Below are 230,686 nucleotides of genomic sequence, written 5' to 3' on the forward strand. Positions count from 1 at the left end.
GATTTTCACCCTTGCGACTTACTAATGCTTCAAGACGTTACTCCTGCGCATAAGGGACTTGCACCCTCTAGATTATTTATTTACCTTTCGGTAATTAAAAGATGCCCATGCTGGGCACACACAATGTATAAACAGCATTAAAACAACCATTTATACCAGACGTCAGTCTGTCTAAAAACTGAATGAAAAAATTAATATTAGTACTAAGCTGTTTCTTGATACTTATCGGGTGTCAGAATAGAGCATTCGAAAAGCCTAACTTAGAAGGAGACCTATATTATACATGGTTGAAACTTGGGAGCTTTTACCAGCAACCAGATAGCTTATACAATGGCTATATTGCATTAAGAGATAGTCTCGGAATTGAAGAACTGAGAAAACAAGACTCCACAAGAACTGCGCATATAGAACTATTAGAAAAACATGATTTGGTAAATAGTCCATTCATATACCTTAAGACAGATTCTGATTCCAAATTCATAGTTTATATGACTACTGAAGATTATCAGCCAATCACTAAATACACATACCAGGATTTGATTGACAATAATCAGAAAATCAAATTGAAATTAATAACCGAACGACTAACTGATAAATTACAGATTTGCAAAAAAGTTGTTTCTATTGAGAAAGTTGACGGTGAGACTTTACAAACACAGAAAAAGTTTAAAATAGAAGAATACAGATAACACGGTATATAGCAAATATGGCGTTCGGTGATTAATCCTAAGTTTAGTGTATTTTTATAATGTCCGTAAAATCTTTTTGGTTTGGCTTTAAATAAAATAAAAAGTTTTGGCTAAGTGTTTAATCGGAAATTAATTAAGAAATAAAAAAACAAACATAAGGTTAGAAACTAATTTAGTATAAAGTCTAATCTTTAACTTGTGTAAACAATATTCCTTAACGAACAATATAAAAACCAGAATGATAAATAATAAAATTAAAGGATTAGGAGAAATAGTACTACGAGTTAAAGATATGGAATTGATGAAAAAATTCTATAATCAAACTATTGGACTTGAATTAGTAAATGAATCTGAAAATTATACTTTTTTCAAAATCGCAGTTGGATATGGAGGTCATAATCAGACTCTTGCATTATTCGCTAAATCAAACCTAAATGCCTTTAATGAAAAGTTTAAAGGTATTAAAACAGCAAGTAGTACTTTACATCATTTTGCGCTTGAAATTGATAAAAAAGACTATGAGAACTTATTAAATTTCTTTAAAAAGAATAATATCGAATATGTAACGGAAGTTTTTGAGTGGATTAAATGGAAATCAATCTTTATCAAAGACCCTGAATCAAATATTGTTGAATTTGTTTGTTATGATTCTGAAATTTAAACCAATCTAACTGAAAATGAAAACAGGAAATAAAGAATTTCTTGAAACCAACTATCTAAAGGAGGCAGAGCCATAATTGTGTACTCACAAAAGTTAATTTAACATAAAAAAATTAAATAACAGCAAGGTTCACAATTCGTCAACAGCGCATGTGAAAATTAGCAAATGACTTATAAATACTGGTGTTTAAGCTATAAGTTCTGATCCCAGATCGGTCACTAAAAAAACCTCTTATCTCGATTTGATACGTGAACTTGCTTAAATATTATTAACTTGTTACATTCTTGAGGATTACGTTGGAGTGAATTAATTAGTCCTAAAGTAAAATTTAAAAACATAAAAGGTTTACTAATTTAGCCTCTCATACTAATGGAAATATAGTTACCATGGTAACTATATCTAACTTGTTAGCTGTAATCTGACCAAACAATCGAAAATGGGAATATTTGATTTTTTTAAAAGAGATATAAAAGAAACTGAAAATAACAATGAGGAAATCCCAAGTTTGGAAAAACCAGATTTTTCAGAAATTGACTTGGGAAAACTTGAAGATTATTATGATTGGACTTTAAATTTCGGAAATAGAAAAATTAATCTAGACTTAAATTTTGAGACGGAATCAACAAATCAATCGGAATTAAATCAAATATTAGAATTCGTGAACAGAATATCTGAATTTGATAATCAAAATCGTAATTATATAAAAGAGGACTCAGAACAAGACGTAAGTATGACATCAGACTATTTGAATTTCTATCTTGATGAACTTGATGAAAGTGAATTATCTGGAATAATTGACTTGAAAAATAGAAAAAAATCAAGGAATAGTCTTTTAATGGAAAAACTGAACTTAATAAGGGTTGGAATTTATCCTCAAGCTTCTTATTTTGCAACATTTGATTACTCGATTGATATTGATGGAGAACCTTGTAATCAGCTTTTGGTTTTGAATATTAATCAAGATGGAACTTTGGATTATATAACGTGGGAAAGTTGAAAAGACTACTGCTAACACGGTTTATAAAACATAGCTAGGCAAGTGTGAAATCGAAAGGTTATCGTTTATTTGCAAAGACCTCCAAATTTTTAATTTGGCTTTAAAAATGAAAAAATAAAATAAAAAGTTTTGCTAAGTGTTTAATCGAAAATTAATCGCTTTTTAATTCCCGTACTAACCATAGCTGAAGCCATTAGCAATAATTCCCCGAAAAAAATGAGAATTAAATTAATCCTACTCATACTAATAATAACAAGCTGTTCTCCAAGGTACAAGACTTTAATTCAAAATACAAAAGAAGAACCTTTAAGTGAAAAAGAAGAAATTCTCGTAATTAATAATGAATCTAGCCTAGACCTAGAAAAGGCATCATTCATTGCAGAAATCAAAGGACCTAATAAGAAGTTTTATGAATCACCTAAATCAATAACAAAAGGATGTGGTTATACAGAAATTATTAATGACTTTAAATTAGAATCGAGAAAATTTGGTGCCAACATTATTAGTATTTACAATTTAAAAAAGCCAAACTCTCTAAATAATTGTTATAAACTTAAAGCCAAACTATATAAAAGTTTTGACTCCAATTTGTTAGAATCTATTAATCAGTATAACAATTCTAGAATGGTCTCAAAACTTGATAAGGATTCGGATTATGCCATAGTTTATTTATATCGACCAAGTGCTATCACAGCAATGGTCGTGAAATTTGATATTTATTTAGATAATAATACTTTGATAACCAATTTAAAGAATGGAGACAAAACATCATATAAGATAAAGGACTTTGGGGTTCACACATTTACAGCCATTAATCAAAAAGGACAAAAAAAAGAATTCTCTCTTGACATTAAAAAAGGACAAGAATATTATTTAAGATGTGGAATAGATGTTGCTTACCCATATGCAGTTGCTCAATTTTCACATATAGATAACATAACTGGAGATAAAGAATTCAATAAAATTAAATAAAAACTATTGCAACAAAATGTAAAAATAATTGCTTAATCATATAACTATCCTTATACAAACCGCTATGAGCAAACGGAAAGACGAACTGTAACAAGAATCTTATTTTTTAATCCATAAAAGAAACCAAAAGAACAAATGAAAAAATTAGCTTTAGTACTAACAATAGGAATTACCTTTTTATCGTGTAATCAAAGTAAAAAAAACACCGACAACCCAATAAGTGAAAACCAAATTGTGAAGGATTCTTTAACAGCGGAATTGGATTCTATTCAAAAAAATGGACAAATAAATGGATTTGCGGTTGCAATGGTCAACCAAGATGGAGTGCTCTATGAAAAAGGATTTGGATTAGCTAACCTTGAAACAAAAGAGAAGTACACTAAAAACACCATACAGCATATTGCTTCTGTTTCTAAAACCCTAATTGGTATTGCTTTAATGAAAGCTAAAGAAATGGGGAAACTAAGTTTAGACGACCCGATTCAAGACTATTTACCATTTAAGGTAATAAACCCCAATTATCCGAATGAAATAATAACTATAAGACAATTAGCTACTCATACTTCTGGTATTAATGATACTAACGAGCAGTATATGGAAAGAGCTTGGATTCTTACAAAAGACCAGGACTTAACAAAAGTAAGTTCAAATTATCCCGCTCAAAAATTGAATCCGTCTGAACTAAATATACCAATGGAAGAATATTTAAACGGATATTTAGAAGTAAATGGAGCTTATTATCAAGATGATAATTATATAAATTTCAAACCAGGAGAACGATATAACTATTCAAACATAGGTGCTACTTTATGTGCATTAGTTATTGAAAAAGCAAATGGACAATCATTTGACTCGTTTACTAAAGAACATATATTAAAACCATTAGGTATGAATTCGACAGGTTGGTCACTAGCAGATGTTGATATAAAAAAGCATTCAAGATTATATAGAAATGACAATACCCTTTTACCTTTTTATACAGCTATAACTTATCCTGATGGAATGCTTATTTCATCAAGTAGCGATATGGCAAAATATTTATCTGAGTTGATTATGGGATATTGTGGTAAAGGTACATTACTTTCAAACGAAAGCTATAAAGAGCTCTTTACAGAACAATTAGAAGAACAAAACTTTGAATCACGAAATGCAGGGAACCCCTATAACGGAGACTATAGTCCTGCTATATTCATTGGACATAGCGCATTAGGTTACATAGGACATTCAGGCGGAGATGCAGGAGTTGGAACTTGGATGTATTTTGATAAAGAGAAAAAAACTGGTAGATACATTGTAATTAATACAGACATGGGGAATGATGAACGTGCGAAAGAATTAGAATACTATGCTGTTTGGGATAAAATGAATGAATATTTTGATAAATTGAACATAGAAAAGCCAGCACATAATCGTGTAAACGAGTGACGACTTAAATGTAGCTACTGCGCCTCTCACACCACCGTGCGTAGAGTCTCGTATACAGCGGTTCACCAAATTGAAGTTTGCTTATTATTAATATAATCTGTCAAAGATTTATATCCTTTTCGCTTTAGTCTAGAAATAGTGATGGTAGTTCTTAGAATTGGACTTTGGGAGGCTGGCCAGCCTCCCACTCGGGTTCTACTCCAAACGTATGCTTGTCTGTTTTCTATTCCTAATCTGATTAGTTTTTTCGTTTCCTTTCTAACTTTTTCCAATCATACCAAATGCAATATCTCAACGTATTTCTTAGCCACTCATCTAGTTTTTTAACTTTGGAATAGAGTGTTGATTAACAACCAATTGACCACCCACCCTCGACAGACTTGATTAAGCCATTCTAAGCGTTCAAACAATGACATTGGTTTGGTTTTCTTGGTGATACTTTTGAGCTTACGTTTAAACTTCCCCCAACTTTTCTTAGCTACTACTAATTGGTAGTGTCCTTTTACTCCCTTTTTATAGATGGGTACAAATCCATGTCCCAATAATTCGAAATTTACGGGACGATATATACTGCTTTTGGCTTTGCCAGTAGGTAGCTTTAGTTTTTCTTTTAGAAAATTATAAACCATATTCCCTATCCGCTTTGCATCGCTTTTCGTTTCATCTCTTTATCCAGTACATCTAACATAATATTTCCGGCAAAACTTAATAACAATATTTTAAGTAAATAATGATGTAATCAAAAACATTAAATTTATTGAGAAATTTCATATAATATTAATTAAATTGTAGAAAAATTACCACCAAAAAATATTTTAAATTGAAAAGGTATTATTCTTTTGTTTTTTTACTATGTTTTAGTCAGCTTTTATTTTCCCAAAAGAAATATAACGTATTTTCAGTTGAAGCAGCGTATGGCTTCAACATTCCTACAAAACCGAAAGACGATATAAAAGTTTCAGATTATATAATTCCCAGACATTTTGATATTGGTGTAAGATATATGTTTGATGAATTTTTCGGTTTAAAAATCGATTATGCCAATGATAGGTTTCAAAACAAAAGGAATAAAAATATTGGCAATGGGTATCACAGACTAAGCCTGGAAGCTGTATTTAACATAACTAATAAACTTAATATAATTAATAGCCAAAGCTTTAATATATTACTCCATGCAGGTATGGGCATAACTTATGCGTACCCTGAATCTATTAAACGTTTTAAAAATGGTGGAGAGTTTACATTCGGGTTAACACCTTATAACACAAAAAACTTTGAAAGGATTGGAAATTTAATATTTGGTCTAAAACCACAATATAGATATTCAAATGATTTAGTAATATATACTGATTTTTCTTACGTAATAAATACTGAACAGCAATATTCTTATAACGGTGAATTATTATTTTTAAACAGAGAAAAAGTACGTGGAGGTTTTATTAATATCTTATTTGGAATTCAATTTTATTTAGGAAAAAGGAGAAGACATGCAGATTGGTATAATTCAAGAAGAAAATTTTAAGCGGAAAAACTGACTATAATGAATACAACAAAAATAGCGTTAATCACAGGAATAACTGGTCAAGATGGAACACCTCGAAAGCTTCTTGATGTTTCTAAACTTAACAAATTAGGATGGAAAGCTGAAATTGAATTAAAACAAGGAATAATAAATACTTATAATTGGTACTGTAATAATATTGAGACTATTAGAAAAACTTCAATAAAATAACAACCACATATTCAAAACAATAATCATGCTATTCTAAGCATATATTAATATCTAATTTTGAAATAACGACCATTGGAAAACATTTCTAAATATTTAAAGAAAAATTTTTTAATATCTACGAGTAAAACACTTACCGTCTCATTAGTTACGTTATTATTATTACCATTGATAATAAAAAGAGTTGGCTTAGAGCTTTATGGCATTGTTAGCCTTACACTATTATTTAGTGGTGTTTCTTCTCTTATTGATCTGGGATTATCTAAAGCCGTTATTTTATTAAGTGGTGAAAATAAAATTTCAGAAAACAAAGTAGTTTCTTCGGCATTATATATTAATCTTTTTATAATAAGTATTTTACTAATAATATTTATTGTGCTACAAATGCTTTCCATAGATATACTGGGGAGTGATTTAAATCTTGATGAGCAGAATAAGTTCATACTCCTTAATATCGGTTTTTCCCTATTAGTATTAATGCTACTAAATAATCTGTGTAGAACCATATTAGAAGCTAAGTATATGATTCATATTGTTAATTTAACCTTAACAATTTACACACCACTTCTATATCTAACTATTTTTATAATCAGTTTTTTTACTAACCAAATTGTGGTATACATATTAATCCCATTTGTACTAACACTTCTAATGTTTCTTTTTAATCTAAGTTATATTAAAATTAAAACGACAATTAAAATTGTAAGAGTTAATAAAGAGACTATTAAGTATGTTTTAAAAAGATCATTTGCTTTTTTAAATATCGGACTCATTAACAGTATGATTATGCCATTAATGAGATACATATTTATTCTTCTGGTAGCCGATGTTGGTCTGTATGCCCTATTCGATTTATCGTTCAAAATAGCCATGTTAGCAAATAGTTTTATTTTGTCTCTGGCAACTCCAATGTTTGCTGTTTTTTCAAAAGAAATAAAAGCTAATTCAGAAAAAATGACTAAAGTTTCCTATAAGATTTTTTATGTGTCTATAGCACTATTTTTAGTTATAATTATTGGATACTATTTCTTTGGTAATTATTTTTTACATTTTTTAAATCTGGAAAGAAATGATACTAACCTATTATACACTATTACTTTCGGACTCATCCTTTCATTAGGCACCGTAGCTATTGTTGAAATATTTTACAGATATTTTTTAGGAAACAATCAATTAACTAAGGCTTTTTTATTGAAGCTAATCGTTCCTGTATTCGGTATCATTATATTTTTTGTGTTAAAGGATCTTGAGTTAATTTATAGATTTATATACGCCTACAGTATAGGATTATTTATTAGTGCTATAGCCATATTTTTTGCTTTCGTCTTTAATAATAAATGGAAAAAAACTGTAGAAATATGATCATAGCTTTATTATTTTTTTATGCTATAGCATTAATTCTAGCAGTTAAACACCCTAATTATTTCTTAGTATATTATTTATTAGCTACTACCAAATTTTTAGGTTTTATAGATCCTTCATCATTTATTATTGGTGGCGTGGAAATTGGTTATTTCGGGCTTAATATAATAGCGATTATAAGTGTGTTTTTTCAGAAAGGGTGGTATATAATGCCTAAAAAAACACAGTGGTTTATCTATTTTATACTATTAATGTTAGCATACGGTATTATTAAACCTTTCTTAGACAATAATTCTTCTTTGTATTTGTCATTCATGGCTAGTAAAGAAACATGGTTTTATTTTCTTTTTCTTTATATGATAGTATATCGCGATAGAATAGATAATAAACAACTTTTAGGTTTCATTAAGTTTATAGGCATATATTTAAGTTTAATTTATATCATCGGAAAAATATCTTTGCAATTTGTTCCGCCAGTCTACTATAACGAAAGTTACGTTCGTACTTTTTTTCCAACTTACATTAGTCTAACCATATTTATTTATGCCATTAAAATAAAATTTGAGACTATTAGAAGTATGAAAGACCGTGTTACAATCCTACTACTTTTTTTAGGCGTTTTTTTTGCAGCGCATCTTAGCTTAACTATTATGACATTTATTGGTTTTATTCTATATAAATACGTGTACGACAAAAGGCTCGAATTAAATAAATATATAGTTAGCCGATTTATTTTCATAACATTTATAATCACTTCAATAGCGTTAATATCGATAAGTGGTTTATATGAAAAAATAGTGGTTAATGTTGAAGCTATTATAACAGGAGAGGATACCTCGTTAAATGCGAGAGATATCTATAATGAATTTAGATGGGAAGCCATAAACAAGCAAAAAAATCTAGGGTACGGTTTTATCCATCAATCATCGAGTTTTATGAAAGAAATAAAAATCTCAGGATCTAATAGGTTTATGGAACGGTTTACCGTAATAGATTCTGGGTATGTAGATCTACTTATAAAATTTGGGTACATTGGCACTATACTATTAATTTTAGTATTGATTATATATTATTCGCGAGGTTTTTTAAAATCATATAAAAACCCGTTATCTCTAGCTATGTCTATTTATTTAATGCAATATGTATTTATTAATTATACATGGTCGGTTTTCACTTTTGCACACGGTATCGTACCAGGAGTAATAGCTTTTCATTTTTTATTATCTAGCAATGAAGACAGCATAGAAAAGCAAGTAATAACCAATAATATTATTATTTAATGGCTATAAAAATTCTTTACATATTACCATCATTCAATAAATTTGGAGGCACTCCCAAAAAAACATTAGATCTAATAAAACACGCTCCTAATGAATGTTATTTGTATGTATGGACAAATGCTTATGCTAAAGAATTTAAGGATGATTTTATTCAGTCTGGAGCAAAAATTTTTGTAGGCGATCACAAAAGAAATATTTTAAAACACATTAGTAATTTATTAAAGATCATTGATACTTATAATATAGAAATTATTCAATCACAATTCTTTTTTGGTGAGTTATTAGCAGGAATTTTAAAAATATTAAGACCCAAAGTAAAATTGATTGTTGCTTTTGTTGGGTCATTATCACCTTCAGGGTACAGAAAAAAACTTTTAAATATATTATATAATAAAGTTGATACTTTTATATACATATCGGAATATGTAAAAACTGAAAAAATAAAAATATACCCTAAACTAAAACATTCTAAAGGGCTTGTAATTTACAATGGCACAAATAAACCCAATAGTATAAAACATAATATTCTAAATAAAGAACAAGGCACTATAAATATACTTTGCGTTTCGGGTTTATCTAAAATTAAAAATGTACAAGTATTAATAGATTGTATGGTAATTCTCTTAGAAAAAAATTACGATCAGATTCAATTTTTGATCGCTGGAGATGGTCCTGAAAAAGAAAACTTTGAAAAACAGCTATTAGAAAAACATTTGAGTAAAAACTTTAAACTTCTAGGCTATCAAAAAAATATTGGGGATTTATATAATAGAACAAACATTTTTGCGCACCCATGTTATGTTGAAGGTTTTGGAATTGCTGTAGCAGAAGCTATGGTAGAAGAAAAGCCCATTATAGTTTCTAATGCTGGTGCACTCCCTGAGCTTATTAAAAACAATGAAACAGGTCTTTTGGTAAATGCATTTGATGCACAACAATGGGCAGATGCTATAATAAAGCTTATAGAAAATCCTGATTTAGCAAACAAACTTGCTAAAAATGCCAAACTTTATGCAGAAACTCAATTTTCGGTAAAACGATTTGTTGAAGATTATAATAAACTCTATAAAAATCTGATGAACTAAATATGAAAGTTGTTGTTTTACATCCGCCATTATACCCAATTAACCATAAATTCTTTAATGAGTTGGGTAAGCATTTAGAATTAGTAGTTTATAGTTTTGGAAATCAACCAGGATTACATAGTCAATGGAAAGTCGAAAATTTCATTGATGATAATATGACTTACAACTTGAAAATAATAAAAGGTAAAACAAACTTAAAGCGTTTTGCTGTTTCTTATCGCACGCAATTAAACCCAAGTTTTTTGTTTCAAATAAAAAAAGAAAATCCAGATATAGTAGTTAGTGTTGCGTTTTGGTTTCCTAGTTTGTATATCGCTTTCTTTAAATCTTTTTTTAAATGCAAACTTCTAATACTTACAGATGCAATAAAACAAACCGAAACGAATAATTCTGTAATTCGAAATACTTTGAGAAATTTTATAGCAAGAAAAACCACTGCTTTTATTGCTTCTTCAGACTTAACGGTTACATACTTGAAAGAACGTTTTCCTAATGTTGATATTAAAAAATCAGTACAAACAATTGATGTTATTGAATGGAAAAATAGTATTGAAAAATTAGAAAGTAAATCTAAACTTAAAGAAGCATTAGGATTTTCAAAAGACAAAACTGTCTTGTTAAGTGTTAGTAATTACATCCCTTTAAAAAACTTAGAAAAACTTATAGATGAAGTTATATTGATGCCTAATTGTGAACTGTATCTAATCGGTAAAGGCGATTTAAAAGATTCTTATGAAGCAAAGATCAAAGATCATAAAGTATCAGATAGAATAAGACTTGTTGGTCGCAAAGAAGGAGTAGAATTAAAAAAATATTATAAAGCATCAGACATTTTTGTATTTCCATCAAATAGAGACACATTTGGTTATGTCGTTATAGAAGCATTAGCTTCTGGACTCCCAGTTATATGCTCTGAAAATGCAGGAGCATCATCAATTATTGAAAACACTAAGAATGGTTATGTATTACACCCACAAGAAGATTTTACTAACTGTATAAATGACACGATAAATAACCTGGAAAAAATGTCATTATATGCTCTAAATTCGGTATCAAAATACACCATTGAGAATAAGGCTAAAGACTTTTTTAAAACATTAACAAACATCAATTAAAATGAGAAAAATCTACTTGTTTTTTTATTATGCTATAGCGCAACATTTACCTATGCAACCTTTCCCTGGATATAAATTATTTTACGGGGTTAGACGTTTTTTAGTTAAACGAATAGTAAAAAAATGTGGAGATAACATATTCGTAAAAGATCATTGTTACTTTGGAAATGGGGAACGGTTAACTATTGGAAATAGAACACAATTAGGTCAAAACGCAAAATTAGGAGGAGAAATTATTTTAGGAGACGATATACTAATGGGACCCGATATTGTAATAATGGCTACAGCCCATGCCTATGATAGAATAGATATCCCTATAAACCAACAAGGAGCAGCTAAAGAGGAGCCAGTAAAAATTGGTAATGATGTTTGGATTGGAACTCGAGCCATTATTATGCCAGGAGTAGAAATAGGGAATCATTGTATTATCGCATCAGGCGCTATAGTAACCAAATCGTTTCCAGACTATTGTATAATTGGTGGAGTCCCTGCAAAAGTTATAAAAATGAGAAGCTAAAAATGATTCATAAACTCTTTAAATATTTACATAAGGAATCTATAGATTATACTATCATTAATGGTTATAAATCATTATTTGAAAAAACGAATACTTCCGAAGATGTCGATATACTATTTAAAAAAGAAGATTTCCTTAAAATAGAACACATTTTGAAGGGGTTTTGTAAATTAAATGACTTCAAGATCGTTCAAATTTATCATCAAGAAGTTTATGCAAAAAACATTTTTATTTTCGATCCTAACACAACCAAAATATTAAACTTAGATACCTACGGTAAACTTCAAAGAAAGCACACCGCTTTTTTTACGGAAACTGAAATTTTCAAAAACTTTTCTACCTATAAAGGCATAAATATACTAGCTACACATCAAGAATTTCTTCACTATTTATTGAAGAAAATTGATAAAAATGAGATTACAGATACCGTTTTTAATTATTTACAAATGCTTTTCTTTAAAGAAGAAGCACTTTGTAAAAAAATGCTTAAACAATGTTTTAAAAATCATTCAGATAGTGTTATTAAAGCGTTACAAAGCAAAAACAAAAGTAAACTTTTAGAAAGCATAGAGACTCTAAGAAAAGATATCGTTAGTAATCCTAAAATACCTCTAAACGATAGATTTAAAGACAAACTAAGAATTCTTAAACGCATTATAAAGCCAACAGGAATCACCATTTCTTTTTTAGGGCCAGATGGCTCAGGAAAATCAACAATAATAGATGGATTAACACATAAAACCTTGCCTTTTAGAAAAACAACTTACTTTCATTTAAAGCCAATTATAACTAATAATAAAAGTATAGCAACCGTTAACCCTCATGAGTGCGCACCATATTCTAAATTAAAATCGTATGTTAAGCTCTTATTTTTTGTATATCAATATAATTTAGGCTGGTTAAAAAACATATACCTTTTAAAAATCAAATCAACATTAGTTATCTTCGATAGGTATTATGACGATTTAATTGTAGATAAAAAACGATACCGATATGGAGGTTCTAAAAGAGTGGCAAAATTAATACGCTTTTTTATACGTAAACCAGAACTTTATTTTATTCTTACCACAAACGCTGATGTTATTTATAATAGAAAACAAGAAGTTGAATTTAGTGAGTTGCAAGCACAGATTAAAAATTATAAAGCACTAACAAATGGGAAACAGTATTATCATATTGACGTAAATAGATCGCCAGACAGTATTGTAAAAGACGTTTATTCTATCCTAATGAAAAAAATGAATGAGAGATATTAGCTTTTTTTCAGAAGATACATACTTGTATCTACCAAATACAAAACATCCAAAAGTAATTTTAGCTGTTAGCGATGCTAAAACCTCTCAAAATGCATATAAACTATATAACCCCTTCTCTTTTAAAGCTAAAGTTTTAAAAAAAATTAGTCAGTTTTTATTTGTCAACTTTAACAAATTGACACTTAGTTTAGTTAAAACAAAATCGCATCAAAAATCAGATTTTATTAAACATTTAGAAAATAAATTAAATACCAAATTTAGCATTTCTGTTTATCATGCAACCGATAAAGATAAAGTAGTTTTACAATTACAATCAAATAAAAGAGTATATGGATATTTAAAATTTCCATTAAATAAAGTGGGTATAGACAATATAAATAATGAAAAAAAAGCCATTACATTACTTTCTAAAAAAAACATTATAAAATCATTTATTTTAGAAGATACCTACAATAGTATCCCCTATTTTATTTTATCGGAATTAAAAGGAGACATTGAAAATTTAGCAGATAAAGCTATTGAAACATTGATTTTTAAGTTAAAAAAGGAAAATACCTTTCAGTTAATTGATCATCAAAGAATAAAAGACTTGTATGCAGATATTGAAACTTTACAATTAAAATCATATAAATCAAAAATAGATCGTATAGTAAAACGTTCAACCATTCATTACCATGAAGCTTTTGAGCATGGCGATTTTACGCCTTGGAATATTGTTAAAACGAATGAAGGTATAATACCTTTTGATTTTGAATTTTTTGTTGAAAACGGTATCGAATATTTCGATTTAATAAAATATCACTTTCAAGTAGGAAGACTTCTTAAAAAGAAAAACCCAAAAGAACTTGCTCTCTATATATTCAATAAAATAAATAATATTGAAGTAAAAGATATAGTATCTCTATTCCTAATAAAAGAAATTATTAGATTAAAAAAAATAGGTCAAACCTATCAATTTCATGATAACATGTTAAACCATATTTGTGAATAAACGCCTAAAAATACTTGTTTCGTGCTATGCGTGTAGCCCCTATAGAGGTTCTGAACCTGGTATGGGTTGGAGTTTTATAAAAGAACTAAGCCATCATCACGAAGTTCATGTTATTACTGAAAAAGAAAAATGGCAAAAGGACATTCAAGACTATATAAAAGAAAAAAAAATAACCAATAGTCATTTTTATTTCATTCGAAAAAAAAGAAACAGAACATTAAGAAAAATATGGCCTCCCTCCTATTATTGGTTTTATAAAGCATGGCAAAAAAAAGCATATCGTTTAGCAAAACAATTAGATGCAAAGGAAAATTTTGATATTATACATCAATTAAACATGGTTGGTTACAGAGAACCTGGTTATCTCTGGAAAATAGAAAAACCATTTGTTTGGGGACCTATTGGTGGCACTCAAAATGTACCGTGGCATTTATTTTCTGTATTAAATAGGCATGGTAAACTATTTTATGGAGGACGAAATATTATCAACACAATTCAGAAGTCTTTTTTAAAACGACCACGATTAGCAGCAAAAAAGAAAGTATCAGCACTAATAGCTGCGACACCAGATATTCAAAAAGACATTCTGAAATTATGGAAAAAGTCATCAGAAATTATAACAGAAGTTGGAACTAATGGGTCTTTAGATATTAAGATAAATGATAGGCAAGAAAAGGAAGCATTACAAATAGTTTGGTCGGGACAGCATACCTCTGGAAAAGCATTGAATATTTTACTAAGAAGTTTGGTGTTATTAGATACTAAAATTAATTGGCAATTGCACGTTTTAGGTATTGGAAAGGAAACCGACAATTGGAAATCTCTAGCCAAAAAATTAAATATTTCTAGACATTGTAAATGGCATGGATGGGTTCAAAAAAATGATGGTTTAAATATTATGCAAAAAGGTCATTTATTATGCATTACCAGCTTAAAAGACCTAACTTCTACCATTACTCTTGAAGCTATTTCGTTAGGTTTGCCAATAGTTTGTTTAGACCATTGCGGTTTTTCGTTTGTAGTGAATAAAAGTTGCGGCATAAAAATTGAATTGGGCAACATCAATAATATTTATAATGATTTCAAAGAAGCTATCGAATTACTTTATAAAGATGAAAATTTAAGAAAACAATTAGCTATTGGCGCTTTAAATAGATCTAAAGATTTTTCTTGGAAACAAAAAATCAAAAAACTAAATACCATTTACTCAAACTTACTTGAATGAAGATACTTATCATTCATAATAAATATGGAAAATACAGTGGCGAAGAGGCTGTTGTTGATGCCCAGATAGATCTTTTAAAATCTAATAACCATCAAGTTATTACTTATTTTAGAAGTAGTGAAGAATTAGAAAATCAAGCCAATGGTAAAATCAAAGCTTTTTTTTCGGCATTTCATAATTCTAAAGTAATACACGATATCAAAAAATTAATATATAAGGAGGCACCAGACCTTGTTCATATTCATAATCTTTATCCAATCATATCGCCTGCAATCTTACCAGAGATTAAAAAGATTGGAATTCCTATAGTTATGACTGTACATAATTACAGATTACTTTGCCCTAACGGTTTATTTTATACTAATGGAACTATTTGTGAAAAATGTACAGGTTTGGGTAAAGAATTAAATTGTATTACTAATAACTGCGAAGGGTCTATTTTTAAAAGTACAGGTTATGCTTTTAGAAATATGTGGGCAAGAAGAAAAAAATATTATATAGATAATGTTGATGCCTATTTATGTTTAACAAGCTTTCAAAAAAACAAACTTATAGCAAATCAATTTGAAGCAAATAAGTGTTTTGTAATCCCCAACATATACAGCAAAACACTTATCGATATAGATTATAATATTAATGAGCGCAACTATATTGCTTTTGCTGGGCGTATAAGTCCAGAAAAAGGAATCCCCATTTTATTGGCAGCAGCAAAAAAATTGCCACACATTAATTTTCAAATGGCTGGTTTAATGCGAAAAGGATATCAAAAAGAATTAGAAATTCCCTTTAATGTTAAATTAAGAGGAATGTTAAACGCTGATGAAATGAAAGTGTTTTATTCTAAGGCTAGATTATATTTACATACAAGCGTATGTTATGAAGGGTTTCCTATGGTATTTCCAGAAGCTATGGCTTATAAACTCCCCATAATAGCTCCAAGAATGGCTGGCTATCCTGAAATTGCAGAAGATGGTTATAATGGTATCTTATTTGAACCAAAGAATGTAGAAGATCTTGCCAAAGTACTTTCTAACATTTGGGACGATAATAACAAGTTAAAACGACTAGGTTCAAATGGCTATAGTATGGTAAAAGAAAAATATAGTGTTAATGCTTATTATGAATCTTTATTATTTGTATATAATTTAATTCTTAAATTATAAAAAATCACTTATCAAAGTGATTTTAACTTTACGATATTACAGTAGCTTTATTAAAATTAAATTTTAAAACAGTGTCTTTCTGGAATTAATTTATGCAAGAAATCACATCTAAAACACTATTCAGATATTAAATATCATAAACTTTATGTTCTAATAAAACAGTATTATTAATTAAAAATAGTACGCTAAAAGCTACTTAAGTAGTAGGTATTTATTTTCTTATAAGTAGTCTTAACTTTATTTAAAAAGTGAGTTTTTTTTCTAAATTATATGCATTTTGTCGGATTTTATTGTATTTTAGCGGAATAATCCCAAATTACAACCATTATGTACCAACCTTTTAATTCTCTTATATGGATAAATAATAATGTTTTTTTTTCCATTATTATTCTTTTTGTTACAGCAATAATTCTGTATAAAATGACTCCTATTGTTGTTAAACTATTTAACTTAAAATCATCAATAAATAATTCTAAAAATACGCCTTTTAAAAGTATCGTCGAATTAGATTTAGAATCTGTAGATTTAAAAACTATGGGGTTAAGAAACATTCTTAAAAACTACATCTTTTCATCAGACCTTAAAGATATAGACCTTAATAAAAGACAAATCATAAATACTATAAACCCACATTCCTATTGTGTTTCAAAAAAAGATTTATCATTTAAAAAAGCACTTATAAATAGTGATGTTTTATTACCAGATGGGTTTGGAATTGTTTTAGCAACAAAAGTATTATTTGGAAAACATATAAAAAAAATTGCAGGAGCAGATATACATGCTCACCTATTAAAGTATGCTAATTTAAATAAAAAGAAAGTGTTTTATCTAGGAGCATCTCAAAACACTTTAAAATTAATAACAAAAAGATTAAAGAAAGAGTATCCTAATATTCAAGTGGCTAGCTACTCACCTCCATATAAATTGGAATTTAACAGTAAAGATTCAAAACAAATGATTGATAAGGTCAATACATTTAACCCAGACATATTATTTGTAGGGATGACAGCACCAAAACAAGAAAAGTGGGTACAAATAAACAAACATAGCCTTTGCCCTAAAACCATTGTTTCTATAGGTGCCGTTTTTGATTTCTATGCAGGAACTGTAAAACGATCTAATTCATTTTGGATTAATCTAGGTTTAGAGTGGCTTCCTAGATTAATTAAAGAACCCAAACGATTATGGCGAAGAAATTTTATTTCAACCCCTCTATTTCTTATAAGCTTAGGAAAAGCAAAACTTAATTTAAGTTAAAGACATTTTTTTAACCCAAACCTACAATTATGAATATTTCATTTAATGATTTAGTAGCTTCAGATTATTATGCTATATGGATTTTGTTGGCTTTTTACTTATCTGCAATAGTATCTTATTCTTCTTATCCCATTATAATTAAAATTTCAAGATTAAAGGAATTAATGCAAGAACCAGGAAAAAGAAGTTCTCATATAGTAAAAACACCAAATTTAGGAGGCATTGGTATTTTTTTAGGAATTGTTAGTGTACTAACTTTTATAGGAAGCATACTATCATATAATAACTTATTATGTTTTATTGGATCTTTGATCGTTTTATTTTTCACTGGTATAAAAGATGATCTAGTTGAGTTGTCCCCTATTAAAAAATTAATTGGCCAACTGTTAGCTTCGTTATCTGTAATCATTATTACGGATGTAAGAATTCATAGTTTCTTTGGAATATTTGGTATTGAATTATTATCATATACTTTTTCTGTGATCTTTACCTTATTTGTATTTATCTTACTCATTAACGCCTTCAATTTAATAGACGGAGTAGATGGTTTAGCTGGTAGTATTGGAATAACGTGTAGTTTATTGTTTGGTATTTACTTTTATTCAAATGGAAACGATTCCATGCTTTTTATATCTGTAAGCTTAATAGGAGCTTTGTCAACGTTTTTGGTTTTTAACTTCTCTAAAACCAAAAAAATATTTATGGGAGATACTGGTTCTATGATTGTTGGTTTTATTCTAGCCTACCAAGCCATTAGCTTTTTACATATTAACCATAATGTAGAAGTATTTTCGGCAATTTCAAATCCACCAGCATTAGTTATAGCCATATTTAGTTTTCCATTAATGGACACGCTTAGAGTTTTTATTATTAGAATCATAAAAAAAAGAAGCCCATTTTCTGCAGATAGAAATCACATTCATCATAATTTACTTTCTTTAGGACTTAAACACTGGGAAATCTCATTAATTGCTTCTCTTTTTGTATTAGTAATGGCAATAATGACTTACACGTTTAGTAATGTTTCTTTACACTTTTCTATTTTGTCTTTAATAATATGTAGTTCCATTTTTTCAATTACACCATATTTACTTTTAGGAGTACGTCAAAATTTCAATAATAATACTTTAAGTAGTAACGGTATTAAGATATTTCGTTTTTCAAATAAAAAACCTAAATATTATTTAGAATTAAGAAAAATATATAATTCAGTATTAAATATTTTTATTTCAATAATTATTTATCTTAATATGTAATAAAATACATATATTTATAAATATTTTTATCCAATCAAACCAGAATGCTAAAACTAAAAATAGTAGAAACTTATTTTATTTTTTTTATTTCTATTTTTTGCCTGTTTTTATCCTCCTGTGCTTCAAAAAAAAACGTTCTATACATACAAGACATTGATAAACAGGACGGAAGAGAATTAAGTTATAACACCAATAAAATACAAGTAAACGATATATTAGCAATAAAAGTAAGCTCACTTTACCCTGAAACAGCTATTCCTTATAATTTTGACAATAGTTTATCTACAAATTCAAGTTTTATAGAAACATTAAAATTACAAGGTAGTTTAGTGTCTTCAGAAGGATACATAATTTTGCCTATTATTGGCTCCATAAAAGCTACAGGTAAATCTACAACAGAACTAGAACTTCATATAAAATCAATTTTAGAATCGGGCAATTATTTACAAAATGCCATAGTAAGTGTTCGTATTTTAAATTCTAAAATCACTATTTTAGGAGAAGTCATTACACCTGGGACTTATACCATTACAGAACAAAACATTACCATACTTCAAGCTTTAGGTTATGCTGGTGATTTAAAAATTAATGCCGATCGGAAAGATATTTTAATAATAAGAGATGTAGACGGTAAGCAGCTTATTAAACATATAGATTTAACTAAAACAGACTGGTTTGATAGTCCTTTTTATTTTATCAAACAAAATGATGTTATCGTTGTAAACCCGAATAATACTAAAATTAAAAGTTCAGGATATATTGGTAATGTAGGCACTGTATTAACTATTGCATCCATTTTATTGAGTACAGTAGTTATTTTAACTAGATAATATTTAAGGATATGACAAAAAAACCTTACTATTTATCAGATGACAAAGATTCTTTAAATATAAAAGAAGAGTTTATTAAATACCTACGTAATTGGCCTTGGTTTATAGTCACGATTCTTCTGTTCCTTACTTTTGCGTTTTTCTATTTAAAATATGCAACAGTAAATTACCAAACTATTGGAAAAATAAAAATTCTTGATGATTCATCCAAAGCAATTGAGTTACCTGGGGATATTTCATCTCTGTTTGAAAGCTCTAAAGTAAACTTAGAAAATGAAATTGAAGTTATTAAATCACAACGTCTACTAGAAAATGTCGTTAAAAATTTAAGCTTAAATATTTCATATTTTGAAGAAGGTAGTATAAAAAGTAAAGAACTTTGGAATCCCCCATTTAAAGTTCATGCTATAGATTCCATCATCAAACTACCAGAAAGCGACATTTATTTTGTAGAAATAGCTTCTGATGCCTATCATATTTCAAATTCTAAAAATAAGAAATGGCAAATTAAAACCCATAACATAGATAGTAAATTCGAAGACCTGCCTTTCTTAATAAAGACTGTATCTTCTAATATGATTGAACGTCATTTAGGAAAAAAATATAAAGTCAAGTTCTCATCAGTTAGAAAAACAACCATAAAATTATCCAACAGTCTTAAAGTTTCACAAATAGGAAAATCCAGTGATATACTTTCTTTATCCTTAATAGGAGAATCTCATTTAAAATCTGAAGCTATTATAAATGAACTCATTAACCAATTTAACTTAGATGGTATTTTAGATAGGCAGCTCGTATCTCAAAGAACCATGGATTTTGTAGATGATAGATTTATTTTTCTCACTGAAGAATTAGACTCAATTGAAAGTAACAAAAAAGGGTTTAAACAAAATAATAGTTTAAGCGATATAGGATTAGACACAGAGTACACTATTGTTAGAAAAGCGAATACCTCAGATGAAGTATTACGATTAGAAACACAATTAGAAATAGCTAAACTACTTAGAGAAACATTAAATAATCAAAATGAATTTAGTTTATTACCTGCAAATATCGGACTAGAAAATGCAGGAATTAATACTTTAATATATGATTTTAATGTAGATGTAACATACCGCAATAGAATAGCAAATGGAGCTGGTACCAATAACCCTATAATTTTAAATTTAGAATCAAAACTAGTTAGACTTAAGACGAATATTTTAAAATCTGTTATAGCTTACGAAAAACAATCTAATGCAGCTCTTAAAAGAGCTAATAAAATAAGTAAAAAAGCTAGTGGTTTATTTTCTCAGATTCCAGAAAAAGAAAAAATATTACGATCTATTGAACGACAACAGAGTATTAAAGAAACATTATATGTTCTATTACTGGAAAAGAGAGAAGAAGCCGCAATAAATTTAGCGATTACCTCACCGTCAATAAAAGTGGTAGATTATGCATTAACAAATTCAAAACCTACATCTCCAAATCGTAGTAATACATATTTTGTAGCTTTAAGTATGGGGTTAATTTTACCTTTTGCTTTTTTTTACATATTATTTTTTATTGATTCAAAAATTCATAGAAAAGAAGATATAGCATCTAAAAACCAGACAATTCCAATTGTTGGAGAAATCCCTCATACAAAAGACGACAAACTTATTAAAGGGGCTTCAGACAAATCTATCTTGTCAGAATCATTTAGGGTTTTAAGAACCAATATAAATCATTTTTTAAAAAATAACTCAAAAGACAATAATGGAAAAGTTATATTCATAACTTCAACAATAAAAGGAGAAGGTAAAACATTTACTGCTATTAATCTGGCGTTGTCTTATTTAAGTTTAAATAAAAAAGTACTACTTGTGGGTGCTGATTTTAGAAACCCCCAAATTCATTCTTATTTCAAAAAAACAAGGAATAGTGATGGATTATCTAATTATTTAGATAATGAAAGTATTAATTATAATGATCTCATTTTAGATTATAGTGTAGGCAATTCAAAATTAAAAATACTACACTCTGGAAGCATTCCACCAAGCCCTGCTGAATTAATATCTAATGGCCGTTTTGGAGATTTACTACAACAACTAAAGAAAGAATACGACTATGTTGTTGTAGATACAGCCCCAACAATTCTAGTTACAGATACTATGTTAATTGCGCCATATGCAGATTCAACGATATATGTTGTTAGATCGAAGTATACAGATAAAAAATTATTACCCTTTGCTTGCCAACTTATTGAATCTAATAAGCTAATTAACGTTGCTTTTTTATTAAACGGATTGGTACCAAGCAGACTATATGGGTACAATTATAACTATGGTTATAATTATGGTTATGGTAATGAAAACACGAAAAAGCCTTGGTACTTAAAAATGTTAAGGAGATAATATGTTGTTTTAATACAGCTATATTATTATTTATACTAGCCCGTCTATAGGTACCAACTAAACTAAACTAAACTAAACTAATTCTCTATGGACTAGTTGCTTCTATAGCTCGTTTTAGCTGACTAAAAATATGCCTATCTGATCTATAATTTTTCATCCTTAAAAAACATTTATTGATAAAAAAACCTATATTTTGTCAGATTTTATAGCATTTTTATTATTTTTAACAATATTTTTACTACAAATAGTAGAAAAATAAATCACATTAATAAGAAGCTCAAACTTATAAAATATTATTTAATAGAGCTATTCAACTAAGGTTATTCTAAAAATAAAAAATACAACTAGATTATATGTTTTTACTCTCTAAAAAAACATTTTAACATTCCTTTTCTTCTTTCATTTTTAAAAAAAATATTACATTTAATCGTATTTTATTGCATTTAATCGACTATTTGAAGTATATTCGCCTTTTAAAAGAGAGAAAAACAAACACGTAAAAAAGAAAAAACCTATAATTTTTTTATTTAATAAACCTAACCAACCTTAATAACATGTATAATATCGATCCTTCAAATAAGACGAATAATTATAGAATATTTGTTTTTACAATACTTATATGTTTAATTGGAGTTACCTCATCGTATGCACAATCATGTACAATTAATGCAGGATTAGATCGGACGATTTGCGTTAATGAAGCTTTTCAATTAGATGGAACATCTCCAGACACGTATGCTTCAGGACCAACTTGGTCACAAGTTTCTGGTCCGTCAGTAATTATAAGTGACCCAGCAATAGACGATCCTATAATCACAGGGGCTATAGCAGGAAATACTTATGTATTTGAACTTTCTGCCATTTGCGGAAATGGAAATACACCATCACAAACGGTTTCTATAACTGTAGACCCCATAACAATTGCAGATGCAGGAAATGATCTGGCATCTTGCCCAGATAATAGTGGAGCATTAGAAATTACAGGGAATGTACCGGTTAATATAGGAGAAACAGGCGTATGGAGCATAGTTGGTGGTAATGCAGCAAATGTCACAATTAATCAACCCAATTCCGCAACATCTTCAATAACGTTACCAGATACAGCTGCAGGCAGCACCACACTTCGTTGGACAATTTCTGGAGGAGGATGTGAATCTTTTGATGATGTAGTCGTCACAAATTATGGAGGAGAAATAATCGTTGATGCTGGTGACCCTCAATCATTATCAGACTGCTATACCATTTCTCAAAACACAACAATGTCTGCAAGCTATGGAGGCATTGGAGGTAATGGACAGATTGGTACTTGGACTTTTGTGAGTGGCCCATCTACACCTACTATTTCAAATGTTAATGTTAATAATACTTCTGTTTCAGATTTAATAGAAGGGATATATACTTTTAGATGGGATGTTGTGGGACCTTGTGCCTCTGGAAGCGATACAGTAACTATAACTGTACCCGAAGCAACCCAAGATGTATCAAATGCTTCAATCTCTGACAACAACCAAAGATTTTGCGATACTTCTATAACAGAAACAACATTAGTAGGCTCTTTACCAGATTATACTAATGAGACAGTAAATTGGGTACAAGAAACTGGACCAGCTGCTAATATTATAAGTCCAACCAATAGTACAACACAAGTTACAGGTTTAGTATTTCCAAATTCTTATAGGTTTAGATATACCATAACAAACATAAATACAGGTTGTTCAACTAATGCTACTATAAATTTAAGCTATAACACAGATGTGATAAGTATATTGGCAAATGGAGGTAATGATTTTACTGGTGCATGTGGAGATACATCAGTACAAATCCCATATACTTCAACTAGTGGAAATAGAACCGATTACAGTATACTAAGTGGCCCAAGTGATTCTAGTACTAGTTTCCCAACAGGATATACGAGTTTAGGAAATGCAAATAACGGTACAGCTACACTTAATTTTGATGTTGCAGGAATGTATACTGTTAACTTTAGAAGACGTAGAACAGGAAACTTACAAGTTGGTAATTGTGATGCTGCTAATAGTACTATAAATATTTTTATATCAACAGATGTAGCTGGAGCCAACGCAGGTTCCCCACAAGAGTTTGTGTGTGGGCAAGTTAATGGTAACTTAGCAGGGAGCTTAGTCGATCCTGGAGAAACAGCCATATGGTCTTTAGTTAGCGGACCAGATGGTATGACGGATGCAATAGTAAGTGATAGGTACGTACAAACACCAGCTTTAATCGGCTTAATACCTGGGGTTTACGAATTCACTTATACGGTGTTTGCTGGTTCAGGTTGTACGCCACCTGCAGTATCTACAACAACAGTTACGGTTACACCAATCAATAATCTTCCTATAGAAGCTGGACTTAATCAATCTGTTTGTTATAATTCACCAGTGCAGTTAAATGCAGCCCCATTATTAGATAGTCAAGTAGGAACTTGGTCTTCATCATCTCCTGGAATTTCATTTTCAGATGTTAATGATCCAAATGCTATAGCAACAGGTTTTACAATTCCCGATGCAACAATAGGGAATGGAAACGCATATACAATAACATGGACTGTAGATGAAGCAGTAGGTTTTCCTGATTGTGGAGCTGCAGAAACAGATACCATTATAATCGAGACATTAATTGATGAATCCCCAACAATTGCTGATGCAGGAACAGATATATGTTTCACTTCAGGGGCAACTACAATTACAAATTTAGGAGCCAATGCTCCCGAAGCAGATGAAACTGGTACTTGGACTCAAATATCGGGGCCTTCCGTCGTAACATTTACCAATCCAAATAGTGCAACATCCGAAGTTACAGGTTTAATAGACGGACAATATATTTTTAACTGGGAAATTGTTTATACACCACCAACAACGAATACCTGTCCATCAACATCGGATGATGTGGAGGTAGTGATTGCAGATACTGCAACTCCAATAAGTGCTGGTCCAAATCAAACATTGTGTTTAACACAGCCTAATTTATCTTTTACAATGAATGCAACCGATCCAGCTTCTATTGGAGGGGTTGGAACTTGGAATTTAGTTTCGGGTTTAAGCGGTTACACTGTAGACGACATAAACAGCCCTACCGCAGAATTTACAAATCTTTTAGATGGTACATACGTTTTTGAATGGATTATTTCATTTGGAAGTTGCGTGAATTCAAATGCATCAAGTCAAGTAACTATAGACGTTGGTATACCTCCAACAACAGCAAATATTCCAGGAGTAGATCAAGTAATTTGTGCTGTTACAAATACCACTGTAACTGCAGATCCTTTACTAAGACCTGGAATTGAAACTGGTGTATGGTCGATTGTCTCAGGACCTAATACCCCTACAATCGTTAACCCAGACAACGAAACAACAAATATTACAGGTTTAGTAACGGGCAGTTATGTATTTAGATGGACAACATCTAGTGCATCGCCAATTTGTACAAGCTCATTTGATGAAATAACCGTAGATGTATTTGCGCCAGCAACTGCAGGATTAGACCAAAACTTATGTGAGGTAGATAGCGTATTTCTTGAAGCCACAACTGGTACTACGGGAACATGGACTATTGTTTCTGTAGATGGAGATACAACACCTGTGATAATAGCGCCATATACCCCTACACAATCACCAAGCAATAGCAATACGGGTAATGCTCCTGTTGATCCAGGATCTACATATGTTTTTAGATATACAACAGATTATACAGGGTCTGGTAGCGGTTGTAACAATTCAAGTGATGTAACCATTACCGTAAGTAACGGACCTAGTGTTGACCCCGATGCTGGCAATGATCAAATTGTTTGTTTAGGGGATGGAAGTTCTACAACACTTACAACTGGTTATGAGGTGGCAACCGTACCAACAATTCCAGGAGATGTTACTGCTACATGGCGATTAGTTTCTCAACCAGGAGGCGCTCCAGTTTCAATTGTTTCACCTACTAATAGTCCTTCAACTGTTGTTAATGGTTTAACTGTTGATGGGTTATATGTATTTATGTTGGAATTTGATTCTAATTTTTGTGTCGATAAATTTGACATAGTACGCGTTGATGTATATAATGTTCCTGGACCTGTTGAAGCTGGCCCGTCTCAACCTAACGCATGTCAAACCGATTTTCTTACAGCAGCTGATGTTCCTGATTTTGGCATAGGTACATGGAGTATTACAACATCTCCAGGAGGCTCTTTAACAACAGTAGACAGTCCTAATAATCCAATAACAAGCTTATCAAATATAGAAGTTGGAACTTATGTTTTAACATGGACAGTAACTAACGGTCCTTTGCTTTCAGGACCTTGCGCTCCGCAATCAGATACGGTAACCGTAACCTTTACAGACGACCCACCATCTCCAGCATTGGCAGGACCAGATCAAGAATTATGTGATGGCATCCAAACAAATCTGCAGGCTACAAATTTGGCAATAGGTACAGGAACATGGTCTCAGTCTGCAGCTCAAGCCTTAGCAGGAATATCAATAGCAGACCCAAATAATCCAAATAGTTTAGTAACAGGTCTTTCTTCTGGGACATACCAATTTACTTGGACAGCAGTAAGTGGTGGATGTACAGATTCAGATTCAGTAGAAGTCATTATTTATGCAGATCCTATAAGTGCCGAAGCTGGACCAAATCAAAGTTTACCAGAATTTTCATCCGTAACCTTAGGAGCAGATCCTGTATCGGCTGGAACAGGAACCTGGACTCAAGTCTCTGGACCTACAACTGTTACTTTTATTGGGGAAAATGACCCAAATACGCCAATTGTAGGAACCAGTGTTGGAACTTATATTTTTAGATGGAGCGTTGATAATGGAACTTGCAGTACTGCTGCAGATACAGTAACTGTAATTATAACGCCAATTTCAGATTTAGAGTTAACTAAAACAGTCTCATCGTCAGCAGTAAATGTTGGTGATGTAGTAACCTTTACAGTTGCCATTTTTAATAATGATACCAATGTTAATAATGCCGATGCGACAGGAGTCGGTGTTCGAGATATTTTACCATTAGGATATTCATTAGTTCCAGGAACTGTTTCTAACAGTGGAACTTTCGATTTAGGAACACAAACGATTACTTGGTCTAATTTATCTATTCTTAGTGGAGATACATTAAATTTAACGTTTGACGCTACAATTAATGAAACAGGATCTTATTTAAATACCGCTCAAATTATAGCGAGTGATATTTTCGATCCAGATAGCACACCAGATAATGATGATTTATTAGAGGATGACCAAGATACAGAAGAAGTAACCATTCAATCTTCAGATTTATCTTTACAAAAAAGAGCTTTTCCATCAACTGCAAATGTTGGAGACATCGTAAGATTTAGAGTAAGAGTTACTAATGCTGGTGCAGATACAGCAACAAATGTTACTGTTTTAGACCAGTTACCAAGTGGATTCACCTACCAAAGTGATAGCTCTGGAGGTAGTTACAATGCAAGTACTGGTGTCTGGAATGTAGGTTCTATAAATACAGGAGTAACAGTTACTCTTAATATATACACTACAGTTAATCCTCCAACGGGAGCATCAAATGAATACTTAAATACAGCCCAAGTAACTTCAAGTGATCAAGCCGATCCTGATAGTACACCTAATAATGATGATGGTGATCAAAGTGAAGATGACGAGGACGATGTTTTAGTAACATTACAAGTAGCCGATTTACAAATAACAAAATCTGTTTTACCAGTTTCTGGAGCAGTAGGAGACACAGTGACATTCTCTGTATTATTAGAAAATTTTGGTCCTGGTGATGCAACAGGTGTAAATATTGAAGATTTATTACCTTCTGGTTTTGATTTAGTACCTGGAACAGTATCTGACTCTGGAGTGTATTTTATTGGTAGCAAATCTATTGTATGGAGCGATTTATCTTTAGATAATGGATTATCCCAAACAGTAACATACGATGCTATTGTTAATAGTTCAGGAGATTACACAAATACCGTACAAATAACAGCAAGTGATCTTATTGATCCAGATAGTACACCAAATAATGACGATGGTGATCAAAGTGAAGATGAAGAAAGTGCTACTACATTTGTTGTTGAACAATCCGACTTAGAATTAACCAAAACCCTAGCTACAGGAAGTAGTGCCACACCAAATGTAGGAGATTCAGTAACCTTTGAAATTACAATAGATAATAACGGTCCTAGTGATGCAACAGGTATTAATGTAACAGATGTTGTACCATCAGGTTACAGTGCAATCACCAGCATAGACAACTCAGGCATAGCCACAGGCAATCAAATTGATTGGACAGGGTTGAGTATTCTAGATGGTGCTAGTTTAACCTTAAGTTATACCGTTACTGTAGATGCTCCAACAGGCGCGACAGATGAATATAGAAATATATCAGAAATAACAGGATCAGATCAGTTTGATCCAGACAGTACCCCAGATAATGATGATGGTAATCAAAGTGAAGATGATGAAGATCACTTTGTGGTTGTACCACAAACCTCCGATTTATCGATAACTAAAGTTGTAAGTAACACAACACCCAATGTAAATGATGTTGTCACTTTTACAATCACGGTAAGTAATGCTGGCAGTGCCCCAGCAACCAACGTATCGGTACAAGATGCAGTACCAGAAGGTTATAGCACTATTGCAAGCATTAGTAATTCAGGAGTAGCAACAGGCAATCAAATCGATTGGACAGGCTTATCAGTCCCAATAGGAACAGATACCCTTACGTTAACCTTTACAGCAGTAGTAGATGCGCCAACAGGAACAGCTAACGAATATGTAAATAAGGTACAAATTATAGCTAGCGATCAGTTTGATCCAGACAGTGATCCAACCACAGATGAGACAGCAGATGATAATAGCGATGGCATAGCAGATGATGATGAAACTACAGCCGAAGTTATTATTCAACAAGCAGATTTAAGTATTGTAAAAACGATAGACGATAGTGTTCCTAATATAGGAGATACAGTCACCTTTACATTAACAATAACCAATGCAGGACCAGATATAGCCACAAACGTTGCCATAGAAGATATCCTGCCATCAGGATACACGTTAACAACAGTAAACAATGGAGGAAGTGCAGTAATAAACACAGCAACATGGACAGGGCTAACTGTAGCTGCTAATAACGGTACTGCAATCGTCACCTATGAAGCTACCGTAAATGCTCCAACAGGAACCGCTGGTGAGTACACCAATAGTGCACAAATTACAGCAAGCGATCAGTACGATCCAGATAGTGATCCAGCTACTGATGAAACAGTAGATGAAGATGGTGATTTAGATGGCGATGACGATGATGAAGATGAATTAACAATCATTCCTGCGCAAGCAGATTTAAGTATAATCAAAGGCTTAGCTTCAGGAAGTGCCACACCAAATATAGGGGATGTATTGACTTTCGAATTAGAAATTGCCAATGCAGGACCACAAAATGCAACAGGTGTATCAGTAGAAGATGTACTGCCAATAGGCTATACTTTAGGTCCCGTAAACAATGCAGGAACAGCAACAGGAAACACAGCCACCTGGTCTGGATTATTTGTACCAGCAAACGGAAGTATTACTGTAACCTACCAAGCAGCAGTAAATGCACCAACTGGAGCAACAGGCGAGTATACGAATATAACTCAAATTACAGGGTCAGATCAATACGATCCAGATAGTAATCCTTTAACAGACAATACGGTAGATGATTACACAGATACCATAGCCGATGATGATGAAGATACCTTTACTGTCGTTCCACAAACCTCAGATTTATCCATAGATAAAACAGTAGTCGATGATAATGGAGGCGCTCTAAATATAGGGGATGTATTAACCTTTAGTGTGGCTATATCAAACGCAGGAACAACAACAGCAACTAATGTAAGTTTAGAGGATGTATTACCTATAGGGTATAGCTTGGTTTCAGGAAGTATTGATACTGGTGGTATTTTCAATAGTGGAAATACAACCATTATCTGGGATGGTTTAACAGTGCCTTTAGCAGGTATCACAGTAACCTATCAAGTAACAGTAAATGCACCAACTGGAGCAACAGACGAGTATAGAAATATAGCAGAAATCACAGCTTCAGATCAATTTGATCCAGACAGTAATCCAGACAATGATGATGGTGATCAAAGTGAAGATGATGAAGACGATGAAATCGTTATACCAACACAAGCAGATTTATCATTAGTCAAAAACATAAATATTGCCAGTAGCGCCACTCCTAATATAGGTGATACTGTTATCTTTGAAGTTATTATTACGAATAACGGTCCTAACGATGCTACAGGTATTACCGTTGCCGATATGGTTCCTGATGGTTATAATATAACTGGAGGAACGATTAGTAATAGTGGTATTCTAACTGGTAACCAAATTGATTGGACTGGCTTGAGTATTACTAATGGAAACAGTTTAACCTTAAGTTATAATGTTACTGTTAATGCCCCTACTGGTATAGCTAACGAATATAATAATGTCGCAGAGGTAACTGGCAGTGATCAGTTTGATCCAGATAGTACCCCAGATAATGATGATGGTGATCAAAATGAAGATGATGAAGATAACTTTGTTATCACCCCGCAAACTGCAGATCTATCTATAAATAAAATGGTTAGTGATCCAACTCCTAATGTAGGAGATCTGGTAACTTTTACCATTACAATTAGTAACAACGGTTCGGCTGCTGCTACTGGGGTATCTGTTCAAGATATCGTTCCTGGAGGGTATTCTGGCATTACTAATATTAGTGGCACAGGAAGCGTTACTGGTAATCAAATAGATTGGACTGGATTGGCGGTACCCATAGGTACTAATACGACCACCTTAACTTTTGATGCCATTGTCGATGCGCCTACTGGTGCAACAGATGAGTATATTAATAGTGTCGAGATTATTGCCAGTGATCAGTTTGATCCAGATAGTGATCCTTCTAGTGATGCTACTATAGATGATCATAATGATGGCATACCAGATGATGATGAAGCTACTGCAACTGTCATTATACAACAAGCAGATTTAAGTATAGTAAAAAGTATTAATAACACGAACCCTAATGTTGGTGATACGGTAACTTTTAGCTTATTAATTACGAATGCAGGTCCCAATATAGCAACAAACGTTGCGGTTGAAGATATACTTCCTATAGGGTATACTTTAGGTACTGTAAACAATGGTGGAACAGCTACATTAAATACGGCTGGTTGGACTGGTTTAACCGTCGCTGCTAATAATGGGACACTAAGTTTAACATATCAAGCGACTGTTAATCCACCTACAGGTGCAGCTGGTGAATATACCAATACCACACAAATAACGGCTAGTGATCAATATGATCCAGACAGTGACCCTACTACAGATAGTACTGTTGATGAAGATGGCGATTTAGATGGCGATGATGATGATGAAGATACCATTACCATCTCCCCTGCTCTGGCAGACCTATCATTAACAAAAATTGTGGTTGACAATGACCTTACGCCTTTAGTAGGTTCAGAAATAACATTCGAAATAAGAGTATTTAATGATGGCCCACAAGATGCTACAGGCGTTACTGTAACAGATTTATTGCCACCTGGATATGACTTTGTTTTATATAGTTCAACATCTGGCATCTATAATGAAACATCTGGATTATGGACAGTCGGAAATATTGCCAGTGGTACATCAGAAACCTTACTAATAGATGTATTAGTCAATGAAATAGGTGACTATTTGAATACTGCTGAAGTTACTGCATCGGATGTATTTGACATAGATTCGAATCCTAATAATGACGATGGTGATCAAAGTGAGGATGATGAAGACAATGCTGTTGTAACACCAATCCCCCCTATGGCCGACTTATCACTTACAAAAATTGTAGTAGATAATGATATTACACCATTAATAGGATCTGAAATTACGTTTCAGATCACAGTAACCAATGATGGTCCACAAGACGCTACAGGCGTTACAGTAACAGATTTATTACCATCAGGATACGACTTCGTATTATTTAGCTCAACAACAGGAGCGTATAATGAAGCAACTGGATTATGGACTCTAGGTAACATTACAAGTGGCACATCAGAAACCTTACTAATTGATGTATTAGTAAATGAAACAGGCGATTATTTAAATAGTGCTGAAGTCACAGCATCCGATGTGCTAGATAGTGATTCCGCACCAAATAACGATGATGGAGATCAAAGTGAAGATGATGAAGATAATGCTAATGTAACACCTGTACAGGCAATTTCAGATTTATCATTAACCAAAGATGTGGTAGATGGAGATACAATGCCTGTTGTAGGATCGGAAATTACTTTTATAATAACAGTTACTAATGATGGTCCACAAGATGCTACTGGAGTAGAAGTTACAGATTTACTTCCTTCAGGGTTTGACTTTGTATTATTTAGTTCTACATCTGGAACATATAATGAAACAACAGGAATTTGGAACGTTGGAAACATTGGTGATGGCGTATCAGAAACCTTATTAATTGATGCATTAGTAAATGGAACAGGTAATTATTTGAATACCGCTCAAATTACAGGATCTGATGTATTAGATATAGATTCTACACCTAATAATGATGATGGCGATCAAAGTGAGGACGACGAAGATAATGTACTAGTTACACCAATTGATGCTTTAGCAGATTTATCAATACAAAAAACAGTCGTTGATAACGATATCATGCCAAATGTAGGTGATGAGATTACATTCCAAATTATAGTTAGTAATGTGGGTCCAGATGCTGCAACTGGAGTTGAAGTAGTAGATTTATTACCTCAAGGTTTCGATTTCATTCTTTACAGTTCAACTTCAGGAACTTATAATGAAACTAATGGTTTATGGACATTAGGAACAGTACCAAGTGGCGGTTCTCAAACATTGTTTATAGATGTATTAGTAAATGACCCTTCTGGAACTTCAGGAGAGTTCTACAATGTTGCACAAATTACAGCAAGTGATGTAGTTGACCCTAATAGTACTCCTAATAATGATGATGGTGACCAAAGTGAAGATGATGAAGATGGCATACTAGTTATGGTTGAGACTGCCAATTTAAGTTTAAACAAATCTGTTAATAATATTAATGCTAATGTTGGAGAGATCGTAACATTTACGCTTCAAATAGATAATGCTGGCAACGATGCCGCTACTGGCGTTGCCATACAAGATATACTACCAATAGGTTATAGTAATATTAGCAACATTACTGGCAATGGTGTATTATCTGCCAATGTTATTAACTGGACTAATTTAAATATTCCATTAACTGGATTGACATTAACATATGATGCAACGGTAAATATACCAACATTACAAGATGATGAGTATTTAAATATTGCTCAAATAATTGCTAGTGATCAGTTTGACCCTAATAGTACTGGAAATAATGATGATGGTGACCAAAGTGAAGATGATGAAGATAGTGCTGTAATAAATACCCCAACAGCAGATATCGAGGTAACCAAAACTGTAGATAATACAAATCCACGTATAAATGAAACCATAACATTCACAATTTCGGTTTCAAACCTTGGAAATATTGACGCTACATCTGTTAGGATACTAGATGCCTTACCTATGGGATATGAGTTTACTTCATACACCGCATCATCTGGTGTTTATAGTAATAGTTCTGGTTTATGGGAGATACCAATAGTCATTGGAAGTCAAACAGAAACATTGGAAATCACAGTTGTTGTATTAGATGTTAATGATTACTTAAACACCGCATCATTAGAATTTTTAGATCAGATAGATTCTGATGATACGAACGATTCCGATAACATAACCATAGATCCTCAATGTTTGAAAATTTATAACGAATTCTCTCCAAATGGAAATGGGAAGAATGAAGTTTTCTATATCGATTGTATAAACAACTACCCAGAAAATAATTTAAAAGTTTACAATAGATGGGGCAACCTGGTGTACAGCAAAGAAGGTTATGATAATACCTTTGATGGTCTTTCTAACGGACGGTCGGTTTTAAATAAAGACCAAAAACTTCCCGTTGGAACGTATTATTACATCCTAGATTTAGGAGATGGATCTAAAGGAAAAGCAGGTTGGTTATATATAGTTAGATAAGATGGAAAAGAATCATAAAAACAGGTGTTACCGTAACCATAAAAACTTAAGCATGAATTTAAAAAACAAAATATCAATTAGCTTACTCGTGTTTTTTATAACACTATTAGGTTATGCGCAACAAGATCCGCAGTTTACAGATTATATGTTTAATACATTAACTGTAAATTCTGCTTATGCAGGATCAAGAGGTCATTTATCCGTTACAGGATTGCACAGAACGCAATGGGTTGGTTTAGATGGTGCTCCAGAAACCCAATCCTTTAGCATAGAATCACCAGTTGGTAAAAATGTTGGTTTAGGATTCTCTATTGTAAATGATAGATTAGGTCCCTCTGATGAATTTTATTTAGACGGCAATTTCTCATACACCATTAACCTAAATAATGAAAGTAGATTGTCTTTTGGAGTAAAAGGAGGCGGTAGAATGTTAAATATTGATTGGTCGAGAGGCTCTTATCGAGAAGACGAAGGTATTTTCGAAAATATAAATAACAAATTTTTACCAACCATTGGAGCTGGGATTTATTTGCATGGAAAAACAAGCTATATAGGACTTTCAGTTCCAAATTTCTTAACGAGCGAGCATTATGATAGCGTTCAAAATGCTGTAGCTTCAGAGCGGTTACACTTCTTTTTAATAGCAGGTAAAGTATTTGATTTAAGCCCAACTATAAAGTTTAAACCTGCCTTTTTAGGAAAGTTCGTTACAGGCGCGCCAATTATTGTTGATTTATCTGCTAATTTAATGTTTCACGATACATTAAGATTAGGTGTTGCATACCGTTGGGACGACTCCGTTAGCGGGTTAATTGGATTACAAGTTAGCCCTAAATTAATGATAGGCTATGCCTACGATTTTACAACAACTGAATTACAAAACTTTAATTCAGGAACACATGAAATCATGTTACGATTCGAATTAAGATCGAAAGAAAAACAACTAAAATCACCTCGTTTCTTTTAAAACCTAAGCTAAATGAAAAAAATAATTACAATACTAATTTTAGGAGCAGTGAGTTTATCATTTGCACAAAGCGCAACAAAGAAAGCAGATCGTTTATTTGAAAAGATGTGGTATAAAGATGCCGCCGTTTTATACGAATTAGAAGCTAAGAAGTTTGACAATAAAAATAATAAATTCTTAAAAAAAGAAGGTAAAGCTGAATACCTTAACCTTTTAAAAAGAGCTGGAGACGCCTATTTTTTCAATACAGATATGCAAAATGCGTATCGATGGTATGATAAATTGATCTCTAATTTTTATTCTGAAGTCGATTCCGAGTACATTTTTAGATATGCACACACACTTGAAGGTATCGGAAAATATAGAGACGCAAAACGGTGGATGAAAGAGTTTGCTAAAAGGACTGAAAAAAAAGATGACAGGTCTGAAAATCTAAATCAAAGAAAAATAACGATAGAAGATGTTTTAGATATTGAAGAAGGTTTTACACTAAAAAATGTTTCGGTAAACACCAAATATTCAGATTTTGGTCCGATGTATTATAAAGATCAATTAGTGTATTCATCTGCAGTAGATTCTTCAAACTTCCATACTAGAATTTATCATTGGAATGAACAACCCTTTTTAAATATGTATCTGGGTGAACTTGATGAAATTGAATCTGACCTTAAACTAATAAGTGATTTTTCAAAAAAATTGAACACCCGATATCATGAAGCCACTTTAGCTTTTTCACCAGATGAAACCAAAGTATATTTTACAAGAAATAATTATGATGGAGATTTACATAGAGATCATAAAGGAACCAATCACTTAAAGCTTTACAGCGCAGAACTTTTAAGAGATGAAGATAGTTTGTTAACATGGCAGCATATTAAAGAATTACCTTTTAATAGTGAAGATTATTCTGTTGGACATCCAGCAGTTAGTGAAGATGGTAAGCATTTATATTTCGTTTCAGACATGCCTGGCTCTATTGGAGCTACAGATATTTTTGTAGTAGATATATTAGATTCCGATAACCATAGAATTCAGGATAGCACACAACAATATAATGGCTATTCAAAACCACGAAACTTAGGAGAAAAAATAAATACCGCAGGAAGAGAAATGTTTCCTTATATAACAAACAATGCTTTGTACTTTGCTTCCGATGGACATTTAGGATTGGGAGGATTAGATGTTTATGAAAGTAGAAAAATTGACTCTAATTTTAGTAAACCAATAAATCTTGGAGCACCTTTAAATAGCGAATTAGATGATTTTGGTTTTATTATAAACGAGGAAAAAAATAAAGGTTTTGTCTGTTCTAATAGACTTTCGGGAAAAGGTGATGACGATATTTATTCATTTGTTCGTTTACCAACATCCGAAATAGCATGTAATCAATCAATAAGAGGCCATATATCTAACACTATAACGGGAGAACGTCTCGCTAATGTTAAAATGAGTTTGTATGATGAAGCTGGTACGCCATTAGAAACAACCACTACCAACTTAAATGGCGCGTATAAATTTAACAACGTTTTAAATTGTGCCACTAAGTTTAATATAACGGCATTAAAATCAGGATATGCCCCTAAAGAAAAGCCTGTACTAACTTTAGATGAAGAAGGAGAAACAATAGTTGCTTTAGGTTTAGAAACACTTAGTAACTTAATAGTAGAAGAAGCTGGTATTTTAAAGATAAAAATCGGCATTATTTATTTTGATTTAGATAAATCATTTGTAAGAAATGATGCTTCAATAGAACTTAATAAGGTCGTGTTACTTATGATGCAATACCCTAATATGGTTATAAAAATAGAATCACATACAGATTCAAGAAATACAGAAGATTATAATTTAAAATTATCAGATAGAAGAGCAAAATCTACCAGAGATTATATTATTAGTCAAGGTATTAATTCAAATAGAATTAAAAGCGCTATTGGATATGGAGAATCTCAATTAATAAATCAGTGTAAAAGTGATGTGGAATGTTCTGAATCTGAACATCAACTGAATAGGAGATCAGAGTTTATAATAATAAAAATGTAGGTTTTTATAAAAAAATACTAGATTAGGTAAAATCAACAAAACGAAAAGTAGTAGATTAAAAAAAAGTAAAAAACGCCGTTCAAAACGAGGCTTTGATTTTCAGATTAGCCCCAAAGGGTCATAAGGTTCATTCATGATATTCTTGGTATTTCATATATCGTTTAATCATGTCCTCATCTAATCTCCCTGTACTCACAAAATAGCCTCTTGAATAAAAATGATTGCCCAAATATGGCTTTTGTTTTACTTTAGGTTTGGGTAAGTTTTGAAAAGTTTGATGGCAACTTTCCTTTTCAAAATCCCCATATATTCTGATATGGAAACTTTTGGAGGTATTGAACAGACCAAATAAATGTAGTCTTTTTGAACATTCAGCTCTAAGTTCACAATTCATCAACAACGCATGTAAAAACTAGCAAATGACTTATAAATACTGATGTTTAATCTATAGATTCTGATCCCAGCCTGGTCACTAAAAAAACCTCTAAATCAAATGATTTAGAGGTTTTTTTATTTAGAACTTCTTATCTCGATTTGGTACGTGAACTTGCTTAAATATTATTAACTTGTTATATTCTTGTGGATTACGTTGGAGTGAATTAATTAGTCCTAAAGTAAAGTTTAAAAACATAAAAGATTTACTAATTTAGCCTCTCATATAATGGAAATATAGTTACCACGGTAACTATATCCAATTGTTGGCAGTAATTATGAAACAACTGTATATATTAACAATTTTTGTTTTCTTTTTGAACTGTAAGAATGACATTTATTCTGACAAAGAAAAAATTGTAACAAAAAAAGACGGAAATACTAATGTATTTTATAAAAACTCGTTTGAAAATGGATTTATTAAAGACTCAATTGCTGCTTTTGACTTTGACAAAGGCATTGAGCAAAGTTCTCGTCTGAACTTTAAAAGTTCTAGAATATTTTATGAATCTGCAAATAAACGGGAGCCTAATAATACGATTATAATTAATGCTTTAGGGAGTGTAAGTGCTGACCTTAAAGACTTTAATAAATCCTATGAATACTTTGAAAAATCTTTGCAGATTGATAGCCTTGATGCAATAACCTATTTGAATTACGGCTATTCACGAACAAAAAACAATGAATTTAATAAAGCTATCAAGTTATACAAAAAAGGAATTAGTCTAGAAAGGAACGGAGAAAAAAGAGGTTATTTTCATTATAATATGTCATCTGCTTATTATCAATTGTATGATGATGAAAACGCCAAACTTCACATCAATAAAGCAATTGAGTTGGTTAGCAACGAGGTGTTTAAAAAAGAGATTCTAAAATTTCGAGAAATAATAAATGAAAAATAACTACTGCCAACAACGGTGGCTGTTGCACAACTACTTTTTTTAACTGAATTAGGTTATTTCTGGGAACTTAAAAAGCAATAAATACTAATAATCAACAACTTAACAATTATTTAAAAATTAAAAACACATGATTTCCTAAAAATTTTGAGTTGTGAAACAGTCACAACGTATATAATTTATTGCTAGTTCTAGCATAATGTCATTAAGTTAAGGTTTTTTCAAATACTATCTTTCTGGTTTTTAGTTATTTTGGGCTTGGTTCGAGATCTGTATTTGCCCATATCTCGTTTAAAAGAACGATAGGGTCTTATAGGTACCATATTTTCCATAAACAATTGTTTGAGTTCATTGAGAGGTTGTTCTATTTGGTTTTCTGTAAAAAATAATTCTATCACTCTATTTTTTAAAAAGCCATAAGAGAGGTTAGTATTAATTTTATAGTCTAATTTTCTTTGTTTGTTCTTTTCAGCTATTTCATCTTCGAGTTCACTGACAATTAAGGTCTGTATGTTGCTGATGAATAGAGCTGCGTAAAAATCCTGCAGGATACTTTGTCTGGAGTACCCAGAGAAATGTTCGACCTTCAACTTGTTCTTCAGCTCGTCATAAAACGTTTCCACACGCCATCGTTTATAATAAAGAGATTTGAACATTTTGTTGGGGTAATTTTTGATATCCAATAAAGAGGTCATTAATATTTCAACTTGTCCCTTTGGTAGTTCTACCCTTATGAGTCTTACTTTTATAGGTGCTGTTTTATGTGAGGCTTTATCTGATAGTTTTATGTATCTACCAGAGGTAATGGTAACTATTTGAGATTTCTTTTTGCTTTTTTCAAAATCGAGGATAAGTTTGCTAAAGCTGATCTTTACGCGGATTACATAATCCAAATTATTGGTAATGTGGTACTTTATAAAGTCATACGAGGGATAGCCTCTGTCATAAAGTATTAGATCACCTTGTTTGCAAAAACCAGATGCGAGAGCGCCATAGCACGTTCTCCTTGGCTTATTGGTGACAGTTCCCCATCGATGATGTAATTGTTTTCCAGGTCATATAGAACGGAGCACCTTGCCTGTACGATACTTGTGGTGGTATGGTTTTTCGTTTCTCCAAAATATGACTTTTGGTCTTTTGTCAGTGGTAGGGTAATTCGGGAACCATCTACCGCCAATAGTCTAAAACCTTTCCAGGTTTTAATACCTGACTCATTATTTGTATAAAACTCCTTAATCAAGGTCTGTGAGAGATGCTTGAAGACTTTAGGGCTTATTTTTTTACGTGCCTGTACAAAAGCACTTTTGGTAAACTTTCGGGTTGTATCTATTTTTAAAAAACTTAGAAAGTTCTCTAACTCCAAGGACAGACTTTTACGAAGCATATTCAACATAAACAGTAAGATAGTAGAAAATTGTTGTTTTCGTTTACGGGTAAAGTACTTTTCTGAAATTCTAAATTCGTTTTTTAATGCGTCGCTGAACAATTCCGCTTTCAATCTCTCGAAAATTAAAATTGCTGTTTTTTTTCATCTTTATATCTAGTTGATAATCAAATAAATATACGAATAAAATTACTTAAAAACAACATTAATATATTGGAAGTCAAACAATTAAACCCTTAACTTAATGACATTAAGTTCTAGCATACTTACAAAAATTCTCTCGGATTTTCTATTCGGTTTGTATTTGCTAAATTAGTTGCTTAAACACGCAACGAAATAATACACAAACACGTTGTAGCCAATTAAAAACAAACAAAATGAAAGATATCTCAGGAATTGATGAAAATGGAAATCCAAAGAATGGTTCATTTAAGTTGTACTTTAAGAACGGAAATGTCTCTTGTCAAGGTGAATTTGACAACGGAAAAAAATCAGGAGTGTGGAAGTACTTTCTAAATAATGGACAATTGCAATCATCTGGCAGCTACAAAAATGGGAAGATTGTTGGTCGTTGGGAATGGTTCTTCAAAAATGGCAAACCAAGAGGCACAGGCAGTTTCGATGATGTAGAGAATAAGCACGGAGAATGGAAGCGATACCATAAAAACGGTCAATTATGGGACGAGGGTATCTTCGAGCACGGTAAGAAAAAAGGAACTTGGAAGGTCTATGATGAGAGTGGTGAACTTCTAAAGAAGCAAACTTTCAAATAGAAAAAAAATTGAGCAAATTCGCATATAAAATAGAAAATTAACTAATTAGGATTAAATCAATAATAGAAAAAACTGACTACATCAATGTATAACCGAAAATAAACGCTAATTTAACCCGTAACTGACGGTTGGTTATACGTGACCGTCATGCCCTATTAATCTAACAAAATGAATAAAGCTACATTTGGAAAAGCAAAGTTATCTGAAGCTTTACAAATATCTATTTTAATGAAAACAGTCAATGTACAAGCCTATGCTATTGATGGAATAAGACCTGAAATGGCTACTTACATTGACAAAAGATTCTCTCCTGAATACATTGAAAGTGTAATAAAAAGTAATACTAAAAGAATTATAGTTTCCTATCTTAATAATAACCCTATTGGAGTTGCTGAAATTATCCTTGATACGACTTGTCCAATTAAAAAAATTAAAACTCCTGAATTAAGCAAACTATACATTTTAGAAAGGTTTTATGGAAAAGGAGTTGGGTATAAATTACTTAAAGAGGTGGAAAAGGAATTATATCTTGAAGTTTTTACTGAAAACCCAAAAGCAGTTTCTTTTTACGAAAGACAATCATATCAAAAAATAGGAAAAGTAGATTTTCCAATGCAAGATAATAATTATAGAAACTGGGTTATGACAAAAAAGTTAAACTAATAAGTAATGATTGAAATAAAAAGAACAAATAACAAAAGTGATTATAGAATCATAGAAAAATGAACATTGAGGAAATAAAAACAAACTATCAGAACTTTGATGATTCAGTAATAATCAAAATCGCAAAAAACGAAAGTGAATCTTTGGTTTCTGAAGTTAAACAAATACTAAAAGATGAAATTCTAAAACGAAATTTATCGTCTGACTTAATTGATATAATTGAACAAAAGCAGGAATACAATACTAGAGGTAAATTTGAGAAGATAATAGTTGATAATAAAATTTATTTTGCGAACAATTTTTTTAGATTTATTTCAATTCTTTCAATCTCAATTATTTGCTTTTTATTTATTGTAAAACCTCTGATTGGTGGTGGTGGCGGAATTAAAATGGTTTTTGGGGTCATTATTTTATTTTTTATAATCCGAATATTCATTCCAAATAAAATCGGAAAAATAATTCTGGTAAAAAGTAATAGCATTATATTTTCTCTATCACCATCTCCAAATTTTGGTTTTTTTAGAATAATAGTATTAATCAGAGTTATTTTCAGTCAATTGAGTAAGGTTGAGATTAATTACACTCAGATTATAAAAATTTATCGAAAAACTGAACTTTTAAATAATGGATATTGTGTAGAATATAAAAACCAAGAAACAAATCAGATTTCGGAAAAAAGAATATATTTAGATGTAATTGACAAAAAAGACTTAGCGGAATTAATTGATTTTCTAAAATATAAGAATATTAACGTGGAATTATAACTTTGCTTAACAATGTGACCAACAATGCCTATAATTAATACGGTTTTTGGGGCTTAAGTCAAAAAATTTGATGTACTTATGAAGTCCGAAAAATCTGTTATATTTTGCTTTGACAAGAAAAAAACAAAAATTTAAACTTCAATTTAATTATATTTGTACTCACAAAAGTTAATTTAACATATTTAAAATAACAAAAGTTTCACAATTCGTCAACAACGCATGTGAAAATTAGCAAAAGACTTATAAATACTGGTGTTTGAGCTATAGGCTCTGATCCCAGACAATCACTAGAAAAAAGTTAAGTATTATTGCTTAACTTTTTCTATTTTTACACAGTTCATTTAATGCGCACGTGGCGGAATTGGTAGACGCGCTGGCTTGAGGGGCCAGTATCCGTTTAGGATGTGGAAGTTCGAATCTTCTCGTGCGCACAGGTTTAATCCATGAATCCCTTATAAAAGAAATAAGGTATTCATGGATTTTGTTTTTTTATATTCCCTAAAATTATATTTGATCCTAATTTTTAACTGTTTTGTAGCTTTAATCGATGACAAAATAGTCGGATATGCCACATCCTTTTTACCTATTATTCTTGGATTGGAAAAACCAATGTTTAGAGTTTAAAAAGAAGTCCGTTAAACCTTTTTAATTTGACTTTAAAATAAAAAGTTTTGGATAAATACGAACTAAAAAAAAGCTATATTTACAACAACACCTATGAACGCATTAGAATCTTAATTTAAACACGCCCAAAATGGTACTCTCAAATCAAAACATTGACTATTTTTCATATCAAAAAATAAAAACAATCTGAAATTTTTAACCATTTAATTAACACATTAAATAGTCAAGCTATTTCAGAACAAGATATTCGTTTAATTTTTTGTGAAATTTCATTATACTAGACAAAAACTAACAATTAAAAACAAAATGAAAAAACAATTATTTCTCCTTTTAACAATAATTTCTAGTCTTAATCTCTATTCTCAAATATCTTTTGAAAAAGGATATTTTATAAACAACTTAGACCAAAAAGTTGACTGCTTAATAAAGAATCTTGGTTGGAATCATAATCCAACTAAATTTAAATACAAACTATCAGAAAACAGTGAAATTAAACAAGAAACAATAAAATCAGTTAAAGAATTTGGGATTTATAATATTTCAAAATACATCAGAAGTATTGTTAAAATTGATAGGTCTAGCGAATCTCACAATGATTTAAGTTATGATAGAAAACCAATATTAGAAGAAGAAGAGCTTTTTTTAAAAGTATTAATCGAAGGTAAGTATAATCTATATGAATATTCTGGTAAAAACTTAGAAAGATACTTTTACAATCAAAAAAATTTAACTATTGACCAATTAATCTTTAAAAGTTACAGGTCTTATAATGATGAAATCATTCATAAGAACGAACAATTTAAACAGCAATTATTAAATGATTTAAAATGTCCTCATTTCAAAATAAATAGAATACAAAATTTAAGATACAACAGAAAAGATTTATTAAGGTTTTTTATTGATTATATTAATTGTTATAACGATAATCCAATTAATTACGTACAAAAAGAAAAACAAGATTTATTTAATTTAACACTAAGACCGCGATTAAATAATGCGTCATTAACAATGCAACACGCTACTGCTGAATCAAGAAATATTGATTTTGGAAATAAAACAAGTATTGGTTTTGGATTAGAAGCAGAGTTTATTTTACCATTTAACAAAAATAAATGGAGTATTTTGGTAGAACCAACTTATCGATACTATAAATCTAAAAATTCTGTTGACGCAGACTATGTAGCAGGGGGAAGACTAACAACAGAAGTAACTTATAATTCTATTGAAATACCTATAGGCTTGAGACATTATTTTTTCATCAATAATAATTCCAAAATTTTTATAAATACTTCTTTTATACCTGATTTAAGCTTAAATCCATCATTAGAAGCTACTAGAGAGAATGGTACTGTTTTCGAATCATTTAAAATAAAACCAAAGCCTAATTTTGCTTTTGGCTTAGGATATAAATATAATAACAAATACAGTTTGGAGGTTAGGTATCAAACAAGTAGAAAAATTTTAGGTCACTATTTCGATCCATTATGGAGGGTTGAGTATAATAATCCATTATTAATAATATTTGGTTATTCACTATTCTAATAATAACTTATAAATTAACGCGATAATTTGCTGCTAAATTCCAGCCTATTTACCAAAATATAATGGTTTTTATTCTGTTTGCTTTGATTTTAACCCCTAATACTAATTAAATAAGTTTTAATTTAGAATGTCACGTTTTTACCATTCAATTTGTCATTCCAATAGAACTTAAAAATTTACAATTGGAAAATTATCAAAATATATTATTTCCTTATGCCTATAATATTCTAGGATCGGTTGAAGACGCGAAAGATGCAATACAAGATGTTTTAACGAAACATCTTTCCATTGAGAAGTCACACATAGAAAATGATATTGGATATTTAATAAAATCGGTGATAAACCAATCCATAAACATTAAAAAGAGAAACAATAAAATTACAGGCAATAAAATATGGCTCCCCGAACCTATATCTACAGAAAAGACAGATGGCAACATTGATAAAGAGGAAATTATATCATACTCTATCCTTGTGCTTCTTGAAAAGTTGACAGCTCAGGAACGGGCCGTTTTTATTCTAAAAGAAGCATTTGATTATCCACATAAAGACATTGCTAATACCATGAGTCTTACCATTGAAAACTCTCGTAAATTATTAAGTAGAGCAAAAACGAAGTTAACAAACTATAGAGAAAAAGGGTATAAAGATTATGCAGCCAACAAATCTGCTTTTATTGGGAATTACATCCAAACCATTAAAAATGGAGATGTAAAAGGTTTAGAACAAATACTCTCGGATGATATTTCTTTAAGTGCAGACGGTGGAGAAAATATTAAAGTGGTAAGAGAGTTTACTGTTGGAAAATCGGCCTCTTTAAAATTATTATTTTATGTATTTAAGACTTATCTAGAATTGTTATCAATCAAAATCACGCAAATTAACCATCAACCTGCTTTATTATTTTACAATGAAGACACTTTAATTAACTGTCAAGTATTTGAATTAGAGGATAACAAAATAAAGCATATATTTTCTATCATCGATCCTCTTAAGTTAAAATCACTTTTTTAATAAGCAACTATTTAAGTTTTGTTTTTGGAATTAGTTTGGGAGGATTACACCCCAGTCAAGATAAAATAAAGGATAAAATTTAAACAGTTTCTAAATCTGTCACGTTTCTCTTATCTGTTTTGTCATTCTATTGAAATTAAAAAAATCAATAAATGAAAACATTATTAAGAATAGATTGCAGTTCCAGAACTCAAGGTTCGCATTCTAGAGCATTGGCCGACTATTTTGAGAAAAACTGGAAAGCTTTAAATCCAGAAGGAACTATTATTTACAGAGATTTAGCAAAAGACCACATCCCACACATTCAAAACAATACGATTGAAGGGTTCTTTACACCACCAGAGCACATGTCTTTTGAAAACAAAAAGGCAACTACTTTATCAGATGAATTGATCATGGAACTAATAACTGCACATGAGATTCTAATTAGTAGTCCTTTGTATAATCTAAACGTTCCGTCTAATCTCAAAGCATATTTAGACCAAGTAGTAAGAATTGGACACACATTTAATATAAACAAAAAAGGTTATTACGGTTTATTAGAGGATAAATTAGCCTATCTAATTACCGTAAAAGGAGGGACATACAAAGATACTTTCATGGAACAGTATGATTTCCAAGAACCTTATTTAAAGGCCATTCTTGGGCATATGGGTATTAAAGTTCAAGAATCATTCTCTTTAGAAGGGGCAAGCGACGTACAAAGTTTAGAACAAAAAAAGATTGTTCTGGAGAATACAATCAATCAATCATTCAAAAAACAAGCATAATATGATGACTCCAAAAGAAAATTACTTTGAAGACACATTAGAAAACAACGCGTCCATAATTAAACCTAACGAAGGCGAAAAACTCGAATTAAACACCATTTCAATAACATTTAAACTTACTAGTGAGATGTCTAACGATCAATTAGGAGTTTATGAGATCATCCTCCCTCCTATGGCTATAGGTGCAAAATTACACTACCACAGGTTTATGGATGAAACTTTTATAGTGAATAAAGGTCTTTTAACGATGCAAGTCGGCAATAAAGAATATCAGGCAAAACCAGGAACTGTTGCTTATGCACCTAGGTTTACTCCTCATGGGTTTAGAAATGATACGAATGAAACTGTAAAACTCACATTGATTTTCAACCCATCTCAAAAACGTGAAGGCTTTTTTAAAGGCTTATATAACACATTAAGTGAAGTACCTATTGATCCTAATAAGTATCTCAAATTATATAATAAATATGATAGTTTCCCTGTAGATACTTCTAATATGATCCCCATAAGAGAGTAAAAATCATAAATAACAAAGAAGGTTTACATCACTTCAATACTAGCGATCTGAATTTTAATTCATGTCGCTATTTTTTTTTCATTTTGTGAACTATTACCACTTATCGACTCATTAATCATCTATTTAATGCCTGCTTGGAAACACCCTCAATTCGTTTAAAATTTAAATAGTTCTTATACTTTTTGTTCTTTATCGATTAATTTATATACTTTTGTTTAACATAAATTAAGTATTGATGAACAATATTCGAATTAACTTTAGTATTAAAGATTTAGAAAATCTTACTGGCATCAAAGCACATACTATACGTATTTGGGAAAAACGTTATAATTTATTAAACCCAAACAGAACAGATACTAATATTAGAAATTATAGTTTAACCAGTTTTCAAAAACTTTTAAACATATCATACTTAAATAATAACGGATTAAAAATCTCAAAAATTGCTAATCTTAAAGAAGAAGAAATCCTCATTAAAGTTAGAGAAATTGCTTCGAGAGGAAAAGTTGAAGATCACGCCATTAATGCGTTAAAAATGGCTATGATTAATTTTGACCAAGTATTATTTTACAATACTTATAATCATTTACTAGAAAATAAATCTTTCAGCGACATTTTCTATACCGTTTTTTTACCACTGTTAAATGAAATAGGTTTATTGTGGCAAACTAACACCATTACACCTGCACATGAACATTTCTTATCTATTCATGTTAAACAAAAAATACTCATAAATATTGAAAGGCTACAGATTTTAGAACCTAAACCCGCTTCCAAAACTTATGTTTTATTTTTACCTGATAATGAAATCCATGATATTGGACTTTTATTTATTAATTACCAATTAAGGAGTAAGGGGTATCATACTATTTTTCTTGGGGAAAGCGTACCTATGGGAAGTCTTACAGATTTATTAGAGTTCTTTGAAGACATTACTTTTGTATCATATTTTACAGTTTACCCCTCAGAACAAGATATCCCAGACTATATTAATCAGTTTAATGAGTTATTACTTAAGAAAGAAAATACAAAGCTCTTGTTATTGGGAAAAAAGCTAACAGATTTAAACATTCAAGACTTACCCGAAAAAATAAGTATCTTTAATTCTATTGAAAACTTAGTTAAAGAATTATAAATATTTTTATTTTGTTTAACTTTTAACTATATTTGTTAAACAATATGAAGTTATCTGTAAATATAATTGGTTCAGGATTCTCATCTTTGGCAGCTTCGTGCTACTTAGCTCAAGCTGGATACGATGTTACTGTTTTTGAAAAGAACAAAACCATTGGTGGTAGAGCCAGGCAATTAATTAAAGAAGGTTTTACTTTTGATATAGGACCAACATGGTATTGGATGCCAGATGTATTTGAGCGTTTTTTTTCAGATTTTAATAAGCATCCTCAAGACTATTATACCTTAGAAAAGTTAAATCCAGCTTATAGTGTCTATTTTGGAAAGGATGACTTTATAACCATAGAAGATACCATAGAAAAAATAGTTGCAACTTTTGAAAAAGAAGAATCAGGAAGCTCGAAAAAACTTAATAAATTTATAAAACAAGCAAAAAGCAATTATGATATTGCTATTAAAGATTTGGTCTATAATCCTGGGGTTTCACCTTTAGAATTAGTAACCCTTGCAACTATTAAAAAGTTTGATCAATTTTTTAGCAATATAAAAAGAGATGTTAGAAAAGAATTTAAGAGTGAGAAGCTTATTAAAATTCTTGAATTCCCTGTCTTATTTCTAGGCGCAAAACCAAGCGACACCCCTTCTTTTTATAGTTTTATGAATTATGCCGATTTTGGTTTAGGCACATTCCATCCAAAAAAAGGGATGTACCAAGTAATTCTAGCTATGGAAAATCTAGCAAAAGAATTAGGGGTTACCATTAAAACGAATGCTCCAATAGAAAAAATTGTTGTGAAAAATGGTGAAGCCAAAGGAGTTGTTTCTAATGGAGTAACATATACATCTAATATTGTTTTAAGTGGTGCAGATTACCATCATACCGAATCTCTTTTAGACAAACCACACAGGCAATACTCTGAAAATTATTGGAATAAAAAAACATTTGCACCTTCCTCTCTCCTATTTTATATTGGATTTGATAAAAAAATAGAAAATGTAAATCACCACACCTTATTTTTTGATGTAGATTTCGATAATCACGCCAAAGCGATTTATAATACCCCACAATGGCCAGAAAACCCATTATTCTATGCTAGTTTCCCAAGTAAAACGGATGATAGCTCTGCCCCAAAAGGAAAAGAAGCAGGGATATTTTTAATTCCCTTAGCTCCCGATTTAAATGACACTCAAGAACTTAGAGACACATATTTTAATAAAATTATACATCGTTTTGAAAAATTAACCTCTCAAAATGTAAAAAAACACATTATCTTTAAAGAAAGTTTTTGCATCAACGATTTTATTAATGACTACAATTCGTATAAAGGAAATGCATACGGAATGGCAAACACATTAACGCAAACAGCTTTTTTAAGACCAAAATTAAAAAGTAAAAAAGTAAAAAACTTGTTTTTTACTGGTCAATTAACCGTACCTGGCCCAGGAGTCCCCCCATCTTTAATATCAGGAAAATTAGTAGCAGACTTAATAACTAAACACCATTACTAATTATGAAATTATTATTTGATACAGTCTCCTATAATTGTAGCAAATTAGTCACAAAGACTTATAGTACATCCTTTTCTTTAGCAACAAAAATGCTATCTAAATCTATTAGAATGGACATTTACAACATCTATGGATTTGTTCGTTTTGCTGATGAGATTGTCGATTCTTTTCATGATTATAATAAAGAAAGTCTCTTTAATAAATTTTCAGACGATTTAGAACTTGCATTAAAAGATAAAATTAGTTTAAACCCAATACTCAACTCATTTCAATATACATTTCATAAATATAATTTAGACAAAAGCTTAGTAGATGCTTTTATGAAAAGCATGCGTTTAGATTTACATAAAACGGAGTACCTTAGCCAAGAAGAGTACGAAGCCTATATTTATGGGTCTGCAGATGTTGTAGGACTTATGTGTTTAAAAGTTTTTGTAAAAGGTAATCCTCAGAAATACAATGAGCTTAAAGATACAGCCATGTCGTTAGGTTCTGCTTTTCAAAAAGTGAATTTTTTAAGAGATTTAAAAGCCGATTTTGATGGTTTAAACAGAACCTATTTTCCGAAAACTGATTTAAATAATCTGGATGAAGCATCAAAACAAAATATTATAGATGATATTGAAATTGATTTTGCAAAAGGTTTAAGAGGGATAAAAAAGTTACCCATTGAAGCAAAATTCGGCGTTTTCATGGCTTACAGATACTATCGTCAACTACTTAAAAAACTAAAAAAAACACCAGCTCTTCAAATAAAAAACACACGAATACGTGTTTCTAACCCTAAAAAAATAGAACTTTTAATGCGCAGTTATATAAAATATCAATTAAATTTAATGTAATTTTAAAACATGCATACAGTATTTTGGATATTGATTTTTTTGGGCACTTATTCCTTTATGGAGTTTATGGCATGGTTTACACATAAATATGTGATGCATGGTTTTTTATGGTCTTTGCATAAAGACCATCACAAAAAAGATCATGATAGCTGGTTTGAACGTAACGATGCATTTTTCATTTTTTACGCAGTGGTTAGCATTGTTTTTTTCTTACTATGGAAACACACTAGCTTTTGGGCTGGTTTACCTATTGGATTAGGCATTTTCGCATATGGAGCCTCTTATTTTATGGTTCATGATATATTTATTCACCAACGTTTTAAATTATTTAGAAATGCCAATAATTGGTATGCCAAAGGTTTAAGACGGGCTCATAAAATGCACCATAAACACTTGGGTAAAAAAGATGGTGAATGTTTTGGGATGTTATTTGTACCCTTCAAATACTTCAAAAAATAACTGATGACTTATTTGTATCTGTTATTAAACTTGGGATCTTTATCTGTTCCATTTTTATTTAGTTTTCATCCTAAGCTAAAATTTTATAAGCGCTGGAAATCTCTATTTTTAGGAATCTTAATAAGCATGTCCATATTTATTCCTTGGGATATTATTTTTACTATAAATGGTATCTGGGGATTTAATGAAGATTATTTTTTAGGCTTCGAACTATTTTCTTTGCCTATAGAAGAGTGGCTTTTTTTTATATGCATTCCTTATGCCTGTACTTTTACACACTATGCATTATTGTATTATTTTCCAAATTTGAAATTGTCGCAAGGACTAACCAAAACAATTAGTTACTTACTCATATTGTTACTATTTATATTTACAATCTACAATCGTACTAAATGGTACACCTCTATAAATTTTGCGTTAGCTACTATATTAATTAGTATGGTGATTAAAAAGAATAGTCATTTATTAAGTCATTTCTATGTCACATTTTTAGTAATGCTTATTCCATTTTTTATAGTAAATGGGATATTAACAGGTAGTTTTATTACAAATGAAGTTGTTTGGTATAATAATTTAGAAAACTTGAATATTAGAATATTTACAATTCCAATTGAAGATATAGTGTATGCATTTACTCTTATTCTTTTGAATTTATTTGTAATGAATTATTTAGAGCTTAAAAAGAATCTTTCAACAAATCGTCTATAGTTTTTCTAACAGTATCGCTATTCCAATTGGCCGCTCCGTTTTTATCAATTACAATATGACCTTGTTTATCAATTAAAAAAGTTCGGGGAATACTTGTAACATCAAAAGGTTCTGGATATTTTGTAGCGGGGTTATACACCTTAAAAGTATACTTGTTTTTTTCTAGAAACTGATTGATTACTGCATGCTTTTCATTAGAAACAAAAACAAATGCAACCCTGTCTTTATAATCATTATAAAGTAATTGCATACTTGGCATTTCTGCAATACATGGCGGGCACCATGTGGCCCAAAAATTTACTAAAACAACTTGTCCTTTTGTGGCTTCAAAATTAGAAATAACGTTTTCATTATCTTTAAGTTTCCAATCATAATTTACTAAACTGGACTGTTTCGCATCCTTAATTATAGATGGACCAAAAAGAGCCAATCCCTTATGCAAAAAGACTTGTATGGGTTGACGCGTTTGGGGAATAATTAAAACGGCAATTAAAATTAAAAATATAATATTCTTTAAACTAAACGTTTTTCTTCTAAACATAGATATAAATGATAAGGCACAATTTCTAAGTCGAAACCGTGCCTTAAATCTAACAAAAATTTAAACGCTATGAGCTATCTAATGGCAAATCCACTAGGAAAAGAAGCAGAACTGTATTCAAGATCATGTGTTGCAGGAGCAACATCTTGACCAATTACACCTACTAAAGGCTTCAAAGTAAAAGGAGCAAGTGAATTATCTGGGTCTGGTTCTACAGAAATAACAGCCGTAAGCCCTCTTACATCTAATGGAAATGTAAACCCTGCTGGTTCATTATTAAAGAAATCTTCACCTGGTACTGGTGGGCCAGCATTATTTTCTGTTCCACTAAAGTCATTAGAGTCATCTACAGTCGTAAAACTAGTAAAAGTACCTGTTGTTAAAGGACCAACACTATTTACAACCCATCCTTCATATTTCCACCCTGCTGGTAATACAGGTAATCCTAAACCTGCAGTTGGAGCCCCCGTCATTTGTGGTGTTCCAAACCAAATACCATTCTCATCATTACCATTATTAGCACTACCAGCTACTTCGTCTGTTGGAGTTCTTAAAAAAGCGAGTCCCCATGAGTCTGTAAAATCACCTACTATAGCTGTACTAACAGAAGCTCGATCTCCTGAAAAATCACCTACTAAAATTTTTGTATCTGCAGGTGTTGCAGCTGCTGTTCCAGTTTCTCCTGCAGGCTCTATTGATAATACAAATGTTGTTGCATTTTCTAATTGAGTCGCATCTACTGTAAAAGATTGTGGAAATGTAACAGAAGTAAATGTTCCTGTTGAAACAGGATCTCCATCTACAATTATCCAGCCTTCATAAACAAAATCGTCACCTAAGGCTTCCAAACCATCTAATTCTAAACTTAAATTAGCTGTAGATGGTGCATTATCGTCATCATTACTACAAGAACTAGCTAATAATCCTATTGTTAATACTGCTATAAACATTTTTTTAATCATCATATTTTATTTTAAAGTTTTAATACTTCAAAGGTATAGTACGCTGATTTTATAAAATGTTAGCCATCTAACATTAAGCAATATTTTTATGAATTCTTATTTCTTTTCTGGTAAATTGAATTACGTTTTCTTCCTTTAATTCGTTTAAAAGTATGTTTAACGTAGGTCTTGAAGTACCAATTAAAGAAGCAATATCTTTTTGTGTATAAGGGTGATGTATCACTTTATCTCCCGTTTTTTCACAATCGTATCCGTAGTCTGCGCATAACTCATCTAAAAATTCGACAAGACGTGTTTTGGCATCTTTAAATAATAACAACTGTAATCGTCTTTCTAATTTTTTCAATTTGAAACCAATTACTTTATAAATTTTAAAACTGAAGGTTTGATTATTTCGCATTAAATCATGCATAGTTTCTACTCCTATGGGACAGATACTTGTTTTATTATCGACTGATTGGGCAAACTCTTCTCGTTTAGATTCTCCAAGAATAGCTGTTTCTCCAAATAACTCGCCTCGTGTTAAAATAGCTTTGACAACCTCGTTTCCTTCTTCACTGTAATAACCAATTTTGACTTTGCCTTTTTCTATAAGATATACTTTGTTTGCAGAATCTTCTTCAAAATAAATATAATCTTTCTTTTTGTAGGCATCAAAATCATGACTGGTTTTATAAGCTTTAAATTTGTGGGGACAAAGCACCTTGAAAAGATTGACATCATCAAAAAACCAAAGTGATTTCATAATTTATTGTTTTTGTTAGTTCAATTTACAGTCGAAAAACGCTAACAAAGCTTACAAAAAAGACATAAAAAAACCTCCCAATCAGGAGGTCTTGTATCAATTTATTATTTAAAGTAATCTATAAATAATTTGAATTATATGCTATTCTTCTTCGTCTGATGTTGTATTGCTTTCTTCTACGTCTGAATCTGAAAAATTCAGCATATCATGTTTTTGCAATAAATTATACCATTGGATCACTTTTTTAATATCACTTGCATAAACCCTATCTTCGTCATAATCTGGTAGCACATTAAAGAAATATTCTTCCAAAATATCTCTACTATCTTTAGGCTTTACAGATGATTGTTCTCCGTTTTCTTTTTTCTTAATATTTTCAAAAACTTGCTTTAATGGCACTTCTTCTGTTAAAGTATAAATCGCTATTTCGCTTAAAATACTAACGTTATTTTGTGCACTTACAGATATACGCTTGTTGTCCATTAATGATTCGGCAACAAAACCAGCTCGTGTTTGTGTTATTAACTTATACAATCCTGGCTTTCCACCTATTGATAATACTTTATCTAAACTCATAATTAATTCTTAAATGGGGCACAAATATCAATTGTTTATTGTTTGCTTGCAAATATTATCGTTTCTTTTTTTGATCAGGAAAACGCATTCTATAATCAACTTGAATCTTCCCTTTAGAAATATTGGTTAATCTGCCTTTTATTAAACGTTTTTTTAAGCTTGAAAGCTTATCTGTAAATAAAACACCTTCTATATGATCGTATTCATGTTGAATAACTCTGGCTATTAGTCCTTCAAAGGTTTCAGTATGCGATTTAAAATTTTCATCAACATACTCAATAGTTATTTTTGGTTGCCTAAAAACATCTTCTCTAACATCTGGAATACTTAAGCACCCTTCATTAAAAGCCCATGCATCACCTTCTTCTTTGGTTATTTTGGCATTAATAAAAACACGTTTAAAACCTTTTAATGTATTTTGTTCTTCATCAGTCAAATCTTCATCTTCAGAAAAAGGTGTCGTATCAACCAAAAATAATCTAATAGGTAATCCTATTTGGGGAGCAGCTAAACCAACTCCACAGGCATTATACATGGTTTCAAACATATTATCCAAAAGATCATTAAAATTTGGATACTCTTTTGTAATCTCTTTTCCTTTTTTCTTTAAGACGGGATCACCGTAGGCTACTATTGGTAAAATCATTATTTATTTGCTATTAGTACAACAAAAATAGTAATACTATAATTTATTAATGGTATTTATATAAAATTTCTTGTTTCATCATTTACATTACTTAGTATCTGGTCGTAGATAGACTGTTTTTATAATTTGGATTTTTTTTATGTCATTTTTAGTTATTTTTCATGAATTGGCATCTTAGTACCAATCGATTAAAAACAAATAAAAAGGGTGTAAAAAGAAACAAATTTAATAGTGCTGTGTTTCCGACCAGACACTACTTAGAATACAAATAACTCTGTAAAATAAGAGTGGCACTAATTTCGTCTATAAGCGCTTTATTTTTTCGCTGGTTCTTTTTTAATCCACTATCAATCATGGTTTGAAATGCCATTTTAGAAGTGAATCGCTCATCGACTCTTACAATCGGGATATTTGGAAATTCTTTTTTTAATTTATCTATAAACGGAAGAATATGAATTTCACTTTCCGAAACGGTATTATTCATTTGCTTTGGCTCTCCAACTAAAAATAATTCTACCTGTTCTTTAGTCGTGTAATCTTTTAAAAATTTTAAAAGTTCTTTGGTATTAACTGTAGTGAGTCCAGATGCTATAATTTGCAATTCATCTGTTACAGCGATACCTGTTCTTTTAGTACCATAATCTATTGCTAAAATGCGAGCCATATATTTATTTTGCACAAAAATAGTTTAATAAAAACAAAAAAGACTATCTTTTCAGATAGCCTTCTTTTAGGTATTTAACTTCACTAATATTTAAATCTTATAATTAAACTTTAATAATTTTATTCATTTTAGGAAATAACAATTTAATATTTTCAACATTTCTTATTCTATTAAAATATAATCTAATATCGCTAGTACTGCGTGCAATGGATTCTTTTAACTCGGTAGCATCAATTAACAATACGTCATTTTCTTTTACTGTTTCTACTAAATTGTTAGTTGTTGCCGTAACAGTTTCATTATTTACAGAAACTAAAATAACTTTATTAGGTGCTTTCTTAGTAATCTCTGTAGTGCTTTGTGCATTTCCAAAAGAAAAAGAAAGTAATAAAATTAATAGTATGTAAATATTTGCTTTCATGAGTTGTTACTGTTTGATGTTTCAAATATATATCTAGAACAGACCTCAAACACAATAAATTAGTTATAAGCCAACGTATTTTCGATTAGTAGTGGAGCTACAGATTTTTATCGACAAACAGATAAAAAGTGTATTTAACAAGACAAAATACAGTAAAAATGTATTTCATCGATATATCTTTTCCTTCAAAGAGAAAACAAGTACTTACTTTTATTAAATCTTGTGCAAATCGTCAAAAATTTAGCACCTCTATATTTGATATAATAACATTTTCGTTCTATTTTTAAAATGATACCTATTATATTTGCCAAAAAATTAGATAGCAATGACAGAATTACAACAAATCATAGAAAATGCTTGGGAGAACAGAGATCTTTTAAAAGAAGAAACAACAACTTCGGCTATAAGAAGCGTTATAGACTTATTAGATAAAGGAACATTGAGAGTAGCAGAGCCGATTACAGATGGTTGGCAAGTTAACGAATGGGTAAAAAAAGCAGTGGTATTATATTTTCCAATTCAGAAAATGGAAACTATTGAAGTTGGTCCGTTAGAATTTCATGATAAAATTCCTTTAAAACGTGATTACGCAGAAAAAGGAATTCGAGTGGTTCCTCATGCAGTTGCAAGGCATGGTGCTTATCTTTCTAGAGGCACTATTTTAATGCCAAGTTATGTAAACATTGGCGCATATGTAGATGAAGGCACTATGGTTGATACTTGGGCTACAGTTGGTAGCTGTGCTCAAATAGGTAAAAATGTACACTTATCTGGTGGTGTTGGTATTGGCGGTGTTTTAGAACCTTTGCAAGCGGCTCCAGTAATTATAGAAGATAATGCTTTTATAGGATCGAGATGTATTGTTGTTGAAGGTGTGCGTGTTGAAACAGAGGCTGTTTTAGGTGCAGGTGTTACTTTAACAATGAGCACAAAAATTATTGATGTAACTGGTGATGAACCTGTTGAATATAAAGGTAGGGTTCCTGCCCGTTCTGTAGTTATACCTGGTAGTTATGCTAAGGAATTCCCTTCTGGAAGTTATAATGTTCCTTGTGCTTTAATTATTGGAAAACGTAAAGAGAGTACTAACAAAAAAACGTCGCTAAACGATGCTTTAAGAGAGCATGATGTAGCTGTTTAAGTTGAAAATACTTGTTATACAACAACAAATGATTGGCGATGTGCTTACAAGCAGTATTCTGTTTGAAGCACTTCGTTTAAAATACCCAAAAGCTCAATTAGACTATTTAATAAACGAGCATACTTTTCCCGTAGTAAAAAACAATCCGTTTATTGATAATTTCATTTTTTTCACTAAAGAAATTGATTCCAGTAAAAAAACACTTTATAAGTTTGCTAAAACTATTAAACGCAAAAAGCATGATATCATAATAGATGTCTATTCAAAATTCTCTAGCAGTTTTATCACTTTATTATCGGGAGCAAAAACAAAAATTTCCAAAAGGAAATGGTATACTTCTTTTATTTACTCTCACACTTTTAAGGAAGCCAAAATTCCTAAAACAAATGCAGGTTTAGCTATTGAAAACAGGCTTCAATTCCTTGAACCGCTTGGAATTAATGCTAGTGAAATTTACAAACCAAAAATATTTTTAACTGATTCTGAAATAACTAAAGGCAAAAAATTGCTTGAGGATAAAGGAATTGATCTTTCTAAGCCTTTATTTATGATCGCTGTTTTAGGAAGTCATGCTAACAAAACCTATCCGTTAGAGAACATGGCCAAAGTTATAGACAATGTAGTAAATGAAACAAATGGTCAGGTTTTGTTTAATTACATTCCCAATCAGGAAACTGATGCTAAAAATATTTTTGATCTTTGTAATTCGACTTCTAAAGAGCACATATTTTTTGATGTTTTTGGAAATAGCCTTAGAGAGTTCTTAACGCTTACATACCATTGCAATGCACTTATTGGAAATGAAGGCGGGGCTACCAATATGGCAAAAGCTTTAGACAAACCAACATTTACTATTTTCTCCACCTGGATTAATAAAGATTCCTGGAATATGTTCGATAATGAAACAACCAACATCTCGGTACACTTAAAAGATTATAAACCTAATTTATATTCAGAAGTTACTCATTTAAAAGAACTTAAACAAGATGCTAAAAAGTTGTATTCTGAATTTACTCAGGATCTTTTCGAAGATCAACTAAAAAAGTTCTTAAAGCAATTTTAATTACGATTGTATAATACCAAAGTCTGTCCACACCTTTTTTTCACTGGCTGTAACGGCCCTAATTCCTTTATTTTTAGCAATAGACTCAGGTGTTTTATATCCTCTTGGATGGTCTAAGTGCAAACACACAGCACTATACCTTATTTGCTTTGATCTAATTCCTGAATTAAACAAACGCTCTCCTAATTCTCTGTCTTGACCACCATATTGCATACGCTCATCAAACCCATTTATTGCTTCTATATCTTCTTTCCAACCAGATGCATTATGCCCGTTCCAGCTTGCATTTGTTGGTGTTATAGCATTTAATACTTTAGACTTAAAGCCACTTGCCGTAAGTTTATTATTCTTAAATGAAGATTTTAACCCTTTACCCTTTAACCATTTAACATCAAAACAACTTTGATCAAGAATATTTTCTTTAGTAATTTCGTTTGAAATATTCATGGGTAGCATAAAATATCCTCCAGAAAGAAAATATCCCTTTTCTTTCCTATCTGCATGAATTTCCACAAAATCCTTTCGTGCAATACAATCACCATCGCTCATAAGAATGTAATCACTATTACAAGCTTTAATGCCTTTATTTAATATTTGAGATTTTTGAAATCCTTTATCCTCGTGCCATACATGAATAATTGGAAATGTAACGAGGGCTTTCATAGTATCAATCAGGTCAAATGTTGGTTGTTTAGAGCCATCATCTGCTATTATCACTTCGAAGTTTCTAAAAGTTTGAGCCTCGTAACTCCAAAGAACTTTTTCTAACCATAAAGGTTGATTATAAGTCGAAATAATTATAGAAACTTCAATGTTTTTCATGAGGCAAAAATAACTATTTTTACCGAAATTATTTTAACATACAAATGATTAAATTATCTGGAGTAATTATTACTTATAATGAAGAGGAACATTTAGAAAAATGTCTAAAATCTTTAGTTGGTGTTGTAGATGAAATTGTCGTTGTTGATTCTTTTTCAACAGACAAAACTCAAAAAATATGTGAAGCATATAACGTCGTTTTTATCCAAAATAAATTTGAAGGTTATATTGAGCAAAAAAACTACGCCCTTTCTCGTGCTAAACATGATTATATTTTATCTCTAGATGGTGATGAGGCACTTTCAGATACGCTTAAACAATCTATTTTAAAGACAAAAGAGAATTGGGCATTTGATGGCTATTATTGCAATCGATTAAATAATTACTGTGGCCAATGGATTAAGCATTCAGATTGGTATCCAGACAGGAAGTTAAGATTGTTTAAAAAAGGAAATGGTGAATGGAAAGGTATAAATCCACACGATAGATACACATTAAAAAAAGGACTAAAAGCTGGAAAGCTTAAAGGTGATTTATTGCATTGGATTTATAGAGATTATAGTGAACATATTTTGAAAGTTGAAAACTTTTCTAGCATTGCTGCTCAAGCTTATTTCGACTTGGGGAAAAAATCTTCTCTTTGGAAAATACTATTTAACCCAACCTGGGCTTTTTTTAAAGCTTATTTTTTAAGATTAGGCTTTTTAGATGGCTTAAATGGTTTGGTTATTTGCGTACAAACCTTTAACGTTACTTTTTTGAAGTATATTAAACTTTATAGGCTTCAAAAAAAGAAGTAATCACTTTTTTTTCCAAAACTTTAGTTTCTTTTTAAGGCGCCTTTTACGATGGTATCTATTTTGAAAATCCTCAGTAAACTTCCACATTAAATTAAAAATAGCATCATAGTTTTCTCCTGAACATTTTGCATATTCATCACTCATAACTTCTACCATAGATTTATGAATCGTCAATTTGGAAAAATTCTTAATCCTAGTTTCAAAATCTAAGTTTTTAAACTCCATGCGGTTTAAATCAACTAAAAAGAAATCATAACCAGTGTCTGTTTTCTTTATCAAAGTATTTCCTGGTGAATGATCTAGAAAATGAATGCCTTTTTCATGTAAATAAAAAGTGAATCGAGTAAAAGCTCTAAGTATGTTTTCGTAATCTGGATAATTAAAGTCTGTCGTTAACTCTCTATAAGTTAAATCGCAATCTAATTGTTCGCTTATATAATAGCTTTTCTTAAATAAAAAAGGGGTTTTATACTCATAAAAAGCAATAGGTTCTGGTGTACCAACCTGTAATGCTTTAAGTTTCTTAGCATATTCATAAGAACGCTGTGCTTTACTTTTTCTTAAAAAACGATAAGCTACTTGGTTTACAATATTAGGAATTCTAAAGGACTTAACATTAACAGTCTTATTTTCTAATTGAAATAACTTTAAAGAATTTCTCTCTTGATTACCAAAATCCTTTCCTTTAGTATCAAAGTTCTCAATCATATCATCAAGCACTAATTTATTGCTTTGAAATGGCTCATTGATCTCTAAATGCTTCATAGGGCAATATTACAATTACTTTTTATCTTTTTAAATAATTGCATCGATATATTATTGCAATTTATTATTTTGCCAAAAAGAATATATGAAGACCATTTTTTTAGAATCTCACAACATCAAAAACCAGTATTTCGGTTTTGGTCAGTTCAATTATCATTTAATAAAAGGACTTTTTAATGCCAATGTAACAGATTTTAAAATGACACTCCACGCAAAGGACACACAACCATTAAAATCTGAATACAACTCATATTTTAACTACAAAAAATACCTTTCCTTAAGAAGACATGCTCCGTTTCAAATTAGAAAAAAATACGATTTATGGCATTGTCTTAATCAAAATATTAAAATTGAACCTTATCATAACATCCCATATCTTTTAACGGTTCACGATGTTAATTTTATTGAAGAAAACTCTAGTGACATGTCTCATGATCGTAATGTGCTGTTTCAAAAAAAACTAAACAGAAGCCATGCCATTACATATATATCAAATTACGCAAAAACGTCTACGCACAAGCACTTTAAAATCCCAGATGTTCCCGAATATGTAATTTATAACGGGAACCCTATTTTAGATATTAAGATTCCACAAAACTATAAACCAAAACAAATAGTGAAACAGCCTTTTTTGTTTAGTATTGGTGAGTTTACCGAGCGCAAAAATTTTCATGCCCTAGTTAAAATGCTAGAATTTATGCCTGAATACGATCTAGTACTTTCAGGAAATAATAATACCGCTTATGCAAATGACACACTACAAAAAACAATAAAACAATTAGGCTTACAAGATCGCATATTAATTACTGGTAAAATATCCGAATTAGATAAACAATACTATTTACAAAATTGTGAGGCTTTTGTTTTCCCGTCATTACGAGAAGGCTTTGGTATTCCACCAATCGAAGCTATGCGTTTTGGTAAACCTACATTTTTATCTAATAATACCTCGCTTCCCGAAATTGGAGGAAAACATGCTTTTTATTGGGATCATTATGATCCTAAATACATGGCAGAAGTTTTAGAAAATGGCTTAAATACTTTCAATAAAAATAAAGACACCTTATCACAAAACTATATAAATCATGCTAAAAGTTTTAACTGGGATACTGCAGCATTAGAATATATAAAAGTTTATAGAGACCTACTAGTTGGCAAATAATATATCATCTGATTTTCCTGCATCTTTTAATGTATTTATATAAGACAAAAACATGTCACTATCATTCATAATATTAAAACATTTGGATCTATCATTCATAAATCTCGCAGTATTATAATGAGGGAGTATTAAACTAAAAAAGTCCTCATTACTAGTGCATGATACATTTTCTAAATGATGAGGTACATATTCAATATATAAGAACCTGCTTGCTTTTAGTACACTTGTCATACCCTGTAAAGCATAATATTCTGCCCCTTCAATATCCATGATTATACCCTGAGCCTCATTTAAATTATTAGTTTTTGAATGTTCATCAATAGCGACCATATCAACCTCAATAGTATCAGGATCATCATAAACATACATCTGTTTATCAATTTTAGGCTTTATTTTACTACCGCCTGAATTAATGATACTTGTATAAAATTTCATTTTTTTAGAAGCATCCCCTGCTGCATTATTAAATAATAAAACATTACTTATTTTATTAATTAATAAATTGGTTTCTAAAAAAAAAAACGTTTTTGGATTCGCTTCATACCCTACAACTTTTTCACAATATTTAGAAAGCGGTATAAGTAAAGTACCCCAATGTACTCCAACTATATAAATGGTATCCGTTGGCTTTATATAATCTTTTATGGTATTAATCTCAGACATATTATACTCCCCTTTGGAGCCAAGTTTTTTACCTACCATAAGGTCTTCTATAGGTGCAGCAATATTTCCATTCTTCGTTTCATATAACACTCCAATAGCATATTCACCTAGAATTTTTTTCCTTAAAAAAGATTTTAACTTTAAAAACATGTACTTTAGTTTCTTCCCCATTTATATTTTTTGATTAGTTTTGGCTAAAATATAAAAATTAATTTATAAACAACTGATAACTAACATTTTACGTAAAAAACTTACAATATGGTATTTAAAATACTCACAATCGTTCTACTTTTGCCTCCAGCAATACACTTTACATTAAAATTTATAAAACATAAATCGCTATACCCTTTTATGCCCTTTAAATATAATTTTAGAAGGCGAAGAATAACATTTGCTAAAACATTAAAATTACTTGACGAAAGGCATGTTAAAATGATTATTGAAACTGGTACTTCGAGAGAAGGATTAAAAAATACTAAAGGAGATGGGGCAGCAACGTTTGTTTTTGGCAAATGGGCGCAACAAAATAATGCCAAAATGCATTCTGTTGATATAAATGAAGACTCTGTAAAAGGGGCTCAAAATGAAATCAATAAACAAAACTTAAACGATACAATAACGGTACATTTAAGTGATTCTTTAGAATTTCTTAAAACGTTTGAAAACACTGTGGACTTCTTATACTTAGATAGTTATGACTATTCGAAAACAGATGTCGATATTCAAATTAAAAGCCAAGAACATCATCTTAAAGAATTTAAACTTATTGAAAATAAATTACATGATAATTCCATAGTATTAATAGATGATTGTGGATTACCAGGTGGTGGAAAAGGGAAAACAGTCGTAGAATACATGCTAAAAAAAGACTGGAAAGTTTTGATTGATGCGTATCAAATTCTACTAGTAAAAAAATGAAACGTTTATAAGTGCAAACTGAAATAAAGAATACCTTAGAAATACTAAAAAGAGGAGGGCTTATACTCTACCCTACAGATACCGTTTGGGGCATTGGTTGTGATGCAACAAACCCAGAAGCTGTAAAAAAAATTTATAAACTAAAACAACGTGAAGACAGTAAAGCGTTAATATGTTTAGTGGCAGACGATAGAATGCTAAAAAAGTATATAAAAAGAATCCCTGAAGGGGCTTTAAATATCATTGATATTTCTGAAAAGCCTACAACAATTATTTATGATGATGCTCAAAATTTAGCCACAAACTTAATTGCTGATGATGGCACCATAGCTATTAGAATACCAGATGATGAATTCTGTTATCAACTCTCAAGAAAACTTAACACAGCTATAGTTTCAACATCAGCGAATATAAGCGGACAACCAACCCCAAAATCATTCAAAGAAATTACTCCAGAGGTTTTAAAAGGTGTAGACTATGTTGTAAATTTGCATCGCGAAAAAACCTGTAATAAACCATCTTCAATTATTAAATTGAGCAACAGTGGTATTGTTAAGATTATAAGAGTGTAAAATTAGCCACGAATTCACGAATATTGATGTCTAACATTATTTATAAAGACGAGAGCATCAATATGGTTGGAGTACTATTCGAAGTTTATAACAATTTAGGCAGTGGTTTTTTAGAAATTTATTAGACCACAAAAGAATCGTATTATAAAATATTCGTGAATTCGTGGCAACAAAAAAAATGAACTACAAAAAAGCATTACAACATCCCGTTTTCAAAATTATATCTCAATCTGCTAAAGAATTACATTTAGACAGTTACGTTATTGGTGGTTTTGTACGTGATTTTATATTAAAACGAGGCAGTGCAAAAGATATAGACATTGTAGCTGTTGGTGATGGTATTAAACTAGCCAGACAAGTTGCAAAAAACCTTCCAAACAAACCCAAGGTACAGGTTTTTAAGACCTATGGTACAGCCATGCTTAAATACGATGATATTGAAATTGAATTTGTTGGAGCTCGTAAAGAATCTTATAATGAAAACAGTAGAAACCCCATTGTAGAAAATGGCTCTTTAGAAGACGACCAAAACCGTCGTGATTTTACGATAAATGCCTTGGCCTTAAATTTAAATACATCAAATTTTGGTGAGTTACTAGATCCTTTTGATGGTATTAAAGATTTAGAAAAACAAATTATTCGCACGCCTTTAGCACCAGATATTACATACAGTGATGACCCGCTACGCATGATGCGTGCCATACGTTTTGCTTCTCAATTAAATTTTACGATAGAAAATGAATCATTACATGCTATTAGTAAAAATAGCCATCGCATTAAAATCATAACAAAAGAACGTATTGTAACAGAATTAAATAAAATTCTTGAAAGCAAAAAACCCTCTATTGGATTTCTTTTACTGGAAAAAACGGGGTTATTAAATTATATAATGCCAGAGCTTACAGCATTAAAAGGTATAGATGAAGTTGAAGGACAACGCCATAAAGATAATTTTTATCATACTTTAGAGGTTGTTGATAACATCGCAAAAAACACCGATAACCTATGGCTACGCTGGGCTGCTTTATTACATGATATTGGTAAAGCTCCAACAAAAAAGTTTAGCAAAAAAGTGGGTTGGACATTTCATAGCCATGAATTTGAAGGGTCTAAAATGGTATATCACTTATTTAAAAGACTGAAAATGCCTTTAAATGAGAAAATGAAATTTGTACAGAAAATGGTATTTATGAGTTCGCGCCCTATTGTGTTAGCACAAGATATTGTAACAGATGCTGCTGTACGTCGTTTGGTTTTTGATGCTGGCGATTATGTTGACGATTTAATGACGCTTTGTGAAGCAGATATTACTACCAAAAACCCAAAAAAGTTCAATAAATATCATAACAACTTTAAAATAGTTCGAGAAAAAATTATTGAAGTCGAAGCACGCGACCATGTTAGAAATTTTCAACCACCAATTTCTGGAGAAGATATTATGACCACGTTTAATATAAAACCATCACGTGAAATTGGTTTAATAAAAGATAGTATAAAAGAAGCCATTTTAGAAGGTGAGATTCCTAACGAATACGAAGCAGCATACCAACTAATGATAAAAGAAGGCAAGCGACTAGGACTAAAAAACGACGCTTTGGAATGATTAAATTAATTAGGACAAATTCTAACAATAACGACTTTATCAATTTAGTTAAATTATTAAACGACTATTTGAAAATAACAGATGGAGATGATCATGAATTTTATAATCAATATAACAATATCGATGTCTTAAAAAACATAGTAGTCGCCTATATCGATAACACTCCTGTTGGCTGTGGTGCTTTTAAAAAATACGCCGAAAATACAGTTGAGATTAAGCGCATGTTTACACTTCCTGAAACCAGAGGAAAAGGAATTGCTTCTAAAATTCTAAAAGAGTTGGAAGACTGGTCTAAAGAATTAAACTTTGAAGCATGTATATTAGAAACAGGAAAGAGACAAATTGAAGCTGTTCAATTTTATAAAAAAAATGACTATTTAATAACACCAAATTACGGACAGTATAAAAATGCAACTAATAGTATTTGTTTTAAAAAAATTATAAACCAAACACAATAGTCGTTTCGACCCCTTCATATTTGCGTAATACAAGCTAAAACCGAAAGCAAATCACGTTAAAAAAGAGGTCTCGATTCCGACCCATCAGACAAAAAGATGAATAAGAACAACAAAAAGGTTATATATTGGTTATTTACAGGATGCTTTCTTATTTTTATTATGGTAGTTGTTGGAGGCATTACAAGATTAACGCATTCGGGACTGTCTATATCTAACTACAAGCTCATTTCTGGAACAATTCCGCCAATGAATGATGTAGAATGGCAAGAAGCCTTTAATCTCTATAAACAATACCCAGAATATCAAAAACTAAACAACCAATTCACGCTTCAGGATTTTAAAGATATTTACTTCTGGGAATGGCTCCATCGCGTTATAGGACGATTTATAGGACTCGTATTTTTTATTCCTTTTTTATACTTTTTAATAAAAAAACAACTCTCAAAAACAACCATACAAAAATCTATCATTTTACTCTGTCTTGGCGCATTTCAAGGCTTTTTAGGGTGGTACATGGTTAAAAGTGGCTTAGTAGACAATCCAGATGTAAGCCATTATCGCTTAGCCGCACATTTAACAACCGCTTTTATAACATTCGCATATACCTTTTGGGTCGCCTTAGATTTAATATTTCCACATAAAAAAGAAATAAACAAAGCATTTAGAAATTTAATACGATTAGGACTCGCCTTTTTATTACTTCAAATTATTTATGGGGCTTTTGTAGCTGGACTAGATGCTGGTTTTATACATAACCATTGGCCCATGATGAGCGAAGGTAAGTTTATGCACCAAACCGTTTATATTGAACAAAACCCATGGTACAAAAACTTTATTGAAGGTAAAAGTGGCGTGCAATTTGTTCATAGAATTTTAGCATATATCGTTGTTGGATTCATTCTATTGATTTGGCAAAAGTCAAAAAAAATAAACCTAACAACCTATCAATCAAAAGGGATAAACATATTACTAATAATATTAGGCATTCAGTTTCTATTAGGCGTATTCACCATATTATTACAAGTCCCCGTTTGGTTAGGTGTAGCACACCAAATAGGCGCTTTCTTTTTATTAAGTGCTATGACATTTACTATGCATCGTTTTTCCAAATAGTTCAAAAAAGTATACCTTTGTAATATAATTTTTTAATTATGATTTACAGATTTAGAGTTATTTTAGACAATGATACCGAAGATGATATTTTTCGCGATTTAGAAATTCGTGAAACAGATACTCTTGAAGATTTGCATAATATTATCACACAATCCTTTGGGTTTGATGGTACAGAAATGGCTTCTTTTTATTTAAGTAACGACCAATGGGATCAAGGTGAAGAAATTTCGTTATTTGATTTAAGTGAAAATAATGCGTCCCGTTTAATGAACGAAACCGAAATTAGTAGTGTAGTGCACGAAGTACAAACAAAACTAATTTACGTATACGACTTTTTAAGTATGTGGACATTTTACGTTGAATTAGCCGAAATTGTTGAAGAAGCTGAAGGCGCAAATTATCCTAATTTAATGTTTGTTAAAGGGCAAGTACCAGACGAAGCTCCCGATAAGCTATTTGAAGCAGATAAAGATGACGATTTTGATGAATTCGAAGAGGAGAGTATCGATGTTAACGATTATGAGGATTTAGATTTTGATGAAAACTGGAATTAAGAGTCTGTTTAAAAATTTATGATTATTTTTCCTGTCTGCCAACAACAGGAATGCAATGCTGTATAAGGCAAAATGTTTTAAACATAGCTTAGTAACGGTTCAAAATTTCAACAAAATAATACGCAAAAAGAGGTCTAAAAAAATAATTGATGAAACCTTAAACAAACTCTAAGTCTTATATTATCTTAAACTATCCAGTTTTACATTTTCATAATTACGCGTTAAGAACTCTAACGAGTACTTAAGTATTTCCCCCATATTTTTACTACGTTTAAAATTCACATCGTGAGTATAATTAAAAATTGTGGTCTTTAATAAGTTTATATTTTCTTCTTTAGAAATAACATCATGCTCCATACAATCTAACAATTTAGCAATTCTTACTGTAAAACTTTTTAATCGTTTTACCAAAATAGAACGCTCCTCTGTTTTGTATTGGTCTATAGATAATTTCTGTATACTCTTAGAAACCAATTCCACCATTTTTAAATTTTCTTTAAAAAACTGAGGCCTATAAATATTAAACTTCCCTTCATAACTCTGTTGGTCAAAATCTATAGCTCTAATCCGATATACCACATGATCAAAATCATGAGTAGGAACAATAACATAATTATACGATCGCATATCTCCTAAAAGTCTAATCATACAACGTTCATTAAACTTCACAAATTCCTTTGCTATTTGCGCTTTTTCAGATTTACTGCAATTAGGTAACATATCCTTAATAAACACATCTCCAGGGATACCAGCAATATGCTCCTCAATTAACGTGTTCTTATAAACCAAAAAGTTAAGATTATGAGGTGACAACATATGCTCCAATTCTAAGCCATAAACACGAGACGCATCTGTGGTCTTCACATAGAAATGAGTAAAGTTATCATTTAAAACATTTCTAATCTTTATCCTAAAAGGTTTGGAATTCCCAAAAGTACAGAAATCAATAGCATCAACATTTAAAAAAGGAAGTATGTTATCATTTCCATCAGAATGTAAAATAGTATAAACCTTCTTTAATGATGAGTCTATTTCCTCCCTTTCATATTCATTATAATAAACCCGAATCCAAAGCGTGTCATTATCCTCTTTATCATATACAACAACAGAGCCTTGAAAACGTAATAAATCATCGTAAAAAATTGGGATTTTTGTATTCCTATCATACCTAGCTAAATAATCATGTAATTTAGTAGTTACAGGATACGATGGTTTTTTTTTAGATATCTTTAAATCTTGCATAATAGTATAATTATTCAAATTTAAAACTTTTATTTAACACCCTTGTAACAAAAGAATCATACTATCGTCTTACTTTAATAAATAACCCATGCTATTTTATACCAGCATTAAAAATCTAATAACTTGGAGTCTATACTAACAATTAACAACCTCACTAAAAAATTTGGCTATTTAACAGCAGTAAAAGATTTATCATTCACCATAAAAAAAGGTAACGTTTATGGTATTTTAGGACCAAATGGAAGTGGAAAATCGACCACCTTAGGTATTGTTTTAAATGTTGTAAATCAAACACAAGGTAATTTTCATTGGTTTGATGGAAATATAACGACTCATAATGCTCTTAAAAAAGTAGGAGCTATTATTGAGCGTCCAAATTTTTATCCATATATGACGGCAACTCAAAACTTAAGATTAGTATGCAAAATTAAAGGAGTTGATTATAGTAAAGTTGAAGAGAAATTAGAAGTTGTTGGGCTTTTAGAACGAAAAGACAGTAAATTTAGAACCTACTCCCTGGGAATGAAACAGCGTTTAGCGATAGCATCTGCCCTATTAAACGATCCCGAAATCTTAATTTTAGATGAACCTACTAACGGATTAGATCCCCAAGGAATACATCAAATTAGAGAAATTATAAAACAAATTGCGGCAAAAGGCACAACCATTCTTTTAGCCTCCCACCTATTAGACGAAGTTGAAAAAGTCTGCTCCCATGTTGTTGTGCTTCGTAAAGGCGTAAAATTGTATTCTGGTCGAGTTGATGAAATGATTTCTAGCCATGGTTTTTTTGAATTAAAAGCGAACAAACAAAATGAATTAATAACGCTATTAGAAAATCATGCATCCTTTAAAAACATTAAAGTTGAAGAGGGTTTAGTTACTGCCTTTTTAAATACCCCAATGCAATCTGAAGATTTTAACAAATACCTATTCGAAAAAGGCATTATACTCACACATCTGGTACAACGTAAAGAAAGTTTAGAAGAACAATTCTTGCAATTAACAGATAACAACTAATACATCCAAAATACACCACATGTTACGACTTTTAAATTTAGAATTACAAAAACTACTTCTTAATAGAACTAGTAAAATACTCATATTTGTTTCGTTTATTTTACCATTTTTTATTATCCTATTATCATCATTAAAAATTAATGTATTTGGTTTTTTCACTTTAGAACTAGGTGAATTAGGTATTTTTAATTTTCCGATAATCTGGCATTTAACTACTTTTTTTGCATCTCAATTTAAATTCTTTTTTGCGATTGTAGTAGTAAGTATGATTGGTAATGAGTACAGTAATAAAACGATAAAACAAAACCTTATTGATGGATTAAGTAAAAAAGAATTCATCCTTTCAAAATTCTATACTCTTGTTTTCTTTTCTCTGGTTTCAACACTACTAATAAGCCTTATTTCTATTTCTATCGGACTCTATTATTCAAGTTATACCGAGGCTTCTATAATTTTTAGAGAAACCGAATTCTTATTAGCCTATTTTGTAAAACTTATTGGTTTCTTTAGTTTATGTTTATTTTTCGGGATGCTTGTAAAACGCTCTGCATTTGCTTTAGCTTTTCTATTTATACTTTTTATAGTAGAATGGATCCTATTTGGACTAATGGCTTGGAAATTAGATACTGGTTTAGCTGAAAAAATACAAAATTTCTTCCCTTTAAAATCTATGTATAAATTAATTGATCAACCTTTCCAAAGAATAGCTATGACTAAATTCCCCGACAAGATCGACTTATCATACGACTATACAGTACACTGGTATCAAATTGCCATTGTTTTGGGTTGGACAGCGTTATTTGTTTTTTTATCGTATAGATTATTAAAAAAGCGAGATTTGTAATATATTTGAGAGACACGTACATGCTCCAAAAATATGAGAAAAATCATCATATTATCTCTATGCTTTATTACAAGCTATTATGCTTTTTCTCAAAATGAAGCTTCAAACTGGTATTTTGGTGAGAATGCAGGCATTCGTTTTAACCCGAATGGTAGTATTACAGAACTAACAAACGGGCAATTAAGCACAGATGAAGGATGTACTACTATTTCAGACACAGATGGTAATTTATTATTTTACACAGATGGCATAACAGTATGGGATAGATTACACAGACCCATGCCAAATGCAAACGGGCTTACTGGAAATGGTTTATTTGGAGACCCCTCAAGTACACAATCGGCGATAGTAATTCCTAAGCCAAAAGACCCTAATATATATTATATCTTTACTGTTGACACATCGCTTAATGATGATCCAGACTTCGGGTTTCACTATTCTGAGGTTGACATGAGATTAAATGGCACCTATGGGGATGTCACATCAAAAAATATTAATCTACTCCCAAATAGTACCGAAAAAATTAGCGCTGTAGCAAAAGATTGTAAAACAGAGGCGCTTTGGGTAATCACCTTCTCTTCTCCTAATGGAGCTACGACTGATACAATTTTTAATACATTTCATGCTTACGAAATAACAGATACAGGTATCAATCTAACCCCAAAATCGACCACTTTTACAGATCTCTTTGTGGCTGACCAAAGAGGGTATTTAAAACTTTCTCCTGATGGCACAAAACTAGTGTGCGCAAATTCAACAGATGGCTTATTTCTTTATGATTTTGATGTCAATTCTGGAACAGTTAGTAATCAAAGACCCATAAATATTAATTTTTCTCCCATTGGGAAACCCCAATCTCCTTATGGTGTTGAGTTTTCTCAAAACAATGATATTCTATATGTCTCTACCTATTATAATCCTGGAACAAATGAAGAATTTGTGGATCCTTCAGCACAATACGGTTCTCTTTTACAGTATGATTTAACTGCCACAAATATAAGTGCTACAGAAATTGTTATTGATGACAGACAAATGTATAGAGGCAGCTTACAGTTAGGACCCGATGGTAGAATTTATAGAGCAATGAGTATTACATATCCAATAGGTGCTCCATATTTATCTATTATTAATAATCCCAATGTTTTAGGAGCTTCATGTGATTACGAACATAATGCTATTCCTTTAAGTCGTAACTCAAGACAAGGCTTACCCCCTTTTATAACCTCCTTCTTTTCTGAAAAAATAGATATTATAAGAAACAGTTCTACATCTACCACAAGATTAGAACTATGCGACGGAGATACATACACCTTAGAAGCCGATAATATCCCTGGAGCCACTTACACATGGACTTTAGATGGAAATCCTTCACCAGAATCCAGTTTTAAACATGATGTCACAGCCCCTGGTGGATTATATAAAGTATTCATAGATTTGAATACAGGCATATGTGATGACACTTTTGAAGGCATTGCTAATGTTACTTTCTCTCCAAACCCAATAGCCTATGATGCTACTCTTACACAATGTGATGAAGACGGTATTTTAGGTGGTTTCACAAGATTTGATCTAACCCAAGCCAATGACGATTTAACGGGAGGAGTTCCAGAGACAGCAACCAGATTTTTTACCGATAGCAGTAGAAATAATGAAATTCCAAATAGTAGCGATTATATATATAATGCAGATACTCCAAGCCCTGTATATGTTGAAGTTTATAATATAAATACAGATTGTTACGACACCTCTATATTAACCTTAGATTTAAGCATTCAAAATATGCAACCCTATACTTATGATGCTTGTGATGAATTAGGGTCTGAAGACGGTATTAATACGTTCAATCTAGATGATATTACCAGTAATATTCAAAACATTAATAGCTTTAATTACCCCGTAACATATTACGAAACCCGCACGAACGCACTTCTGGAAGTAAACGATTTAGATACATCGCATACAAATGAAAACAGCCCATATAATCAAACAATCTATGCTCGGGTTGAAAACAACAATGCCTGTTTTGGTATTATTGAAATAAGATTAATTGTTAAAGAATTACCAGATATAAATACCGAAGATGTAACCTATTATTATTGCTTAAACACATCCCCTCAAACCATCCCAATTAATGCAGCACTTTTAAACGATTCTCCTAATAATTACACCTATAATTGGTCTACAGGTCAAAGCTCTTATGAAATCCAAATAAATGAACCAGGCACCTATACCGTAACAGTCACTAATACGAATCAATGTACTAAAGAAAAAACGATTGTTGTAGAACCGTCTAACATAGCAACCATTCAAGAAATTAATGTGGTTGATGGTACTCAAAACAATACAATAACAGTTATCACCTCTGGAGAAGGTATCTATGAATATAGATTGCTTGACGAAAACAATGTAATTGTATTTCCGTACCAAGAAAGTCATCTGTTTGAAAATGTCTCCCCTGGTATTTATACAGTAACAGTAAAAGATGTAAAAAATGATTGCGGACCACCGAGTAAGGATCAAGTTTCAGTTATCGGTTTCCCTAAATTCTTTACTCCAAACAATGATGGCGCACATGACACCTGGCAAATATATGGTGTCTCAAGTATGTTTCAACCAGATACCAAGATCCTCATCTTTAACAGGTACGGTAAATTAATAAAACAGCTCAACCCTATAGGTCCTGGTTGGGATGGTACAATTAATGGGAACAAGCTCCCCACCGATGACTACTGGTTTTCCATAACACTACAAGACGGCAGAATCTTTAAAAACCATTTTACTTTAAAATAAACCACTTCTGGGCTGGAAGTCTATAGATCTCGTTTAAACAGACTAAAAACCTGATTCGTGACAATGTTATTGATAGGAGTGTTTTGTCATGTCGACATAGCAAAGCATGAGTGACGAGACATCTCATAAAAATGAAATGCCTCCTCAAAAGCTACGCTTCATACCTTCAAACAAAATATATTTTATTTTCGATAACGTTTGGAATTGAAATAACCCCTTCATTTATACTCACAAAATACTCATTATCAATATTTAAAATATCAAACCAATGTTAAATTAAGGAGTATTTGTCATTTCAACGAAGGATAAATATCACAACACCATACAGATCCAAAAGAGCCCTGTAATTGGAAAATCCGACTCAAAAGTTGAAGAATTTTTAGACTAAAAAGACCGTAAAACTAATTAAAATGCGTTTCATTGTGTTTTTTTGTGTTTCGTTTTTAAAACTGCTACTTTCCGACCCTAATTAGAAGTGCTTTACATAAGTATTTGCCTAAAAAAATCAAAAAAAAGAAAACCTATAAGCTATGAGATTTATTTACTATATCTTACCTATACTCATTTGCTGCAATAATTTGGCTTTTTCTCAGCAAATATCAGTAGATAGTAGTGTTGGTTTACAACAGCTTATAGAAGATAATTTTGAACAAACCTGTGTGGAAATTTCAAATATTTCTTCCTCAGTAAATGGTTCTGGATCTGGAATTAATAGTTATGGTGCTTTTAATAGAGCTAGTTCTAATTTTCCGTTTCAAAGCGGTATTGTACTTAGTACAGGTAATGCAAATTCAGCAGGAAATGCTACCATAAGTACGCCCTTAAGTGATACCTCAACAACCTGGAATACAGATAATGATATTGAAACAGCTTTAGGTATAACCAATACGACTAATGCAACCTCCATAGAGTTTGACCTTATATCTGCTTACAATCAACTTCAATTTAATTATATTTTTGCTTCAGAAGAATATGATGATGATTTTGCCTGTAATTCTGGAGATAGCTTTGTCATGCTAATTAAAGAAGCTGGTACTGCTGCCCCATATCAAAACATAGCATTAATTCCTGGCACTTCTACACCTATAAGAGTTTTAAATATTAGAGAAGAAATAAACCCCATCTCCTGCCCTGCTCAAAACAATCAATACTTTGATGGATTTACCTTGGGAGATACTAATTTTTATGGCAGAACAACAGTACTTAACGCCTCTACTAGTATTTTACCAGAAACCACATATCACATTAAATTAATTATTGCAGACCAACCTGATGGCACATTCGATTCTGCGGTATTCATTCAAAGTAATACCTTTAATGCGGCTGTAGATTTAGGTCCAGACATCAATTCTTGTTCTAATGTAGCTCCTTTAAGCGCAGGTACACACCCTTCTTCGGCTAATTATCAATGGTATTTTAATAACAATCTCATATCAGGAGCGATAAATTCATCCTATGACGCTACTCAAGATGGCACCTACAGAGTTGTTGTCACCTTACCCTTAAATAGCCAACCGTGCTCTGTAGAAGATGAGATTCAAGTAGCACTAAATACAGAAGCGACTATACCCGCAAATTCAGTATCACCTCTTACTTTATGCGACGATCCTTCCAATGGCATTGGCGAAGAGACATTTACACTAAATCAAAAAGAAGCAGACATACAACTTATAAGTCCTTTTTCTAATACAGTTATTACATATCATGAAACAGATGCAGATGCCAGAAACGTTGGCACCCCAGGAATAATCACTGCAAACAACCTAACAACACCTACCATTTTTGTTAGACTATATGATATAGATAATGGGTGTTACGCCTATACAAGTTTTAATTTAACAGTAACTGCATTACCTTCTTTTACATTACCTGGTACTATACCTATTTGTGATGAAGATGGTTCCATAGACGGTATTACCCTTATAGATTTATCTCAAAATGATGATGATATAAGGGTTGATCAAACTCATTTGGTCACCTATCATTTAACTTCTAACGGTGCTATAACAGGAGATAATTCTATACCAGATAAAACAGTTTATATTAACACAAATACACCTACTGAGACCATTTACGCTAGAGTTTTAGATATAAATACAACCTGTGTTTCGGCTCCCATACCACTTACTCTAGATATATCTCGAGCACCAACAGTAGCCACAGAAAATACGGTATACCTTGATGCCTGCGATAGAGATCTGGATGGTTTTGCTAATTTTGATTTAGAAGAAGCAATCCCAGATATCGTGGGAACACTTACCAATTACACGCCTTACTTTTACGAAAATGAAAGTGATGCCAGAGCTGGTAACAACAATTTCATAGCAGACCCTTCAAATTATATAAATACAGATAGAAATGGAGACGATCTGGGAGTTCAGCCCATATATATAAGAATTGAAGATAATACAACAGGTTGTGCTTCAGTGGTTACATTTGAGATACACACCAACTTACTACAAACAGGTACAGATCTAGGTGAATTCGCTCTTTGTGATGATGATATAGATACAACAAACTCCCTAAACTTTAGTCTCTCTGCTGTAGAAGGACAAATCAGACTCCCTCTTGAACATCTACCAAACCCTATAACAGTTACTTTTTATGAAACTGAAGAAGATAGAAATAATGATAATTTCTTACCCAAAAGTTCTCCATACCCTGTAACTGACTCAACAACCTTATTTGTAAAAATAGAAAATGGTATATGTACAGAAAATGGCGAAATAACTTTAAGAATAGACCCCCCTATAATATTTCCAGCCATAGAAGATCCTGTGGCTATTTGTGATACAGATACTGATGGAATTGTTGATATAGATTTACATAATTTAGATAATTTAGTAACTGGAGGGAATCCTGCTTTTGTTGTTTCTTACTTTCTTACTGCTGCTGCTGCCGATACTGGTACTGTTGGAGAAATACAAACATATCCTAACGCATCAGGCACTGTAGAGGTACATGCACGTATAACAAACGTAACGCCTGGGATAACATGTCATGCTGTTAGCACCTTCGAGATGACTGTGTTTCCTATTCCTATAATTAGTACTCCTACTCCAGACCCTATTTGTGATACTGTTGATGGTGACCCTAATGGTTTTTCTGTATTCGATTTAAATACTGTTATTAATGATTTGGTATCCAACCCTACAGGATTGAATATACAATTCTATAAAACCAGCGATGCTGCAGATATTGGTGATGCTACAAGCACTAACCCAGATTGGATCCCTTCCAATCAATGGAGTACTTTTAATACAGACACACAAGAAATATTTGCACGTGTAGAAGAATCTGGTTCTAGCCAAGACTGTAACCCGTATGCCGTAACATCTTTTTTTATATATGTAAATACTGAGCCTACTATAGATCCAAATCTTAAATTAAGAGTTTGTAAAAACAACAACGCAACAGACCCTGATGTTATATTAGAAGATTATGACAGCCTGGTATTAAATGGTCAAACAGGTAAAGAAGTCTTTTATTATTCTGATAATACCTTTACTACTTTGATTCCAAAAACCACCCCAATACCAAGTTTTAATGGTGATATATATATTCGTGTTGAAAATATAACAGACCCTAACGGTTGTTTTGCAACAGCCACAGTACCATTAGTAATATCCGATAATCCAATGTACGCACCTATAACACCACTTCCTATTTGTGAAGCGAATGTTAATGGTAACTACATCTTTAACTTAGAAGATAAAGCTGCTGAAATTAAAGCCTCTTCCACAGATATTCTAAATATTACGTTTCACAAACTAGAGAGTAATGCAGAAAATAACATACAAGATATTACAGATAATATAAACTATATTGGTACAGCCAACGAAACTTTATACATAAGGATTGAAAGAGACGATACTAAATGTGCGGTGGTTGAACCTTTAATTTTATTCGTTTTTACAATACCAGAAACAACCGACGCTTCTCCATATATCCTATGTGATTATGACAGTGTTCCCGATGGCGTAGAAACGGCATTTGATTTAACTATAGCAGAAGGTGAAGGTAGCTATTTCGAAATTACAGATAGATTTAACACCTCTTTTGTCACTCACTACTTTAGAAGTACCGATGACATTAATTATGATGATGGTTTAGACAACTCTAAAGCCATACCAAATAGTGAGCTTTCTGCATATATATCAGGCTCTACAACCATTCAGGTTAAAATAACCAATACCAATACTGGTTGCTTTAAAACGATACCTTTTGAATTACAAGTAATAGCACCACCTGTATTTAATAACAATGTAGAAATACCAGAATGTTATAATAATTCTAATAGTTATGATTTAACACAAGTCAATACCTCATTAGTAAATGATACCAGTTTGGTTACTATAAGTTACCATTTAACCGAAAACGATGCCAGTACTAATTCAGGCATTTATAACGCGAACATTTTTAATTACACCACTACTGGAGACAACATTATAGGTGTTAGAATTGAAGACAACACAACACAATGCGTATCAACAACTAGCTTTACTCTTAAAATTTTGCCAAACCCTATTGCGAATACAACGCCTGGTTTAGTGAGTTGTGATGATGATTTTGATGGTTTTTTTGAATTTGATTTACCAACATTAACAGCAAATACTATTTTAGGAACTCAAAACGCTTCAGACTATACGATTACCTATTACAATGATTCAGCGAATGCCGAAGCTGGTATAGATGCTATAGATAATGAAAACTATCCTGCATCTAATGGTGATATAATTTATGCCCGTATCGAAAATAATACTACAGGCTGTTTTGATACCACACAATTTACAACCCGTATAAATCCTTTACCAATTATCCCCATAGATGATATCGTTCCGCTATGTATAGATAATCTACCTTTAATAATTAGTGCAGAAACTGGTAATCCTGACGATACGTACTTATGGTCTACTGGTGCCACTACATCAGAAATACTTTTAGATGATATTAGCGATGTTGGAGATTATACAGTAACAGTTACCCGACCATATTTTACTGGTGATTGCTCATACCAGCTTCCTTTTACAGTTATAGAATCTGAAGCAGCCACAATAAATTTTACAACTACGATTGATTTTACAGATCCAAATAGCATTACAGTAGATATTGATACCAGTAATCTTGGTAATTATGTATTTATATTAGATGATGGAGAACCACAAACATCCAATATCTTCGAGAACGTAACATTTGGGTTACATACAGTCACAGTTAGAGATTTAAATGGTTGTATGGATATAACTAGAGAAGTTTTTGTTTTTGATATTCCCAAATTTGTTACACCCAATAATGATGGTGCTTACGACACCTGGCATATTGTAGGTGCGAATCAACTTCCTGGTACTATCGTATATATTTATAACAGGCATGGCAAACTTATTAAAACTTTGCCATACACATCAATTGGTTGGGATGGCACATATAATGGAGAAAATATGCCTTCTGATGATTATTGGTTTTCAGCCGACGTTATCCAAAATGGCAATGCATTTAATCTTCAAGGACACTTTACTCTAAAGCGTTAATTTTATTATTGATAATAAACGGAAATAATAATATCTTTATATAAAACAAGGATTAATGATTTTGAATCTAAGTTCAGTTAATAATGTAATGTTAGGATGAATTAATTTAAATGTATGAAAATATGCTGTTTGTCATTCCTCAAAGGCAGAAATCCTCTCGATATCTAAAACACATACAACTCCTATTTCTAAAATAAGAGCTAAGAACTAAACAAATGATATGTTTTCTTTGAGCGATAATTGACACAATACTCGAAACATATTACTACAAATCAACAAAATACATGTATCTTTAGTCCTTTTATCTAAAAGTTTTAAACCTTTACTACTTTAGTAGGTCTAAAATAAACGAAATAATTTATTTTTAGTTTCTAGTAATCTTTAATTTTAATTTACTTTGATTTGATTTTAGACATCTAACCAATTAATAGCAAAACTTTAAACCCATAATGCAGACCTGTTCTTATATAAAGATATTATTATTTTTATCTTTATTTTCAATGTCTATTCAAGGCTTTTCTCAATTAAGTAACAAGCATTATATCCCACCATTAACTAACGCCAATTTTAATTCTGCTTTCCCAGAAGACCAATATATTTATTTATCCACTCCAAGCACCTCAGATATTGCATATACAATAACACCCATAGGCCAAGCTTCAAGTATCACTGGTATTTTATCAAGCACAAACCCAGCAATAATACCATTAGGTTCGGGAAATGGTCAACTATTCATGCTCTCTAGCCAAACCAGTACGGTAACTAATAATAAAGGTTATATTATCGAAGCAACAGGATCTGTTTATGCATCTATTAGAGTTAATGCAGGAGCACAAGCAGGAGCATTAGTAAGTAAAGGTTTATCGGCTTTAGGTACAACATTTAGAATTGGAAGTTTTACCAACGAAAATCCTCAAGATAATTTTTTGAGTTTTGTGTCAGTAATGGCTACTGAGAATAATACTCAAATAAGATTTGATGACCTTCCTTCTGGATTAATTATTGAAAATTATTCTGGACCAACCCCAGTTATTACAACTTTAAATGAAGGCGAAAGTTATACCATAGCCATAAGTAGTGATGCTACTTCTATAAATAGAGATGGTTTAATTGGTTGCTTAGTAAGCTCAGACAAGCCTATAGTTGTTAATTGTGGTTCTGCAAATGGTAGTTTTCATAATGGTAATGGTAGAGATTATGGTATAGACCAAATCGTTGATGTAACAAAAGTAGGCACCGAATATATTTTTGTTAAAGGAGACGGAAGTAATAATTGGGAAAACATTTTAATAGTGGCTCATACAAATAATACAACTATTAGTATTAATGGAAATGCATCTATAGCTACTATAAATGCTGGTGATTACTATGTTATTGAAGGTGGTCAATACAGTACATCTGGTAATATGTATGTTCAAACATCCCAACCCGTTTTTGCATACCAAGGTATAGGAGCAGATCCTAACAGTGAAGCCAATCAAGGCATGTTCTTTGTACCTCCCTTAAGCTGTGAAGCTAGAGGCGATCTAGATAATATTGCAAATATTAATAATATAGGCAGTACAAATTATACTGGAGGCATTACCTTAATAACTAAAATTGGTGCTACAGTTACTGTCACATCTTCAACTTCTGGTAATGTTGCTATAGGTTCACCTAGTGCTGTTACAGGAAAATCTGATTATATAACTTATAAAGTGACTGGACTTTCTGGTAATATTTCAGTTCAAAGTACAGACGAATTATATTGCGCTTATTACAATCAAAATGATACCGCTACTTCTGGGAGTTTTTATTCAGGGTTTCCTTCTGCTCCAGAAATAAATTTTGATCTAACATTTACACCACTTGGAATTTGCATTCCTAATGCCACTCTTGAGATTTCAAATATGAGTAATTTCTCAAGTATAGAATGGTATCACGATGATGGAACAGGGTTTGTAGGAACAGGCAATAATACATCGCAATTTGTTCCTAGCGTTTCTGGAACTTATAAAGCCATTGGAATCTTAATCTGTTCAGGAGATCCTTTAGAATCTCTTGAAGTTCCTGTAAGTATTTGTCCTGATGACGTTGATGTAGATGGTATTATCGATAATATTGATATTGATAACGATAATGATGGGATTTTAAATTGTGTGGAATCTTATGGAGACTATGATATCAATCTATCAAATACAGCATCTGGAAGTATATCTATTGGAGGAGGATACACCTACAATGGTACTACAACTCCCATTGGAAATGTAGCGGCAACACCTTTTATTGGTGATAGTGATGGCACCTTTTTAAGCAATACGCCAAATAAAAATGGAACAGTAGAAACCAGTGTCACTTACGACTTAAATTTTAATACCCCATTAAATTTAATGGTTGAATATGCAACGGCATCTAGCCTTGGAACCAGTTTACTAACCAACGACCAAGAGTTTATAATTAAAGTTCCCAATACCAGAACCATTACCCTTTTAGATCCAAATGACCAGTTGTTAGTTGATACTAATTTTGATGGTATATACGAAACTGGAGTCACTCAATTTTCTGCTTTCGAAATTAGATTTAAATTAAATACTTTTTCACTCGCTATTGGTTCTGGAACATTTAGTTTTTTAGCAAATAGTGTTGATAATTTTACTTATGTTCATAAAAATAATTCAGATACAAACAGCAATCAGGCGTCATTTAAAATTTCAGCAACATGTATTGGAAAAGATACAGATTTTGATGGCATTGAAGATGCTTTAGATTTAGATAGTGATAACGACGGTCTACCAGATTTTGTTGAAAATGATGGCTTCTTAATCCCCCTATCGGGTATAGATGTTGATTTAAACGGACTAGATGATGTTTATGATATAAATGCTACCCTTCTCGATTCTGATAACGATGCTGTATTTGATTTTTACGATTTAGACAGCGATAATGATGGTATCTACGATTTAATAGAATCGGGACAATTTGGTACCCTGTCTGACACCAATTTAGATGGTATTGAAGATGGTCCTAATTATGGTGTAAATGGTTGGGCAGATGCCGCAGAAACGACGCCCGACAGCAATATAATTGGTTATGCACCAAATGACTTAGATAATGATTCCATATTTTCTTATATTGATTTAGATAGTGATGGTGATACCTGTAGCGATGTTATTGAAGCGGGTTTTTCTGATGCAGATAACAATGCCATATTAGGAGATAATGCTATCACAACTAACGCCACTGGGTTAGTTACAAATGCCAACGATGGTTACACCCTTCCAGATAGCAACTATTTAAATTTTGCACCTATAATTATTACAACCCAACCTCAAGATACTGCCGTTTGCCATTTTTCTAGTACCACACTATCCATAATAACATCAACTATCGGTACCATTCAATGGGAAGTTAGTACCGACGGCATTAATTGGAATGCAATTACGAATAATACCATATACAGTGGATCTCAAACAGTTAATTTAAACATCACAGGTACGCCACTATCATACGATTCAAACCAATATAGAGCCTTTTTAAACGTAGCTGGCAATAGTTGTGGTTTGTATTCAGATGAAATTGAACTAACCGTTAACCCTTTACCTAATGTAAATTCACCAGTAACATTGGTACAGTGCGATGATGAAGATCCTACAACACTTGGCTACAGTCCTTTTAACCTAAAAGAAGTTGAGAATGAAATTTCTGCCAACGCCGCTAATGAAACATTTACGTATTTTTTAACACAAATAGCGGCTATTTTTGGAGATCTTACAAGTACAGATTATATTAATAATCCAACAACATTTGTTAATAGAACTTCTGGTTCAGATATTGTCTGGGCACGTATAGAATCACCTTTTGGATGTATACAAATCTCCGAAATCCAATTAAACGTATCAACAACAGTGATTCCGACATCATTTTTACGCACTTTTAATCAATGTGATGACTTTCTGGATCGTGATGGTTTCGATAATGCCAATAATGATAACAGAGACGGTATTGCATCATTTGATTTTAGCAGTGTATCAAATGAGATTAAAACTATTGTTACCACTGGAGATCCACACTTCTATAGAAATGAAACGGATGCATTGGCAGAAATTAATGAAATCACTGATATTTCAAATTACAGAAATATAGGATACCCAGGATCTCAATTTATATATGTAAGAGTCGATAGTGATATTACAAATGACTGTTTAGCTTTAGGTGCTCATGTTTTTTTAAATGTAGAAGCATTGCCAATTGCTAATCCCGTAACTCCTTTTATAACATGTGATAATGATACAGATTCCAGCAATGGTTTTTCTTTTAATACATCAAATCTAGAAACGGACTTATTAAACGGACAAAGTTTAGCAGACGTTTCAGTTTCTTACTTTGATGCTTTAGGAACTCAATTAACCGATTTTGACGGAAATTTAATTTCAAGTCCCTTTCCAAATACATTTCTATCAAGCTCTCAAACTATTACGGCTCGGGTTACCAACAACAATACAGCTGCACCTGATGGCCCTTGTGATGATGAAACAACTATTGAGTTTAGAGTAGATGTACAACCAATTGCAAATCAAATTTCAACACAAACAGTGTGTGACGGTGATTCAGGTGACTTGGATAATGATGGTTACTTCCCTTTTGATACGTCTACCTTTACAAATACCATTTTAGGGTCGCAATTAGGCACAATGGATATCTATTATGATTATATTGATGAAGATGGTATTCCAGTAATTGATGCGACATCCTTACCTAATCCTTTAATTTCAAGAAATCAGTCTATAATTGTAGAAGTTATAAACCCTAAGAACATATCTTGTACAGCAACTACAAATATTGAACTTATAGTAAATCCATTACCAGAATTTACAGTAGAAACACCACGAATTGTTTGCACATCAGACCCCTCATTTAACATAACGTTATCTCCAAAAGAAGCGAGTATCACAGAAACATTTACATATACATGGTATTGGGATAGTTTAGATGGATCCATAACAAATCAATTTATATCTAACGATCGGGATATCATAGTATCAAATCCAGGAACTTATCACATTACCTTAACTAAAACAGATGGGACAAATTGTCCAAGAACCAGAGACATATTTGTTGATGCATCAGAACAAGCTACAATAACTCTAGACGATATAGATATCTCGGCTCCATCTTATAATCATACAGTAAGTATTAAAGACCCATCACTATTAGGCTTTGGGGAATACGACTATGCTTTACAAGAAGAAGACTCTCCTTTTATAGTATTTCAAGACGAACCTGTTTTCAATAATTTAACCCCTGGTTTTTATACATTACATATAAGAGATGTCGTTTGCGCTACCACAATGCTTAATATTCCCGTAATAGGTCATACACAATTTTTTACACCTAATGGTGATACAATAAATGATTATTGGAATATCAAGGGCATTAGTGCTACTAATCAATCTGGTAGTGTGGTTTTAATTTTCGATCGCTATGGTAGACTTTTAAAACAAATAAATCCTTTAGGTCCTGGTTGGGATGGTACTCTTAATGGGACACTATTACCAACAGATGATTATTGGTTTAGAGTTTATTTAGAAGACGGCAGAGAATTTTCAGGACATTTTACTTTAAAACGATAACACGTATATTTTGCGTAATTTTGTAAAATGCAGTTTAAAATTGAATCTGAATTTAGCCCAACAGGAGATCAGCCACAAGCTATAAAACAGCTTGTTAAAGGTATTGATTCCAATGAAAAATATCAAACATTACTTGGTGTAACAGGTTCTGGAAAAACCTTCACCGTTGCTAATGTTATTGAAGAAGTTCAACGTCCTACCCTAGTTTTAGCACATAATAAAACACTAGCAGCTCAATTATACTCAGAATTCAAGCAATTTTTCCCCAATAATGCCGTCGAGTATTTTGTTTCTTATTATGATTACTACCAACCAGAAGCTTACATTCCTGTTTCTGGAGTATACATAGAAAAAGATTTATCTATTAATGAAGAAATTGAGAAGATGCGTTTAAGTGCTACATCTTCCTTACTTTCTGGTCGTCGTGATGTTCTGGTGATTGCATCGGTTTCATGCATTTATGGTATAGGAAACCCCATTGAATTTCAAAAAAATGTAGTTAGTTTAAAACGAGATCAAGTTATTTCAAGAACAAAATTATTGCATCAATTAGTGCAAAGCCTATATTCCAGAACCGAAGCCGATTTTAAACATGGAAACTTCAGAATAAAAGGTGACACAGTTGATATTTTCCCCAGTTATGCCGATGATGCTTTTAGGATTCACTTTTTTGGTGATGAAATTGAAGATATAGAATCGTTTAATATTCAAACCAATGAGGTTATTGAGAAGTACGATCAACTGACTATCTATCCTGCAAATATGTTTGTTACGTCACCCGATGTATTACAAGGTGCTATTAAGGGAATTCAAGATGATTTGGTAAAACAACATGACTACTTTAAAGAAATTGGCAAACACTTAGAGGCAAAACGACTTAAAGAACGTACCGAATTTGATTTAGAAATGATTCGCGAGTTAGGCTATTGCTCTGGTATAGAAAATTATTCACGCTATTTGGATGGTAGGCAACCAGGAACGCGCCCTTTCTGTTTATTAGATTATTTTCCAGATGATTATTTAATGGTTGTAGACGAAAGCCATGTAACTATTTCTCAAGTCCATGCCATGTATGGAGGCGATAGAAGTAGAAAAGAAAACTTGGTGGAATACGGTTTTAGACTCCCAGCAGCTATGGACAATCGCCCATTAAAATTTGAAGAATTTGAAGCCATTCAAAATCAAGTTATTTATGTAAGTGCAACACCAGCTGATTATGAATTGCGAAAAACAGATGGTGTTTATATTGAGCAAGTAATTCGTCCAACAGGATTATTAGACCCCACTATTGAAGTACGTCCCAGTTTAAATCAAATCGATGATTTAATAGAAGAAATACAACAAAGAATAGAAAAAGACGAACGTACTTTGGTTACAACACTAACCAAACGTATGGCAGAAGAACTAACTAAATATTTAGATAGAATACAAATACGTTGTCGGTATATTCATAGTGATGTAGATACTTTAGAACGCGTTGAAATTATGCAAGATTTACGTAAAGGATTATTTGATGTTTTAGTAGGTGTAAACCTTTTAAGAGAAGGTTTGGATTTACCAGAAGTATCTCTTGTTGCCATTTTAGATGCAGATAAAGAAGGTTTTTTACGCTCAACACGTTCATTAACACAAACAGTTGGTCGGGCTGCAAGAAATTTGAATGGTAAAGCCATCATGTATGCAGACAGAATTACTAATAGTATGCAAAAGACCATTGATGAAACTAATTACAGACGTGAAAAACAAATAGCTTACAATACAAAAAACAATGTAACACCTAAAGCGCTCAATAAAAGTTTAGATAATGTTTTGTCTAAAAATTCAGTAAGCACATATAGCTATGAGTTAGAAGCTTTAAAAGCAGCAGAACCAGAAAGTGAGTATTTAACGAAACCAGAATTAGAAAAGAAAATTCGCGAAAAACGCAAATTAATGGAAGAAGCTGCTAAATCCTTAGATTTTATTATAGCAGCAAAATTACGCGACGACATTAAAAGTTATCAAAATAAACTAGAAAAGCTAAAAGTTTGACCTTTTAGCTTTTCCATACGCCTCAACGAGGCCTCAAATAAAACACATTTAATATTAATAAAAACTTAGCAGGATTATTATTAATTATATTGTGTTTTAAATATATCAATCAACACATCTGGTGGTACTATTTTGTTTGGAAAACTTTCCATTAAATATAACACCTTAGTAATAGACTCATGGCTTAGTCCCATACGTAAACCAAAATTATATAATTTTATAACACCTGCAGAATTGTTTTCGTTTTCTTGATCAATATTCATTAATAAAACCAACCTGTGAAACTGTACAATACGCTCACTATGAGATTTCAAATGTGTATAAGAAACAGGATGATCTATTAAATATTCAAAATCTTCACGTGCTATATCTAGCTGTTTTGCGACACCTAATAAAAAATTATATTCTATATTCTTTATGTCTTTATCATATTTAGCAAATGCAATCATTTCGGATAAAAGACTCAATTTTTCTACTCTATTAATCATTGTTTATGGGGATTAATTAATTATACTATAAAGGTACACACAACAGTAATTTAATAATCGTCTATATAATGTAACTTATCGAAAAACTGATGGTATTTGGTCGTAACTTTTACTTATTTCGTCAATACTTACCGTTTATTCATCTAATAAAATGGTATTTTGTCATTTTATAAAATTAATTTAAACAGAAAGACAAATCACACAACTAACTGATTAACAGGTTTTTAATTGTACTTATTTTATATTTCATACTTACTAATAAAAATCAATATTTAAGGTATCTTTGCAAAAGCTATGAAAACGCTAGAAAGGCCTATCCTTTTAAATTAATTGATTCATTTTAAATATTAAAAAAGTAGAAATTAACCTTATGACAAATAATGATATTTTAAAAAAATTACGTGTTGCTTTAAAACTTCGTGACGATGATATTGTAAAAATTTTAAGTCTGGTTGATTTTAGAATCTCTAAAAGTGAGCTAGGTGCATTATTTAGAAAAGAGGATCATCCAAAATACATGGAATGTGGTGATCAAATTTTACGTAATTTTTTAAATGGGCTTGTGATTCATTTAAGAGGTCCGATGCCAAAAAAAGGAGAAAACAAAACACAAAAAAAGAGTAACAATTAATAGTTCTCTTTTTATACGCACTTGCAAAATCTGAATTTTCATTAATAGCCTCATTTTTATCATGTTGAACTCAGGTTAATAAAAAGAGGTGCTCAAAATGAACACCTCTTTCCTAATAAAAAAATTATTGTCGGGACTTCTTATATAAAAAAATAAAGCTAGCATCATCTTTATAAAAGTTACTCGACATGTTAGGATAAAGAAGTACAAAATACTTCTTCTTCGGTTAGACAACTATTATAAGGAAGTTTAATACAACCTATAAATAGCAGAGTTAAACCATATCACAGAAACCTTTTCTTCTATGCTATAATCAGTAGAGTTAAAAGCAAGTGAAACTGTGATAGCTAACATTAATTCAAAAGCTGGTAAAGCATTTTTAAAAAATTTGTTATCATAACATAAATATTTAAATTAGGACCTACTCTTATACAGGTTTTCGGTCTTACCCCTGACTATAGTATTGTTTACTGAGATTTCAGTGTTTGTTTTTTAGATCTTGGGTTTTAGATACTTAGGTAGTAGGTTCAAACTTCTTAAAAAGCCCCCAATTAGTAAGTAACAATATGATTTCATAAACCCCATAAAAGGTATTAAACCTCAGGGAAGCCCTGACCCCAATCATAGGGATCGACTCAAGGGTCGAGGTTTTAATCCTAGATTGCGCTAAATACTGAAACAAGTTCAGCACAGGAAGCAGGATTAGCCTGCCTGCTGGCATAACAAGTTTAACTTACAATTTTGAACGTGTCTTATAGACTTTTCAAAATTGAGTTTTCCTGCCACACAATAAGCGTGGACTAATAAATTTATCATTAAGCACTAGAAATGCTTTTAGTTTCTTTTCCTCTACATAAACCACATGAAAATTAAAAGTCATAGTTATTTTTATCCATGTCATATATATATATTTAAGATTCAACTCATGGATTTTCTTAGGAGCATCATGAAGAACTCCACACTTAAAACTCATATCTCGTTATGCCCCTTTATTAACAAAAACCAACAAGAGACGTACAAAACCTATACTACCAATCGTACAGGTCTAAAAGTGAGAGATAAAGTTTTTTGCGTCATAGGTAAGTATAATTAGGGGAATTCAATAAACTAACGCTCTGGAATAATAAATGATGAGAATACGATCAAGGTTTCATAATGATACCTCCCTAGCTAACAAAAGCTCCACTAAAGGGCACTAACATAGGATATCGTTCTATCAGAATATTAAATTCGTCAAAAGCAAAAAATGGTTCATTTCAATATATTAAATTAAACGTTTTAAGTTATTTAAAATGAATTTATTAACAACACAAAAGTAGATAATAAAAATTGCCTTAAAAGGAAAAACACTTGCCCTAGAGGGATTTTTTTTAATGAGGAAAAATATTTGACTTAGAGCTATCGTGTGGACACAAATATTGATAATAAACGGAAAAAATAGTAATAATAGAATTAGTTTAAAAAAAAGGTTAATGATTTTCAACCTAAGTTAAATTAATAATGGTTAGGCTGAATTAATTTAAATGTATGAAAATATACTGTTTGTCATTTCTACGAAGGCTATAATCAAATACTAAAAAACAACACAAAAACGAAACTCTAAAAACCAAAAAATCTCTAAGAGTTGAAAACTCTTAGAGATTTAAGTGTGTCTTTTTATAAACCTGTAAAGGTCTACTTAAGAATATAAAAAAGTACTAAGCCAAAACTTGTTGTACTTTATCAGCTGCTTCTTGAAATTCTGTAGCACTCATAACATCTAAACCAGAATTGTCTATTAATTCTTTAGCGATGTCTGCATTAGTTCCTTGTAAACGTACTATAATAGGTACATTTATATTTCCCATATTTTTATACGCATCAATAACACCTTGTGCTACACGATCGCAACGTACAATACCTCCAAAGATATTTATTAAAATAGCTTTTACTGCTGGGTCTTTTAATATAATTTTAAATGCCGCTTCTACACGAGCTGCATCAGCAGTACCACCAACATCTAAAAAGTTAGCTGGCTCTCCTCCTGCTTGTTTTATTAAATCCATAGTAGCCATTGCCAATCCAGCACCATTTACCATACATCCAACATTTCCTTCCAGATCTACATAATTTAAACCAAGTTCTCCAGCTTCAACTTCTATAGCACTTTCTTCTCGTACATCCCGTAAATCAATGTAGTTTTTATGTCTGTAAAGTGCATTATCATCAATAGTCACTTTAGCATCAACTGCCATTATTTTATTATCACTTGTTTTTAAAACAGGATTAATTTCAAATAAAGATGAATCAGATTTCACATAGGCTGTATATAAAGCAGTAACAAATTTTGTCATCTCTTTAAATGCCAAACCTGATAATCCAAGATTAAAAGCAACACGTCTAGCTTGAAATGGTAGTAAGCCAACAGCTGGATCAACCTCTTCTGTAAATATTAATTCTGGTGTTTCTTCTGCAACAGTTTCAATATCCATACCACCTTCGGTAGAATACATAATCATATTACGTCCAGTACCTCTATTTAATAATACAGATATGTAAAATTCATCCGTTTCACTTTCTCCTGGATAATAAACATCTTCAGCAACTAAAACCTGATGTACTTTTTTACCTTCAGCAGATGTTTGAGGAGTAATCAAATTCATTCCAATAATCTTTCCTGCAATATCTTCTACCTCTTGTAAGTTTTTAGCTATTTTTACTCCACCGCCTTTACCACGTCCTCCAGCATGAACTTGCGCCTTGATAACGTGCCAACTTGTTCCGGTTTCGTTTGTTAATTGTTTTGCAGCTGCAACAGCTTCATTAGCATTTTGAGCCACAATACCACGTTGTATGCGTACTCCAAAACTACTTAATATTTCTTTACCTTGATATTCGTGTAAGTTCATAATTCGCTTAATCTTTTAAGAAAAGCAAATGTAAATAATAGCGATTACTTACCCTAATATTTAATAATGAAAACTTACCAACATCAAAGTATAATAAATTTAACTGTTAAATACTTAACATAATGTTTAATTTGTATAATTTTTTATATTATTTATTGTTTTTTATTCGAATAAAATATCTTTGACAAAAAATTAGAAAATTATGTTAGAAAATCAATTGCTGAAAATAGCACAAGATTTTGGGAGTCCAGTTTATGTATATGATGCTAAAAAAATTGAAAATCAATATAAAAGGCTTACAGGTGCCTTTAAAAATGTAAAAAAACTTAAGATTAATTATGCTGTTAAAGCATTATCTAATATATCTATATTAAAACTTTTAAACACACTTGGGTCTGGAATAGATACTGTATCTATTCAAGAAGTTCAACTTGGCTTAGCTGCTGGTTTTTTACCTGAACAAATTATTTTTACCCCCAATGGTGTGTCTTTATCAGAAATTGAAGAGGCAGCTAAATTAGGTGTTAAAATTAATATTGATAACCTTTCCATATTAGAACAATTTGGAACAAAGCATCCAAAAACACCAGTATGTATTCGTATTAACCCTCACGTTATGGCTGGTGGTAATAGTAATATTTCGGTTGGACACATCGATTCTAAATTTGGAATTTCTATTCATCAAATACCACACATATTACGTATTGTAGAAAATACTAAAATGACTATCAATGGTATTCATATGCATACGGGTAGTGATATTTTGGATATTGAAGTCTTTTTATATGCTAGTGAAATATTATTTGAAACAGCAAAACAATTCAAAAATTTAGATTTTATTGATTTTGGATCTGGTTTTAAAGTACCTTACAAACAAGGGGATATTGAGACTAATATTGAAGAATTAGGAAAAAAACTATCGGCAAGATTCAATGAGTTTTGTAAAAACTACGGAAAGGACTTAACCTTAGCTTTTGAACCTGGTAAATTTTTAGTGAGTGAGTCTGGAAGCTTTTTAACAAAAGTAAATGCTGTAAAACAAACAACATCAACAGTATTCGCACAAGTAGATTCTGGATTTAATCACCTTATTAGACCTATGTTTTATGGATCTCATCATGATATTGTAAATATTTCAAACCTTAATGGACGTGAGCGTTTTTACACTGTTGTTGGTTATATTTGTGAAACAGATACCTTTGGAAATAACAGACGCATCAACGAAATCAATGAAGGTGATGTTTTATGTTTTAAAAATGCTGGTGCTTATTGTTTCTCTATGGCAAGTAATTACAATTCTCGATTCCGTCCTGCAGAAGTGTTATGGTATAAAGACAAAGCGCATTTAATAAGAAAAAGAGAAACTTTTGATGATATTATTAAAAATCAAGTTGAAATTGATTTTACTTCAAAAAAAGAAAAGATTTTAGTTAAATAATCTTTCTTTATTACTTTGAAGTAGTTTAAACTTTTTTATAAAAAAATGTCCAATATAAATAATTGGACATTTTTCATTTTAGAATTTCGAATAAATAACTATTATAACTCTGAAATTCTACAAATACTCAAATCTCTCTTTAAATACTATTACCAAATAGTAATCACTTTAGTAATACCATAAGCAGATTAACCTTCAATAAATTCTTAATACCCAAAAAAACCTCAATTAACGATTCTTCTTCTCTTATAAGATCAGAATCCTGTTGCAGAATAATAAAATGCTATTAATACACTAAATTAATATCACTTTATTCATTTGGTTAGAATTTAAGCTTAATATTACAAGAACAATAAAATTGTAATATTATACTACAAATATAGTAAAAAATTACTTAACATCGCTAATAAATGATTTTAATCGATTTTTTAGACACTTAAACTAACAATAATGACATATTAAACTCAACAATATTCAATATAAGTTACTAACTATTTTGTTTTATTTAAGTGATTTGTCTATTTTTAAAAATCCCTAAATTTTGTTAGCAAGTCATAAAAACACTTCAACAGATTTATTTTATGGAAATAAAAACCAGTCGGATTGAATCCATAGACATTTTAAGGGGTGTCGTTATGGTGATTATGGTACTAGACCATGTTAGAGACTTCTTTCATTTTGGTGCTTTTAGTAGCAACCCTACAAACCTCGATACTACAACACCTTTTTTATTTTTCACTAGATTTATAACACATTACTGTGCTCCTGTTTTTGTGTTTTTAGCAGGTACTTCTGCTTTTTTATATGGTACAACAAAAAGTAGACCTGAGTTATTTAAATTCTTATTAACCAGAGGATTATGGTTAATACTTCTAGAAATAGTATTGAATAATTTTTTGTGGTGGTTTGACATAACTTACAGTTTTATAGTACTTCAAGTAATTTGGGCTATTGGTTTAAGTATGATCTTTCTATCCTTTTTAATTTATCTCCCTAAAAGAATCGTATTAATTATCGGTATTATATTAGTTGCTGGTCACAACGCTTTAGATGGAATAACGGTACAAGGAACAAGTTTTAAATCCATAATATGGTATATTCTGCACCAACAACAGTTTATACCTGTTAATTCTACTCGTAGTATAGTATTTGCCTATCCAATTATTCCATGGATTGGAGTAATGGCTTTAGGCTTTTGTTTTGGTTCTTTTTATAAAAAAGATTTTAATGTTGCCGTTCGTAAAAAATGGTTAGCTATAATAGGTATTGGCGCTATAGCACTCTTCTTTATTTTAAGAGGGCTCAATGTTTATGGAGATTTAGTCCCATGGTCTACTCAAGATACTACAACAAAAACCATATTGTCTTTTTTTAAAGTAAGTAAATATCCGCCATCATTAGTTTATATACTAATAACTATCGGTCCATCACTATTATTTTTATATGGTATTGAAACTGTTAAAAATAAAATCTCTGACTTCTTTTTAGTATTTGGTCGCGTACCCTTATTTTACTATTTCTTACATGTATTCGTTGTGCATACCTTAGCTATTATTGGTCTTTTAATCTTTGGAAGAAATTGGAAAGACATGATTCTATCTTCAAATGCTTTCAGCAACTCAAATTTTGCTAATTACGGGTACTCACTATTTATTGTGTATTTAGTATGGATTGGAGTTGTAATACTTTTATATTTTCCTTCAAAAAAATATATGATTTACAAAGCTAGTAATAAAGATAAATGGTGGTTAAGCTACTTATAGTATGAATAAAAAAGATGAAGGTTTTAAAAGAAGTGTTGGTGTTTTAGGATTATCTGCCAATATTGTCAATATCATTATAGGTGCAGGTATTTTTGCTTTACCAGCTGTTATAGCTTCTAAAATGGGCGCTTCTAGTGTTATAGCTTATGTTTTTTGTGGTATTTTAATAGCGCTTGTTATGCTATGCTTTGCTGAAGCTGGTAGTAAAGTAACTAACACAGGTGGTCCGTATACTTATATTGAAACGGCTTTTGGTAATTACGCTGGTTTTTTAGGAGGTATTTTTGCAATAACAGGAACCTTGTTTGCAGATGCAGCAGTATCAAATGCTTTGGTGAATATATTAGCAACAGCTTATCCTGTTTTTGAAAACAATTGGGTTCGGTTACTATTCCTATTTACAATCTTCTTTGGTTTAGCTTACATTAACATTATTGGATTAAAACAAGGCATCGGCCTAGTAAAATTTAATACCATTGCCAAATTAATTCCTTTACTGTTACTCGTTCTTATTGGATGGAAAGGTGTTTCATTTAGCAATTTACATATTGATACCATGCCTAGTATTAGAACACTAGGAGAAACATCTCTCATTCTATTCTTTGCTTTTCAAGGGGCTGAAACTGGTCTTGTTGTTGGTGGTGAAGTTATAAATCCAAAACGCACCGTTCCCAAAGCTGTTTTTATTAGTATCTTAACGGTAGTATGTATCTATGTTTTAATTCAAACCGTGTCACAAGGAATTTTAGGTAGTGAGCTACCTGGCTTTAAAGCAGCACCACTTGCCGAAGCAGCTAAAGTTGCTTTTGGACCTATTGGGTTTACAATATTGTTTATTGGAGCCGTTATTTCAATGTTTGGTTTCTTAAGTGGTTCTATACTTAACAATCCGAGAATACTATATGCCCTTTCCAGAGATAAGGTTATTCCATTAAAAGCATTATCTAAAATTCATAAATCATCTAAAACACCTTATATAGCTATCATCGTATACGCCGTTATTGGTTTTACTGTCTCTGCTTCTGGTAGTTTCGAAAAGTTAGCAATTATTGCCAGTAGTGCTATGCTAATTATTTATTTAGGGGTAGCACTATCTGTTATGAAATTACGTAAATCACAAAAATATAAAGAAGGAGAATTCAAAATTTTTGGAGGACTTATGGTTCCTATACTTTCAATCATTATTATTTTATACTTTTTGTCTAATTTATCTATGAACGAAATTATTGCAACAGGTTTGTTTATAGCTGTTTTAAACATTATTTATACTATATTTAGAAAACTTAATAAAGCTTCTCTTTAGCCATACGGTCTTTAATTTAATATCAAAAAAGGGAGAAGTTTCACAGCTTACTCCTTTTTCATTGACATATATAATAACGTTGTTTTAAATGACTCTTTTTGTGGTCATGGAGGCTTTCAATATGTTCGGAATAATCTTATATTTGATGAAATCTTAAATGAAATGAACGTGCGCATTCCTAAAAATGAAAATACACACGTAGAAGGTTCTCGTGATATTGCACGAATTATGCGTAAAATACTTCTAAGACAAAATAAACTACACAGGAAAAAGGAATACTTTTGGACTATCGGGCTTAGTACTAAAAACGATATAGAATATATTGAACTTCTTACCACAGGCCTCTTAAATCAAAATAGTTTAGACCCTGTAGAAGTATTTAATTTTGCAGTGGCTAAAAAATGTAAAAGGATAATTCTTTGTCATAACCACCCTTCAGGAGATACAACACCTAGCCAAGAAGATAAAAATATTACCAAAAAAATAAAAAAAGGAGCAGAAGTTCTAAATATAGAGTTGTTAGACCACCTTGTTATATGTGATAGTAAAGAGTTTTACAGTTTTAAAGCTTTTGAGTTGATTTAATTAACTTTTATTAATGAAATTCTCAAAGGATGACTTGTTTAAAGAAAATTCAGAAAGAAAGTTAAACAGAAACATAACAAATAAGACAGAAGCCAACACTCCTATAAAAACTAAACCACTCCTATGGACTTCCAGTCCATAGGTTCGTTTTGGCAGACTGAAAGTCTGCTTCGTGAAATTATGGTAAAACTGAATTCGTGTGAATTCGTGAAATTCGTGTCAAAAGTTTTTAGAAGCTGAAAGCGACACGCACTAAAGTACATAGTTTTAACTTCATTTGAGACCAATAAACTACCATTATAATCTTAGAGTCTTATCCAAAAACAATTACTCTCTTACCGTCCCTGTAAAGACACTTACCTTAGAATTAAAAGAATTTCCAGAAGCGCGACGAAGCATAACTAATTGACCACAATGCCATAAAGCATCTGCTATGGGGCCATTAAGAATATTCCAAAATGGAAATTTATCATTATCAAATTGAGATACATCATCCATCGTTCTTAAAATATCGGAAACCTTTTTGATATTTAATAAAGTTAGCTTTCTTTTATCTTCAAAAGAGCTTTCGGTGTCTTTAGTTCTCTTCCCTTGTTCTGATACAGAATTAAGAATAAAATTTGACAACCCTAATATGTGGTCGACAGTTTCTGCACTGGTACGACCAGATTCGCTAGGTTTATAAGCAAGGTCTTCACTACGCAGACCTTCTGTTGCCCAATAATAACGAAACCCTAATCCATCTACCATTCTAGCAGCTACTGTTCCTGCTGTATAGCTTTCTGGGTGATCTGGTATTTCATAATATGGTAATTTTTCTTCTTCAGATTGTGCCATGATACATGTTGATACTAATAAGGTAAAAATTAAGGTAAGTTTATTCATTTTATTTTGGTTCTAAAGACATTACATAATCATAACTTTCGTTTAAATAATGAGAGACATTATCTAAATCTTCTAACATACTTTCGGGAATCAACACATAACCTTTCATTACAGCTCCGTAAGATTTATATATGGATGAATTGAATTCCTTAATATATTTTTCTTGTACTTCTTTTGAGAATCGAATTCCTATTTCACAATCTTTATTATAGAGAGAAAACATATAGCCATTAGCAGACGTATATGGCATGGTTTTTCCTTTTCGCTCAAATCTCTGACATTTGTCTACTAGCTGGTCGTAAATTTTTAGTTTCTCATCCCACATAATAACTACAAAAAATTATTTTTTTATTTGTTTCTCGTTTGTAATTGGGTTAATACCATATTTATCAAACAAGTAAACTAATGCTGTCATAGTAGCAGCTCCTAATTCTAATTCTCGTTTATTAACAGCATCAAATGTATCGCTACTAGCATGATGATGATCAAAATAGCGTTGCGAATCTGGTCTTAGACCTGCCAATACATTTGTCTCTGTTTTAAGAGGGCCAACATCTGCGCCGCTTCCTCCTTTTTCAAAATAATGAATTAAATAAGGTTTAAAAAGCGGTTGCCAACTTAATACCTGATTAAAACTTGCATCGTTACAATCAAAAGAAAACCCACGTGGTGTGAACCCGCCAGAATCACTTTCTAAAGCAAATACATGATTTTCTCCTTTTTGTTTTGCTACTTCTGCATATTTTTTCCCGCCTCGTAATCCATTCTCTTCATTCATAAATAATACAACTCTAATACTCCTTTTAGGTGTTATTCCAGATTCTTTTAGTAAGCGTAATACATCCATAGATTGTACGACCCCTGCCCCATCGTCATGAGAGCCATCTCCTAAATCCCAAGAATCTAAATGCCCGCCAACAATCATATATTCATTTGGAAATTCACTTCCTGTTATTTGACCAATAACGTTATACGACAAAACATCTTTTAATTGTTTACAGTTTTGTTTAAAATATAATTTTGTTGATTTATCAAGCTTTAACATCGTGCTTAACAACTCAGCATCGTTAGTGCTTATGGCAGCAGAGGGGATACGATTAGCTACTGGTAAATCATCATACGTCATACTTCCTGTATGTGGCAAATCGTCTAATCTCAAATTCATAGATCTAACTATAACGCCAATAGCTCCGTACTTTGAAGCCTCAACTGCTCCTTTATATCGCTGATTAACACATCCGCCATAAGCTTCAAATGTACTAATTAAATCAGCCTGCATAGGTCTGTTATAGAACACTATTTTACCAGCTATATTTTCTTTACCAAGAGCCTTTAATTCTTCAAAATTTTTAACCTCTACTACATTTGCTTTTAAACCAAGTGCTGGAGTAGAAACGGAACCTCCGAGTGCACAAATATTAACTGTTGTTTTTTTTCCTTTCCCAGATTCAATAAAGGCGCTTTCTTTATAACCACGCACCCATTTTGGAACCATTACTGGCTGCAACCAAACTTTGTCTAAACCTAGTTTATCTAGTTCTTCCTTGGTATATGCTACTGCTCTTTCTGCATTTAAAGACCCAGATAGACGTCCACCAATTTGAGTAGATAAGTAGTTTAACCAATCGTAACTCTTACCATTCGTTAAAGACTGTTTGTAGATCTCTTTAATAGCTTCTTCATCTGTTTGAGCATTGACATTAAAAAAGGTCAATAGCAAAAACAAAAGCATTGTAGATTTTAAAATTCTCATGAGATTATTTTTGAAGCTAAAGATAATATTTCTATAAAATTTAAAGCATCCCATAAATATAAAGTTAAGTTAAAACTAAATTGTTTCGTTTAACGATAGCATAGCCTAGTGTTTTATAATCAATTTAAGCTAGCTTTAAAAGTATTAAAACAAACACATTTCTTAAATGACATAGCAAAACATACGTTCTTAAACAACGTCAGCCCGATATATTAAATACTGATAATAAGCAATTTACGCATACAAAGAAATTGTGTCATTCTGGACGCTATCGAAAACAAAATACATTTTGCTTGAAGGTATGAAGCGTAGCTTTTGAGGAGACATCTCGTAAAAATGAGATGTCTTATCACTCGTATATACCTATTCGTTATTAAGTTCTTTAATATATAATTCTAAGTTTGCTTTTACCTTGTCATCTAGTTCAGGCTCTTGTATATCTGTATATTGACTTAAAGTATCATACATTGTTTTAGCAACAATATAACGTGCTGTTGGTTTATCATCAGCTGGAATAATGTACCATGGCGCATGAGGCTTAGAGGTCCTATTTATAGCATCTTCATAACATGTTTGGTAGGCGTCCCAAAGTTTGCGCTCTTTTAAATCTCCAGGAGAAAATTTCCAGTTTTTTTCCTGTTTTTTTAAGCGACGAAGTAATCTGTTTTTTTGTTCTTCTTTTGAAAGGTTTAAGAAAAATTTAAAAATGAGAGTGCCACTTTCGGCTATATATTTTTCGAAATTATTAATTTGCTCAAAACGCTTATCCCAAAATGCATCATCAATATCTTCTACAGAATTTATTGTTGGAATATTTTCTCCTAAAATATAACTTGGATGTACTCTTGTTACCAATACATTTTCATAATGTGTTCTATTAAAAACACCAAATTTACCACGAGTTGGAAGTACTATATAATGTCTCCAAATATAATCATGCTTTAACTCCAATTCTGTGGGTACTTTAAAACTATGCACTTCAACGCCTCTAGCATTAAAATCTTTAAAAACTTCTCGTATCAAGCTATCTTTCCCTGAAGTATCCATACCCTGTAAACAAACTAAAACAGCGTATTTACCATGTGCGTAAAGTGTGTCTTGTAATTTCCCTAACTTTTTTCTAATACTTTTAAGTTCTTTTTCAGCATCATCAATTATAACTTTAGTTTCAGAATTTTTTAATGATATACTTGTAGTTACCTTGTAATTGTCCATTTAAAAAAATTTAATATGGATTAAATATATAAAAATGCAATCGATTATATAATATTAACTATTAATAGTTTCTATTGAAACTCGTTAAATGAGTAGCTTTTATATTGTTTCTTTGATTATATGTATAACAAAAATTATTATAATAATGAAAAGGAGTGTAATAATACAAGGAAGTTCGAGAAGTCAAGGAGATACTGGTAAAATAGTTAATTATATATCTACAAATAACGATTTTGATATTATTGATTTGCACACAAAAAACATTGGTCATTATGATTACGATTATAAAAACCAAGATGATGACTTTATAGACTTAATTACCCATATTGTTGACACATACGATTCTATAATTTTTGCTACACCAGTTTACTGGTATAGTATGAGTGGTATTCTAAAAGTATTTTTTGATAGAATTTCTGATTTAATACGAATACATAAAGATACTGGAAGGAAATTACGTGGTAAAAATATGGCCATGATAAGCTGTAGTAATCATGATGATTTAATTGAAGGTTTTACCATGCCTTTTGTAGAATCTGCAAATTATCTGGGTATGCATTATTTAGGAGACATTCATACTTATGTTGAAAATAACACCATCAATAATGAGGTGAAACTTAGAATTGATAAGTTTATAAAGGCTATAAATAATGTTATATAAAAACTTCTCTATATATTTTAATTTGAAATCATATTCTTACACAATCGTCTTAAAAATAACAATTTATCGTATTAAATGCACTTTATTTCGCCAAAATGCATTGTAATTTGTGATGTTTTTAATACATTGCCAACCCAAATTTTATGTTATGAAACCAAACACCATGAAAAATTATTACTTTATACTATTTTTAATCGCATCGCTTGCTGTTAATGGACAAAGCGATTGTGACTATGCTAATTCTTATCTTGTTAGCGCCTATTCCCATGTAAAAGAATCCTATAATTCTAATAACATAAATCATTTACAATATTATGCCAACAGGTCTCTAGAATCTTTTAAACTTGCTAAAAAGGAATTTACTGATTGTAATTGTGATGCTGCGTTAGAGCTTACAGATAAATGTATCGACTTATTAGCAAAAGCTGATGTTGCTAAATCTTTTGAAGATGGTCGTTTTTATGTAAAACGTGCCAGAGATTATAGTAAAAATAGTGTTATAGAAATTGACAAATGTTCTGTTGCTACTCCTTCTAATGAAAATGAAGATATTGCTCAAGCTCAAGGAGGCGATGATGATCTTACTAACTTACAAAACGAGCAATTAAAATTAAAGCAGCAACAAGAAGCTTTAAAGCTTAAAGAACAGGAAATCAAAATGAAATTAGCTGAGCAAAAAGAAAAAGAAATACTAATAAAAAAGAAAAAATTAATCGTTACTTATGAAAGTGCTATTTCGTCAAATATTAACACTTACAATCAAACTTTAAACGTTTGCGGATGCATCAACTATAAACCTTTTAGAGACAATAAATCACTGGAAGATATGACAGAAAAAAACATAGAGGATGTAAAATCACATTACAAGACTCGTATTAAATCTATGGCTTCTGAATATGCATCATTAATAAATAATTGTGATAAGTAAATCTTAATAATAACCAATCAAAAAAGTAAGCTGTCTAAAAAGTGTCATTTCAGAGATTCTTCTCGGTATTCAGAATGACACTTTTTAGACAGCTTTTTTTTATAAATTCTATAGAGAAGTGATTTAAACTTTCTCAATTGGCTTCATTTATTTAGAAGCAAACAGTTTAACATCTTCCACACCAACTTCTTTATTACCAAGAATAATTAAGCGTTCCACAACATTACGCAACTCCCTGATGTTTCCTGTCCAATCATAATCTTGAAGTAATTTGATAGCTTCGTTTGAAAATGATTTTTTTGCAGTCCCTTGCTCACTAGCAATCTTACTTGTAAAATGGTTTATTAATAAAGGAATATCATTTCTTCTATCATTTAAGGCTGGTACTTTAATTAATATAACGGCTAACCTGTGATATAGATCCTCACGAAACCTTCCTTCGGCAATTTCCTTTTTTAAATCTTTATTTGTAGCAGCAACTACACGAACATTTACTTTAATGTCTTTATCACTACCCACACGCTGAATACGGCTTTCTTGTAAAGCTCTAAGCACCTTTGCCTGGGCTGGTAAGCTCATATCACCAATTTCATCTAAAAAAATAGTACCGCCACTAGCTGCTTCAAATTTACCTGCTCTTTCTTTAACAGCGCTTGTAAAAGCACCTTTAACATGACCGAACAGCTCACTTTCTATAAGTTCGCTAGGTATTGCGGCACAATTAACCTCAATCATAGGGCCTTTAGCTCTTTCGCTTTTTTGGTGCAACCAGTGCGCTACTAACTCTTTTCCTGTTCCGTTTGGCCCTGTAATAAGCACACGAGCATCTGTTTGCGCTACCTTTTCAATAATATCTTTTATATGAGAAATAGCATCACTTTCACCAATCATTTCAAAGTTCTTGCCTACTTTCTTTTTAAGCAATTTATTTTCAACAACTAACTCCTTTTTGTCTAAAGCATTACGAACCGTATTTAATAATCTGTTTAAATCTGGTGGCTTAGAAATATAATCAAAAGCTCCTAAACGCATCGTGTTTACTGCTGTATCTAAATCACCATGCCCCGAAATCATTACAATAGGTGTTTCTTGTTTTATCTTTTTCACTGCTTCTAAAACTTCTACCCCATCCATTTTGGGCATTTTTATATCACAAAGTATAAGATCGTAATCATCATTTTTAATTTTTTCAATACCTACCAAACCATCTTCAGCTTCTTCTACTTGGTAAGTATCATTTTCTTCCGAAAGAATTTTGACTAGCACACGTCTAATGGCAGCTTCATCTTCTATTACTAATATTTTTGGCATCTTTTTCTTTAGATTAATGAATACAGATGCTAATAAAAGACATCCATACTCAAATTATAATTTTATTAAATCTTTTTCTATATCTCTTTATTTTGAGAAATAACGTGTATATCTCTTTGAGGGAATGGAATACTAATATTATTCTCTCTAAATATTTTATCAATCGCAAACCTTAGGTCACTTTTTGGTATAACCCCTTGAAAACTATCATTTATGGTAACTACTAATTTAAAATTAAGAGAGCTATCTGCAAAATCTGTAAAAAGAACTAATGGCTCAGGATGCTTTAAAACATCTTTATTTTCTGAGGCTACTTGTAAAAGTAAGCTCTTTACAAGTTCCACATCACTACCGTAAGCAACACCAACCGAGACACTCTCCCTGGTTTTTGTTCCATTTTGTGTCCAATTATACAAACTATTAGTTAAATATAAATGATTGGGGATAACTAACACCTTATTATCAATAGTCACCGCCCTTGTTGTACGAAGTTTAATTTCTTCTACACGACCAACTTTATCTTCTATTTCAATGATATCTCCAACATGAACAGATTGATCTACTAAAATAAAAATACCAGAGATAATATCTTGAAATAATGTTTGTAATGCAAGACCAACACCAATTAACAAACCTGCTGATGCTGCTAAAATGGCATTTACATTAACACCAGCTGTACTAAAAGCTATTAACAATACAATGAGATAAATTAGCCAACGTGAAAAAGAAAATACGGTAGTGAACTTAGCCTTATCATCGGCTGGTAATTTACCTGTTATCAATCGCTTGACAAAAGAAAGCACAATATTTGTTAGTATAAAAAAAACACTAACTAAAAGCACAAAACCCACTGTTATTTTAATAGATCCTGCTTCATTTGTATAAAGGTCAATTCTTACAAAATTAACAATTGTTTCCCAAATGGAGTTATCTGTAATGGCCTCTTCTATTTTTTCTAAATGTTGATTCATATCAATATTTAATCCATTTAATTAATTCTTTATAACTCGGTTTTTTACCATACATCAAAATCCCTACGCGATAAATTTTTGCTGCAAACCAAACTGTAAACATAAATGTACCAATTAATATCAATAATGATACCAATTGTTGCCATAAAGGTACTCCAAAAGGAATACGCATAAGCATAACCACTGGAGACGTTAATGGTATAAACGAAAATACGGTAGACACGGTTCCATGTGGATCTTCAATTACAGTAAAAATACCAATATAAACTGCCAATATTAGAGGCATCATAATTGGCACTAAAAACTGTTGTGTATCTGTCTCATTATCTACTGCCGCACCAATGGCTGCGTAAAGGGAACTGTATAACAAGTAACCGCAAATAAAGAACAAAATAAATGCAAAAATAAGATTCATTAACGGTAAATTTTGCAACGCCGTTTTAAAGGATTCAAAATAAAAATTAAAATCAGAACCATTGGAAGTTAGTTCCATTAATTCTTGTTGAGGCACCGATGTTTCAAATAAATTAATACCTATCACTAATGAAACAATAGTCATTAAAAGGCCTCCAAAAATCATCCAAATAATAAACTGAGTAATACCCGCTAAGGAGGTTCCTATAATTTTTCCAAGCATTAATTGTACTGGTTTTACTGATGAAATAATAATCTCAATAATTCTACTTGTTTTTTCCTCAATGACACTACGCATAATCATATTACCATAAATGATAATGAACATAAATAGCAAATACCCCGCAGCAATTCCAAATCCAAGCTTTGCAAAACTATCTAGTTTGGATGATTTTTCGCCTTCGAAACTTTCTTGAGCAATATCAATTCTTACTTTCGAGGCATTTATTAAATCAATATCTATATCTTGCTGCTTTAATTTAATGTTTGTAAGTTCCTTTTCTAATTTACTTTCTAAATTAGAAATTAATGTAAGCGACGGTGATTCTTCTGAATAAAATTTAATATGTTCTTCTGAAACCGCTTCTATCGTATCTAACTTATTTATGTGCAACAATCCATAAGAAGCTGCTTCTCTTGATAATGCTTTCGCTTCATCCAAAGACATGTTTTCTAGTATATGATAAGTCGTTTTTTCTGAGTTTTCAAAAATACCTTGCACTAATCCCGACTCGTCCAAAATAGAAATAGTACGTACTTTATCATTATTTAACTGTGACAAATAAGCAACAATTGCAATAAGCGCTATCATTATAATAGGACTTAAAATAGTCATTATTATAAATGATTTGTTCTTAACTTTTGTTAAATATTCGCGTTTTATTATGAGAGGTAAATGGTTCATAAAAATTAATTATTCTTTACAGTTTGAATAAAAATATCGTTCACACTTGGTATTAATTCAACAAAATGAGACACGGCTCCTTTTGAGGTTAAATAATTTAACAAATCATTTGGGTTATCTGTTTCAGAAAGCTTTATGTTTAATTTTAATTCATCTTCTAAAGTTTTAAAATTTGCTGCCGAAATGTCAAATTTAGCTGCTAAATCTTGCTCTAAAACCGCCTTGTTATTTGCTCGAATACCAACCTCATAAGTATTTATTTTATATTGGCGTTTTACATCAATTAATTTACCATCAAGAATTTTATTCGATTTATGTAGTAATGCAATATCATCACAAAGTTCTTCAACAGATTCCATTCTATGTGTTGAAAAAATAACAGTAGCTCCTTCTTCCCGCAAACGTAAAATTTCGTCTTTAATTAAATTGGCATTTATGGGGTCGAAACCAGAAAAAGGTTCGTCAAAAATTAAAAGTTTAGGTCGGTGCAATACGGTTACCACAAACTGTATTTTTTGAGCCATCCCTTTAGATAGTTCCTGAATTTTTTTATTCCACCAGCCTCCTATTTCTAAGCGTTCAAACCAGTATTTCAGTCGTGCTTTAGCCTCTGTTTTACTCAAGCCTTTTAGCTGAGCTAAATATAATGCCTGCTCCCCTACTTTCATAGACTTATAAAGACCGCGTTCTTCTGGCAAATAACCAATATTTTTAATATGCGTAGGACTCAATATTTCGCCATCTAAATGGACCTTTCCTCCATCTGGCATTGTTATTTGGTTGATAACTCTTATAAGTGTTGTTTTACCAGCACCATTAGGACCTAACAAACCAAATATACTCCCTTTAGGCACTGTAATCGATACTTTATTAAGCGCTTTAAAATCTCCGAAATTTTTAGAAACTTCATTAACTTCTAATAGGTTATTCATTCTTGTTTTTTAATTGACTTGATATTGAAATGATTTATGTTTTTTCAATTGGTTATAACATGTTCTTTTTCACCCAATCTTCGCGTTTTTTTTTAGTGCTCCATAGAGTTTTTATGAATCGTAAAAAATGCTTTAATTGACCATAAAATAGCTATTTTTCACTGCAATCAAAAAGCTTAAATCACTTCATTTGTAAATATATTAAATGTGGTTATTAACACGGCGTTTATAATGAACTAAAATGAATCTAATACTCGTATCCTTATATGTATTAAATAGTTACTAAAATACATTCTGCTTGAAAAAACAAAACCCACCCTTAATAAATTAAGGATGGGAAAAAAATTGCTATGAAAAAGAAAAATTATCACTAAAAAAGATTAGTGATACTTCAAATATAGTTATTTTTTACATATTAATAACAAAACCATAGGATAACTTTATCCTATGATTGAAAAAACACATAGTTAAAAAACTAATTATTTTATCAAAAATATTTTCTTATTAAGAGAACATATCCTTTACTTTTTCAAAAAATGATTTATCAGAGCTTTCTGGTTTTGGAGAAAAATGTTCATCATTTTTCATAGATTCAAAAAATTCTCTTTGTTCTTTATTTAAAGTTTTTGGTGTCCATACATTTACGTGTACTAATAAGTCACCTTTACCATAGCCATTTATACTAGGTATTCCTTTCCCTCGTAAGCGTAAAATTTTGCCAGACTGTACACCTGCTTCAACTTTTATACGCACTTTACCAGTTACCGTATCAATTTCTTTAGAGGTGCCTAAAACAGCGTCTGGATAGCTTACATATAAATCGTAATGTAAATTATCACCTTCACGTTGCAATCTATCATGTGTTTCTTCTTCAATAACAACTATAAGGTCCCCCGAAATACCATTTCCTGGCGCTTCATTACCCTTACCAGACACTTTAAGTTGCATGTCGTCTACAACACCTGCTGGTATTTTTATAGAAACAGTCTCTTCTGCAACTTTTAAACCTTGTGAGTCTGCATCATTTGGTTTTTTATCTATAGTCTGTCCTGCGCCACCACAAACATTACATGGTGCCGATGTTTGCATTCTACCTAAAATCGTATTGGCTATACGTGTTACTTGTCCACTACCATTACATGTAGAACATGTTTTATAGGTTGTTCCTGGTGCCTGGACTTTACGTTTTACTTTTATTTTTTTCTCTACGCCGTTGGCAATTTCTTCTAAAGTCAATTTTACACGAATACGAAGATTGCTACCTTTTACACGACGTTGTCCACCACCGCCAAAACCTGAGAATCCGCCACCGCCAAAGCCACCACCGAAAATATCACCAAACTGGCTAAAAATATCATCCATATTCATCCCGCCACCGCCAAAGCCGCCGCCGCCATTTTCAAAGGCTTGATGACCAAATTGATCGTAACGTGCTTTTTTATCGGCATCACTCAATACCTCATAAGCCTCAGCTGCTTCTTTAAATTTAGCTTCTGCTCCTTTATCATCTGGATTCTTGTCTGGGTGAAATTCAATTGCTTTTTTTCGGTAAGCTTTCTTTATTTCAGCAGCAGTAGCTCCTTTATTAATTCCTAATATTTCGTAAAAATCTCTTTTAGCCATATCTATTTTTTATTGCCCAATAACAACTTTTGGAAAACGAATTACTTTCTCGCCAAGTTTATACCCTTTTTCAATAACATCAATAACCTTTCCTTTTAAATCATCGCTAGGAGCTGGTATTTGTGTAATAGCTTCATGATCATCTGCATTAAAAACATCTCCTTTTTCAACCTTAGCAACTTCTAATCCTTTTTGCTCTAATGTTTTTATTAATTTTTGATAAATTAATAAAACCCCTTTGCGTAACTCTTCTGCTTCTTTGTCTTCTTCTATGTGAGCTAATGCACGCTCAAAATCGTCAAGAACTGGTAACAGTGTTTTCATAACATCTTCACTAGCTGTCGAAAATAACTCAATTCGCTCTTTAGAAGTACGTCGTTTATAATTTTCAAATTCAGCAAATAAACGTAGAAACTTATCTTTTTCTTGTTTTAATTCCGTTTCAAGCTTCTCTTCTACAGTTTGTTCTTCAATAACTTGTTCTTCAACTTCAACGGTTTCATTTTCTACACCGTCTATTTGATCATTTTCTATATCGTTTGTTTTTTCTTTCTTGCTCATTACTGCATTTAAATTTTATACAAATACTAAAATTAGTTGGCAAAAGTACTGCCAATATTATAAAAATGTCATAATGTCATTAAATAATTTTATATTTTTTTAGGTAAAACATATTTCTTCAGCATTTCATAATAATCTGGTTCATTATTATAATTACTTGCTATTATTTATCTAATTCTACATAAATAGTCAATAAATGATGAAGTATATTATTAAGGAACTATATAAATGGAGAGTTATAAGTTGTTGTTTTTATTGTATAGCTTAATTTATCTTAAAGTTTTCTACGCTCCAAGTAAATTTTCTAAAGCAGGGCGTAAATAGTAATATTTAAAAATAAAGCCTTTGCCTTCTATCTTCTTCGAGCTGACTCGTTGACTTTCAAACAACAACACATGCATCTCACCCAATATTAACTTTATAAAAGATTTAGGAATATTTGGCAGAAACAATGGTTTGCGCATCACACTAGCCATCGTTTTTGTTAACTCATTATTTGTAACAGTATTTGGAGCGACACCATTGTAAATACCTGTTAAGTTATTTTCTAAAACATATAAAAACATAGTTGCCAAATCTTGAATATGAATCCAAGATTGCCATTGTTCACCAGTGCCTAAAGCTGCCCCCAAACCAAACTTAATGGGTTTAATCATTTCTTGTAATGCGCCTCCTTTTTCGGCTAAAACCAAACCTATTCTTATCTTGGAAACAGCTATATTTAATTTAGAAAACGCATCTACTTCTTGTTCCCATACTTGTACAACTTCGCTTAAAAAAGAATGACTAAAATCTTTAGAGGTTTCATCATAATAATTAGTTAAGGAATTTGAATAAATTCCAATAGCACTTGCAGAAACAATTTGTTTTATAGAGTGACTTTCTCCTTTTAAAGCATTAATTAGTAGCTGAGTCGTTACTTTTCTACTAGATAAAATTTCTTTTTTATAAAGCGGTGTCCAACGCTTAGATACTGTCGCTCCAGCTAAATGTATGATCGCATTCACATTCTCAAAACAATTAGAATCTATATCATGGGTTTTCGGATTCCAATAAAACCCTTTATAATTTTCTGTTTGAGATATTTTAGATTTATTAGTCGTTAGGTAGTTAACTGCAATATTTCTTTCTTCACAAAGTTTCACAATCTCCTGCCCTATTAAACCTGTCGCACCTGTTATTAAAACTCTCATTTTCTTTTTTTATAAAGTTACAAAAAGGTCTATCGGTTTACTAAGGTTTTATATAAGGTTTAACAGTCTCTACAAAGCTGTTTTACCACATAAAGGAGTAAACCTTCTAACTTTTTGGCAGCATGTAGCCTCTTTTGGAAATCCCTATACCCGAAGCCTCTTCGTAGCTCTGAGCATTTCTCTTTTACCAGGTGGACCAGGAAGTCGTTCAACTTTAAATCCCACAGTTTCCATAGCACGACGTACACTTCCTTTTGCAGAATACGTTACTAATACACCTCCTTCTTTTATGGCACTATACATTTTCAAAAATATAGATTCTGTCCATAATTCGGGCTGCACTCTAGCCCCAAAAGCATCAAAATATATGATATTGTACTTGTCTTTTTCTTCAATTTCCGAAAAGAATCGGTTTTGTTTCTCTATTGAAAAGTTTTTAGAAAGTATATGAGGTTCCTCCCAAGAAACGTCATGAAGCTTTTTAAAAAGTGAGGCTTCTTTTTCAGCTTTTAATTCTACGGGATAATTTAACTGGTTAATTTCATCCATTAAAACAGGATACCCTTCAACTCCAAAATAATCAATATTAATATTTAATTTTTCTGCTTCTAACAAAGTAATAAAAGCATTCAATCCTGTACCAAAACCTATTTCTAAAATAGCTATACTTTTATGAAATCCTGAAATAAGTTCGGGACAACAAAAGTGATGCAAACCATGTTTTATAAATACATGATAAGCTTCCTGTATGGCACCATGTTTTGAGTGGTATTGCTCATCCCAATCGGGTAAATGAATGGTTGATGAACCATCGGCGGTTATTACAACTTCTCGTTTCAAATTATTCTTTTAGTAAAACACCGTCTGCTACAAACGAATATGTTTTTTTAGGTTCTGTAATAGCTGCAATTTCTTCAACAGGCTTTCCTGCATCTTTGGCATAATGTATCAACTCATCAATTGGAATTTCTTTTATAAAAGCTTTTCCGTTTACAACAACCTCTTTACCTGTTATATCTTTAGGCATAAAAAAACCGTAATCTTTAAACGTTACCATAACGTCATTTCCATCTTCCAAATTTAAAGTCATCCAACATCCTTTTACCTGACAAACACTATTCACTTTAGCTATTATTTTAGAATTAATAGAATCACCAAGATTCATAGTTTTATAATGTGACGCCATAGAAGTAGCAGCAATAGCACCATCTGCAATAATTCCTTTTCCAAAAGATTTGTATGCAATGTCTTCATTTTCAGGTATTATTTTTGATTGCTCATCATTTTTATTTTTGCAAGAATTTAACACTAAAACACAGATAATTGCCAATGTAATCGATTTCATACTATGAATATTTCAATTTTAAACGATTTATGTAAATATACCGTTTTTTAAAAACGTTTTTACTTAAATTTGTATCAATAAATAACTAGACTTATGAATGCTATAATCAACAATATCGAGATTATAAAAGCCAAAACTACTAAAATTAATGATGTAGATTTTGACAATTTAAAATTTGGGCATGTATTTTCTGATCACATGCTAGAATGTAATTTTAAAGATGGTAAATGGCAAGCACCTAAGGTCGTTCCTTACCAAGCGATTGCTTTAGATCCATCTGCTAAGATTTTTCATTACGGTCAATCTGTTTTTGAAGGTATGAAAGCCTACAAAGATGCGAACGAAGATGTCTGGTTATTTCGTCCTCTAGATAATTTTAAGCGTTTAAATATTTCATCAAAACGCTTAGCTATTCCAGAGTTACCAGAAAACTATTTTATGGATGGTCTTAAAACATTATTACAAGTTGATAATGGTTGGATTCCTAAAAAAGATGGAAGTTCTTTATATATAAGGCCTTTTGTTTTTGCCTCTGGAGGTGGTTTTCATGCTTCTCCTGCCGATGCATACAAGTTCATTATCGCAACAGCTCCTTCTGGCGCTTATTTTTCTGGAAAAGTGAAGGTTTTAATTGAAGAAAAATACTCGCGTTCTGCTAATGGCGGTGTTGGTTTTGCCAAAGCTGGTGGAAATTATGCTGGTCAATTTTATCCAACACAATTGGCCATAGACAAAGGCTACCATCAGGTTATTTGGACAGATGATAATACGCACGAGTATATTGAAGAAGCTGGTGCCATGAATATTTTTGTTCGTATTAACGATACGCTTATTACTGGACCAACTAGTGATAGAATTTTAGATGGTATTACTCGTAAAAGTATTATTGAATTAGCTGAAGCTGAAGGTATTTCTGTAGAAGTTAGAAAAATATCGGTACAAGAAGTTGTTGCTGCTGCAAAAGATGGCTCTTTAAAGGAAATGTTTGGAGCTGGTACGGCTGCTGTTATTTCGCCAATTGCCGGTTTCGGATATAAAGACGCCGATTATGATTTACCAGAGTTAGACGATACATACGCAAGTACATTAAAAAAACGTATTACAGATATACAAACCAATAAGGCAGAAGATCCTTTTGGTTGGAGGTATAAAGTTGAATAACTTTTATAACAATTCATTAAAAAAAGGTGTCTAAAAAGTCTATAAATTGTCATTTTTGAGAATTATTGAACTACAAAATATTTTTTGTAGCGAAAGTATAAGCTTACCGAAAAAGCTAAATATTCAAATATTTAATTTCAACGAGATGCTTTATTTCATTCTGGATGACTCTTTTTAGACACCTTTCTTTTATTTATCTAATATAGATTCAATATTAGGTTTAAAGTAGTTAGATCCTTTAAGCACTTTGCCGTCTTCTCTATAAATAGGTTGTCCATCCTCTCCTAGCTTACTCATATTACTCCGTTGTATTTCATCGAATACCTCTTCAATTTTGTACTGCATACCATGTTCTATAATAGTACCACATAAAATATAAAGCATATCTCCTAGAGCATCTGCAACTTCAACTAGGTCATTATTATTCGCAGCCTCAAGATACTCTTCATTTTCTTCTTTCATCAAATTAAAACGCAATGTATTCTTATCCGATCCTAAATCTGCTTTTGGCGATTCTCTATGCCCTATTTTAAATGCTGCATGAAATGCTTTTACTGCCTCTATTTTATTTTTCATAAATAAATAATATTTGGTCCTTCCCATGGAGGTAGGAATCTCAGTTTTCTTAAATTTGCATAAAAATAACCATATGTTTAGTAAAGGTCAAATCATTTTCGGGGTTTTATTTTTTATTATCTTCGCTATAATAATAGGTTTTACCTATCGAAAAGATTTAAAGCTTCATAAACGTTTTTATTCAGGTAGTATATGGGTATTACTTGCTTTCATTTCATTTATTTTATTTATAGTAGCTATAAAATACTTCTTTAAATAAACACTTAATCCGATTTTAGGATCACTTAATCGATTATTTTTTCCTATTTTCATGTAATTTGCTTCAGTTTTTTGCACAATTAAATTAATATCTCTAGTTATGCACAACTCAAATTTATTTTTAACCAATTTATAATCAAACACATGAAAATTTTAAAAACCACATTATTATTAGTTATTATTTCTTGCTTGACTTATTCATGCAGCAAAGACTCTACTGCTAATGAAGAAGAAATTTTAGCCGATCAACAAAATGAACTAGAAGAAGCAAACATTCCTTTAGAAGATTTAAATTCTGGAATCTCTATTGATGGTGCTACAAAAAACGCAGGTACACCACCACAACCTACTGGTGATGTAAATATTGAAATAAGCTCTGATAAAGCTGAAGCTTTTCAAAAAGCTGGTTTTAACCTAAAGTTTTCTACAACAGAAACTGATATTGCGGGCGCTTACTTATTATTTAAAGATTCAGATAATAATACTGCTTCTGATTATTTTGATATTCCAGTTTCTGAGTTAACCACATATAATAAATCTGGTGATACTAAGGGTAATAATTCTTCAAAAAAGAATCTATTATTTAAGTCTAATAACAGCCTTGTAGATGGTGATTATGAAATCGATGTAAATTTTGGGGACTCTTTCCCTCCGGGAAAATTTTGTGCCGATTTATGTATTTATGATCAAGAAAATAACATTAGTCAAATTGTTACCGTTTGTGTAGAGGTAGAAGCATGGGGTGGTAATGCATCTATTGTTGGAGAATGGCTTCTAGAAGAAGAGAGTTTTGATAATGGTGAATATACGATTGTATGCGAAAATGAAGAATCTATCGAAGCTGATTATAGTCAAGTTATTAAAGATGAAATCATATTTAATGTTGATAATAACGGTGATTTTTATGTAACTTATTATGAGGAATATAAAGATTTAGATTACGAAGCTTCAAGGACTAATTGTAGTGCTATTTACTCTGATGATATTGAAAAGTACAATGACAAAGAAACTGGTAAATGGGCTTATAATGAAACTAATAGCACTTTAACATTAGTTTCATTTAAATATGAAGACTTTATCGAACCTCAATATAGTGAAGATTATCCTAATGGAGAGTTATTATTTGAAGGAGACAAAGTAGAAATTATTGATGGAAAACTAGTAATTACTTCTACTTATACAGAAGGTGATGAAACTTACACTGATATATTTACGTTCGTAAGAAAATAAATAGTTAGAATTAGCTATTTTATAATAAGTTGTTTTTATACCAATTTATTATTTATAAAAAAGAGAAGTTAATAGCTTCTCTTTTTTTATTTATCCATTAATATTTCAACTGGATTTTCTATAGTCTCTTTTACAGCTATTAAGAACCTAACACTTTTTTTTCTATCAATTTATTCTATGATCACAAATTAATGTATAAATTATACTCTTACCTTTTTTATATTAGGATTACATAAATATATTATTGCCAATTTTAATTTACAAAATGAGGCTGTTAATTCCCTTTCTAATATCTTTACAAAAAAAACTTAAACGATGATAAAAGCGGTTATTTTTGATATGGATGGTGTTATTATTGATAGTGAACCTATGCATAATAAAGCGTATCATGATATGTTTGATGAAGTAGGAATTGATGTTTCTGATGAATTCTATGAATCGTTTACTGGACAGTCTACTATTAATATTTGTAAGCGTTTATGTGATCATTTTAATCTAACTGAAACTCCAGAATCCTTAGTGGCACTAAAAAGGAAACATTACAAACGTTTTTTTGAAAGCAACTCAGATCTAACTTTAATTGACGGTGTTTTAGATTTAATAAAAGACTATCATAGTAACGGACTTACCTTAGTTTTAGCATCGTCTGCTGCTATGTCAAGTATAAATCAAATTTTTGAACGCTTTGATTTAGACCAATATTTTATTGATAAACTAAGTGGAGGCGATTTAAAAGCTTCTAAACCTCATCCCGAAATTTTTATTAAAGCTGCCAAAGCTTCTGGTTTTAATAATAATGAATGTATTGTTATTGAAGACTCTACCAACGGTATTAAAGCAGCAAAAGCTGCTCATATTTTTTGTGTAGGTTTTGATAGTTTTCATTCGAAAAATCAAGATTATAGTAAGGCAGATCTAGTGATTAATGATTTTAAAGACATTGAATTCAGCAAAATAAATGCTTTAATTCATTCAAACTAATCATCATTATTTTGCGACTTCGCTTTTTGAATGATAGCCTTTAAACGCTCCTTTCTTAATGCTTCCTCAGCTTTCTTTTTATTTTTCTTCTGAGTCATTAACCTTGCATGCTTCGCCTTGTTTTTCGTATTTTTACCGCGACCTGTTTTTGCCATAGTTTTTTAGAGGGGTTCTCTATTTCCTTTACTTTAAATATTTAAAAACTTTTAGCTTATTTAAAATTTTTACTATAACCTCATTCATAATTGCTGTTAATAGCAACTACTTCTTATAATATTTAGCATATCCTCTATAAGCAAAGCCTGCTAAAACAAAGATTATAACACAAGCAATTGCAATAAATTTCACGCTCACAATTTGGTCACCACTAGCATAACTATGTAAACCAGCCAAGTAGAAATTAACTCCAAAATACGTCATCAAAATACTAGCGAATGCCACGATGGACATTAAGCTAAAAAACCAACGTCCGCGAAGTCCAGGAATTAAACGCATGTGTATAACAAAGGCATAAATCATAATACTAATTAGTGCCCATGTTTCTTTTGGATCCCAACCCCAGTAACGTCCCCAACTCTCATTGGCCCACATACCGCCTAAAAAGTTACCGATGGTAAGCATAACCAAACCAACAGTTAAAGCCATTTCATTTATAATGGTAAGCTCTTTAATATTGAGCAACATTTTTTCTTTGTTCTCTTTAGTTGTGAAAATCATCAATAATAGTGATACCACACCTAATATCATTCCTAAAGTAAATGGTCCGTAACTCGCTACAATAACCGCTACATGTATCATAAGCCAATAGCTATTTAATACGGGCTGTAAATTTGCAATAGCTGGATCCATCCAATTCCAATGGGCTATCATTAAAATCATGGAAGTTACAAATGCTGAGGCAGCAATTGTTAAATCGGAAGATTTCCTATTAAACACCCCTATTATTGGAACTATTATTCTACTCAAAGTAGAAGTTGCACCTTCAGGTGATATTTTTTCCTGTTTTTTACTTAATCCAGTTATAAATCCAAACAACATCGTTGACCAAGCTACATAAATCATAGATTCATAGGCATCACTCCATGGGGCATGCCCCGATATATACCATCTCACTATCAATCCTCCTGTATGTAAAATAAACAAGCCAAGAATAATCCATTTAAAAACAGTTACGGTAACATTTAGTGTGTCGTTTTTATCTTTAAAAATTTGAATAATTAGTAATATAAAAAATAAACTTCCTGCGTATAGATACCAACTAAATAGCTTCTTAAAAATATCATATCTATTATATAAAACCTCTGTATGCACTTTATCATCGCTAAGCATAACCTCAGCACCATATTGATGTTGTGTCTTTTTGAACGCTTTTAATAGCTTGGATGCTTCTGAGAAATCGTTTGTTTGTTTTGCCTGGTTTAATGTATATAAATACACGCCAAATCCATTTTTTATAAAATTCCCGTATAGCGAATCTTTTATTTTAAAATTACCATGTCTGTAATCATAAGTAGAAATCCATTTGTTATTTTCATCATCAGGAATCGGAAATATTTTTAAAGACATCCCTTCTACGGTATTATATAATAACGAAACGCGTTGATTGGCTTCTATAAATTCCTTTTGAAATCCATTAGGGACTTGCGCTTTATACGCTTCATCTAAATAAGGCTCCAGTTTATAATCACCATACTCTGTAAAAAAGTCTGCCAAAGTCGCATATTTAGCATCTTTAGAAACGCCTATCATTTTTCGAATTGAATCTGCTTTCTTATATTTCAAATAAATGATAGGTACATTGTACCAAAGTGTCGGGCTTTCCTGAATGGATAAGAACACTTGATTTGCATCAAAATCTTCGTATGTATCATTTTTACTTAACTTACGAAGCATCTCGGATGCATAGGTATTAACAGGCATCATACGTCCACTAAGGTCTTGAATCACCAAATGTCCAAATTCATCCGCATGTGCTTTGGGTACTATATTTGCTGTTAGTATAGAATCGATTTGAGATTTGGTTGGTTTGGAATGACCGTGACCATCATTTGCAGAATGTTCTTGTGAAAACATATTCAAACCGAAACATAATAACAATACGGTAAGTAATTTGGCTTTTTTAGATTTCACTTTATTTAGTTGATTTTTTAAATCTCCAAATCTTGAATGTTTGCTAAATAAAATAGCCATCATCCCAAAATAGAGCATGAAATAACCAATATAGGTTATTAAAGAGCCCCAATAATCATGGTTTACAGAAAGAATGGTTCCTTTCTCATCGGGATCAAATCCAGATTGGAAGAAACGATATCCACCATGATCTAAGATGTTATTCATGAAAATTTTATAATCGAAATCTCCTTCTTTTTCATCTAAAACTGTTACTTGACTAGAATACGCAGAATATCCTTTTTCTGTCCCTGGATAGCGTTCTGCCTCAAAATCATTTAATTTTATATTAAAAGGCAACTCTAATACTTTAGATCCATATTTTAATGCGAATTCTAAGCCACCTATTTCAACTTCTTTGTAATTACCATTAATACCTTTACCTCCCAGTAATCCAACACGTTTTGTTTCTCCATTAGCAGTGACTTTAAATACCGCTCCATCTGCATCATTCTTTAAAAATTGTGCTTTCTTAACAACATCAAAAACGCCTTTAACAACTGGTTTTGGAAATACCATTTGCATGTTACCTATAATATAACGTGAACGTAATATCAATGGCTGTAAACTATCTTTTACTAATTTACCTTGTGCTCTGGTAGCCATAGTCATGTACTCTCCTTCAAAAGGAGATTGAATGGTAAGCCCGTCTTTATTGTAAGTAATATTGATGGCTCCAGTTGTAGGTTTATTTAATGCGAATAAAATATTATGTATGCTCTGTACTTCTCCTAGCTTTAAAAAATGATTGTGTGGTCCGCTTCCACCTGCTTCAACTATTTTTAAATATGACTCTCCATTTTCATTTGGTACAATATCTTCCTCTGCTCCAAGTATAAACTTTTCTAATTCAATGGTAACGGGTTGTTTATTATAATCGGTTTCAATTTTAAAATCGTTTTCCAACCGTCCAGAAAAATCAACCTTACTTTCTAAATAACGTTGTTGTAACTGTCCGTTAATTTTATAATCACCAACAATTTGTCCTATTACATAAGTATCACTAGATAAGAATGTGTTTTCTGTAGCGCCTTCTCGAATAGCCATCATACCTTCAAAACCCGCATATCTTGTAATGAAAGCTCCTAAAAAAATGAAAATAAAAGCTAAATGCAACGTTAAAGTCGCCCATTTTTCTTTTTTATACAATCGGAATCTAAAAATATTACCTGTAAAATTTATTACAAAAAATACCATAATGGCTTCAAACCACCAGGTATTGTAAATTAAATTTCTAGTATATGGCGTTGGTGACATTTCTTGTCCTACATCTAAAAATGTTCCTGTTGCCATAGCCGCTGCAAAGGCAATAAATAAAAAAGCAGTAAGACGTGTAGAGAATAGGATATTGGCGAGTTTATTTTGCATAATTCGACCCCGTTTTTAAGGTTGTGCAAATTTACGGATTTATACTAATTAAACCTTATATGTATTGCCACGAATTTCACTAATATTATGTTAATTAAATGGAAGCATATAATGGGTTCTGTTTTTTAGGTAATATTATAATGAATTCTGTAACAACTGTATAGTATATGATTATCGAAGCTGTTCTACTCAAACATCTTATTTATAATTGTAAAGACGCGAAGACGCAAAGTTAAATGGCTTCTCTTATTACCATTAACTAAATAGTTTCCATAACAACCAACTTATGTTTACTGAATATTGTATATTGGTACGCGCAAAGACGCTAAGGCGCAAAGCTAAATTAATTACTAAATTAAATTACCTCAATATTTATCAAAATAACTAACTGGAGACTGTCTACTATTTACTGAGCACTGTTTACTGAATACTGTTTACTGAATACCGTTTACTAAATTCATCTTGCTTCAAATATTTTTAAATATAAAAACGTACTCATTTTTCTAGCTCTTCTTTTTGCATTATCAGCGTAGTTACCTTCAAAAAGCTCGTCGACAGTTTCAAACCATAAATTCATCCATAGTCCAAAATGTAATTCTGAAATGCTATGGTTACTTTCTTTATCAACTTTAATATGAGCTTCTAACGGATTCCCTAAATACTTTTGTTCTAGTTTACGTGTCATAAAAAGGCTCGATTCCCAAAACGTTGTTAAGCGTTCTAAATGTGTATCCCAATCTTTAATAACATTATTAAAAAAGGGCGCTAATACAGTATCCTTTCTTACTTTATTATAAAATGATGATACTAATAAAAACACATCGTCTCTGGTTTTAATATCTTGTTTAGCCATAGGATACAAATTTAAACTTTTTATTCTCTCATTAAGCCGCAAGGTCGCAAAGAATTGAAGATAAAAAAATCAATGACAAGGAATAGTCAATAGGTTATAAATAATTTAATTTTTACTAAAATATGTGATTAAAAATACTACTAAAAACCTTTAAATTAAAAAATCGTAATTCATAATTAATAATTCGTAATTCGTTAGTATTTTAGCGATATGATTTCAGTAGTAATTCTCGGTTCAGGCAATGTTGCAACTCATTTATTTAAGGCTTTTAATAAAGCTGAAAATGTTGTTATAAATCAATGGTATAGTAGAAATATAAGCACCATAACTTCTTACAACAAAGAGGTTGAAATTATTGATGATTTGTCATTAATTAAAGATGCCGATGTTTATATTTTAGCAATAAGCGATGATGCTATTTCTGAGCTTTCGACCCAACTTCCATTTGAAGATAAATTAGTACTGCATACTTCTGGAAGTGTTAGTGTTTACGACATAGATAAAAAACATAAGCGTGGGGTGTTCTATCCGCTTCAAACGTTTAGTAAAGAGGCTGAAATAGATTTTGCTAATGTGCCAATTTGCATTGAAACTATCGATAAAAAATGTGCTCCTATTATAAAGGATTTAGCTTTATCCATTGGTAGTCCTACAAAAAGAGTCAATAGCGACCAGCGTAAAGTATTGCATTTAGCTGCTGTTTTTGTGAATAATTTCACTAATCAACTTTATAGAATTGGACACGAGATAACAGAAAGCCAAGGTGCTGAATTCGACCTTTTAAAACCTCTTATTCTGGAAACGGCTAAAAAAGTACAAGATTTATCTCCTTATAAAGCACAAACAGGGCCTGCAAAACGTCATGATAAGAAAACAATACGCAAGCATTTAAAGCTTTTAGAAGATCAACACCACAAAGATATTTACCAACTACTAACCACCTCTATAAAACATACGCATGGAAGAAAAAAGCTATAAAGAATACTTAGAACACATCACAACTTTTATATTTGATGTAGATGGTGTTTTAACGGATGGTACTGTAACAGTAACGTCTTCTGGTGATATGCTACGAAATATGAACATTAAAGATGGGTATGCCTTAAAAACGGCCGTTGATATGGGGTATCATGTTTGCATTATTTCTGGAGGGTCTAACGAAGGGGTTCGCATCCGTTTACAAGGGTTGGGTATTTCTAATATCTATTTAGGTGCGCATAATAAAATTGAACAGTTAGATGAATACCTTAACACAAACGGTATTAAATCTGAAAACGTGCTTTATATGGGGGATGATATTCCTGATTTCCCTGTTATGAAACGTCTTGGCTTACCTTGCTGTCCTCAAGATGCTGTTCCTGAAATAAAGAATATATCTAAATATATTTCTCATAAAAAAGGTGGTAAGGGTGCCGCTCGTGATGTTATTGAACAGGTACTGAAAGTACAGGAGAAATGGCATGGTAATTTTGTGGCTAAGTATGATTAAATTCTGTTTGCAGTATTTAGAAATTAGTAACTCGTTTATTTGTAATTTTAATCTATAATATGTGGTTATTGGTTACCAAAGGCTTGGAGACGCTAAGTTGTTAGGAATAAAAATACATTATATTGTTGTATTGATTTAGGCAAGGAATGATATTGGGTTAAGTAAATAATATCATATTTGTGGTAATCTTTTTTATTTTAGTTAAATATTGAATTTTTGAAGCTATATGGTTGTTGGCTCGCAAAGGTGCGGAGACGCTAAGTTGTTAGGAATGAAAACGCATTATATTGTTGTATTGATTTAGAAAAGGAATGGTATTGGGTTAAGTAAATGATATCATATTTGTGGTAATCTTTTTTATTTTAGTTAAATATTGAATTTTTGAAGCTATATGGTTGTTGGCTCGCAAAGGTGCGGAGACGCTAAGTTGTTAGGAATAAAAACGCATTATATTGTTGTATTGATTTAGGAAAGGAATGGTATTGGGTTAAGTAAATAATATCATATTTGTGGTAATCTTTTTTATTTTAGTTAAATATTGAATTTTTGAAGCTATGTGGTTATTGGCTCGCTAAGACGCGGAGACGCTAAGTTGTTAGGAATAAAAACGCATTATGTTGTATTGATTTAGACAAGGAATGGTATTGGGTTAAGTAAATGATATCATATTTGTGGTAATAGTTTTTAATTTCGGCTAAATATTGAATTTTTGAACTATATATAATTGTTTGCTCGCTAAGACGCGGAGACGCTAAGTTTTTAGGAATAAAAGTGTATTATATTGGGACATATTGTTGTATTTATTTAGACAAGGAATGGTATTGGGTTAAGTAAATAATATCATATTCGTGTATTCGTGGCAAATCTTTTAATTATTCATTTTAATTTTAAATAAACATTGGACTTCTTAAACCTCATCCGCTGGAAAAATTTACTTATGATTGCTCTTGTGCAATTACTTATTAAGTATGCTTTTTTAGAGCCTTTTGGGGCTCAAATAAGTTTAACGTCTTTAGGTATTACGCTTTTAATACTCGCTACTGTTTCTATTGCTGCTGCTGGAAATATTATTAATGACATATATGATGTTGAAACCGATTTTGTGAACAAACCAAATAGGGTCATTATAGGTAAATCCATTTCAGAAAAAATGGCTTATAATTTATTTATTGCTTTTAATATTATTGGTGTTGGTCTTGGCTTCTATTTATCTCATAGGGTTGGAAAAAGCCCTTTCTTTTCCCTTTTTGTTATTATTTCTGCATTACTTTATGTCTATGCAACGTATTTAAAACGAACGCTTTTAATAGGAAATATCATTATTTCTGTATTAGTAGCCCTTAGTATTATTATTGTTGGTGTATTTGAATTACTTCCTTCTACTACACCTCAAAATCAGCCATTTCAATTAGCTTTTTTTAAGATTATTTTCAATTATGCCATATTTGCTTTTATCATCAATTTATTACGAGAAATAGCCAAAGACATTGAAGATATTGATGGTGATCATAAAGCAGGTATGAATACCTTACCTATTGTAATTGGCAGAGAGCGTGCTAGTAAAGTATTATTCGTTTTATCTCTGGTACCGCTTTTTGTTATTACTTTATATACAATTGAATCTCTGTATAAAAATCAAATAGCTGTTATTTACTTTTTACTATTGGTAATTGGTCCTTTATTCTATATAAGCATTAAAGCTTTTAGTGCTAAAACAAAAAAAGATTATCACCATATTAGTAACATCCTCAAATTAGTAATGCTTTTCGGAATGCTTTCCTTACTTTTATACAAGTATATTATTCTAAATTATGCTTAACAAAAGACTAAAAAACCACCATATCATTTTAGCTTCTGGTTCTCCCAGAAGACAAGAGTTTTTCAAAAATTTAGGTTTAGATTTCGAAATCATTTTAAAACCCGTAAAAGAAGAATATCCGCCACGTTTAATCCATTTTGAAATTAGTAACTATCTGGCTCAATTAAAAGCACTTCCTTTTAAAAAGGAATTAAAGGACAATGAGATTCTTATTACCAGTGATACTATTGTTTGGCACAATAATGAGGCTTTAGGAAAACCTAGAGACAAAGATGAAGCTTTCGCTATTTTAAAATCTTTAAGTAATACGACTCACGAAGTCATTACATCGGTTTGCTTTACTACTAAAACTTTTGAAAAAACATTACACGCTATTACCAAGGTAACTTTCAAAGCTCTTAGCGATGATGAAATCGAATACTACATAAACACCTGCAAACCTTATGATAAAGCAGGTGCTTATGGTATTCAAGAATGGATAGGTCAAATAGCCGTGACCAAGTTAGAAGGTTCTTATTTTAATGTTATGGGTCTACCCACTCATCTTGTTTACAAAACGTTAAATGATATTGTTGACGCATCTTAAGTTTGTAACTTTATATCTTAATTAGTTAAGATGAAAAAAATTATTAAAGCTGAAATCATTTTTTGGAGCACCATAGGTCTATTAACATTAGTTACATCTTGCAAAAAAGAGACTAAGACTCCAGAATTAGCGCATAATACGGGAACTCATTCTATAATAAGTCAACCTTTTGAAGTAAAAGAGCCTTCACAAGAGTTTAAAAATTACTGGTATGCAGGTGAAGCAGAAATAACGTCGTATAAATTAGAGCAAGCACGCTATGGTGAAATAAGAAACGGAAAGGCTGTTTTAATATATGTAACAGAAGATTTCTTACCAAAGGTTCAAGTAAAGGCAGATAAACAAAACGCAAATAATATTCCTGTTTTAAAACTAAATGCCACCAAAAAATTCAATACAGGTATCTATCCATATTCTATAATGCAAAGTACCTTCTATCCTGTTTCTAATGATAAGCATGCTATAAAAATATCCAGTTCTATGCAAGAATGGTGCGGACATGTATACGCTCAACTTAATAATAAAAAGCAATTTGAAATCATGTCACATTCCTATTTCGAAGGAGAAGCAGATAAACATTTTAATATAGATAAAGCTATCTTAGAAAATGAATTATGGACACAATTACGTATCGATCCTAAATCACTTCCTACTGGAGATCTGGAAATAATACCTTCTTTTGAATATACTCGATTAAAACATGTGCCTTTAAAAGCTTATAAAGCACTAGCTAGCATAAAAGAAAACATTTATTCAATTTCTTATCCAGAACTTAACAGAACCTTATCAATCACTTTCAATCCAGATTTCCCTCATGATATTTTAAGTTGGGAAGAAAGTTTTAAAAGTGGTTTTGGAGCAAATGCTAAGGTTTTAAAAACTAAAGCAACCAAGTTAAAAACAATCAAATCTGCTTACTGGAGTAAAAAGAATAATAAGGATGACATTTTAAGAGATACTCTCCAATTAAATTAAAAAAATACGTTTAGTAACGTATCTTTGTCATATATTCTAACTGACAAATCATGTTTTTTGAAACTTACCAAAACGAATTAAAAATAACGGGGATTATTCTTATTTCATTACTAATCATAAGATTCATTACCAATTTCACTATAACAAAAGTTGCCAGAAGAAATGGTATAAACGAAGCCAGAATTCGTCTTATGCGTAGGTACATAACTGTGACCTTATTTTTAATTGTTATACTTATTGAAGCCTTTGTTTTTGGTGCACAATTTAAGGATCTTGCCGTCATTTTTTCTTCAATTTTTGCAATATTGGGTATTGCTTTATTTGCTATTTGGTCAATTCTCAGCAATGTTACATCTGGTATTATCATGTTTTTTAATTTCCCTTATAAAGTAGGCGATAAAATAGAAATTCATGATAAAGATTTCCCTATTAAAGCCATCATTGAAGACATTAGAGCGTTTCAATTACACTTAAGAATTGATAATGGTGATTTAGTAACCTACCCTAATAATTTAATGCTTCAAAAAGCGGTAACTCTAGTTGAAAAAGATGCTATAGATGAAGGTATTGATGCTATTTAAATATTTAATAGATTTTATTCCAAATGGCAAAAAATAGAAGTAATAATTACAAGAAAAAAGTGGTTACAATTTAATTAACACCTTCATAAATTACTGATTTTAAACTTATAAACGACTTCTAATCACCACCACTCTACAACCAACAACATTGTAACGTTAAAGAAACATTAAAAGGAACTCAATGCGCTTGTAACTTTGTTATATTTGACCTTTAGCTAACAACTCTATCATGCAAAAACTTATACTTTATCTACTTATAACAGTATTCTCTTTTTCAATTTCAACAGCACAAAAACCTAAAACAGCTGCATCCACAAAAATATACGAATCCATTCAAAAACTTAATTTTTTAGGCTCTGTTTTATATATTGCTGCACATCCCGATGATGAAAACACCCGTTTAATATCTTATATGTCTAATCATGTGAAAGCAAGAACTGCTTATTTATCACTTACACGAGGTGACGGCGGACAAAACCTTATAGGTACCGAAATTAGAGAGTTATTAGGTGTTATAAGAACTCAAGAATTATTAGCTGCTAGACGCATTGATGGTGGTGAGCAGCTTTTTACCAGAGCTAACGATTTTGGCTACTCAAAACACCCAGACGAAACACTTGATATTTGGGATAAAGAAACTGTTTTAAGCGATGTGGTTTTGGCTATTAGAAAATTCAAACCAGACATCATAATTAATCGCTTCGATCACAGAACACCAGGTTCCACACATGGACATCATACAAGTTCTGCTATGTTAAGTTTTGAAGCTTTTGATATTGCTAACGACGAAACAAAGTTCCCTTCACAATTAAAAAACACGAGTCTTTGGCAGCCAAAACGTTTATTTTTTAATACAGGCTGGTGGTTTTATGGCAGTAGAGAAAACTTTGAAAAAGCAGATAAAAGCAACATGATAAATTTCGATATTGGTGTATACTACCCTTTAAAAGGATTGTCCAATAACGAAGTAGCATCTCTGGCTAGTAGTCAGCATTTATGTCAAGGTTTTGGCCGTTTATCACAACGTGGTTCTCAAAATGAATATATAGAATTCTTAAAAGGTGATGCATTAGTTAATAATGATAATGTGTTTTCTGGTATTGACACCTCTTGGAATCGTATTGAAGGAGGAAAAGCTATCGGAGACATTTTGTCTGCTGTTGAAAACAATTTTAACTTTAAAAATCCTTCAGAGCATATTTCGCAACTTGTTGAAGCTTATCAGTTACTTCAAAACATTCATGATGAACAATGGAAAACACAAAAAACAAAGGAATTAAAAGCTATTATTGAAATGTGTGCTGGTTTATATCTGGAAGCCTCTGCTCAAACTAATTGGGCAACACAAAACGAATCCATCAATTTAGATATTGAAGTACTAAATAGAAGTAATACATCCATTTCTTTAGTAAGCCTCAGTAATATTGGAGATTTAAACATTTCAAAAAACATACTTTTAGAAAACAATGTAAAATTCACATTTAAAGAAGTTCTTAAAATCAATAATACATCACCAACAACTCCGTATTGGCTTACCGAAAAAGGATCTTTAGGTATGTATAAAGCTGATGAAAAACATATTGGCTTACCAGAAACCCCTAGAGTATTTAGTGTTGATTTCAATTTGCTTATCAATAATGTTCCCATAACGTTTACTAAGCATATTATTCAACGGTTTTCTAAACCAGATAAAGGCGAATTATATCGTCCGTTTGAAGTCATTCCAGAAGCTTCGGCAAAAATAGCAGAAAAGGTATTCATTTTCGAAAATGATAAACAACGAGATATTACTGTCATAGTAAAAGCTGGGCGTGATAATTTAGAAGGTCATGTAGAATTATGTCATCCAAAAGATTGGAGCATATATCCAGAAAAACAAAAAGTAAACATTACACATAAGGGAGAAGAACAATCTGTTGTTTTTACTGTAATCCCTCCCAAAAAACAAAGTGAAGGCTCTATAAGCCCTATAGTTCATATTAATGACAAAGATTACACAAAGGAACTAATAGAAATTGATTATGAGCATATTCCTTTTCAAACCGTTTTACTTCCCAGCGAAAGCAAGGTTGTACGTTTAGACATTAAAAAGAAAGGCGAAAACATTGCTTATATCGCTGGTGCAGGGGATGTTGTTCCTGAAAGTTTAAAACAAATTGGTTATAATGTATTAACTATTAACCCTGAAAATATTACTCCCGAAACACTTAATCGTTTTGATGCCGTAGTTGTTGGTATAAGAGCTTATAATACCGTAGAAGCGCTACAGTTTAAACAACAAATATTATTTGATTTTGTAGCAGAAGGTGGCAACATGATTGTACAATACAATACAAATCGTAGAATCAAAGTAGATGAATTGGCTCCTTATCATTTAAAATTATCCAGAGATCGTGTTACTGATGAAAATGCTGAAGTTCGTTTTTTAAACCCTAAACATGAGCTACTAAATTACCCGAATAAAATTACGCAACAAGACTTTAAAGGTTGGACACAAGAACGAGGTTTGTATTTTCCTAATGAATGGTCAAAAGAATTCACTCCTATTCTATCCATGAATGATAAAAATGAGACTCCAAAAGGCGGTAGTTTGTTAGTTGCCAAACACGGAAAAGGTTATTATATCTATACAGGATTAAGCTTTTTTAGAGAGTTCCCTGGAGGAGTTTCTGGCGCTTACCGCTTATTTGCTAATATGCTTTCTATTGGAAAAGAAGATTTAAAACAAAAAACGAAACTAAACAATTAATCATGACGGAAGAAAAACAACCAAAACAACCTTGGCTTAAGCTTTATTCTATTGTATTAATTGCTAATGCCATATACTTTATAATCTTTTACTTAATCACACAATCCCTTTAATTATGCAAACTTTAAATTGGATTGATTGGGTAGTCCTTGGAATAACACTAACCACTATTGTTGCCTATGGTACTTGGCAAACAAAAGGTAGTAAAAATGTTCAAGACTATTTAAAAGGTGGAAATTCATCAAAATGGTGGACTATCGGTCTATCGGTTATGGCAACTCAAGCCAGTGCTATAACATTTTTATCTACGCCAGGGCAAGCGTTTAACGATGGCATGGGCTTTGTACAATTTTATTTTGGCATCCCCATTGCTATGGTTGTTATATGCATGGTTTTTATTCCACTTTATCATCGTTTAAAAGTATACACAGCTTACGAGTTTTTAGAAAATAGATTTGATTTAAAAACCAGAACATTGGCTGCCATATTATTTTTAATTCAGCGAGGATTAGCAGCAGGTATTACCATTTTTGCTCCTGCAATAATATTATCGGTTGTTTTAGGTTGGGATTTATTAACACTTAATATTATTATTGGTGTTTTAGTTATTATCTATACGGTTTCTGGAGGGACACGTGCCGTTAACGTAACCCAAAAACACCAAATGGTAGTTATTTTTATAGGCATGTTAGTGGCATTCTTTTTAATTGTTAGTAAACTTCCCCCAGATATTACATTTAGTAAAGCTTTAGATATTGCTGGTGCCAGTGGTAAAATGGAAGTTTTAGATTTCTCTTTCAATTTAAACAACCGCTACACGTTTTGGAGCGGTATTATAGGTGGTACATTTTTAATGCTTTCCTATTTTGGTACAGACCAAAGTCAAGTACAACGTTATTTATCTGGAAAGTCTGTTAAAGAAATGCAATTAGGTTTAATTTTTAATGGTATATTAAAAGTCCCTATGCAATTCTTTATTTTGCTTGTAGGTGTTATGGTATTCGTTTTTTATCAATTTAATGAAGCGCCTGTTAATTTTAACCCCACAGCAACCGAAGTTGTTTTAAATTCTCAATATGCCGACGAATTTAAATCACTTCTAAAGGAGCAAAAGCAGGTTTTTAACGACAAGCAAACACTTATAAAATCATTTATAGATTCAGATAACCCAAATGCTTCAAAATATATTGCTATAGCAAATGAAGCAAATGATGCTATTAGAAACGAAGCCAAGACGCTTATCGATAAGGCAGCAGAAGAACAAAGTATAAAGGTAGAAAGCAATGATAAGGATTATGTTTTTATTCATTTTATATTAAACAATTTACCTCGGGGGCTTATTGGATTATTATTGGCCGTTATTTTAAGCGCAGCTATGTCTAGTACATCTAGCGAATTAAATGCTTTAGGCTCTACAACAACCATAGATTTATACAAACGAAACACTAGCGAAAAGACCGAAGAAGAAATGGTTAAAGCATCAAGGTGGTTTACTTTTGCCTGGGGCATTATAGCCATTTGTGTAGCTTGCATTGCTAATCTTGCTGAAAATTTAATCCAATTAGTTAATATAATAGGCTCTATTTTTTATGGTAATGTATTAGGGATATTTCTTTTAGCGTTCTTTTTTAAATTCGTAAAAGGAAATGCCGTTTTTGTAGGCGCATTAATCACGCAAGTTTTAGTTATTACCTTATATCTTTTAGATTTAAACGATATCATTAATCTACCATTTTTATGGTTAAACTTTGTTGGCTGCGCCATAGTTATTACTATTGCATGTATTCTACAAATATTTAATAAAAATGACAAAACAATCACAGCATAAAACCATAAACTGGGGGATTATAGGCTTAGGCAATATCGCCAATAAATTTGCACAAGATTTATTAACTATTGAAGATGCCCAACTATATGCAGTAGCTTCAAGATCGCAAGAAAAAGCAGATGCTTTTGCTACAAAATATAACGCAATTAAATCTTATAATAGTTATGAAGCATTAGTAAACGATCCAAATATTGATGCTGTTTATATAGCAACACCACATGCATTACACAAAGAAAACACACTGCTTTGTTTAGAAAAAGGTATTCCTGTATTATGTGAAAAGCCTTTTGCTATGAACGCCGAAGAAGTCAGTATAATGATTTCTAAAGCTAAAGAGAAAAATGTGCTTCTTATGGAAGCGCTTTGGACTAATTTTCTTCCTCATTATCAATATGTTTTAAATGAATTAAACAATAAAACCTATGGCAATATTTTAAAGCTTGAGGCAGATTTTGGATTTTATCGTGAATTTGATGAGTCTTCCAGGCTTTTTAGAAAGTCTTTAGGCGGTGGAAGTTTATTAGATATAGGAATCTATCCTATTTTTGCTGCCCTATCTACTCTAGGTATACCACAAGACATAAAGGCAGATGCTACTTTTTTTGAAAATGGAGCAGATTCGTCATGCAATATGGTTTTTAAGTACGATAATAACATAACGGCGAATTTAAAAAGTACGCTTTTAGAAAAAACACCTACTGAAGCTGTTTTCCACTGTGAAAAGGGAATTATTAAAATTAATAGTGGCTTTTTTATGCCTACAACCGTTTCAATCATTTCTAATGATAAAGAAGAAACCATCGATTTTAATTACAAGACTATTGGCTATAACTACGAAATTCTTCATTTTAATAACCTCTTACGAGAAGAAAAAGTTGAAAGCGATGTTGTTACATTTCAGTTTAGCAAACAACTTATAAAGCTTCTGGATGACGTAAGAGCATCCATTAAACTAGAATATTAATAACAAGAAAGCGCAACTTTAAAAAGTTGCGCTTTCTTTATATTCTAATGTGGTTCAAATATATCTATGATACCCAAACTTACATCGCTCCCCATTCTTTAAGAGACTCTTTATTCATTTTTACATAATCGGCATTTCCAGCTTTTTCAGCACCAGCCAAAGATTTTTTAGCAGCAGCAATAGCACCTTTCTTATCTCCTGCCTTTGCGTGAATTAAAGACTGTTGTCTTAACATCCAAAAACGTGGCTTATCTTTAGTCATGTCAATTGCTTTGTCAATCCATACTTTTGCCTCATTAATATCTTTACCTTCTTGCAAATAATAAACAGCTGCAGAGTAATAATCACCAGAACCAGGCTCAGCCCCACTCATTACATCCTTTATACTAGCCATAACTGCTTCGTCTGTAGGTACTTCAAATTTAACACCAACATAAACATCTTCCCACATCATACCTAAAGAAGCGCCATTATTACTTAGATCGTCAAATGATATAGTAAACGTTTCAATCTTCATAGGCAGCTTATAAACTTTTACATTTGTTTTAGCTGCTACATGCTTAGCGTCCAAATCTTTTGGTGTTCCAGACTCTTTTCCGTCTCCATAAAAAATAACGTCCCAAGACTCAGCATTAGGAATCGTAAAAATAGAATACGATCCAGCTTTAAGAGCTTGTCCATCTATAGTCACATCTGTACTAAAAGTAATTTTTGTTCTTGCATTGGCTCCTGTTCTCCAAAGCTTTCCATAAGGCACTAAATCACTAAAAATAGTACGTCCTCGCATGTTTGGTCGGGAGTACTCTAAAGCAACATCTGTTAAACCTACTTTTTGTTCCAATTTACCAAACGGACTAGGTTGAGGGGTTTTAACTTGTGCGCTTACATTTAAAGAAAAAGTAAACACCAAGGCAATTAATAATAGATTTTTCATTTTTTATTAAGTTTAATTATGAGTTAGAAATAATAACCATAAAATTACGCATCCAAAATCCTTTTATTGTTAACAAAAACTTAAAATAAGAGATTGTATATTTACGCGATATTAAATAATTATAACATGACTCGGAAACAGGTTTCTCACTTATATCTTTTAGAAATAACGAATAACAAAACGAACCTATAAAATAAGAGGCACATAATCTCTAATAAAAAAATAAACTTGATGAAAAAGTATTATGCAGAAATATTAGGAACATTTGCTATGGTGTTTTGTGGTTGCGGTGCTATGACGATAAACGAAATTACAAATGGGAGCATATCGCATGTCGGAGTAGCCGCTACATGGGGACTTATTGTCATGGCAATGATTTATGCCTTTGGAGAAATTTCTGGAGCACATTTTAACCCAGCCGTAACTATAGGCTTTGCTTTTGCTAAAAAATTTTCATGGAAAGAAGTACCAAAATATATACTTGCACAAGCCGTAGGTGCCATATTTGCTTGTTTTATCTTATGGTTTTTATTTCCAGAAAGTCAGTTCTTAGGAGAAACTACACCCGCAGAGGGTTTTGCTCCATTTAAAGCTGCTATCTTAGAATTTTTGCTCACTTTTTTCCTTATGGTAGTTATTATAAATGTTTCTACGGGGAGCAAAGAAATAGGTACTATGGCAGCTATTGCTGTTGGGGGTGTTATTCTTTTAGAGGCCATGTTTGCTGGCCCTATGACTAAAGCTTCCATGAATCCCATTCGTTCTATAGCTCCAGCCCTTTTTACAGGTCAATTTCAATATTTATGGTTATATATTACAGCACCAATCCTGGGTGCTATAACTGCCGTTTCTAGTTGTAAATTGGTTAAAGATAATAATTGCTGTTAAACATTTTTTTAAAACTTATAATATGCTGCTCCAATGAGATTATCATTTAAAGGCTAGATCATTATATAAAATTATTGAATAATCTATTGTTTTAGATACCTAAGACCTTAATCATAAAGAATCCTGATGGTAGTATCAATATTTCTGTTTAACTTACAAAAGAAATAAGTTAAACACTTTTGTATATTTGGTGCAAATACGAAGCTCAAGAGAGCTTTATTCGTTTTTAAAAGAAAGAAAACATTTTTGCAAAATGTTAGAAAAAAAAAGAAAATACGACCAATAGTATAATTTCTAGCCTTCATTAATCTAAATAATTGAAAAAGAGACAGAATAATTGAAATGAATGTGAAGGTGGAACAATATTTGATACCATTCAATTTCAAAATAATAATCATTGCTTTGCTTTATATAAAGACAGCAAATTAAAAGACATTATGTATACAGACTCCTTAAAAGCAAAAAAAAACGGACATGAATTAAATGGTTTCACCATAGATGATATTGGTGACGATCACTTATTTACAGGATTGGAAACACCAATGAAACCTGATGCTTTTAAATTAAATGATTCGGAGAAAAAAGAACGTATTGCCATTCTTTTTGAAGAAATCATGGACGTTATCGGCTTAGATCTTACAGACGATTCATTAAAAGGCACACCAAACCGTGTTGCCAAAATGTATATAGATGAAATATTTTCTGGTTTAAATCCTAAAAATAAACCAAAAGCAGCGTTGTTTGATAACAAATATCAATACAACCAAATGTTAGTAGAAAAAAACATTTCGTTTTACTCAAACTGCGAACACCATTTCGTTCCTATTATTGGTAAAGCTCATGTAGCGTATATAGCATCAGGAAAAGTTATTGGTTTATCAAAGTTAAACCGCTTTGTTCAATACTACGCAAAACGACCACAAGTACAAGAACGGTTAACAAATCAAATTGCAAACGAATTAAAAACCATTTTAGAGACAGAAGATGTTGCTGTTATTATTGATGCAAAACACTTATGTGTTTCATCAAGAGGCATTAAAGATGATACTGCTTCAACAGTTACTGCATATTATGGAGGACAGTTTAATACATCAGAAAAAATACAAGAATTACAAAATTATTTAAATAATTAAATTATGGATATTATAGATAAAGCCTTAGAATTTGAGCAAAGAAAAATGAGATCCTTATCAACTAGCGACCGTGTTAAAATATCGCGCGAAGCAAAAGCTTTGATACTAGAGCTTAATCAAATTTATAAGGAAAAGAAAGATGAAAAAATCATGGATATTATGAAGCGACTTACTGTTATTAAACGTAAAGTTGAAAAGCGATTAAAAGGCGCTCCACTTACAGCATAAATTATTAAAAGCATAAATCACGGCTATAATCATACCTGAATACTAAAATTTATTTAATTAATCCATATAAAAATCAAAAATATCACAGATTTTACTATATTGGCGAATTGTGGGAAAACATCATTTTTTTTTCCAAGTAAAATTAAATTAAAGATTAAGATTATGGGACTGATAGAGAAAGCAGTAGAATTTGAACAACGCAAACATACATTTAAAACTACTAGCGAACGTATTGAAGCATCAAGAGAGGTTAAAGACCTAATATTGAGTTTAAACGATATTTACAAAAAGGATAAAGACCAAGACATCATGGATTTAATGAAACGTCTTACTGCCGTGAAACAAAAAATTGAAAAACGCCTGAAAGGGAGGCCTTAAAAAACCTTAAAAGAGCACTATTATAGTAGTTGGAGGAAAAAAAGAAATTGGTAATACCATTTTAAAAAAACTTCTCCACTACTGTAAAGTAGTTAATATTAGTAACACTTCCCCAAACAAACACATGCGAATTTAACGCATTACGAATGTGATATTTTAAATGATAACTTGCCAGATATTAATATGGCTGTTAAACAATTCAAAAATATTTACCCGTTTTAAAAATAGGAAACACTCCTGCTATGGTTCTTTTTAGTTCAGTAGCTGCTAAATTAGGCATCCCCTTCCATAGATGGCATTGTTGCACAAATGGATTGTGGTATTGTAAGCTTTAAAATCTAACATATGAATCTGTTAAAAGCTTTTCTAGCAACACTATTTTCAAAAGGAAACAAACTGCAAAACACCGCAGCAATTTCTATTTACGATTTAACAATTAATGCGCTTAATGGAGACCCCATAAATTTATCTACCTATAAAGGAAATTATATATTATTTGTAAATGTAGCCTCAGAATGTGGATTTACTTCACAATATAAAGATTTGCAAAAGCTATATAACACACATAAAGAGAAACTTCAAATTATTAGTGTACCATGTAACCAATTTGGAAATCAAGAACCTGGAAATGCTAATGACATTAAAACCTTTTGCGAAGTTAATTATGGTGTGTCCTTTTTAATTACAGAAAAAGTTGATGTGAAAGGCAAAAATCAACATCCGATTTATGCATGGTTAACTCAAAAATCTAAAAATGGTAGAACGGATTCTAAAGTAAAATGGAATTTTCAAAAATATTTAGTGGATCCTAATGGTAATCTAATAGACTATTATTATTCTATAACCAATCCTTTAAGTCCAAAAATTACAAAACATCTAAAATAAAAACTATGTTCGGTCTATTTAAAAAGAAATCTGAAATAGAAAAACTTCAGGATAAATATAAATTGCTAATGAAAGAATGGCATGATTTATCTAATATCAATAGATCTCAAAGTGACAAGAAATATGCTGAAGCCGAAGTTATAGCAAAACAAATTGAAGTACTTAGCAAATGAAACTATTTAAGTATATTTTTGTGTTCTTATTAGAGACGCTATTTGGCAAATATTAATATATAGCACCCTTATAGTGTAGTCTTGATCTTTTAGAGTTAAATCGATTACCGATTCCCTTTTTCAATCTTAAATAAAAATTAATTGAGATGACAATTATATAGCTTATGCAAGAAAAAACAAATATATTTTGGTTTCGTCGTGACTTAAGACTGAATGATAATCATGCGTTGTTTGAGGCCTTAAAAGGACAACACAATGTTTTACCTATTTTTATATTTGATTCTGAGATATTAAGTAAGCTTCCTAAAAATGATGCGCGGGTGTCATTTATTTATAATACACTTCAAACGCTCAACACAAAACTTAAAAATGATATGAATCGTAGCATAGCTATATACTACGGGAGACCATTAAACATTTTTAAGCAATTGATTAAAGATTATAAAGTTGAATCGGTTTATACAAATCATGACTATGAGCCATACGCACGAACGAGAGATTCAGAAATCAAAACATTTTTAGATAGTCGTAATATTGAATTTAAGACTTTTAAGGATCAGGTTATTTTTGATAAAGATGATATTGTAAAAAGTGATGACACACCTTATCTGGTATATACGCCATATATGAAACGGTGGAAGGAAACTTTTAGAAAACTTGATTTTAAAAATTATAAATCTGAGGATTTGTTATCTAATCTAATTGAAGATACCTTGCTTCCTAATTTAAATCTATTAGATATTGGTTTCAGAGATTCAGATCAAATTATCAAACCTTATTCTGTAACGCCAAAACGGATACAAAACTACGAAGCTACTCGTAATTTCCCTGCTAAGGACAGCACTTCCAAACTAGGGCCTCATTTACGATTTGGAACTGTTAGTATTAGGAATATGGTAAAAAAAGCAGTTGCAGAAGACAACGAAATATTTTGGCAAGAGCTTATTTGGCGTGAATTTTTTATGCAAATACTCTGGCATTTTCCACACACCAATACAAAATGCTTTAAGCCAAAGTACGAACGCATTCTTTGGAAAAACAATGAAACTCAATTTAAAGCGTGGTGTGAAGGAAAAACAGGATATCCTCTAGTGGATGCAGGCATGCGAGAACTTAATGAAACAGGCTTTATGCACAATCGTGTACGTATGCTGGTTGGTAGTTTTTTATGCAAACATTTACTTATTGATTGGCGCTGGGGTGAAGCTTATTTTGCTGAAAAGTTACATGATTATGACATGGCTAGTAATATTGGTAATTGGCAATGGGTTGCAGGCTGTGGTGTAGATGCTGCTCCCTATTTTAGAATTTTTAACCCAACTAGTCAAATTCAAAAATTCGATAAAGACTTAGAATACATAAAAAAATGGGTTCCCGATTTTCAAGAACTCACTTACCCTACTCCCATTATAGATCATAAATTTGCTCGCGAACGTTGTTTAAAGGTTTATAAGGAAGCTCTTCAATAAAGCTATTCTCTTAAACTTCTTAATACAGTAATTCTATTATCTACAGATTATACCTATTATTATTTAAAATGAGCTATAAATAATTTGAATTATATTTTGTTCAGATAAGATTAAAGCAAAAAGCTTTAAGGGACGAACCTTAAAGCTTTTTATTAATCTTATAATTTTAATAAAATTAATTTATTGTAATACAACCATCTTTAATGGTAATTTTATCATCTTTTTTTACTTTCACTTCTTTACATTTGTCATAGATAATAGCACCACTACACCCTGTTTGAATTGTTACTGAAGCTGTTCTACTTTTTCCAAATTTAACTTTTGTAGTTGACCCACATGACTTTACTTTAAACTCATAGTCATTTGAGTCTTTATTGTAGTAGCGTAATGTAATTGCGAAGACGCCGTTTTCAACTTGAAGGTTTTCATTTACTTTATTAATATTGTATTCTATTGGAGAAAAAGAAACAAAACTAAAACTTAATGCAATAACTAATACTAATGTGATTTTTTTATACATTCTCTATTTTTTAGGTTATCCAAATCTCTCTTTTTTTTATAACATGGTATAATAATCACTATAGGAAATTAAAAAATGCTGTTAATTTTTATCAAAAATTACTTTTCATCGATCATTAGCCACTTCACATCTAAAAAACCAATAAGATCACTAAGAAAAATCAAAGTTATTTGAGGAATTATTTTCATCTATTTACTTAAAGAAATTACTTAATCAAAGTTTATTCTTATTTATTCAAAATAGTAAGCATTAATTCAATCAATAAGTGTTTTCATCTTAAAACCCACATAGCCGTTATTGTTTTTTAAAATAAAAATTTTACACTTTATTATTGTGGAAAACAAAATCCTGAGCTGTATTTTAACGATCAAATCAGACATGGGATCTCCTCTTTTTCATAGTTAGCAAACCAAATAAGAAGTTAAACAAGGTTTAATTGATTTAAAAAAAGATATTGATAATGGAAAAATCGATGAAATCACTAAAAAATATAAAAATAATTTAGGTGATTATCTTTATATAATAAGTAAAAATTCTAATGAACAATAAGTTCTACAAACAACTCTAATACAATTATTTAACCCCTTAAAAAAATTAAACAAATCTTCACTAATACCCTTATAAGTCCCCGTTTTAGTGCTCTTTTATATAAATTTTATTCAAGTACGTATTTTATTTTTTAAACAAAATTCTTACTTTTGGTTATACCCACCAAATCTTTAATTCATGATAAAACGAAAAAAAATTGAATCTTCAATATTAACTAGCATTGGTTATGATAATGAGAGTAAAACTTTAGAAATAGAATTTAAAAAAAACAAGCAAATCAGGCAATATCATAACTTTCCAAAAGACGAATGGGATGAGTTTGTAAGCACTGATTCTCAAGGGCTCTACTTCTTAAAATATATAAAAGATAAATACGACGAGTTACGCTTTGCTAAAAGTAATTAATATTAATTACTTTTATTAGTCCACACTTATTGTATTGTAGCAGGAAAACTCCATTTTGAGAAGTCTGCAAAACGGGTTCAAAATTATAAGTTCAACCTGCCTATGCAGGATGCTTAATGTTATTAAGTAAATTCATGTTTGTTCGAGCGCAGTCGAGACCTTATCTAACAAATAAAGAGGTTTCGACTTTAGCCTGTCTTGATCCGAATCGAAAGGCTCAGCCAAACAATTGAGGCACTAAGTATTAAACCCTTAATGACACTGTCAGGCAAATTAAACCCGATTTTTAACGAAAGATCAGGTTTAATAGCTAACCTCTCAAGTCCATTCCTATTTATTGTGTTCTGGTTTTCCCTAAGGTTTAACACCTTTATTATATACAAAAAACAGGTACTTAAAATTATTGAAAAGCTAAAAAATGTAAATTTAAAGATTAATCTACTCTAATAATTTTAGCTCCAATAGCACGCAAACGTTCGTCTATACATTCATAACCACGGTCAATTTGTTCTATGTTTTGAATTGTAGATGTTCCTTTTGCAGAGAGTGCTGCTATAAGTAATGACACGCCTGCTCGTATATCTGGCGATGTCATCGTAGTTGCTTTTAATGACGATTTATAATCATGTCCAATAACAGTAGCTCGATGTGGATCGCATAATATAATTTTTGCGCCCATATCAATTAATTTATCTACAAAGAACAAGCGACTTTCAAACATTTTTTGATGTATTAAAACACTCCCTCTGGCTTGTGTTGCAACAACTAAAATAATGCTTAGTAAATCTGGTGTAAATCCAGGCCATGGTGCATCAGAAATAGTTAAAATAGAACCATCAATAAAGCTTTGTATTTCATAACCATCAGTATGTGCAGGAATATAAATATTATCGCCTTCTCGTTCAACAGTAATGCCTAATTTTCTAAAAACATTCGGTATTACTCCTAAATCATTCCAAGACACGTTGGTAATAGTGAGTTCACTTTTTGTCATAGCAGCAAGTCCTATCCAACTACCAATTTCAATCATATCTGGCAACATCGTATGGTCTGTTCCTCCTAAAGATTCAACACCATCAATAATCAACATATTAGAACCTACGCCACTTATTTTAGCACCCATTCTATTAAGCATTTTACATAATTGCTGTAAATAAGGCTCGCAAGCGGCATTATATATAGTCGTTTTTCCTTCTGCCAAAACTGCAGCCATAACAATATTTGCTGTTCCAGTAACAGAGGCTTCTTCAAGAAGCATATAAGCACCCTTTAGTTTATCGGCTTCTACACCGTAAAACTGTTCTTCTTTACTATATTTAAACTTAGCACCTAGGTTTATAAGTCCTTCAAAATGTGTATCTAATCGTCTTCGACCAATCTTATCACCACCAGGCTTTGGAATATAACCTTTTCCAAAACGTGCTAACAAAGGACCAACTATCATAATAGAGCCACGTAAACCACGTCCGTCAACTTTAAATTCATCAGATTCTAAATAATCTAAATCAAGATTATCTGCTTGAAATGTATATGAACCCTTTGCTATTTTTTCAGTCTTAACACCTAGTTTTCCTAATAAACTAATTAGCTTATTAACATCTACAATGTCTGGAATGTTATTTATTGTTACTAATTCTGGCGTTAATAAAACAGCACATAAAATTTGTAACGCCTCGTTCTTAGCTCCTTGTGGTTGTATACTACCTTTTAGTTGATGACCACCTTCAATTTTAAATGTTCCCATTCGTTATACTAGTAGCGTTTTCTTTGTCTGTTATTAGTATTTTTTTTGTGGTGTCCGTGCCCTTTCTTATTGTTGTTACTTGAAAATTTATTTTTAGAGCGTAACAAACTTGTAGAATCAGATAAATCTTCTTTGGAATCTTTTAAATTAATTTTACCTCCAGAAAGTTCATATAAATGGTGAAAAATCACGGCATCTTCAACGGTGTCTTTATTCCAATTTAGAAAACACTTTTTCATATGATTTGCAATCGTATACGTTAAAGCTTCTTTCAGTTCTCCTTCTTCCCATGTATTTGCAACATCTATCATCGTTTTAATATTGTTCCCATAAAAACGATATTTAGGAAAATTTTGTGGGTATTTTAAAGGGTCTGGACGTTCTTCAAAAACTTCTTTAGTTGGCTTTTCGTAAGGAGAATCAACATCTAATTCGAAATTAGCCATAATAAAAAGTTGATCCCAAAGTTTATGTTGAAAATCTGGAACGTCTCTTAAATGTGGTTGCATGTTTCCCATTACAGAAATAATGGCTTTTGCTATTTTATTACGCTCCTCTTTTTTTTCTATGCTTTTAGCGTAATTAATCATTTTCTGCATATGGCGTCCATATTCAGGAATAATTAAATGCTCACGCTCTGTATTGTACTCTAAATTATCTATAATCAAAATTAAATGTGTAGAATTAATTGTTTCTGCATGTAGTTCCTATGCGTGCGCAAAGTACAAAAAAAAATTAAAGACTAATCACCCCTTCTACTTTTTCTGCAACTTCTTTGTACTTTTCTATAACATTATCAGGGTTTTTCATCAATAAATTGATAGAAATACTTGTGTACTTTCTATTTTTAGACTCATTTTTATTGATAACAGCTCCCATGTTATTAAAAATAGCCTCTAATTCTGTTATTTTTTTAACATCAGTTTTTATAATAAACTTATATAAATATTCTGTTGGCCAACTTGCTGTTTCATACAATTGTCCTTTTAGTTTTTCGTAAAATTCTTCGGAATTGGAAGATGTGCTCATAGTTTTTATATATCGAAGTGGTTTAAACTTTTTTAATTGAAGCGAAAAACAACAATTTTAAGACCTATTGAAAAAAGTTTAAACTATTCATCATACAAATATACAGTTTCATCTTTTTATATTATTATTTTTAAGTCATACTTTGGCTTTTTTTAACACAAGAAAATATCATGCTTTTAAACAAGACGCTATGTGTTAAAAACTTTAGTTATAACTGTTCTCCTTTACATTTTTTTTATAACAGTTTAATTCCGAATTTTACAGCTAAATAATAGCGATTTGAGCACTAAAAAGATTGTAATTACTGGAGGTCCAGGAACAGGAAAATCTACCATAATAAACGAATTAATAAGTAGAGGCTACTCTTGTCTTGAAGAAATTTCTCGTCAGGTCACTCTAGATGCAAAAAAAGAGGGCATTGATCAGTTATTTTTAACCAATCCTTTATTATTTAGCGAATTACTTTTAAAAGGAAGGCAGCAACAATTTTTAAATGCAGAAACGGTTGCTTCAGACATTGTTTTTTTCGATAGAGGTCTTCCAGATGTTTTAGCTTACATGGATTACATTGGTGACTCCTATCCGCAAAGTTTTGTAAACACTTGCAAAGCATCTACCTACGATACTGTTTTTATTTTAAAACCTTGGGAAGCTATTTATCAAAGTGATAACGAACGCTACGAAAATTTTGAACAAGCTTTAGAGATTCATGAACACTTAATAAACACGTATCAACATTATAATTACACTCTTATTGATGTCCTTTTTGACACTGTTGAAAATCGCACTAATTTTATTTTAAATACATTGAATATGTAATAATGGAACATCCCATAAACATATTAGAACGTTATTGGAACTTTACAGAGTTTAGATTTAACCAAGAAGCTATTATTAATGCGGTTATTGATAACGAAGATACTTTTGTATTATTACCAACAGGAGGTGGTAAATCGTTATGCTTTCAAATACCAGCTTTAGCAAAAAAGGGGATTTGTATTGTTATTTCACCTTTAATTGCCCTTATGAAAGACCAGGTACAAGCCTTAAACAATAAAGGGATTAAAGCCATGGCTATTACAAGTGGGATAAGTTACAGTCAATTAGACACCCTTTTAGACAACTGCATTTACGGAAATTACAAGTTTTTATATCTATCGCCAGAACGTTTGCAACAAGAATTGGTGCAGGATCGTATTAAACAAATGCCTGTTAATTTAATAGCTGTTGATGAAGCTCATTGTATTTCGCAATGGGGAAGCGATTTTAGACCTGCTTACAGAAACATATCGTTATTACGGCAAATACATCCTGGTGTAAATGTAGTGGCCTTAACTGCTTCTGCAAAACCAGAAGTTGTTGAAGATATTATAAAAGAACTCGATTTTATTCAACCCAAAATATTTAAACAATCTTTTGCTAGACCAAATTTAGCATACATGGTATTTCATGAAAATGATAAATATTACCGACTTGAAACCATTTTAAAAAAATATACAGCACCATCCATTATTTACGTTAGAAATAGAAAACTAACTTTAGAAATTAGTTCGTTTTTAAAATCTAAAAATATTAGTTCAACCTATTACCATGGTGGTCTTTCAAATATAGAAAAGGATACCAACATGACAGCATGGTCGCAAAACCAAAAACAGGTTATGGTAGCAACCAATGCCTTTGGTATGGGCATAGACAAACCTGATGTTAAAACAGTTATTCATTTTAATTTACCAGAGAGTATTGAAAGTTATTTTCAAGAAGCTGGACGCGTGGGACGTAATGGAGAAAAGGCTTTTGCTGTGATTTTAAAAAACAATAGTGATGCTATTCTGGTAAAAAAACAGTTTTTAAGTCTTTTACCAACAGTAGATTTTGTTAAGCAAGTGTATAGAAAACTATGTAACTATTTTCAAATATCGTATGGGGAAGGCGAATACTTAACTTTTGATTTTGAATTTAATACCTTTTGTAAAACCTACAGTTTTAATGCTACCTTATGTTATAACACGTTACTACTATTAGATAGAAATAGTATTATCACCTTATCGAAACAATTTAAAAACAAAGTAACTACACAGTTTATTATATCGAACGCTGCTCTTTTTAATTATTTAGAAACCCACCAAGATTTTAATATCATTGTAAAATCAATATTAAGAATGTATGGCGGTATTTTCGACCACGTTACTAAAATCGATTTGATAAAAATTTCTAAGAAAGCATCGGTATCCGAAAGTAAGTTAGTGTATACACTACAACAATTAGAAAGTGATGAAATTATTACTCTTAATTTAGCAAAAACAGATGCGCAAATTACTTTTATTGAACCTCGAGAGGATGATAAAACAATTAACAGAATTGCATCAACAGTAGAACAACAAAACAAATTAAAACAGAACCAAGTTAGTGCGATGCTTGATTATATTGAAAACGATTCGGTTTGTAAAAGCATGCAACTCCTCACCTACTTTGGCGAAAAAGATGTAAAACCATGTGGAAGCTGCTCTGTTTGTATAAATTCAAAAAAAAGTGTTGTACCACAAAACACAAATAGCATAAAAAAACGTATTATAGAATTATTAGAAAACGGTGAGCAATCATCCAGAAACATGATCTCAACTTTAAATTGTAAAGAATCTGATTTAAAAATAGTTTTAAAATTACTTTTAGAACATAATATTATAACCATTACACCAACAAACACGTACAAATTAAGTCATCTATGAGAGATTTAAGAATTATCTTTATGGGAACACCAGATTTTGCTGTTACCTCTTTAAAAGCACTAGTAGAAAACCAATATCATGTAGTTGGTGTTATAACGGCTCCCGATAAACCTGCTGGTCGTGGACGCAAACTAAACGAAAGTGCTGTGAAACTATATGCAAAGGAAGCTAACTTAAAAATTTTACAACCAACTAATTTAAAGAGTGATGACTTTTTAGATGATTTAAAAGCACTTAAAGCAAATCTTCAAATTGTAGTAGCCTTTAGAATGCTCCCAAAAGTAGTCTGGCAAATGCCTGAATATGGAACTTTTAATTTGCACGCATCACTACTACCAAACTACCGTGGAGCTGCACCTATTAATTGGGCGATAATTAATGGTGAAACCAAAACGGGAGTTTCAACATTTTTTATCGATGAAAAAATTGATACTGGTAATATGATTCTTCAGGAAGAAGCTGAAATAGAAGCTGATGAAAATGTTGGAAGTCTACATGATAAATTAATGAGCATAGGAAGCCTCTTAGTTTTAAAAACGGTTGATTTGATAAAAAAGGGTGATTTTAAGACCACTCCACAAAATGCATCCAAAGATATTAGAACGGCCTATAAATTGAATAAAGACAATTGCAAGATTGACTGGAACGACTCTATAGACAACATATTCAACAAGATACGTGGATTAAGTCCGTATCCAGCAGCTTGGTTTACCTTAATAAACGGAAAAGATGTGTTAGACGTAAAAATATATCATGCAGAAAAAGAAATAACACCACATAAAAAAAATATTGGAACTATCGTTTCTAATAACAAAGAGTTAAAAGTTGCAGTTACAAATGGTTACATTATTATAAAAGAAATTAAGCTTCCTGGAAAACGAACTATGGATGTAAAATCTTTATTAAATGGTTATACTTTTGAAGAAAATGTCAAAGCCCTCTAAACCCTTATTCTCATTGATATTTCAAAAAATCGACAAAATGCACATCCTTTATTAACAAAAGAACCAAGTTATTAACAATACCATGTTTTTCCCTTGTCATTACTTGCATGGTTTCATAATCCGTATAAATTTGTAGTAGGATTTAACAATAATGTTTAACCAATTTTATTAATAATTAAATTTTTATATTATGAACAAAACAGATTTAATCGACGCAATGGCAGAACACGCAGGAATCACTAAAGCAGCTGCAAAGAAAGCTTTAGAGTGTGCAATCATTGAAATTGAAGGAGCTTTACAAAAAGGTAACAGAGTTTCTTTAGTAGGATTTGGATCTTGGTCAGTTTCTAAAAGAGCTGCAAGAGAAGGAAGAAATCCTCAAACAGGACAAACTATCAAAATTAAAGCTAAAAACGTTGTTAAGTTTAAAGCTGGATCAGATTTATCAAGTGCAGTAAACTAATTGTTTACTCTTTTATATCATAAAAATGCCTTCAAAATTTGAAGGCATTTTTTTTTATATCAGTAAAACAGTTGTTTTTTAAAGAAATAAATATTAGATTTAATTACTAATACCTTAAAAGCATGATAACAATAAAACCAAAAAAAGGTAATTTGTTAATAGCTGAGCCTGCGATAATAGGTGACGTTTCTTTTAATCGCTCAATCGTATTAATTGCAGATCATTCACAAGATGGCTCTATAGGCTTTATTCTTAATAAGCCGCTAGATTATACCATTAACGAACTAGTTCCTGAAGTTGAAGCCACTTATAAAGTTTATAATGGTGGTCCTGTAGAGCAAGATAATTTATATTTTATCCATAAAATACCAAAATTAATACCAGAAAGTATTGAAATTTCTTTGGGTATTTTTTGGGGAGGAGATTTTGAAAGAGTTGCCGAACTTATTACTAAGGGCGATATAAACGAAAATGACATTCGTTTTTTTCTTGGATATTCTGGTTGGGAAACAAACCAATTAGAAGAAGAGCTTAAAGCCAATTCTTGGGTTGTTACCGAAAATATTTATAAAAATAGTATTATAGAAAAAGACTACGAATCGTTTTGGAAAGAAAAAATGTTAGAGTTTGGAGGCGAATATAGTATTTGGTCTAATGCACCAGAAAACCCCAGCTTTAATTAATAATCCCAACTAAACCATGGCTTTGAAAGTCCATAGGTTCGCCTTAGTAGACTGAAAGCCTGCTTCGTGACATACCAAAATGTCAAATAATAAACATTCTAAAGCTCAATTAATCAAAAAATAATTCAATTTATTTATACGATATCTTAATACTCAATTGGTTTTATCCAGTCTTATTTTCACATTTAACTTCTGCAATAATTTTTTAGAGACTTCATTAATATACACTTTCTTTCTATATTTTGTTACTGGTTGAATTCCCACAATAACATTTGTTATAAAAATTTCATCAGCCTTTTGAAGTTCGAATGGAGATATTGAATCTTCAACAATTTCGTAATCAGGTATATTTCCTATAATATCTATAAGTTGTTTACGCATAACGCCTTTTAAACACCCATCACTTATTGGAGACGTTTTTATAATATTTTCTTTTACAACAAAAACATTACCATTAAGCGCTTCTATAACATGCTTGTTTGTATTTAAAACCAAACAATTATTTAAATTATTTTCTTTTGCATAAATACTTCCAACAACATGTAATGCCTTATTGTTCGTTTTTAATGTAGATAATAAGCTTGGTGACACATAATAATCTTTAAATAAATCAACTTCATAAAAACCATCTTGAAGTATATAAAAATCATCTTGTATAGGTTTTACAGAAATTATAAAACTCACATCATTCGAATTTGGAGCATATAACCCACCTTCATTTCTATGTACTATTAATTTTACTCTTGCTGAAGCCTTTAACAAATCACTAGATTCCAGTGTATCGATAATTTGCTCTTCTAAATATTCCATGGTGAAATTCATTGGGATTTCCATACGCATAATACGCATAGATGCCATGAGTCTAAAATAATGGTCTTCCCAAAATAAGATTTTACCAAAGCTTGTTTTTATGGTTTCAAATAAGGCATCACCATAGTTATAGCCTCTATTCCCAATTGAAAGAATCGCGTTTTCTTCTAGAATATTTCCATTAAAATTTATCATAAAAAAATCCCGTTCTAATAGTTAATTTAGAACGGGACAAATATAATTTAAAATATAGAATTAAACAGAGCCAAGTACTTGCTTTAAATCAGAAATTTGATTTTCCCAAAGCATTTTAGCTTCATCTAGTTCATCTTCATCTGCAAAATCTGTAACCATTAACGATACATCTTTAGTAATTTCATCAACCTGAATTCTTATTTCGAAATACGAAGACTGGTCGTCTTCATCATTCAACCATCTAAACTTAATACGTTCACCACTTTTTTTACTTAATAATTTTGCTTGTTCTTCACTATCATCCCATATAAAAGTGAATAATTCCCCACGAGAATTTACATTATCAGAAAACCACTCAGATAAGCCTGATGGTGTCGAAATATATTGGTATAACAACTGGGGTGATGCGTGTATCGGAAATTCTATATCAAATTTAACTTTATCGTCCATAAGTACCTTAAAAATTTTATGTCACCAATATATACATTAATTGATAAGAATAACAACAATTTTTAATAATATTTTATCTCATATCTGTTTGCTTAGAATAATATTGTTTTTATATTTGCAGCCTTAAATTATGGCGAGGTAGCTCAGTTGGTTAGAGCGTCGGATTCATAACCCGGAGGTCGGGGGATCGTGCCCCCCTCTCGCTACAAGGAAAACCCAAGATTTTTATCTTGGGTTTTTTATTTTAAAACAAATCTACTCCAGAAAGCTTGTGATTTTAATTGATTATTATTCACATTTCATTTTTACATACAATTAATTAATCTTTAATTCCTATAGATTTTTTTGATAAAAATCCGCTAAATGCATTTCTAAATATTCCTCAACCTCATCAAAAGAATCCTTTTAAAGAAATTGGTACCAAAACAAAGCATCAGATTGAGCTCCCAATATTAGATAATCTTATTAAAATTCGCCTCCATTTACGCCCACATACATACTTTACACGCTCACTAATAGATACACAACGCTTAATACATCTTTTTAGAAAGGAGGTATTAAATTCTTCAACTTTGGAATGTCAATAAACGAGGCTAGATAGATAAAAATCAAGGTAGCACAAAAATTCATCATACCATATCTATATAGTATTGAGACGTTTAACATAATCGCAAACAATATATTCGATTGAGTAGCTACTATCATTTTTTTTGCAAAAAAGTAAATAAAGAATTTCTTGAAACCAACTATCTCATCCCTGCCTTTGCTGGCAGGCTCAAGGCAAAATCTAGGGGAATTCTTTTCGATTAAAACCATTTAAGAATAAAGTCTAATTTAAATAAAATCAACAATTATGAGTGCAGTTCAATCTAATTTATCAGCAAGTAAGTACGGATACGATATGGTCGTAGGCACAACACAAGCGTCTATTAATGCTACGATGAAACAATTTTTATTAAAATTCGATGGTCAAGAATTTGTAAAAATTTATGTTTACAAAAAAGATGTTCCTAAAGGACAAAGTAATTATATTGAAACAGACTACGATGCTTATAAAAAAACATTAGGTTTTGACCCTTTTGATATTCCTAATGATGCGTCGATGGATGATGAAAAAGTTAAAAAGTTAATTGCTAATTTTTTCGCTTTCGGATTTAAAACAAAAATGGGATTACCAACTACTTTTCCTATTTCTTCTTTACCAAATATTATAGAACTAGACAAAGGAAACTCTTCGGTATCGTATCATCTTTACTGTAAAGAATTTCAAGTTGTTAATTTAACGCCAGGAGGATATGGTGGAGGGAATTGGATAAACTTATCTCAAGAAGGAGGAGCTGCTCCATGGATATTTCGCTTTACAGTAGATTTAGATTTATACGGAAATGACAGTGTCTTTTCTCATTTACCAAAAGATGTACAAAGCCAAGTTAAAAACCTTTGTCCAGGATCCATGTTTAGCGTTCAGCAATTGTACTTAAACCTAAATACTGCTGGATTAGAATCTACGCCAGAGATTAAAAACCTTTCCCCAACAAGTGATGTATACATTTATTTAACAAAAATATTCTTAAACAAATATTTTGAGAATATGCAAAACAACAGTAAATCTAGTACAAATCCAGACGGTAATTATTTATTAGGGTATTCAATTAAGCCTTCTTGTACAGGAGACTCATCTTCTATTGCTCCTACAGACTTAAACTTTATGATTTCTCCATATTTAGATAGCAAAGGAAATGCAACTAAAGCGTACGATATGTATACCTTAAATTGGTTGGTAATGACAGAATACAATAAGATGCCTGCACCTGTTCAATTTGAATGGAATTGGGTAGATGAAGCAAAAAAAACCGATTATCATGGAGCAATGGCTATTAAAAAAGGAATATTTACTAATTTCCTTAGCACAGTATTATCTCCAACACTAAAATCAGCTTGTATTATTCCTAATTGTAATGTACATGCAAACTTTATATCTGTAAAGTTCAAATGGGGGTATAAAAAAGAAACAAGTCCACAATTTTATCAAGTTGTAAATGATGGAACTTCTAGAATTTTAACTTATAATTTTTCCAGGAAATCTCATTCCAGTGATACTCATATTCCTAATTGGGGAAATATAGACTACAATTATAATCTAAAAACAGATGTTTATTTAGAAGGCAGAACAATTAGGACTGTTACTACAGCAACAGTATGGTTACATGTAAACGGTGGCTGGGGAGTTATAGTTGAAGGAAACTGTTCAAAGTTTAAATCCACCGTAGTATACACTATTGGAGTAAATAGTTATGGAAACTTAACAGTTACAGGAGGAACTCCTAAAATTAAAGACTTATCGGATGATATGAATCCAAATCTTTGGTCAAAAATAGCAACTTTAGGGTTTATTGACGGGTTAATAAAGACTATGAAAAATACAACCCAAGGCTGGATGAAAAACTTTATGACTGGTCATAAAAATCGAATAGAAAGCATGTTAAACGGATCTGGAGTTTGGGTGTTTCCAGGAAGTCAAACATTTGTATTTAAGAATGCTAAATTCTCAAACAGTCAAGATTTGGTTACAGACGTAACTTATGTAGAACCATCAACTAAAATGATAGCCAAAAGATCTGCTCTTAAAGCTGCTGCATCTGTTGCTGCTACAATTAAAACCCCAGAAGCTGTATCGTAAATATATTTCTTATAACTTAATTCTAAACAATATGAATATTAAAATTAATGCTTCATCAGAATTGATGGAGAATAATAAGCAGGCAGACATTATGTCTCCTCAAAAAGCTTTTCAAGTGCTTCAAACCAAAGAAGGGCACTCATTATTTTTCTCTATAGGAACAGATAATGTTCTTTACTTAACAAGAGAAGTACCTGGTTCTGATAGTGGATGGATAAAAACAGACTTATCTTCTTGCTTAAGTGAATTTAATGGAGGTATAAAAATAGCTGTAAAAACATTTCAAGTTGGTCAAAATATAACTACTAATAATATAGATATTGTTATAGCTATTAAAGGAAAAAATCAAGATTATATCTATACCGCTTTAAATCTAGTTAACGAAGATGCTACTTGGGCTTCAGATCTTATTTGGTCTGTACAAGCATATGATGATAAGTCGCATCCCCATCCAAAAGTTGAAGTAAGTGATATATACATTGCAGAAAGTACCAATACAGAGTATATTGTCGTAGATATTCTTAAGGACCCTAGTAATTCCAATACATTTGTAAATAGATACTACCTTGACCCAGATAAAAAAATTACAGGACAAGTTTGGAATGGACATGATTTATCTGCCGATTTAAATGCCTATACAATTTCTAGTTGTCTTGGAAAGAAATTAGATCAATTGGTTGAAGGCATCTATACAATGGGACAAATTAATAATATCACAGAATTAATTTATACACCATTATACAATGTATTTAACCCTGCCATACCTGCAAACCCAAGTAGATTAACCTTACCTACTGGTGCAAGTGCAATGGCTTCTGTAAAAAATAACCCTGACGGAACTGCTTTATTTGTTTCTGGAGACAAAGCATTACATTATTTTCCTTGCAACAAGCAAGAAGATGGAGATGCTAGTCAAATGATTTTACAAAATGATCTTTTCCTAAACGTTACAGAATTGCATGCAAATGCAAATAGTTCAGACATTATTGTTTGGGGACTTAACAAGCAAGGACAGGTTTTTTATACAAAGTGTGCCATAGGAAGCGAAACAGAACCAGCAGCCTGGTCTACTCCAATTCCTATCTTAACAGAAGTAACACAAATTGCAAGCTACTTGAACCCTGAAAATTCCACTAATGTAATTTTTGCTCATACAGATGGAGCTAACCTAGTAAAACTCATTCAAAACCCTACAACCACTATGTGGGAACAGAGAAATATTACGTTACCTCCAACAGATATTAATGACGTATTATCCTTTAATACGTACACCACTCATATACAAGTATCAAGAGAAGATAATTTAGTAGCAAGTAATCAACATGTTGATATTACATCAACTAGCCCAGTATCGGTATACATTAATAATAAATTTGCCATTCTTTCTCCATCAGTTCCTCACCGTGTTATTACAGACGAAACAGGTACTATAACAATACTCCAAGAAACTCAAGAAATTGGTGGTGTATGTTATAACCTTCAATTAGTAGGTGCTCCAGATACCGTTAATGTAAATCCAATGATAAAAATGATGCAGATTATGGAAAGCATTAAATCTGGAGATGATCTGGGAAATGTGGTTGTTACCAATGCAGACGGGACTACTCAAAAGCTAGTTTCTAATAGTATTTCTGCTCAGGACAAAGCGGCTACGGCTCAAGCAATTCAACAATTTGTAGCAGCTTCAAAAAATGTTCCTCAAGATGGAAACATTCAAGGAAGAGCCAAAACAAGACATGCTGTTCTTTCGTCTTATAGTGCTAGCAGTTTTGTAGCTACAGACCATACTATCTGGGGAATGTCTTTTAATACCAATGGTTCTTCATACCATTCAGGTGAAGATGCATTATCACATTTTGGCATCCAAAAAAATAACCAAACAAACAAGTTTGCACTTCGCTCTGCGGCTGTTCAAACAGATGATATTGGACATGCTATTGCGGCTACAGCTGGAGACGTTTTTAGATGGGTTAAAGACGCTTTAAATGATGTAAAAAACTTCTTTGTACAAGTCATTGATGGCGTAGCGAATTTCTTTATTACTATTGGAGAAGTCTTATATACTTTTGTTTTAGACTGCTTCCATACTATAGCAAGTGCTATAGAATTTGTTTTCAATAAGATTAAGGTATTTATTGAAGATTTAATTAAGTGGATAGGGTTCTTATTTAAGTGGAATGATATTATAAGAACACATGATGTTTTAAAAAATGTGTTTAAAAGAGGTATAGAGAATTCTGTAAATCAAATAGATGTTCTTAAAGAGAATACGAACCTTATATTTGATAATCTACAAAGTCGTATAGATAGTTGGGCTGGACTTGAAACAACAATAGGAAATCTTTCAGAAAAATCTGCAGCTGCTGGAAGCTGTCCTGGAAAAGACGATCCACAATCTAACTACGGAACATATCATCTAAATAATGGTGCAGCAAAATCTAAAACCAATGCAAGTATAATAAATGGTGTAACAGATCAATTAGAAGACCTCTTAAATACCTTGGCTTCTGCAATTGAAACTGAAGGAGACATTTTTGAGAATGCTTACAATACTCTTAAAACACAAGTTATTAATCAAGTAGACACCTTACCTATTGGTGAAATTCTAAAAAGAAGTATCGCTATTATAGCAGATATATTAATTGAAAGCGTAGAAAATCTGGTAGATACCGCCATAGATATTATTAAGATTTTAATGCAAGGTGTATTAGACATTTTAGATGCTAAGATTGAAATACCTGTATTATCCTGGTTGTATAAGGAAATTACAGGAAACAATCTATCTTTATTAGATGCAGTATGTTTAGCACTCGCTATTCCTACAACACTATTATATAAAATTTCTGAAAACAAAGTGCCATTTCCAGATAACAGTACTACAAGAGCATTAATTTCTGCATCTTCCTGGAGTCAATTACAAGATGTACTAAACATCTCAGTAGTAAGCAATAGTCCACAAGCAAGAAAACTTGTAGAAACAGATGGTATTAAAACGCAATCTACCGATGATGATCTAACGTCTCTTCAAAAAGGATTTATATTAGCTCTGCGACTTACTGCCTTTTGTAGTAGTTTTGCTTTTATTGGTTTAAACATAGCCAAGAAAGCAGCACCAAATTCTAAATCGACTTCTATATTACACGGTATTTGCTTCTATACAACAACAGCTCCAAATTTTGCCTCAGGTTTAATTAAAAGTACAGAACAACGTTGGGACAAAGTTATGGGCGAAGTAATCTATGGTATAACTATTATAGAGAAACTTGTAGATGTATTTACATACAGGCAAGAAACCGACCCTAAAATGAAAGTTTGGGCCAATGCTACCAAATTTATTGATTGTACTTTGGGGGTCGCTGGTCTGGTAACAACATTTGCCCCTTTAGGCTATGGTGTTACATTACAAAGTGTAACGGTGGCTATTACAAATGCTTGTTGGAATTTAAATAGAATTATGTCTCCATTTGCAAAGGATCCTTATATGTTCACAATAAAAATGGGATTAATTGGATTCTACGGTATGGGTCAGCAATGTATTATACTAGGAAACAAAACGGTTGATAATAGTAGTTCAAAAAGTGAAGCTAATTTAGTTTTAGGATAGGAAAGACTACCTGTTATTTAGTCTAAAGAGTATTTAGATGCTCTTTAGACTAAAAATGTCAGTTCGATATATTAAATATTGATAATGACTAATTTGTGCATATAAATAATGAAATTGTGTCATCCTATGTTTACAAAAAGCTAGTGTCATCAGAAGGCTATCGAAAACAAAATATATTTTGTTTGAAGATTGAAGCGTCACTTTTGAGGAGGTATCTCATTATTTAAAAAGATTCATGGTCTTTAAAATTTGACTTTTAAAACGATGACTTAAGGTAATTTTTTTACCGTTTTCCATAATAATCAAATTGTCTTGTAAATAAATATGCTTAATCATATCTATGTTTACTCCATAGTTGCGATGTACCTGTATAAATAATGGTTTTAAGGTTTCATCGAGTAATTTTTGTAATGAAATCTTAACTAAATATTTTTGATCTGTGGTAACCAAATCACAATAATTAGCACCTGTTTCTACGTATATAATGTCCTTTATATTTACTTTAGAAATGATTTTATCGGACTTTACAAAAATATAATCCTGAAGTATAACCCCATTAGTAGTAGCAAATGCTGCAGGTTGCTGGGTAAATTCTTCAAAAGCTAATTCTATTGCATATTGTAATTCTAAGGGGTTAAAAGGTTTTATTAAATAAGAACTAGGTTCTGTATATTTAGCACATTCAAAAACGGTTCTATCCAAACTACTGGTTAGGAATATAATAGGCTTTTTTGGGCTTAACGTATTAATGGTATTGGCTAAATTTATTCCTTTAGGCTTTCCATCAATAAAAATATCTAAAATAGCAATGTCAAAAGAGACATTATTTATCATTTCTATACCATCCTCAATAGTATTAGCTATGATGAGATTATAATTTACATGAAGCGTTGTTTTTAAACGCTCTACATCTTCTTGATCGTCTTCAAACAGAAATATATTCATCCTGATGTTTTTTTCTTAGAGACAGTGATATCTGGATAAAAGAGGACGTTTCTGAAACTTCAAAAACACCTCCATTTTTTATAACAAATTCTTTGCATAACTGGTGTCCTAACCCTGTAGAGTTATAAGACTCCGAGGTATTTGAACTTGTTTTTTTATCTGGAATTGGATTCTCTATTATTAAAAGTATACTTTCGTTATCTTCTTTGGCAGTAATTCTAATCGTTCTTTCTTCTGGGATATACTTAACAGCATTATCAAAAATATTTCTAAATACAATTTTTAATGTATTATTATCCCCGATTACAGTACAGAATTCTGGTATTTGAATATTAAGATTGAGCTTCTTTAAAGCTATAACTGGTCTAAAATAATACAGCACCTGATCGATCATCGTTTCCAGATGTATCACAGTAAGTTTAAACAAAAGTTTATTTCTATTATTTAGTGCCCATTGCAAGGTATTTTCAATTAATAAACTAGTATTAGCAGCAATACCGTAACATCCCTGTATCTCTTTATCAAAATATAGTTGCTCTTTGCTATCTTTTGTACTTAAAGATAATAATTTATTGCTTAAAAAATGTACAGGAGTTTTCAGGTCATGAGAAAGAATGGTTAACAATTTATCTTTGGTCGTATTGAGCGCATCAACCTTCTTTTTTTGAAGCGTGATTTTACGATTCTTTTTTCTGAGTTTCATACCCAGAAAAAGCACAAAAACAATACCAGATAAACTAAAAAACGTAATAACAAAAGCACCATGACGTTTTAAACGTTCTTTCACCAATTTTTCTTCATTCAATCGTACAATCAATTCTTTATCTTTCTCTGCTAACTGCCAGATCTTATCTCTGTTCCAAATAGAATCTTTTACTTTTTCAGCTTCTTTTCTATAGTTCAGGGCTTTTTTAAACTGCTTTCTGTTCTCTTCTACTACAGACATATTTAAATAAGCACTTTGTAATGTTTTAAGATCTTTTGCTTTTTTTGCATACCTCAACCCTTTTTCAAAATACGGGATAGCTATACTATCCATATACTGCTCATAATATAGATTGCCAATATCCATAGCAGATTTTGCCATGTTTAAGGTATCACCACGTTTCTCATTTATTGCCAAACTTTCCAGTAAATTCTCTGAGGCTTTAGCATAAGATTTTAAGTGTAAATAACATATCCCTAAATTATGTAGGTTAGCATTCCAGTTTATATCGTTCTCATTATGGGTGGATTTCCATTGCTCTAAAATAGTGACTGCTTTATGAAATTCTTTGAGCTCATAATATAATTGCCCCTGGGTAGCATAAGACTCTTTTACATATAAAATCCTATTGGCATTGCCTATTTCAATAGCTTTAGAAATAGCTTTTATAGCTAACGGGTATAGTTTTTTTTCTTTAAGGATACGTCCTTTTATAGTATATAGCCAAAACTTTGCTTCTGGTTTTTCTATAATATCTCGTCCCAGTAACTCATTACATAATCCAAAAGCTTTGTCTATATTACCTGAAGAGAATGCTACGTGTAACTTATGGTATGTATTTCTATCATCATAAAAAGTCATAGACTCTGAACAATGGTAACATTGCTTTTTCAACTCTTGATCTATCGGGACAATTGCTTGTTTTTCGATTCCAAAAAGGAGAAAACTATACATACTTCCTAAAAGAAAGAGACATTGTTTTTTTAATAGTATCCTGTACATCTGTATAAGAAACTATGCTTACTTAGGAATACCAACTACAGGATCGGCAGAGGTGGTTACAGTTCCTCTTGTGGTTTCAACTTCTCCAACTCCTGGTTTGTCATATTCATAAAATACTTTGATCCCATTTTCTTTTGCGACACTACTTTTATATGCAATCTGAATTAACCAAATATTTTGTTTTCCTGTCAAAGGAATTTCAGTACTTGACCACTTTATGGCAATATTCCTGGCATAAACATCAGTATTTCCAATTCGTTTCACATCTCTAACAATAGCATCAAAATGATCAACCTTTTTAGGGATCATTACTATTATTTCTGTACAAAAGGTTTTTTCACTATCATTAACGTCATCCGAAGATTTTTTAGTAAACGAAGCAAAAGGATCATCATCATAAAATTCGTATACGAAACTTGATTTTAATGGATACTTCCTACATGATATTACGTTGTGTTCAGGGGCTTCTTTCATGATAAATTCTATATTTACGTAGTTAAACTTCTCGTAAATATAAAAATTATAATCCTAATCGTATAAATGCAACTATGACATCTCTTCTACATTCAAATCACAATAAAATAAAATAGACTGCCCCACTACAGAGCAGCATGATTTTTTTCTTTACGTAAAAAAACAAAAGGTATTAAACCTTCAGGAATCCTTAAACCCAATAAATAGGGATCGACTACAAAGGGCGAAGTAATAAAACAAGATTCAGTTAAAAATAAGAAAGAGTTCAAATTACAATTCTGAATACATCTTATAGACTTCTTAAAATTGAGTTTTCCTGCTACACAATAAGTATGGACTAATAAGTCATAACCATAGTTCAATCCGCTCTCGCTTCACTACAAAATAAAATCTAAGATTTCAGTCTAATTTTACACCATTTTAAACAAAAAAATAAGCCTTTCATTTAAATTTGACGCAATCGAGTAAGAAAAAGAATACAAAATTAAATTGAATTAGTTTTTAATGTGGGTTAAAATTTACATTATATAAATTATTCATCTAAATTCTTACTTTTTTAAAAAACACTAAATTATTGATTTGCAATACATAAGGTATTTAAAATCAAAATAAATGCATTTCATCGGATTTAAATACACTTTATCGATGATTTTGATAGTATATATTCTATATTAGCCCCCATGATTTTATCTAATTAAAATTTCTCTCAAAATCAATGATTTATGAAAAAAAGACTATTTTACTTACTAATCTGTTTAATTGCTTATTACACAAACGCTCAAACACCTGGTGTTTCAACCTTTTTTGAACAAAGTCCTGGAGACACCAGAGAATATATAGAATATATTCCAGGTAATTTACCTATAATTATATCTGCACCTCATGGAGGCGTAAAACAATCTGGAAGCACCATTGGAGGTGTGTTTTATCCAGACAACGATGCTTCTTTACCTGATAGGAATTGTGGAACTAATGAAAGGGATGACAATACTGAAATTTTGGTTAGAGAAATTCAAGAAGAAATTTTTAATCAAACAGGTTGCTATGCACATGTTATTATCAATAATTTACATAGAACAAAACTAGATCCTAATCGGGAAATAAATGAAGCGACTTGCGGAGACTCAGACGCCATGGATCATTGGAACGCCTGGCACAGTTTTATTGACCAGGCAAGTGCATCAGTCGAAGCTAATTGGGGAAAAGGTCTTTATATAGATTTACACGGGCAAAGTCACTCTATTGCAAGAGTTGAATTGGGATATAATATCTCGTCTTCTCAATTAAACAGCTCAAATTTAAACGGAGCCTCTATTATTAATAACTCTACAATTAAAAACCTTGTTTCTAATAATTTAGGCTTATTAAATCATGAAGAATTAGTAAGAGGTAGTGAAAGTTTAGGTGCTAAATTAAAAGCGACTACTGCTACATTCTACAATAATAATGTAAGCTCTGGTTGCGGTGTAACATCAGGTTACAGAGCTATTCCAAGTAATTTTGATAGCGGTGCATCTGATAGCTGCGACGATACCAGACCATTTAGTAACTCATATTTCGCTGGCGATTTTTACAATAACTTAAGACATGGTTCTGGACCTGCTGCTAGTGACGGAACTGGAGGAAGCGGAAGCATAGACGGTATAATGAGTGAAGTAAACAGACGTGTTAGGGATTTAGGGACTTACAAAGGCAACTTTTTTGATTCAAGACCACAAACCTTAGTACCTTTTGCTAAAGATTATGCTGCCGTAATACTTGATTATATTGATACACATTATAATGATTTCGCAAAGTTTACTTATAGTTCAAGTAGCTATACTACTAATGGTAGTGACCCTACTCCAAGTATCACTGGAGTTTCTGGGGGAAGTTTTTCCAGTACTTCTGGTTTAACAATAAATAGTACTACAGGAGTTATTGATGTTTCTAATTCAGTAGTTGGAAATTACGTTGTAACCTATACTGCTGGTACTTGTGGTTATTATAAACAGACTCAAAACGTTGAAATTACAGGTTTTACTCCAATAGCATCCTGTCAAAATATTAATGCCTTATTAGATGGAGCTGGTAATGTTACGATTACGGCTGCAGAACTAAATGATGGCAGTAGCGTTGGTAATTTATCTATAAATACATCCAGTTTTACTTGTGCTAATCTTGGTGCAAATAATGTAACATTAACAGCTACAGACCCTGGAAACCCTGGAAACACAGACTCTTGTGTTGCAATAGTCACTGTAACGCAACCTAACAAACCTGCAGATGTCATTACTAATGAAACCATCTGTTCTGGTGAAACTTATACATGGTTTGGTACAGATTATACAACCAATCAAACAGCAACAACTATTGTGAATGATGGCTGTACGGCAGATCAGGTATTAAACCTAACAGTAACACCGAAACCTGCAGATGTCATTACTAACGAAACCATCTGTTCGGGTGAAACTTACACATGGTTTGGTACAGATTACACAACCAATCAAACAGCAACAACTATTGTGAATGATGGTTGTACAGCAAATCAGGTATTAAACCTAACAGTAACACCGAAACCCGCAGATATCATTACTAACGAAACCATCTGTTCGGGTGAAACCTATACATGGTTTGGTACAGATTATACAACCAATCAAACAGCAACAACTATTGTGAATGATGGTTGTACGGCCAATCAAGTATTAAACCTAACAGTAACACCAAAACCCGCAGATGTCATTACTAACGAAACTATCTGTTCAGGAGAAACCTATACATGGTTTGGTACAGATTATACAACCAATCAAACAGCAACAACTATTGTGAATGATGGCTGTACAGCAGATCAGGTATTAAACCTAACAGTAACACCAAAACCCGCAGATGTCATTACTAACGAAACCATCTGTTCTGGTGAAACCTATACATGGTTTGGTACAGATTATACAACCAATCAAACAGCAACAACTATTGTGAATGATGGCTGTACAGCAGATCAGGTATTAAACCTAACAGTAACACCAAAACCCGCAGATGTCATTACTAACGAAACCATCTGTTCTGGTGAAACCTATACATGGTTTGGTACAGATTATACAACCAATCAAACAGCAACAACTATTGTGAATGATGGTTGTACAGCCAATCAGGTATTAAACCTAACAGTAACACCGAAACCCGCAGATGTCATTACTAACGAAACTATTTGTTCAGGAGAAACTTATACATGGTTTGGTACAGATTACACAACCAATCAAACAGCTACAACTATTGTGAATGATGGTTGTACAGCAGATCAGGTATTAAACCTAACAGTAACACCGAAACCTGCAGATGTCATTACTAACGAAACCATTTGTTCGGGAGAAACCTATACATGGTTTGGTACAGATTATACGACCAATCAAACAGCAACAACTATTGTGAATGATGGTTGTACGGCAGATCAGGTATTAAACCTAACAGTAACACCGAAACCTGCAGATGTCATTACTAACGAAACCATCTGTTCTGGTGAAACCTATACATGGTTTGGTACAGATTATACGACCAATCAAACGGCTACAACTATTGTGAATGATGGTTGTACAGCAAATCAGGTATTAAACCTAACAGTAACACCGAAACCCGCAGATATCATTACTAACGAAACTATCTGTTCTGGAGAAACCTATACATGGTTTGGTACAGATTATACAACCAATCAAACGGCAACAACTATTGTGAATGATGGTTGTACGGCGGATCAGGTATTAAACTTAACAGTAACACCGAAACCTGCAGATGTCATTACTAACGAAACCATCTGTTCAGGAGAAACCTATACATGGTTTGGTACAGATTATACGACCAATCAAACAGCAACAACTATTGTGAATGATGGTTGTACAGCCAATCAAGTATTAAACTTAACAGTGGATACAGGTCTATTATACTATATAGATAGCGATTTAGATGGTTTTGGTTCTACAACTAGTGTCATGTTATGCAGCTCTACCGCTCCTTCTGGATACGCTATAAATAATACTGATTGTAATGATGGGAACCCTAATATCAACCCAGATGCAACTGAAATATTTAATAACGCCATTGACGAAGATTGTGATGGCATTGCTCAAACGACATTGGAAATAGATAATTCCAACCTTGATAATACGGCAATATCTCCAAACCCATTTAATAATTTTATTGAGATTAAACTACCTCAAAACTTTAATAATAGAGAATTTAATATCAAAATATTTGACCTAAATGGAAGACTTATGTTCAACAAAATACTTTTGAGCAACAATGGAATTATTAAAATCCCCAAATTAAGTAGCTTAGAAGAAGCCATTTACCTAATAAAAATTCTAAATATAGAAACAGGAAATAGTGTTCTAAAAAGAATAATTCGATATTAATCAATAAACTTACTCTTACAGGCAATAAATATACAGCTACAAAAATATGGATTTGTTGAAAAATCCTTCTTTTTAATAATCTGTAAATCAACAAGTTATACCAAATATTCATTTCGTCGATTTTTTTTGCATTTAATCGATCCGACATATATATTTGAACTCAATTTATTTGCCCCTTAGCTATAAATCAACCACTTACAACAAAAAAAATGGTCTCTCAAAAAAAAACAATAACCTATATAATAGGTTTACTTATTTCTATAAGCACATTTTCCCAAACAATATATTCTGAAGATTTTGAAACAAACTTTGATGTAGATACTAATGGCTGGACACTATCAAGTCCAACTGGTAATATGAATTGGGAAGGAGGAAACACAAATGGAGTCCCAAGTTCTTCAGGCACACCATCTGGAGGAACAGGACCAAGTGCAGCCAATTCAGGAAACTTTTTTACCTATGTTGAATCTTCTGGAGCCAATGCTCTTCTTAAAGAAGCAATAATAACGAGTCCTTCAATAGATTTGTCAGGATATACAAGTCCATCACTTTCCTTTTATTATCATATGTATGGAAATAATATTGGAGATTTAAATATCGATATTAATGATGGAGGAGGTTGGACAACCCTGCTTACAATATCAGGACAGCAACAATCTAGTAATGGAGCAGCATGGCGTAACTCGTTATCTTCTGCAATAGACCTTTCTGCTTACACTGGTAGCACAGTTCAAATTAGGTTTCATGGAATAACTTCAAATACTGGAAATTATTATCGTAGTGATTTTGCCGTTGATGATGTTTTAATAACTGGAACACTAATAGTTGGTCCAGAAATAAATATTCAAGGAAATTTAACCGACATTGCTACTGGAGATACAACACCTATTATTGGAGATCACACCGAATTCGGTTCTATTGCCAATGCCACAACTTTCGATCGCACATTTACTATTCAAAATACTGGTACTGCTACCCTAAATTTAACAGGAGGCACGCCTATAGTAGACATTAGTGGTAATGCTGCCTTTTCTGTTTTAACACAGCCTGGTGCTAATACTATTGCCAGTGGTGGAGATTTAACTTTCGTAGTTAGGTTTGCTCCTACAACCGACGTCACTAATGCCCAAGCCACAATTTCAATTGACAATAATGACACTACAGATGGTGAAGATCCTTATACTTTTGTGGTACAAGGGTCATCATTTACACCTGCTCCAGAAATAAATATCCAGGGAAATTTAACCGATATTGCTTCAGGCGATACCACACCTATAGCTGGAGATCACACCGAATTCGGTTCTATTGCCAATGCTACAACTTTCGATCGCACATTTACCATTCAAAATACTGGTACTGCTACCCTAAATTTAACAGGAGGCACGCCTATAGTAGACATTAGTGGTAATGCTGCCTTTTCTGTTTTAACACAGCCTGGTGCTAATACCATTGCTAGTGGTGGAGATGTAACTTTCGTAGTTAGGTTTGCTCCTACAACCGATATCACTAATGCACAAGCTACAATTTCTATTGATAATAATGACACTACAGGTGGTGAAGATCCTTATACTTTTGTGATACAAGGGTCATCATTTACACCTGCTCCAGAAATAAATATCCAAGGGAATTTAACCGATATTGCTTCAGGTGATACCACGCCTATAGCTGGAGATCACACCGAATTCGGTTCTATTGCCAATTCCACAACTTTCGATCGCACATTTACCATTCAAAATACTGGTACTGCTACCCTAAATTTAACAGGAGGCACGCCTATAGTAGACATTAGTGGTGATGCTACCTTTTCTGTTTTAACACAGCCTGGTGCTAATACCATTGCCAGTGGTGGAGATGTAACTTTCGTAGTTAGGTTTGCTCCTACAACCGATGTCACTAATGCACAAGCTACAATTTCTATTGATAATAATGATGCCACAGGTAGTGAAAACCCATATACATTTGTAATACAAGGGTCTTCATTTACACCAGCTCCAGAAATAAATATACAAGGAAACTCAATTGATATTGTTTCAGGAGATACCACGCCTGCTTTTGGTGATGATACCGAATTTGGAGCAACCATTACCTCAACAACAATTGATCATACTTTTACAATTCAAAATACAGGGCTATCTACTTTAAATCTAACTGGAGGATCCCCTTTAGTTGCTATTAGTGGTGATGCGGCATTTTCTATTTTAACACAACCAAGTGCTAGCAGTATTGCCAGTGGTGGAGATGTAACTTTCGTTGTTAGATTTGCTCCCACTATAGTCGGTTCAAATCTACAAGCAACTATTTCTATTGCTAATGATGACAGTGATGAAAATCCATATACTTTTGTTGTACAAGGTTCTGCACTACTGACTAATTCGCCAGGAAATGTTAGTTCTAACTTACAATTATGGTTACGTGCAGACCAAGGTATTGCTTTAACAGGAACAGATGTAGATTCATGGTCGGATCAATCTACCAATGGATTTACTGGAACATCTGAAGGAACAGCAGATGCTGAATATGTTACTTCTGGACTTAACTATAATCCTATTTTACGATTTTCTGGAAATTCATTTTATAATTTAGGGAACCCTTCCCAGTTAGACCTGCAACCAAACACAGATGAAATGACCATTATTACTGTGGTTGTTACCGCTGGGGCAACTACAGGAACTGTATTTGGTAAATCAAATAGTTCAACACGTAACTATCAAGTTTGGTTTGGTACCACAGATCGTGTATTACACCATACATTAGGAAGACAAGGAGGCAATCAAGCCGTACGCTGGGGAACAATTTACGCCTTAAATGAACCTAAAATTACAACTGGTATTGTTTCTAATACTGGTAATAGCCTTACCAGACTATCTCCATATGTTAATGGCGTGCTTGATCCTGCCGATGTAAATAATGGAACTTCTACAGGAAACTCTGTAACAGATGTTTTAGTTGGAGCAAGAAGGAGTGGTACAAATTCTGGTTCTGGTTATCGTTATAATGGAGACATTGCAGAAATTATAATGTACGATAGAGACTTAAATGCTACAGAGCAACAAAAAGTAGAATCCTATTTATCCATAAAATATGGTGTTACGCTAGGGTCAAATGATGCTTTTTGGGACACTGCAACCAATACGTCTTCGTCATTTGGATACGCAGGAACCAGCTATGATTATATAGCTTCTGATGGTAGTACACTTTGGGATGGCGCTCTAAATGCTGGTTATGGATATAATGTTTTTGGTATTGCTAGAGATGACGATTCAAACTTATTACAGCAAAAATCTAAAAGTGTTAATGTGATACCAGAACCCATTTTAACAATGGAAGCAGAATCTGGCTCTTTAAATACTAATTTAAGTTATTTACTGGTTGGTAACAATGGCGATAATATAGCGTTAACCACTTCAAGTCTTCCTATACGATCAACAAATATTTTAGAAAGAAGATGGATTGTTAGGGAAAGTACTAATGATCCAGGAACGGTTACATTAGAATTTGATTTAAGCACATCACCTATCACAGATACCCAAGGAGCAAATTTAGAGTTATTAATAGCAGATAATACAAGTTTTAATAATTACAAAAATATTGCAGGTACTTACAATGCAACTACAGATATTTTAACCTTTACAGGAATAAATTTTGAAAATGCAGAATATTTTACGTTAGGTACCACTGAAGAATACCAAGATACTTACCATTTAAGTTTTAATGGTACTACGAGATATATTGATCTTGGAGACAATAATGATTTAACTGGAAATTTCACCATCTCTGCATGGATAAAAAGCAACACAAATAATAGAACCATAATTTCTAAAGGAAGCGCAGCTGGTTACGAGTTTAGTATTAATAGTTCTGGGAACTTAGTTATGAATTTTAATTCTGGGACACAAACAGTAACATCAACTAATAGTGTGCCTCAAAATATATGGCACCATGTTGCTGTAATCTATAACGGAACAACCACTAAAATTTATATCGATGGCATAGAAGATGGAACTGCTAATATTAGTACGTCACCTGTTGCCAATTCAGAAAGTTTCCTAATTGGTGCTTCTGGAAGTTCACCAAGCAATTTTTTCTCGGGTGAAATGGATGAGTTAAGAATTTGGAATCGTGCTTTAACTGTAGATCAACTTAGATTTGTTATGAATCAGGAAATTGAAGTTTCTGGAGGAAATGTATATGGTACTATAATTCCTCAAACAGTAACTAAGCACGAAACGAGTAGTATACCCTCAGCAGATTTATTAGCATACTATCCATTTTCTCACATAAAAGGCAATTGTGTCTTAAATGAATCTTCAAACACAACACAAAACGGAAGACTTTACAACCTCCCTACCAGTTCAATAGAAAATCAAACAACGCCCCTACCGTTTATTTCTAACGCCAATACAGATTGGGATGTATCTGCCACTTGGTTAAATAATGGCGTACAGTACATCCCTAACACGACAATTAATGGAACAAATGTAGATTGGAATATTGTTGAAATTAATCATAATATTTCTGTTGACAGAGATTTAAATGTTTTGGCATTACTGTCCAATTCTAACGAACTTACCATAAATGGTAATACAGCCTTAAATACAGGACATGGGTTAACCATAACTCACTATTTAAAACTTGATGGTTCTATAGATTTAGAAGGGGAATCTCAGCTAATCCAAACTACAGGTAGTGATTTTGATGCTACAAGTACGGGGACTTTAGAAAGAGACCAACAAGGCACTTCTAATACCTATTTATATAACTATTGGGCTTCGCCTGTTGCTCCTACAAGTAATACAAATTACACCTTGCCTAATGTATTCAATAATATTAATTTTCTGGGCTCTGGGTATAATGGTACAGCTCTACCTGTTGCTGTTGCAGATTATTGGATATGGAAATATGCCAATAGAGTAAGTGATACCTATTCTGAGTGGCAACATATTAGAAGTACAGGAACAGTATCACCTGGAGAAGGATTCACTATGAAAGGTCCTGGTACAGCAACTCCAGACCAAAACTACGAATTACTAGGACAACCAAATAATGGAGATATTACTTTAACACTAAGTAAGGATAATGATTATTTAGTTGGAAACCCTTACCCATCGGCTATTGATGCCAATACTTTTATTTTAGATCATCTTAGTGTTACAGAAGGTGGTAATTATTCAAATGCAACAGAAAATATTATTAATGGTGCGCTCTATTTTTGGGATCATTTTGCTATTAACACACATGTATTAAACTCATATCAAGGAGGCTATGCGATTTATACATTAATGGGAGGTGCGCTCTCTATTTCAAATGATGTGAGAATTGATGCTACTGGAGGCGTAGGTACAAAACTGCCAGAAAGGTATATTCCAGTTGGTCAGGGATTTTTTGTGTCCGCGGTACTAGATGCTAATTTAATTGGAGATCCAAACGATCCTGCCATAACATTACCAGTTAATGGTGGAACTATCACTTTTAGAAACAGCCAACGTGTGTTCCAAAAAGAGGTCGTTTCTGGATCAAATACTGGATCTTTATTCCTTAAGACTAATTCTAAAGGAAAATCGGCTACAACTCATAAAGAAACAGATCCAAGAGAAAAAATCAGACTAATGTTTGATTCTCCAGATGGTTACCACCGTCAATTACTTGTTGGCATTGATGAAAACGCATCCAACGGATTTGATATAGGGTATGATGCGCAGCTTATTGAATCTAATAGTGAAGACATGTATTGGCATGCTAATAATTCCAACTTAATCATTCAGGCAGTTAATAACTTTAATAAAGAACAAATACTTCCCTTAGGTGTGAAAATAAACACAGAAGGTTTAGCCACAATAAAAATTGATGAATTAAAAAATATCGATAGCAATCAAAACATTTATTTACACGATAAGGAGCTAAATACATATCATGACTTACAACAAAATGATTATGAAGTTTATTTAACCTCGGGTGAGCATTTAGAACGTTTTGAAATAACATTCTCAAATAATAATACATTGCTAGATGTAGACTCTGTTGAAAATAAGGACCTACAAGTATATTTCTCTAATAAAAAAGAGAGTATTATTGTTCATAACCCTATTTTAAAACAAATTAAATCTATAGAAGTATATAATATTTTAGGGCAATCTATTTATGAATTTAACACAGAAACCAATAAAAATTATATAGAAAATAAAACACCTAATATTATAACTGGTACTTATATTATCAAAATGAAAACAGAAGCAGAAACCATTTCTAAAAAAGTATTAGTTAAATAATAGTTTTCCAAAATACTTTGCAAAAGGGGTTCGTGTCATTCAGAACGAAGTGAAGAATCTCACTGTCTTTACATTAAATAAAAATAAAAGGTTTTGAATTTCAATCCTGAGCGGGTATTTCTTAATGAGATCCTTTAAAGATGCTTCGCTGTGCTCTGGACGACAAACGATTGAAAAATTAATCATTTATATATAATAAAAAAAAACGTCAATGGTAGATCTGTGTTAAAAATTTTAACTAGCGGATGAAATGACGTAATTGAGGTGTCATTCAGGAGGTACGACTGAAGAATCTTTAAAGATTAATGATAAAGATTCTTCGCTGCGCTCTGAATGACAAATAATTGAAAATAAAGTATTTACAAAAAAATATCAATGATAGCGAAGCGAAGAATCTCACTATCTTTACATTAAATAAAAATAAAGGGTTTCGGATTTCAATCCTGAGCAGGTATTTCTTAATGAGATCCTTTAAAGATACTTCATTGCATACAGAATGACTCTTTTAAGCAACCACTTTCTTTGTTTTAAAGCAAAGAGTTTACTACTCCATAGATTTAGTCTTTAATTAACTTCTTTGTTATAGTAGTTCCAGAGCTTTTACTCATAATTTTAATAAAGTAAGCACCTTTACTTAATTGATTTAAACCAATTGCTATTTCAACTTTGCCATTTTTACTTAGCACATTTTTATTGTAAATAATTCTTCCTTTTAAATCGAATAGTACAATCTCAAATGTGTCATTATTATAATTTAATGGCACTTTTACGTTAATAGTTTCATTAAATGGATTGGGTATTATAGATACATTTTCAAGATTAAAACTATCAGCACCTAAAGTTGTTTGAGCTGTTCCGTCACAATCTTCATCAATAGCATTATCAGGAATTTCGGTTGCATCGGGATTAATACCCACATCAGAATCATTACAATCCGTTACTGGTAATATACTTGTTGTATAACCTAATCCAGGACTCGTACAACTTTGTGTTGTTGATACCGCATAATTATCTCCATCAGAATCTAAATACCATACTGTATCGGGATTAATACCCACATCGGAATCATTACAATCCGTTACTGGCAATATACTTGTTGTATAACCTAATCCTGGACTCGTACAACTTTGTGTTGTTGATACCGCATAATTATCTCCATCCGAATCTAAATACCATACTGTATCGGGATTAATACCCACATCAGAATCATTACAATCCGTTACTGGTAATATACTTGTTGTATAACCTAATCCTGGACTCGTACAACTTTGTGTTGTTGATACTGCATAATTATCTCCATCCGAATCTAAATACCATACCGTATCGGGATTAATGCCTACATCGGAATCATTACAATCCGTTACTGGCAGTATGCTTGTCGTATAACCTACCCCAGGACTCGTACAACTTTGTGTTGTTGATACCGCATAATTATCTCCATCAGAATCTAAATACCATACTATATCGGGGTTAATACCCACATCAGAATCATTACAATCCGTTACTGGTAATATACTTGTCGTATAACCTAATCCTGGACTCGTACAACTTTGCGTTGTTGATACCGCATAATTATCTCCATCGGAATCTAAATACCATGTAGTACTAAGATCTTGAATTTGAACAAGTGTTAAAACAATATCATAAACTGCAAAGGCATCCATTTTACCAGTAAAATAAGCATCTGAAGAATTTTGAAAACTATCATTTCCACTTAATTTTCCTCCAATGCCACCATAACTAAAATGACTGGATATAGATGAAGGTGCTCCTGTATTAATGGCTACTTGTACACCATCTATATACAATTTATGACTTGTCGTCGCACCATCATAAACTAAAGCGATATGATGCCAATCACCATCATTTGGAAAAGGTGCGCTTAATGTCGTTTCAATAGAAGAAGACTCTCTAACTATTGATTCTAAATTTGAACCATTCAGTCTTATAGCAATACCAATGTTCTGACCTCCTTCATCAAATATATCTTGAATTCCTGTTAAATTAGTTGGTTTAATCCAAGCAGCAATACTTCTTGAACTTGTTGATGCATTTAAAAAATTATCTGGAGAAACACCATTAGTGGCATATTGAATAGCTTCGGTTCCATTAAAAACGACAGATCGGTCACCTTCTTTAAAATCTAAAATATCGTATGAAATCCCTGTGGATGTTAAAGCTGTTGGATTATGTGCATTTCCAGAAGCATCATCTGTATTACTTGCTATATCAAAATCCCAATAAGCTTCATATCCACTTGTTGGCTGACAACCAGCTGTTGAATTGGCAATAACGAAACATGAAGCGTTCTGAATTAGTGACACCGATAAGGCCGTGTTATACACAGAAAAGGCATCCATTTTACCTGTAAAATAGCTATCTGCGGCAACACCAAAACTATCCCAACTACCAATCACGCCAGCAATACCACCTCCTGTAGTATTATGAGTACCAATAGAACTAGGTGCCGAACTGCTTGTAGCTGCTTCTACACCATCAATATATAGTTTCTGACTCGTAATCGACCCATCATATACTAAAGCAACATGATGCCAATCGCCATCCGATGGAAAAGCAACACTCAAACTATTTGAAATTGTTGAAGACGTTCTTACAATAGACTCTAAATTGGAGCCATTAAGACGCATGGCTATACCTACCGTATTACCGCCTTCATCAAAAATTTCTTGAATTCCTGACAAATTAGTAGGTTTAATCCATACTGAAACTGTTCTGGCAGTTGTTATTTCAGATAAAAATGTAGCACTGCTATAGTTTATATCGACCGTGCCATCAAATATGACCGATTGATCTCCTTCTTTAAAATCTACTGCATCATAAGTTAACGTACCATTTATTGGGTTGGGATCATTCCCATTTCCAGAAGCATCATTGGCATCACTAACAGAATCAAAATCCCAATAAGCTTCATATCCTGCTGCTGCCTGACAACCATCGGTTGAATTTGAACCACCTCCAGAAGTACTAATTATATAGGGCAAAGGAACCGTTTCTCCATTACTTCTGTAAGTTGGCAAAGGAGCCGATATATTGATTAAATGATTCTGTAAATCGGTACTCATATCATTACCAATAGTCAATGTTGCTAAATCTGGACTTCCCGTTAATAAATTAGTAGTTTCACTAATATCATTTATTAAATCATATAATTCATAAGACGCTGTTTCATAATTATGTATGAGTTTATAATCTCCTTTTCTAATAACAGAAACAGGTCTTGCATCTCGGTTTGAATCTATAAGATACCCTGGATAATGCCAATATAAGGCGTCTCTGCCTAAAGCTGTTCCGTTAGTTAATAGTTGCCAATGACTCAATCCATCTATATCATAACCACTTGGTAAAGTACCACCAGCAGCCTCTACAAATGTTGGGTATATATCGAATCCAACAATAGGAGTTGTATTAATTGTACCCTTATTTAATAGCCAAGGAGCCTCAGACCATACAATACTAACAGATCTAATTCCGCCTTCGTACCACTCGCCTTTCATACCTCGTAAAGGACCAGCATCATCACTATGAACTGCCCCTCCGTTATCCGAAATAAAATAGACCAAAGTATTAGCAGATAACATGTTGCCAGGATTTCTGGGATCAGCCGTCGTTTTTAAATAATCTATTAATCTCCCGATAGTTTGATCCATACCTTCTGCTAAAGCAGCTTGCCCTGGTTTTCTATCATGTCCCATGGAACTTGGATTACTAATAGCTTTAGCATTATATTTCGCCCTTAAATCTGGCCGTGCATCACTTGGATTAAAAGGACCATGTATTGCAAAGTTGCTAAAATGCATAAAAAAAGGACTGTTAATATTTGCATCAATAAAATCCATAGCTGCATCAGCCATAGCATCAGTAACATGTTTTGCTGTTCCCTCTAAAGAATTATCTCCTGCCAACATTAAAGATTCTGCTTCAGTATAAGGATCTGCATAAGGATCTAATTCGGGTCCAATACTACTACCAAAAGTATATGGAGCACCACTGTTAGAAGCAAAGTAATTTCCTGGATTCCCTTTAGTTCCTCCTCCATAATTAACATCAAACCCTTGGTCTGTTGCTGCATTATCTGTAACATCTGTTGCCTCATTTTCTCCAACATGATATTTTCCTAAATGCACCGTTTTATAACCTGTTTCCCGCATGGTTTCTGCAAGAGTTATCGCCGCAACTGGAAGTTCATCTACACCACTTGGCAATCCATTATCTGGACCTATAAGCAAAGTAGAATTCCCGCCTCTATTTAAATTATCAACAGCAAATATATTATTTGTTGGTCGTGAGGCATATTGCCCGCTTAAAAGGGCAGCTCTAGTTGGTGCACAATTTGAACCATTAACGTAGCCATACGGAAAAGCGATACCTTCACTAGCTAATGTTGCTAGTCTGGGGGTTTCAAAAAAATCACTCGAATTGCCTAAATTTGTTAATCCTGTACTAACTTGAGACCAGCCCATATCGTCAGCAATAATAACAATGACATTTGGAGATTGAGAGTAAATTTTATTAACTACAATAGAAAATAATAGCAATAAGTAGATAGTTATTGTCTTCATAAATCTTGAGGTTAGTTATTTTTAAGTCTCAACGAAGTTATTGCATTTCACCGAATAAAACAATCATTTTAGCGATTTATTGATATAAATAGTACATTTATATAAAGATTTAACGCACAAAAAAGAGAAGAACATAGTTCTTCTCTTTAAATAAAAGTACACTAAATTTTACTTTATTCTAATCTTTTATAACCCGCTTGTGAACGGTTTTTCCATCAATATTTATATTAATTAAATATTGACCACTTTCTAAATTTGAAGTAGGGATTTTAATTAATGTTTCTTTTGAATAATTCTTTTCGACAATCAATTGACCAAGCATATTGAATATTCTTACATTAGATCGAATATACTCAGCTTGGATTTTAATAATCAACTGCTCCTTAAACGGGTTAGGATAAAGTATAGCTTCAATTTCGGTTAAATTAAACGCCTCCTCTGCTATCGTTTCATTTTCGGGTTTCGTCTTACTTGAAGCTATTTTTGAAGTTCCTCCAGAAGTACTGCAACCACTTATAATAACATCATCAATATAAACCCAATCTGAATTTCCTGAGGCATCAGCTCGAAATCTTAGCTGTGTGGTAGCAGTAAACGGACCAGAAATTAGGACTTGATCTGTATAAAATTGATTGTTTACAAATTCATCATCTCTATTCCATTCTTCTACTGTTGTAAAACTTCCTCCACCATTTGTAGATATTTGCAACCAAAAGTCTTCATTACTATTATCCATACTTCTACAGTAATAACCAAAATCAACAGTTATTTCTTCATAAGCTGTTAAATCTAAATTATCTGTGGTTCCAACTGAAGTCGAGGTATTATCTCGTAATCGCATACTATAAGTTCCAGTTGTTGCGTACGTAGCATTTGGATTTCTATAGGAATCTGAACCTCCGTCATTCCATATCCCCCAACCAGACTCAAATCCTTCAGAATTTAACACCGAATATGTACAGCCTACAGAATTTACAGTTACAATAACATCATCATCAGAACTACATCCATTTTGTGTAACAGTTACGGTGTAGGTTGTTGTAGCTATTGGACTTACTGCTATACTTGCTGTGGTAGCGCCTGTACTCCATAAATAAGTTCCGCCGCCTGTAGCCGTTAAAGTGGTACTATCTCCATTATTAATAGTAACATCAGATCCAGCATCGGCAGTTGGTAATGTATTGACGGTTACTATAACATCATCATTATCTGATGTCACACCATCTGAAACCGTTACCGAATATGTTGTTGTACTTACAGGACTTACTGTTATACTTGCTGTGGTAGCTCCTGTATTCCATAAATAAGTCGTGCCACCTGAAGCTGTTAAAATCGTACTATCGCCTTCACATATGGTTACATCTGCCCCTGCATTGGCAACAACAGCTGCTACTGTACAAGCAGAATCGTTTATTTCGGTGGCATTTAATACCTCATCATAAACAGTAAATGCATCCATTTTTCCTGTAAAAAAAGCATCCGAGGAATTAGCAAAACTATCATTGCCACTAATTTTTCCACCAATACCTCCTTTACCAGTATGCGTATTAATAGATGCCGCCGCCGTACCAGATGCTACTTCTAATCCATCTATATATAGTTTTTGACTTGTATTTGCCCCATCATAAACCAAAGCGACATGATGCCAAGCACCATCGTTTGGAAATGCAGCACTTATTTGGATAAACGAAGAAGCACTTTCTCTAACAACCCCTTCTAAATTACTCCCATTTAATCGCATGGCTATCCCAATAGATCCGCCACCTTCATCATATACATTTTGAAGACCTACTAAGTTTGTCGGTTTAATCCATGCCATCATAGTTCTGGCACTATGGCCACTAACCATAAAATCTCCTGGCGATCCTGGTGAGTATTGAATACTTGAACTGCCATTAAATACAGCAGACTGATCTCCTTCTTTAAAATCTGACGTATCTGCTGTAATAGAACCAACGGTCGCAATTGGGTTATGTAAATTGCCAGAGGCATCTTCGCCTATGCTTGAATTTGCCGAATCAAAATCCCAATAAGATTCATAACCACTAGTAGGTTGACAACCTGCTGTAGAATTTCCGACTACTAAGCAAAAAGCTTCTTCTATTTGAGTATTTGATAAAACGGTGCCATACACAGAAAACGCATCCATTTTCCCAGTAAAATAACTATCGGCAGCATTTGCAAAACTATCATAATTACCAATAACGCCGCCAATTCCACCACCAGTAGTATTATGGGAAGCAATAGAACTTGGCGCAGCACTACTGGAAGCCACCTCAACACCATCTATATATAATTTATGACTCGTAGTTGCTCCATCATACACAAGTGCCACATGATGCCAATCACCATCATTCGGGAATGGCGTCGATACATTATCTGCAATAGATAAGGAACTTCTAACAACAGACTCTAAATTTGTACCATTAAGACGCATCGCTATACCTACCGTATTACCACCTTCATCAAAAATTTCCTGAATTCCGACCAAATTAGTTGGTTTAATCCAAGCAGATACTGTTCTTGCTGAAGTTGCAGGAGATATAAATGTCGCACTGCTATAATTAATATCTACTGTACCGTCAAAAACAGCCGATTGGTCGCCTTCTTTAAAGTCTACAGCATCATAAGTAAGTGTACCATTAACTGGGTTAGGATCATTTCCATTTCCAGAAGCATCATTAGCATCACTGGCAATATCAAAATCCCAATAAGCCTCATAACCACTTACAGCTTGACAACCATCTGTTGAATTTGGAACACCTCCACTAGTGCTTATAATATATGGTAAAGCAACTGTAGTGCCATCACTCCTATATGTAGGCAACGGAGCTGAAACAGCAATTAAATGATTTTGTAAATCGGTACTCATTTCATTACCAAGCATCAAAGTGGCTTGGTCTGGACTCCCCGACAACAAGTTAGTTGTTTCGCTAATATCGTTTATAAGATCATACAACTCATACGATACTGTTTCATAATTGTAAATTAATTTATAATCTCCTGTCCTTATTATTGATACAGGTCTTTGATCTCGGTTGGAGTCAATAAGGTATCCAGGAAAGTGCCAATAAATAGATTCTCTAGTCATACTAGTACCATTTGTTAGCATTTGCCATTGGCTGGCACCATCAATATCATATCCTGTAGGCAACGTTCCCCCAGCTGCTTCTACTAAAGTAGGATATAAATCGAAAGCTATTACTGGCGTGGTATTAACAGTTCCTTTATTAGCTAACCACGGGGCTTCAGACCATGCTAGCGTTACCGATCTAATCCCGCCTTCATAATATTCACCTTTCATGCCACGTAGTGGTCCAGCATCATCACTACTTATAGCTCCCCCGTTATCCGAAATAAAATACACCAATGTATTCTCAGATAGCATCTTACCTGGATTTCTTGGATCGGCAGTTGTTTTTAAATAATCTATTAGTCTTCCAATAGTTTGATCCATACCTTCTGCAATCGCAGCTTGTCCTTTATTGTTATGCCCCATTTGACTAGGAGTTTTCGCATCATATTTGGCATACAAATCTGGTCTGGCATTCGCCTGATTAAATGGTCCGTGAATAGCATAATTACTAAAATGCATAAAAAAGGGATTGCTCTTTTCTGCTTCCATAAAATCAATCGCCGCATCTGCCATGGCATCTGTAACATGTTTTGGAGTGCCTTCTAATGAATTGTCTCCAGCAAGTGCTAACGACTCTGCTGCTGTATATGGGGCTGCGTATACATCAAGTTCTGGTCCAATATTACTACTAAAAGTATAAGGCGCACTACTCGATGCAAAATAACTTCCTGGTGCCCCAGAAGTACCTCCTCCATAATTATAATCGAAACCTTGATCGGTTGGCGCATTATTAGAAGTACTGGAAGCTTCATTTTCCCCTACATGATACTTACCTAAATGCGAGGTAGTGTATCCTGCTGTTTTCATTGTTTCTGCAATGGTTATAGCACTTGAGGGTATTTCATCTATGTTATTATTAGACGCTAAACCCATATCTGGACCAATCAAAGTAGAGTTAGAACTCGTATTACCTCTATTTAAGTCATAGACATTAAATATGTTGTTAGTTGGTCTTGACGCATACTGACCACTTAACAACGCTGCTCGCGTAGGTGCACAATTGGCGCCATTCACATAGGCATATGGAAATGCAATGCCTTGCGATGCTAATGTTTCCAAGGTTGGGGTTTCGTAAAAATCACTTGGGTTGTTCAAATTTGTTAATCCCGTACTGACTTGTGACCAGCCCATATCGTCGGCAATGATAACAATTACATTAGGGGATTGAGAAGAGAGATGATTAAAAAATAAAATAAATAGCAATAAACATAAATACTTGGTAGTTTTCATATTTAAAAAAATTGGTTAGTAATCAACAAGTTAGTGTTTTTTTTCAATAAAAAACGAATGTTTAAACTTGTTTATAAATATTTTCCTTCGAAGAACAACAGTAAAAACGTCTAAAAAATCGTAAGTAATAGATTATCAATACATTAAATCATGTATTACAAAAAAACGATACGATGTTGTATCTTAACTTAATTATTAACTAAAATGAAATTTTTGCATTTAGAACATGCATAAGACTGATTTACAGACATAAAATAATATCAAAAACTACTTCTAAGTCACAAAATTTTATTTTCAATACCTGCATTGCAGATTTTTATCTGTAAAATTCAATCGAATTGACGAATTTTTATCAAAAAATAAAGCCTGTTAAATAAGTGCCAAATCTACCTATTGGAATCGTAATATTTAACGCTTAAAAATAAGCGAAAATTTTATAAAAAAAACCATCCTATAAAGCCATTATTCTTTTCAAATTTAGTTGTCATTTTTTTAAAATCACCTCAAAATATCAAGCAAATACTACATCATGACATCTAAGTATTACATTTAAACAAGTTAAATTTAATTATCTAAAAATCAATAAGTTACAAAGATATAAAAACAAAAGTAATCTCCAACCCACATGCATTTTGTCGATTTTATTTGCATTTCATAGAATATTGTAATATATTAGCTTCAAATATTTAGTCCCAAACTAAAAATTCTAACCGCTTTATGGGAAACTTTCCTTCATTCTACAGACACCTCCTTTTTGGAGTATTTTTATGTTATAGTTTTACAGCTATTTCACAAGATTTTAATGTACAACATATTCAAGACGATATTGATGAAACTGGTGGCACTAATACTAGTTTTACAGCAGTTTCTTCTTTAAATAATGCAGTTGCTTTGGCAAATAATAACAGAAAAACCCATGGAGGCTCTAATGGCGTTACTGCTGGAAGGCAAGGAGACGATATGGCTGGAGCTCGTACTTTAACTGGCACTGGAACATTATCATACTATCGAGAATCTGGTTCAGAAAATGAAAACACAAGATTTAACACGTCTATTTGGGAATATATAGGTTCTGGAGGTGGCCCTAATGAAATGATTGTTAGAGGACGATATGTTATAGACCTTAACGGCGGAACTTATACCGTCGATGAAGCTATTTCAGGAATCTCTAATAAAGATAAGTGTATCCCTTTTATTACTGGGATAATGAATAATTCTGTTGCTGGTAATGCCGATTCTGGAACAGCCATAGCCTATTTAACAAGCGATACTAACTTAAGAGTAGAAAAAGGAGGAACTAACACTCCTAATGTTCGTGTTTATATAACTCTAGTAGAATTTACAGGATCCAACTGGACCGTTTTACATGGAGATTCTGGAGATACAGGAGGAAATACAGGTACGATAACTTTATACGACAGTTCAGACGGCACAGGAACAATAACAGATGTAAGTGACTGGTCCAATGCTATCATATTTAGCCATCACAGAGGAGATACAGCCATTGCTGGTACTAATGACGGAAATTCTGCTAACTGGCCCATGACAACACCAGGAAGTAATGACCAAACTGTAAATTGGACTTCCCATAGTTCTCACCTTTCAGATGGTACCAATCGTAATTTTGTACATGTATTAAATAATTCTGAAGTAACCGTAACCAGATTTAGTGATGCTTCTGTAGGAACTTCTATAACTATAGATATAACCTCAGCAGGACTAACAGATTTAAGTCAAGCTATGGTAGTTGGTTCAACGTATCATAGTGGTTCTGGTATTGGTTATGGTAGAGGATGGAGAAATTATAAATTAAATTCATTAACACAAGCCGAACACTGGACACATCGTGCTGGAGGAGGGACATCTACTGTAGGCACCAGTATGCAAATTGTAAATTTTATTTATACCCCAACCCAAACCGAAGGTCCAGGAGGTATTACAACAAACTTAGAATTATGGCTTAAAGCAGATTCTGGTGTGGAAGAAGCTACTAGTGATGCTGCTGAGAATACTGATCCTGTTTTAAATTGGTTGGACAATACCATAAGCAACAACGATGCGACACAAATTACAGGAACCAATAAGCCGACCTATACAGATGGCGTTTTAAATTTTAATCCTGTAATTGATTTTGATGGAGATGACCTTTTACAAACTCCTGCAATAACTACTAATTCTGACATGACCGTATTTACCGTTGCAGAAGGACAAAGTGGTGTTCAAAAACAAATATTAAATTTAAACGGTGGTGATAATATTATTATAGAATATCTAGATGCCACCCCCACTTTTAGAGCAAGAATGTATGATGGAGTGAATACTGGAGAAATATCAACGTCAACCGATGTAGCAGATGGAACAACCTATATTGCAAATTATGATGTATATTCAAATACTGATTCTGAACTCTTTATTAATGGTTCTTCAGTTGGAAAAGATGCTACAAATGCATATGCCCCAACAAGTCCAATTGCCAACATAGGTGGACATCCTTCAAATACAGCAAAAAGATGGGATGGTGGTATCGCTGAAGTTATTGTATATAATGGGTCTATAACAAATACCGAAAGAGACAAGATAGAATCTTACCTAGCTATTAAATATGGAGTTACATTGGGTACAAATGGCACATCTCAAGATTATGTGGACTCAGATGGCAGGGTTATTTGGGATCAACTTGATAATGTAGGTTTCAATTATAACGTTACAGGTATTGGACAAGACGATGTTGCAGAATTAAATCAAAAACAATCAAAATCCATTAATACAACAGATGATATAACTATTGGCATCAAAGATATCGCTACTAACAACAGTACAAATACAAATTCCTTTTTAGCCGATAAAACCTTCTTAATGTGGGGGCATGATGATGGCGCCACAACAGCAACGACTGATATCACTAAAGATTTTGGAGCTGGAACAGGTGTAACAAGTAGTGTAAGTGTAACTCCAATCATCAGAAAATGGAAAATGGTAGTTACAGATTCTGTTCCCACTATAAAACTTTCAATACCAGAATCTATGGTATCTGCTACCAATGCAGGAGGTGAAGAATATGTTATGATCGTTGCAGACGATGCTTCGTTCACAACTAATGTAACATCAGCAACCATGGAAGATGTCGGTACAGAATTAGAAGTTGATTTCTACTTTGAAGGGACTAAATACATTACATTTGGTTCTACACCAGAAATCGCCATAGGGTCTCGTTCTGCACATTTTGATAATTATCTAACAAACGATACCTATTTAGATGCTGGCGATGTAAATGATTTAGATAATACAGATTTTACTATTAGCGCCTGGGTGAAACGTGATGTAGGAGAAAATAAATTCGACATCGTTTCTAAAAGAAATTACTTCCACGAAGCTCCTGGTCCTCCTGCTGAAACGTATACGCATGGCTATGCGTTTAGAATAAATTCAACCAGCCAATTTAGAATGGTTTGGAGAGATCCTGACGATAGCTCTAACAATATCATGGAAACCTCTGCCACCATTCCAGAAAATGAATGGCACCATATAGCAGCAACTTATGACTCTGGCACTAACATGGTGAGTTTATATATTGATGGTTACCTGGAAGATAGTGATGACGCATTAGATCCAATAGAAACACCATCAGATTCTCATTTCTTGATTGGAGCAGCACATCATATTAAAAGGCAACAAAGAATGAGAGGTAGTGTTGATGAAGTACGTGTTTGGAATGTAACACTTTCGGGAGACCAGATACGATATATCATGAACCAAGAAATAGAGAATAATTCTAATTTTGCTGATGGTGTAGTTTTACCAACTTCTACTACCAAAAATGAAGTCATACCAATTCCGTGGGCTAACTTAATTGCCTATTACCCAATGAGTACTTTAGTTTTTGGTAGCATTAAAGATGAATCTGATAGTGGTAATGATGCTACTATGATAAATTACAGTGATTTAGATAATCAAACTGCTCCTTTACCATACAAAACAGCAGGAGATGGTGATTGGGATACTTCAGCTACTTGGGAAAATGGCGATGTACAATATTTACCAGGAGTTGATTCATATTTAGCTGCATTGGAGACTATTGATTATAATATTGTCCAAATAGACCATAACATCACTATGGACAATTCAAATACAACACTTATTCCTGCTTCAAGAAATGGTAACAGAACTATTTTAGGCTTAATTGTTAATAGTGGCGGTGATCTGCAAATCAATGGCAGTACTGCTTCTAATACTGGTTTTGGGTTAACTGTTTCTCATTATCTTAAACTAGACGGAACTATAGATCTGGAAGGCGAATCTCAATTAATTCAAACGACAGATAGTGATTTTGACGTAACAAGTACTGGTACTTTAGAAAGAGATCAACAAGGAACTTCCAATACATATCTTTATAATTATTGGTCGTCTCCTGTAGCTCCAACTAGTAATTCGAATTACACAGTACCTAATATAATATCTAATGTTAGTTTTTTAACGTCAGGATATAATGGTACGGCAACCCCTAGTATTGCAAATGCCGATTATTGGATCTGGAAATATGCTAACAATCCTGCTAATGATTACTCGCAATGGGAGCATGTTAGAAGTACTGGGAGTATTTCACCAGGTCAAGGTTTTACAATGAAAGGACCAGGTACTAGTGGCGATCAAAACTATATACTATCTGGACAACCTAATAATGGAGATATTACCCTAACATTAAGTGATGATAATGACTATTTAGTTGGAAACCCTTACTCATCTGCTATTGATGCCAATGCCTTTATTTTAGATCATATTAGTATTACAGATGGCGGTAATTATTCAGATCTAACAGAAAATATTATTAATGGTGCGCTTTATTTTTGGGATCATTTTGCTAATAACACGCATACATTGGGAGCATATCAAGGAGGCTATGCGACTTATACATTAATCGGAGGTGCCCTTGCTATTTCAAATGATGTAAGAATTAATGCTACAGGAACCGTAGGCACAAAACTGCCAGAAAGGTACATTCCAGTTGGTCAGGGATTTTTTGTATCCGCAAAATTAGATACTAATTTAGTTGGAGAGCCAAACGATCCTGCAATAACATTGCCAGTTAACGGCGGAACCATTACATTTAGAAACAGTCAACGAGTTTTCCAAAAAGAGATCGTTTCTGGATCAAATACAGGATCCTTATTCTTTAAATCAAATACAAAAGAAAAATCTGCTGTCAATTCAAAAACAGCAGATCCAAGACAAAAAATCAGACTAATGTTTGATTCTTCCGAAGGATATCATCGTCAATTATTAGTTGGAGTAGATCAAAAAGCCTCAAATGATTTTGATTTAGGTTATGATGCGATCCTAATAGAATCTAATAAAGAAGATATGTATTGGAAGGTAGGAGCATCAAAATTAACAATTCAGGCAGTAAACAACTTTAACCAAGAACAAGTTTTACCGTTTGATTTAAAAATTAATAAAGAAGGATTAGCAACGATAAGAATTGATGAATTAGAAAACATGACTAATGATCAAGATATCTTTTTATTTGATAAGGAACTAAATGTTTATCACAATTTAAGGCAAAGTGATTATGAAATTTTCTTATTTCCTGGTGAATATCAAGATCGTTTTGAAATTACTTTTTCTAATAACGCGCATCAAATATTAAGTAAGGATGCTATTGAAAATGATAACATAGAAACATACTTTTCAAATAAAAAACAAAGTATTATTATTCATAACCCAACATTAAAAAACATACAATCTATTGAAATGTTTAACATACTAGGACAATCCTTATTACAATTTGAACCTAAAACAAATAATAATTATATACAATACACCATCGCCCAAATTAAAACAGGCAGTTATATATTGAAAATAGGTACAGAAGAAGGAACAGTTTCTAAAAAAGTATTAATCAAAAAATAGTTATTTTTTTGTGTATTACATAAGATACTGAATATCAAATGACTCTATAAACTTCCAGTTCATAGAGTAGTTTTGGCAGACCGAAAGTCTATTTCGTAAAATACCGAAATAAAAGAATAAACATTATAAATGTAAATTTGTGAAACCTGCCAGCCAGCAGGCTGGTTCGTGTCAAAAATTTTTAGAAGCTAAAAGCTCTAAAACATATATTTTCAGATGTATTTTAAGACAAATACGTACGCTTAATCGAATATTTAACACACTTTATCGTGTTTTTTACAAAATAAAAATATATATTTGCCTCATAATCAATTACATTAATAAGAACTGTTTAGTCCCAAACTAAATAAACCTATTTATGAAAGTTATGACCCGCAGATATTCGCTGATGGCACTTATCTTTAGCATGTATGTTTCCTTTACTGCTATATCACAAACTATTGCTACATACGATTTTGAAAGTGGATTACAAAGCTGGATAGATGGTGGTTCCGATTCTGGTTTAAATACTAATTCCATATATGCCAGTAACGGCTCTCAATCAATTTACTCAAAAGACGATGACACATCTCAAAATGACACAACATCTCCTGTTTTAAATCTTTCTGCATATAGTTCTGTAGATTTTTCTTTTTCATTTATAGGTCGCGGTATAGATACTGGAGAAGGTTTTTCTTTACAATATTATAATGGATCCAGTTGGTCTACAATTAAAACTTACATACTGGGAACAGATTTTACTTCAAACAACTATAGTTATACTTTTTATCAAACTATAAATAGCGGACTTTCCTCTAATGCCCGATTCAGGTTTAGAAGTACTTCAAATGCTAATAATGAATACAGTTATTTTGATGATATACTAATAAAAGTTTCAGAGCCAGAAATAGATGTAGCAGGTAATAATCTGTCCATTTCTAATGGAGATATTACGCCCTCTAATTCAGACCATACTTCTTTTGGCACCTCTAATTCTGGAACACTTGTTACAAGAACCTATACTATTTACAATAAAGGAGGTAGCGATCTAACCATTTCTAATATTGCTTTATCAAATACCACGGACTTTTCAATTATAGCACCTTTGTATGCATCTCCAGTTGTTCCTTCTTCTGGTGTAACTACATTTACAATTCAATTTAATCCGCCTACTCTAGGAACAAAAACATCTACTGTAACTATTACCAATAATGACTCTGATGAAGGTTCCTATCAATTTAATATTGATGCTCGTTCCGAACAGAATTTCTTCGATAGTGATGGTGATGGCATACTTGATAATATTGATATTGATGATGATAATGATGGGATCCTCGATTCGGAAGAAGAACTATCCTGTAGCGCATCTTCAATAGCCACAACAACAAATTATAAATTCTTAAATGAAACATTTGGAGAAGGCCACAGAACAACCATTAATACAACTTATGATGCTATAACAACCTATTGTTACGAAGATGGCACTAATGGCGCAAGCACAACAGCATGTCCAAGTTTAAGTGATAATAACTTAGGTGACGGTGAATATGTTGTGTATTATAAAGCTGGAGATGGAGATGGCGTAAACGATACCCCTAATGCAGAAGTAGCAAGTTGGGCAGATAATTATTGGTATACTGGCGAAGATCATACTTCTGGAGATACAAACGGAAGAATGGCTATGTTTAATGCATCTTACAATCCTGGAACCTTTTATACAGCAACCATTATAGGATCATTACCAAACATCCCCATTACCTATAGTTTTTGGGTATTAAATTTAGATACAGAAGATGCCCCAGGTATAACAACCAGGCTTAGACCAGACATATTAGTAGAATTTAGAGATGTAAATAATAATGTTTTAGCCTCAATAACAACTGGAGACATCCCGCCTTCTATAAATGGAGATCCAGCTGGAAGTTGGCATCAGTTTACAGCAAACCTAACTTTTAATGTAAGTGAGTTTTATGTTTACTTTATAAATAACGAAGTTGGTGGTGCTGGTAATGATTTAGCAATAGACGATATTGTAATATCACAGACATTATGTGATACCGATAAGGATCGTGTTGCAAATATTTTTGATTTAGATTCAGACAATGATGGGATTCCAGATGTTGTTGAAGCTGGTTTAGGAAATTATAGTGATGGTAATGCTACACTAACCAATAGTGGCAGTTGGGTTGATTCCAACAATAATGGAATGCATGATTTAAGTGAAGGGCACAGTACCTTAGATTCAGATCTGGATGGTACTCCAAATTACTTAGATTTAGACTCTGATAATGATACTATTTTTGATGTAGATGAATCTGGAGCTACTAATTCTGGCAGTGCCACATACCAAAATGGAGATGGTGATATTACTGGAGATGGTGTTGGAGATGGAACAGATACAGATGCTGTTAGAGAAACAGATATTAACTCCGATGGTATTTCAGAATATTTTACTGATGGCATTTTAGATCTATATGATTTTTTTAATGGAAATACATTTGCTACTGGCTATGGCAATTCAAACCAAGGATCTACGGGGTCTGGCTGGGAACATTATCTAGCAGATAGCGATAATGACAATACTCCTGATTATATTGATACTACTTCAGATGGATCAACTTACGATATTTCACATACTTTATATGCAAGTTTAGACGGAAATAACGATGGTGTAATTGATGATACAAATGATGCTGAAGGCGATGGCATTATTGATTTATTTGATACAGATGATGCCGTTTTTGGTTCCCCAAGAGATTTAAATAGTAAATATCATTTATTTTTTGACGGACGTAATGATTATGCTGCAGAAAGTACTGTAATTAATGAATGGGATGAGGCCACCATCATGTCCTGGATAAAAACAGATCCTTTATCTTCTGGAATTCAAATAATTGTTGGTCAAGATGAATTTTATTTACAACTCAATGCCGATAAAAGCATTACAGCCTACGCCGATGGTTATACCATTTCAAGTAGCTCAAGCATAGCAATAAATCAATGGACACATATAGCAGCAACTTATAGTTGCGATTGCCTGGATGGTATGTTTAAATTATATATTAACGGATCTGAAGTAGCAAGTACCACAACGTCTTCTGGGGCGTTAAACACAGATACTTCCAGCTTTACTATTGGCAGAAAACCAGATACCGATACTCATTATTTTTATGGCTATATAGACGAATTAAGAGTTTTTGATAAAGCGTTATCTGAGAACGAACTTCATAAAATGGTGCATCAGGAAATTGAAAATAATGCAGGTATTGTTAGAGGCACCACAATTCCTCTAGACATAACAGATTTTATTGATACTTCAAACATAACCCCTTTAAGTTGGTCTTCGTTGCAACGCTATTATAGACTAGACACTTATAAAGATGATATTATAGACGATTTAACAACCAGTTCTATAGATACTGGTTCTGGTGCCAAAATTTATAACTCAAAAATAATTAATGGTCAAACAGCGCCGTTACCTTACGTTACAACATCTTCATGCAGTGGCAATTGGTCTAATTCCAGCAATTGGGAACAAGGTAATTTATGGGATATCAGTAACACAACACCAGCTTGTGCTATAGTTCAAATAAAAGGTAATTTACAAACAAGCACAGATCTTTCTACTGTAGGCTTAATTCTAGATAGCGGAAGTAAACTCGAAGTTAATGGAGATTCTGGGTTGTTAAATTCTTGGTATTTAAAACTAGACGGAGACATAGATTTAGAAGGTGAATCCCAGTTAGTTCAAACCGAAGATAGCACCTTAGATGCAACCAGTTCTGGAACACTTGAAAAAGATCAGCAAGGAACAGCAGATACTTATACCTATAACTATTGGTCGTCTCCTGTAGGATTACCCAATAGCTCTACAAATAATAACAGTTATAAATTACCAAATGTTATTACTAATGTTAATTTCTTAACCTCTGGATATAATGGTGCGGCATCTCCAGTGGGAATTGCTGACTATTGGGTTTGGAAATTTAGTAATCAACAAAGTGAAAATTACTCAAAATGGCAACACGTACGTAGTACAGGAACATTACTTGCTGGTGAAGGTTTTACAATGAAAGGTCCAGGAACTGGTTCTATTAGTACATCACAAAACTATATACTACATGGTAAACCAAATAATGGAGACATCAATCTAACTATAAGTACAGGAAATGACTACTTGGTTGGTAATCCATACCCATCTGCAATAGATGCTGTACAATTTATATTAGATAATGGCGCAACAATAGCAGGCTCAGGCTCTACAACAGGAACATTATATTTCTGGGAGCACTGGGGAGGTGGTTCTCATGTTCTTCGTGAATATCAAGGAGGTTATGCAACCTATTCGCTTTCAGGAGGTGTACCAGCTGCCTCAAAAGGTACTAACCATGCAGATGTCGCTACAGGAGGTACGCCAGCCAAAACACCTGGACGTTATATCCCAGTAGCTCAAGGGTTCTTTGTTACTGCAGAAACTGGTGGTACTATTAAATTCAATAACGGCCAAAGAGTCTTTCAAATTGAAGATGGTAGTAACTCCGTATTTACTAAATCATCTAATACTAAAAATGCCGAAACAAATTCTGGTAATAAGTCTAACACCGAGGATACCAGAATGAAACTAAGAATTGGTTTTAACTCTATAAATGACATACACAGACAATTATTATTGACTGTGGATGAAAACGCATCTGCAAATTACGATTGGGGTTACGATTCAAAATATATAGATACTCAGGTAGATGATATGTATTGGCTAATTAATAATGAAAAATTCACCATTCAAGGTATAAATAACATTAACGAGCAAACTATTATCCCTCTAGGAATTCATACTAATAAAGATGGTTTTAATAGTATTACCATTGATAAATTAGAAAATAATTCTAACGATTTAGATATTTATTTACATGATAAAGAACTAAATATATACCAAAACTTAAAACAAGGCGATTATGAAATGTCCTTAGCTGCTGGTGAATATTTAAATCGTTTTGAAATTACATTCGCTAAAGATCAAAGCTTAGCTGTAAATGATATTAATAATAGTCAAATAGAGGTTTATTTTTCTAACGAAAAAAATAGCATCATTATCAATAACCCTATTTCTAAACGAATAAAATCTGTTGAAATGCTTAATATAATTGGGCAATCGTTATTCAAATTTCAAACAAACACAAACGAAAATCATCTGGCATATAATACGAATCAAATTAAAACAGGAAATTATATCTTGAAAATACAAACTGAATATGGCATGATTTCTAAAAAAGTCTTAATAAAATAGTTGAGTTAGTTATTTAAGTTAGTCGCTTAAATCCCAAATCTATTTTGCTTAACTATATTTCAAGTCCTGAATTGACGTTCAGGACTTTTTTTATTTTATAAGAGTGATTAAAGCCTCTAAAGAAACTTTATGCTGCTCTCCAGAAATCATATGCTTTAATGTATATGTGTTTGAGTTTATTTCCTCATCTCCCACTAAAACAACAAACGGAATAGCGCGTTTATTTGCATGATTCATTTGCTTTTTCATTTTAGCAGCATCAGGATACAATTCAGAATTTATACCCTGCAATCGTAATTTATTAATAGCTTTTAAACTAAACAAAGCTTCTTTATCTCCAAAGTTTATAAAAAGTACGGCAACATTTTTATTGACAGTTTCTGGAAATAATCCTAATTCTTCAAGCACTAAATAGATGCGATCTAAACCAAAACTAATCCCCACACCACTTACATTTTTCATTCCAAAAATGCCAGTTAAGTCATCATAACGACCACCGCCTCCAATGGAGCCCATTTTCACAGTTTTAGGTGCCGACACTTCAAAAATAGCACCTGTGTAATAGTTTAATCCACGAGCTAATGTGACATCTAATTGCAATCTTGCTGTTGATAATCCTAACTCTGAAATTGCCGTATTTATAAAAGATAATTCTTCAATACCTTTTTTCCCTTCCTCAGAAGCCGATAAAATAGTCTTTAAACTTTCAATTTGAGATTCAAAAGAACCAGATAATGTAAACAAAGGTTGTAGTTTAGAAATACCATCTTCCGAAATACCTTTTCCAAGCATTTCTTCTTTTACCTTCTCCTCACCTATTTTATCTAACTTATCTAACGCTACCGTAAAATCGATTAATTTATCTGAAGCTCCAATAACCTCGGCTATTCCAGATAAAATTTTGCGATTATTAACTTTTATGGTAACACCCTCCAGTTTTAAGGCTGAAAATACCCTATCGTATAATTGGATAAATTCTACTTCTTGCCAAAGTGATTTACTACCAACAACATCGGCATCACACTGGTAAAACTCTCTAAAACGTCCTTTTTGTGGTCTGTCTGCTCTCCAAACTGGTTGTATCTGGTAGCGTTTAAAAGGAAACTCAATCTCATTTTGATGCTGCACTACATAACGCGCAAAAGGTACTGTTAGATCGTAACGGAGTGCTTTTTCAGATATACTTGATGTTAATTTATTAGAATTCTTTGTATCATAAGCCTCACCATTAGCTTTAGATAAATAATCTCCAGAATTCAAAATCTTAAAAATCAAACGATCCCCTTCTTCACCATATTTTCCCATTAAGGTATCCGAATTCTCAAAACTAGGTGTTTCGATAGGTTGGAAACCAAACGTTTCAAAAGCACCACGAATGGTATTAAAAATATAGTTACGCTTCGCTACCTGTTCTGGATTAAAATCTCTGGTACCTTTCGGTATGCTTGGTTTTTGAGCCATATCAACTTCCTGCCTTTCGACTCCGCTCAAGATTAACTTCAGCAGGAATCTTATTTAATGATTATTAATTTTTTTAATGGATTCTTCACTATACGATTACTGATTTAATAGTATGATGATGAATCACAAAAATATATAATGAAATTGTCATTGCGAGCTTTTTCAATAGAAAAAAAGCGTGGCAATCTTTTAATTAAAAAATAGTTAAATGATTAACAGATTGCCACGTCGTGCCTCCTCGCAATGACATTCTATTTTAACCTATCAACTTATCAAAATACATAAACAAATTGCCTTTAGTAATAGAAGCTCCTTGCTCAATCATTTTAAATTTATCTAAGTTCTTATCGTCTGTATAGTCCTTATCTGCTTGTAAAAATTCTACATTCTCATCCATTAAATTTTCACGCAGCCAATTGTAACCTTCTTTAGTGGTAATATCTACATCATTTTTTAAAGTAAGTGCTATAACAAACATTTTTTCTTCTGCTAAGCGAAATAAATACATATGTTGAGGAGAAATATGTTCTAAATATTCTGCTTTATTTAAAACACCTTCCCAAATTAAATCACTAAACACATCTAACTCCATTTCTGCCAGCTCGGGCTTATTAGCTTTTAGATTGGCCCACTCATCAGCAGTGATAGACTGTGTCGCCAAAAAGTTAATAAACTCCTGGTGTAATTCTTCAAATTGTTCTTTAGTTAGTCTTGCGTATTTCATTTTTAAATATTTGAGCGTTTTAGCACGTTTTGGCTATACCATATCCTTAAATTTACTTGTCTTAACATTTTGACTGCGCTCCATATAACAAAGATCAGCCATCAGCACAATCGAAGGGATACTATAATCAGTAACAAAAAAATGCGCCCTTATTAAGAGCGCAAATTTAAGAATATATATGTTATTATTTTTAAAAAATATAACGTAGCCCTACTTGTGCTTGCCATCTAGACGCTAAGCTAGAATCAAACCCAAATGTTTGAGCATCCGATCCGCCATTAAACGTATAAACAGGTACACTTCCTGAGGTATCAACACCAATAGGAGATATGTTATTAGGTTGTTCCACTACACCCCAATCTGAATTAAGAAGGTTTCCAAAATTAAGAATATCCAAACTTATTTGCAGTGTATTAGTTTTATCTTCACTAACGTTAAACTTAAAATCTTGTAATACTTTAATATCCCAGCGGCCTCTCCATGGTGCTAATGCGCCATAACGATCAAAATAACTCCCTCTATTATCATTTAAATATTTATCCTGTTGAATAAATCTTTCAAAATCCTCAGCTTGCCCAGATCCAGAAAATTGCATTTGTTGTACTTCTGAGGCTGTAGGTATATAAATTAGATCATTATTTTGAAAAGAACTATCTCCATTAATATTACCTGCATAAGTATAGTTAAAACGACCTCCTTGAGCGTATTCAAAAAATGTAGAAATCGTGGTCGCCCATTTATCGTTTCCATATACCCATTTTTTACTCCCTACTCCAACAAAACGATGCGTATCACCATATTTAGAATACGATAACACATCATCATTTGCATTACCTAAATTAGGATTAAAATCAAAAGCATCTCCAGTAATCTCTGCTTCAATAGAGTTTACATCCTTAGAATTAAGGTAATTATAAGCTAAACTTGTATAAAATCCATTTTCAAATGTTTTCTGCAATTTTAATGTAGCATTCCAAATACGTCCTTTATCAGAATTTGTAAAGACATAAGCATTATTTCCAGAATCACCAGATAAATAAACAGGTCTATCATCTCCTGGAGCATTCAATGTCCCTGTAGGATTTCTTAATCCCCAATTCTGTACATGCGCTGCATTTAAATCTTTGGTAAAAGAAATGTCTGTAGTAATCGTAAGTCCATTTTCTAGTCTATGATCTGCACCTATGTTAGTTCTCCAAACTTGTGGCCATTTATAATCAGGATCAATTAATTGAAAGAAACCATCATCCGCTCCACTTACCTGATTACCCAACCAAACGAAAGGAAAACGTCCTGTAAACAACCCTGTTCCTCCTCTTACTTGAGTTTTATTCTCATTATTCACATCCCAATTAAACCCTAGCCTTGGTGAGATCAACCAATCGTTATTTGGTAACGTTGTTGAATCTAAATTAACTTCTTCATTTTTATTTGGATTAAAATATGATACTGAATTATCTCTTGTAGCACCATTATCTGTATCTATATATTTTTGAATTAAGTCACCTGTATTAAAATATAAAGGTTTATCAAAACGTACTCCATAGGTCACTTTAAACGCATCTGTTATATTCCAGTCATCTTGAACATAAAAAGATAGTTGACCAACATTAAGTTCTGCTAATTTCCAGCCACCGTCGTTACCAGTTCCATTTGTATTAAATGTATCGAAAGCATTTTGAGTTGCAGTTAAATATTGATCTACTAAACCGCCTGGTTGTGCATTATCTAAAAACTCTTGTACATTAGCATATGGAGCAAATATTCCAAAATATGGAAATACTCCAAGACTAAAAGATTCGTAATTAACAAGGTTAAAAGAGTTTTTAAAAGCGAATTTCTCAAACGAAAAACCTACAGTATAAGTATGGTTACCTCTAACAATATTCAAATTATTCGTTAATTGAATTACTTTTTGGTCTAATTCATTATTAATTGAAAAAGGTTCATGACCTGCAATTATATAATTTGAACCTGCTCCATCTTGAATTGTAATTACTGGAGCTGGTCCAGACAATGGTTTTCTAAAATCATCAAAATGCGTATAGCCAAATTGAAATTTATTGGTTATATCACCAGGCAATGTAGAGTTTAACTCCAATTGAACAGAATTTAATTTGTTATTGATCTCATAACCCGAATTTTCAAATTGCAATGTTTGAAAACTAGGCCCACGTGAACTCAAAGCAGTTGGGTGCGCAGGTTTTTCTTTTGATGCATTTAAAAAATTATAAATAATAGCCAACCGGTTATTATCATTAATATTCCAGTCTAACTTAAAAATACCTTTTGTAGATTCAGATCCATAATTAAAGCCTTCAAAGCTCCCAGTATCATAACCTAAATTGGACAGTGCATCTTGAACAGCAATAAAATCGCTTTCTAAAACTCTAGATTCATTAACTGCTCCAGAGCCTGTATTAGGAACCCATCCGTTAGTTCCTAAATCTGTACGTTCATCTTTTTCAAAATTTGTAAAAAAGAAAAGTTTATCCTTTACTATAGGCCCTCCTATACTAAAACCGTATTGATTTTGTTCAAGGTTTGATGTTGGTACATCTTCTCCATTTACTTTTCCTCCAGTTAGATCTTCATTTCTAAAAAACCCATAAACCGTTCCGTGAAATTCGTTAGTCCCACTTTTTGTCACTGCGTTTACAGAAGCACCAGTAAAGCCAGATTGTGTTACATCGTAAGGAGCAAGCGATACTTGAATTTGCTCAATAGCATCTAGCGAAATTGGTTGTGAATCTGTTTGACCTCCTGGTGTTGCAGCATCCAATCCGAATGGATTATTAAAGATCGCACCATCTAAAGAAAAGTTATTGAATTGATCATTTCTACCTCCAAAGGAATTACCGCTAGCAGATGGTTCTAACCTGGTGAAATCTGATGCAGATCTAGAAATAGTTGGTAATCGTGTTAATTCACGGCTCCCCACACTGGTTTCTGCTCCTGTACGATCACTCCCAAAAGTTCCTGTACCACCAGTGCTTTGAATAACGACTGCATCTAATTGTTCATTATCGGCTTCTAATACAGCATCCAAATTTGTTGTTTTTCCTAAAGTTAAAAACACATTTTTAAATGTTTGCTCTTGGAAACCAACAAAGCTAATAGTAATCGAGTAAGGGCCTCCTACTCTTAAATTTAATAAGTTAAATCTTCCATCAAAGTTTGTCGCTGCTCCATATTTAGTACCAGTTGGTGTATGGATAGCAAGAACATTAGCTCCTGGAAGTGGTGAGGCATTTTCGTCTAAAATTAGACCTTTAATGTTTGATGTCGTTACCTGCGAAAACGCAAGCACCCCAAAAAACAATAAAAAAATGGCAAGGGTAGTTTTTTTCATCTGTATTTATTTTAAGTTAGTCGTCTGCTATGCATGCATAGCATTTATCTCAACAAAAATAAACAAAAAAAAAGCCATTCATAAGAATGGCTTTACATTATAATAAAGTTTTATTAACTAATTGTTAATACTTTAGTTTGCTTGTGCAATAACTTCAAAGGCTAAATCAACAGATACTTCTCTGTGTAAACGTACAACAGCATTGTATTTTCCTGTACGTTTAATGGTTGTTACTGTAATGAATTTTTTATCAATAGCTTGTCCTTCTTTTGCTAAGGCTTCAGCTACATTAATATTATTCACAGAACCAAATAATTTGTCTCCAGTACCAACTTTTGCAGCTATTTTAATGTCTAATGCTTTTATAGCTTCAGCAATTTTATTAGCATCGTCAACTATTTTCTTTTCTTTAAAAGCTCTTTGTTTTAAATTTTCTGCCAATACTTTCTTTGCAGAAGAAGTAGCAAGTATAGCTTGCTTTTGAGGAATTAAAAAATTTCTACCATAACCGTTCTTAACTGTTACAACATCGTCTTTAAATCCTAAATTTTCAACGTCTTGTTTTAATATAAGTTCCATTGTTATCGGTATTTTATTTTAATAAATCTGCTACGTAAGGCATTAAAGCTAAGTGACGCGCTCTTTTTACAGCTACAGATACTTTTCTTTGATACTTTAAAGAAGTTCCTGTTAAACGTCTTGGTAAAATTTTACCTTGCTCGTTTACAAACTTTAATAAGAAATCTGGATCTTTATAATCTATGTATTTAATACCAGATTTTTTGAAACGACAATATTTCTTTTGTTTGTTTGTCTCAATATTCAACGGAGTTAAATATCTAATTTCTCCGTCTTTTTTTCCTTTTGATTGTTGTTCTATCGATGACATAATTAAGCTTTTTGTTTAAGTTTAACTCTTCTTCTCTCTGCCCAAGAAATAGCGTGTTTATCTAATGCTACTGTTAAGTAACGCATAAAACGCTCGTCACGTCTAAACTCTACTTCTAAAGCATTGATATGTTCACCAGGAACAGTGTACTCAAATAAGTGATAGAAACCACTTTTCTTGTTTTGTATTGGGTAAGCTAATTTTTTAAGCCCCCAATCTTCTTTAGCTATCATCTTAGCGCCGTTAGAAACAAGAAAATCTTCGTATTTCTTTACTGTTTCCTTTATCTGGTCTTCAGATAAAACGGGATTTAAGATGAAAACAGTTTCATAATGATTCATAAAAATCTATTTTATTGTTAAAAATTGGGTGCAAAAATAGTTAATATATACATATAAAACAACACTTACCTTAAGTATAATGCCAGTTTATTTAAAATGTTAAAATTATGTTAAAACAGGCGCTTTAACGATGATTTTTGGTTTTTAGCCGAATTTTTCGTACTATTGTCGATATCTTAACCGAAATAATATAAAATGTTATGACATTAAACTGTGTAGTAGTAGACGATTCGGCAATACAACGTCTCTCTATAGTTAAGTTAGTAGAGAATCATCCTTCTCTTAACTTAATTGCAGAGTACAGTAGTGCTTTAGAAACTAAAAATGGTTTAAATACGCATCAAGTAGATTTAATTTTTTTAGACATTGAAATGCCAGTGCTAAATGGATTTGAACTTTTAGACGTATTAAACAACAAACCTCAAATTATCTTTGTAACTGGTAAAACCGAATATGCTTTTAAAGCTTTTAATTACGATGCTACCGATTATTTGCATAAGCCAATTACAAGGGAACGTTTTAATACTTCTGTAGATAAAGCTCTAGAGCAACATAGGTTGACTTTAGACTTTAATGAAGAAGAGGGAGAACACATCTTTGTAAAGAGTAATCTTAAAAAACGTAAGGTTTATATTAAAGACATCAAATGGATTGAAGCACTTGGTGATTATGTAAAATTGGTGACAGAAGAAACTAGTTTAGTTGTATTATCCACAATGAAATCCTTTGAAGCAGAACTACCTGAAGGAAAGTTTTTAAGAATCCACAAATCATATATTGTTAATCTTGATAAAATTGACAGATTTAACAGTAAAAATGTTGAAGTGGGAGCTTACGAAATTCCATTAAGTAGAAATAAAAAGACTCAACTCGTTGATGCTTTAAATAATATTTAAAAGACTAACTGACTAACTGGCCTAGCTATATTAAAAGTTATCGACATTTAAAATTATTTTAACAGACCGAAAATCTTTTACAGCTGAGAAGCTATTGTTTATTTTAATGATAGCTTCTTTTGTTTTTGATAATGATTGCTGCTTAGGAATCTTTACTAAGATGTTTTTATGAAACTGATTTCTTATTCTTGAAATTGGTGGAGATTCTGGTCCCAGCACATGTTCTTTAAAAACTTGTGCCAAAGACTTTGCCAACCATAGAGAAGCTGTATCAACTCTATTATAATCTTTATGTTTTAAAGTAATCTTTATTTGCTTGTAAACAGGCGGATATTTATAATTATAACGGTCGTTCATTTGCTCGTTATACATATCTATATAATTATTCGTAGATACTTGTTGTAAAATATTATGATACGGATTATAAGTTTGTATCAATACCTTACCTCTTTCCTCTGTACGCCCTGCCCTACCCGAAACTTGCAACATGAGTTGAAAACTACGTTCGTGCGCTCTAAAATCTGGAAAATTGAGCATATTATCTGCATTCATAATACCAACCAACTTGACATTCCTAAAATCCAAACCTTTAGTTAACATTTGTGTTCCAACTAAAATATCTATTTCTTGCTGTTCTAAAGCTGTAATTATTTTTTCATACCCATATTTGCCCCTCGTAGTATCTAAATCCATTCTTGCAACCTTATGCTCTGGAAATAGTAACTTGACCTCTTCTTCTATTTGTTCGGTACCAAATCCTTTATTGTCTAATTCGGCACTTCCACAAGCCATACAGTCTTTTATCATTGCTGAATTATAACCACAATAATGACAACGCAATTGGTTTCTATATTGATGATATGTTAAACTCACATCGCAATTAGGACACTGAGGCGAATTACCACAGGTATTACATTCTACAATAGGAGAAAATCCGCGTCGGTTTTGAAATAGTATGATTTGATGTCCTTCTCCTAAGGTTTCAGTCATTTCTTCGATAAGTCTATCGCTAAAATGCCCTTTCATTCGCTTCTTCTTGAGTTTTTCCTTAATATCAACTAATTCAATATCTGGCATCAAAACATCATTGAAACGTTTAGTAATTTCAACAAATCCGTACTTATTTTGCTTTGCATTAAAATAGCTTTCTAAACTTGGTGTGGCTGAACCTAAAAGTATTTTACCTTCGTGCATATTAGCCAAAACAACAGCCGTATCACGTGCATGGTAACGTGGTGCTGGATCAAACTGCTTAAAAGATTGTTCATGCTCCTCATCAACAATAATGAGTCCTAAATTATTAAAGGGTAAAAAGATAGAAGAACGAGCTCCCAAAACGATTTTCGCTTTCGTGGTATTATTTAAAACTTGATTCCAAACCTCAACCCGTTCGTGCGATGAATATTTAGAATGAAAAACAGCTACCTGCTCTCCAAAATAATTCTGTAATCGTGTAATTAATTGTGCTGTTAATGCTATTTCTGGTAACAAATAAAGGACTTGCTTTCCGTGCGCTAAAGCGTCTTCAATTAATTTAACGTAGACTTCTGTTTTACCAGAAGAAGTCACCCCATGAAGCAACGTAACACTATGCTTGTTAAATGATTCTCTTATTTCTTTTAGAGCAATTTCTTGATATTCATTGAGGTTTTTAGTGGCCTCATTCTCATCTCCAGAGTATTGAATACGATCTGTTTGAATATAGTATTCTTCAAGAATTTCTTTATCAATCAATGATTTTATAATAGCAGTTGACGCCCCACTTTCTGCTGCTAAATCTGAAACTTTCACAGGCTTTTTTGTGGTTGCAGAAACAGAAAACAAGGTCATAACGACTTGGCGTTGTTTTGGTGCTCTACTTAAATCCTCCAACAACTTTTGAAGAGCCGTTTCTGAAGAAAAACTTGAATGCAATTTTGCATAACGAACCAATTTAGGCTTATATTTTTCATATACTTCTTCTTCAACAGAAATCGCCTCCTTTTCAATGAGTCTCTTAATTACTGGTAATACATGCTTTTTATCAAGGATATTAGAGATATCATGAATTTTTAAGGACGATTGATGGTGCAAGGCTTCATAAACTAAAAATTCATCATCCTTTAATATACTTTCATCAATTTCTTTAGTGTTATTTTTTAAAACAACCGTTTCACTTTCTAATATAAATGCACTAGGTAAAGCGGCACGCATCACATCGCCCATCGTACACATGTAATAATTGGCTATCCATTGCCATAATCGTAATTGCTTTTCGTTTACAACAGGAGAATCATCTAAAATTTGTTGAATATCTTTAGCCTCATAAGCTACTGGCGGGTCATTGTGAACTTTAAAAACAATGCCTGTATAGATTTTCGATTTGCCAAAAGGCACAGCAACACGCATGCCTGCTTTTAAAAAATTAGCCTCAGACGCTGTTATACTATAAGTAAATAGTTTTTTAAGAGGTACAGGAATTATAACGTCTATAAAATGATTCAAAATTAAGTTACGATTTCTTGAGTTATATACGAATATAAATGAAAAATAGACATCCTTAAAATCATTCCTCTCTAAATTATTAATAAAAAAAGACTGCCCTTTTCGGACAGTCTTGAGAAATTAATTCTTGCGTTTCAAAAAAAGCACTTTTTGATTATTTTAAAACTTGCTTTGTTATGAAACCTATTAGCATTAATAACAAATTATCAATACCAACCTCTTATATTATAAGAGACATGTTGTGGTTGGTTTTTGGCCCTAACAATCGCTATCTCTCTTGCTGCTTCAAGCGTATTAGCTTGTACTTCTAAAACTTTTAAATCATATTTCCAATCTCTATCTCCTAACTCTTTTACACGAGTAGCTATTTTAGAATATAACGTCTTAACTTGCCCAAAACAAGATGCGCTAGGCTCAATACTAGAAAGTATTTCTCCTGCTAAATTAGCTGCATCAATATCTTGATTTGCTGCCCAGATACTGCTAGCTTCGTTTAGTTTTACTTTACAATCCCTATTAATGGTTTTAGTATATAGCGGTTTGATTTTACTTTTTATAGTATTAAAACAAGTACTTACTTCTGGTACATTCGTCATAAGTATTAAAGCTTCGCCAAACGCATTTTGAGCTTCCAATGTTTGTGCTTTTTTAATCATGATGCTACAATTAGTATTATAGTAATCAATGATTTTTTCTTTGCCTTTTGAAATAAAACTTTGAATTTCTGGATTTTTAGGCTTTATCTTTTTTAAGGCAGACATATAAGCTTTGTTTTCATTTGTCCCTACTCCCTTTAATGATATAGATTGACTTGAAAACAAATTACCTGCAACACCATCACCAATATAAAGTGTTAAATCTAAAGTTAAAGCTATCATTGTTGGCGCAGTTCCCGTAATATTTTTACTTAACACCGTAATATTTGGTGTTATTACAAACCTAGAGTTATACACATTATCACTAATCCCATTTTGGGTAATAACTTGTGCTAATTTATTCTTTAGCATATTATGTGCATAAGCAGGAATACCTTCTGCTTGCGCTGGAATATAAGCCCCTAAGGTTATACCATTGTTATTTTCTTGAGCAACCGCTAGTGTTGAAACTAGAAGCATTATATTATAAATGAGTTTTTTCATCTTATTTTTTTTATGTTCTATTTACCTCCCAAAATAATGGTAGCTCTCCCCAAACCTTTCATTACCAATTTATTTGGAATACTATAAGGTGCGTTTTTTAAGAATTTACTAAGTTCTCTAGTGTATCTTCTAGCATCAATTGCTCTGCCTTTATCATTATAAAGCGGTATTCTTACTTGCTCAAATAACGCCATAGTTTCAGTTATATCTGTAGTACTAAATCGTCCCTTAACAGTATTATCTGCTAACCAATCTTCAATAATATCTCTTAATTCTTCTCCATCAAATTCGGTTTCTAAATCGCCGTCCCAATCATCCCATTTTTGAATACGTATGATAACTTCTCGTCCATTTTCAAACATGTCATCAAAATGAGTTTGTAATGATTCGGAAAAATTATCCATATGTGCTAATACTGCTTCAGAAAGTAATACAGGTAATTCTGCTGAAAATGAAGGTGCTCCAGTACCAACTGCTGTAGCAACTTGCTTATCCGTATAGGCATCTAACCCTTGAAGATTAAATGTTATAGATTTCTTAGGACCTGTTTTATTAACGGTCCAGGTTAATTGCATAACAATATCTGCTTTGGCTACCTTTTTAAAGGCATCAATCGGGTTTTCACTAATACCACTACCAGAATCTTTAGAGCTTCTCAAATTATCTTCTGCTGCATTTGAGTTTAAAGTTTTAATAACCGATTCCATGTTTTTAAGAGGAAAGCCTCTATCTGCCATCATACCGTTTATTTGACTTATAACTTGAAGTACTTCTGCATTTTCTTGAAATGCTCTTTTATAGTCTGGTACTTTAACTGGTGTGCCTTGATCATCAAAATTAAGTACATAGCCATTTTTAAAACACCAAACATCGCTAGGTACTACCATAAGTGTTGGTTTTTTAGCTTGACTAAATACTAAAGTGTTTATAAATAATAAAGAGCATATAGCTCCTAAATGCAAAAATCTTTTCATTTGATTATTTTTAAAAAATTAAAATCCAGAAGTTAAACCTCGTATAATGCCTTCGTTTTCAAGTCTTTTTCTTAATTGATCGAATTGTACATTTACAACAGCTCCAATTTTATACTCTCTTCTACTTATTTTTAGGCGATCTCCTGCAGCAATGTTACCATCTGTTGCTGAAGATACATATTTTAGGTATTCACCACCATCCATAAAGAATTTATCAAAAAACGCCATGAATTTCTCTTCAGTTTCCGCAGATTTCACCAAAGGTTTTAACGAAGTACAGCCTTGACCTCCTCCTGCATAACCTTTGAAAATGATACCATGTATTGCATTTTTCATAGTATGTGAAATGGCATGTTTTGGGTTTTTAGAATAAGACCAAACTTTTACGAGTTTTGAACCTTGTTTTGCAATGCCTTCACATTCTATATCATAACGCCATATTTTAGTATCTCTATTGGCTTTTTCGTTTTTCCATTGGGCATTAGCAGTACCTGCAAAAACCAACAAAATTATTATTACTAAACTGTTTTTTAATTTCATATTTTAAATCTATTTTAAGAAAGTTAGTTAATTTATTTGTCTTATAAGCATCCCTGAGTAGTACTTATTTTTTGAACCATTAAAGGTTGAATATTGTATTTCAGAAGGGGTTTCTTCGTCTGCTAAGTATGTGTTATCCCAAATTTCGTCCTTATTAACCGTAATGACTCCTATACGTTTATATTCGATAATACCCTGTTTATTTACAATCTGTTCTAAAACTTCGTACTTACTTCCCTTTTTTAATCCTTCTTTAAGTCCGATTTTTGCAGACAATGGGTCGCCACTTAATAATGGTGTTTTAGTTCTAAAGACTTCGTATTCTCTTTGCAATTTAGCTATCACATTATCGGCAGCTCTTACTGTAGCTATTTCAATTAATTCTTCATTAGTTTTTGTTGTTAAAGTAGTACTTTGTACATCTGCCCACCCAGTTTCAACACCAACAAATTCTAATTTAAAAACGGAAGTTTCATCAAAAGCTTTTTTTCTTTCTAAATCCAACGAATTATCATCTGTCCAAAAATCATTATAAAAAACAGCAGCTACCTCTTCATTCCATACTAATTTGTACAAATAAGCCCGAGTTCTCACAATATAACCTTTGCCAAAAACATCTGCTCCTTTTGAGGCAGCGTTCGCTACTAAAGCGACATTTTCACCTGCATATGAGCTTACAGTTGTAAGGAAGGATTTTGCTTTCGCTGCGACTTCTTCTTTATTGGTATACTTAAAATCATTTACTATTACAAATGTATTCTTAATCAATTGTTCTCCTGCATCTGCTAATAGCGCTTTGCCTCGTTCATTCTGATTTGCAAGTTTAACATCTAAGTCTGAGGCATTATACAATCCTCTTTCTGCAACTAAACTCATATCAAAGCCTCCTTTTTCACTTCTGTGAAACCATTTGGCCAACATAGATTTTGCCATACCTAGTGAGTCTAAATACTTATGGATAGCTTTTTGATCATCTTCTTGTTTTTTCTTATTGTCATTACCAATCTTTACGGGTATTTTAGAAAGCAACCCTTTTTTCTTTGGCTTACTTTCCGATAATGTGTCAACAACATATACCAAATCTGATTTAGAAATAGTCCTAGTATTAATAATATGATTATTAAACTTTTCTGGAATAGGTGTATTAACAAAAGATGTTTGTATATTTTCACTATGTTCTATATTCTCATCACTTAGTATGAGTGTATATAGCGAACTTCTTTTGTACTTAATATCTAAAGGTGTTTCTTGTGAATACGATTTATAACACAAAATAGCAACACAAAATATTGTTACTTTTTTAAATAACTTCATATGGAGGGTAAATGGTTAGTTTATATCTGGGTAAAACTAGTTCTTTTTAATTATCGAATCTATACCGTTTAACGATTTTTTCATACACTTTATATAAAAAAAACAATTAATAAATTCTTAACGAATCCTTAATCCAATTTTTGTTTCTTTTAAAAATCTCAAAATCAACAACTTTTGCGTAATTTATTTAAAGAAGCATTTAACTCGTAACCCAACAATAAAATATTGGCATTAAGCCACAAATAAAATAATAGAATCAATAAAGCTCCTATAGAGCCATAAAGCTTATTGTATTGTCCGAAGTTTTCAATATAAAGACCAAATAAATATGATGATAAAATAATGAGTAAAGTTGTAAACAATGCGCCTACAGAAAAGAATTTAGAATGCCTCCCCTCTTGAGTACCAAAATAATATAAGGTGGCTGTGGCTAAATACACCATAAGAACAAAAAACGCATATTTAGCAATATCTGTCCACAATACATTCTGACTATCAATCTGGTACCCTCGATTTTCTAAAACATCAAACAATTCTTGTACAACATATATTTGGAAGTACCCCAAAACAGCAATTGTAACTATAAGTAAAAACGCTAGAATTAATGCAATACTTAATGCATATAAATATTGTTTAAAAACATTACGAGTTAATTGCTCATGATATGAGTTTTCGAAACCAGAAAACACAGCATTCACACCGTTAGCCATTAATACTATTGACAACACAAAAACGGATGATAATAAACCGCCTCGCTGTGATCCGTCAATATTTTCGAATATATTTTCAAAGAAAAAATCGGACGTATTTGGTGGTAAAAAGGATTCTAGAAAGGTTAAAAATTCAAGTTTAAAACCATCGATCGGTACATACGGAATAATAATTAATATAAATAGCAAAAAAGGGAACAATGCCATAAAAAAGCTAAAAGCAATAGCACTTGCTCGGGTTGTTAAAGCACCTCTTACAATACCTGTAATATAAAGTTCTAATAAATCGTAAAAAGACAACCCTTCAAGACCTGGTAATTTTATTTGCTTAAAAACACGCAGCAAGACATTTATTACTGGAATTTTATCAAGTTTGTCTTCAATGGGTTTGGTCATCAGTTTAGTTTAAAAGTTTTTTTTGCTCTGCACAAAAAACAAAACTAATTTAAAGATACTAAAAACTAGTTGACAGCCTTTAAACTTAAATCCATATTATAAACAGAATGCGTTAAAGCACCACATGAAATGTAATTTACACCACATTCTGCGTAGTGCCTAATAGTGGTTTCATTTATATTTCCAGAAGATTCAATAAGGCATTTATTACCTATCAATGTTACAGCTTTCCTTGTATCTTCATAATCAAAGTTATCAATTAAAATTCTATAAATACCATCACTTTTTAATATCTCTTCAACCTCGATTAAATTTCTGGCTTCAACCATGATTTTTAAATCTTTACCTGTTTCTCTAAGATATAACTTTGTCATTTCAATCGCTTTGGTAATACCTCCCGCAAAGTCAATATGATTATCTTTAAGCATAATCATATCATACAACGCAAATCTGTGATTTTCTCCACCTCCTATTACTACAGCCCACTTTTCCAACACTCTAATGCCAGGTGTTGTTTTACGCGTATCAAGAATTTTAGTGTTGGTGCCCTCTAACAGATTAACAAACATTCTTGTTTTAGTAGCAATCGCACTCATACGTTGCATAGCATTTAGTACGGTTCGTTCTGCTTTTAAAATAGACTGTGAAGATCCTTCAATATACATAACAACATCGCCATATGTAACTTCTGTGCCATCTTCTATTCTCACGTCTAGCTTCAAGTTTTTATCAACGTAAGCAAGTACTTTTTTAGCAAAATTAACACCGCCTATAACACCTTTATCTTTAACTAGAATTTTCGCTTTACCTTTAGCATTACTTGGAATGCAAGCTAAAGAGCTATGATCACCATCTCCCACATCTTCTCTTATAGCATTCGAAATTATCATTTTGACTTCTGTATCAAATTGCTCTTGTGTTATCATATTAATTCGTTGGTTTGCAACAAAAATAAGAAATTGATTCTCTAAAATAAATTTTACATTTATGAAATTTTTATTTTTTTCATCTTTAAATGTGTTTTTCATAAATACTAAATAGTAATTTTGCCATTATGACTATTAAAATTCTCGCCATTGGAAAGACTGATAATAAAGAACTTCAATCCCTAATTGATGAATATACAAGGCGTTTAGGCTTCTATATCAAATTTTCATTAGAAATTATTCCAGATATAAAAAATGTTAAAAATTTAAGTGAAGAACAGCAGAAACAAAAAGAGGGTGCCCTTATTTTAAGCAAACTTAGTGCAACCGATGTTTTAATTTTGTTAGATGAAAATGGTAAACAATTAGATTCCATTGGATTTTCTGCTTATTTACAAAAACATATGAACTCTGGTATTAAACAGTTAGTTTTTGTAATTGGTGGTCCTTATGGATTCTCTCAGGATGTTTATAATAAATCAAATGGAAAAATATCATTATCTAAAATGACATTTTCTCATCAGATGGTACGTCTATTTATTATAGAGCAACTATATAGAGGGTTTACTATTTTAAGAAATGAACCTTATCATCATAGATAATACTAATTGAAATTTATTTACAAAAACATAAGATGCCTCCCTGCCAGTTTATAAAACTGAGGGAATAACAGGTAAATTAGCTATGCTCTGATGACAAAATATATTACTTTTTAGAACGTTTCGTTATCCAAAACAGTTTTAAACACATTTTAAACACATTAATCCCTCTCAGACAAGCTTTTATCCTTTTAAGGTAAGTTTTTTCCTCTATGTTTGCGTAATTAATATAAACCTTTGGGGGAAACATATTTAAATAGACAAGCTAACCAGACCAGATTGTTCTACCATCAAAACTGTAATCTCCATTGGTGTTTATAACACCAAAATTCAAGTTATTTAACTTTAGTGCAGAAGTATAAGAAAAAATCAAAATAGTTCAAGCACTCAAGATAAATTTATAAGATTTATAGTTATCAATAATAAACAGAAATTGTTTAAAAAATTATTTCCGCCTTCAAAACTACTCCAGAATTCGACTCACGAATAACAAATTCGAGACAAAGAGATACTGTACAGTCAGGAGTAAGGCCGAAAACCTGTAAAAAAGAGTAGGTCAATAATTTTTAATTTTTTAAATATTTATATTATGAAACATCGATCTTTAAAAACAGTTTTGTATGCCTTCGTTTTTACGCTGGCCATTGGAGCCTCTTTTGCTTTTAAATCTGCTCCAAGCGATCCAGGTATATTTATCCAGAAAGTTGGCCCAACTCATTGTGAATCACAATTAATGGCTCTTCCATATGGCTGTTCCATTGACAACTGGGGGGCAAAATGTGCCATTATTGAGTTAGGTGTAAGTCATAACTTGTACTCTAGAGTCTGGGGAGTTCTATGTATGGATCAATACAGATTACCTTTGTAAAATTTAATCATAAAGAGGTTGTTGAAAAGCGACCTCTTTTATTTGTATAAATGGTGGAATTATTAAAAGATTTACAAGGTTCGGTGATAAAATTAGCACGCACTATTACAGCATGAAAAACCAACTTTCAATACACCCCTTAAACCTTTCATTTTGTAAGCATTTATCATTGAAAAACAAATTTCAACCTGTATTTACACTGTTAATAAACTATTTTCATTATAAATGTTATGAAAATCTACAGTAAACATAGAAATAGTTTGTTGGAACTTATTTGTATGCTGTTCATATTATTGTTTGTATATGCAGCTGTAAGCAAATTTTTAGTTTTTGACGAATTTAAGATTCAAATAGGGCAATCTCCCGTTCTTACTAATTATACTACTTGGGTCGCCTGGGGCGTTCCTTTCATTGAAATCCTAATTTCATTGATGTTGATCATTCCGCGGTTTAAGCTATTGGCCTTGTATGCTGCCTTTACGCTCATGACCATGTTTACTACCTATATTTTTATTATTTTGAATTTTAGTGACTTTATTCCCTGTTCCTGTGGAGGTGTTTTGGAAAAATTAAGTTGGACCGAACATTTAATATTTAATATCATCTTTGTTATTCTTGCCTTTATTGGGGTTGTAATATTAAGTCCACAAAAGAATGACAATACTTCAAAATCTGTAGCCTTATGATACGTAAAAAAACATATACTACCCTTTTTATCTGTATGATATGTGGTATAGGGCTCATGTTTTTATTATTCTCTCTTTCAGAACATAAACTCCATCGAGACAATAGTTTTACACGCCGGTTTGCTGGTCATCCTGCAATAAGTGCCAAACAATTGGATCTGGCTTACAATTCGTATTATATTGCTGGAACCGATCAGGGAAAGATATATTTGGGAAACAGTACCGCACCTTTTCATCTGGTTACTTTGGATACGGCACTTCAGAACAAAGAAACCATTCGTTTGGCTTTAGATCAGGACAGTCTCTCGTATAAATCTATACAGCTACGGGTAATCCCTCCCTATTTCTTTCTTATGGATGGTGTTATGCCTTATATTTTTAGAGGGAATACGACAGATTGGAAAGCCCGATCCATCTTGAATAAACCAGCTTATTTCTCACAGGTTGAACCCATAGATTCTGTTAATTTGGTCATTAGTAGCGTAAGCAGTAAAACCAGAGAAAATGTGCTGGGTAAAATAAGTCTTTCAGGAACAGGTAAGATTGACCTCTCTCACGACCTGTTGCAAAAACAAATCGACGGTATTTTTGATACCGATGGTATCCTCCAATACAATCGCCAGTTACAAAAATTGGTATATACCTACTATTACCGTAACCAATTTATTGTTGCCGACACCAATCTCCAATTAGACCATCTTGGGAAAACCATAGACACCATAAGCCATGCTCAAATAAAAATGGGAACCATAGCATCTAAAAATCAAATAAAAATGGCTGCACCTCCTCTAATAGTAAACAAAAACAGTGCAACCTACGGTGACTACCTTTTTGTAAACTCAAAATTAATAGGAAAATACGAACCTATTCACATATGGGAACGAGCTTCTATTATTGATGTATATAACCTTGTAGATAACACTTACGAATTTAGCTTTTATATTTATGGCATCAAAAAAGACAAACTAAGATCATTTCAGGTGCTTCAAGATAAATTTATCGGGCTCATTGGGAATCATATAGTAACGTACCAACTCGACACAAATCTGTTTAAGAATCTATTACCCAATTCAAAAGAGAACGTAGATCCCAAAATTTAGATTTGAGTTATCAGATTGAGACCTTTATTATTTTTTTAACTGTCGAATGATAAGATGACGAAAGTTTGTCATTCTTGCCTTTCAACTATTATTTAAGACAAATTTCGGTAGGAATCCACAAGTTGATTAAATAAGTAATTCATTGATTTATTTTTCACTATTTAAATATAAATATTACGCAGATGTATAATTTTATTATATGAGATGCTTTCGTAGTCAAGTAAATCCCTGCCTCTGCTGGAATGACAAACTTACTTCTTAGCTAGGATCTTAATACCCATTATTCTGCGGTAATAAATTGGGATTGAGCGTTAACTCTTTATCTGGAACGGGTAACAACATATGAATGTCTTTCCAGTTGGGTTTGATTGCCCCCAATACTTCTGTTGCTTTTCCCATACGCTTTAAATCGAACCAACGGTGTCCTTGTTCTGTAAACAATTCAACCCGACGCTCTTGCAAAATGGCATCCAACAATTCATTTAATGTAACGGCAGCTGTGTTGTCCAAGCCCGCTCGGTTTCTAACTGCATTTATATCTGCTTGTGCTCCAGAGATATCACCTAGATGCGCTCGCGATTCGGCGCGAATTAAATATTGTTCTGCCAAACGTAATTGTATCGAATATTCTACAGAACTACCTGTATTGCTTTGTTCTTTATATTTAAAAGCATGACACCAAGTTTCTGTATTTGCAGTATTACTAACTTCTTTCACCCAAGAGGATTGGCGCAGATCACCAGATTCAAATGCACCAAACAAAAGGTCGCTCATAGCTATATTTGAGGGAGGTCCAATAGTAAATATAAAATTTGTTCCCTCATTGGTATTATCACCATCTGCATTCGGTTTAAATTGCCAGATCGTTCCAGAAGCCTCTTTTAAAAAGACCTTGCTTAAATCAGGTTCCAAAGCTCCAAACTTGGTAATGACCCGATCCGCCATCGCTTCTGCCAAGGTCCATTGCTGGGTATATAAATAAGCACGGGCAAGCACTGCTTCTGCCACTGAAGCATAGGGACGTATACGCTCCTCGCTGATATCCTCATCAGGCAACAAGTCTACAGCCAAAATTAGATCTGCTATAATATCATCGTAGGCTAAAACTCTTGGAATTCGTGTTACAGCTTTATTTACTTCATAATCTATCCCTTTAATATAGGGAATATCTCCAAAAAGCTCTGCTAGCAATAGATGCAAATAAGATCTTACAAACAAGGCTTCTCCTTTAAACTGATCCTTTTCTTCCGAAGTCAAATTTACCGAATTCTCAACCCCGTCTAGAATCGCATTAACCGTATAAACTTGAGTGTAGGCACTGTTCCACAAATTTGCTACAATAAGGTCGTTTGACCGTACGGTATGGTTTTGGTAATTCTCCAATGGCTCTTCCCTACCTAGCTTGTAATAATCCAACTCATCGGTATATAGCCCCATAGAGACACTCAAGCCATCGCCAGATATCAATCCATTAGTACGCATTTGATAATAGACACCATTGATTGCGGTTTCCGTCACTAATGCATCCTCAAAAATGGACGCTGCCGATAATTGATTTTTTGGTAGATCTACCTCTACAAAATCTGTACAGGCTGTTAAACTCCCCATTAAAATAGTTAGGTTTAATAGATTACATCCACGAAAATTTAATATAAAAAACCATTGGTATGGTACTGTATCTCTGTATTTAAATCTCATAAACGTCTAGTTTTTTTATGTTAAAGGCTTAGTTCTAATCCTAGTGTAAAATGTCTTAATATAGGAAGTGCCGTGGCACTTGAGTGTTCTGGATCTGCTTTTAGGGATTTTGTAATTGTTAAGAGGTTCTGTCCTTGGAGATAGACCCTAACACCTAATCCAGAAGCGGTCTCTTTAGGAATGGCATAACTTAAAGAAACATTTCTAAGTCGGATAAAGGACGTATCTGTATACCGTGCGTTACTATTTTCATAATTGGCATAAGCAGACATAACCTCTCTTCCTTCTACACTTTCCCCTATGGTATAACGCTGTACCGAAGTTTCATCTCCATCCTGCTGCCAACGATTTAATACAAACACATGTTGGTTAGAAAAACCACCAGGATTTTTTGAATTATAGAAAACATCAGCACCTCTTTGTTTCTTAAACTGGAAAAAAAGCTCCAAGCTCAGGTTTTTGTAATTGAAAATGTTGTTCAAGCCTCCATGAAATTTTGGAGCTGTATCCTCGATCCATTGACGATCTTCTGAGAGATCACCAGGATCTATCTCACCATTTTTATTATAATCTTCAAACTGATACACCCCTGTCTCTGGATCAACACCAGTCATATGATATAGCTTTTTAATATTTAAGGGCTGCCCTACTACATATTTATTTGCAAAAATAGAGTGTTCCAATCCATCAAATTTTATCAACTTATTTTTGGGCATCGAAATATTAAAAGTCGTAGTCCAGTTAAAATGGGTGTTTTTAATATTTACAGACCGAAAGTCTATTTCAAGACCTGTATTTTCTACCGTAGCATCAAAGTTGGCATTTACAGAATTAAAACCAGTGGTTCCTGGTAAAGGAATTCCCAACAATTGATTTGAAGAATGATTACGGTACCATGCCGTTGTAAATAGTACACGATCGTTTAAAAACCCCAATTCCAGACCTACTTCAAACTTTCTGGTTTCTTCCCATCCAAAGGTTGGATTGAATAACTTCTCTGGTAATACTATCGGTCCGTTATAATTTCCATCCGAAGTCTCATAAGTATTATAAAAGCCATAATTCCCTATATTATCACTACCTGTAACTCCATAACTGGTACGAAATTTTCCATAACTTAAAAGCCCATGATTCTCTAAGAAGGTTTCTTCTGAAAAAATCCAGGCTGCTCCAACGGCTCCAAAATAACCAAATTGCCTGCCTGGTCCAAACCGACTGGAGCCATCTCGTCGCCCTGTGAGATTCATAATATATTTCCCTGCCCATTTAAAATTTAGTCTCCCAAATATAGCATTGTAATTATATTTGGATTCTTGGTCATCTCCATCTGTAATTTCATTGGCTGCGAAAACATCTAGAATTTGACTGTTATTTTGGAAACCTTCTCCTGAGATACTAACTTGGCTTGTTTGACGTTGCTGGAATGTGGTTCCAACCAGAATATTAAGATTTGCCTTGCCCCATTCCTTTTCCCACTTTATCTGTGGTTCCACATTCCAGGATTGGATCGAGGCACTATTAGTAACAATCGACGATCCAGTAACACTTGTTAATCCATAAGCTGGATTAAATACCGTATGTGGAGATGCTTTATGCTCCTTCATTTGGTAATCTGTATAACCTAAATTGGTTCTAAACTCCAAATTTTGGTATAGGACGATAAGAAACCACCGTATTCAATAGAAGGTTTTTATTCTTTGCCCGATATTCTCCTTCTAACAGCCCCAATGGATTATCCACTAAAATTGGAGTCCATCCGTCCCAATTCAAATCACCACGATCATTGTAGAGTGCAGGAGCATTTGGTGGCAACTTATAGGCTTCTCCCGCAAACTCATCAAGCGGAAGGTGGTTGTCATCAAGAACATAATTCGTTAAGATACTTATCTGAAAACGCTTGTTTAACGATTGGTGGCTAACATTGCTGTGTATAGAAGCCTTCTCATATTTTGAATCTCCAGGAAATACTGTAGTCTCATTTTGATAACTGCCACTAAATAAAAACTGTGTCTGTTCATTACCTCCTGAAAAAGACATCTGTCCCGTGTTTCGGTAAGCTGTACCTCCTATAAGCACCTTTTGCCAGTCTGTATAACGATTTTGATCCCATTCAAACAAGTCTGGCATAGCGGCTTTTATATCTGGAAGTGCCGTTCCAAGCGTGAAACCATCATTGGTAATCGCTTCCATTCGCATTTCTAAATACTGCTCTGTATTTAATAAATCCATAAAGTGCGGTACACTTGCCACTCCCGTAGTAACATTAACTTTAATTTGGGTTTTCCCTGGGCTGCCTCTTTTGGTTGTGATAAGGATTACGCCATTTGCACCACGAGAACCATAAATAGCCGTAGCATCTGCATCTTTGAGCACTTCAATGCTTTCAATATCAAAAGGGTTAATCAAACTTTGCCGGTTTTCTCCTGGTAAAATAGAACTAACAAGAGGAAATGACGATGATTCGAAATTATAAGGAACCCCATCTAAGATATATAGCGGCTCTGTATCTGCATTTATAAAGTTTTTACCGCGTATCTCAATCTTAAAACCGCTACCAGGAAGTCCTGTGTTTTGAACAATATTGACTCCTGGAATATAGCCATTCATAGCTGCCAACGGGTTGGATATGGGTTGTTTTTCTATGGTCTTAGCATCTATCTTATAAACATTCCCTGGATTCTCTCGTTGAGGTCTTTTGTAGTAGTGTCCCACCACGATTTCTACTTGTTCCAATTCTTCAAACTCTTCTTTAAGGGATACATTAATGCTACTTTGATTGTTTATGGGAATTTCCTGTGTTTTAAATCCTAATGACGAGAATACTAAAACAGTATCAGAATGGGTTACCATAACCGTATACAAGCCATTTAAATCGGTAGCAGTTCCTTTGGTTTCACCATTTTTAAAAACGGAGACGTCTTTCATAGCTCTCCCTTCCTCATCTGAGACGATACCAGAAAGACTTCGCTCTTGGGGTTTATCGTCATTCTTTTTTTTATCAATAAAAATGTTATTCCCCTCTATAGTGACATCAAAATCCTCCTTTGGAATATTCATATTTAATAACTCATTAACTCCAATAGTTCCTTTATTGAGCTTTATTTTAGGAAAGTCTTTAAACAAATTTTCAGGCAAAACGAATAAGTAATTCGTCTGTTCGCCAATAATATCAAATACCTTATCAATGGTTACCTCCATTGTTGAATCTATGACAACCTCAATGTTTTGAGAGTATGTATGCTTAGGTATAAAACTGAACAATACGATACTAAATAACAGTATAAATCTGCACATAATAAATTTTGAGAGTGTATTTTTTAAATACAAAACATGGTTAATTTAATTTTCGTAATTTGATTATTACTTACCTAATTAATTAATATTAAAAAAGGGGAATGTAACCTCATACCATTCAGGCATAAACTACATTCCTCCTTTATATTTTTAAATCTGCTTTATTTTATTTCATTTTTTTTCGGTTGATTTTAATATTTCGAAATAGTCATTTTTGTTTTCATTAGATTAGTTCTTGTTTTTTATTAAATTTCAGATGAATCTATTTACCATTTTTTTTAAGATGCTGTCCCTAATCTAAAAGGGAAAAGATAGTTTAGATTTATTAATCTCTCACTTAATAAATCTAAAAACACACTTGTTCCCTTTTTTAAATTGCTTCTTTATTTTATTTATTTTTTATGTGTCTTCATGGTATCACGTTAAGCTGGTTCAGCTACCAAAATTAATCCATCAGATTATTTTTACATGTTCCAATCCTACTTCTTCATATTTTTTTAGTTTCTGTACCCTACTGAATCGTAGGTTTTCGAAAAAATATAAACCTTTTTTTAGATGTTTTGCATCGGATTTTTTAATTTTACTCTGTAACATCTTTTGCCTTAAATTATTATATACTCGTATAAACTTTAAACCTGAGACTTCTTTTATATGCAACATATACTCTGGCGAATTTGAATCATCATTATTAGAACATGTTTGAAAATAATTGACTGATAAATCATCAAATTTAAGCGCAGATGCTTTTACTGTAAAAGAAATAACATCGGTATTGTGTAAGCCAACAGAGATGAGATTTGGGGGTTCATCTCCTATTGGACTTACTGGGGCAGGACCACCTGATAAGGTTACGATAATATCATCAATTATTTCTTCTGAGGTATCATCTCTGTTATCCATAGTATTCGTACCAGAATCAAATAATGCAAATAAATTTATATTTTTTTTCATGGCTTAGGGCTATTTTAATTGTTTTGTTTATAGTTTAGTTTAATTCGTTTTTGTTTAATCTACTATGAAAGCTGGTTAACTTATTCTTTGAAATAGAGCTCCAGATTACTTTCACATACCGTCGCCGCCTTTTAATTGATAGTTAATGTTTTATCTTTTATATGATAGCCATTGAGAAGATTTGAGCGCTTAAAGCTTAACAGAACATCTTCTATTGGAGAGTTTCTGTTGAATGATCCCATATACGTTTTGTCTTCTACTTCTTTGTTTTCAAATCTCACTTCCATGTCGTACCAACGTGAAAGGGTTTTCATGATATCCTTTAAGGTTTTTTTTCGAAAACTATACTTACCGTCTTTCCATGAAACTTCTTTGTACGTATTGATGTTTGTTGTTATGTTTATATTATTAGTTTCAAGATTTAAATTTGATTGTTGGTTAGGGATTAATATTTGATTTTTATCTATTGTACTTATAGCCACTTTACCTTCTACTAAGGTGGTATAAATGTTAGTCTCATCTTTATAAGCTTTTATATTGAACTCAGTACCTAATACTTCGATTTCCTGAGACTGATTAAACACTTTGAACTTCGCCCCTTTATGATTTGTACTTGACGACACATCGAAATAGGCTTCACCATAAACAAGTTCTACTTGCCTAGTTTTTCCATCATTAAATGCTACTGGGTATTTTAGTTGGGTCTCGGAATTTAGCGAGATTTTAGTACCGTCTGATAATTCTATTTTAAATTGCCCCCCACGAGGAACTGTTATTATATTATAAGCAATTTCTTTTATTCCTATTTCTGTATGACCTGCTTGTTCGATAGGTAGATATATTATTTTTTCGCCATTACTAGTAGCATTGTTTGATTGGTAAGCTTGACCTTTTTCTAAACGCACTTCGGAAGCATCTTCTAATGTTAAAATTGCTTTGTCTGTACCTATTTCGATATTTTTCTCTGCTATAGTTATTGTATCAATTTGCAATTCATTATTTTTATTTAAAAGAAACGTGATGCCAAGTAAAATGACTATAGATGCTGCTATCGTAAAATAGTTAAACGGTTTTTGTCTGAAATAGCTTTGTTTTTTGTTACCAGTTATTTTTTCCCAGGCTTTTTGCTTATTTAATTTATTTTTAAGTTGTAAACGTTCTTCTCTTTTATTTTTATTAGTAACACCAAAAAGGATACGTTTTTTATCATCTTCGGTAAGCGTATCAAACTCCTCTAAATCGATGGGGGTTTCATCTTTTATTAACGAAGCAGCAATCTTCTCCGCAAGTGGTTTAATTTTATCTAAATTGTCCATAAATTAAAGAATTAAGAGTCACTCTATATAATAATGACGTAAAGAAAAAGAAAGGGAGGGGGTAAAAGGTTAAAAAAGTTTTATACAATTCTTAAGAAACTTAAAGTTTTTCGGAGTTTTTGATAGGATTCCTTTTTATAACTCTTGACCGTATGAATGGATATGTTCATTTCTTCTGCTATTTCCTTGTTCTTATAATTTTCAATGCTTAACCTTATAGCCTTAGCAGCTTTACTAGGTAGTGCTTTCAGTTCTCTTTCAATAATATCTGATGTTTCCAATATAACAGCTTCTGGTAAATTGTAATTTTCCGTTTGTAGAGCTTCTAAATCCTCCAAAGGATAAGTATTAACATTTTTAACATATTTACTTCTCAAAAAATCAAGAGACTTATTCTTTACTGCTGTATAAAAGAAGCTTTCAATTTTGTCTTTACTTTTAAAAGAAACCTTATCCTCCCATACTTTTATAAAGACATTCTGAACAATGTCTTCAGAATCATCTAAATCATTAACATATTCATTAGCAAAAAGACATAATGACTTATATCGACGGTTGAAAAAATTTTCATACTCCTTTAAAGTTAACTCGTATTCTTTGCTTTGATCCATTTATTCTCTAAAAAAGGTTCTTAGGTACACATCCATTTTAAATAAGAACGGTCACTGCATCTTTGGGGTGTTAAAATATATTTTCTGGCAACTTGATAATACAATTATCTGTTTTTCCAGAATAATAAAGAACTTCTTGAAACCAACTAGTCTCGTAGCAAAGCCATAGAGATATTTTGTTGGTTTTACACCCAATCAAATTGAGCACATGTTTTTATCTTTTGGATCAAAACACAAAATTCTGTTAGAGTCTTAAACTTTAAATACAAGACCTTAAAAAGGATTATCAACTGAAGTTAGAGGGGTTGATAACATCATTTTTTAATATAACGTTTATATACAAATATACAACTGTACACAAGTATGACGTAAAGAAAAAGAAAGAGAGGGGGTGAAAAATTAAAAAAGTTTTATTTAATTCTTAAGTAACCTAAAGTTTTTCGTAATTCTTGATAGGCTATTTTTTTATATTCCTTGACCGTATAAACGGATATGTTCATTTTTTTAGCTATTTCCTTGTTCGCATAATTTTCAATGCTTAATCTCATAACCTCGGCACATTTATTAGGTAGCGATTTGATTGTTCTTTCAATAATATCTGATGTTTCTAATATAATAGCTTCCGATATAAAATAATTTTCCGTTTGTAGAGTTTCTAAATCCTCCAAAGAATAAGCCTTAACATATTTAGCATATTTACTTCTTAAAAAATCGAGAGATTTATTTTTTACTGCAGTATAAAGAAAGCCCACTATCTTATCTTTATCATGAAAAAATACCTTGTCCTCCCATACTTTTATAAAGACATTCTGAACGATGTCTTCAGAGAGGTTTAAATCATTAACATACTTATTAGCAAAAAGACATAATGAATCATATAGACGATTGAAAATGTTTTCAAATTCCTTCAAAGTTAACTCATGCGCCTTGTTTTGATCCATTTATTCGTTTTAGAAAAGGTTCTTAGGGGAAATCGTTTTAAATAAGAATGGTCACTGTATCTTTTTGGGGGGCTAAAAAATACATCTTCAAGAAACTATCTAAATTACAATTAAATTTTTTCTGAAAAAACATAGAATCTCTTGAAACAAATTATAAGCTGTGTTTTAATTTTTAATTGGTATTAGTTATAAATTCTCTAATTCCAACCGCTCTTTCTTAGTAAGTTTAGCGACCACTAAACGATAAGAAACATCCAACCATTCATACAATATCTTATCAGAAATAGAACCATCAACCAAAACCTTACTCCAGTGTTTTTTACTAAAATAGGATGGTTCCTCCAATGCATCATATTCCGCACGAAGCGCTTCTATAGTTTCGGGCTCACATTTAATACTAAAACTCTTAAATGTATTTATATCTGTAGCTGTAAACATTTTACCTTTTACTTTAAAAACGAGTAAGTCTGGTAATTTAGAAAAAGGAATAGACTCAGTAACTCCTTTTTTAGATAAACAGTATAACCGATACGCTTCAATGTTCATTTACAAAAATGTTGACATTAAAGTCAATGTGTTTTAAAAACTTCTTTTCGTTTTTCTAATTGGCGTTCTAAATCAGAAATAGTTTCTCTTACAGACACTTCAAAATTACGTTCGTTAGAAGTTGCAAAAATTCGAGGTCCTGGCAAACTCAACTCTATATTACAAATTTTGCCAATTTCATGTTGATTGTCATCTTGTTTAAAATACACAGTTGCGCTTATTAAAAACTCATAACGATTAAATAATTTTTTTAATTTTTCTTCTGTGAAACTCGAAAGTGTTTCGCTTACATCTACACCTACATACTGAATATTTACTGTCATACTTTCTTTCTTTTTATATATTAGAATTCTGATATAAATATACACGTTTTTTAAATAATTTATAATAACAAAAATCATAAAAAGTTATAAAATATTTTTACTTGTAAATCAATATAGTAGTATTTTTGAAAATCTAAATTCATTCAACATATGCAACTCGTTTTCGCTACCAATAACCTAAATAAAATAAAAGAAGTTCAGGCTTTGGTTCCTAATCATATTAACTTATTAAGTTTAAAAGATATTGGTTGCCATGAGGATATTCCTGAGACTCAAAATACGATTACTGGTAATAGCATCCAGAAAGCAGCGTATATAAAAACTCATTATGGACATGATTGTTTTGCCGATGATACAGGATTAGAAGTAGACGCTTTAAATGGTGCTCCAGGAGTTTATTCTGCCAGATATGCTGGCGAGCAGCGTGATGCTAATGATAATATGGATAAACTACTAACCGAATTAAGCACAAAAACGAACAGAGACGCACAGTTTAAAACTGTAATCACACTTCAACTCAATAACAAACAACATACCTTTACCGGTATTTGTGAAGGAGAAATAACAACTACCAAAAATGGTGCACTCGGTTTTGGTTACGATCCTATTTTTAAACCCAAAGGATTTCAACAAACATTTGCCGAAATGGATTTAAGTTTAAAAAATAGTATAGGGCATCGCGGAAAAGCCATACTTCAATTAGTTCACTTTTTAAATTCTTAACCCTTAAAAAAATAGGTATAAAAAACCGAATTTCGTGTTGGTAGTTAATATTCTTTATGTTACTTTTAATTTATGACAGAGGAAGCTATAGAAAAAGAAAATGCAGCAATTACTAAAGCCTACAAAGAACTATTAAAAGTTAGTTATACAACGTTATCTGATGATGACAAAAAACTAATACGTAAAGCTTTTGATATTGCTATAGACGGCCATAAAGATCAGCGTAGAAAATCTGGGGAAGCTTATATTTTTCACCCCTTGGCTGTAGCAAAAATAGTGGCTCAAGAAATAGGGTTAGATAGTACCTCTATCGCTGCTGCCCTACTTCATGATGTTGTTGAGGATAGCCCGAATTATACCATACAAGACATTGAAAAGTTATTCGGAAAAACAATAGCTACTATTGTAGATGGTCTCACAAAAATATCATCTTTAAGTAAAGAAAAAGACATGAATGTGTCTTTACAAGCAGAAAACTTTCGTAAAATGCTGCTTACACTTAATGATGATGTTCGTGTTATCATAATAAAAATTGCAGATAGACTTCATAATATGCAAACTATGGAGTCCATGCGTCCTGATAAACAAGAAAAAATAGCATCCGAAACATTATACATTTATGCACCTTTAGCACATAGAATCGGATTATATAATATTAAAACAGAACTTGAAGATCTTGGATTAAAATATACAGATCCAGATATTTATAATGAGATTTTTGATAAAATAAAGGAAAGTAAGGAAGAACAAGATCAATACATTAAAGAATTTAGTGAGGTTATAAAAAACTCATTAAATAAAGAAAATTTTGAATATACTATAAAAGGACGTCCAAAGTCTATTTTTTCAATCAGAAAAAAAATGCATAACCAAGGTGTATCTTTTGATGAGGTATACGACAAGTTCGCAGTAAGAATTATTTATAAAAGTGACGAGGTCAATGAAAAGTTTTTCGCATGGAAGATATACTCTGTGGTAACAGATCATTTTAGACCTAACCCTATACGCCTCCGTGATTGGATTTCCTCTCCAAAATCTACAGGGTATGAGGCTTTACATATTACTGTTATGGGGCCTAAAGGGCGTTGGGTAGAAGTTCAGATACGTAGTGAACGCATGAATGAAATAGCCGAAAAAGGCTATGCTGCTCACTATAAATACAAACAAAACACCGAAAAAGAAGATAATTTAGAAAGCTGGATTAACAAACTCCAAGAAGCTTTAGAAAATCCAGATACAAATGCAGTAGATTTTGTTGAGCAGTTTAAACTTAGCTTATATTCGCAAGAAATATTTGTATTTACTCCTACTGGGGAATTAAAATCTTTACCCAAAGGAGCGACATCATTAGACTTTGCATTTAACATTCATACCGAGGTAGGTATGAGAACAAGAGGTGCTAAAGTAAATGGTAAACTAGTTCCTTTAAGTAAAGAATTACAAAATGGTGATCAAGTAGATATTTTAACCTCAGAAAGCGCTAAGCCTAATGCAAACTGGTTGGATTATGCAACCACTGCCAGAGCTAGAGGTAAAATAAAATCAGCTTTAAAAGAAGATAAAAAACGTATAGGTGAAGATGGCAAAGAAATTCTTAGAAGAAAATTAAAGCAACTAAAAATTACGTTAAACGAAGGTTCAACAAACGAATTAGTTAACTATTTTAAACTTAAAACAAGTCTCGATTTATTTTATAGAGTAGGCATTGGTACTATAGATAATATCATGCTTAAAAATTATGCTGCCTCTAGAAGTAATGCTTTAATGAGTTTTATTAAAAATAAAATTTCAAGAAAAGCAACTATTAAAAAAGAAGACTTAGAAAAAGAAGAAGTTACTGCTACATACGATTCTTTAGTTTTTGGTAAAGAAGAAGAAAAACTAGACTACAAAATATCAAATTGTTGCAACCCTATTCCTGGCGATGAAGTTTTTGGTTTCCTAACAGTTAATGAAGGTATTAAGATTCATAAAAAAAATTGCCCTAACGCTCTTAGTTTACAATCTAACTATGCTTACAGAATTATGCAAGCTAAATGGGTGGACTCTACGCAACAAGAATTTTTAGTTCAAATTAAAATTACAGGAATTGATCATATAGGGTTAGTAAGCGATATTACCTCAATTGTTTCAGATAATATGCATGTGAATATGAAGCGCTTAAATTTTGAGAGCGATGGCGGGTTATTTTCTGGAAAAATTAATGTAGTTGTAAAAAATAATACCATCATAAAAAAGCTTTTAATTAAGTTAAAAAAAATTAATGGTATAGATAAGGTTACCAGAGTGTAAAAAAAGTGTAAATTTGCGACGAAATTATGAATACAAAAGCGGATACAAAAAATCAAGACATAGTTAAAAGCGTATTTACTAGCTTTTTAGAGGGCAACGGACACCGTAAAACGCCTGAGCGTTATGCTATACTCCAAGAAATTTATAATAACACAGAACACTTCGATATAGAATCCCTATATCTTAGCATGAAAAACAAGAAATACCGTGTGTCTCGTGCTACACTTTACAACACTATAGAATTACTTTTAGAATGTGGTTTGGTAAGAAAACACCAATTTGGACAAAACCAAGCACATTATGAAAAATCGTATTTCGACAGGCAACATGATCATGTTATACTTACAGATACTGGGGAAGTTATAGAATTTTGCGACCCTAGAATTCAATCTATAAAAAAAACAATCGAAGAAATTTTCGATATTGAAATTAATAACCATTCGCTCTATTTTTACGGAAATAGAAAATCAACAAAATAACTAATTTTACAATGGCAGTAGATTTACTACTAGGATTACAATGGGGAGACGAAGGCAAAGGAAAAATTGTTGACGTACTTACCTCAAACTACAATATTATAGCACGTTTTCAAGGGGGACCTAATGCAGGCCATACTTTGGTTTTTAACGATAAAAAGCATGTTCTTCATACCATCCCTTCTGGAATTTTTCATGATGACGCTACTAATTTAGTAGGTAATGGTGTTGTTATAGACCCTGTTATTTTTAAAGGAGAGCTAGACAAATTAGAAGAACAAGATGTAGATTACAGAAAGTCCTTAGTTATTTCTCGTAAAGCACATATAATTTTACCAACACACCGTTTATTAGATGCCGCAAGTGAAGCTTCTAAAGGAAAAGCAAAAATAGGCTCGACCCTTAAAGGTATTGGTCCAACTTATATGGATAAAACTGGCAGAAATGGTATTCGTGTTGGCGATTTAGAGTTAAGCGACTGGAAAGAACGTTATAGAGCATTGGCTAATAAGCACGAATCTATGATTTCTTTTTACAATGTCGATATAGAATATGATTTAGCAGAACTTGAAATTGAGTTTTTTAAAGCCATTGACGTTTTAAAATCTTTAAAATTTATAGATTCTGAAGAATATATTTATCAAGCACAAAAATCTGGAAAAACCATTTTAGCTGAAGGTGCTCAGGGATCGTTACTAGATATCGATTTTGGAACTTATCCTTTTGTAACATCAAGTAATACAACTGCTGCTGGAGCCTGTACAGGTTTAGGGGTGTCTCCAAACCAAATTGGTGAGGTTTTTGGTATTTTTAAAGCCTATACAACTCGTGTGGGTTCTGGTCCTTTTCCAACGGAACTTTTTGATGAAGATGGTGAAACTATGGGACGCGTTGGTAATGAGTTTGGAGCAACTACAGGCCGTAGAAGACGTTGTGGTTGGTTAGATTTAATTGCTCTAAAATATGCATGCCAAGTAAATGGTGTTACTCAATTAATGATGATGAAAGGCGATGTGCTTTCTGGCTTTAAAACCTTAAAAGTATGTACCGCTTATAAATATAAAGGTGAGGTTATTCAACATTTTCCTTATAATATTGAACCAGAAAATGTAGAACCAATTTATACTGAGCTTAATGGTTGGGAAGAAGATTTAACAGAAATGTCTGAAACCTCTCAATTACCACAAACCTTAAATGAGTATATTGAATTTTTAGAAAAAGAACTAGAAATCCCTATTACCATTGTTTCTGTAGGACCAGATAGAAAACAAACTATTTTTAGAGGACAGTTAGTTCACTAAAAATTATAATACATATTAAATTAACAAAAACGCTCCAAAATATTTTGGAGCGTTTTTTGTTTTATTACAAATCATAAAAAATACTTAACAGATAATTAAACATCATTATTATCGTTATTTTTGCGACAAACTTTTTATATTTTGAACAAACTACACGTTTTACTTTTTATTCTTTTTATTGGCTTTGTTTCAATATCTAAGGGACAAGAAAAAACGAAAATAGAAATTAAGTACTCGGGATTCTTGCATGTTGATGAAGAAAAACACCCAGGCGGCAGGGTGCTAACACGTGATGATGTGCAACAAGTACACATAGAACATAAAGGCGCCAATATGTGGTGCGATAAAGCCATATACTATGGTAAAGAAAACATCATTGAAACTTATGGTAATGTGCAAATAAAGCAGGGAGACACCATTAATATGACTGCAAAATTTGTTGAGTATAGTGGAGAAACGGGTATGGCATTTGCTAGTGGCGATGTGGTTTTAAAAGATCCTAACTCTACGGTTTTATCAGACACCTTATATTTTGATCGCATCAAACAACAATCATTTTATAAAAGTGGTGGTACTGTTGTAAAAGATTCGTCTGGAACCATTACTAGTAAGATTGGACGGTATTACATGGATATCAAAAAACACCAATTTGTTGAAGATGTGGTATTGGTAAATGAAGAATCAACTATTAACTCCAATTTTTTCGATTTCTACTCCGATACAGGTCACGCCTATTTATTTGGCCCTTCAACAATAACAACAGAAACAAGTAAAACGTATTGTGAAAAAGGATTTTACGATACCAAAAATAAAATTGGGTATGCCCTTAAGAAGGCGAAAATAAATTACGATAACCGCATCATTGAAGGCGATAGCTTATATTTTGACAATAACATTAGCTTTGCTTCCGCTACTAATAATATAAAAGTAACGGATACCATAAACAATAGTATCATAAAAGGGCATTACGCCGAGGTTTTTAAAGAAAAAGATTCTGTCTTCATTACAAAACGGGCTTTAGCTATCACGCTACAAGAAAACGATTCTATCTATATGCATGCAGATAAAATCATGGTAACTGGCAAACCCGATAATCGTATTATTAGAGCTTACTATAACGCTAAAATATTCAAATCTGATCTTAGTGGAAAATCAGACTCTATACATTCAAATCAAAAAACGGGGATTACTCAATTAATAAATATAGACCGTTTTTCATCTGGCGATAAATTTTCAGTAAAACGAAAACCCATCATTTGGAATATTGCAAATCAAATGACAGGGGATACCATTCATTTAATTTCAAATACTGAAACAGAAAAAATAGACTCCTTAATAGTTTTTAATAATGCCTTTATTATAAGTAAAGACACTATTAGCGACAATGGTTATAATCAAATCTATGGCATGAGATTAACAGGTCTATTCAATGAAGAAAACCAGTTACGGCAGGTTGACATCGTTAAGAATGCTGAATCTATTTTTTATACACGTAATGATAAACAAGAACTTGTAGGAATTGACAAATCAAAATCTGGAAGCATTTCTATGCTTTTTGCAGATGGTGATATTGAAGAATATAACAGAATAAATCAAGCTGATGGTGATTTATATCCAGAATCTAAATACCCCGAAAAAGAAAAATTCTTAAAAGGGTTTGATTGGCGTGAAGAAGAACGCCCTATGAGTGTTGAAGATTTATTTAAAGATGATCCGCCTTATGTTTTACCTATTATAAAAGGCTTAGAAGATTATATTCCCCAAGAAGCCTTCTTTGATGAAGACATGCTCAAACGCATTGAAAGTATTCATAATCGAGAAAAAACGGATAAAAAGGACGTTGTAGAAGTACCAAAAAAGATCCCTAAATACGTTAACAAAGAAGTGAAAATTGATAAAAAAAAGAGCCTTAGATCTAAAAAAGTTTCTAAAAAGAACACTAATGACCTCTGACTTTTTTAAATATCAAGCGCAAACATCTCCACATCCACTAGCTATGGAAATTTCTCATGCCAGTGGTTCTTATATTTACGATACCAATAACAAAGCCTATCTAGATTTTGTTGCAGGCGTATCTGCATGCCCTTTGGGTCATAACCATCCTAAAGTTATAAATGCTATTAAAAATCAATTAGACAAGCATTTACATGTCATGGTATATGGTGAATACATACAAAAACCAGCTGTAGAACTCGCTAAATTATTAGCTAACAAGCTACCTAAGTCTTTAGAAAAAACATATTTAACCAATTCTGGTACCGAAGCTATTGAAGGTGCTTTAAAACTAGCAAAACGCGCTACAGGTAGAAGCGAAATTATAGCAGCACACAAAGCATATCATGGTAATACAATGGGATCTATGAGTGTTATGGGGGTTGAAGAAAAAAAACAAGCCTATAGACCATTACTACCAAATGTACAATTTATTACATTTAACAATGCTACCGAGTTAGCATATATCACAACCAAAACTGCATGTGTTATTTTAGAGACGATACAAGGCGGCGCGGGTTTTATAGAACCTCAAAATAACTATCTAGAAAAAGTAAGAAAGCGTTGTGATGCTGTTGGCGCTCTTTTAATTTTAGATGAAATACAACCAGGTATAGGTAGAACAGGTAAACTTTTTGGATTCGAACATTACAACTGTATTCCAGATATTTTGGTTACTGGCAAAGGTTTAGGTGGTGGTATGCCTATAGGGGCTTTTACAGCATCAGGTGAACTAATGGATGTACTTCAAGACACTCCTAAATTAGGACACATTACAACGTTTGGCGGTCATCCAGTTATTGCAGCATCTGCACTAGCAACCTTACAAGAAATAACAGCAAGTAATTTAATGGATCAAGCATTAGAGAAGGAACTGTTATTTCGTAAACTTTTAATCCATCCTTTAATTAAAGAAATTAGAGGAAAAGGGCTTATGCTTGCCATAATAACCGCTTCAGAAGAAATTACAAACGCAATAATTCTTAAGTGTCAAAAGGAAGGTCTCATACTATTTTGGCTCCTTTTTGAACCCAAAGCAATAAGAATAACACCTCCTTTAACTATTTCAAACGAAGAAATCACTAAAGGATGTGCTATAATCATTGCTGTTTTAAATACAATTCAAAAATAACCACCTCACTTTAACTTTCTAATAATCAAAAGAAAAGACCTGACAATTTAGCAAAGGGCATAGTTGTTGATTACTTTGTTAAAAAGATTTGCTTGATCTGTCGTAAAAAGGCAAATAGAAGCTTAAATTTATTGAAGTAGAAAACTTATAAAAGTGCCTATGGAGTTTAGTCATAATGACAGCAACAATTTGCCTCTATCAAAATTCGAATCGATGTTGAAAACAAATCATGTTTTGTTCTTCGATTCGGAAGAATTTGAAGACATTATTCACTATTATCTAAATCAAGGTAAAATAGCTTTAGCAAAAAAAGCAATTAAACTAGGTTTAGATCAACATACAACATCCATTAATCTAAGGCTTTTTAAAGTTGAAGTTTATGTATTTGAAGATAAACTAATCGAGGCAGACACCTTATTAAGTGAGCTTTATAATTTAGATCCTATGAATGAGGAAATCTACATTCAAAAAGCCAATATACTATCAAAAAAGGACGAACATCAACAAGCTATAGATGTACTAAAAAAGGCATTAGAGTTAACTGATGATGTGATTGATTTGTATTCTTTAATTGGCATGGAATATCTTTTTTTAGATCAATTCGAAAATGCTAAAGTATATTTCATGAAATGCTTGGAACAAGATTTAGAAGACTATTCTGCACTTTATAATGTGATTTATTGTTTTGAGTTTCTAAAACAACATGAAGATGCTATTTCTTATTTAAACGTATTTCTAGATAAAAACCCATACTGCGAAGTCGCATGGCATCAATTAGGGAAACAATACTATACGCTTAAAAAACATAAAAAAGCATTAGCTGCTTTTGATTTTGCTATTATTTCTGATGATACATTTGTTGGAGCATATCTTGAAAGAGGTAAAGTTTTAGAAGAATTAAAACGTTATGAAGATGCTATTGAAAATTACACCATTTCTTTACAACTAGACGAACCAACATCTTTTGCTCTATTACGAATAGGTAATTGTCATGAAAAATTGAGAAATGATGATTTAGCAGTTCAATATTACTATAAAACCGTTCATGAAGACCCTCTTTTAGATAAAGGGTGGATAGCGATAACAAAGTATTATAATAGAAAAAAGGATTTCCAAAAAGCGCTGTACTATATAAACAAAGCTATTAATATCGATTCTGATAATGTCATTTATTGGAAATTATACTCACAAATTAACCAACGACTCAATTTTTATGAAGAAGCAGAACGTGGGTTCAAAAAAACTTTAGAATTAGGAAATTACGAGCTTAATACATGGATTTCACGTGGCGATTTATTAATTAAATTAGGTGAACCACAAGCTGCTATTTATAATTTCGAACAAGCTTTAGAGTTTTATCCAGAAAATGCCGAGTTGGAATATCGTTTAGCAGGTCTATACTTTACTTTAAATGAAAATGATAAAGGTACATTTCATTTAAAAAATGGTATCAGTTCTAATGAAGAATACGCTTTTATAATTGAAGAACTTTTCCCTGAGGTTTCTAACAGAATATTGGTAAAAACACTACTTAAAGACAAAACTGTAAACTAACGATTCATTTGTTTTTGTTATGCAGATTCAACGTTAACCCTTATTTATCAGTCAGTTAAACCCACTCACATGTATGACAGAGAGAAAATAGAAGATTTTCAAATTCAGATGGAAAAAATAATTGAAAAGCATGATAAGAAATTGGCTTTTGAATTAATCACTTCTGAACTTAATGAGTGTGAGGACAAATATCTGACTGAATTTATGGTACCTTTAAATTTCTTGAATTATGAGCCTGTTTTAGATTGGGTTGAACAAAATGCGTATAGATCAAAAAATATTACTCAAGCTTGGGGGCATTTATCTGCAAGTCCCAATTTCACTTGGCAAAGAGCGGAAAAATGGCTTGAAATGGGACGCCCTTTTAGCTTAATAGCACTTGACGCAACAATGTTTTGTACTACAAGAGGCGAAAGACTAAATCAGTCTCTTTTGATGAGAGAATTGAACCCTAAACTGACAGACAATCCTAAACTGGACAAAATAGCAAATGGACTAAAAGCCTATTAAAAAAAAGACAGTGTACCAAGAACTAAAAATGTAATCAATCGAATAATAAATGACATATTTGCAATCGGGTAAAAACCGAACTGCTAATGCTAACATCGTATATAAAAATTGCTATTTTATGCTTAATCCGCTCCACAAAGTCTCCCGACAGCGGAATATTAATCAACCAAGCTTATAAAATTTTAAAGAAGGTTACATTATACGAAATCAAGAAAATACATTTTATTACTGCAACTGTAGTAGATTAGATCACTGTCTTTACGCAAAAATCTTATAAAATATTGTTTTGGAATTATAATAACCTCTAAGTCTGGAAACTTTGCGGAGCGAGTAAAAACACTACTTGAAAACAAATCCATAAGTTAAATCACTGTTATTATTAAACGCAACTTGACTTTTTTATTTCTAGTTAAAATTTTAATCATGGATGTTTCTCTAAAATGTATACCTTTGGTTTTAGCTTTAAAATTAGGTTATGCAAAGACGATTAACAGATTATTTAATTATTTCTTTAAAAGGATTAGCCATGGGAGCTGCAGATGCAGTTCCAGGTGTCTCTGGGGGTACTATTGCATTTATATCGGGCATTTACGAAGAATTAGTATCATCCATTAGTAACATAAATATTTCCCTTTTTAAAACACTTTTCAGCAAAGGTCTAAAAGACTTTTGGAAACAATTAAATGGGAATTTTTTACTTGCATTAGCATCAGGCATAATAATAAGTTTTGTTTCATTTATGAAACTTGCTAAATATTTGTTAGAAAATCACCCTATTTTAATTTGGTCTTTCTTTTTCGGATTAATTGTAGCTAGTATTTATTTTGTTGGGAAACAAATTTCGAAATGGAATGCATTAGTAATCATCACCTTAATTATTGGAGCTGCTATCGCTTTTTATATTACGCAACTTCCCGCCTTAACAACAAATGATAGCCCTTCATTCTTATTCTTTGCTGGCACCATTGCTATTTGTGCCATGATTTTGCCTGGTATTTCAGGATCCTTTATATTAATAATTCTAGGAGCTTATAAAACGCTTAGTGACGCTATTCATGACGCCGACATAAAAAAAATATTAATTTTTGCCTGTGGCGCCATTATAGGCCTGCTTAGTTTTAGTCATATTCTTAAATGGCTTTTTAAACATTATCACAATATTACATTAGCATTACTTACTGGTTTTATTTTTGGATCGTTAAAGAAAGTATGGCCTTGGAAAGAAACTTTAACATGGCACACCAATTCTAAAGGTATAAAAACCCCTGTCTTACAAGAAAGCATCTCTCCTCTTGCTTTCAATGGTGATAACCAGCTCGTATTTGCCATTGTTTTAATGATTATCGGTTTTGCAACTATTTTTATTCTTGAAAAAATAGGATCAAAAAAACAATAAATGGAAAGTACCAGAACACTCACAGATAAAATTTTTCTAATTCTAAAAGGATTAGGTATGGGAGCTGCCAATAAAGTTCCTGGTGTGTCTGGAGGTGTTGTCGCTTTTGTTGCTGGCTTTTATGAAGAATTTATTTATTCACTAAAAAAGGTAAATGGCAAAGCTTTTAAATTACTTATTAACGGTCGATTTAAAAGTTTTTTCAATTACATCAACGGGCGGTTTTTAAGCCTGCTCTTTTTAGGAATGATTATTAGTTATTTTAGTATCTCTAAAATTTTAGATTACCTGATAGTTCACTATGAACTTTATGTTTGGAGTGTTTTCTTTGGAATGATTTTAGGTTCTATTTATTACATTAACAAAGATTTTAGAGACTGGAATTATAAAACCTATACTTCGCTTACTATAGGTATTATAGTTGGACTAAGTATTAGCCTTTTTAATCCTGCAAAAGAAAATGACAACCTTTGGTTTGTATTCTTTTGTGGTATTATAAGTGTATCTGGCATGACACTTCCTGGCTTTTCAGGTTCTTTTATACTTATTTTACTAGGTAACTATGTATTGCTTTTAGTCGATTCGGTAAATGCTCTTTATGATACCTTTTATGAGATTCTAGGAGGCAACTTTACCTTTATTAATAATATTGAGCGTGTAAGAATGCTCAAAGTTTTAGCTGTTTTCACATTAGGATCGGTAACAGGTTTAGTTACCTTTTCTCATGCCCTAAGTTATATTTTAAAACACTATAAAAGCATAACAATATCTGCTATTATAGGCTTTATTATTGGATCTTTAGGGGTTGTATGGCCTTGGAAAGAAACAGCATATAAAATGAATATAGACGGTCATTTTATATTAGACTCTGGAGGTAAAAAAATAATAGAAAATTATAAGCGTTTTATACCAGAATTAAATACTGAAACATATTATGCCATAGCATTCATTTTCTTTGGAGTCACTATTGTATTAGCCTTAGAATGGTATGGACAAAAAACCAGAAAAACACATGAATAAATTAGGCCTATTAGGTAAAGACATATCGTACTCATTTTCAAGAGTATATTTTAAAAAGAAATTTGAAGACGAAAAAATAACAAATACAACCTACGAAAACTTCGATATAGAAGCTATCAGTTTGTTTCCTTCCATAATTAAAAACACTTTAAACTTAAAAGGCTTAAATGTTACAATTCCCTATAAAGAAGCTGTTATCCCATACCTTGATAAAGTAAATAAAAAAGCGAAAGCTATAGGCGCAGTAAATACTATAAAAATCACTAAAAAAGGAAAATTAGTAGGCTACAATACAGATTATTATGGCTTTAAAAAAACGATCGAACCTTTTTTAAAACCACATCATAAAAATGCTTTAATCTTAGGAACAGGGGGGGCTAGTAAGGCTATTGCCTATAGTTTAAAAAAATTAGGTATTTCTTATCAATACGTTTCAAGAAAACAGTCTGAAGGGGTTGGTTTTACTTACAACACTTTAACTGAAGACGTTATTAAAACGCATCAAGTAATCGTAAATTGTACACCGTTAGGCACATTCCCTAACATTAATGATTGTCCAAATATTCCATACGAATCCATAACAAGTAATCATATTTTATTCGATTTAATATACAATCCTGATGAAACTACCTTTTTAAAACAAGGCAAACAAAATAATGCTGTAATAATTAACGGGTTAAATATGTTAAAATTACAAGCGGAAAAGGCTTGGTCTATATGGAATTTACAATAAAAAGCGTTTTATTAATATTAAAACCCTTTCTTAATCTTTGTAAATAATAGACTTGTTAGTATCTTTAAAGTCTAAAGTAATTTGATGAACCCTAACATTTTTTAAAATGTCTGATATTAATAAGCTCCAAGAAATAGAAGAAAACAACGAAGATAAATCATCAGAGAGTCAATCTAACAATGACTTAACGAATGATACACCATCAGAATCTGATGCAAATCAAGAAGCAGATACTGTCGATTCTGAGGAAGTAGTTGATAACGTTGTAAACGAAGTCATTGAAAATACTGATGTAAACGAAAATATTGAGGCAGTAGATACAGAAATCAAACCTTTAGAAACTGACAAAAAAGTTATAGACAAATCGAAGGAGTCTACTGTAAATGAAGCTATTGAAAAGTCTGAGGGAGATAAAAACATTGAGGTAGATTCTGAAATTAAACCTTCAGAAACAGGCAAAGAAAGCGATAAAGAAAGTGATGACATTGTAAATGAAGCTATCGAAAAACCTAATGCAGATGAAAATACTGAGGGAGTTTCTGAAATAAAAACTTCAAAAACAGGCAAAGATGATGATGATGTTATTAATGAAATAGAAGAGTCTAATGCAGAAGATGCAGAAGATGAAGGCAATAAAGAGCGACATACTATTGAAACTAAAGAGTATGATACGATGTCTTTGGAAGCACTCGCTATTGAATTAGAAAAACTTTTAAAAAAGGAAAAAGTACAAGCTATAAAATCTCATGTAGATAGCATAAATGCTGAATTTAAAACTAAATTTCAAGCGCTTATCGATGAGAAAAAAGAAGAGTTTTTGAATGATGGTGGTAACGAAATAGATTTTTATTATTCTTCTCCTGTTCAAAAAAGATTTAAAGAAGCTTATAGAGAGTATAGAAAAAGATTAAACGAGCATTATCAAGGTTTAGAAAAAAACCTGAAACAAAATTTAGCCAATAAACTCGAAATTATCGAAGAGTTAAAAGGCTTAATTAATCTTGAAGAGAATATAAATACCACCTATAAACACTTTAAAGAACTACAAGAACGCTGGCGTACAACGGGTCCTATTCCTAGAGACAAGTATAATAATGCATGGAATAGTTATCATCACCATGTAGAAATATTTTACGATTTTTTACATTTAAATAGAGACTTACGCGATTTAGATTTCAAACATAACTTAGAGAAAAAGTTAATGATTATTAAGCGTGCTGAAGAGTTAGCCCAAGATGATAATGTGATGAGTTCTTTTAGAGAACTACAAGAATTGCATAAAATGTGGAAGGAAGAGCTTGGCCCTGTAGGTAGAGAACACAGAGAAGAGATTTGGGGGCGTTTTAAAGCTGCAACTAAAATTATTAATGATAAACGACAAGTTTATTATCAAGAAATAGATAAAGTTTACGAAAAAAACCTTGAGACTAAACTTGAAATTATTGCTAACATTGATGCTGTAAATGCTCAAGAAAGTAAATCTCATGGTTCTTGGCAAAAGAAAATTAAAGAAGTTGAAGAATTACGTAATGCCTTTTTTAATGCTGGAAAAGTTCCTATAAAATTAAATGAAAGCACATGGGCTAAATTTAAAGAATCTGTACGTCTTTTTAACAGACAAAAAAATGCTTTTTACAAAGGACTTAAAAAAGAGCAGTACAAAAACCTACAGCTAAAGCTAGATTTAATTAAAATAGCTGAGGATAATAAGGATAGTGATGATTATGAAGTGACGACTCCTTTGA

The 230,686-nt window shown here is 32.1% G+C and carries 176 protein-coding genes, 2 tRNA genes and 1 pseudogene (1 of these 179 cut by a window edge); 109 read left to right on the forward strand and 70 right to left on the reverse strand.

Annotated features, from left to right (window positions below; translation table 11 throughout):
• Window positions 1-182: 182 nt before the first annotated feature.
• From Q4Q40_RS19390 to Q4Q40_RS19410, 5 genes are all read left to right on the forward strand, one after another.
• Window positions 183-689 (forward strand): hypothetical protein, encoded by a 507-nt coding sequence (locus Q4Q40_RS19390; protein ID WP_303303656.1) that lies wholly within the window; start codon window positions 183-185, stop codon window positions 687-689.
• Between the two features lie 238 nt (window positions 690-927).
• Complete coding sequence (locus Q4Q40_RS19395; RefSeq protein WP_303303657.1) at window positions 928-1,350, forward strand: VOC family protein; 423 nt, start codon at window positions 928-930, stop codon at window positions 1,348-1,350.
• Between the two features lie 436 nt (window positions 1,351-1,786).
• A complete protein-coding gene (locus Q4Q40_RS19400) occupies window positions 1,787-2,347 on the forward strand; it encodes a DUF2004 domain-containing protein (protein ID WP_303303658.1) in 561 nt (186 codons plus the stop codon).
• A 216-nt stretch (window positions 2,348-2,563) separates the two neighbouring features.
• On the forward strand, window positions 2,564-3,319 hold the full coding sequence (locus tag Q4Q40_RS19405) for a hypothetical protein (protein WP_303303659.1): 756 nt from the start codon (window positions 2,564-2,566) through the stop codon (window positions 3,317-3,319).
• Between the two features lie 135 nt (window positions 3,320-3,454).
• Window positions 3,455-4,744, forward strand: a complete 1,290-nt coding sequence (locus Q4Q40_RS19410) for a serine hydrolase domain-containing protein (protein ID WP_303303660.1) — start codon at window positions 3,455-3,457, stop codon at window positions 4,742-4,744.
• A gap of 323 nt (window positions 4,745-5,067) precedes the next feature.
• Here Q4Q40_RS19410 and Q4Q40_RS19415 read toward each other — a convergent pair whose 3' ends face one another.
• Window positions 5,068-5,373 (reverse strand): group II intron maturase-specific domain-containing protein, encoded by a 306-nt coding sequence (locus Q4Q40_RS19415; RefSeq protein ID WP_303303661.1) that lies wholly within the window; start codon window positions 5,371-5,373, stop codon window positions 5,068-5,070.
• Between the two features lie 191 nt (window positions 5,374-5,564).
• Between Q4Q40_RS19415 and Q4Q40_RS19420 the strand changes: the two genes are divergently transcribed.
• The 18 genes from Q4Q40_RS19420 (at window position 5,565) to Q4Q40_RS19505 (ending at window position 37,281) form a co-directional block, all read left to right on the forward strand.
• Window positions 5,565-6,266 (forward strand): hypothetical protein, encoded by a 702-nt coding sequence (locus Q4Q40_RS19420; protein WP_303303662.1) that lies wholly within the window; start codon window positions 5,565-5,567, stop codon window positions 6,264-6,266.
• An 18-nt stretch (window positions 6,267-6,284) separates the two neighbouring features.
• A complete protein-coding gene (locus tag Q4Q40_RS19425) occupies window positions 6,285-6,476 on the forward strand; it encodes a hypothetical protein (RefSeq protein WP_303303663.1) in 192 nt (63 codons plus the stop codon).
• A gap of 72 nt (window positions 6,477-6,548) precedes the next feature.
• A complete protein-coding gene (locus tag Q4Q40_RS19430) occupies window positions 6,549-7,835 on the forward strand; it encodes an MATE family efflux transporter (RefSeq protein WP_303303664.1) in 1,287 nt (428 codons plus the stop codon).
• Window positions 7,832-9,115 (forward strand): O-antigen ligase family protein, encoded by a 1,284-nt coding sequence (locus Q4Q40_RS19435; protein WP_303303665.1) that lies wholly within the window; start codon window positions 7,832-7,834, stop codon window positions 9,113-9,115. Before Q4Q40_RS19430 ends, Q4Q40_RS19435 begins: the two co-directional genes overlap by 4 nt.
• Window positions 9,115-10,200, forward strand: a complete 1,086-nt coding sequence (locus Q4Q40_RS19440) for a glycosyltransferase family 4 protein (protein ID WP_303303666.1) — start codon at window positions 9,115-9,117, stop codon at window positions 10,198-10,200. The genes Q4Q40_RS19435 and Q4Q40_RS19440 overlap by 1 nt, the downstream gene beginning before the upstream one ends.
• A gap of 2 nt (window positions 10,201-10,202) precedes the next feature.
• On the forward strand, window positions 10,203-11,315 hold the full coding sequence (locus Q4Q40_RS19445) for a glycosyltransferase family 4 protein (RefSeq protein WP_303303667.1): 1,113 nt from the start codon (window positions 10,203-10,205) through the stop codon (window positions 11,313-11,315).
• A gap of 1 nt (window position 11,316) precedes the next feature.
• Window positions 11,317-11,832 carry an acyltransferase gene (locus Q4Q40_RS19450; protein WP_303303668.1) on the forward strand — a complete coding sequence of 172 codons (516 nt, stop codon included), beginning with the start codon at window positions 11,317-11,319 and terminating at the stop codon, window positions 11,830-11,832.
• Between the two features lie 2 nt (window positions 11,833-11,834).
• A complete protein-coding gene (locus tag Q4Q40_RS19455; RefSeq protein WP_303303669.1) occupies window positions 11,835-13,088 on the forward strand; it encodes a P-loop NTPase family protein in 1,254 nt (417 codons plus the stop codon).
• Window positions 13,075-14,079 (forward strand): hypothetical protein, encoded by a 1,005-nt coding sequence (locus Q4Q40_RS19460; RefSeq protein ID WP_303303670.1) that lies wholly within the window; start codon window positions 13,075-13,077, stop codon window positions 14,077-14,079. Before Q4Q40_RS19455 ends, Q4Q40_RS19460 begins: the two co-directional genes overlap by 14 nt.
• Entirely contained in the window at window positions 14,072-15,304 is a 1,233-nt protein-coding gene (locus Q4Q40_RS19465) for a glycosyltransferase family 4 protein (RefSeq protein WP_303303671.1), read from the forward strand. The genes Q4Q40_RS19460 and Q4Q40_RS19465 overlap by 8 nt, the downstream gene beginning before the upstream one ends.
• Window positions 15,301-16,467 (forward strand): glycosyltransferase family 4 protein, encoded by a 1,167-nt coding sequence (locus Q4Q40_RS19470; RefSeq protein WP_303303672.1) that lies wholly within the window; start codon window positions 15,301-15,303, stop codon window positions 16,465-16,467. The genes Q4Q40_RS19465 and Q4Q40_RS19470 overlap by 4 nt, the downstream gene beginning before the upstream one ends.
• Window positions 16,468-16,794: 327 nt before the next feature.
• Entirely contained in the window at window positions 16,795-17,724 is a 930-nt protein-coding gene (locus Q4Q40_RS19475) for a WecB/TagA/CpsF family glycosyltransferase (protein ID WP_303303673.1), read from the forward strand.
• Between the two features lie 29 nt (window positions 17,725-17,753).
• Window positions 17,754-18,980 (forward strand): MraY family glycosyltransferase, encoded by a 1,227-nt coding sequence (locus Q4Q40_RS19480; protein WP_303303674.1) that lies wholly within the window; start codon window positions 17,754-17,756, stop codon window positions 18,978-18,980.
• Between the two features lie 44 nt (window positions 18,981-19,024).
• On the forward strand, window positions 19,025-19,810 hold the full coding sequence (locus Q4Q40_RS19485; protein ID WP_303303675.1) for a polysaccharide biosynthesis/export family protein: 786 nt from the start codon (window positions 19,025-19,027) through the stop codon (window positions 19,808-19,810).
• Window positions 19,811-19,821: 11 nt separating this feature from the next.
• Window positions 19,822-22,188 (forward strand): GumC family protein, encoded by a 2,367-nt coding sequence (locus Q4Q40_RS19490; RefSeq protein WP_303303676.1) that lies wholly within the window; start codon window positions 19,822-19,824, stop codon window positions 22,186-22,188.
• Window positions 22,189-22,742: 554 nt separating this feature from the next.
• Window positions 22,743-34,274, forward strand: a complete 11,532-nt coding sequence (locus Q4Q40_RS19495) for a PKD domain-containing protein (RefSeq protein WP_303303678.1) — start codon at window positions 22,743-22,745, stop codon at window positions 34,272-34,274.
• 52 nt (window positions 34,275-34,326) lie between these two features.
• Window positions 34,327-35,241 (forward strand): PorP/SprF family type IX secretion system membrane protein, encoded by a 915-nt coding sequence (locus Q4Q40_RS19500; RefSeq protein ID WP_303303679.1) that lies wholly within the window; start codon window positions 34,327-34,329, stop codon window positions 35,239-35,241.
• A 12-nt stretch (window positions 35,242-35,253) separates the two neighbouring features.
• Window positions 35,254-37,281, forward strand: coding sequence for an OmpA family protein (locus Q4Q40_RS19505; protein WP_303303680.1), 2,028 nt, complete (start codon window positions 35,254-35,256; stop codon window positions 37,279-37,281).
• Between the two features lie 127 nt (window positions 37,282-37,408).
• On the opposite strand, the gene Q4Q40_RS24215 is transcribed toward Q4Q40_RS19505, so the two are convergent.
• Together Q4Q40_RS24215 and Q4Q40_RS24220 are read right to left on the reverse strand one after the other, a co-directional pair.
• A complete protein-coding gene (locus tag Q4Q40_RS24215) occupies window positions 37,409-37,624 on the reverse strand; it encodes a transposase (RefSeq protein ID WP_425555787.1) in 216 nt (71 codons plus the stop codon).
• Window positions 37,588-37,668 (reverse strand): annotated as a pseudogene (locus Q4Q40_RS24220) (hypothetical protein); the annotation flags it as partial. The pseudogene Q4Q40_RS24220 and the gene Q4Q40_RS24215, both read right to left, overlap by 37 nt.
• A gap of 323 nt (window positions 37,669-37,991) precedes the next feature.
• Here Q4Q40_RS24220 and Q4Q40_RS19515 point away from each other — a divergent pair.
• Window positions 37,992-38,615: a tetratricopeptide repeat protein gene (locus Q4Q40_RS19515; protein ID WP_303303683.1), complete on the forward strand. Its 624-nt coding sequence runs from the start codon at window positions 37,992-37,994 to the stop codon at window positions 38,613-38,615.
• Between the two features lie 218 nt (window positions 38,616-38,833).
• Here Q4Q40_RS19515 and Q4Q40_RS19520 read toward each other — a convergent pair whose 3' ends face one another.
• Window positions 38,834-39,565: a transposase gene (locus Q4Q40_RS19520; RefSeq protein WP_367892792.1), complete on the reverse strand. Its 732-nt coding sequence runs from the start codon at window positions 39,563-39,565 to the stop codon at window positions 38,834-38,836.
• The gene (locus Q4Q40_RS19525; protein WP_303303685.1) at window positions 39,565-40,110 is read right to left on the reverse strand and encodes a hypothetical protein; all 546 of its coding nucleotides are present in this window, start codon (window positions 40,108-40,110) and stop codon (window positions 39,565-39,567) included. The genes Q4Q40_RS19520 and Q4Q40_RS19525 overlap by 1 nt, the downstream gene beginning before the upstream one ends.
• 263 nt (window positions 40,111-40,373) lie before the next feature.
• Between Q4Q40_RS19525 and Q4Q40_RS19530 the strand changes: the two genes are divergently transcribed.
• The 13 genes from Q4Q40_RS19530 (at window position 40,374) to Q4Q40_RS19590 (ending at window position 51,314) form a co-directional block, all read left to right on the forward strand.
• The gene (locus Q4Q40_RS19530; protein WP_303303686.1) at window positions 40,374-40,769 is read left to right on the forward strand and encodes a toxin-antitoxin system YwqK family antitoxin; all 396 of its coding nucleotides are present in this window, start codon (window positions 40,374-40,376) and stop codon (window positions 40,767-40,769) included.
• Between the two features lie 168 nt (window positions 40,770-40,937).
• On the forward strand, window positions 40,938-41,432 hold the full coding sequence (locus Q4Q40_RS19535) for a GNAT family N-acetyltransferase (RefSeq protein ID WP_303303688.1): 495 nt from the start codon (window positions 40,938-40,940) through the stop codon (window positions 41,430-41,432).
• Window positions 41,433-41,491: 59 nt separating this feature from the next.
• A complete protein-coding gene (locus Q4Q40_RS19540) occupies window positions 41,492-42,196 on the forward strand; it encodes a hypothetical protein (protein ID WP_303303689.1) in 705 nt (234 codons plus the stop codon).
• A gap of 346 nt (window positions 42,197-42,542) precedes the next feature.
• Window positions 42,543-42,627: transfer RNA gene (locus Q4Q40_RS19545), tRNA-Leu, on the forward strand.
• A gap of 499 nt (window positions 42,628-43,126) precedes the next feature.
• Window positions 43,127-44,362 (forward strand): porin family protein, encoded by a 1,236-nt coding sequence (locus Q4Q40_RS19550; protein WP_303303691.1) that lies wholly within the window; start codon window positions 43,127-43,129, stop codon window positions 44,360-44,362.
• Window positions 44,363-44,544: 182 nt separating this feature from the next.
• Entirely contained in the window at window positions 44,545-45,375 is an 831-nt protein-coding gene (locus Q4Q40_RS19555) for a sigma factor-like helix-turn-helix DNA-binding protein (protein WP_303303692.1), read from the forward strand.
• A gap of 152 nt (window positions 45,376-45,527) precedes the next feature.
• Window positions 45,528-46,145 (forward strand): FMN-dependent NADH-azoreductase, encoded by a 618-nt coding sequence (locus Q4Q40_RS19560; RefSeq protein ID WP_303303693.1) that lies wholly within the window; start codon window positions 45,528-45,530, stop codon window positions 46,143-46,145.
• A gap of 1 nt (window position 46,146) precedes the next feature.
• The gene (locus tag Q4Q40_RS19565; protein ID WP_303303694.1) at window positions 46,147-46,662 is read left to right on the forward strand and encodes a cupin domain-containing protein; all 516 of its coding nucleotides are present in this window, start codon (window positions 46,147-46,149) and stop codon (window positions 46,660-46,662) included.
• A gap of 235 nt (window positions 46,663-46,897) precedes the next feature.
• Window positions 46,898-47,797: a MerR family transcriptional regulator gene (locus Q4Q40_RS19570; protein ID WP_303303695.1), complete on the forward strand. Its 900-nt coding sequence runs from the start codon at window positions 46,898-46,900 to the stop codon at window positions 47,795-47,797.
• 44 nt (window positions 47,798-47,841) lie between these two features.
• Window positions 47,842-49,305 carry a bifunctional phytoene desaturase/3,4-desaturase gene (crtID, locus tag Q4Q40_RS19575; RefSeq protein WP_303303696.1) on the forward strand — a complete coding sequence of 488 codons (1,464 nt, stop codon included), beginning with the start codon at window positions 47,842-47,844 and terminating at the stop codon, window positions 49,303-49,305.
• A gap of 2 nt (window positions 49,306-49,307) precedes the next feature.
• Window positions 49,308-50,147: a phytoene/squalene synthase family protein gene (locus Q4Q40_RS19580; RefSeq protein WP_303303697.1), complete on the forward strand. Its 840-nt coding sequence runs from the start codon at window positions 49,308-49,310 to the stop codon at window positions 50,145-50,147.
• A 9-nt stretch (window positions 50,148-50,156) separates the two neighbouring features.
• Window positions 50,157-50,606 carry a sterol desaturase family protein gene (locus Q4Q40_RS19585; RefSeq protein ID WP_303303698.1) on the forward strand — a complete coding sequence of 150 codons (450 nt, stop codon included), beginning with the start codon at window positions 50,157-50,159 and terminating at the stop codon, window positions 50,604-50,606.
• 3 nt (window positions 50,607-50,609) lie between these two features.
• The gene (locus tag Q4Q40_RS19590) at window positions 50,610-51,314 is read left to right on the forward strand and encodes a lycopene cyclase domain-containing protein (protein ID WP_303303700.1); all 705 of its coding nucleotides are present in this window, start codon (window positions 50,610-50,612) and stop codon (window positions 51,312-51,314) included.
• On the opposite strand, the gene Q4Q40_RS19595 is transcribed toward Q4Q40_RS19590, so the two are convergent.
• From Q4Q40_RS19595 to Q4Q40_RS19625, 7 genes are all read right to left on the reverse strand, one after another.
• Window positions 51,283-51,855: a TlpA family protein disulfide reductase gene (locus tag Q4Q40_RS19595; RefSeq protein ID WP_303303701.1), complete on the reverse strand. Its 573-nt coding sequence runs from the start codon at window positions 51,853-51,855 to the stop codon at window positions 51,283-51,285. The genes Q4Q40_RS19590 and Q4Q40_RS19595 overlap by 32 nt on opposite strands.
• Window positions 51,856-51,929: 74 nt before the next feature.
• A complete protein-coding gene (locus tag Q4Q40_RS19600) occupies window positions 51,930-52,820 on the reverse strand; it encodes an anti-sigma factor (RefSeq protein WP_345027129.1) in 891 nt (296 codons plus the stop codon).
• Between the two features lie 70 nt (window positions 52,821-52,890).
• Window positions 52,891-53,562, reverse strand: a complete 672-nt coding sequence (locus Q4Q40_RS19605; protein WP_303303702.1) for a Crp/Fnr family transcriptional regulator — start codon at window positions 53,560-53,562, stop codon at window positions 52,891-52,893.
• Window positions 53,563-53,703: 141 nt separating this feature from the next.
• Window positions 53,704-54,138, reverse strand: a complete 435-nt coding sequence (locus Q4Q40_RS19610) for a DUF5606 family protein (RefSeq protein WP_303303703.1) — start codon at window positions 54,136-54,138, stop codon at window positions 53,704-53,706.
• A 55-nt stretch (window positions 54,139-54,193) separates the two neighbouring features.
• Window positions 54,194-54,784, reverse strand: a complete 591-nt coding sequence (gene def, locus Q4Q40_RS19615) for a peptide deformylase (RefSeq protein ID WP_303303704.1) — start codon at window positions 54,782-54,784, stop codon at window positions 54,194-54,196.
• Window positions 54,785-55,037: 253 nt separating this feature from the next.
• Window positions 55,038-55,448: a Holliday junction resolvase RuvX gene (gene ruvX / locus Q4Q40_RS19620; protein WP_303303706.1), complete on the reverse strand. Its 411-nt coding sequence runs from the start codon at window positions 55,446-55,448 to the stop codon at window positions 55,038-55,040.
• A 103-nt stretch (window positions 55,449-55,551) separates the two neighbouring features.
• Complete coding sequence (locus Q4Q40_RS19625) at window positions 55,552-55,869, reverse strand: hypothetical protein (RefSeq protein ID WP_303303707.1); 318 nt, start codon at window positions 55,867-55,869, stop codon at window positions 55,552-55,554.
• Window positions 55,870-56,194: 325 nt separating this feature from the next.
• On the opposite strand from Q4Q40_RS19625, the gene Q4Q40_RS19630 reads away from it, so the two are divergent.
• Both Q4Q40_RS19630 and Q4Q40_RS19635 read left to right on the forward strand, forming a co-directional pair.
• Window positions 56,195-57,010: a 2,3,4,5-tetrahydropyridine-2,6-dicarboxylate N-succinyltransferase gene (locus Q4Q40_RS19630; RefSeq protein WP_303303708.1), complete on the forward strand. Its 816-nt coding sequence runs from the start codon at window positions 56,195-56,197 to the stop codon at window positions 57,008-57,010.
• 1 nt (window position 57,011) lies between these two features.
• Entirely contained in the window at window positions 57,012-58,073 is a 1,062-nt protein-coding gene (locus Q4Q40_RS19635; RefSeq protein ID WP_303303710.1) for a glycosyltransferase family 9 protein, read from the forward strand.
• Here Q4Q40_RS19635 and Q4Q40_RS19640 read toward each other — a convergent pair whose 3' ends face one another.
• Entirely contained in the window at window positions 58,074-58,895 is an 822-nt protein-coding gene (locus tag Q4Q40_RS19640; RefSeq protein ID WP_303303711.1) for a glycosyltransferase family 2 protein, read from the reverse strand. It abuts the gene before it with no gap.
• Between the two features lie 44 nt (window positions 58,896-58,939).
• Here Q4Q40_RS19640 and Q4Q40_RS19645 point away from each other — a divergent pair, with 44 nt between their 5' ends.
• Window positions 58,940-59,695 carry a glycosyltransferase family 2 protein gene (locus tag Q4Q40_RS19645; RefSeq protein ID WP_303303712.1) on the forward strand — a complete coding sequence of 252 codons (756 nt, stop codon included), beginning with the start codon at window positions 58,940-58,942 and terminating at the stop codon, window positions 59,693-59,695.
• Here Q4Q40_RS19645 and Q4Q40_RS19650 read toward each other — a convergent pair whose 3' ends face one another.
• The gene (locus Q4Q40_RS19650) at window positions 59,696-60,460 is read right to left on the reverse strand and encodes a Kdo domain containing protein (RefSeq protein ID WP_303303714.1); all 765 of its coding nucleotides are present in this window, start codon (window positions 60,458-60,460) and stop codon (window positions 59,696-59,698) included.
• A gap of 85 nt (window positions 60,461-60,545) precedes the next feature.
• Between Q4Q40_RS19650 and Q4Q40_RS19655 the strand changes: the two genes are divergently transcribed.
• The gene (locus Q4Q40_RS19655; RefSeq protein WP_303303716.1) at window positions 60,546-61,622 is read left to right on the forward strand and encodes a glycosyltransferase family 4 protein; all 1,077 of its coding nucleotides are present in this window, start codon (window positions 60,546-60,548) and stop codon (window positions 61,620-61,622) included.
• Here Q4Q40_RS19655 and Q4Q40_RS19660 read toward each other — a convergent pair.
• Window positions 61,608-62,456, reverse strand: coding sequence for an FkbM family methyltransferase (locus Q4Q40_RS19660; protein ID WP_303303717.1), 849 nt, complete (start codon window positions 62,454-62,456; stop codon window positions 61,608-61,610). The two genes, Q4Q40_RS19655 and Q4Q40_RS19660, sit on opposite strands and share 15 nt — an antisense overlap.
• A 180-nt stretch (window positions 62,457-62,636) precedes the next feature.
• Here Q4Q40_RS19660 and Q4Q40_RS19665 point away from each other — a divergent pair, with 180 nt between their 5' ends.
• The 6 genes from Q4Q40_RS19665 (at window position 62,637) to Q4Q40_RS19690 (ending at window position 67,503) form a co-directional block, all read left to right on the forward strand.
• Window positions 62,637-63,203, forward strand: a complete 567-nt coding sequence (locus tag Q4Q40_RS19665) for a class I SAM-dependent methyltransferase (RefSeq protein WP_303303718.1) — start codon at window positions 62,637-62,639, stop codon at window positions 63,201-63,203.
• 11 nt (window positions 63,204-63,214) lie between these two features.
• Window positions 63,215-63,775, forward strand: coding sequence for an L-threonylcarbamoyladenylate synthase (locus tag Q4Q40_RS19670; RefSeq protein ID WP_303303719.1), 561 nt, complete (start codon window positions 63,215-63,217; stop codon window positions 63,773-63,775).
• 178 nt (window positions 63,776-63,953) lie between these two features.
• Window positions 63,954-65,378: a CCA tRNA nucleotidyltransferase gene (locus Q4Q40_RS19675; RefSeq protein ID WP_303303720.1), complete on the forward strand. Its 1,425-nt coding sequence runs from the start codon at window positions 63,954-63,956 to the stop codon at window positions 65,376-65,378.
• Window positions 65,375-65,836 carry a GNAT family N-acetyltransferase gene (locus Q4Q40_RS19680; RefSeq protein WP_303303721.1) on the forward strand — a complete coding sequence of 154 codons (462 nt, stop codon included), beginning with the start codon at window positions 65,375-65,377 and terminating at the stop codon, window positions 65,834-65,836. The genes Q4Q40_RS19675 and Q4Q40_RS19680 overlap by 4 nt, the downstream gene beginning before the upstream one ends.
• Window positions 65,837-65,932: 96 nt before the next feature.
• A complete protein-coding gene (locus Q4Q40_RS19685; RefSeq protein ID WP_303303722.1) occupies window positions 65,933-66,949 on the forward strand; it encodes a COX15/CtaA family protein in 1,017 nt (338 codons plus the stop codon).
• 38 nt (window positions 66,950-66,987) lie between these two features.
• Window positions 66,988-67,503 (forward strand): IS1096 element passenger TnpR family protein, encoded by a 516-nt coding sequence (locus Q4Q40_RS19690; protein WP_303303723.1) that lies wholly within the window; start codon window positions 66,988-66,990, stop codon window positions 67,501-67,503.
• A gap of 180 nt (window positions 67,504-67,683) precedes the next feature.
• Here Q4Q40_RS19690 and Q4Q40_RS19695 read toward each other — a convergent pair whose 3' ends face one another.
• Complete coding sequence (locus Q4Q40_RS19695) at window positions 67,684-68,745, reverse strand: hypothetical protein (protein ID WP_303303724.1); 1,062 nt, start codon at window positions 68,743-68,745, stop codon at window positions 67,684-67,686.
• A gap of 123 nt (window positions 68,746-68,868) precedes the next feature.
• Here Q4Q40_RS19695 and Q4Q40_RS19700 point away from each other — a divergent pair, with 123 nt between their 5' ends.
• From Q4Q40_RS19700 to uvrB, 6 genes are all read left to right on the forward strand, one after another.
• Window positions 68,869-69,765, forward strand: a complete 897-nt coding sequence (locus tag Q4Q40_RS19700) for an ABC transporter ATP-binding protein (RefSeq protein ID WP_303303725.1) — start codon at window positions 68,869-68,871, stop codon at window positions 69,763-69,765.
• Window positions 69,766-69,784: 19 nt separating this feature from the next.
• A complete protein-coding gene (locus tag Q4Q40_RS19705) occupies window positions 69,785-70,609 on the forward strand; it encodes a DUF2705 family protein (RefSeq protein WP_303303726.1) in 825 nt (274 codons plus the stop codon).
• 33 nt (window positions 70,610-70,642) lie between these two features.
• On the forward strand, window positions 70,643-73,399 hold the full coding sequence (locus Q4Q40_RS19710) for a T9SS type B sorting domain-containing protein (RefSeq protein ID WP_303303727.1): 2,757 nt from the start codon (window positions 70,643-70,645) through the stop codon (window positions 73,397-73,399).
• Between the two features lie 530 nt (window positions 73,400-73,929).
• Window positions 73,930-78,927 carry a T9SS type B sorting domain-containing protein gene (locus Q4Q40_RS19715; protein WP_303303728.1) on the forward strand — a complete coding sequence of 1,666 codons (4,998 nt, stop codon included), beginning with the start codon at window positions 73,930-73,932 and terminating at the stop codon, window positions 78,925-78,927.
• Between the two features lie 500 nt (window positions 78,928-79,427).
• Window positions 79,428-84,536, forward strand: coding sequence for an FIDD domain-containing protein (locus Q4Q40_RS19720; RefSeq protein ID WP_303303729.1), 5,109 nt, complete (start codon window positions 79,428-79,430; stop codon window positions 84,534-84,536).
• A 27-nt stretch (window positions 84,537-84,563) separates the two neighbouring features.
• Entirely contained in the window at window positions 84,564-86,567 is a 2,004-nt protein-coding gene (gene uvrB, locus Q4Q40_RS19725) for an excinuclease ABC subunit UvrB (protein WP_303303730.1), read from the forward strand.
• Window positions 86,568-86,647: 80 nt separating this feature from the next.
• Here the strand turns inward: uvrB and Q4Q40_RS19730 are convergent, their stop codons facing one another.
• Entirely contained in the window at window positions 86,648-87,055 is a 408-nt protein-coding gene (locus tag Q4Q40_RS19730; protein WP_303303731.1) for a TerB family tellurite resistance protein, read from the reverse strand.
• A gap of 370 nt (window positions 87,056-87,425) precedes the next feature.
• On the opposite strand from Q4Q40_RS19730, the gene Q4Q40_RS19735 reads away from it, so the two are divergent.
• Window positions 87,426-87,686, forward strand: a complete 261-nt coding sequence (locus Q4Q40_RS19735; RefSeq protein ID WP_303303732.1) for a DUF1456 family protein — start codon at window positions 87,426-87,428, stop codon at window positions 87,684-87,686.
• A gap of 1,697 nt (window positions 87,687-89,383) precedes the next feature.
• Here the strand turns inward: Q4Q40_RS19735 and sucC are convergent.
• Window positions 89,384-90,574, reverse strand: coding sequence for an ADP-forming succinate--CoA ligase subunit beta (gene sucC, locus Q4Q40_RS19740; RefSeq protein ID WP_303303734.1), 1,191 nt, complete (start codon window positions 90,572-90,574; stop codon window positions 89,384-89,386).
• A 202-nt stretch (window positions 90,575-90,776) separates the two neighbouring features.
• Here sucC and lysA point away from each other — a divergent pair, with 202 nt between their 5' ends.
• The 4 genes from lysA (at window position 90,777) to Q4Q40_RS19760 (ending at window position 95,663) form a co-directional block, all read left to right on the forward strand.
• Window positions 90,777-92,012 carry a diaminopimelate decarboxylase gene (lysA, locus tag Q4Q40_RS19745; protein ID WP_303303735.1) on the forward strand — a complete coding sequence of 412 codons (1,236 nt, stop codon included), beginning with the start codon at window positions 90,777-90,779 and terminating at the stop codon, window positions 92,010-92,012.
• Between the two features lie 581 nt (window positions 92,013-92,593).
• Window positions 92,594-93,775 carry an acetyltransferase domain-containing protein gene (locus Q4Q40_RS19750; protein WP_303303737.1) on the forward strand — a complete coding sequence of 394 codons (1,182 nt, stop codon included), beginning with the start codon at window positions 92,594-92,596 and terminating at the stop codon, window positions 93,773-93,775.
• Window position 93,776: 1 nt separating this feature from the next.
• The gene (locus Q4Q40_RS19755) at window positions 93,777-95,078 is read left to right on the forward strand and encodes an APC family permease (protein WP_303303738.1); all 1,302 of its coding nucleotides are present in this window, start codon (window positions 93,777-93,779) and stop codon (window positions 95,076-95,078) included.
• Between the two features lie 162 nt (window positions 95,079-95,240).
• A complete protein-coding gene (locus tag Q4Q40_RS19760) occupies window positions 95,241-95,663 on the forward strand; it encodes a JAB domain-containing protein (protein ID WP_303303739.1) in 423 nt (140 codons plus the stop codon).
• A 327-nt stretch (window positions 95,664-95,990) separates the two neighbouring features.
• Here the strand turns inward: Q4Q40_RS19760 and Q4Q40_RS19765 are convergent, their stop codons facing one another.
• From Q4Q40_RS19765 to Q4Q40_RS19780, 4 genes are all read right to left on the reverse strand, one after another.
• Window positions 95,991-96,548, reverse strand: coding sequence for a DinB family protein (locus Q4Q40_RS19765; RefSeq protein ID WP_303303740.1), 558 nt, complete (start codon window positions 96,546-96,548; stop codon window positions 95,991-95,993).
• A gap of 1 nt (window position 96,549) precedes the next feature.
• Complete coding sequence (locus Q4Q40_RS19770; protein WP_303303741.1) at window positions 96,550-96,798, reverse strand: hypothetical protein; 249 nt, start codon at window positions 96,796-96,798, stop codon at window positions 96,550-96,552.
• 90 nt (window positions 96,799-96,888) lie between these two features.
• Window positions 96,889-98,301, reverse strand: coding sequence for a M20/M25/M40 family metallo-hydrolase (locus Q4Q40_RS19775; RefSeq protein WP_303303742.1), 1,413 nt, complete (start codon window positions 98,299-98,301; stop codon window positions 96,889-96,891).
• 363 nt (window positions 98,302-98,664) lie between these two features.
• On the reverse strand, window positions 98,665-99,516 hold the full coding sequence (locus tag Q4Q40_RS19780) for a PPK2 family polyphosphate kinase (protein WP_303303743.1): 852 nt from the start codon (window positions 99,514-99,516) through the stop codon (window positions 98,665-98,667).
• Between the two features lie 145 nt (window positions 99,517-99,661).
• Here Q4Q40_RS19780 and Q4Q40_RS19785 point away from each other — a divergent pair, with 145 nt between their 5' ends.
• A complete protein-coding gene (locus Q4Q40_RS19785) occupies window positions 99,662-100,177 on the forward strand; it encodes a flavodoxin family protein (RefSeq protein ID WP_303303744.1) in 516 nt (171 codons plus the stop codon).
• Between the two features lie 163 nt (window positions 100,178-100,340).
• On the forward strand, window positions 100,341-101,105 hold the full coding sequence (locus Q4Q40_RS19790) for a hypothetical protein (RefSeq protein ID WP_303303745.1): 765 nt from the start codon (window positions 100,341-100,343) through the stop codon (window positions 101,103-101,105).
• Between the two features lie 147 nt (window positions 101,106-101,252).
• Here the strand turns inward: Q4Q40_RS19790 and Q4Q40_RS19795 are convergent, their stop codons facing one another.
• The 9 genes from Q4Q40_RS19795 to Q4Q40_RS19835 all read right to left on the reverse strand — a co-directional run bounded on the left by Q4Q40_RS19795 (window position 101,253) and on the right by Q4Q40_RS19835 (window position 110,359).
• Window positions 101,253-102,416: a sigma-54-dependent transcriptional regulator gene (locus Q4Q40_RS19795; protein WP_303303746.1), complete on the reverse strand. Its 1,164-nt coding sequence runs from the start codon at window positions 102,414-102,416 to the stop codon at window positions 101,253-101,255.
• A 77-nt stretch (window positions 102,417-102,493) separates the two neighbouring features.
• Window positions 102,494-103,387, reverse strand: a complete 894-nt coding sequence (locus Q4Q40_RS19800) for a mechanosensitive ion channel family protein (RefSeq protein WP_303303748.1) — start codon at window positions 103,385-103,387, stop codon at window positions 102,494-102,496.
• A 1-nt stretch (window position 103,388) separates the two neighbouring features.
• Window positions 103,389-104,705, reverse strand: a complete 1,317-nt coding sequence (locus Q4Q40_RS19805) for an ABC transporter permease (RefSeq protein ID WP_303303749.1) — start codon at window positions 104,703-104,705, stop codon at window positions 103,389-103,391.
• A 5-nt stretch (window positions 104,706-104,710) separates the two neighbouring features.
• Entirely contained in the window at window positions 104,711-105,637 is a 927-nt protein-coding gene (locus Q4Q40_RS19810; protein WP_303303750.1) for an ABC transporter ATP-binding protein, read from the reverse strand.
• 504 nt (window positions 105,638-106,141) lie between these two features.
• Complete coding sequence (gene dnaJ / locus Q4Q40_RS19815) at window positions 106,142-107,260, reverse strand: molecular chaperone DnaJ (RefSeq protein ID WP_303303751.1); 1,119 nt, start codon at window positions 107,258-107,260, stop codon at window positions 106,142-106,144.
• Between the two features lie 9 nt (window positions 107,261-107,269).
• Complete coding sequence (locus Q4Q40_RS19820) at window positions 107,270-107,821, reverse strand: nucleotide exchange factor GrpE (protein WP_303303752.1); 552 nt, start codon at window positions 107,819-107,821, stop codon at window positions 107,270-107,272.
• A gap of 284 nt (window positions 107,822-108,105) precedes the next feature.
• Window positions 108,106-109,014 carry a TIGR01777 family oxidoreductase gene (locus Q4Q40_RS19825; protein WP_303303753.1) on the reverse strand — a complete coding sequence of 303 codons (909 nt, stop codon included), beginning with the start codon at window positions 109,012-109,014 and terminating at the stop codon, window positions 108,106-108,108.
• 144 nt (window positions 109,015-109,158) lie between these two features.
• Entirely contained in the window at window positions 109,159-109,854 is a 696-nt protein-coding gene (gene mnmC2 / locus Q4Q40_RS19830) for a tRNA (5-methylaminomethyl-2-thiouridine)(34)-methyltransferase MnmC2 (protein WP_303303754.1), read from the reverse strand.
• Window position 109,855: 1 nt separating this feature from the next.
• Complete coding sequence (locus tag Q4Q40_RS19835) at window positions 109,856-110,359, reverse strand: DUF4920 domain-containing protein (RefSeq protein ID WP_303303755.1); 504 nt, start codon at window positions 110,357-110,359, stop codon at window positions 109,856-109,858.
• A 93-nt stretch (window positions 110,360-110,452) separates the two neighbouring features.
• On the opposite strand from Q4Q40_RS19835, the gene Q4Q40_RS19840 reads away from it, so the two are divergent.
• Complete coding sequence (locus Q4Q40_RS19840; RefSeq protein ID WP_303303757.1) at window positions 110,453-111,520, forward strand: branched-chain amino acid aminotransferase; 1,068 nt, start codon at window positions 110,453-110,455, stop codon at window positions 111,518-111,520.
• Window positions 111,521-111,709: 189 nt separating this feature from the next.
• On the opposite strand, the gene Q4Q40_RS19845 is transcribed toward Q4Q40_RS19840, so the two are convergent.
• Window positions 111,710-112,096 (reverse strand): pyrophosphohydrolase domain-containing protein, encoded by a 387-nt coding sequence (locus Q4Q40_RS19845; RefSeq protein WP_303303758.1) that lies wholly within the window; start codon window positions 112,094-112,096, stop codon window positions 111,710-111,712.
• Window positions 112,097-112,273: 177 nt separating this feature from the next.
• Entirely contained in the window at window positions 112,274-112,432 is a 159-nt protein-coding gene (locus Q4Q40_RS24125) for a hypothetical protein (protein ID WP_345027124.1), read from the reverse strand.
• Between the two features lie 66 nt (window positions 112,433-112,498).
• Between Q4Q40_RS24125 and Q4Q40_RS19855 the strand changes: the two genes are divergently transcribed.
• Window positions 112,499-113,584, forward strand: coding sequence for a hypothetical protein (locus Q4Q40_RS19855; protein WP_303303760.1), 1,086 nt, complete (start codon window positions 112,499-112,501; stop codon window positions 113,582-113,584).
• A 315-nt stretch (window positions 113,585-113,899) separates the two neighbouring features.
• Window positions 113,900-114,565, forward strand: coding sequence for an HAD family hydrolase (locus tag Q4Q40_RS19860; RefSeq protein WP_303303761.1), 666 nt, complete (start codon window positions 113,900-113,902; stop codon window positions 114,563-114,565).
• Here Q4Q40_RS19860 and Q4Q40_RS19865 read toward each other — a convergent pair.
• From Q4Q40_RS19865 to Q4Q40_RS19875, 3 genes are all read right to left on the reverse strand, one after another.
• Complete coding sequence (locus tag Q4Q40_RS19865; protein WP_303303762.1) at window positions 114,562-114,720, reverse strand: hypothetical protein; 159 nt, start codon at window positions 114,718-114,720, stop codon at window positions 114,562-114,564. The genes Q4Q40_RS19860 and Q4Q40_RS19865 overlap by 4 nt on opposite strands.
• A 106-nt stretch (window positions 114,721-114,826) precedes the next feature.
• The gene (locus Q4Q40_RS19870; protein ID WP_303303763.1) at window positions 114,827-118,102 is read right to left on the reverse strand and encodes a cytochrome c biogenesis protein CcsA; all 3,276 of its coding nucleotides are present in this window, start codon (window positions 118,100-118,102) and stop codon (window positions 114,827-114,829) included.
• Window positions 118,103-118,559: 457 nt separating this feature from the next.
• On the reverse strand, window positions 118,560-118,955 hold the full coding sequence (locus Q4Q40_RS19875) for a group III truncated hemoglobin (RefSeq protein WP_303303764.1): 396 nt from the start codon (window positions 118,953-118,955) through the stop codon (window positions 118,560-118,562).
• Window positions 118,956-119,165: 210 nt separating this feature from the next.
• On the opposite strand from Q4Q40_RS19875, the gene Q4Q40_RS19880 reads away from it, so the two are divergent.
• From Q4Q40_RS19880 to Q4Q40_RS19920, 9 genes are all read left to right on the forward strand, one after another.
• Window positions 119,166-119,933 carry a Rossmann-like and DUF2520 domain-containing protein gene (locus tag Q4Q40_RS19880; protein ID WP_303303765.1) on the forward strand — a complete coding sequence of 256 codons (768 nt, stop codon included), beginning with the start codon at window positions 119,166-119,168 and terminating at the stop codon, window positions 119,931-119,933.
• Entirely contained in the window at window positions 119,914-120,444 is a 531-nt protein-coding gene (locus Q4Q40_RS19885; RefSeq protein WP_303303766.1) for a KdsC family phosphatase, read from the forward strand. Before Q4Q40_RS19880 ends, Q4Q40_RS19885 begins: the two co-directional genes overlap by 20 nt.
• A gap of 898 nt (window positions 120,445-121,342) precedes the next feature.
• Complete coding sequence (locus Q4Q40_RS19890) at window positions 121,343-122,263, forward strand: geranylgeranylglycerol-phosphate geranylgeranyltransferase (RefSeq protein ID WP_303303767.1); 921 nt, start codon at window positions 121,343-121,345, stop codon at window positions 122,261-122,263.
• Complete coding sequence (locus tag Q4Q40_RS19895) at window positions 122,256-122,849, forward strand: Maf-like protein (RefSeq protein ID WP_303303768.1); 594 nt, start codon at window positions 122,256-122,258, stop codon at window positions 122,847-122,849. The genes Q4Q40_RS19890 and Q4Q40_RS19895 overlap by 8 nt, the downstream gene beginning before the upstream one ends.
• 30 nt (window positions 122,850-122,879) lie before the next feature.
• On the forward strand, window positions 122,880-123,824 hold the full coding sequence (locus Q4Q40_RS19900) for a septum formation inhibitor Maf (protein ID WP_303303770.1): 945 nt from the start codon (window positions 122,880-122,882) through the stop codon (window positions 123,822-123,824).
• A gap of 50 nt (window positions 123,825-123,874) precedes the next feature.
• Window positions 123,875-124,405 carry a mechanosensitive ion channel domain-containing protein gene (locus Q4Q40_RS19905; protein WP_303303771.1) on the forward strand — a complete coding sequence of 177 codons (531 nt, stop codon included), beginning with the start codon at window positions 123,875-123,877 and terminating at the stop codon, window positions 124,403-124,405.
• Window positions 124,406-124,634: 229 nt separating this feature from the next.
• The gene (locus tag Q4Q40_RS19910; protein WP_303303772.1) at window positions 124,635-127,154 is read left to right on the forward strand and encodes a PIG-L family deacetylase; all 2,520 of its coding nucleotides are present in this window, start codon (window positions 124,635-124,637) and stop codon (window positions 127,152-127,154) included.
• 115 nt (window positions 127,155-127,269) lie between these two features.
• Window positions 127,270-128,982, forward strand: a complete 1,713-nt coding sequence (locus Q4Q40_RS19915) for a sodium:solute symporter family protein (protein ID WP_303303773.1) — start codon at window positions 127,270-127,272, stop codon at window positions 128,980-128,982.
• Window positions 128,960-129,946, forward strand: a complete 987-nt coding sequence (locus Q4Q40_RS19920; protein ID WP_303303774.1) for a Gfo/Idh/MocA family protein — start codon at window positions 128,960-128,962, stop codon at window positions 129,944-129,946. Before Q4Q40_RS19915 ends, Q4Q40_RS19920 begins: the two co-directional genes overlap by 23 nt.
• Before the next feature lie 79 nt (window positions 129,947-130,025).
• Here Q4Q40_RS19920 and Q4Q40_RS19925 read toward each other — a convergent pair whose 3' ends face one another.
• On the reverse strand, window positions 130,026-130,880 hold the full coding sequence (locus Q4Q40_RS19925; protein WP_303303775.1) for a DUF2911 domain-containing protein: 855 nt from the start codon (window positions 130,878-130,880) through the stop codon (window positions 130,026-130,028).
• Between the two features lie 228 nt (window positions 130,881-131,108).
• Between Q4Q40_RS19925 and Q4Q40_RS19930 the strand changes: the two genes are divergently transcribed.
• From Q4Q40_RS19930 to Q4Q40_RS19960, 7 genes are all read left to right on the forward strand, one after another.
• Window positions 131,109-131,768, forward strand: a complete 660-nt coding sequence (locus Q4Q40_RS19930; RefSeq protein WP_425555783.1) for an MIP/aquaporin family protein — start codon at window positions 131,109-131,111, stop codon at window positions 131,766-131,768.
• A 437-nt stretch (window positions 131,769-132,205) separates the two neighbouring features.
• The gene (folE, locus tag Q4Q40_RS19935) at window positions 132,206-132,901 is read left to right on the forward strand and encodes a GTP cyclohydrolase I FolE (protein ID WP_303303776.1); all 696 of its coding nucleotides are present in this window, start codon (window positions 132,206-132,208) and stop codon (window positions 132,899-132,901) included.
• A gap of 3 nt (window positions 132,902-132,904) precedes the next feature.
• Window positions 132,905-133,129, forward strand: a complete 225-nt coding sequence (locus tag Q4Q40_RS19940; RefSeq protein ID WP_303303777.1) for a hypothetical protein — start codon at window positions 132,905-132,907, stop codon at window positions 133,127-133,129.
• Between the two features lie 162 nt (window positions 133,130-133,291).
• Complete coding sequence (locus Q4Q40_RS19945; protein ID WP_303303778.1) at window positions 133,292-133,507, forward strand: hypothetical protein; 216 nt, start codon at window positions 133,292-133,294, stop codon at window positions 133,505-133,507.
• A 345-nt stretch (window positions 133,508-133,852) separates the two neighbouring features.
• Window positions 133,853-134,392 carry a glutathione peroxidase gene (locus Q4Q40_RS19950; RefSeq protein ID WP_303303779.1) on the forward strand — a complete coding sequence of 180 codons (540 nt, stop codon included), beginning with the start codon at window positions 133,853-133,855 and terminating at the stop codon, window positions 134,390-134,392.
• A gap of 5 nt (window positions 134,393-134,397) precedes the next feature.
• Complete coding sequence (locus tag Q4Q40_RS19955) at window positions 134,398-134,565, forward strand: Lacal_2735 family protein (RefSeq protein WP_303303780.1); 168 nt, start codon at window positions 134,398-134,400, stop codon at window positions 134,563-134,565.
• Window positions 134,566-134,729: 164 nt separating this feature from the next.
• On the forward strand, window positions 134,730-136,034 hold the full coding sequence (locus Q4Q40_RS19960) for a cryptochrome/photolyase family protein (protein WP_303303781.1): 1,305 nt from the start codon (window positions 134,730-134,732) through the stop codon (window positions 136,032-136,034).
• A gap of 175 nt (window positions 136,035-136,209) precedes the next feature.
• Here the strand turns inward: Q4Q40_RS19960 and Q4Q40_RS19965 are convergent, their stop codons facing one another.
• Window positions 136,210-136,554, reverse strand: a complete 345-nt coding sequence (locus Q4Q40_RS19965) for a hypothetical protein (RefSeq protein WP_303303782.1) — start codon at window positions 136,552-136,554, stop codon at window positions 136,210-136,212.
• 726 nt (window positions 136,555-137,280) lie between these two features.
• Here Q4Q40_RS19965 and Q4Q40_RS19970 point away from each other — a divergent pair.
• Window positions 137,281-137,508 carry a KTSC domain-containing protein gene (locus tag Q4Q40_RS19970; RefSeq protein ID WP_303303783.1) on the forward strand — a complete coding sequence of 76 codons (228 nt, stop codon included), beginning with the start codon at window positions 137,281-137,283 and terminating at the stop codon, window positions 137,506-137,508.
• 433 nt (window positions 137,509-137,941) lie between these two features.
• Here Q4Q40_RS19970 and murA read toward each other — a convergent pair whose 3' ends face one another.
• The 3 genes from murA to Q4Q40_RS19985 all read right to left on the reverse strand — a co-directional run bounded on the left by murA (window position 137,942) and on the right by Q4Q40_RS19985 (window position 140,281).
• Window positions 137,942-139,252, reverse strand: coding sequence for a UDP-N-acetylglucosamine 1-carboxyvinyltransferase (murA, locus tag Q4Q40_RS19975; RefSeq protein ID WP_303303785.1), 1,311 nt, complete (start codon window positions 139,250-139,252; stop codon window positions 137,942-137,944).
• 8 nt (window positions 139,253-139,260) lie between these two features.
• A complete protein-coding gene (locus Q4Q40_RS19980) occupies window positions 139,261-139,917 on the reverse strand; it encodes a DUF4290 domain-containing protein (RefSeq protein WP_303304011.1) in 657 nt (218 codons plus the stop codon).
• Between the two features lie 70 nt (window positions 139,918-139,987).
• Complete coding sequence (locus Q4Q40_RS19985; protein WP_303303786.1) at window positions 139,988-140,281, reverse strand: DUF493 domain-containing protein; 294 nt, start codon at window positions 140,279-140,281, stop codon at window positions 139,988-139,990.
• A gap of 279 nt (window positions 140,282-140,560) precedes the next feature.
• Here Q4Q40_RS19985 and Q4Q40_RS19990 point away from each other — a divergent pair, with 279 nt between their 5' ends.
• The 5 genes from Q4Q40_RS19990 to Q4Q40_RS20010 all read left to right on the forward strand — a co-directional run bounded on the left by Q4Q40_RS19990 (window position 140,561) and on the right by Q4Q40_RS20010 (window position 145,097).
• Window positions 140,561-141,100: an AAA family ATPase gene (locus Q4Q40_RS19990; RefSeq protein WP_303303788.1), complete on the forward strand. Its 540-nt coding sequence runs from the start codon at window positions 140,561-140,563 to the stop codon at window positions 141,098-141,100.
• 2 nt (window positions 141,101-141,102) lie between these two features.
• Window positions 141,103-143,007, forward strand: coding sequence for a RecQ family ATP-dependent DNA helicase (locus tag Q4Q40_RS19995; protein ID WP_303303789.1), 1,905 nt, complete (start codon window positions 141,103-141,105; stop codon window positions 143,005-143,007).
• Complete coding sequence (fmt, locus tag Q4Q40_RS20000) at window positions 143,004-143,951, forward strand: methionyl-tRNA formyltransferase (RefSeq protein ID WP_303303790.1); 948 nt, start codon at window positions 143,004-143,006, stop codon at window positions 143,949-143,951. The genes Q4Q40_RS19995 and fmt overlap by 4 nt, the downstream gene beginning before the upstream one ends.
• Window positions 143,952-144,141: 190 nt before the next feature.
• Window positions 144,142-144,414 carry an HU family DNA-binding protein gene (locus Q4Q40_RS20005; protein ID WP_072401030.1) on the forward strand — a complete coding sequence of 91 codons (273 nt, stop codon included), beginning with the start codon at window positions 144,142-144,144 and terminating at the stop codon, window positions 144,412-144,414.
• A gap of 122 nt (window positions 144,415-144,536) precedes the next feature.
• Window positions 144,537-145,097: a YqgE/AlgH family protein gene (locus Q4Q40_RS20010; protein ID WP_303303791.1), complete on the forward strand. Its 561-nt coding sequence runs from the start codon at window positions 144,537-144,539 to the stop codon at window positions 145,095-145,097.
• A 153-nt stretch (window positions 145,098-145,250) separates the two neighbouring features.
• Here Q4Q40_RS20010 and Q4Q40_RS20015 read toward each other — a convergent pair whose 3' ends face one another.
• Window positions 145,251-146,102 (reverse strand): aminotransferase class IV, encoded by an 852-nt coding sequence (locus Q4Q40_RS20015; protein WP_303303792.1) that lies wholly within the window; start codon window positions 146,100-146,102, stop codon window positions 145,251-145,253.
• Between the two features lie 60 nt (window positions 146,103-146,162).
• On the reverse strand, window positions 146,163-146,552 hold the full coding sequence (locus Q4Q40_RS20020) for an START-like domain-containing protein (RefSeq protein ID WP_303303793.1): 390 nt from the start codon (window positions 146,550-146,552) through the stop codon (window positions 146,163-146,165).
• 132 nt (window positions 146,553-146,684) lie between these two features.
• Between Q4Q40_RS20020 and Q4Q40_RS20025 the strand changes: the two genes are divergently transcribed.
• The 3 genes from Q4Q40_RS20025 (at window position 146,685) to Q4Q40_RS20035 (ending at window position 152,836) form a co-directional block, all read left to right on the forward strand.
• Window positions 146,685-146,758: transfer RNA gene (locus tag Q4Q40_RS20025), tRNA-Met, on the forward strand.
• A 647-nt stretch (window positions 146,759-147,405) separates the two neighbouring features.
• Window positions 147,406-149,232, forward strand: coding sequence for a hypothetical protein (locus Q4Q40_RS20030; protein WP_303303794.1), 1,827 nt, complete (start codon window positions 147,406-147,408; stop codon window positions 149,230-149,232).
• Window positions 149,233-149,263: 31 nt separating this feature from the next.
• Window positions 149,264-152,836 carry a hypothetical protein gene (locus Q4Q40_RS20035; RefSeq protein WP_303303795.1) on the forward strand — a complete coding sequence of 1,191 codons (3,573 nt, stop codon included), beginning with the start codon at window positions 149,264-149,266 and terminating at the stop codon, window positions 152,834-152,836.
• A 219-nt stretch (window positions 152,837-153,055) separates the two neighbouring features.
• On the opposite strand, the gene Q4Q40_RS20040 is transcribed toward Q4Q40_RS20035, so the two are convergent.
• The 3 genes from Q4Q40_RS20040 to Q4Q40_RS20050 are packed head-to-tail and all read right to left on the reverse strand — an operon-like array spanning window position 153,056 to window position 155,963.
• Window positions 153,056-153,781, reverse strand: coding sequence for a LytR/AlgR family response regulator transcription factor (locus tag Q4Q40_RS20040; protein ID WP_303303796.1), 726 nt, complete (start codon window positions 153,779-153,781; stop codon window positions 153,056-153,058).
• On the reverse strand, window positions 153,762-155,489 hold the full coding sequence (locus Q4Q40_RS20045) for a tetratricopeptide repeat-containing sensor histidine kinase (RefSeq protein ID WP_303303797.1): 1,728 nt from the start codon (window positions 155,487-155,489) through the stop codon (window positions 153,762-153,764). Before Q4Q40_RS20045 ends, Q4Q40_RS20040 begins: the two co-directional genes overlap by 20 nt.
• Window positions 155,490-155,507: 18 nt before the next feature.
• Window positions 155,508-155,963 carry a hypothetical protein gene (locus Q4Q40_RS20050; protein WP_303303798.1) on the reverse strand — a complete coding sequence of 152 codons (456 nt, stop codon included), beginning with the start codon at window positions 155,961-155,963 and terminating at the stop codon, window positions 155,508-155,510.
• 722 nt (window positions 155,964-156,685) lie between these two features.
• On the opposite strand from Q4Q40_RS20050, the gene Q4Q40_RS20055 reads away from it, so the two are divergent.
• Window positions 156,686-160,348: a T9SS type A sorting domain-containing protein gene (locus Q4Q40_RS20055; protein ID WP_303303799.1), complete on the forward strand. Its 3,663-nt coding sequence runs from the start codon at window positions 156,686-156,688 to the stop codon at window positions 160,346-160,348.
• A 209-nt stretch (window positions 160,349-160,557) separates the two neighbouring features.
• Window positions 160,558-166,614, forward strand: coding sequence for a DUF8693 domain-containing protein (locus Q4Q40_RS20060; RefSeq protein ID WP_303303800.1), 6,057 nt, complete (start codon window positions 160,558-160,560; stop codon window positions 166,612-166,614).
• Window positions 166,615-167,171: 557 nt separating this feature from the next.
• Here Q4Q40_RS20060 and Q4Q40_RS20065 read toward each other — a convergent pair.
• Both Q4Q40_RS20065 and Q4Q40_RS20070 read right to left on the reverse strand, forming a co-directional pair.
• Window positions 167,172-171,194 (reverse strand): LamG-like jellyroll fold domain-containing protein, encoded by a 4,023-nt coding sequence (locus tag Q4Q40_RS20065; protein WP_303303801.1) that lies wholly within the window; start codon window positions 171,192-171,194, stop codon window positions 167,172-167,174.
• A 178-nt stretch (window positions 171,195-171,372) separates the two neighbouring features.
• Window positions 171,373-175,560 (reverse strand): LamG-like jellyroll fold domain-containing protein, encoded by a 4,188-nt coding sequence (locus tag Q4Q40_RS20070; protein WP_303303802.1) that lies wholly within the window; start codon window positions 175,558-175,560, stop codon window positions 171,373-171,375.
• 717 nt (window positions 175,561-176,277) lie between these two features.
• On the opposite strand from Q4Q40_RS20070, the gene Q4Q40_RS20075 reads away from it, so the two are divergent.
• Together Q4Q40_RS20075 and Q4Q40_RS20080 are read left to right on the forward strand one after the other, a co-directional pair.
• The gene (locus Q4Q40_RS20075) at window positions 176,278-181,467 is read left to right on the forward strand and encodes a DUF8202 domain-containing protein (protein WP_303303803.1); all 5,190 of its coding nucleotides are present in this window, start codon (window positions 176,278-176,280) and stop codon (window positions 181,465-181,467) included.
• Between the two features lie 358 nt (window positions 181,468-181,825).
• The gene (locus Q4Q40_RS20080; RefSeq protein ID WP_303303804.1) at window positions 181,826-186,733 is read left to right on the forward strand and encodes a DUF8693 domain-containing protein; all 4,908 of its coding nucleotides are present in this window, start codon (window positions 181,826-181,828) and stop codon (window positions 186,731-186,733) included.
• A gap of 90 nt (window positions 186,734-186,823) precedes the next feature.
• Here Q4Q40_RS20080 and hisS read toward each other — a convergent pair whose 3' ends face one another.
• The 6 genes from hisS to rpsF all read right to left on the reverse strand — a co-directional run bounded on the left by hisS (window position 186,824) and on the right by rpsF (window position 193,500).
• On the reverse strand, window positions 186,824-188,194 hold the full coding sequence (gene hisS / locus Q4Q40_RS20085; protein WP_303304012.1) for a histidine--tRNA ligase: 1,371 nt from the start codon (window positions 188,192-188,194) through the stop codon (window positions 186,824-186,826).
• A 256-nt stretch (window positions 188,195-188,450) separates the two neighbouring features.
• The gene (locus tag Q4Q40_RS20090; RefSeq protein WP_303303805.1) at window positions 188,451-188,918 is read right to left on the reverse strand and encodes a DUF6495 family protein; all 468 of its coding nucleotides are present in this window, start codon (window positions 188,916-188,918) and stop codon (window positions 188,451-188,453) included.
• A 190-nt stretch (window positions 188,919-189,108) separates the two neighbouring features.
• Window positions 189,109-192,270: an outer membrane beta-barrel protein gene (locus Q4Q40_RS20095; protein WP_303303806.1), complete on the reverse strand. Its 3,162-nt coding sequence runs from the start codon at window positions 192,268-192,270 to the stop codon at window positions 189,109-189,111.
• 132 nt (window positions 192,271-192,402) lie between these two features.
• Window positions 192,403-192,849 (reverse strand): 50S ribosomal protein L9, encoded by a 447-nt coding sequence (rplI, locus tag Q4Q40_RS20100; protein ID WP_303303807.1) that lies wholly within the window; start codon window positions 192,847-192,849, stop codon window positions 192,403-192,405.
• A 13-nt stretch (window positions 192,850-192,862) separates the two neighbouring features.
• A complete protein-coding gene (gene rpsR, locus Q4Q40_RS20105; RefSeq protein WP_019388303.1) occupies window positions 192,863-193,159 on the reverse strand; it encodes a 30S ribosomal protein S18 in 297 nt (98 codons plus the stop codon).
• A gap of 2 nt (window positions 193,160-193,161) precedes the next feature.
• Window positions 193,162-193,500 carry a 30S ribosomal protein S6 gene (gene rpsF, locus Q4Q40_RS20110; protein ID WP_303303808.1) on the reverse strand — a complete coding sequence of 113 codons (339 nt, stop codon included), beginning with the start codon at window positions 193,498-193,500 and terminating at the stop codon, window positions 193,162-193,164.
• Between the two features lie 200 nt (window positions 193,501-193,700).
• Here rpsF and Q4Q40_RS20115 point away from each other — a divergent pair, with 200 nt between their 5' ends.
• A complete protein-coding gene (locus Q4Q40_RS20115) occupies window positions 193,701-194,396 on the forward strand; it encodes a LytR/AlgR family response regulator transcription factor (protein WP_102754690.1) in 696 nt (231 codons plus the stop codon).
• A 30-nt stretch (window positions 194,397-194,426) separates the two neighbouring features.
• On the opposite strand, the gene priA is transcribed toward Q4Q40_RS20115, so the two are convergent.
• From priA to nadC, 7 genes are all read right to left on the reverse strand, one after another.
• On the reverse strand, window positions 194,427-196,880 hold the full coding sequence (priA, locus tag Q4Q40_RS20120; protein ID WP_303303811.1) for a replication restart helicase PriA: 2,454 nt from the start codon (window positions 196,878-196,880) through the stop codon (window positions 194,427-194,429).
• A gap of 206 nt (window positions 196,881-197,086) precedes the next feature.
• The gene (locus Q4Q40_RS20125; RefSeq protein WP_303303812.1) at window positions 197,087-198,019 is read right to left on the reverse strand and encodes a hypothetical protein; all 933 of its coding nucleotides are present in this window, start codon (window positions 198,017-198,019) and stop codon (window positions 197,087-197,089) included.
• Window positions 198,020-198,036: 17 nt separating this feature from the next.
• Window positions 198,037-198,993: a DUF6175 family protein gene (locus Q4Q40_RS20130; protein WP_303303813.1), complete on the reverse strand. Its 957-nt coding sequence runs from the start codon at window positions 198,991-198,993 to the stop codon at window positions 198,037-198,039.
• A gap of 18 nt (window positions 198,994-199,011) precedes the next feature.
• Window positions 199,012-199,533, reverse strand: coding sequence for a hypothetical protein (locus tag Q4Q40_RS20135; RefSeq protein WP_303303814.1), 522 nt, complete (start codon window positions 199,531-199,533; stop codon window positions 199,012-199,014).
• A gap of 27 nt (window positions 199,534-199,560) precedes the next feature.
• Complete coding sequence (locus Q4Q40_RS20140; protein ID WP_303303815.1) at window positions 199,561-200,847, reverse strand: hypothetical protein; 1,287 nt, start codon at window positions 200,845-200,847, stop codon at window positions 199,561-199,563.
• Between the two features lie 164 nt (window positions 200,848-201,011).
• Window positions 201,012-201,953, reverse strand: coding sequence for a YihY/virulence factor BrkB family protein (locus Q4Q40_RS20145; RefSeq protein WP_303303817.1), 942 nt, complete (start codon window positions 201,951-201,953; stop codon window positions 201,012-201,014).
• A 65-nt stretch (window positions 201,954-202,018) separates the two neighbouring features.
• Entirely contained in the window at window positions 202,019-202,879 is an 861-nt protein-coding gene (gene nadC, locus Q4Q40_RS20150) for a carboxylating nicotinate-nucleotide diphosphorylase (RefSeq protein WP_303304013.1), read from the reverse strand.
• Window positions 202,880-203,007: 128 nt separating this feature from the next.
• Here nadC and rlmH point away from each other — a divergent pair, with 128 nt between their 5' ends.
• The 4 genes from rlmH to Q4Q40_RS20170 all read left to right on the forward strand — a co-directional run bounded on the left by rlmH (window position 203,008) and on the right by Q4Q40_RS20170 (window position 206,132).
• Window positions 203,008-203,481: a 23S rRNA (pseudouridine(1915)-N(3))-methyltransferase RlmH gene (gene rlmH / locus Q4Q40_RS20155; RefSeq protein ID WP_303303818.1), complete on the forward strand. Its 474-nt coding sequence runs from the start codon at window positions 203,008-203,010 to the stop codon at window positions 203,479-203,481.
• 586 nt (window positions 203,482-204,067) lie between these two features.
• Window positions 204,068-204,346 carry a DUF6520 family protein gene (locus tag Q4Q40_RS20160; RefSeq protein ID WP_303303820.1) on the forward strand — a complete coding sequence of 93 codons (279 nt, stop codon included), beginning with the start codon at window positions 204,068-204,070 and terminating at the stop codon, window positions 204,344-204,346.
• Window positions 204,347-204,624: 278 nt separating this feature from the next.
• Complete coding sequence (locus Q4Q40_RS20165) at window positions 204,625-205,032, forward strand: MauE/DoxX family redox-associated membrane protein (protein WP_303303822.1); 408 nt, start codon at window positions 204,625-204,627, stop codon at window positions 205,030-205,032.
• Window positions 205,029-206,132 (forward strand): hypothetical protein, encoded by a 1,104-nt coding sequence (locus tag Q4Q40_RS20170; RefSeq protein WP_303303824.1) that lies wholly within the window; start codon window positions 205,029-205,031, stop codon window positions 206,130-206,132. Before Q4Q40_RS20165 ends, Q4Q40_RS20170 begins: the two co-directional genes overlap by 4 nt.
• Before the next feature lie 270 nt (window positions 206,133-206,402).
• On the opposite strand, the gene Q4Q40_RS20175 is transcribed toward Q4Q40_RS20170, so the two are convergent.
• The 9 genes from Q4Q40_RS20175 to hpf form a co-directional block, all read right to left on the reverse strand.
• The gene (locus Q4Q40_RS20175) at window positions 206,403-207,830 is read right to left on the reverse strand and encodes a RagB/SusD family nutrient uptake outer membrane protein (protein WP_303303826.1); all 1,428 of its coding nucleotides are present in this window, start codon (window positions 207,828-207,830) and stop codon (window positions 206,403-206,405) included.
• A gap of 20 nt (window positions 207,831-207,850) precedes the next feature.
• On the reverse strand, window positions 207,851-209,473 hold the full coding sequence (locus tag Q4Q40_RS20180; RefSeq protein WP_303303828.1) for a TonB-dependent receptor domain-containing protein: 1,623 nt from the start codon (window positions 209,471-209,473) through the stop codon (window positions 207,851-207,853).
• Window positions 209,463-211,124, reverse strand: coding sequence for a TonB-dependent receptor plug domain-containing protein (locus Q4Q40_RS20185; protein ID WP_303303829.1), 1,662 nt, complete (start codon window positions 211,122-211,124; stop codon window positions 209,463-209,465). The genes Q4Q40_RS20180 and Q4Q40_RS20185 overlap by 11 nt, the downstream gene beginning before the upstream one ends.
• A 453-nt stretch (window positions 211,125-211,577) precedes the next feature.
• Complete coding sequence (locus Q4Q40_RS20190; RefSeq protein WP_303303830.1) at window positions 211,578-212,075, reverse strand: hypothetical protein; 498 nt, start codon at window positions 212,073-212,075, stop codon at window positions 211,578-211,580.
• A gap of 131 nt (window positions 212,076-212,206) precedes the next feature.
• Complete coding sequence (locus tag Q4Q40_RS20195) at window positions 212,207-213,391, reverse strand: FecR family protein (RefSeq protein ID WP_303303831.1); 1,185 nt, start codon at window positions 213,389-213,391, stop codon at window positions 212,207-212,209.
• Window positions 213,392-213,471: 80 nt separating this feature from the next.
• Window positions 213,472-214,002 carry a sigma-70 family RNA polymerase sigma factor gene (locus tag Q4Q40_RS20200; protein WP_303303832.1) on the reverse strand — a complete coding sequence of 177 codons (531 nt, stop codon included), beginning with the start codon at window positions 214,000-214,002 and terminating at the stop codon, window positions 213,472-213,474.
• 410 nt (window positions 214,003-214,412) lie between these two features.
• Window positions 214,413-214,943 carry an RNA polymerase sigma-70 factor gene (locus Q4Q40_RS20205; protein WP_303303833.1) on the reverse strand — a complete coding sequence of 177 codons (531 nt, stop codon included), beginning with the start codon at window positions 214,941-214,943 and terminating at the stop codon, window positions 214,413-214,415.
• 186 nt (window positions 214,944-215,129) lie between these two features.
• Window positions 215,130-215,489 carry an MmcQ/YjbR family DNA-binding protein gene (locus Q4Q40_RS20210; protein ID WP_303303834.1) on the reverse strand — a complete coding sequence of 120 codons (360 nt, stop codon included), beginning with the start codon at window positions 215,487-215,489 and terminating at the stop codon, window positions 215,130-215,132.
• A 23-nt stretch (window positions 215,490-215,512) separates the two neighbouring features.
• Window positions 215,513-215,812, reverse strand: coding sequence for a ribosome hibernation-promoting factor, HPF/YfiA family (gene hpf / locus Q4Q40_RS20215; RefSeq protein WP_303303835.1), 300 nt, complete (start codon window positions 215,810-215,812; stop codon window positions 215,513-215,515).
• Between the two features lie 150 nt (window positions 215,813-215,962).
• Between hpf and Q4Q40_RS20220 the strand changes: the two genes are divergently transcribed.
• The 12 genes from Q4Q40_RS20220 to Q4Q40_RS20275 all read left to right on the forward strand — a co-directional run.
• On the forward strand, window positions 215,963-216,535 hold the full coding sequence (locus tag Q4Q40_RS20220) for a non-canonical purine NTP diphosphatase (RefSeq protein WP_303303836.1): 573 nt from the start codon (window positions 215,963-215,965) through the stop codon (window positions 216,533-216,535).
• Between the two features lie 72 nt (window positions 216,536-216,607).
• Window positions 216,608-218,827, forward strand: a complete 2,220-nt coding sequence (locus Q4Q40_RS20225; RefSeq protein ID WP_303303837.1) for a RelA/SpoT family protein — start codon at window positions 216,608-216,610, stop codon at window positions 218,825-218,827.
• A gap of 26 nt (window positions 218,828-218,853) precedes the next feature.
• A complete protein-coding gene (locus Q4Q40_RS20230) occupies window positions 218,854-219,306 on the forward strand; it encodes a Fur family transcriptional regulator (protein WP_303303838.1) in 453 nt (150 codons plus the stop codon).
• Window positions 219,307-219,317: 11 nt separating this feature from the next.
• Window positions 219,318-220,604 (forward strand): adenylosuccinate synthase, encoded by a 1,287-nt coding sequence (locus Q4Q40_RS20235; protein WP_303303839.1) that lies wholly within the window; start codon window positions 219,318-219,320, stop codon window positions 220,602-220,604.
• Window positions 220,605-220,745: 141 nt separating this feature from the next.
• Window positions 220,746-222,557, forward strand: a complete 1,812-nt coding sequence (locus Q4Q40_RS20240; protein WP_303303840.1) for an OstA-like protein — start codon at window positions 220,746-220,748, stop codon at window positions 222,555-222,557.
• A complete protein-coding gene (locus Q4Q40_RS20245; protein ID WP_303303841.1) occupies window positions 222,547-223,728 on the forward strand; it encodes an aspartate aminotransferase family protein in 1,182 nt (393 codons plus the stop codon). Before Q4Q40_RS20240 ends, Q4Q40_RS20245 begins: the two co-directional genes overlap by 11 nt.
• A 159-nt stretch (window positions 223,729-223,887) precedes the next feature.
• Window positions 223,888-225,282 carry a tetratricopeptide repeat protein gene (locus Q4Q40_RS20250; protein ID WP_303303842.1) on the forward strand — a complete coding sequence of 465 codons (1,395 nt, stop codon included), beginning with the start codon at window positions 223,888-223,890 and terminating at the stop codon, window positions 225,280-225,282.
• Between the two features lie 69 nt (window positions 225,283-225,351).
• Window positions 225,352-225,792: a hypothetical protein gene (locus Q4Q40_RS20255; RefSeq protein ID WP_303303843.1), complete on the forward strand. Its 441-nt coding sequence runs from the start codon at window positions 225,352-225,354 to the stop codon at window positions 225,790-225,792.
• A gap of 475 nt (window positions 225,793-226,267) precedes the next feature.
• Window positions 226,268-227,188, forward strand: a complete 921-nt coding sequence (locus Q4Q40_RS20260) for a polyprenyl-phosphate transporter (RefSeq protein WP_303303844.1) — start codon at window positions 226,268-226,270, stop codon at window positions 227,186-227,188.
• Window positions 227,189-228,208 (forward strand): DUF368 domain-containing protein, encoded by a 1,020-nt coding sequence (locus tag Q4Q40_RS20265; protein ID WP_303303845.1) that lies wholly within the window; start codon window positions 227,189-227,191, stop codon window positions 228,206-228,208. It begins immediately after the preceding gene.
• Window positions 228,201-228,941, forward strand: coding sequence for a shikimate dehydrogenase family protein (locus tag Q4Q40_RS20270; protein WP_303303846.1), 741 nt, complete (start codon window positions 228,201-228,203; stop codon window positions 228,939-228,941). The genes Q4Q40_RS20265 and Q4Q40_RS20270 overlap by 8 nt, the downstream gene beginning before the upstream one ends.
• A gap of 106 nt (window positions 228,942-229,047) precedes the next feature.
• Window positions 229,048-230,686: the 5' portion of a DUF349 domain-containing protein gene (locus Q4Q40_RS20275; RefSeq protein ID WP_303303847.1), read on the forward strand. Its footprint extends 626 nt past the window's final position; the window shows 1,639 of its 2,265 coding nt (coding positions 1-1,639); it begins with the start codon at window positions 229,048-229,050; the stop codon falls past the right edge of the window.

The organism is Flavivirga jejuensis (genome assembly GCF_030540765.1).
Lineage (GTDB): Bacteria > Bacteroidota > Bacteroidia > Flavobacteriales > Flavobacteriaceae > Flavivirga > Flavivirga jejuensis.

Bases quoted from the DNA above. Each gene is read 5' to 3' on its own strand.
- Q4Q40_RS19390 (WP_303303656.1), top strand. From the start codon at position 183: ATGAAAAAATTAATATTAGTACTAAGCTGTTTCTTGATACTTATCGGG.
- Q4Q40_RS19395 (WP_303303657.1), top strand. From the start codon at position 928: ATGATAAATAATAAAATTAAAGGATTAGGAGAAATAGTACTACGAGTT.
- Q4Q40_RS19400 (WP_303303658.1), top strand. From the start codon at position 1,787: ATGGGAATATTTGATTTTTTTAAAAGAGATATAAAAGAAACTGAAAAT.
- Q4Q40_RS19405 (WP_303303659.1), top strand. From the start codon at position 2,564: ATGAGAATTAAATTAATCCTACTCATACTAATAATAACAAGCTGTTCT.
- Q4Q40_RS19410 (WP_303303660.1), top strand. From the start codon at position 3,455: ATGAAAAAATTAGCTTTAGTACTAACAATAGGAATTACCTTTTTATCG.
- Q4Q40_RS19415 (WP_303303661.1), bottom strand. From the start codon at position 5,373: ATGGTTTATAATTTTCTAAAAGAAAAACTAAAGCTACCTACTGGCAAA.
- Q4Q40_RS19425 (WP_303303663.1), top strand. From the start codon at position 6,285: ATGAATACAACAAAAATAGCGTTAATCACAGGAATAACTGGTCAAGAT.
- Q4Q40_RS19435 (WP_303303665.1), top strand. From the start codon at position 7,832: ATGATCATAGCTTTATTATTTTTTTATGCTATAGCATTAATTCTAGCA.
- Q4Q40_RS19440 (WP_303303666.1), top strand. From the start codon at position 9,115: ATGGCTATAAAAATTCTTTACATATTACCATCATTCAATAAATTTGGA.
- Q4Q40_RS19445 (WP_303303667.1), top strand. From the start codon at position 10,203: ATGAAAGTTGTTGTTTTACATCCGCCATTATACCCAATTAACCATAAA.
- Q4Q40_RS19450 (WP_303303668.1), top strand. From the start codon at position 11,317: ATGAGAAAAATCTACTTGTTTTTTTATTATGCTATAGCGCAACATTTA.
- Q4Q40_RS19455 (WP_303303669.1), top strand. From the start codon at position 11,835: ATGATTCATAAACTCTTTAAATATTTACATAAGGAATCTATAGATTAT.
- Q4Q40_RS19460 (WP_303303670.1), top strand. From the start codon at position 13,075: ATGAGAGATATTAGCTTTTTTTCAGAAGATACATACTTGTATCTACCA.
- Q4Q40_RS19470 (WP_303303672.1), top strand. From the start codon at position 15,301: ATGAAGATACTTATCATTCATAATAAATATGGAAAATACAGTGGCGAA.
- Q4Q40_RS19475 (WP_303303673.1), top strand. From the start codon at position 16,795: ATGTACCAACCTTTTAATTCTCTTATATGGATAAATAATAATGTTTTT.
- Q4Q40_RS19480 (WP_303303674.1), top strand. From the start codon at position 17,754: ATGAATATTTCATTTAATGATTTAGTAGCTTCAGATTATTATGCTATA.
- Q4Q40_RS19485 (WP_303303675.1), top strand. From the start codon at position 19,025: ATGCTAAAACTAAAAATAGTAGAAACTTATTTTATTTTTTTTATTTCT.
- Q4Q40_RS19490 (WP_303303676.1), top strand. From the start codon at position 19,822: ATGACAAAAAAACCTTACTATTTATCAGATGACAAAGATTCTTTAAAT.
- Q4Q40_RS19495 (WP_303303678.1), top strand. From the start codon at position 22,743: ATGTATAATATCGATCCTTCAAATAAGACGAATAATTATAGAATATTT.
- Q4Q40_RS19500 (WP_303303679.1), top strand. From the start codon at position 34,327: ATGAATTTAAAAAACAAAATATCAATTAGCTTACTCGTGTTTTTTATA.
- Q4Q40_RS19505 (WP_303303680.1), top strand. From the start codon at position 35,254: ATGAAAAAAATAATTACAATACTAATTTTAGGAGCAGTGAGTTTATCA.
- Q4Q40_RS19515 (WP_303303683.1), top strand. From the start codon at position 37,992: ATGAAACAACTGTATATATTAACAATTTTTGTTTTCTTTTTGAACTGT.
- Q4Q40_RS19530 (WP_303303686.1), top strand. From the start codon at position 40,374: ATGAAAGATATCTCAGGAATTGATGAAAATGGAAATCCAAAGAATGGT.
- Q4Q40_RS19535 (WP_303303688.1), top strand. From the start codon at position 40,938: ATGAATAAAGCTACATTTGGAAAAGCAAAGTTATCTGAAGCTTTACAA.
- Q4Q40_RS19540 (WP_303303689.1), top strand. From the start codon at position 41,492: ATGAACATTGAGGAAATAAAAACAAACTATCAGAACTTTGATGATTCA.
- Q4Q40_RS19550 (WP_303303691.1), top strand. From the start codon at position 43,127: ATGAAAAAACAATTATTTCTCCTTTTAACAATAATTTCTAGTCTTAAT.
- Q4Q40_RS19560 (WP_303303693.1), top strand. From the start codon at position 45,528: ATGAAAACATTATTAAGAATAGATTGCAGTTCCAGAACTCAAGGTTCG.
- Q4Q40_RS19565 (WP_303303694.1), top strand. From the start codon at position 46,147: ATGATGACTCCAAAAGAAAATTACTTTGAAGACACATTAGAAAACAAC.
- Q4Q40_RS19570 (WP_303303695.1), top strand. From the start codon at position 46,898: ATGAACAATATTCGAATTAACTTTAGTATTAAAGATTTAGAAAATCTT.
- crtID (WP_303303696.1), top strand. From the start codon at position 47,842: ATGAAGTTATCTGTAAATATAATTGGTTCAGGATTCTCATCTTTGGCA.
- Q4Q40_RS19580 (WP_303303697.1), top strand. From the start codon at position 49,308: ATGAAATTATTATTTGATACAGTCTCCTATAATTGTAGCAAATTAGTC.
- Q4Q40_RS19585 (WP_303303698.1), top strand. From the start codon at position 50,157: ATGCATACAGTATTTTGGATATTGATTTTTTTGGGCACTTATTCCTTT.
- Q4Q40_RS19590 (WP_303303700.1), top strand. From the start codon at position 50,610: ATGACTTATTTGTATCTGTTATTAAACTTGGGATCTTTATCTGTTCCA.
- Q4Q40_RS19595 (WP_303303701.1), bottom strand. From the start codon at position 51,855: ATGTTTAGAAGAAAAACGTTTAGTTTAAAGAATATTATATTTTTAATT.
- Q4Q40_RS19600 (WP_345027129.1), bottom strand. From the start codon at position 52,820: ATGATGATTAAAAAAATGTTTATAGCAGTATTAACAATAGGATTATTA.
- Q4Q40_RS19605 (WP_303303702.1), bottom strand. From the start codon at position 53,562: ATGAAATCACTTTGGTTTTTTGATGATGTCAATCTTTTCAAGGTGCTT.
- Q4Q40_RS19610 (WP_303303703.1), bottom strand. From the start codon at position 54,138: ATGAGTTTAGATAAAGTATTATCAATAGGTGGAAAGCCAGGATTGTAT.
- def (WP_303303704.1), bottom strand. From the start codon at position 54,784: ATGATTTTACCAATAGTAGCCTACGGTGATCCCGTCTTAAAGAAAAAA.
- ruvX (WP_303303706.1), bottom strand. From the start codon at position 55,448: ATGGCTCGCATTTTAGCAATAGATTATGGTACTAAAAGAACAGGTATC.
- Q4Q40_RS19625 (WP_303303707.1), bottom strand. From the start codon at position 55,869: ATGAAAGCAAATATTTACATACTATTAATTTTATTACTTTCTTTTTCT.
- Q4Q40_RS19630 (WP_303303708.1), top strand. From the start codon at position 56,195: ATGACAGAATTACAACAAATCATAGAAAATGCTTGGGAGAACAGAGAT.
- Q4Q40_RS19640 (WP_303303711.1), bottom strand. From the start codon at position 58,895: ATGAAAAACATTGAAGTTTCTATAATTATTTCGACTTATAATCAACCT.
- Q4Q40_RS19645 (WP_303303712.1), top strand. From the start codon at position 58,940: ATGATTAAATTATCTGGAGTAATTATTACTTATAATGAAGAGGAACAT.
- Q4Q40_RS19650 (WP_303303714.1), bottom strand. From the start codon at position 60,460: ATGAAGCATTTAGAGATCAATGAGCCATTTCAAAGCAATAAATTAGTG.
- Q4Q40_RS19655 (WP_303303716.1), top strand. From the start codon at position 60,546: ATGAAGACCATTTTTTTAGAATCTCACAACATCAAAAACCAGTATTTC.
- Q4Q40_RS19660 (WP_303303717.1), bottom strand. From the start codon at position 62,456: ATGGGGAAGAAACTAAAGTACATGTTTTTAAAGTTAAAATCTTTTTTA.
- Q4Q40_RS19665 (WP_303303718.1), top strand. From the start codon at position 62,637: ATGCCCTTTAAATATAATTTTAGAAGGCGAAGAATAACATTTGCTAAA.
- Q4Q40_RS19675 (WP_303303720.1), top strand. From the start codon at position 63,954: ATGAACTACAAAAAAGCATTACAACATCCCGTTTTCAAAATTATATCT.
- Q4Q40_RS19680 (WP_303303721.1), top strand. From the start codon at position 65,375: ATGATTAAATTAATTAGGACAAATTCTAACAATAACGACTTTATCAAT.
- Q4Q40_RS19685 (WP_303303722.1), top strand. From the start codon at position 65,933: ATGAATAAGAACAACAAAAAGGTTATATATTGGTTATTTACAGGATGC.
- Q4Q40_RS19690 (WP_303303723.1), top strand. From the start codon at position 66,988: ATGATTTACAGATTTAGAGTTATTTTAGACAATGATACCGAAGATGAT.
- Q4Q40_RS19695 (WP_303303724.1), bottom strand. From the start codon at position 68,745: ATGCAAGATTTAAAGATATCTAAAAAAAAACCATCGTATCCTGTAACT.
- Q4Q40_RS19705 (WP_303303726.1), top strand. From the start codon at position 69,785: ATGTTACGACTTTTAAATTTAGAATTACAAAAACTACTTCTTAATAGA.
- Q4Q40_RS19710 (WP_303303727.1), top strand. From the start codon at position 70,643: ATGAGAAAAATCATCATATTATCTCTATGCTTTATTACAAGCTATTAT.
- Q4Q40_RS19715 (WP_303303728.1), top strand. From the start codon at position 73,930: ATGAGATTTATTTACTATATCTTACCTATACTCATTTGCTGCAATAAT.
- Q4Q40_RS19720 (WP_303303729.1), top strand. From the start codon at position 79,428: ATGTCTATTCAAGGCTTTTCTCAATTAAGTAACAAGCATTATATCCCA.
- uvrB (WP_303303730.1), top strand. From the start codon at position 84,564: ATGCAGTTTAAAATTGAATCTGAATTTAGCCCAACAGGAGATCAGCCA.
- Q4Q40_RS19730 (WP_303303731.1), bottom strand. From the start codon at position 87,055: ATGATTAATAGAGTAGAAAAATTGAGTCTTTTATCCGAAATGATTGCA.
- Q4Q40_RS19735 (WP_303303732.1), top strand. From the start codon at position 87,426: ATGACAAATAATGATATTTTAAAAAAATTACGTGTTGCTTTAAAACTT.
- sucC (WP_303303734.1), bottom strand. From the start codon at position 90,574: ATGAACTTACACGAATATCAAGGTAAAGAAATATTAAGTAGTTTTGGA.
- lysA (WP_303303735.1), top strand. From the start codon at position 90,777: ATGTTAGAAAATCAATTGCTGAAAATAGCACAAGATTTTGGGAGTCCA.
- Q4Q40_RS19750 (WP_303303737.1), top strand. From the start codon at position 92,594: ATGGAAATAAAAACCAGTCGGATTGAATCCATAGACATTTTAAGGGGT.
- Q4Q40_RS19755 (WP_303303738.1), top strand. From the start codon at position 93,777: ATGAATAAAAAAGATGAAGGTTTTAAAAGAAGTGTTGGTGTTTTAGGA.
- Q4Q40_RS19760 (WP_303303739.1), top strand. From the start codon at position 95,241: ATGAACGTGCGCATTCCTAAAAATGAAAATACACACGTAGAAGGTTCT.
- Q4Q40_RS19765 (WP_303303740.1), bottom strand. From the start codon at position 96,548: ATGAATAAACTTACCTTAATTTTTACCTTATTAGTATCAACATGTATC.
- Q4Q40_RS19770 (WP_303303741.1), bottom strand. From the start codon at position 96,798: ATGCCATATACGTCTGCTAATGGCTATATGTTTTCTCTCTATAATAAA.
- Q4Q40_RS19775 (WP_303303742.1), bottom strand. From the start codon at position 98,301: ATGAGAATTTTAAAATCTACAATGCTTTTGTTTTTGCTATTGACCTTT.
- Q4Q40_RS19780 (WP_303303743.1), bottom strand. From the start codon at position 99,516: ATGGACAATTACAAGGTAACTACAAGTATATCATTAAAAAATTCTGAA.
- Q4Q40_RS19785 (WP_303303744.1), top strand. From the start codon at position 99,662: ATGAAAAGGAGTGTAATAATACAAGGAAGTTCGAGAAGTCAAGGAGAT.
- Q4Q40_RS19790 (WP_303303745.1), top strand. From the start codon at position 100,341: ATGAAAAATTATTACTTTATACTATTTTTAATCGCATCGCTTGCTGTT.
- Q4Q40_RS19795 (WP_303303746.1), bottom strand. From the start codon at position 102,416: ATGCCAAAAATATTAGTAATAGAAGATGAAGCTGCCATTAGACGTGTG.
- Q4Q40_RS19800 (WP_303303748.1), bottom strand. From the start codon at position 103,387: ATGAATCAACATTTAGAAAAAATAGAAGAGGCCATTACAGATAACTCC.
- Q4Q40_RS19805 (WP_303303749.1), bottom strand. From the start codon at position 104,705: ATGAACCATTTACCTCTCATAATAAAACGCGAATATTTAACAAAAGTT.
- Q4Q40_RS19810 (WP_303303750.1), bottom strand. From the start codon at position 105,637: ATGAATAACCTATTAGAAGTTAATGAAGTTTCTAAAAATTTCGGAGAT.
- dnaJ (WP_303303751.1), bottom strand. From the start codon at position 107,260: ATGGCTAAAAGAGATTTTTACGAAATATTAGGAATTAATAAAGGAGCT.
- Q4Q40_RS19820 (WP_303303752.1), bottom strand. From the start codon at position 107,821: ATGAGCAAGAAAGAAAAAACAAACGATATAGAAAATGATCAAATAGAC.
- Q4Q40_RS19825 (WP_303303753.1), bottom strand. From the start codon at position 109,014: ATGAGAGTTTTAATAACAGGTGCGACAGGTTTAATAGGGCAGGAGATT.
- Q4Q40_RS19835 (WP_303303755.1), bottom strand. From the start codon at position 110,359: ATGAAATCGATTACATTGGCAATTATCTGTGTTTTAGTGTTAAATTCT.
- Q4Q40_RS19840 (WP_303303757.1), top strand. From the start codon at position 110,453: ATGAATGCTATAATCAACAATATCGAGATTATAAAAGCCAAAACTACT.
- Q4Q40_RS19845 (WP_303303758.1), bottom strand. From the start codon at position 112,096: ATGAAAAATAAAATAGAGGCAGTAAAAGCATTTCATGCAGCATTTAAA.
- Q4Q40_RS19855 (WP_303303760.1), top strand. From the start codon at position 112,499: ATGAAAATTTTAAAAACCACATTATTATTAGTTATTATTTCTTGCTTG.
- Q4Q40_RS19860 (WP_303303761.1), top strand. From the start codon at position 113,900: ATGATAAAAGCGGTTATTTTTGATATGGATGGTGTTATTATTGATAGT.
- Q4Q40_RS19865 (WP_303303762.1), bottom strand. From the start codon at position 114,720: ATGGCAAAAACAGGTCGCGGTAAAAATACGAAAAACAAGGCGAAGCAT.
- Q4Q40_RS19870 (WP_303303763.1), bottom strand. From the start codon at position 118,102: ATGCAAAATAAACTCGCCAATATCCTATTCTCTACACGTCTTACTGCT.
- Q4Q40_RS19875 (WP_303303764.1), bottom strand. From the start codon at position 118,955: ATGGCTAAACAAGATATTAAAACCAGAGACGATGTGTTTTTATTAGTA.
- Q4Q40_RS19880 (WP_303303765.1), top strand. From the start codon at position 119,166: ATGATTTCAGTAGTAATTCTCGGTTCAGGCAATGTTGCAACTCATTTA.
- Q4Q40_RS19885 (WP_303303766.1), top strand. From the start codon at position 119,914: ATGGAAGAAAAAAGCTATAAAGAATACTTAGAACACATCACAACTTTT.
- Q4Q40_RS19895 (WP_303303768.1), top strand. From the start codon at position 122,256: ATGCTTAACAAAAGACTAAAAAACCACCATATCATTTTAGCTTCTGGT.
- Q4Q40_RS19900 (WP_303303770.1), top strand. From the start codon at position 122,880: ATGAAAAAAATTATTAAAGCTGAAATCATTTTTTGGAGCACCATAGGT.
- Q4Q40_RS19905 (WP_303303771.1), top strand. From the start codon at position 123,875: ATGTTTTTTGAAACTTACCAAAACGAATTAAAAATAACGGGGATTATT.
- Q4Q40_RS19910 (WP_303303772.1), top strand. From the start codon at position 124,635: ATGCAAAAACTTATACTTTATCTACTTATAACAGTATTCTCTTTTTCA.
- Q4Q40_RS19915 (WP_303303773.1), top strand. From the start codon at position 127,270: ATGCAAACTTTAAATTGGATTGATTGGGTAGTCCTTGGAATAACACTA.
- Q4Q40_RS19920 (WP_303303774.1), top strand. From the start codon at position 128,960: ATGACAAAACAATCACAGCATAAAACCATAAACTGGGGGATTATAGGC.
- Q4Q40_RS19925 (WP_303303775.1), bottom strand. From the start codon at position 130,880: ATGAAAAATCTATTATTAATTGCCTTGGTGTTTACTTTTTCTTTAAAT.
- folE (WP_303303776.1), top strand. From the start codon at position 132,206: ATGTATACAGACTCCTTAAAAGCAAAAAAAAACGGACATGAATTAAAT.
- Q4Q40_RS19940 (WP_303303777.1), top strand. From the start codon at position 132,905: ATGGATATTATAGATAAAGCCTTAGAATTTGAGCAAAGAAAAATGAGA.
- Q4Q40_RS19945 (WP_303303778.1), top strand. From the start codon at position 133,292: ATGGGACTGATAGAGAAAGCAGTAGAATTTGAACAACGCAAACATACA.
- Q4Q40_RS19950 (WP_303303779.1), top strand. From the start codon at position 133,853: ATGAATCTGTTAAAAGCTTTTCTAGCAACACTATTTTCAAAAGGAAAC.
- Q4Q40_RS19955 (WP_303303780.1), top strand. From the start codon at position 134,398: ATGTTCGGTCTATTTAAAAAGAAATCTGAAATAGAAAAACTTCAGGAT.
- Q4Q40_RS19960 (WP_303303781.1), top strand. From the start codon at position 134,730: ATGCAAGAAAAAACAAATATATTTTGGTTTCGTCGTGACTTAAGACTG.
- Q4Q40_RS19965 (WP_303303782.1), bottom strand. From the start codon at position 136,554: ATGTATAAAAAAATCACATTAGTATTAGTTATTGCATTAAGTTTTAGT.
- Q4Q40_RS19970 (WP_303303783.1), top strand. From the start codon at position 137,281: ATGATAAAACGAAAAAAAATTGAATCTTCAATATTAACTAGCATTGGT.
- murA (WP_303303785.1), bottom strand. From the start codon at position 139,252: ATGGGAACATTTAAAATTGAAGGTGGTCATCAACTAAAAGGTAGTATA.
- Q4Q40_RS19985 (WP_303303786.1), bottom strand. From the start codon at position 140,281: ATGAGCACATCTTCCAATTCCGAAGAATTTTACGAAAAACTAAAAGGA.
- Q4Q40_RS19995 (WP_303303789.1), top strand. From the start codon at position 141,103: ATGGAACATCCCATAAACATATTAGAACGTTATTGGAACTTTACAGAG.
- fmt (WP_303303790.1), top strand. From the start codon at position 143,004: ATGAGAGATTTAAGAATTATCTTTATGGGAACACCAGATTTTGCTGTT.
- Q4Q40_RS20005 (WP_072401030.1), top strand. From the start codon at position 144,142: ATGAACAAAACAGATTTAATCGACGCAATGGCAGAACACGCAGGAATC.
- Q4Q40_RS20010 (WP_303303791.1), top strand. From the start codon at position 144,537: ATGATAACAATAAAACCAAAAAAAGGTAATTTGTTAATAGCTGAGCCT.
- Q4Q40_RS20015 (WP_303303792.1), bottom strand. From the start codon at position 146,102: ATGATAAATTTTAATGGAAATATTCTAGAAGAAAACGCGATTCTTTCA.
- Q4Q40_RS20020 (WP_303303793.1), bottom strand. From the start codon at position 146,552: ATGGACGATAAAGTTAAATTTGATATAGAATTTCCGATACACGCATCA.
- Q4Q40_RS20030 (WP_303303794.1), top strand. From the start codon at position 147,406: ATGAGTGCAGTTCAATCTAATTTATCAGCAAGTAAGTACGGATACGAT.
- Q4Q40_RS20035 (WP_303303795.1), top strand. From the start codon at position 149,264: ATGAATATTAAAATTAATGCTTCATCAGAATTGATGGAGAATAATAAG.
- Q4Q40_RS20040 (WP_303303796.1), bottom strand. From the start codon at position 153,781: ATGAATATATTTCTGTTTGAAGACGATCAAGAAGATGTAGAGCGTTTA.
- Q4Q40_RS20045 (WP_303303797.1), bottom strand. From the start codon at position 155,489: ATGTACAGGATACTATTAAAAAAACAATGTCTCTTTCTTTTAGGAAGT.
- Q4Q40_RS20050 (WP_303303798.1), bottom strand. From the start codon at position 155,963: ATGAAAGAAGCCCCTGAACACAACGTAATATCATGTAGGAAGTATCCA.
- Q4Q40_RS20055 (WP_303303799.1), top strand. From the start codon at position 156,686: ATGAAAAAAAGACTATTTTACTTACTAATCTGTTTAATTGCTTATTAC.
- Q4Q40_RS20060 (WP_303303800.1), top strand. From the start codon at position 160,558: ATGGTCTCTCAAAAAAAAACAATAACCTATATAATAGGTTTACTTATT.
- Q4Q40_RS20065 (WP_303303801.1), bottom strand. From the start codon at position 171,194: ATGAAGACAATAACTATCTACTTATTGCTATTATTTTCTATTGTAGTT.
- Q4Q40_RS20070 (WP_303303802.1), bottom strand. From the start codon at position 175,560: ATGAAAACTACCAAGTATTTATGTTTATTGCTATTTATTTTATTTTTT.
- Q4Q40_RS20075 (WP_303303803.1), top strand. From the start codon at position 176,278: ATGGGAAACTTTCCTTCATTCTACAGACACCTCCTTTTTGGAGTATTT.
- Q4Q40_RS20080 (WP_303303804.1), top strand. From the start codon at position 181,826: ATGAAAGTTATGACCCGCAGATATTCGCTGATGGCACTTATCTTTAGC.
- hisS (WP_303304012.1), bottom strand. From the start codon at position 188,194: ATGGCTCAAAAACCAAGCATACCGAAAGGTACCAGAGATTTTAATCCA.
- Q4Q40_RS20090 (WP_303303805.1), bottom strand. From the start codon at position 188,918: ATGAAATACGCAAGACTAACTAAAGAACAATTTGAAGAATTACACCAG.
- Q4Q40_RS20095 (WP_303303806.1), bottom strand. From the start codon at position 192,270: ATGAAAAAAACTACCCTTGCCATTTTTTTATTGTTTTTTGGGGTGCTT.
- rplI (WP_303303807.1), bottom strand. From the start codon at position 192,849: ATGGAACTTATATTAAAACAAGACGTTGAAAATTTAGGATTTAAAGAC.
- rpsR (WP_019388303.1), bottom strand. From the start codon at position 193,159: ATGTCATCGATAGAACAACAATCAAAAGGAAAAAAAGACGGAGAAATT.
- rpsF (WP_303303808.1), bottom strand. From the start codon at position 193,500: ATGAATCATTATGAAACTGTTTTCATCTTAAATCCCGTTTTATCTGAA.
- Q4Q40_RS20115 (WP_102754690.1), top strand. From the start codon at position 193,701: ATGACATTAAACTGTGTAGTAGTAGACGATTCGGCAATACAACGTCTC.
- Q4Q40_RS20125 (WP_303303812.1), bottom strand. From the start codon at position 198,019: ATGAAAAAACTCATTTATAATATAATGCTTCTAGTTTCAACACTAGCG.
- Q4Q40_RS20130 (WP_303303813.1), bottom strand. From the start codon at position 198,993: ATGAAAAGATTTTTGCATTTAGGAGCTATATGCTCTTTATTATTTATA.
- Q4Q40_RS20135 (WP_303303814.1), bottom strand. From the start codon at position 199,533: ATGAAATTAAAAAACAGTTTAGTAATAATAATTTTGTTGGTTTTTGCA.
- Q4Q40_RS20140 (WP_303303815.1), bottom strand. From the start codon at position 200,847: ATGAAGTTATTTAAAAAAGTAACAATATTTTGTGTTGCTATTTTGTGT.
- Q4Q40_RS20145 (WP_303303817.1), bottom strand. From the start codon at position 201,953: ATGACCAAACCCATTGAAGACAAACTTGATAAAATTCCAGTAATAAAT.
- nadC (WP_303304013.1), bottom strand. From the start codon at position 202,879: ATGATAACACAAGAGCAATTTGATACAGAAGTCAAAATGATAATTTCG.
- rlmH (WP_303303818.1), top strand. From the start codon at position 203,008: ATGACTATTAAAATTCTCGCCATTGGAAAGACTGATAATAAAGAACTT.
- Q4Q40_RS20160 (WP_303303820.1), top strand. From the start codon at position 204,068: ATGAAACATCGATCTTTAAAAACAGTTTTGTATGCCTTCGTTTTTACG.
- Q4Q40_RS20165 (WP_303303822.1), top strand. From the start codon at position 204,625: ATGCTGTTCATATTATTGTTTGTATATGCAGCTGTAAGCAAATTTTTA.
- Q4Q40_RS20170 (WP_303303824.1), top strand. From the start codon at position 205,029: ATGATACGTAAAAAAACATATACTACCCTTTTTATCTGTATGATATGT.
- Q4Q40_RS20175 (WP_303303826.1), bottom strand. From the start codon at position 207,830: ATGAGATTTAAATACAGAGATACAGTACCATACCAATGGTTTTTTATA.
- Q4Q40_RS20185 (WP_303303829.1), bottom strand. From the start codon at position 211,124: ATGTGCAGATTTATACTGTTATTTAGTATCGTATTGTTCAGTTTTATA.
- Q4Q40_RS20190 (WP_303303830.1), bottom strand. From the start codon at position 212,075: ATGAAAAAAAATATAAATTTATTTGCATTATTTGATTCTGGTACGAAT.
- Q4Q40_RS20195 (WP_303303831.1), bottom strand. From the start codon at position 213,391: ATGGACAATTTAGATAAAATTAAACCACTTGCGGAGAAGATTGCTGCT.
- Q4Q40_RS20200 (WP_303303832.1), bottom strand. From the start codon at position 214,002: ATGGATCAAAGCAAAGAATACGAGTTAACTTTAAAGGAGTATGAAAAT.
- Q4Q40_RS20205 (WP_303303833.1), bottom strand. From the start codon at position 214,943: ATGGATCAAAACAAGGCGCATGAGTTAACTTTGAAGGAATTTGAAAAC.
- Q4Q40_RS20210 (WP_303303834.1), bottom strand. From the start codon at position 215,489: ATGAACATTGAAGCGTATCGGTTATACTGTTTATCTAAAAAAGGAGTT.
- hpf (WP_303303835.1), bottom strand. From the start codon at position 215,812: ATGACAGTAAATATTCAGTATGTAGGTGTAGATGTAAGCGAAACACTT.
- Q4Q40_RS20220 (WP_303303836.1), top strand. From the start codon at position 215,963: ATGCAACTCGTTTTCGCTACCAATAACCTAAATAAAATAAAAGAAGTT.
- Q4Q40_RS20225 (WP_303303837.1), top strand. From the start codon at position 216,608: ATGACAGAGGAAGCTATAGAAAAAGAAAATGCAGCAATTACTAAAGCC.
- Q4Q40_RS20230 (WP_303303838.1), top strand. From the start codon at position 218,854: ATGAATACAAAAGCGGATACAAAAAATCAAGACATAGTTAAAAGCGTA.
- Q4Q40_RS20235 (WP_303303839.1), top strand. From the start codon at position 219,318: ATGGCAGTAGATTTACTACTAGGATTACAATGGGGAGACGAAGGCAAA.
- Q4Q40_RS20245 (WP_303303841.1), top strand. From the start codon at position 222,547: ATGACCTCTGACTTTTTTAAATATCAAGCGCAAACATCTCCACATCCA.
- Q4Q40_RS20250 (WP_303303842.1), top strand. From the start codon at position 223,888: ATGGAGTTTAGTCATAATGACAGCAACAATTTGCCTCTATCAAAATTC.
- Q4Q40_RS20255 (WP_303303843.1), top strand. From the start codon at position 225,352: ATGTATGACAGAGAGAAAATAGAAGATTTTCAAATTCAGATGGAAAAA.
- Q4Q40_RS20260 (WP_303303844.1), top strand. From the start codon at position 226,268: ATGCAAAGACGATTAACAGATTATTTAATTATTTCTTTAAAAGGATTA.
- Q4Q40_RS20265 (WP_303303845.1), top strand. From the start codon at position 227,189: ATGGAAAGTACCAGAACACTCACAGATAAAATTTTTCTAATTCTAAAA.
- Q4Q40_RS20270 (WP_303303846.1), top strand. From the start codon at position 228,201: ATGAATAAATTAGGCCTATTAGGTAAAGACATATCGTACTCATTTTCA.